This is a genomic window from Actinokineospora lacus (assembly GCF_053813445.1).
In genome coordinates this window covers 346,028-576,713 of the sequence record NZ_JBQERA010000004.1, presented here as the reverse complement: position 1 = coordinate 576,713, position 230,686 = coordinate 346,028, and the positions used below count along the sequence as shown (strand labels likewise).

The 230,686-nt window shown below is 71.3% G+C and carries 166 protein-coding genes, 1 tRNA gene and 4 pseudogenes (1 of these 171 only partly in view); 96 read left to right on the top strand and 75 right to left on the bottom strand.

From position 1 onward, the window contains the following. Positions 1-24 precede the first annotated feature (24 nt). From ACTG9Q_RS13395 to ACTG9Q_RS13385, 3 genes are all read left to right on the top strand, one after another. Positions 25-204, top strand: coding sequence for a hypothetical protein (locus ACTG9Q_RS13395; protein WP_455573053.1), 180 nt, complete (start codon positions 25-27; stop codon positions 202-204). A gap of 295 nt (positions 205-499) precedes the next feature. Further along, entirely contained in the window at positions 500-7,072 is a 6,573-nt protein-coding gene (locus ACTG9Q_RS13390; protein WP_455573052.1) for a LamG domain-containing protein, read from the top strand. A gap of 41 nt (positions 7,073-7,113) precedes the next feature. Then, a complete protein-coding gene (locus ACTG9Q_RS13385; protein WP_455573051.1) occupies positions 7,114-12,816 on the top strand; it encodes an RHS repeat-associated core domain-containing protein in 5,703 nt (1,900 codons plus the stop codon). A gap of 67 nt (positions 12,817-12,883) precedes the next feature. Here the strand turns inward: ACTG9Q_RS13385 and ACTG9Q_RS13380 are convergent, their stop codons facing one another. After that, positions 12,884-16,018 carry a BTAD domain-containing putative transcriptional regulator gene (locus tag ACTG9Q_RS13380; protein ID WP_455573050.1) on the bottom strand — a complete coding sequence of 1,045 codons (3,135 nt, stop codon included), beginning with the start codon at positions 16,016-16,018 and terminating at the stop codon, positions 12,884-12,886. A gap of 670 nt (positions 16,019-16,688) precedes the next feature. Between ACTG9Q_RS13380 and ACTG9Q_RS13375 the strand changes: the two genes are divergently transcribed. Beyond that, entirely contained in the window at positions 16,689-17,471 is a 783-nt protein-coding gene (locus ACTG9Q_RS13375; protein WP_455573049.1) for a hypothetical protein, read from the top strand. A gap of 132 nt (positions 17,472-17,603) precedes the next feature. On the opposite strand, the gene ACTG9Q_RS13370 is transcribed toward ACTG9Q_RS13375, so the two are convergent. Together ACTG9Q_RS13370 and ACTG9Q_RS13365 are read right to left on the bottom strand one after the other, a co-directional pair. Continuing rightward, positions 17,604-17,798 carry a hypothetical protein gene (locus ACTG9Q_RS13370; RefSeq protein WP_455573048.1) on the bottom strand — a complete coding sequence of 65 codons (195 nt, stop codon included), beginning with the start codon at positions 17,796-17,798 and terminating at the stop codon, positions 17,604-17,606. Between the two features lie 620 nt (positions 17,799-18,418). Further along, positions 18,419-18,682 carry a hypothetical protein gene (locus tag ACTG9Q_RS13365; protein WP_455573087.1) on the bottom strand — a complete coding sequence of 88 codons (264 nt, stop codon included), beginning with the start codon at positions 18,680-18,682 and terminating at the stop codon, positions 18,419-18,421. On the opposite strand from ACTG9Q_RS13365, the pseudogene ACTG9Q_RS13360 reads away from it, so the two are divergent. The 3 genes and pseudogenes from ACTG9Q_RS13360 to ACTG9Q_RS13350 all read left to right on the top strand — a co-directional run. Continuing rightward, positions 18,666-18,770 (top strand): annotated as a pseudogene (locus ACTG9Q_RS13360) (IS5/IS1182 family transposase); the annotation flags it as partial. The gene ACTG9Q_RS13365 and the pseudogene ACTG9Q_RS13360 sit on opposite strands and share 17 nt — an antisense overlap. Positions 18,771-19,092: 322 nt before the next feature. Further along, entirely contained in the window at positions 19,093-19,260 is a 168-nt protein-coding gene (locus ACTG9Q_RS13355) for a hypothetical protein (protein WP_455573047.1), read from the top strand. Between the two features lie 652 nt (positions 19,261-19,912). Further along, positions 19,913-21,151, top strand: a complete 1,239-nt coding sequence (locus ACTG9Q_RS13350; protein WP_455573046.1) for a pentapeptide repeat-containing protein — start codon at positions 19,913-19,915, stop codon at positions 21,149-21,151. A gap of 940 nt (positions 21,152-22,091) precedes the next feature. Here ACTG9Q_RS13350 and htpG read toward each other — a convergent pair. After that, a complete protein-coding gene (gene htpG, locus ACTG9Q_RS13345; protein ID WP_455573045.1) occupies positions 22,092-23,957 on the bottom strand; it encodes a molecular chaperone HtpG in 1,866 nt (621 codons plus the stop codon). Between the two features lie 313 nt (positions 23,958-24,270). On the opposite strand from htpG, the gene ACTG9Q_RS13340 reads away from it, so the two are divergent. After that, complete coding sequence (locus ACTG9Q_RS13340) at positions 24,271-24,801, top strand: AMIN-like domain-containing (lipo)protein (RefSeq protein ID WP_455573044.1); 531 nt, start codon at positions 24,271-24,273, stop codon at positions 24,799-24,801. 208 nt (positions 24,802-25,009) lie between these two features. On the opposite strand, the pseudogene ACTG9Q_RS13335 reads toward ACTG9Q_RS13340, so the two are convergent. The 3 genes and pseudogenes from ACTG9Q_RS13335 to ACTG9Q_RS13325 all read right to left on the bottom strand — a co-directional run. Continuing rightward, positions 25,010-25,501, bottom strand: a pseudogene (locus ACTG9Q_RS13335) (helix-turn-helix domain-containing protein); the annotation flags it as partial. 101 nt (positions 25,502-25,602) lie between these two features. After that, positions 25,603-28,332 (bottom strand): CHAT domain-containing protein, encoded by a 2,730-nt coding sequence (locus tag ACTG9Q_RS13330; protein WP_455573043.1) that lies wholly within the window; start codon positions 28,330-28,332, stop codon positions 25,603-25,605. Positions 28,333-28,773: 441 nt separating this feature from the next. Then, positions 28,774-30,795, bottom strand: a complete 2,022-nt coding sequence (locus ACTG9Q_RS13325; protein WP_455573042.1) for a hypothetical protein — start codon at positions 30,793-30,795, stop codon at positions 28,774-28,776. A gap of 187 nt (positions 30,796-30,982) precedes the next feature. On the opposite strand from ACTG9Q_RS13325, the gene ACTG9Q_RS13320 reads away from it, so the two are divergent. From ACTG9Q_RS13320 to ACTG9Q_RS13235, 18 genes are all read left to right on the top strand, one after another. Continuing rightward, positions 30,983-31,957, top strand: coding sequence for a hypothetical protein (locus ACTG9Q_RS13320; RefSeq protein ID WP_455573041.1), 975 nt, complete (start codon positions 30,983-30,985; stop codon positions 31,955-31,957). Between the two features lie 13 nt (positions 31,958-31,970). Further along, on the top strand, positions 31,971-32,807 hold the full coding sequence (locus ACTG9Q_RS13315) for a hypothetical protein (protein WP_455573040.1): 837 nt from the start codon (positions 31,971-31,973) through the stop codon (positions 32,805-32,807). Further along, positions 32,804-33,616, top strand: coding sequence for a hypothetical protein (locus tag ACTG9Q_RS13310; protein WP_455573039.1), 813 nt, complete (start codon positions 32,804-32,806; stop codon positions 33,614-33,616). The genes ACTG9Q_RS13315 and ACTG9Q_RS13310 overlap by 4 nt, the downstream gene beginning before the upstream one ends. Then, complete coding sequence (locus ACTG9Q_RS13305; protein ID WP_455573038.1) at positions 33,613-34,050, top strand: hypothetical protein; 438 nt, start codon at positions 33,613-33,615, stop codon at positions 34,048-34,050. The genes ACTG9Q_RS13310 and ACTG9Q_RS13305 overlap by 4 nt, the downstream gene beginning before the upstream one ends. Continuing rightward, positions 34,047-34,859 carry a hypothetical protein gene (locus ACTG9Q_RS13300; RefSeq protein ID WP_455573037.1) on the top strand — a complete coding sequence of 271 codons (813 nt, stop codon included), beginning with the start codon at positions 34,047-34,049 and terminating at the stop codon, positions 34,857-34,859. The genes ACTG9Q_RS13305 and ACTG9Q_RS13300 overlap by 4 nt, the downstream gene beginning before the upstream one ends. Beyond that, entirely contained in the window at positions 34,856-36,022 is a 1,167-nt protein-coding gene (locus ACTG9Q_RS13295; RefSeq protein ID WP_455573036.1) for an OmpA family protein, read from the top strand. Before ACTG9Q_RS13300 ends, ACTG9Q_RS13295 begins: the two co-directional genes overlap by 4 nt. 22 nt (positions 36,023-36,044) lie before the next feature. Continuing rightward, the gene (locus ACTG9Q_RS13290; RefSeq protein WP_455573035.1) at positions 36,045-38,324 is read left to right on the top strand and encodes a serine/threonine-protein kinase; all 2,280 of its coding nucleotides are present in this window, start codon (positions 36,045-36,047) and stop codon (positions 38,322-38,324) included. Positions 38,325-38,365: 41 nt separating this feature from the next. Beyond that, positions 38,366-39,664: a hypothetical protein gene (locus ACTG9Q_RS13285; RefSeq protein ID WP_455573034.1), complete on the top strand. Its 1,299-nt coding sequence runs from the start codon at positions 38,366-38,368 to the stop codon at positions 39,662-39,664. 2 nt (positions 39,665-39,666) lie between these two features. Then, complete coding sequence (locus ACTG9Q_RS13280; protein ID WP_455573033.1) at positions 39,667-41,637, top strand: AAA family ATPase; 1,971 nt, start codon at positions 39,667-39,669, stop codon at positions 41,635-41,637. Then, the gene (locus ACTG9Q_RS13275; protein ID WP_455573032.1) at positions 41,634-42,188 is read left to right on the top strand and encodes an FHA domain-containing protein; all 555 of its coding nucleotides are present in this window, start codon (positions 41,634-41,636) and stop codon (positions 42,186-42,188) included. The genes ACTG9Q_RS13280 and ACTG9Q_RS13275 overlap by 4 nt, the downstream gene beginning before the upstream one ends. Positions 42,189-42,261: 73 nt before the next feature. After that, positions 42,262-43,446, top strand: a complete 1,185-nt coding sequence (locus ACTG9Q_RS13270; protein ID WP_455573031.1) for a hypothetical protein — start codon at positions 42,262-42,264, stop codon at positions 43,444-43,446. Continuing rightward, entirely contained in the window at positions 43,443-44,093 is a 651-nt protein-coding gene (locus tag ACTG9Q_RS13265; protein WP_455573030.1) for a 4Fe-4S single cluster domain-containing protein, read from the top strand. The genes ACTG9Q_RS13270 and ACTG9Q_RS13265 overlap by 4 nt, the downstream gene beginning before the upstream one ends. A gap of 545 nt (positions 44,094-44,638) precedes the next feature. After that, positions 44,639-45,634 (top strand): hypothetical protein, encoded by a 996-nt coding sequence (locus tag ACTG9Q_RS13260; RefSeq protein WP_455573029.1) that lies wholly within the window; start codon positions 44,639-44,641, stop codon positions 45,632-45,634. Positions 45,635-45,732: 98 nt separating this feature from the next. Next, the gene (locus ACTG9Q_RS13255; protein ID WP_455573028.1) at positions 45,733-48,303 is read left to right on the top strand and encodes a CHAT domain-containing protein; all 2,571 of its coding nucleotides are present in this window, start codon (positions 45,733-45,735) and stop codon (positions 48,301-48,303) included. Positions 48,304-48,496: 193 nt separating this feature from the next. Then, positions 48,497-49,822, top strand: a complete 1,326-nt coding sequence (locus tag ACTG9Q_RS13250; RefSeq protein ID WP_455573027.1) for a hypothetical protein — start codon at positions 48,497-48,499, stop codon at positions 49,820-49,822. 7 nt (positions 49,823-49,829) lie between these two features. Continuing rightward, a complete protein-coding gene (locus ACTG9Q_RS13245) occupies positions 49,830-52,727 on the top strand; it encodes a helix-turn-helix transcriptional regulator (protein ID WP_455573026.1) in 2,898 nt (965 codons plus the stop codon). A gap of 60 nt (positions 52,728-52,787) precedes the next feature. Continuing rightward, on the top strand, positions 52,788-55,211 hold the full coding sequence (locus tag ACTG9Q_RS13240) for a caspase family protein (protein WP_455573025.1): 2,424 nt from the start codon (positions 52,788-52,790) through the stop codon (positions 55,209-55,211). Positions 55,212-55,267: 56 nt separating this feature from the next. Next, positions 55,268-55,495 carry a hypothetical protein gene (locus tag ACTG9Q_RS13235; protein ID WP_455573024.1) on the top strand — a complete coding sequence of 76 codons (228 nt, stop codon included), beginning with the start codon at positions 55,268-55,270 and terminating at the stop codon, positions 55,493-55,495. Between the two features lie 874 nt (positions 55,496-56,369). On the opposite strand, the gene ACTG9Q_RS13230 is transcribed toward ACTG9Q_RS13235, so the two are convergent. The 5 genes from ACTG9Q_RS13230 to ACTG9Q_RS13210 all read right to left on the bottom strand — a co-directional run bounded on the left by ACTG9Q_RS13230 (position 56,370) and on the right by ACTG9Q_RS13210 (position 61,925). Continuing rightward, positions 56,370-56,705, bottom strand: a complete 336-nt coding sequence (locus ACTG9Q_RS13230) for a hypothetical protein (RefSeq protein WP_455573023.1) — start codon at positions 56,703-56,705, stop codon at positions 56,370-56,372. 25 nt (positions 56,706-56,730) lie between these two features. Then, positions 56,731-57,879 (bottom strand): Mov34/MPN/PAD-1 family protein, encoded by a 1,149-nt coding sequence (locus tag ACTG9Q_RS13225; RefSeq protein WP_455573022.1) that lies wholly within the window; start codon positions 57,877-57,879, stop codon positions 56,731-56,733. After that, entirely contained in the window at positions 57,876-59,135 is a 1,260-nt protein-coding gene (locus ACTG9Q_RS13220; protein ID WP_455573021.1) for a HesA/MoeB/ThiF family protein, read from the bottom strand. Before ACTG9Q_RS13220 ends, ACTG9Q_RS13225 begins: the two co-directional genes overlap by 4 nt. Continuing rightward, a complete protein-coding gene (locus ACTG9Q_RS13215; RefSeq protein ID WP_455573020.1) occupies positions 59,132-59,347 on the bottom strand; it encodes a hypothetical protein in 216 nt (71 codons plus the stop codon). Before ACTG9Q_RS13215 ends, ACTG9Q_RS13220 begins: the two co-directional genes overlap by 4 nt. A 127-nt stretch (positions 59,348-59,474) precedes the next feature. After that, positions 59,475-61,925 (bottom strand): CHAT domain-containing protein, encoded by a 2,451-nt coding sequence (locus ACTG9Q_RS13210; protein ID WP_455573019.1) that lies wholly within the window; start codon positions 61,923-61,925, stop codon positions 59,475-59,477. A 403-nt stretch (positions 61,926-62,328) separates the two neighbouring features. Here ACTG9Q_RS13210 and ACTG9Q_RS13205 point away from each other — a divergent pair, with 403 nt between their 5' ends. The 7 genes from ACTG9Q_RS13205 (at position 62,329) to ACTG9Q_RS13175 (ending at position 74,695) form a co-directional block, all read left to right on the top strand. Further along, positions 62,329-62,928 (top strand): hypothetical protein, encoded by a 600-nt coding sequence (locus ACTG9Q_RS13205; RefSeq protein ID WP_455573018.1) that lies wholly within the window; start codon positions 62,329-62,331, stop codon positions 62,926-62,928. Between the two features lie 746 nt (positions 62,929-63,674). Next, positions 63,675-64,652, top strand: coding sequence for a hypothetical protein (locus ACTG9Q_RS13200; protein WP_455573017.1), 978 nt, complete (start codon positions 63,675-63,677; stop codon positions 64,650-64,652). Between the two features lie 123 nt (positions 64,653-64,775). Beyond that, a complete protein-coding gene (locus ACTG9Q_RS13195) occupies positions 64,776-67,424 on the top strand; it encodes a CHAT domain-containing protein (protein ID WP_455573016.1) in 2,649 nt (882 codons plus the stop codon). Between the two features lie 37 nt (positions 67,425-67,461). Beyond that, complete coding sequence (locus tag ACTG9Q_RS13190) at positions 67,462-68,916, top strand: hypothetical protein (protein ID WP_455573015.1); 1,455 nt, start codon at positions 67,462-67,464, stop codon at positions 68,914-68,916. 31 nt (positions 68,917-68,947) lie between these two features. Further along, complete coding sequence (locus ACTG9Q_RS13185; RefSeq protein WP_455573014.1) at positions 68,948-71,920, top strand: helix-turn-helix transcriptional regulator; 2,973 nt, start codon at positions 68,948-68,950, stop codon at positions 71,918-71,920. An 83-nt stretch (positions 71,921-72,003) separates the two neighbouring features. Further along, positions 72,004-74,430, top strand: coding sequence for a caspase family protein (locus tag ACTG9Q_RS13180; RefSeq protein ID WP_455573013.1), 2,427 nt, complete (start codon positions 72,004-72,006; stop codon positions 74,428-74,430). A 34-nt stretch (positions 74,431-74,464) separates the two neighbouring features. Then, complete coding sequence (locus ACTG9Q_RS13175) at positions 74,465-74,695, top strand: hypothetical protein (protein WP_455573012.1); 231 nt, start codon at positions 74,465-74,467, stop codon at positions 74,693-74,695. Positions 74,696-74,843: 148 nt separating this feature from the next. Here ACTG9Q_RS13175 and ACTG9Q_RS13170 read toward each other — a convergent pair whose 3' ends face one another. The 8 genes and pseudogenes from ACTG9Q_RS13170 to ACTG9Q_RS13135 form a co-directional block, all read right to left on the bottom strand. Further along, complete coding sequence (locus ACTG9Q_RS13170) at positions 74,844-76,013, bottom strand: hypothetical protein (RefSeq protein ID WP_455573011.1); 1,170 nt, start codon at positions 76,011-76,013, stop codon at positions 74,844-74,846. A 2-nt stretch (positions 76,014-76,015) separates the two neighbouring features. Then, on the bottom strand, positions 76,016-76,849 hold the full coding sequence (locus ACTG9Q_RS13165; protein ID WP_455573010.1) for a hypothetical protein: 834 nt from the start codon (positions 76,847-76,849) through the stop codon (positions 76,016-76,018). A 10-nt stretch (positions 76,850-76,859) separates the two neighbouring features. Then, positions 76,860-77,468, bottom strand: a complete 609-nt coding sequence (locus ACTG9Q_RS13160) for a hypothetical protein (RefSeq protein ID WP_455573009.1) — start codon at positions 77,466-77,468, stop codon at positions 76,860-76,862. Continuing rightward, the gene (locus tag ACTG9Q_RS13155) at positions 77,465-78,199 is read right to left on the bottom strand and encodes a hypothetical protein (RefSeq protein WP_455573008.1); all 735 of its coding nucleotides are present in this window, start codon (positions 78,197-78,199) and stop codon (positions 77,465-77,467) included. Before ACTG9Q_RS13155 ends, ACTG9Q_RS13160 begins: the two co-directional genes overlap by 4 nt. 10 nt (positions 78,200-78,209) lie before the next feature. Beyond that, positions 78,210-79,040 carry a vWA domain-containing protein gene (locus ACTG9Q_RS13150; RefSeq protein WP_455573007.1) on the bottom strand — a complete coding sequence of 277 codons (831 nt, stop codon included), beginning with the start codon at positions 79,038-79,040 and terminating at the stop codon, positions 78,210-78,212. A gap of 380 nt (positions 79,041-79,420) precedes the next feature. After that, entirely contained in the window at positions 79,421-79,642 is a 222-nt protein-coding gene (locus tag ACTG9Q_RS13145) for a hypothetical protein (RefSeq protein WP_455573006.1), read from the bottom strand. Positions 79,643-80,042: 400 nt separating this feature from the next. Next, positions 80,043-80,201, bottom strand: a complete 159-nt coding sequence (locus ACTG9Q_RS13140; protein WP_455573086.1) for a hypothetical protein — start codon at positions 80,199-80,201, stop codon at positions 80,043-80,045. 322 nt (positions 80,202-80,523) lie between these two features. Continuing rightward, a pseudogene (locus ACTG9Q_RS13135) lies at positions 80,524-80,709 on the bottom strand (transposase); the annotation flags it as partial. Positions 80,710-81,521: 812 nt separating this feature from the next. Between ACTG9Q_RS13135 and ACTG9Q_RS13130 the strand changes: the two are divergent. Beyond that, positions 81,522-82,106 carry a hypothetical protein gene (locus tag ACTG9Q_RS13130; RefSeq protein WP_455573005.1) on the top strand — a complete coding sequence of 195 codons (585 nt, stop codon included), beginning with the start codon at positions 81,522-81,524 and terminating at the stop codon, positions 82,104-82,106. 432 nt (positions 82,107-82,538) lie between these two features. Here ACTG9Q_RS13130 and ACTG9Q_RS13125 read toward each other — a convergent pair whose 3' ends face one another. Together ACTG9Q_RS13125 and ACTG9Q_RS13120 are read right to left on the bottom strand one after the other, a co-directional pair. Then, the gene (locus tag ACTG9Q_RS13125) at positions 82,539-83,363 is read right to left on the bottom strand and encodes a DUF72 domain-containing protein (RefSeq protein WP_455573084.1); all 825 of its coding nucleotides are present in this window, start codon (positions 83,361-83,363) and stop codon (positions 82,539-82,541) included. Positions 83,364-83,544: 181 nt separating this feature from the next. Next, on the bottom strand, positions 83,545-84,336 hold the full coding sequence (locus ACTG9Q_RS13120) for a hypothetical protein (protein WP_455573004.1): 792 nt from the start codon (positions 84,334-84,336) through the stop codon (positions 83,545-83,547). Between the two features lie 646 nt (positions 84,337-84,982). On the opposite strand from ACTG9Q_RS13120, the gene ACTG9Q_RS13115 reads away from it, so the two are divergent. The 3 genes from ACTG9Q_RS13115 to ACTG9Q_RS13105 are packed head-to-tail and all read left to right on the top strand — an operon-like array spanning position 84,983 to position 88,733. After that, positions 84,983-86,194, top strand: a complete 1,212-nt coding sequence (locus tag ACTG9Q_RS13115; RefSeq protein WP_455573003.1) for a hypothetical protein — start codon at positions 84,983-84,985, stop codon at positions 86,192-86,194. 11 nt (positions 86,195-86,205) lie between these two features. Then, positions 86,206-88,236, top strand: a complete 2,031-nt coding sequence (locus ACTG9Q_RS13110; RefSeq protein WP_455573002.1) for a tetratricopeptide repeat protein — start codon at positions 86,206-86,208, stop codon at positions 88,234-88,236. Then, positions 88,233-88,733 carry a flavin reductase family protein gene (locus ACTG9Q_RS13105; protein WP_455573001.1) on the top strand — a complete coding sequence of 167 codons (501 nt, stop codon included), beginning with the start codon at positions 88,233-88,235 and terminating at the stop codon, positions 88,731-88,733. Before ACTG9Q_RS13110 ends, ACTG9Q_RS13105 begins: the two co-directional genes overlap by 4 nt. Here the strand turns inward: ACTG9Q_RS13105 and ACTG9Q_RS13100 are convergent. From ACTG9Q_RS13100 to ACTG9Q_RS13080, 5 genes are all read right to left on the bottom strand, one after another. Beyond that, entirely contained in the window at positions 88,691-89,479 is a 789-nt protein-coding gene (locus ACTG9Q_RS13100) for an AfsR/SARP family transcriptional regulator (RefSeq protein ID WP_455573000.1), read from the bottom strand. The genes ACTG9Q_RS13105 and ACTG9Q_RS13100 overlap by 43 nt on opposite strands. A 339-nt stretch (positions 89,480-89,818) precedes the next feature. Beyond that, complete coding sequence (locus ACTG9Q_RS13095) at positions 89,819-89,959, bottom strand: hypothetical protein (protein WP_455572999.1); 141 nt, start codon at positions 89,957-89,959, stop codon at positions 89,819-89,821. Between the two features lie 338 nt (positions 89,960-90,297). Next, positions 90,298-90,903, bottom strand: coding sequence for an SGNH/GDSL hydrolase family protein (locus ACTG9Q_RS13090; protein ID WP_455572998.1), 606 nt, complete (start codon positions 90,901-90,903; stop codon positions 90,298-90,300). 254 nt (positions 90,904-91,157) lie between these two features. After that, positions 91,158-93,392, bottom strand: coding sequence for a rhamnogalacturonan lyase family protein (locus ACTG9Q_RS13085; RefSeq protein WP_455572997.1), 2,235 nt, complete (start codon positions 93,390-93,392; stop codon positions 91,158-91,160). Between the two features lie 573 nt (positions 93,393-93,965). Next, positions 93,966-94,997, bottom strand: a complete 1,032-nt coding sequence (locus ACTG9Q_RS13080; protein WP_455572996.1) for a 5-methyltetrahydropteroyltriglutamate--homocysteine methyltransferase — start codon at positions 94,995-94,997, stop codon at positions 93,966-93,968. Positions 94,998-95,421: 424 nt separating this feature from the next. Here ACTG9Q_RS13080 and ACTG9Q_RS13075 point away from each other — a divergent pair, with 424 nt between their 5' ends. The 7 genes from ACTG9Q_RS13075 (at position 95,422) to ACTG9Q_RS13045 (ending at position 103,599) form a co-directional block, all read left to right on the top strand. After that, the gene (locus ACTG9Q_RS13075; RefSeq protein ID WP_455572995.1) at positions 95,422-95,919 is read left to right on the top strand and encodes a hypothetical protein; all 498 of its coding nucleotides are present in this window, start codon (positions 95,422-95,424) and stop codon (positions 95,917-95,919) included. 144 nt (positions 95,920-96,063) lie between these two features. Continuing rightward, entirely contained in the window at positions 96,064-98,706 is a 2,643-nt protein-coding gene (lanKC, locus tag ACTG9Q_RS13070) for a class III lanthionine synthetase LanKC (RefSeq protein WP_455572994.1), read from the top strand. 877 nt (positions 98,707-99,583) lie between these two features. Continuing rightward, positions 99,584-100,750 (top strand): glycosyltransferase, encoded by a 1,167-nt coding sequence (locus tag ACTG9Q_RS13065; RefSeq protein WP_455572993.1) that lies wholly within the window; start codon positions 99,584-99,586, stop codon positions 100,748-100,750. Continuing rightward, a complete protein-coding gene (locus tag ACTG9Q_RS13060; RefSeq protein WP_455572992.1) occupies positions 100,750-102,066 on the top strand; it encodes an aromatic ring-hydroxylating oxygenase subunit alpha in 1,317 nt (438 codons plus the stop codon). Before ACTG9Q_RS13065 ends, ACTG9Q_RS13060 begins: the two co-directional genes overlap by 1 nt. After that, on the top strand, positions 102,063-102,575 hold the full coding sequence (locus tag ACTG9Q_RS13055; protein WP_455572991.1) for an aromatic-ring-hydroxylating dioxygenase subunit beta: 513 nt from the start codon (positions 102,063-102,065) through the stop codon (positions 102,573-102,575). Before ACTG9Q_RS13060 ends, ACTG9Q_RS13055 begins: the two co-directional genes overlap by 4 nt. Before the next feature lie 105 nt (positions 102,576-102,680). Then, the gene (locus ACTG9Q_RS13050) at positions 102,681-103,073 is read left to right on the top strand and encodes a carboxymuconolactone decarboxylase family protein (protein ID WP_455572990.1); all 393 of its coding nucleotides are present in this window, start codon (positions 102,681-102,683) and stop codon (positions 103,071-103,073) included. Next, positions 103,063-103,599, top strand: a complete 537-nt coding sequence (locus ACTG9Q_RS13045) for a hypothetical protein (RefSeq protein WP_455572989.1) — start codon at positions 103,063-103,065, stop codon at positions 103,597-103,599. The genes ACTG9Q_RS13050 and ACTG9Q_RS13045 overlap by 11 nt, the downstream gene beginning before the upstream one ends. Here the strand turns inward: ACTG9Q_RS13045 and ACTG9Q_RS13040 are convergent. Next, positions 103,542-104,198, bottom strand: coding sequence for a flavodoxin family protein (locus tag ACTG9Q_RS13040; RefSeq protein ID WP_455572988.1), 657 nt, complete (start codon positions 104,196-104,198; stop codon positions 103,542-103,544). The genes ACTG9Q_RS13045 and ACTG9Q_RS13040 overlap by 58 nt on opposite strands. Positions 104,199-104,217: 19 nt before the next feature. Next, positions 104,218-105,432, bottom strand: a complete 1,215-nt coding sequence (locus ACTG9Q_RS13035) for a cytochrome P450 (RefSeq protein WP_455572987.1) — start codon at positions 105,430-105,432, stop codon at positions 104,218-104,220. 240 nt (positions 105,433-105,672) lie between these two features. Here ACTG9Q_RS13035 and ACTG9Q_RS13030 point away from each other — a divergent pair, with 240 nt between their 5' ends. Together ACTG9Q_RS13030 and ACTG9Q_RS13025 are read left to right on the top strand one after the other, a co-directional pair. After that, positions 105,673-106,002, top strand: a complete 330-nt coding sequence (locus ACTG9Q_RS13030; protein ID WP_455572986.1) for a PadR family transcriptional regulator — start codon at positions 105,673-105,675, stop codon at positions 106,000-106,002. Further along, a complete protein-coding gene (locus tag ACTG9Q_RS13025) occupies positions 105,999-107,165 on the top strand; it encodes a DUF1700 domain-containing protein (RefSeq protein WP_455572985.1) in 1,167 nt (388 codons plus the stop codon). The genes ACTG9Q_RS13030 and ACTG9Q_RS13025 overlap by 4 nt, the downstream gene beginning before the upstream one ends. 160 nt (positions 107,166-107,325) lie before the next feature. Here the strand turns inward: ACTG9Q_RS13025 and ACTG9Q_RS13020 are convergent. Both ACTG9Q_RS13020 and ACTG9Q_RS13015 read right to left on the bottom strand, forming a co-directional pair. Beyond that, positions 107,326-108,080: pseudogene (locus ACTG9Q_RS13020) on the bottom strand (class I SAM-dependent methyltransferase). A 231-nt stretch (positions 108,081-108,311) separates the two neighbouring features. Then, entirely contained in the window at positions 108,312-108,839 is a 528-nt protein-coding gene (locus tag ACTG9Q_RS13015) for a GNAT family N-acetyltransferase (protein WP_455572984.1), read from the bottom strand. Positions 108,840-109,360: 521 nt separating this feature from the next. Here ACTG9Q_RS13015 and ACTG9Q_RS13010 point away from each other — a divergent pair. Further along, positions 109,361-112,045 carry a pectate lyase family protein gene (locus ACTG9Q_RS13010; RefSeq protein ID WP_455572983.1) on the top strand — a complete coding sequence of 895 codons (2,685 nt, stop codon included), beginning with the start codon at positions 109,361-109,363 and terminating at the stop codon, positions 112,043-112,045. A 75-nt stretch (positions 112,046-112,120) separates the two neighbouring features. On the opposite strand, the gene ACTG9Q_RS13005 is transcribed toward ACTG9Q_RS13010, so the two are convergent. Beyond that, positions 112,121-112,882, bottom strand: coding sequence for a hypothetical protein (locus ACTG9Q_RS13005; RefSeq protein WP_455572982.1), 762 nt, complete (start codon positions 112,880-112,882; stop codon positions 112,121-112,123). Here ACTG9Q_RS13005 and ACTG9Q_RS13000 point away from each other — a divergent pair. Together ACTG9Q_RS13000 and ACTG9Q_RS12995 are read left to right on the top strand one after the other, a co-directional pair. Next, positions 112,875-113,420: a hypothetical protein gene (locus ACTG9Q_RS13000; RefSeq protein ID WP_455572981.1), complete on the top strand. Its 546-nt coding sequence runs from the start codon at positions 112,875-112,877 to the stop codon at positions 113,418-113,420. The two genes, ACTG9Q_RS13005 and ACTG9Q_RS13000, sit on opposite strands and share 8 nt — an antisense overlap. Next, a complete protein-coding gene (locus ACTG9Q_RS12995) occupies positions 113,417-113,656 on the top strand; it encodes a hypothetical protein (RefSeq protein ID WP_455572980.1) in 240 nt (79 codons plus the stop codon). The genes ACTG9Q_RS13000 and ACTG9Q_RS12995 overlap by 4 nt, the downstream gene beginning before the upstream one ends. Positions 113,657-113,750: 94 nt before the next feature. Here the strand turns inward: ACTG9Q_RS12995 and ACTG9Q_RS12990 are convergent, their stop codons facing one another. Next, positions 113,751-114,032, bottom strand: coding sequence for a hypothetical protein (locus tag ACTG9Q_RS12990; protein WP_455572979.1), 282 nt, complete (start codon positions 114,030-114,032; stop codon positions 113,751-113,753). A gap of 204 nt (positions 114,033-114,236) precedes the next feature. Between ACTG9Q_RS12990 and ACTG9Q_RS12985 the strand changes: the two genes are divergently transcribed. Continuing rightward, positions 114,237-114,749, top strand: a complete 513-nt coding sequence (locus ACTG9Q_RS12985) for a SigE family RNA polymerase sigma factor (protein WP_455572978.1) — start codon at positions 114,237-114,239, stop codon at positions 114,747-114,749. Between the two features lie 4 nt (positions 114,750-114,753). Then, complete coding sequence (locus ACTG9Q_RS12980; RefSeq protein ID WP_455572977.1) at positions 114,754-115,095, top strand: hypothetical protein; 342 nt, start codon at positions 114,754-114,756, stop codon at positions 115,093-115,095. A gap of 55 nt (positions 115,096-115,150) precedes the next feature. Here the strand turns inward: ACTG9Q_RS12980 and ACTG9Q_RS12975 are convergent, their stop codons facing one another. Both ACTG9Q_RS12975 and ACTG9Q_RS12970 read right to left on the bottom strand, forming a co-directional pair. Next, positions 115,151-117,148 carry a beta-galactosidase gene (locus tag ACTG9Q_RS12975; RefSeq protein ID WP_455572976.1) on the bottom strand — a complete coding sequence of 666 codons (1,998 nt, stop codon included), beginning with the start codon at positions 117,146-117,148 and terminating at the stop codon, positions 115,151-115,153. Between the two features lie 49 nt (positions 117,149-117,197). Beyond that, the gene (locus tag ACTG9Q_RS12970; protein ID WP_455572975.1) at positions 117,198-119,456 is read right to left on the bottom strand and encodes a rhamnogalacturonan lyase; all 2,259 of its coding nucleotides are present in this window, start codon (positions 119,454-119,456) and stop codon (positions 117,198-117,200) included. A 215-nt stretch (positions 119,457-119,671) separates the two neighbouring features. Here ACTG9Q_RS12970 and ACTG9Q_RS12965 point away from each other — a divergent pair, with 215 nt between their 5' ends. The 4 genes from ACTG9Q_RS12965 to ACTG9Q_RS12950 are packed head-to-tail and all read left to right on the top strand — an operon-like array spanning position 119,672 to position 123,255. Next, entirely contained in the window at positions 119,672-120,919 is a 1,248-nt protein-coding gene (locus ACTG9Q_RS12965; RefSeq protein WP_455572974.1) for an ABC transporter substrate-binding protein, read from the top strand. A gap of 1 nt (position 120,920) precedes the next feature. Beyond that, positions 120,921-121,880 (top strand): carbohydrate ABC transporter permease, encoded by a 960-nt coding sequence (locus ACTG9Q_RS12960; protein ID WP_455572973.1) that lies wholly within the window; start codon positions 120,921-120,923, stop codon positions 121,878-121,880. Continuing rightward, positions 121,877-122,701 carry a carbohydrate ABC transporter permease gene (locus tag ACTG9Q_RS12955; protein WP_455572972.1) on the top strand — a complete coding sequence of 275 codons (825 nt, stop codon included), beginning with the start codon at positions 121,877-121,879 and terminating at the stop codon, positions 122,699-122,701. The genes ACTG9Q_RS12960 and ACTG9Q_RS12955 overlap by 4 nt, the downstream gene beginning before the upstream one ends. Then, positions 122,698-123,255, top strand: a complete 558-nt coding sequence (locus ACTG9Q_RS12950) for a hypothetical protein (RefSeq protein WP_455572971.1) — start codon at positions 122,698-122,700, stop codon at positions 123,253-123,255. Before ACTG9Q_RS12955 ends, ACTG9Q_RS12950 begins: the two co-directional genes overlap by 4 nt. A 29-nt stretch (positions 123,256-123,284) precedes the next feature. Here ACTG9Q_RS12950 and ACTG9Q_RS12945 read toward each other — a convergent pair whose 3' ends face one another. Then, complete coding sequence (locus ACTG9Q_RS12945) at positions 123,285-124,289, bottom strand: LacI family DNA-binding transcriptional regulator (protein ID WP_455572970.1); 1,005 nt, start codon at positions 124,287-124,289, stop codon at positions 123,285-123,287. Between the two features lie 215 nt (positions 124,290-124,504). Between ACTG9Q_RS12945 and ACTG9Q_RS12940 the strand changes: the two genes are divergently transcribed. The 5 genes from ACTG9Q_RS12940 to ACTG9Q_RS12920 all read left to right on the top strand — a co-directional run bounded on the left by ACTG9Q_RS12940 (position 124,505) and on the right by ACTG9Q_RS12920 (position 130,358). Continuing rightward, positions 124,505-124,867, top strand: coding sequence for an L-rhamnose mutarotase (locus ACTG9Q_RS12940; RefSeq protein ID WP_455572969.1), 363 nt, complete (start codon positions 124,505-124,507; stop codon positions 124,865-124,867). After that, on the top strand, positions 124,864-126,027 hold the full coding sequence (gene rhaI / locus ACTG9Q_RS12935; RefSeq protein WP_455572968.1) for an L-rhamnose isomerase: 1,164 nt from the start codon (positions 124,864-124,866) through the stop codon (positions 126,025-126,027). Before ACTG9Q_RS12940 ends, rhaI begins: the two co-directional genes overlap by 4 nt. A 98-nt stretch (positions 126,028-126,125) precedes the next feature. Next, positions 126,126-128,147 (top strand): bifunctional aldolase/short-chain dehydrogenase, encoded by a 2,022-nt coding sequence (locus tag ACTG9Q_RS12930; protein ID WP_455572967.1) that lies wholly within the window; start codon positions 126,126-126,128, stop codon positions 128,145-128,147. Further along, positions 128,144-129,535: a rhamnulokinase gene (locus tag ACTG9Q_RS12925; protein WP_455572966.1), complete on the top strand. Its 1,392-nt coding sequence runs from the start codon at positions 128,144-128,146 to the stop codon at positions 129,533-129,535. The genes ACTG9Q_RS12930 and ACTG9Q_RS12925 overlap by 4 nt, the downstream gene beginning before the upstream one ends. Before the next feature lie 634 nt (positions 129,536-130,169). Then, positions 130,170-130,358: a hypothetical protein gene (locus tag ACTG9Q_RS12920; protein WP_455572965.1), complete on the top strand. Its 189-nt coding sequence runs from the start codon at positions 130,170-130,172 to the stop codon at positions 130,356-130,358. Between the two features lie 123 nt (positions 130,359-130,481). Here the strand turns inward: ACTG9Q_RS12920 and selD are convergent, their stop codons facing one another. After that, positions 130,482-131,459, bottom strand: a complete 978-nt coding sequence (gene selD / locus ACTG9Q_RS12915) for a selenide, water dikinase SelD (protein ID WP_455572964.1) — start codon at positions 131,457-131,459, stop codon at positions 130,482-130,484. A 34-nt stretch (positions 131,460-131,493) separates the two neighbouring features. Here selD and ACTG9Q_RS12910 point away from each other — a divergent pair. From ACTG9Q_RS12910 to ACTG9Q_RS12870, 9 genes are all read left to right on the top strand, one after another. After that, positions 131,494-131,588: transfer RNA gene (locus ACTG9Q_RS12910), tRNA-Sec, on the top strand. Between the two features lie 15 nt (positions 131,589-131,603). Beyond that, a complete protein-coding gene (selA, locus tag ACTG9Q_RS12905) occupies positions 131,604-132,884 on the top strand; it encodes an L-seryl-tRNA(Sec) selenium transferase (RefSeq protein WP_455572963.1) in 1,281 nt (426 codons plus the stop codon). Then, the gene (locus ACTG9Q_RS12900; RefSeq protein WP_455572962.1) at positions 132,875-134,473 is read left to right on the top strand and encodes a SelB domain-containing protein; all 1,599 of its coding nucleotides are present in this window, start codon (positions 132,875-132,877) and stop codon (positions 134,471-134,473) included. The genes selA and ACTG9Q_RS12900 overlap by 10 nt, the downstream gene beginning before the upstream one ends. Before the next feature lie 127 nt (positions 134,474-134,600). Further along, the gene (locus ACTG9Q_RS12895; protein ID WP_455572961.1) at positions 134,601-135,305 is read left to right on the top strand and encodes a hypothetical protein; all 705 of its coding nucleotides are present in this window, start codon (positions 134,601-134,603) and stop codon (positions 135,303-135,305) included. 4 nt (positions 135,306-135,309) lie between these two features. Then, complete coding sequence (locus ACTG9Q_RS12890; protein ID WP_455572960.1) at positions 135,310-135,861, top strand: MauE/DoxX family redox-associated membrane protein; 552 nt, start codon at positions 135,310-135,312, stop codon at positions 135,859-135,861. Further along, positions 135,858-136,385: a TlpA family protein disulfide reductase gene (locus ACTG9Q_RS12885; protein WP_455572959.1), complete on the top strand. Its 528-nt coding sequence runs from the start codon at positions 135,858-135,860 to the stop codon at positions 136,383-136,385. The genes ACTG9Q_RS12890 and ACTG9Q_RS12885 overlap by 4 nt, the downstream gene beginning before the upstream one ends. Next, a complete protein-coding gene (locus tag ACTG9Q_RS12880) occupies positions 136,382-137,302 on the top strand; it encodes a peptidoglycan-binding domain-containing protein (RefSeq protein WP_455572958.1) in 921 nt (306 codons plus the stop codon). The genes ACTG9Q_RS12885 and ACTG9Q_RS12880 overlap by 4 nt, the downstream gene beginning before the upstream one ends. Continuing rightward, positions 137,299-137,481, top strand: coding sequence for a hypothetical protein (locus tag ACTG9Q_RS12875; protein WP_455572957.1), 183 nt, complete (start codon positions 137,299-137,301; stop codon positions 137,479-137,481). The genes ACTG9Q_RS12880 and ACTG9Q_RS12875 overlap by 4 nt, the downstream gene beginning before the upstream one ends. A 63-nt stretch (positions 137,482-137,544) precedes the next feature. Continuing rightward, positions 137,545-138,057, top strand: coding sequence for a hypothetical protein (locus ACTG9Q_RS12870; protein WP_455572956.1), 513 nt, complete (start codon positions 137,545-137,547; stop codon positions 138,055-138,057). Positions 138,058-138,092: 35 nt separating this feature from the next. Here the strand turns inward: ACTG9Q_RS12870 and ACTG9Q_RS12865 are convergent, their stop codons facing one another. Both ACTG9Q_RS12865 and ACTG9Q_RS12860 read right to left on the bottom strand, forming a co-directional pair. Continuing rightward, complete coding sequence (locus tag ACTG9Q_RS12865) at positions 138,093-138,983, bottom strand: peptidoglycan-binding protein (protein WP_455572955.1); 891 nt, start codon at positions 138,981-138,983, stop codon at positions 138,093-138,095. Between the two features lie 200 nt (positions 138,984-139,183). Then, positions 139,184-140,581: a hypothetical protein gene (locus ACTG9Q_RS12860; protein WP_455572954.1), complete on the bottom strand. Its 1,398-nt coding sequence runs from the start codon at positions 140,579-140,581 to the stop codon at positions 139,184-139,186. Between the two features lie 198 nt (positions 140,582-140,779). Between ACTG9Q_RS12860 and ACTG9Q_RS12855 the strand changes: the two genes are divergently transcribed. The 4 genes from ACTG9Q_RS12855 to ACTG9Q_RS12840 all read left to right on the top strand — a co-directional run bounded on the left by ACTG9Q_RS12855 (position 140,780) and on the right by ACTG9Q_RS12840 (position 144,763). Beyond that, a complete protein-coding gene (locus ACTG9Q_RS12855; protein ID WP_455572953.1) occupies positions 140,780-141,220 on the top strand; it encodes a hypothetical protein in 441 nt (146 codons plus the stop codon). A gap of 290 nt (positions 141,221-141,510) precedes the next feature. Beyond that, on the top strand, positions 141,511-142,410 hold the full coding sequence (locus tag ACTG9Q_RS12850; protein ID WP_455572952.1) for a DUF1996 domain-containing protein: 900 nt from the start codon (positions 141,511-141,513) through the stop codon (positions 142,408-142,410). A gap of 1 nt (position 142,411) precedes the next feature. Next, the gene (locus tag ACTG9Q_RS12845) at positions 142,412-144,145 is read left to right on the top strand and encodes a discoidin domain-containing protein (RefSeq protein ID WP_455572951.1); all 1,734 of its coding nucleotides are present in this window, start codon (positions 142,412-142,414) and stop codon (positions 144,143-144,145) included. 57 nt (positions 144,146-144,202) lie between these two features. Then, positions 144,203-144,763 carry a DUF305 domain-containing protein gene (locus tag ACTG9Q_RS12840; protein WP_455572950.1) on the top strand — a complete coding sequence of 187 codons (561 nt, stop codon included), beginning with the start codon at positions 144,203-144,205 and terminating at the stop codon, positions 144,761-144,763. On the opposite strand, the gene ACTG9Q_RS12835 is transcribed toward ACTG9Q_RS12840, so the two are convergent. Beyond that, the gene (locus tag ACTG9Q_RS12835) at positions 144,764-146,227 is read right to left on the bottom strand and encodes a phosphatase PAP2 family protein (RefSeq protein ID WP_455572949.1); all 1,464 of its coding nucleotides are present in this window, start codon (positions 146,225-146,227) and stop codon (positions 144,764-144,766) included. 575 nt (positions 146,228-146,802) lie between these two features. Here ACTG9Q_RS12835 and ACTG9Q_RS12830 point away from each other — a divergent pair. Genes ACTG9Q_RS12830 through ACTG9Q_RS12820 form a run of 3 tightly spaced genes read left to right on the top strand, consistent with a single transcriptional unit; the run spans position 146,803 to position 150,925 of the window. Continuing rightward, positions 146,803-147,645, top strand: coding sequence for a hypothetical protein (locus ACTG9Q_RS12830; RefSeq protein ID WP_455572948.1), 843 nt, complete (start codon positions 146,803-146,805; stop codon positions 147,643-147,645). Next, positions 147,642-148,304 carry a methyltransferase family protein gene (locus ACTG9Q_RS12825; RefSeq protein ID WP_455572947.1) on the top strand — a complete coding sequence of 221 codons (663 nt, stop codon included), beginning with the start codon at positions 147,642-147,644 and terminating at the stop codon, positions 148,302-148,304. The genes ACTG9Q_RS12830 and ACTG9Q_RS12825 overlap by 4 nt, the downstream gene beginning before the upstream one ends. Beyond that, positions 148,304-150,925 (top strand): PEP/pyruvate-binding domain-containing protein, encoded by a 2,622-nt coding sequence (locus tag ACTG9Q_RS12820; RefSeq protein WP_455572946.1) that lies wholly within the window; start codon positions 148,304-148,306, stop codon positions 150,923-150,925. The genes ACTG9Q_RS12825 and ACTG9Q_RS12820 overlap by 1 nt, the downstream gene beginning before the upstream one ends. Before the next feature lie 4 nt (positions 150,926-150,929). On the opposite strand, the gene ACTG9Q_RS12815 is transcribed toward ACTG9Q_RS12820, so the two are convergent. After that, positions 150,930-151,064: a hypothetical protein gene (locus ACTG9Q_RS12815; protein ID WP_455572945.1), complete on the bottom strand. Its 135-nt coding sequence runs from the start codon at positions 151,062-151,064 to the stop codon at positions 150,930-150,932. Positions 151,065-151,080: 16 nt separating this feature from the next. On the opposite strand from ACTG9Q_RS12815, the gene ACTG9Q_RS12810 reads away from it, so the two are divergent. Genes ACTG9Q_RS12810 through ACTG9Q_RS12800 form a run of 3 tightly spaced genes read left to right on the top strand, consistent with a single transcriptional unit; the run spans position 151,081 to position 153,619 of the window. Continuing rightward, complete coding sequence (locus tag ACTG9Q_RS12810) at positions 151,081-151,788, top strand: hypothetical protein (protein ID WP_455572944.1); 708 nt, start codon at positions 151,081-151,083, stop codon at positions 151,786-151,788. Further along, positions 151,785-152,963, top strand: coding sequence for a cytochrome P450 (locus ACTG9Q_RS12805; RefSeq protein WP_455572943.1), 1,179 nt, complete (start codon positions 151,785-151,787; stop codon positions 152,961-152,963). The genes ACTG9Q_RS12810 and ACTG9Q_RS12805 overlap by 4 nt, the downstream gene beginning before the upstream one ends. A gap of 17 nt (positions 152,964-152,980) precedes the next feature. Continuing rightward, entirely contained in the window at positions 152,981-153,619 is a 639-nt protein-coding gene (locus ACTG9Q_RS12800; protein ID WP_455572942.1) for a nitroreductase family protein, read from the top strand. A 249-nt stretch (positions 153,620-153,868) separates the two neighbouring features. Here ACTG9Q_RS12800 and ACTG9Q_RS12795 read toward each other — a convergent pair whose 3' ends face one another. The 17 genes from ACTG9Q_RS12795 to ACTG9Q_RS12715 all read right to left on the bottom strand — a co-directional run bounded on the left by ACTG9Q_RS12795 (position 153,869) and on the right by ACTG9Q_RS12715 (position 175,294). Next, a complete protein-coding gene (locus ACTG9Q_RS12795; protein ID WP_455572941.1) occupies positions 153,869-154,201 on the bottom strand; it encodes a hypothetical protein in 333 nt (110 codons plus the stop codon). Between the two features lie 7 nt (positions 154,202-154,208). Beyond that, on the bottom strand, positions 154,209-155,699 hold the full coding sequence (locus tag ACTG9Q_RS12790; protein WP_455572940.1) for a nickel/cobalt transporter: 1,491 nt from the start codon (positions 155,697-155,699) through the stop codon (positions 154,209-154,211). Next, the gene (locus tag ACTG9Q_RS12785) at positions 155,696-156,994 is read right to left on the bottom strand and encodes a tetratricopeptide repeat protein (RefSeq protein WP_455572939.1); all 1,299 of its coding nucleotides are present in this window, start codon (positions 156,992-156,994) and stop codon (positions 155,696-155,698) included. Before ACTG9Q_RS12785 ends, ACTG9Q_RS12790 begins: the two co-directional genes overlap by 4 nt. 57 nt (positions 156,995-157,051) lie before the next feature. Continuing rightward, positions 157,052-158,566, bottom strand: a complete 1,515-nt coding sequence (locus ACTG9Q_RS12780; RefSeq protein WP_455572938.1) for a DUF4331 domain-containing protein — start codon at positions 158,564-158,566, stop codon at positions 157,052-157,054. Between the two features lie 269 nt (positions 158,567-158,835). Further along, positions 158,836-159,639, bottom strand: a complete 804-nt coding sequence (locus ACTG9Q_RS12775; RefSeq protein WP_455573083.1) for a carbohydrate ABC transporter permease — start codon at positions 159,637-159,639, stop codon at positions 158,836-158,838. Positions 159,640-159,677: 38 nt separating this feature from the next. Next, positions 159,678-160,595, bottom strand: coding sequence for a carbohydrate ABC transporter permease (locus tag ACTG9Q_RS12770; protein ID WP_455572937.1), 918 nt, complete (start codon positions 160,593-160,595; stop codon positions 159,678-159,680). 6 nt (positions 160,596-160,601) lie between these two features. After that, positions 160,602-161,939: an extracellular solute-binding protein gene (locus ACTG9Q_RS12765; RefSeq protein ID WP_455572936.1), complete on the bottom strand. Its 1,338-nt coding sequence runs from the start codon at positions 161,937-161,939 to the stop codon at positions 160,602-160,604. Between the two features lie 47 nt (positions 161,940-161,986). After that, positions 161,987-163,729: a beta-galactosidase gene (locus ACTG9Q_RS12760; protein WP_455572935.1), complete on the bottom strand. Its 1,743-nt coding sequence runs from the start codon at positions 163,727-163,729 to the stop codon at positions 161,987-161,989. A gap of 81 nt (positions 163,730-163,810) precedes the next feature. After that, entirely contained in the window at positions 163,811-164,815 is a 1,005-nt protein-coding gene (locus ACTG9Q_RS12755; RefSeq protein WP_455572934.1) for a LacI family DNA-binding transcriptional regulator, read from the bottom strand. Positions 164,816-164,967: 152 nt separating this feature from the next. Continuing rightward, a complete protein-coding gene (locus tag ACTG9Q_RS12750) occupies positions 164,968-166,296 on the bottom strand; it encodes a hypothetical protein (RefSeq protein ID WP_455572933.1) in 1,329 nt (442 codons plus the stop codon). Positions 166,297-166,521: 225 nt separating this feature from the next. Beyond that, entirely contained in the window at positions 166,522-168,285 is a 1,764-nt protein-coding gene (locus tag ACTG9Q_RS12745) for a glycoside hydrolase family 35 protein (protein WP_455572932.1), read from the bottom strand. Positions 168,286-168,399: 114 nt separating this feature from the next. Next, the gene (locus ACTG9Q_RS12740; protein WP_455572931.1) at positions 168,400-169,728 is read right to left on the bottom strand and encodes an ABC transporter substrate-binding protein; all 1,329 of its coding nucleotides are present in this window, start codon (positions 169,726-169,728) and stop codon (positions 168,400-168,402) included. A 32-nt stretch (positions 169,729-169,760) separates the two neighbouring features. Continuing rightward, on the bottom strand, positions 169,761-170,570 hold the full coding sequence (locus ACTG9Q_RS12735) for a carbohydrate ABC transporter permease (protein WP_455573082.1): 810 nt from the start codon (positions 170,568-170,570) through the stop codon (positions 169,761-169,763). 62 nt (positions 170,571-170,632) lie between these two features. Continuing rightward, positions 170,633-171,517 (bottom strand): carbohydrate ABC transporter permease, encoded by an 885-nt coding sequence (locus ACTG9Q_RS12730; protein WP_455572930.1) that lies wholly within the window; start codon positions 171,515-171,517, stop codon positions 170,633-170,635. Continuing rightward, a complete protein-coding gene (locus tag ACTG9Q_RS12725; protein WP_455572929.1) occupies positions 171,514-172,983 on the bottom strand; it encodes a hypothetical protein in 1,470 nt (489 codons plus the stop codon). The genes ACTG9Q_RS12730 and ACTG9Q_RS12725 overlap by 4 nt, the downstream gene beginning before the upstream one ends. Positions 172,984-173,190: 207 nt before the next feature. Beyond that, positions 173,191-174,243, bottom strand: coding sequence for a LacI family DNA-binding transcriptional regulator (locus ACTG9Q_RS12720; RefSeq protein ID WP_455572928.1), 1,053 nt, complete (start codon positions 174,241-174,243; stop codon positions 173,191-173,193). A 169-nt stretch (positions 174,244-174,412) separates the two neighbouring features. After that, positions 174,413-175,294 carry a lipase family protein gene (locus ACTG9Q_RS12715; RefSeq protein ID WP_455572927.1) on the bottom strand — a complete coding sequence of 294 codons (882 nt, stop codon included), beginning with the start codon at positions 175,292-175,294 and terminating at the stop codon, positions 174,413-174,415. 235 nt (positions 175,295-175,529) lie between these two features. Here ACTG9Q_RS12715 and ACTG9Q_RS12710 point away from each other — a divergent pair, with 235 nt between their 5' ends. Continuing rightward, positions 175,530-176,081, top strand: coding sequence for a carboxymuconolactone decarboxylase family protein (locus ACTG9Q_RS12710; RefSeq protein WP_455572926.1), 552 nt, complete (start codon positions 175,530-175,532; stop codon positions 176,079-176,081). Between the two features lie 132 nt (positions 176,082-176,213). Here the strand turns inward: ACTG9Q_RS12710 and ACTG9Q_RS12705 are convergent, their stop codons facing one another. From ACTG9Q_RS12705 to ACTG9Q_RS12690, 4 genes are read right to left on the bottom strand one after another with little or no spacing between them, the layout of a single operon-like run. Then, positions 176,214-176,354: a lasso RiPP family leader peptide-containing protein gene (locus ACTG9Q_RS12705; RefSeq protein ID WP_455572925.1), complete on the bottom strand. Its 141-nt coding sequence runs from the start codon at positions 176,352-176,354 to the stop codon at positions 176,214-176,216. A gap of 54 nt (positions 176,355-176,408) precedes the next feature. Continuing rightward, positions 176,409-176,828: a lasso peptide biosynthesis B2 protein gene (locus ACTG9Q_RS12700; RefSeq protein WP_455572924.1), complete on the bottom strand. Its 420-nt coding sequence runs from the start codon at positions 176,826-176,828 to the stop codon at positions 176,409-176,411. Between the two features lie 11 nt (positions 176,829-176,839). Further along, positions 176,840-177,097 carry a lasso peptide biosynthesis PqqD family chaperone gene (locus ACTG9Q_RS12695; RefSeq protein ID WP_455572923.1) on the bottom strand — a complete coding sequence of 86 codons (258 nt, stop codon included), beginning with the start codon at positions 177,095-177,097 and terminating at the stop codon, positions 176,840-176,842. Beyond that, a complete protein-coding gene (locus ACTG9Q_RS12690; RefSeq protein WP_455572922.1) occupies positions 177,094-178,941 on the bottom strand; it encodes an asparagine synthase-related protein in 1,848 nt (615 codons plus the stop codon). Before ACTG9Q_RS12690 ends, ACTG9Q_RS12695 begins: the two co-directional genes overlap by 4 nt. 545 nt (positions 178,942-179,486) lie before the next feature. Here ACTG9Q_RS12690 and ACTG9Q_RS12685 point away from each other — a divergent pair. After that, positions 179,487-180,971, top strand: coding sequence for a vWA domain-containing protein (locus tag ACTG9Q_RS12685; protein WP_455572921.1), 1,485 nt, complete (start codon positions 179,487-179,489; stop codon positions 180,969-180,971). A gap of 127 nt (positions 180,972-181,098) precedes the next feature. Here ACTG9Q_RS12685 and ACTG9Q_RS12680 read toward each other — a convergent pair whose 3' ends face one another. The 5 genes from ACTG9Q_RS12680 to ACTG9Q_RS12660 are packed head-to-tail and all read right to left on the bottom strand — an operon-like array spanning position 181,099 to position 188,415. Further along, entirely contained in the window at positions 181,099-182,808 is a 1,710-nt protein-coding gene (locus ACTG9Q_RS12680; protein WP_455572920.1) for an acyl-CoA dehydrogenase family protein, read from the bottom strand. A 3-nt stretch (positions 182,809-182,811) separates the two neighbouring features. Next, positions 182,812-183,861, bottom strand: coding sequence for a methyltransferase (locus ACTG9Q_RS12675; RefSeq protein WP_455572919.1), 1,050 nt, complete (start codon positions 183,859-183,861; stop codon positions 182,812-182,814). A 29-nt stretch (positions 183,862-183,890) separates the two neighbouring features. Then, complete coding sequence (locus ACTG9Q_RS12670) at positions 183,891-184,628, bottom strand: N-acetyltransferase (RefSeq protein WP_455572918.1); 738 nt, start codon at positions 184,626-184,628, stop codon at positions 183,891-183,893. Then, positions 184,625-185,398 carry a leucyl/phenylalanyl-tRNA--protein transferase gene (locus tag ACTG9Q_RS12665; protein ID WP_455572917.1) on the bottom strand — a complete coding sequence of 258 codons (774 nt, stop codon included), beginning with the start codon at positions 185,396-185,398 and terminating at the stop codon, positions 184,625-184,627. Before ACTG9Q_RS12665 ends, ACTG9Q_RS12670 begins: the two co-directional genes overlap by 4 nt. A gap of 8 nt (positions 185,399-185,406) precedes the next feature. Then, positions 185,407-188,415 carry an amino acid adenylation domain-containing protein gene (locus ACTG9Q_RS12660; protein WP_455572916.1) on the bottom strand — a complete coding sequence of 1,003 codons (3,009 nt, stop codon included), beginning with the start codon at positions 188,413-188,415 and terminating at the stop codon, positions 185,407-185,409. Positions 188,416-188,767: 352 nt separating this feature from the next. On the opposite strand from ACTG9Q_RS12660, the gene ACTG9Q_RS12655 reads away from it, so the two are divergent. Further along, positions 188,768-189,454, top strand: a complete 687-nt coding sequence (locus tag ACTG9Q_RS12655) for a thiaminase II/PqqC family protein (RefSeq protein WP_455572915.1) — start codon at positions 188,768-188,770, stop codon at positions 189,452-189,454. Here the strand turns inward: ACTG9Q_RS12655 and ACTG9Q_RS12650 are convergent. Together ACTG9Q_RS12650 and ACTG9Q_RS12645 are read right to left on the bottom strand one after the other, a co-directional pair. Beyond that, entirely contained in the window at positions 189,431-189,940 is a 510-nt protein-coding gene (locus tag ACTG9Q_RS12650; RefSeq protein ID WP_455572914.1) for a pyridoxamine 5'-phosphate oxidase family protein, read from the bottom strand. The genes ACTG9Q_RS12655 and ACTG9Q_RS12650 overlap by 24 nt on opposite strands. After that, a complete protein-coding gene (locus tag ACTG9Q_RS12645; RefSeq protein ID WP_455572913.1) occupies positions 189,933-191,162 on the bottom strand; it encodes a cytochrome P450 family protein in 1,230 nt (409 codons plus the stop codon). Before ACTG9Q_RS12645 ends, ACTG9Q_RS12650 begins: the two co-directional genes overlap by 8 nt. A gap of 241 nt (positions 191,163-191,403) precedes the next feature. Between ACTG9Q_RS12645 and ACTG9Q_RS12640 the strand changes: the two genes are divergently transcribed. Further along, complete coding sequence (locus ACTG9Q_RS12640) at positions 191,404-192,402, top strand: isopenicillin N synthase family dioxygenase (RefSeq protein WP_455572912.1); 999 nt, start codon at positions 191,404-191,406, stop codon at positions 192,400-192,402. A gap of 34 nt (positions 192,403-192,436) precedes the next feature. Here the strand turns inward: ACTG9Q_RS12640 and ACTG9Q_RS12635 are convergent, their stop codons facing one another. Then, the gene (locus tag ACTG9Q_RS12635; RefSeq protein WP_455572911.1) at positions 192,437-193,678 is read right to left on the bottom strand and encodes an Nramp family divalent metal transporter; all 1,242 of its coding nucleotides are present in this window, start codon (positions 193,676-193,678) and stop codon (positions 192,437-192,439) included. A gap of 132 nt (positions 193,679-193,810) precedes the next feature. Here ACTG9Q_RS12635 and ACTG9Q_RS12630 point away from each other — a divergent pair, with 132 nt between their 5' ends. From ACTG9Q_RS12630 to ACTG9Q_RS12615, 4 genes are read left to right on the top strand one after another with little or no spacing between them, the layout of a single operon-like run. Next, positions 193,811-194,470 carry a response regulator transcription factor gene (locus ACTG9Q_RS12630; RefSeq protein WP_455572910.1) on the top strand — a complete coding sequence of 220 codons (660 nt, stop codon included), beginning with the start codon at positions 193,811-193,813 and terminating at the stop codon, positions 194,468-194,470. A 1-nt stretch (position 194,471) separates the two neighbouring features. Beyond that, the gene (locus tag ACTG9Q_RS12625) at positions 194,472-195,857 is read left to right on the top strand and encodes a sensor histidine kinase (protein WP_455572909.1); all 1,386 of its coding nucleotides are present in this window, start codon (positions 194,472-194,474) and stop codon (positions 195,855-195,857) included. Then, positions 195,854-196,780 (top strand): TAXI family TRAP transporter solute-binding subunit, encoded by a 927-nt coding sequence (locus tag ACTG9Q_RS12620; RefSeq protein WP_455572908.1) that lies wholly within the window; start codon positions 195,854-195,856, stop codon positions 196,778-196,780. Before ACTG9Q_RS12625 ends, ACTG9Q_RS12620 begins: the two co-directional genes overlap by 4 nt. Before the next feature lie 53 nt (positions 196,781-196,833). Further along, positions 196,834-197,562, top strand: coding sequence for a DUF72 domain-containing protein (locus ACTG9Q_RS12615; RefSeq protein ID WP_455572907.1), 729 nt, complete (start codon positions 196,834-196,836; stop codon positions 197,560-197,562). Positions 197,563-197,839: 277 nt separating this feature from the next. On the opposite strand, the gene ACTG9Q_RS12610 is transcribed toward ACTG9Q_RS12615, so the two are convergent. Continuing rightward, positions 197,840-198,190 carry a hypothetical protein gene (locus tag ACTG9Q_RS12610; protein ID WP_455572906.1) on the bottom strand — a complete coding sequence of 117 codons (351 nt, stop codon included), beginning with the start codon at positions 198,188-198,190 and terminating at the stop codon, positions 197,840-197,842. A gap of 1,072 nt (positions 198,191-199,262) precedes the next feature. Here ACTG9Q_RS12610 and ACTG9Q_RS12605 point away from each other — a divergent pair. Beyond that, positions 199,263-200,054 carry a class I SAM-dependent methyltransferase gene (locus tag ACTG9Q_RS12605; protein ID WP_455572905.1) on the top strand — a complete coding sequence of 264 codons (792 nt, stop codon included), beginning with the start codon at positions 199,263-199,265 and terminating at the stop codon, positions 200,052-200,054. A gap of 169 nt (positions 200,055-200,223) precedes the next feature. Here the strand turns inward: ACTG9Q_RS12605 and ACTG9Q_RS12600 are convergent, their stop codons facing one another. Next, the gene (locus ACTG9Q_RS12600; protein ID WP_455572904.1) at positions 200,224-200,943 is read right to left on the bottom strand and encodes a VOC family protein; all 720 of its coding nucleotides are present in this window, start codon (positions 200,941-200,943) and stop codon (positions 200,224-200,226) included. Positions 200,944-201,337: 394 nt separating this feature from the next. On the opposite strand from ACTG9Q_RS12600, the gene ACTG9Q_RS12595 reads away from it, so the two are divergent. Genes ACTG9Q_RS12595 through ACTG9Q_RS12580 form a run of 4 tightly spaced genes read left to right on the top strand, consistent with a single transcriptional unit; the run spans position 201,338 to position 204,760 of the window. Further along, positions 201,338-202,525 (top strand): FAD-dependent monooxygenase, encoded by a 1,188-nt coding sequence (locus tag ACTG9Q_RS12595; RefSeq protein WP_455572903.1) that lies wholly within the window; start codon positions 201,338-201,340, stop codon positions 202,523-202,525. 7 nt (positions 202,526-202,532) lie between these two features. Then, positions 202,533-203,141: a DUF6875 domain-containing protein gene (locus tag ACTG9Q_RS12590; RefSeq protein WP_455572902.1), complete on the top strand. Its 609-nt coding sequence runs from the start codon at positions 202,533-202,535 to the stop codon at positions 203,139-203,141. Continuing rightward, positions 203,132-203,932, top strand: a complete 801-nt coding sequence (locus tag ACTG9Q_RS12585) for an alpha/beta hydrolase (RefSeq protein ID WP_455572901.1) — start codon at positions 203,132-203,134, stop codon at positions 203,930-203,932. The genes ACTG9Q_RS12590 and ACTG9Q_RS12585 overlap by 10 nt, the downstream gene beginning before the upstream one ends. Positions 203,933-203,938: 6 nt before the next feature. After that, the gene (locus tag ACTG9Q_RS12580) at positions 203,939-204,760 is read left to right on the top strand and encodes a tryptophan 2,3-dioxygenase (RefSeq protein ID WP_455572900.1); all 822 of its coding nucleotides are present in this window, start codon (positions 203,939-203,941) and stop codon (positions 204,758-204,760) included. An 18-nt stretch (positions 204,761-204,778) separates the two neighbouring features. Here ACTG9Q_RS12580 and ACTG9Q_RS12575 read toward each other — a convergent pair whose 3' ends face one another. From ACTG9Q_RS12575 to ACTG9Q_RS12565, 3 genes are all read right to left on the bottom strand, one after another. Continuing rightward, entirely contained in the window at positions 204,779-219,412 is a 14,634-nt protein-coding gene (locus tag ACTG9Q_RS12575) for an SDR family NAD(P)-dependent oxidoreductase (RefSeq protein ID WP_455572899.1), read from the bottom strand. 33 nt (positions 219,413-219,445) lie between these two features. Beyond that, the gene (locus ACTG9Q_RS12570; protein WP_455572898.1) at positions 219,446-220,483 is read right to left on the bottom strand and encodes a ketoacyl-ACP synthase III family protein; all 1,038 of its coding nucleotides are present in this window, start codon (positions 220,481-220,483) and stop codon (positions 219,446-219,448) included. A 124-nt stretch (positions 220,484-220,607) separates the two neighbouring features. After that, entirely contained in the window at positions 220,608-222,122 is a 1,515-nt protein-coding gene (locus ACTG9Q_RS12565; protein WP_455572897.1) for a glycosyltransferase family 39 protein, read from the bottom strand. Between the two features lie 225 nt (positions 222,123-222,347). Between ACTG9Q_RS12565 and ACTG9Q_RS12560 the strand changes: the two genes are divergently transcribed. The 4 genes in view from ACTG9Q_RS12560 to ACTG9Q_RS12545 are tightly spaced (at most 44 nt apart) and all read left to right on the top strand, a layout consistent with a single transcriptional unit that may run on beyond the window. After that, entirely contained in the window at positions 222,348-223,184 is an 837-nt protein-coding gene (locus tag ACTG9Q_RS12560) for an ABC transporter ATP-binding protein (RefSeq protein WP_455572896.1), read from the top strand. Continuing rightward, entirely contained in the window at positions 223,174-223,971 is a 798-nt protein-coding gene (locus tag ACTG9Q_RS12555) for an ABC transporter permease (protein ID WP_455572895.1), read from the top strand. The genes ACTG9Q_RS12560 and ACTG9Q_RS12555 overlap by 11 nt, the downstream gene beginning before the upstream one ends. 44 nt (positions 223,972-224,015) lie before the next feature. Beyond that, positions 224,016-228,761: an SDR family NAD(P)-dependent oxidoreductase gene (locus ACTG9Q_RS12550; RefSeq protein ID WP_455572894.1), complete on the top strand. Its 4,746-nt coding sequence runs from the start codon at positions 224,016-224,018 to the stop codon at positions 228,759-228,761. After that, positions 228,758-230,686 carry the 5' portion of an SDR family NAD(P)-dependent oxidoreductase gene (locus tag ACTG9Q_RS12545; protein WP_455572893.1) on the top strand. Its footprint extends 1,902 nt past the window's final position, so the window shows 1,929 of its 3,831 coding nt (coding positions 1-1,929); its start codon is at positions 228,758-228,760; its stop codon lies beyond the right edge, outside the window. Before ACTG9Q_RS12550 ends, ACTG9Q_RS12545 begins: the two co-directional genes overlap by 4 nt.

Sequence of the window (230,686 nt, the reverse complement as noted above, 5' to 3'; positions counted from 1 at the left end):
CCCGTCAACGGACCGGGGATGTCGGTGAAGAAGACTGTTCGCTGGCTGGTTACTGCGGCGACCCGGGTCGCCGCAGGCTGCGGCGGGCGCTGCTGGATCTGCGGGCTCACCGCCGTCGCCGGGGAGAAGCTGCCCGGTCGCCGCGGCAAGACCCGGCTGCTGTGCGCCCATTACGACCGCCTCGTCCTGACCCGGAACGCTTAAAGCTGTCCCAAGCCGCAAGGGCCCCTTCGTGCACGATGGCGCACACCTGGACTGAGTCCCGCGTTCACGGATACTGTCCACCCAGGTGTCCCGCGATCCGGGGAATCGCTCACCGTCGGTTCGTCATATTCGTCCCGGTAGGGCATGAGGCCGACGTGATGTCGGGTTGATGCCTGGCTGATGCCGCCGTTCCGCATGATTCCGCCTGTATGTCCATGGGGGACCGCGGGGAGGAATCACAGTGCGTCTGCGGCGTGTGGTGGTGGCCGGTACGGTCACCGCCCTACTGGGTTCGATGCTGACGCTGCTCGCGGGCAGCGGTCAGCTGGCGGGGCCGAAGCCCGCGCCGGTCGCCGAGGCGGCGGACGCGCCCGCGGCGATGCTGGCCGCCCGGCTGCAGGGGACGCGGGTGGAGGTCGTCGACGAGCGGACCCCGACCCGGGCGGTGTACGCCAACCCCGGCGGCACGCTCACCGCCGAGCTGACCCCGGTGCCGGTGCGGGTCCACAAGAACGGCAAATGGGTCGGCGTCGACACCAGCCTCAGCCGTCGGGCCGACGGCGTGGTCGCGCCGGAGGCCGCCGTTGGCGACCTGACGCTGTCCCCGGGCGGCGACACCGCTCTCGCGACGATGCGCCGCGACGGCAAGGCGCTCGCGCTGTCCTGGCCCGCCACGCTGCCCGTGCCCGAGCTGTCCGGCTCGCGAGCGACCTACCCGGGTGTGTTCCCGGGCGTGGACCTGGTGATGATCGCCGAACGGGACGGCTTCCGCCAGCACCTCGTGGTGCGCGACGCCGAGGCCGCGCGCAATCGCGCGCTCAAGGCGATCCGGCTGCCGGTGGACGCTGACGGCCTCACCCTGACCGCAGGCAAGGACGGCGCGCTGCGCGCCGTGGACAGCGCCGGGACCGACGTGTTCAGCGCGCCGCCGTCGACCATGTGGGACGCCGCCGGGCGCACCGCGCCGATCGGGGTGTCCGTGGTCGACGGCGCGCTGGTGCTGACACCGGATGCGAAGTTCCTCGCCGACCCGTCGGTGACGTACCCGGTGACCATCGACCCGACGCTGACCACGTTCCAGAAGTGGGGCTGGGCCAACGTCCTGTCCGGCCACCCGAACTCGCCGTACTGGTGGACCAGCGGCGACGGCAACGCACAGGTCGGGCAGTGCCCGAGGGACCTGCCGGGCGGCGGTTGGTGCCAGGGGATCGGCGAGGGGCGGGCCTACTTTCAGTACGACACCGCTTTCCTGACAGGCAAGACGATGATCGAGGCGACGTTCACCACGGTCGCCATCTCCAGCCCGGACTGTTCCGACAAGGAGCAGGTCGTCTACCGCGCCAACAGCGGAATCTCGAGCGGGACGACCTGGAACAACCAGCCGGGCGGCGGCTGGAACCTCACGAGGTGGGTGCCCGGTGTGTACGGCGGACCCTGCGGGACGGGCTGGAAGGAGGTGGGGTTCGGCATCCCGCTCGACCTGATCGACACCCGGTCGCACACCCCGCTGTTCCTCGCGGCCAAGAACTCGACCGACCAGTACGCGTGGCGCAAGTACGACCCGGCGCAGACGGTCCTGAAGGTCAAGTGGAACCGCACGCCGTACGTGCCGGGCGGAATCGTCACCGACCCGACGCTGCCCCCGCCGTGCAAGTTCTGCGGTGGCCTGCCCTACGTCAGCCAGGACACCATGACGCTCGGCGCGCAGCTGTCCGACCCGGACGGTGACATGCTGTACCCGCAGTGGCGGGTATCGGCCAACGGCACCGAGATCGCGTCGTGGGACGGTTCCGCGCAGACCTCCGGCGCGGCGCACACCGCCCAGATCTACCTGGGCGACAAGCACAACCAGCGGATCGGCTGGTGGGTCCATGCCTCGGACGGTGTGACCTCAGGCCCTCAGGCCAACGGCGCCCAGTTCGTCGTCGACCGCGTCGCCGTGGACAAACCGCCGACCGTCGGGTCCGATCTGTACACAGAGGACAATCGCTGGCACGGCGGCACCGACGTGCCTGGCACGTTCGCCTTCGGCAGCAACGGCGTCGGCGACATCAACCACTACACGTACAACTGGCATGGCGGGCCGATCACCAAGGTCGACGCCGACGCCCTCGGCAGCGGCACGAGCGTGAAGCTGACCCCGCCGGGTGACGGCCCGCAGACGCTCTACGTGCACAGCTACGACCGAGCGGGCAACGCGAGCCCGCAGCGCGTGTACCGGTTCTACGTCCGCGCGGGCAACGGCCCCTTGGCGCAGTGGTCGTTCGACGGCAACGCCCAGGACACCGCGTTCCTCGGCGACCGGCACGGCACGCTGAACAACGGCGCGACCATCCAGGCCGCGGGCACGGTCGGCTCGACGGTCAAGCTCGACGGTGTCGACGACGACGTCACCGCGCCGAACGCGATCCGGACCACGGCCGGGTTCACCGCGTCCGCGTGGGTGAACCTCCAGCGCGAGAACGGCGCCCGCGCGGTCGTGAGCCAGGATGGCCTGAAGTTCCCCGGTTTCGCGCTGTGGTACCGGGCCGAGGACGACGGCAGCAACGCCCGATGGGTGTTCGGGAAGCCGACCTCCACGGAGAACGACCAGGGCGCGCGGTACGCGACCTCGGCGGTCGGCCTGCCACAGCTCAACACGTGGACGCACCTGACGGGCGTGTACGACCCGGACGCCAACGAGATCCGGCTCTTCGTGGACGGCAAGCTCGCCGCGACCACGACGGCCCCGCCTGCCAAGGACAACGCGGGCGGTCCGGTCCGGATCGGACGGACCATCTGGAACGGCGCGAGCGTCGACCAGTGGCCGGGTGCGATCGACGAGGTGCAGATCTTCGACCGCCCGTTGTCGGCCTCCGAGATCATGGGCCTGGTCAGCGCGGGCAACGTCCAGGTCGCGCACTGGAAGTTCGATGACGACAAGGGCATGACGGCCCGCAACGCCGTCGAAGGCGGCACGGACGCGGTGCTGGAGGGTGGTGCGACGTTCGTCTCCGACGGCGCGGTCGGCCGCGGGCTGCGTCTCGACGGCGCCACCGGCGCCGCGTCGACGCCCGGCCCGATGGTCCGCAGCGACCGGAGCTTCTCGGTCGCCGCGCAGGTCCGCCTCGACGCGAACGTCGACGAGAACGGTACCTTCACGGTGCTCAGCCAGGATGGCGAGAAGATCTGCGCGTTCTGCCTGCAGTACCAGAACAAGCGCTGGGTCTTCGTGCTGCCGCGTGTCGACGGCGACGCGGGGGGCTACGACGGGGTCAGCACGAGTTTCCAGCCGGTGCGCGGCCAGTGGTACCACCTGGCCGGGACCTACGACGCGGCCGACGGCAAGATCCGGCTCTACGTCGACGGTGAGCCGATCGGCGAGACCACCCGGGTCACGCCGTGGCAGGCGGCGAACGCCTTCCGGATCGGCCAGTCGCTGGTTCCCGGCGGGACGCGCCAGCGGCTGCCCGGCACGGTCGACGACGTCCGCGTGTACAGCAGGGCGATCTCGCCGGACGAGGTCCGCGTGCTGGTCACCGGCGCAGGCGTCACCGCGGCGACCTGGAAGTTCGACGGCGACGCCGCCGAGGTGCACGGCAGGTTCCCCGGCACGGTCGCGGCAGGTGCCGACTGGGCGGCTGGGCAGACGCGCCAGCCCGATCCGAACGACCTCGCCTTGCGGCTCAACGGTTCCAGCCACGTCTCGACGGCCGCACCTGTGGTGCGCACCGACCGCAGCTTCTCGGTGACAGCGTGGGCGCGGCTGGACAAGGCAGGCGGCCCGGCGGCGGTGGTGTCGCAGAGTGGGCAGCACGTGGCCGGGTTCGTCCTGCGCGAGCGCGCCGACGGACGGTGGGCGTTCCTGGCGATGAACAGCGACCAGCCGGGCATCGGTGACGAGGCGGCCGGGCCGGTCGCGCAGCCGGGCGTGTGGACGCACCTGGCCGGGGTGTACAGCAAGGACCGCCAGCGGATCGAGTTGTACGTCAACGGCGTGCTCGCCGCCTCGGCCGCGCACACCGGCGGCTTCAACGCCACCGGCGGTGTCCAGTTCGGACGGTCGTTGTGGGCGGACAACCCGGATGCCGAGCGGTTCACCGGCGCCATCGACGACGTCTCGCTCTACAGCCGCGCGCTGCTCGCGGGCGAGATCCGGACGATGGCCGGGCGCGACGTCAGCCTCGCCCACGACTGGACGTTCGACGAGGGCCAGGGCACGCGCGGTGGCGACGCCGTCGGGGCGAAGCCCGCGACGCTCAGCGCGGGCGCGACGTTCGCTCCCGGGCGCGTCGGCAACGCGCTCGACCTGCCCGGCGGCGGCGCCCACGCCGCGACGTCCGGGGTGGACGTGCGCACCGACACCAGCTTCACGGTGTCCGCGTGGGTGAACCTCAAGGACAACCCCTGCGACATCGAGACGACGCCGAGGTGCTTCATGAGCGCGGTGTCGCTCGACGGCGGCAACGACAACAGCAAGTTCCGGCTCGGGCACGTCGTCGACGACAGCGGCCACGACGGCAACTGGACCTTCGAGGCGCCGGAGCAGGACGGCTCGGTGACCAAGGCGTCGCTGGAGGTCAGGCTGGGCGAGCTGAACCGCTGGGTGCACCTGGTGGGCGTGTACGACGCGCCGACCAAGACGATCTGGCTGTACGTCGACGGCGTCCGCAAGGAGTTCGGCACGCTGCTGCGGCCGTGGCACGGCACCGGCGGGCTGCAGTTCGGCCGGGCGAAGACGGCGGGTGAGTGGGGCGGCCACTGGCACGGCGGGATCGACGACGTCCGGCTCCACAGCGGCGCGCTGACCGCCGACCGGGTGTCCGCGCTGCACCGGTCCTACCCGGCGGCGAAGCCCGCGCAGCTCCCCGTGGCCGATGCCGGGCGCTGGAAGTTCGACGAGAACACCGGCACCGCGGCGGCCGACAGCAGCGGGCGCGGCCACACCGCGACGCTGAGCGCGGGCGCGACCTGGCACGCGGGCCGCGACGCCACCACCGGCTGGTTCGACGGCACGAGCGGCGCCGCGGAGACGTCCGGCCCGGTCGTCGACACCTCGATGGGCTTCTCGGTCTCGGCGTGGGTCTACAACCGCGACAACACCCGCTACACCACGGTGTTCGGCCAGGACGGGGACCAGCAGAGCGCGTTCTACGTCCAGTACGACCCGACCGCGAAGAAGTGGGCGGCCGTGGTCCCGATGGGCGGCGAGCTGAAGTACGTGCTGTCCACCGAAGCCGGGTACGTCGACGGCTGGGTGCACCTGGCGCTCGTCTACGACAAGCCGCTGGGCCAGCTGAAGCTGTACGTCAACGGCGGGCTCTCCGGGGCGATGTCCGGAATCACCGTGCCCGCCGCGAACGGGAAGTTCGCCATCGGCCGGTGCCGCTGGAACGGCGGCAGCGCGTGCTTCTTCAAGGGCGGCGTCGACGAGGTCCGCGCGTACGGCAAGGCGCTGTCCGACGCCGAGGTCCGCAAGGTGCACGACGACGTCCGGCCCGCGGCTCGCGGAACCTGGCGCTTCGACGACGGCACGCTGAAGGACACCTCGTGGGTCGCCAACCCGACCACGCTGACCGGCACCGCGACCTACCCGGCCGGGCGGTCCGGCAAGTCGCTGCAGCTCGACGGCGTGTCCGCGGCCACCACCGGGAACGTCGGAGTGCTCATGCGTGACAGCTTCACCGTTGCCGCGTGGGCGAAGCCGCACCGCGGCGACAAGGTGGCGACGGTGCTCGGCCAGGACGGCGTGCGGCACAGCGGGCTGGTGCTGCAGTACCGCCCGGAGGTCGGCCGGTGGATCTTCGGCGCGGCGACCTCGGACGACGCCGACGCCGACAACCGCCCGCTGGTGTACGCGAACTCCCTGACGGCGCCGACGCTCAACACCTGGACGCACCTGACCGGCGTCTACGACTACCCGGCGCGGCAGCTCCGGCTGTACGTCAACGGGGAGCTCGTCGGCACGAAGGACAACGTGCTGCTGTGGACGGCGTGGGGCGGTTTCACGATCGGCCGGGCCAAGGAGAAGGGCGTGCCCGCCGGGTTCTTCACCGGCGCGATCGACGAGGTGATGACCGACGAGGGTGTCGTGCCCGACGAGGAAATCCGCGCCCGCGCCGGGTGGGCGACGCCCGCTGGGGGGCAGTTCGGCCGGTTCGTCGCCCCCGGCGACCATCGGACCGTCGCGGCCACCACCGGGATCGGCGACCGGTTCACCCCGATTCCGGCCGGGTACCGGTTCGAGACCCCGCTGGGCATGCTCCTGCCCGCGGGGACGGCCGGGACGCACCCGATGTTCAGCTGCCTGCGCAACGACGTCGACGCGTTCACCTCGATCGACCCGGGTTGCGAGGGTGCGACGAAGCTGGGCGAGCTGGGCGCGAGCTACATTGACCAGCCCGCCGGGGTGACGACGAGGCCGGTGTACCGGTGCGCGATCAACGGCCAGCTGTTCGATTCGAACTCCGCGACGTGCGAGGGCCAGACGGTGGACGGCCTGCTCGGGTACCTCCCGGCGTACGCGCCGCTGGTCCGGTACCTGCTGCCGCGGACGGGCGAGCACTCGGCGGACGCGGCAGCGCCTCCTCAGGGCTACCGGTTCGATGCCACGCTCGGCCTGGTGGCGCGTACGAACGAGGCCGGGACACAGGCGCTTCAGTCCTGTGTGGATGGATTCGAACGGTTCGTGTCGACCGACGCGGCGTGTGCGGGCAAGACCGTCGAGACCACGGTCGGCTACATCTGGACCGAGCCGCCCGCCGGACGGCCGAACGTCCCGCTGTTCCAGTGTGCGACGAACACCCGCGCTGAACTGTTCGTGTCGAGGGATTCCGCCTGCGAGGGCCAGACCGTCCGCGGCTCGCTGGGCTACGTGCTCACCAGCTGACAACCATGGGGAGAGTTGTGCGCAGGAGAACCAGACGTGGCTTGACCTTCGCGGTGGCCACGCAACTCGCGGCGTCCTCGCTGCTGGCCCTCGCCGCACCTGCGGCGTGGGCAGGGAGCCCGTCGACGCCGCTCGACAGCGTCGCGTCCGTGCCGGTGTCCAGCCCGTCCTGGCGGACCATCGAGTCCGACCAGGCATCGGCGCGCGCGCTGTCCGGCAACCAGCCCGCCAAGCCTGCGCAGGAGGGCGCGGGCACGGCGACGGCGACGTCGCTCTCGCCGTCGGCGAGCTGGGCGGTGTCGCCGCACACCGGTGACTTCACCTGGTCGTACCCGTTGCGGGTGCCACCGGCGGCGGGCGTGCTGGCGCCGAACCTCGCGCTGTCGTACCGGTCGTCCGCGGTGGACGGCCGGACGACGGTGACCAACAACCAGCCGTCGTGGGTCGGTGACGGCTGGGCGTTGTCCTCGGGGTTCGTCGAGCGCGCTTACGGGGGGTGTTCGACGGACACCGAGGGCGACGTGAAGCCGCCACAGGTGGGGGACCTGTGCTGGCGCAGCGACAACGCCACGGCGTCCTACGGTGGCGCGGGCGGGATGCTGATCCGGGATGACGCAACGGGGAAGTGGCGGTCGCGCGCCGATGACGGATCGCGGATCGAGCGGCTCACCGGCGCGGGCAACGGCGACAACGACGGTGAGTCCTGGAAGATCACGACCGTCGACGGGACGCAGTACTTCTTCGGGTCGGAGTCGGGGTCGACGTGGACCGTGCCGGTGTTCGGCGACGACTCCGGCGAACCGTGTCACGGCGCTTCGTTCGATGCGTCGTCGTGCACGCAGGCGTACCGGTGGAACCTGAGCCGCGTGGTGGACCGCAACGGCAACGAGATGCGGTTCTACTACACGACCGAAACGAACTCCTACGGCTTCAACGGCAAGGACAACGCGGTCTCCTACGTCCGTGGCGGGCAGCTGGACCGCATCGACTACGGCCTGCGCGACGGCGTCACGCAGCCGTCGGGGCGGGTCGTGTTCACGACGGCCGACCGGTGCGTGCCGGGCAGTGAGTGCGCGCCGGAGAAGCGGGACAACTGGCCGGATGTGCCGTGGGAGGCCAAGTGCGACACGGCCACCTGCGCGAACAACCACTCGCCGACGTTCTGGACCACCAAGCGGCTCGCCTCGGTGACCACGAAGGTGTGGCGCGGCACGGCGTTCGGCGATGTCGACCGGTGGGAGCTGGACCAGCAGTACCCCGATCCCGGTGACGGCGAGAAGGCCGCGTTGTGGCTCAGGGGGATCAAGCACACCGGCCTGGCAGGCGCGACAGCGGTGGAGATGCCGTCGGTGACGTTCCACGGCACGCCGATGTACAACCGCGTCGAACTGCCGCAGGATGGCGCCTCGCCGTTGATGCGCTATCGCGTCACCGGGATCGTGTCCGAGACCGGTGGGATCACGTCGGTCACCTACGAGTCCGAGTGCAAGCCGGGGAACATGCCCGCCAACCCGGAGACCAACACCAAGCGGTGCTTCCCGGTGCGGTGGGCGAAGAAGAACTTCGCCGAGCGGACCGACTACTTCCACAAGTACGTGGTCACAGCGGTGACGCGGTCCGACCGGTTGACCGTGGACGGGCAGCCGAGGTCGACCTTCCCCGAGGAGGTCACCCGGTACGAGTACCTCGACGGCGCGGCCTGGCACTGGGACACCTCGGAGTTCACCAAGAACGACAAGCGGACGTGGAACGAGTTCCGCGGCTTCGGTCGGGTCCGCGTGCGCAACGGCACGCCGGACGACCCAGCGGGCCCCGTGACCATGTCCGAGCAGCGGTTCTACCGCGGCATGGACGGCGACCACCTGCCTTCGGGGAAGCGGGAGGTATCGGTCCCCGACTCCGAGGGCGGCGCACGGACCGACTCGGACTGGCTGGCGGGCTTCGGTTTCGAGAACGCGACGTTCGAACGGGAAGGCCCGTCGGACCAGCCGGACCCGCCGCGGGTGAACAAGACGATCACCGAGCCCGCGGTGCAGGGCCCGACGGCGACGCGTGGTGCGTTCAAGGCGTACCTGGTGGGCACCGGGGTATCGGTGGGCTATGCCGCACTGGGTTCCGGCTGGCGCAAGACGCGGACCGAGACCACGTACGACGACCTCGGCCTGGTCACCAAGGTGAACGACCTCGGCGACCCCGGCACACCCGCCGACGACCGCTGCACCCACACCGAGTACGCCCGCAACGCGGACGCCTGGCTGATGAGCCTGCCGGGACACGTCTGGACGAACTCCGTGCACTGCGGAGCAGACGTGGAGTACCCACGGGACGCGTTGTCGGACGACAAGACGACCTACGACGCGCACGGCAACGTCGTGAAGACCGAGATCGCGAAGGAGCGCCCGGCGGCGGGCCCGGTGTACTTCACCGCCGGGACCTCGGTCTACGACGCGCATGGGCGGGCCACGTCGAGCACGGACGCCCTCGGGCGCACCACGAAGACGGCGTACACGCCCGCGGTCGGCGGCCCGGTCACCAAGACCGCGGTCACCAGCCCCGGCACCGACGCCGTGCCCGCCGGACTGGTGGCGACCACGACGTTCGATCCGGCGTGGGGGCTCCCCACAATGACCAGTGATCCCAACTCGCGGAAGTCGGAGACGCAGTACGACGCGCTCGGCCGCGCGGTCGCGGTGTGGACGCCGACCTGGACCAAGGCGAGCCACCCGCAGGTGCCCGCGGTCCGCACGACGTACCTCGTGCGCGCCGACCGGCCGACGGTGATCACCTCGACCAGGATCGGCCCGACCGGCGCCGAGGTCTCCGGGAACACGATCCACGACGGCCTGCTGCGGCCGCGGCAGGTGCAAGCGCCCGCCCCGGGCGGTGGGCGGTTGCTCACCGACACGCGCTACGATTCGCAGGGCCGCACGTGGAAGACCACCCAGCCGTACTTCAACGACAAGCCCGTCGACACCGAGCTGTGGATTGCCTCCGACGCGGACATCCCGGGGCACACCCGGTCGCACTTCGACGGCGCCGGGCGCCCCGACGCGGCGATCCACTTCGCGGGAGCGCACGAGAAGCGGCGGGCCACGACCGCGTACTTCGGCGACCACGTGCGCGTCACGCCGCCTCCCGGCGGAACTCCGACGTCGACCTACACCGACGTGCGGGGACAGACCGTCGAGCTGCGGCAGCACCACGGGCAGGGCTTCGACGCGACGAAGTACACCTACGACAAGGCGGGCAGGCCCGAGACGATGACCGACCCCTCGGGCGCGGTCTGGCGGTTCGGGTACGACTTCCTCGGCCGCCAGACCAGCAGCGACGACCCGGACAGCGGCCTGCTCACCAAGACCTACGACGACGCGGGCCAGGTCCTCACCTCGCGGGACGCGCGGGGTGCGGTGCTGGCGTACACCTACGACGCGCTGGGGCGCAAGACCGCGAAGCACGCCGGAGCCGTCGGCGGGACGAAGCTGGCGGAGTGGACCTATGACACGGTGACGAAGGGCAAGGGCCAGCCCGCGTCGTCGACCGCGTTCGTGGACGGGAACGCCTACACCGGGAAGGTGCTCAGCTACGACCCGGCGTACCGGCCGACGGGCACCTCGCTGATCATCCCGGCGTCGGAGGGACTGCTCGCGGGAACCTACGACTCCTACGCCGGCTACAACCCGGACGGGAGCCTGTCCAGCCAGTCCTACCCGGCGGCCGGTGAGCTGCCGGAGGAGACGGTCAGCTTCGGCCACCACGAGCTCGGGCCGCCGACCACGAGCTGGGGCGGCTACGACGGCGCGACCGTCGAACTGGTGTCGGCGACCGACTTCACCCGCTACGGCGAGCCCGCGCGGCTGACGCTGGGGACCGGCACGAAGCGGGTCTGGCTGTCGCGGTACTACGACCAGAACGACCGGCGGCTCACGCGGTACGTCGTGGACACCGAGAGTCCGTCGCCGATGCAGTCCGATGTGCGCTACGGCTACGACCCCGCGGGAAACGTCACCTCCATCGCGGACGCGTTCACCGGTGACGCCCAGTGCTTCCGCATGGACGGGTTGCAGCGGGTCACCGAGGCGTGGACGCCCGCGTCGGCGTGCGAGGCGGACCCGTCCGTGGCGGGTCTGCGCGGCCCGGCGCCGTACTGGCAGTCGTTCACCTACGACAAGGCGGGCAACCGGGCCACCGAGACGCGCCATGCCGCCACGGGCGACGTCGTCCGGACCTACACCGGCCAGGTGCCTGGACACGCTCACGCGCTGGGCTCGGTGAGCTCGCCGAACGGTGAGACCTCATACGCCTACACCGCCGCGGGGCAACTCGCGTCGCGGACGTCAGGCGGGGTCACGGAGACCTTCACCTGGAACGAGGCGGGCAAGCTCGCGTCGGTGGCGAAGGGGGACAAGACGACCGCGTTCGTCTACGACCCCTCCGGCAACCGGCTGATCCGGCGCGATCCGACGGGGACGACGTTGTACCTGGCAGGCCAGGAACTGCGCCTCCCGGCTGCCGGGGGCAACCCGACGGTCACCCGGTACTACGGCCACGGCGGCGGGACGATCGCCATGCGCCAGGGGCGCGGCCCCCTGACCTGGCTGCTCTCGGACCACCAGAGCACGGCCCGGCTGGCGGTGGATTCCGGCACCCTGGCGGTCACCAAGCGGCGGCAGCTCCCGTTCGGCGGTCCGCGCGGCGGGGCGTCGGCATTCCCGGGCGAACGCGGGTTCGTCGGCGGCGCCCAGGACGCGAGCACCGGGTTGACCCACCTGGGAGCCCGCGAGTACGACCCGGACACCGGCCGGTTCATCTCGGTGGACCCGGTCCTGGACTCGGGCGACCCGCAGCAGTTGAACGGCTACACCTACAGCAACAACAGCCCGATCACCAAGAGCGACCCCTCCGGTCTGCTCGCGACCGGTCTCCTCGATGACGGCTGTCCTTTGGAGACCGGCTGCGGCGGCGGGAAGAACACCAGCCCGGCGCCTTCCCCGCAGTCGACGGCAGCACCGGTGGGGCCGTTGCCCGAGGCCCGGATTCCCGTCGGGGCGAGTCCCAACCGCCAGATCGCCTGGATCAACCGATACCGCGCCGAACGGCGAGTGGCGCAGGACTGCTCCTCCGGGTTCGGCGGGCAGACCCTGACGCAGGCCGGGTGGTGTGCCGACGCCCGAGCCGAGTACCGGCAGGCAGGCGTCGCATACGACGAACTGGTCGCCCGGGAGAACAGCAAGACGCTGCGGGAGATGTTCAAGGCCCTCGACCAGGAAGTGGCTGACCGCCTGAAGCGGGGCGAGTTGCCGTTCCGCGGGGACCAGGGCGGGATCACGCTCTCCGTCTGCGGTGGTGTCGAAGCGTACGTCGGAGCAGGCGTGGCCGGTGAGTACTGCGTGGCCAGGGACCAGCACGGCTATGGCTGGTCGCTGACCGGGAAGATGGGCATGGCACCGCAGGTCAGCGCCGGAGTGGACGCGTCCGTCAAGGTCAGCGAGGGGACCATCGACGACCTGGCGGGCCGAGGGCGGTGGGTCGCCGCAGGCCCGTTCGAGGTCAGTCAGAGCGGGGACGGGAAGCTGGCCGTGTCAGCAGGGGTTGGCAAGTCCAAATCAATCAACGAGGCATTCAGCCATCTCGCGCCTGCCACGGGAACCGAATGGGCGATATCCGGCTACTTCCCCCGCGACTTCGCTTTCTTCGGTCTCCACAGCTCCACCAGCCTCCACCTGATACAAATGGCGGGGAAATGAGGAATCCCGGCGTTGGCTGAGTCCTCAGAACGGCTCGTCCATCGCGAATTGGCGATGGACGAGCCGTTCACTTCCGGACCGGTTCCGCGTCCTGCGGGACACCCAGGTCGGCGAGGATCTCTCCGGCGGCCGCACTCAGCTCCGCCGCTTCCGCGGTGTCCCCGTACGCCTCCCGGATCGCGGCGGCCACGCGCAGCGCGCGGGCCTCGTTGAGGCGCTGGCCGTCCTCCCGGGCGATCTTCAGGGCTTGGCCGATGTCCCGGGTCGCGGCCAAGCGATCTTCCAGCGCCAGGTGGGCGGCCGCCAGCTCGGTGAGCGCGGCGCATTCGAGCACCCGCATCCCGGTCTCGTTCATCTTGGCCAGTGCGAGTTCGGTGTGCGTCACCGCGTCCGACGGGTGGCCGACGGCCCGGTGCGCCGCCGCGAGTCCGATCAGGATGGACGCCTCGCCGTACCGGAAGTTGATCTTCCGGGACAGCTCCAGCGCCACCGCGTACCCCTCGATGCTCTCGAGGACGCGGCCACGCCGCCGCGCGACCGTCGCGAGGATCTCCAGCGCACCCGCCTCGTGCCTGCGCTCGCCGAGCTCGCGACCCCCTTCGAGGGCCTGCCTGGCCTGCTTCTCCGCGTCGTCGTAGCGGCCGAGGTCGCAGTAGGTCTCGGCCAGGCACACCAGCGCCGAGGTGACACCGTGCCGCATGCCCCACTGGTCGGCGAGCCGCATGCCCTCCTCGTGGCACTCTGCGGATTCGCGCATCCGCCCGGCGGTCCAGTGGGCCAGGCCGAGGCCGTTGAGCGAGAGCAGCCGGATGTGCTGGTTGCCGATCCGCGCGCTCAGCTCGGCCGCCTTGGTGTGACACGCGATCGCCGCCTCGACGCGGCCGAGTGAGAGCAGCGCGACGCCGACGTAGTTGATCTCCCGTGCCTCGGTGCTCTCGTCGCCCGCCTGCCGGGCGATGGCCAGGGCGCGCTCGTGGTGACGCGTCGCGTCGTGGGGCTTGCCGAGCTGGGAGCACACCCGGCCCAGGCCGTGGCGCGCCTCCGCCTCGGCCGCCGGGTCCATGCCGGTGACGCTGCCTTCGAGGGCCTCTTCGAAGTGGGCTATCGCGGCGTCGTAGTCGCTGAGGTTGTACGCGATCATCCCCCGCAGCACGAACACCGAGACCTCGGCGCGGCGGTCACCGGCCTCGCGCGCCGCGCCCAGCGCCGCGTTCGCCACCGCGAGCCCGTCCGCCGCGAGACCTCGTCCGGCGAAGTAGCCGCGCAGGGCGTCGGCCAGCAACACGCTGTAGTGCCGTAGCCCAGGGGAGCTCGCCGCGCGTTCGGCGGCGGCGACCAGGTTCGCCCGTTCCGCGTCGAGCCAGCGCATCGCGGGCCCGTCGTCGCCGAACTCCACCGCGGGCTCGCCCGCACCGGGCAGGAGCCGCCGGAACAGCGGGAACAGCCGGTGCGTGGCCGCGGACGCGATGCCGAGGTAGTGGTCGAACAGCCGGGTCTCGGCCGCGGCCAGCTCATCGGGCGTCTCGTCGGCCCGCGCGCGGTCGGCGGCGTATTCGCGGACCAGGTCGTGGAACTGGAACCGGGCGGGGCCGCGCCGGGTCAGCAGGCTCGCCGCGACCAGCCGGTCCAGGCAGCGGCGGGTCTGCTCGGCCGCGCCGCTCAGCGCCGCGGCCGCGGCCAGGTCGAAGTCCGGGCCCGGCACGCTGCCCAGCAGCCGGAACATCCGTCGCGCCAACTCGTCGAGCGCCTGGTACGACAGCTGGAAGGTGGCCCGCACGGCGACGTCCGGGTCGCCTTCGATGGCCAGCTCCGCCAGCGGGTCGGCGCGCAGCGCGGCCACGTAGTCGCTGACGGAGGGGTGCTTGCCGCCGACCAGGTTCGCCGCCGCGATCCGCAGCGCCAGCGGCAGGTGCCCGCACAGATCGGCGAGCCGGTCCACGGCCGTGGGCTCGGCGTCGACCAGGTCCGTGCCAAGCAGGCCGGTGAGCAGCACCCGGGTGTCCGAGGTGGTCAGCACGTCCAGGGCGAGCACTCGCGCGTCGTTGAGCACGGTCAGCCCGCGCAGGTCGCCGCGGCTGGTCACCAGCGCCACGCAGCCGGGGTTCGGCGGTAGCAGCGGGCGGACCTGGTCGGCGTCGGCCGCGTTGTCCAGCACCACCAGCACCCGCCGCCGGGCGAGCATCGTCCGGTACAGCACGACCTGCTCGTCCAGTGTCATCGGCACGTGTGTGGCTGACACGCCGAGCGCGCGCAGGCACAGTGTCATCGCCTGGGACTTGGACAGCGGCGACGTCGACGCGTACCCGCGCAGGTCGACGAACAGCTGGCCGTCGGGGAACCGCTCGGCCACCCGGTGTGCCCAGTGCACGGCCAGCGCGGTCTTGCCGATACCGCCGGGGCCTGCGATCACCAGGGTCCGGTGCCCGGGCGGGTCGCCGAGCAGCGCGTCCAGATTCGCCAGGTCCGACGTCCGCCCGGAGAAGCTGGGCAGGTCCGCGGGCAGCTGGCAGGCGGCGGGCAACAGTTCGGTGAGTGGAATCTCCTCCTGCGCGGTCAGGATGGCGCGGTGTGCCGCGCGTAGCCGCGCCCCGGGGGCGACGCCGAGTTCGTCGGTGAACATCCGGTGCACGTCGCGATAGGTCTCCAGCGCGTCCGCCTGCCGCCCGCTGCGGTGCAGCGCGAGGATGTACAACGCCCAGAACGACTCCTGCCAGGGGTTTTCCCTGGTCAAGGCGCCGAGTTCGCCGACGATCTCGCGGTGTCTGCCCAGTTCCAGGCTGACTTCCAGGTAGCGCTCCCTGGCGCGCAGCCGTTCCTCGGCCAGCGGCCCGGCCTGGTCGCGTTGCAGTGACTCGGACGGCACGTCCGCCAGCGGCGCGCCGCGCCAGTGGACCAGCGCCTCGGCCAGCAGCGTCCGCTCGGTCTCCGGCTCGGCGGTGCGGGCCTGTTCGACGAGTGCCCGGAAGCGCAGCAGGTCCAGCTGCCCGGGGGCCAGCCGCAGCAGGTACCCGTCAGGCCGCGTCTCGATCACGGTCCCGCCCAGCGCGCGCCGCAGCCGTTGTGCGTAGAGCTGAGTGCTCTTGCGCGCGGTCGGAGGCTGCTCGTCGCCCCACAGTTCCTCGGCGAGCCGGTCGACCGGGACCGTCGCGTTCGGGCGAAGCAGCAGAGCCGCCAGCATGACCCGCAGCTTCGGCCCGTTCACCGGCACCGGCGTGCCCCCTCGGGTGACCTCGAGCGGGCCAAGGATCCCGAATGCCAGACCGGACGTCTCGGATGTCGCCAACTCTCCCCCTTCGGGGCCGACCAGCCCTCCCCTTCGGTGGACACGCGGATTTCGATCAGCTGCCCCCTGCCGAGAGCCTAACCGGCTCGGTAGCAGGTAGCAGACGTGAGAAATTCCGCATATGTGGGGTTGATCGAGGCGGCGGGTGGGGCAGGCCCTGCACGCGACAGGTCTGGCGGGCGCAACGGAGGGTGATGAACGCGACAACCAGGTAGCACCGCACGGCGGGCTTGCCGTCTTGCCGTGATCAATTCATGGAGAAGAACTCGACCACGCGGCCCGGAACGTCTGCGAACGGAACCTCGTCTTCCAAGTAGTCATTTTCGTCCTCAAAACCAAGAATTCGGAACACCCATTCCATGTTCGGTTCACACTGGGGTAGGTGGAGCAAGCTGGAGTAGCGCCTAAATCATGACCCGGCGGACGAATGCCGCTACAACCGAAACTGGTCCTGAATGGATAGTCCGTGTGGGTTGTGCCGATTGGTCGGCCACCAGTTGGGGTAATCGCTTGACCTATCACGCGGTTGTCAGTCCGCGGTAGTCGATGTTCGTATTGTAGGGGACACATCGGTCACCCTGGAGGAATCGTGAAGGCGGTTGTCAGGCTTGTCGGGCTGTTGATTGTGTTGATCGTCGGGGCGACGGTCGCGATGGCCGCGCCCGTGCCGTCGACCTCGCCGTACCCCGAGGTTCCGGCGAACGCCGAGGCGTGCCAGGCGGAGAAGCTGGAGGTGCAGCGTCAGCAACTGCTCGCCGATCAGGCCAGAACCGACTACGACCGGGCGAAACGGCTCTACGAGCGCGGCGCGGGCTCCCTCGCCGATCTGCGCGCCGCCGAGCGCGCCCTGCACCTGGCGACGATCGCGCTGAACAACGCCAAGTACGCCGAGGCGGCCTGCCGCAACCGACAGGGCAACGACCCGAAGAAGGCCTGCGTCGAACTGTCACTGGAGCTGAACCGCCTGCTCGACGAGAAGGCGCTGCGCAAAGCCCTGGAGGATCTCGCCAAAGCCGAGTACGACACCATCCTGCGCCTCTACAACCAGGGCGCCGCCAGCGCCTCGGAAGTGGAACGCGCCCGCCTGGCCTGGGAACTGGCCAAGATCGACTCCGCCCAACTCGACCTGAAGATCACCGCCGCGAAGAAGGCCCTCGCCGACAACCCTGCCTGCAAGGACTACCCGTCCATCCGCCCAACCCCCACCAGCACAACCCCGCCGACCACCACCCCCTCGACCACCACCCCCACGACTCCTACGCCCACCACGCCCCTCCCCACCACAGTGACCCCCACGACGGCATACCCCAGCACAACCATCACCCAGACCGTCGCCCCGACAAGCGCGATCGAGGACGGGACGCACAGGTAGCCCCACAGCACTCGGAGTCGAACACCAACTGGTCTCCTGCCCGGAACGTCAACTCCGGGCAGGAGACCAGTTGGGTGCACACCGCCAAGCGTGAGACAACGGCGACCCCTCCGCCCCACTCACCCTCAGTGGTCAGGTAGGTGTGGGATTCGGTGGGGTGAACAGGCCGATCCCGATTAGTTGGCCCGCTCGGGTGAGGGCGGTGTCGCGGCGGCGGGTGGTCACCAGCGTGCGGCCGGTCGGGGGTGCGGGGGCCACAACCCGGTCAGGTCGGCGGGTCTGCACGACGTCGAGCACCACCAGCCACGGCTGCTCGGTGGCGGCCAACCAGGCCAGCCGACGCCGCGCCCCCTGCTCGGCGTCGTCGTCCTCGTCCCGGTGAGGTCGGTTGCAAGGCGGGCGGCCACGATGGCGTCTCGGACGGTGGCTGTGATCCACACCAGCATTGGTCTCCTCCGTGTGGTGGGCGTAGTCGGCGGCAACTGTGTCTCGCCCACCCCGCCACCACCCCGACTGCGCTGGCGGACCCGGTCAGCACACCCACCCCGTCTGCGGCCAGCGCCGCGACCACCCCGGCAGCGGCCTCCCGCGCCTGAAACCTGGTCACCCGGGCGGGGCACCCCCCGAACCGATGCGGCAACCCCGCCAGCTCCCGCCGCGACACGATGCCCAGCGGCGCGGAATGCACGTGCACCTCACCGTGGACGGTCCTGGCCTGCACCACCACGTCCGGCATCGAACTCGAACCTGATATCGGGGCGTGTCCGTCACCCAGGGTCCACCGCTCCGGTCTCGGACACGCCCCGATCATCCACCACCCGACCCCTGGCGCTGTCGATGTCCACGCACATGAGCACCGTCACTGGCAGCAGAGGAGCGCACTCATCCCTCCACCCCTGATCGCCGACGTTGATCTCCGGCACGTGCGTCTGGGTGGTGTCCTGTAGTCATCGGAGCCAGAGGATGATGGTGGCGATGGTGAGTTCTGCCTGGTGGTAGGCGGCGCGTTTGGCGTGGCGGGTGGCCAGGTCGGGAAACTGTTTGAGGCGGTTGAAGCAGCGTTCGACGACGTTGCGGCGTTTGTATCGGTTGGAGTCGAAGGTGGGCGGGCGGCCGCCGCGTGAGCCCTTGGCCGCGCGGCGGGTGATCTGGTCGCCCCGTTCCGGGGAGGTGAGATGGATCCGCCGGGTCCGCATCCCGATCGACCGCATCGCCGCCGACCGGCCCTTCTATTCAGGCAAATACAAGATCCATGGTGTGAACCTGCAGGTCATCGACTCATCCGACGGGGACATCCTGTAGGTATCGGGCGATCTGCCCGGCAGCACCCACGACACCACCGCCGCACGGATCTGGAACTCCTGGAAGCCGTGTCCCGGGTACTTGATTCCCCGCAGAGGTGCTGCAGTCCGCCGACCCGTCCTGCGGCGCACCATCGCCTGACCTCGACACCCTTGGTGGTCCGAGATTCCTCCAGCCGGGTCGTACGGGCCGACGACGTCAGGAGTCTTAAGGAATAGTCCGAATCCAGAACAACCCCGGCTGCCCGGTTACGGCGAGGGCTGCCTGCTGGACCGATGAGCCTGATACGACCGCCCGTCCCCGCGTCCCCAGAGGCCGGGTGGCGTTGTTCGCGCCGGACAAGGAGCGCGACGAGCGTGCCTACCCCGTGCTCAAGGTCAGAAATTGGGATCAGGCGAATGCGGAACGGTATGAGCAGTTGGCGTCGTTGAACGCCGAGCAGGCGAAGGCGATTGAGGGGCTGGTCGGGAGGCAGTTCGAGCGATAGTTCCGCAGCGCGTGGATGCAGTTCGGGGCGTCTCTGCTCACGGTCTTCATTCTGGGCTTGGTGGTGAATTGGCTTTCTCAGCCAATCTTGGCATGGTTGATCGCTCTGTAGTGTCTTGCGGCGGGAGCGGAGCGCGGCCAGGTTGGCCAAGGCCTTGACGGCGGACGGCAGCCCGGGGGAGTGCAGCGCCATCGGGGACTGGTTGCCCAGGGCGCGCATGTTGTCCGACGCCGTGCGGATCACGCGCCGCGCTGTCCAGCTCTCCCGCTCTTAACGGGTTTCGCGTATCCGTCACCACATCGCCGCGGACCGGGCCCGCCGCCCCCTCGACCACGGTGTCGGCACCCAGCACCGCCAGTAGCAGGCGGTTGACGAGGTAGGCGCCGGTGAGGTCGATGGTGGTGGTTTCCCAGAAGGAGGTCAGCGATCTGACAAGACGTCGAGCGGGTCGGGGCGGCCGCGGTTCCACATTTACGGGACCGGTGGTGGAGGGGTCGTTGACGCTGTGGAGGCCGAAGTTACGTGCGGATCGGGAACATGGTGGCCCGTAGGCTGTGGAAGCTCACCCAGGAAAACTGAGCGCGGACCGGGGCGCGATGATCAGTGGGTGGCGAGTTCCCCTATCCCGCGGCCCGAGCGTCCCCCTGCGCCGATGACGTCGCCGTCGGCGCGCGCGGTCGCCGGCGTGCTGGGCGGTGTGGTGCTGCTGGTCGGCGGCCTGCTGACCCTGTTGTGGCTAGTGGTCGACAGCGGTACCGCGCAGGCTCCGGCGCAGTTGGAACTGGTGCGCATAGCGCTGACCGTTCTGTTGGGTACCGGCGGCTTGTTCGGACTGTGGCTGGCGTGGCGGCGGCAGCGCTCCACCGAGATCGCCCTGCAGCAGAAGGAACGCGACCAGGCCGATGTCGCCCGCGCCTACGACCTGCAGCGCGAGACCGCCGAAGCCACCCAGCGCGATGCCGACGCCCGGCGCATCACCGACCTCTACACCAAGGCCGTCGAGCAGTTGGGCTCAGACAAGGCCCCTGTGCGCCTGGGTGGGCTATACGCCTTGGAGCGCCTTGCCCAAGAGCACCCGGGCAACCGGCAGACCGTCGTCAACGTCTACTGCGCCTATCTGCGCATGCCGTATACCCTGCCCGGCTCCCCGCCCGCGGACGACGCCGAGGACAGGCTCAGCGATGCCCACCGCGAGCGCGTCCAAGAGCGCGAGGTCCGTTTGGCCACGCAGCGCATCCTCGCCGCCCACCTACGCATGGGCGACCAGGAAGGCGGGTCTTGGCCGCTCATCGACCTCGACCTCACCGGCGCCACCCTCATCGACTTCGACCTCGGCGACTGCGCCGTCCGTGAAGCCCGTTTCACCAGGGCAACCTTTGTCGGAGATACCACTTTCCGCAGAGTCCGCTTCTCGGGCGAGGCCACGTTCGACGGGGCCACCTTCGCGGGCAAAGCGGCGTTCCGTCTCGCGGGCTTCGCGGGCGACGCCGGGTTCCGCGAAGTCGTCTTCCGCGGCGAAGCCGGGTTCGTCGAGGCCACCTTCGCCGGGAATGCCGGTTTCCTCGCCACCGACTTCACCGGTGCCGCCAGGTTCATGAAGGCTGCATTCGCGGGCAACGCCAGCTTCTCGGAAGCCGTCTTCCACGACAACGTGGAGTTCAAACAGGCCACCGTCACCGGCGACGCCTGGTTCCGCAAGACGACCTTCGCGGGCAGCGCGGTATTCCGCCGTGCCACATTCACAGGCGACGCCCAGTTCGACAGCGCCGTGCTGCCGGCCACCCGGCTCGTCGACGACGCGACACCGGCGCCGTGGACAGACTTCACCGGCGCCCGCTTCGCGCGCCGCACCCCTGAGGAACTGGCCCGGTTCACCTCGCCCTCGGCGTGACTCAGCTGGCCATAAATTCCGCCGCCGAGCAGAGTGCCGCGCGGGCGGTGGTGATCAAGAGGCGGCGGTGGTGGACGAGTGGGTTTCCACGGCAATCAGTTCTGGGAGGCGTGCGCCGGTTGAACGAGTGGGGTGTGCAGGTCAAGAAGATCGGCCGCATCCCCGATGGCGGAGATTGGCGCGGATCACGTAGCGGGCAATGTTGAGGCGGTCGCGCAGGCTAGCTCGCGCGAGTTGAGCAGGGTGCCCGGCAGGCCGGAGCGGTCGCCGATGGGATACTGGATCAGGGTCGTGACCCCGAGTAAAGGAACGGCTCGCCGCGCGTGGCCGACCGGCACGCTTCGATCAAGTCCTGGTCGGCGAACGACTTCAGGACGGTGTCCGTGCTGAGCAGCCCCAGACTCACCCGCCGTTGCGCCGGACTCCGCTGCCACCCTTCGTCATTACCGCAGGAGACAATCCCAACCGGCGGCAATGCGAAGTCTCGTTCGCCGCACTGCGTGCCAGCCCGATCGAAGCGTCTTCCGGGAAGGTCCAGCGTCGCTGACTCAACCGCGGCGGCTACCGCCAAGCCCAACGACGCCCTCTGCATCACCCATCCCGCCTGCGCTGGGGCACGCAGGGGCTATGTGGCCACCGCCTATCCCCAGGCAAGACACGTCGCGAGGTCTACTCGCTGGTCAACAGCTCCTATAATCATCCACCGCACTTCAAGACGCTGCGTATGGTGGTGAGTCGTAGCCACTGCCCGGCTCTGGCCGAGGCCCTTGCAGATTGCCTTGCCATCGACTTGGTTCCCTTGGTTTGGCTGGGTCAAGACCGTCGCAGTGTGCACCGACGTGGCGGACGCCTACCTCCACGACGGCGTCGGTACGAGTGAGGCAGCCCGCGCCCGTCGCCCTCACCTTGGCCGCTGGCGGCGGACGCTTGGCCTTAGCGCTCAGAGCGCCTTGCGCAGGTGCTCGGCGAGGGTTCGGGCGAAGCGGGCCGGGTCGGGTAGGTCGCCGCCTTCGGCGAGCAGCGCGGACCCGTGCAGCAGCTCGGCCACTGGGGCCAGATCGGCGCGGTCGCGGCCGTCGGCGAGTGCCGCGCGCAGGCCCTCCACCAGGGGGTGGGTCGGGTTCAGCTCCAGGATGCGCTTGACCTGGGGCAGTTCCTGGCCCATCGCCCGGTACATCTTCTCCAGCGTGGGCGTGAGGTCGAAGGAGTCGCCCACGACGCACGCCGGGGAGCTGGTCAGGCGGGTGGTCAGTCGGACCTCCTTGACCTGCTCGGACAGCGTCTCGGTCAGCCACGCGAGGACGTCGACGAAGTCCTTCTCGCGCTGCTCGGCCTCGGCCTTGTCCTCGTCGGAGGCGAGGTCGACCTCACCCTTGGCGACCGACTGGAACCGCTTGCCCTGGAACTCCGGCACCGAGCCGACCCACATCTCGTCGATCGGGTCGGTGAGGATCAGCACCTCGTAGCCCCTGGCCAGCAGCGCTTCCAGGTGCGGGGAGTTCTCCACCGCGGCGCGCGACTCGCCGGTCATGTAGTAGATGTCGTCCTGGCCCTCGCGCATGCGCTCGACGTATTCGGCGAGGGTGGTGAGGGCTTCGGCGTCGCGGGTCGACTGGAAGGAGCAGACACCGAGGATGGCGTCGCGGTTGTCGGTGTCGGAGAGCAGGCCCTCCTTGAGGGCGGCGCCGAACTCGCGCCAGAACACCGCGTAGTTCTCCGGCCGGTCGGCCGCCATGGTCTTGAAGGTGGCGAGCACCTTCTTCACCAGCCGCCTGCGCATCAGCTGGATCTGCCGGTCCTGCTGCAGGATCTCGCGGGAGACGTTGAGCGAGAGGTCCTGAGCGTCCACGACGCCCTTGATGAAGCGCAGGTACTCCGGCATCAGCTCCTCGCACTCGTCCATGATGAAGACGCGCTTGACGTAGAGCTGCACGCCGCGCTTGCGCTCGCGCATGAACAGGTCCATCGGGGCCTGCGAGGGGATGAACAGCAACGCCTGGTACTCGAACGTGCCCTCGGCCTTGAGGCTGATCGTCTCCAGCGGCTTGTTCCAGTCGTGGCTGACGTGCCGGTAGAACTCGGCGTACTCCTCCTCGGTGACCTCGCGCTGCGGGCGCGCCCACAGCGCCTTGCGCGAGTTGACGACCTCCGGCTCCGCGCCGTCCTCGCCCGCCAGCGTGATCGGCCAGGTGATGAAGTCGGCGTAGCGCTTGACGATCCGGCGCAGGACGGCCGGGTCGGTGTAGTCGGGCAGGTTGTCCTCGTCGTCGACCGGCTTGAGCTTCAAGGTCACCGAGGTGCCCTGCGGTGCGTCGGGCGCGGTGTCGATCGTGTAGGTGCCGCCGCCGTCGGACTCCCAGCGCACGCCCTCGGCCGAGCGCGGGTGCTTGGTCACCAGGGCCACCCGGTCGGCCACCATGAACGTGGAGTAGAAGCCGATGCCGAACTGGCCGATCAGGTCGTCCGATGACGCTCCGTCGCGCTCCTTGAGCGCTTTCAGGAACTCCGCGGTGCCGGACTTGGCGATGGTACCGATCAGCGCGACCACGTCCTCGCGGGTCATGCCGATGCCGTTGTCCCGCACGGTCAGCGTCCGCTCGACCCTGTCGACCTCGATGGTGATCCTCGGGTCGGAGGTGTCAGCGTCGAGGTCCTTGTCCCGGAACGCCTCAAGGCGCAGCTTGTCCAGCGCATCGGAGGCATTGGACACCAGTTCCCGCAAGAACGTGTCCTTGTTCGAGTAGACCGAGTGAATCATCAACTGCAACAGCTGACGCGCCTCAGACTGGAATTCGAGGGTCTCCACGGCCGTCCTTCCCAACCCTGTGATGCTGGTCTGACGATCGCCAATGCTAGCCAGCCCGCTCGGTCAGTCCGCCCGCCCGGTGCCGCCCGGTGCCGCGGTCACGCGGTCAGGAGACAAGAAAGAACTGATCACGACCTTGAGCGCGACGAGCGAATGACCGTCTACGAGCACCTTGCAAAGACGAGACGACCCATATCTGGTCCTGCAGCAGGCGCCGCCAACTGAACCGCACCCACGGTCGTTCCGTTCCCCGCGCAACCTGAGTATCCGCACAGGCGTCCTTCAAAGCACACTCTCGTGTCAGGAGGCCGTGATGAGGCGTTCAGTCGTGATCCTGGTGGCGTTGGTCTTCGGTGTGCTCTTGGGGGTGCCCACCACGGCGGGGGCGAGTACGCCGTACTGCGGCATCACCTGGGGTTCCCTGTCGAAGGAGGCGGGCCCCGGCTCCACCGACGAGCTCTACGCCATCCGCACCGGCCGACACGCGTGCTTCGACCGGATGGTCCTCGACGTGAACGGCGATGTGAACGGCTACTCGGTGCGCTACGTCGACGAGATCCGCAAGGACGGCTCGGGGGAACTCGTCCCCGTGCGTGGTGGGGCGCGCCTGCAGGTCGTGCCGCGGGTTCCCACTACGCCGACCGACGCCATCTTCCTGCCGAACGGCGAGCTCGCCGACGTCACCGGCTACAGCACGTTCCGGCACGTCGCGTGGGCGGGCCAGTTCGAGGGGCAGACCACGATCGGGCTCGGCGTGCGCGCTCAGCTGCCGTTCCGCGTGCTGCTGCTCGACGGGCCCGGCACGTGGTCGCGCATGGTCGTCGACGTTGCCCACCATTGGTGACTTTCCGGGTCAGACCCTAATGCGTTCGAGCGAGAGGCCGTCCAGTCGGGTGAAGACCTCATCCCCACTGGTGCCGTTGTGCCGCTCGGCTTGGTGGCCGTGCCCACCGTCGGCAGCGGTTACACCGCGGACGACACCGTGGGTGAGGCGACCGTCAGCGTCGAACCCGATCTGTGCGGTGCGGGTCACGGGTGGTTTCCCGTAGGGCGCGGCCGTGGACGCGCCAATCTCCGCCATCGGGGATGCGGCCGATCTTCTTGACGTCCATGTGGACCAGCTCTCCCGGCCGGTCTGGTTCGTAGCGGATCGCGGTGGCCTTGCTCGCCCGGATCACCTGCCCGGTGATCGGGTCGCGCGGCCAGCCGCGGGACTTGGTGACGGGGCAGCATCCGCGACACCGTCCGAGTCGGTACTGCCAACTCGACGCCGGTCCAGTCCGGGCCACGCCGCTGCTCGTGGCGCAGGGCGAGGATCCGCTGCTCGAGCTCGGCGCTGGTGCGGCGCGGTGACCGATGCGGCTGCGACGACCTGTCGAGCAGGTCGGCTTTCCCTTGGCGGCATACCTGCCGAGCCAGGTCCGCACACACTTGCGCGAGACCCCCATCGCGGCCGCGATGGGGGCTTGAGGCTATCCGGCCTCATACCGCTGGACAATCAGCAGTCTGCTCAAGAACGTGTTCCGGGCATTACGGTGAGGCACGAGAGCCTCCGGCTGGCGTGGGTCCTGGACAAACCACATCCCATCCAGAGGTTCTTCCACGTCAACATCTATCACCGTCACAACGTTCCAACCATATACACCTAGTGGCCTGAGTGGACGAAGGCGGCCCATGCCCGTACCGAGTCCAGTGAGGTTTCGTTGAGGTAGGCGCGTAGGGGGGTGGGCATGGTGTCGGGGGGTTGGCGGTCGTGGAGGGCCCAGAGTTGGGTTGCGTGGAGGGCTTGGGGTGGGGGAAGAAATTCGGTGCGGAGGTAATGGTGGAGCATGAACATGAGGACGGCCGTGGTGCGATCATCGACGCTCCACTGTGTACTGATGGTAGTGCGAACGCCTGCTGAGTGGAAGGCGGAGGCGACACTGTAAGCCTCGTCGTAGCCTCGGCTGGAGGTGCCGGTGTGGCAGGCAGCCAAGACCACCAGGGCGATCTGGCGGGCGTTGGGGGTGGTGAGATCGGCGGTGAGTTCGTCGGCGGTGAGGTGAGCGCCGTCAGAGAGGAGGAGGGCAGAGGTGGCATCGGGGCCGGAGCGGACTGTGCCGTGGCAGGCCAGGTGAAGGACGGCTCCGGAGCCGGGGGCGGACAGCCAGCGTTGCACCTCGGCTTTGCCGCCGCGGCCCGCGGGGGCGGTGGCGCCGCCGGGGACGCGGCCGATGAGGTGGGCGCCGGGGTAGAGGCGGGCGACGGCCTCGGCCTCGACGCGGGCGGCGGGCAGGTCGTGGCCGTCCGGGGTGGCGGGGTCGGCGACGATCAGGGCGTCCTCGCCGACGGGGGTGCGGCTGCGCCAGGCGTTGTCGCACATCAGGCGGGCGGACACGGCATAGGACAGTACGGCGTGGTCGACTGCCCGGCTGCCGGTCGCCCGGTCCCAGGCGGCTTGCCACGGGATCGTCGCCAGGCCACCGATGGGGATCAGCACCAGTCGGGCCGGGGTGCTGTCGGCCTTGGCGAACCGGTGCAGCAGGGGTGCCATGGCGGCGTCCCAGGCCCACTCGCACGCATCGTCCAGGTTGTCGGGGCATCCCCCGGGCGGATCGATCTCCCGACCGCTGCGGTCCTCACCGCCGAGCGGCGACTCAAACTGGGCCACGGCGGCGTTGGTCAGCCAGGGGAGGAGGAGGCGCTCCGCCGGGCCGTCGACCGGGACCACCAGGGCGCACCCCCTGGCGTCATCGTCGGGGAGCAGGTACACCAGCGCTCCGGCGTCCAGAGCGGAGAGGGCGGCCCGGATCTCGTCGGTGCCGGGCGGGTCGAGGAGCCTTGTCGGGCCTTCGCCACGCCCGCTGGCGGGGTCGTCACCGGGGGAGACCGGGACGCCGGTGAGGACGCCCATCGCCTGGCGGCGCAGGTACGGGTCCGGGGAGCCGTCTGACCGCCGCCACTGGTCGGCCAGGTCGGGTCTGCCCGCTTCGGTGAGCCGTCGGGCCAGGTCCCGGGTCTCCAACGCAGAGAACAACACCATGCCGCGACCGAACTCCAATGCCATCACCGCGGTGTCGAAGTCGCGCTCTGCGGCGGCCGTCAGTGCGAAGTCCAGGGCTTCGGACGCGGCGGACCGGCTCGCAGCCTGGGCTGATCCGGGATCGGCCTGTGACAACGCCGACCAGGCGTGGGCGCGCAACCCGCTGAGGGCGATCTCCCGACCTTGGTCGACCCGACCGATCGCGCGGTACGCATGCGCCAGCGGGATGCAGATCAGGGGCCACTGGCCGTGGGTGATCGAACCGGCGAGTGCCCGAGCCCGTTCGAGTACTGTGATCGCGCGTTGGAGTTCGCCAGGCCTGTTCCGGCGCCAGTCCGGGTCAGCCAACGCCGCGCCGAGCGTCGTCAAGTAGTGGACCAACCACGGGTCGGTTTCCGCCACGGTGGGAATGGTTCGGTCCAGCAGGGCGACCGCCTCGGCGACAGCGCCCTCCCCCATGAGCTGGACGGCTTTGCTCCATGCGTCCAGCGCCGTTTTCTCCACTGGCACATCTGCGACCTCTGCGGGGAGATCGAAGTCGAGATCGAGGTGCGTGGCAGGTTCCCAGCCGAGAAGACGGAAACTGGGGATGACCGACGTCAACGCGTTCCGCAGGGTCTGGCGGATCTCAAACGATGTCGCCGGGTTGTTGTGCAGCAGGACCAGTTCGCCGAGGCGTTCACCGGCTCGCCTGCTGTCTCCGAGTAGAATTGCCCGCTGAACTTCCATGAGGAGACGGAACACAGCCAACCTCTGCTGGTTCGACCCGGCTGTCGGCGAGCCCGCCCAGATGTCGGGGATGTCAAGGAAGGGGTCCGGCATGCCGCTGGGGTTGTTCTCGGTGAGCCCACGCGACTGTCTGATGGCGGCCAGTGTCAACGCGCAGACTGACGCGTACGGCTCATTTCCCTTCGTGGATGCGACATGGCGTCGCACTTCTTCCTCCATCGCGCGGACGTCCATACCCGGAAGGCCGAACTGGAGGGCAAGGCTCAAACCGATGGAGCGGACCGCGGCCGAAGTCAGGGGCCAATCCGGCAACGGGTCCGGGTCCGCGTCGGCGAGGTCAGCCAGTGCGACGATCCCCTCGATTCGCTCCTTGCCCTTCAACGACTGGCGTCGCCACGCGGCGGTCAGGGCGCAGGCGGCGAGTTTCCCGCGGCCGGGGAAGCCGTCGGGCAACGACCGGATGTCAGTGAAAAGCCTGTCTATCTCGGCTGTGTCGCCGTTGAGGTGTTCCAACCACACCACGACGTTCCAGCAGTGTGCGAATACCCAACCCGGCCGGTCGGCCTCACCGACCTGGTCGACACCGGCGGTGGTCTGGTGGAGCAGCAGCCGAATCGGATCCATGTCCGCTTGTCACCTGGTCTTCCTGGAGTCGCATATCTCCAATGGAGTCTTGACGGACCGACGGCGGTGACCGCACCGCGATGCTGAGGCGACCTGCGCGTCCGTATGATCACGGTGTCTTTTGGGCGAAGTGAAACACCGCCCCTCATGCCGGCGATGGGTCGTGCAGACAGCAGGTCGTGGAAGTGGGCCGGATAGGCGCTTCCGGCGCCTACCCGGCCGTGTTGTCCGACATCCGGCCGGATCGATCGGATCCGCCGGCTGGTCACGTCACCTGCTGTCGCCCTCGCCGTTGCTGCCGCCTCCGCGCATGTCGATCACCTCCCAATCGGGATACGACGGCCCGGTCGGCGGTGCTCTCGAGGGGAGGTGGGAAAACGTGTGCGCTATCCGTCAGAAGGGAGGAATGCCCTGTGTCCAGCCAGTTGGCGCGACGAGCACTCAGCCGCAGGCGGTAATCCGGGCGCGGAGCGCGGCGACCGTCGTGTAGTAGGCGGTGCGTTCGACGCGCCCGTCGGTGGTCTCTTTCAACCAACGCTCCACGAGGTCGAGCAGTTCCGCGGCCCGGGCCACGTCGGCCTGGCGGTCGGCGCTGACGCCGCTCTCCACGGCCAAGACCAGGACAGGAGCCAGGCGCAGGGCGGCCAGGCTGTCGTCCATCCGGGGGTGCATGCGGCCAGGGCCGTAGAGCTCGTTGGCCAGGACGCGGTGCGCCCACTCGTAGGCCTGCTCGGTCCAGGTCAGGGCTTCGGCGGTGTTGCCCCGGTCCGTTGACAGGGCTGCCAGCCCGACGGCGGCGTCCGCGGCGAGGTACAGGCTGCGTGCCAACGGGCGGAAGTCGCGGTCGCGGTTGTGCAGACGGGTGCGCGCCGGTATCACCGAGTCGGCGAACAACCGCAGCGCGGTGCGCAGGTCCTTCTCGTCGTCCTTGTTCCCACCGAGGAAGGTGGCGTAGTTGTGCAGCTGGAAACTGAGACCGCCGCAGGCGGTGTCGGGGTCGGTCATGTCGGCCTCGACGGCTTCGGCGAAGGCCGCCCAGTACTGGTGCAGCACCGGGACCAGGTTCTCGGTGCCGAGGACGGTCGAGCGCAGGGTCTGCAGTTCCACGCAGGCAAGGGAAAGCAGCTCGGCGCGGGTGCCGCGGTCAAGCCCGGTGGCGGTAAGGCAGTTTTCCGTGGCTCGCTGCAGGGAGCCCGCGGTCGCATTGCCCGCGTGTCCGGCATGGCGGTCTACAGTGGACCTAAGGACGGCGACGCGGAGCCGGGTGTCGGGGACGATCGGGTCGTCGTCGGGGAACGCGCCCTCGACCACGTCCGTCACCGAGGTCAGCATCGCGTCGAACTCAGGGCCACACAACCACTGCGACGGCGCGAGCAGGCCCATCTGCCGGATCACGCCCATCGCCGCGAGCGCCAAGGCCCGCCGGGTGAGTAGCGGCAGTGCCGCCACCTCCGCAGGGGAAGGCAGCCGCACCGGCCGGGCCATCGCGTCGGCGAGGGCGTCGGCGAACTGGTCGGCCGGTTCCAGCGATCCCGGGCCGTGCGCCCACTTCTCGACCAGTTCCCGCACCAGGCCCGACGACGGGACCAGCGCCTCGGCCACGACCTGGCTGGGCACGCGCTCGCTCACCCACACGTGCCCGATGCTGTCGGGCTGCCCGAGGTCGGCCAGCATGCCCACCATCAGGTCGACCAGTCGGTCGCCGACACCGCGCCCGGTCACCCGGGTCTCGCCACCGGGCAGGGCGCCAGTCGCGTTGAGCCTGCCCGCGGCCAAGACGTCGAGCACGTCGAGGTCGCGGGGGCGGGTCACCGGGTCGTGTTGGACGCTGACCGGCGCCGCGCCGATCTCGCAGCGGCCCCTGGGTCGGTCGGCCAGGTGTCGCGCCCACGGGAACCGCGGAGCGTTCGACGATTCCCGCTGGATGCCGCGCGCGGTCAGGGCGGCGGTGACGAGGGCGGGCTGGGACCGGTACACCTCGACCGCAGTGGCCGCCCACGCGGCGATCCACTGCACCGTGGGCAGATCCCCGCCGTCGGCGCCGCGCAACAGTGGCAGCGCGTCGGCGATCGCCCGGGTGACCGGTGCGAGCAGGACATTGGTGGCCATCAGGACGACCGCCGAGCGGGTGTCGGGGCCGAACCGGTTCACCGTGGCCGCCACGATCTCGTTCGGCAGGGTGCGTCCGGTTGCGGGCACCACGGCCCGGTCGTGCTCGACCCACTCGCCTGAGTGGTCGACCCCGCGCAAGTTCGCCGCGGCGGCCCGGGTCGGCAGCGGCGCCCCGCGGGAGAGCTCCGAGACGGTGATGGCGGTGATGTCGCAAACCCAGGTGAGCGGCCAGAACGGGCTTCCCTCGTAGGGGACGCCAAACAGTGGGGCGACCTTGCGCGCCAGCCGGGCGGGCACCAGTTCCGAGCGCTTCTCGACCAACTGGGGCACGACTGCAGGCAGCAGCGCCATCCATCTCTCCATCCCTTAATAAGCCAATAGTGGCATATGGGTGTGCACACCTGCATCTGACGGAGTTGTCACAGTTGGATCTCCAAACTCCCATAGAAAACTCTACTAGAGTAGAAAACTACTTATGATAGTGCGGCAGTCCGTAACACGGCAATCGCCCGATTTCTCACCCGATGTAGTGCAAGCGGTGCTGGTCGAACTGGCCGAATCCCGCCGCTCCCTCCACAGCAGCCACAAGGTCGTCCGGTGCGACATGGTGTTGACCATGCCGGGCCTGCGGGCGGGCAGGGCACCTCGCAAGCAGGTCGTCAGCACCGGGCGCTTCGCCCTCTCCGGCGAGTGCGTGTGCCGCGACCTGGTGGCCGACGTCCTTCACGTCGTCTCGGTGTTCCTGACGGAGCACGGGCCGACCCTGGAAAACGTGCCCGGCGCCGTCCGCTACCACGTGCGCATGCGCGTCCACGATGTCCTCCGCTCCTACCGGGCCCAGCGCGGCGCCCAGGTGAAGCCCAAGCAGGTGCGCAAGAACAAGTTCGGCCGCGCCCTCCCGGACGAGGAGCACCGCGCCGTCCTGGGCCACCTCGCCGACGAGGCGGGCTACTCCGCACCGCTGCCCGGCCACGGCTACCTGCTGCGCAGGCTCGCGGAACGCTGCGTCGCAGAGTTCGGCAATACCGTTCCCTACTACGTTGAACGCCTGCCGGAGATCATCAAGAAGGTCAAGCAGGTGTGCAGTGACGGCTCGCGGGTCAACGTGGGCACCCCCGACACCCCCGAGTACGTCTCCTGGTATGAGGCCTACATCGAACGCCCCCTCGGTCGCCGCCCCGACACCATGACCGCCCCGATCTCCGACGACAACGCCTCCCCCTGGGGCGCCGACCAAGTCCCCGACCCCACCGCGACCTGCGCCTTCGACGCCGTGGAAGGCCTCTCCCCGGACTCCGACGAGGCGGTCCTCACCCTGGTCGTACGCCAAGTGGCCGCCGCACCACCCACCACCCGCGTAGCAATCCTGCGCGATGCCGTCCGCGGTCTCGCCGTGGCAGGCGCTCTCTCCCCCCTCCGCGCCGACGCCCTCCTCTCCAGCCCGACCAGGGTGGCCGATGTGCTGTTCCGAGTGGACGAGGTCATCGCCGCCTCCCGCATCCGCCGCCGGTGACCACGCCAGGCGGGTGACCGGACCGGTGGAGGCGCGTCCCGTCGGCCAGGGTCCCGCGGTCCGTCAGGAAACCGATGTGGAATGGGATGTCGGGCAGGTGCTGTGGACGTTCGCCGGTGGTCTCGGCGCCGTGGCCGCGACAGCGGCGGTGACCTGGGGGGTCGCCCTCCGCCTGCGGGGCAGGCACCGTGACCTTGTCGTCGGCGCGACCGGGCGCATGTGCGCCGCGGTGGGCAGACAGCCGGGACGGCTGTGGAGCCTGGTGCGCGACATCGCCGATGTGCTGGCACGTCAGGACAAGTCCGCGGAGGTTGGACTGTCCTTCTCGGATGGGTCGACCGCTGACACCGCTCTCTTGGCCTCCGCCGAGGCGGTCACCGCCTCGGCCGGGGAGCTGTGGCAGGACGACGACAGCGAAGAGGAGTTCGTGCCGTGGGGGCGTGAGATGCCCCGAGTGGCAGACCACCCGTGGCTCGCCCCGGCCGTCGATCTCCTGACCACCACAGCCGAGCGCTGCCTCGATCGCGCCCGGCTGGTCGTCGACCAGGCCGCGCGGTTCGGTGAACCCGAGCCGCGGCAACAGTCTTTGCTGGTAGACGCCCTCGACGCGGCGTCCGCGGGCACGGACGAGGCGCGGGCGCTGCTCGACGCGGGCGCGGTCCTCGCCGCCCTCGCCCGACTCGCCGCGGTGGACCTCCCGGTGCCCGAGGACGGCGTGCCCGGCGCCGCGGGCGAAAGCGATCTGCGGGCCGGGGTGAACACCCTGGCGAAAATCGCGCTGGCGCACCGGGCTGCGTGCGACGACGGGGTGGTCGTGTCCGTCGTGTTCGACGGTGAGGAGGACGCATGACGACACAGCAGTTGCCATACCGCTGGCGGGAACGGCTGCGCGACCGCCACCGCGGCCGCCGGGATGGGCGGGGCCGCGTCCCGATGCTCGAGCACCTGCAGGAGATGGCCGAGCAGGACGGGTCGGTCACCGCGCCCTACGCCGAGCAGCTTTTCCAAGGCGCCCTGCTGCGTATGGAAAGTGAGCGGCACGCGTTCGAGCAGCGGGTCCACGGCGACCGCACCGACCTCATCCGCATGCGTGAACAACTGGCGTCGGCCGTGGTGGGGCTGGACCGCGACAGCAAGGCCGTCGTGGAGGCACAGGCGGAGCTGACGCAGGCCGAACTGCGCCCCCGCAACCCGATCGAGCTGGCCATGGAGAACCAGGCCGTGGTCCACAGCCGTCGCGACGTCGTCCGGAACCGGCGGATCACGCGGGCCCGCGCGGTGGAGGCCGACAGTTACGCCGAGGTCGACGCCTTGAACCACCGGATCGCCGTGACCAAGGAGCGGATCACCAAGGAGTTCGTCGTCGCCCAGACCAGGGCGCTGTGCGTCGCCGAGCACTGCGCGCTGCGGGTCGCGGCGTACTGGGAGAACGTCGTCATATCCCACCCGGAGGGCGCGCACTTGGCCCCGTTGCTGCGGTTCGCCTCCCAGGTCGTGCCGGACTGGGTGGTGGCGCCGCCTGCGGCCGATCCCGCCGACCTGGGGCGCGGACCAGTCGGTTATCGGCAAATCGTGCGCCGGGTGAATGCGGCTCCGCGCGGTCGGGCCGCTTCCCTCCCGCCCGAGGGCAGATCACCGGATGTAGAGGACGGCGAATGAACACCTTCCAGATCTGGAAAGCGTCCCTCGCGCTGAAGCGCGTCAAGCACAGGCTGCCGAAACTCAGCACGGAGGCGCATGACGGGTTCGCGGTGGCCACCGACGAGGCGCGCTTGGCGGACACCCTCAAGGAGGTGCCGATGGGAGCGCTGCGCAAGTCCGGGCTGATCATGGACGCCTACCTGGACACCTTCGTCGCCAAGTGGCTCACCGACGCCAAGGCCCACCACGACTCCGTCACCGTCAAACTGGACTTGGTGGCGGCCCGGGTCGCCGCCGTCGTGGAGGTGTGCCGGATCCGCCACGACGATCAGGAAGACGTCCTGCACGACCTGGAAGCCGCCGTCTCCCACGCCCTGGAACGGCTGGCCGACCCCGACACCCCGTTCTACGAACCGGTTTCCCGTGCTGAGCGCAGAAAGGGCAGGCGATGACCGTCCACGGCAACCGCACGGCAGGCGTCGTCCGCCGCCGTGCGGTGATCAACGGGGACCCGTCGCAGATCGCGGGCTCGCCGATGGTGACGCTGCTGCACCTCGTCGTTCTTACCCTGGCCGCAGGCGCGGACGTCGTTACCTTCCACCAGATCCTCATGGACTCGGTGGACGAGAACGAGTCAATGCTCTGGATCTTGGTGGCCGGGTTCACCACTGTTTGCATCGCGCTGTCGCATTTGGCCGGTCAGCACGCCCGGCAGGTCATCGCGACCAGGCACGCGCCGGGAGCGCGGGTGGCGATGTGGACCAGTCTGCTGGTGTGGGCCGCGCTGGGGGCGACGGCGTTCCTGTTCCGGTTGAACAACCCGCCTGAGGGCGACTCCGGCCTGGAGATCGTCGTCGACGGTCAGGAGATCGTCCCCGAGGCCCCGGACGCGGTGTCCTCGCCGCTGCTGTTCCTCGTCCTCTACATCGCCACCGGCGCGGTGTCGGCAATTTTCGCCTTCATCCGCCACCACCCGGCGGCCCGGCAGTACGCCCGCGCGTTGGCGCGGCGCACCAAGGCGGCCAAGGAGTTGGCGCGGATCAAGGCGATTCTCGTAGAGGCGCAGAAAGTGGCTGTCACCGTCGCCGGGGTGCGGGCGGAACGTGACGAGGCCTGGATGGGCTTGCGGGCTCGCTGCGAGCAGGCAGTGGACCGGCTCAAGCACCAGGCCGCGCTGGACTTGCTGGCCAAGGACGAGGAGAACCGCCAAATCGATGCCACCCGCAACGGGACGGCTGAACAGGGAGGGGATGGACGATGAGGCAGCGCCGACAGTGGAGGGCCGCCGTTGTCGCCGCGGCCGCGGTGGCGGCGTCGACCGCCTGCGGTGGGCAGGCGGCCACACCCGAGTGGTCGGGGGACTGCCCGGCCACGGCCGACGGCCCGGTGACCCTGGTCGTGGGGGCGCGGATGGGCAGTCCCAAGCCGATCCTGCCCGGTGTGGTCGTCGACCTGATCGCCGCATCGGCGGCCGCGGGTCAGCAACTCCGGATTGTGCGGGTCGACGGCCAACCGAGTGTGGCGGTCTCGGCCAAGGCGACGATCGACGGCCGTAACGAGAGCAAGCGCGCCCAGCAGGTCGAGACGGTCGTGCAGCAGGTCAAGACCGTGCTGGCCCAGCTGATGCCCAAGGCCGCCGAGGCCGACGTGCTGGGCGCGGTCGCCGAGGCCGCCAGGGTGACCCCGGAGGGCGGCACCGTCGTCTTGGTGGACTCGGGACTGGCCACGGCGGGCTCCTTGTCGTTCCTCGAGGACGGCATGTTCGGCGCCGAACCCGCCGACGTTGCCGAGTTCCTTGCCGTGGGCGGGTTGCTGCCCAAGCTGTCCGGCCGGGCCGTCCTGCTCGTCGGGCTCGGCGGGACCGCAGACCCGCAGCCCGCGCTGGACCAGAACCTGCGCACCCGGGTCGCCGCTCTTTGGCGGGGCGTGGTGGAACGCTCGGGCGCCAAGTGTGTCGAGGAGGTCGAGGTGCCGTCGCGCCGGGACGCGGTCGACGTCGACCAGTCAGTCACAGTGGTGCCGCTGCCGCAGCCGCCCAAACTGCAGGCGTGCGGGACGACTGTGTTGCAGGACAGCGACTCCGTCGGGTTCGTCGCCAACAAGGCCGACCTGAGGGACCCGACCGCGGCCGAGGCCACGTTGCGTGAACTGGCCGACCTGGTGAAGGCAGGCACCCAGCGGATCACCCTGGTCGGCAACACCGCGCGGTGGGGCCCCGAGCCGGGCAACCGCGACCTGTCCCAGCGCCGCGCCAGCACCGTAAAGGCCGCGCTGGTGCGCTTCGGTGTGGCCGCTGAGCGGATCACCACCCGGGGTGACGGCAGCACCGGTCCGTACCACCAGGAAGACCTGGGCCCGGGCGGGGTGCTCATCCCCGCTGTGGCCGCCCTCAACCGGTCGGTCGTCGTGGAGTTGGCGTGTTAGGTCGGACAGAGGATGGGGGCCGGTGACCGCGCCGGACGGGTCCGCGGGCTGCCCGCCGCAGACCGCCGCTGAGGAGGTCGAGCAGGCCCTCACGGTAATCGACCTTGGCCGCGCCCCGTTCTTCGACGGGCTGCGGACGGACTGCGACCAGGGCCGCTCGGAGCCGGCGAACGTCCCCGAGCGGGACCTGCCCCCCGACCTGCTCGCCCGGTTCGAGGTTCTGGACGTGCTGGCCCGGTCCGGGCGGCAGGGCGCGCTCTACCGCGTCCGGGACCGCGCGGGCGGCTGTGAGCGGGTGCTCAAGGTCTACTGGCCGGGCATGAGGATGGACGGGCAGGTCGCCGCCTACCTGCGCGCGCCGCACAGCAGGCACGTCGTCTCAGTCGACGAGATCGGCGAGGCCGACGACCTCCAGTACGAGGTCATGGAGCACCTGCCCGGCGGTAGCGTCGCCGAATGGGTGGCCAAACACCCCTGCGGCACAGCGGAGCCCATCCTGGTCGACATGGTTCGCCAAGTCGCTGACGGGCTGGCCGAACTGCACGAGGCCGACATCGTGCACCGCGACGTCAAACCGGCCAACCTGCTGTTCCGGTCCGCCGATCTCCGCGAGGTGGTGGTCGCCGACTTCGGCATCAGCTCCCACACCCCGGTCGGGCTCCTCTACGTGGACGAGCAGAACGGCACGGTGCCCTACACACCTCCGGAGTTTCTCGGCGCGAGGGCGGTCGGTCCCGCGTTCGACTGGTGGTCGCTCGGCGCGACGGTGTTCGAGTTGGCGACCGGTCACCGCATTCTCCCCGACCTGCGGGACAACCGGCTGCGCGTGCACATTGTCAGCGAGACGATCGACGTATCCGACGTCACCTCGCCGAGGGTCCGCCTGCTGTGCGAGGGACTGCTCACGACAAGGTCTGCCCAGCGGTGGGGGGCTGAGGAGGTCCGCCAGTGGCTGCGCGGCGAGTCGCCGCCGGTGGCCAGGCCGGTGTTCGCATCCCGAACCGGGGAGGAGGCCCCTGGGGGGCCCTACCTGCACCTGGGGCGCGAGTACCGATGGCGCGCCGAGCTGGCCGGGATCATGACCCGGGAGTGGGACGTGACCCGGTCCGTCCTCTTGGGACGCGACCGGGACCCGCTCAACCGGTTGCACACCTGGCTGGCGACGTTCCCTGGTCTGCCGAAGCCGGAGGGGAGGCCGGGAAGGCGCGCGCCCGACGACGTCCGACTGCTCTACGAGCTGCGGGCGATCGACGCCGCCCACCCGCCGTTTTACCGGGGCCGCAACATCTCCCCGGTCACCCTGAGCCGTTTGGCCGACGACGGCATCCAAGGCGTGGGGGTGAGTGCCGACATCATCGCCGACCTCTGGCACCACGACCTGCTGCCGGTGCTGGCCCCCGGCCTGCCCAAGGGATCTGAGGACCCAGCGTCGCCAGGTCTGGACGCTGAGGGCGGCAACGGCCTGATGGACGTGCGGGCGCGGTGGCGGCCCGAGCACACCCGACTGGTCGCGGTCGCCAGGGCGGTGCCGGACCGGGTGGCCAAAGCCGAGGCGGTTCGGTTGCTCGCCGAGTCGGAGTCCTACATGCTCAGCCTGTCGCTGCTGGGCGCGACCGCGGCCGAGGCCCGTCGACGCGAGTTGCGCTCCGAACTCGAGGAGAGGGCCCGCGAGTACGCCGTCCCGTGGCTCTCAGACATGATCGCGCGGCCTGAGTTCCACCTGGTCGCCTACGCCCTGCTCGGCCTCGCCCGCGACCAGTGGCAGACCCGTAGGGCCGAGGAGCGGGCCCAGCGGGTCCGCGAGGACTGGATCCGGCGGCGGTGGCGGCACCTGGAGTGGTCCCGCAGGCAGAACCGGCCCCGGGCGCTGGGGTTCGCGGTCGCCGGGGTGGCCGCGGTCGCGGTCCTGCTCTTTGGGTTGGTCGCGTTGGGCGACGTGATCGACCTGGCCTCCGACGCGCAGGTGGTCGATGCCTGGCTGGCGTCGGTGGTCGCCCTCCTGGCGACCACCCTCGCCGAATCGCTGCTGGCCTGGGATGCCGGTGAGCGGTTTCACCCGACGTACTCGTTCCTCGGCGCGGGTGCGATGGTGCTCGGCCGGGTGGCGCGCAATCTCCTCGCGCGGCGCACCGCGGTGCCCGTCGTCCTCGTCACCCTGGCGGTGCTCGCGGTACTCACCGTCTTTCAGCCCGCCGTCACGCCGTTCCTGCTGGCGGGACTGAATCTTGTGTGGACAGTCCAGCGGTTCCTGGCGTGGCGCAGGCAGGACCGTGAGGAGCGGGCCCGCTACGCGGCGGTCTGACCGGGGTGCCCGTCCGTCAGGTAGCGGGCAAGGAGGTACAGATGAGCTCAGGAGGGATCGCGGTCGTCCCCGCGGCCGTGCCCGTGGTCGCGGTCGGGACCATCGCGCTGGTCGGGGCCGCGGCGGTGGTCGCGGTCGGGGCCGCCGCCGTGCTGGTGGTCCGCGCCGCGAACGCCGCTGTCGAGGGCGGTGTCCGGGCGGTGGGCGACTACGGGGCCAGGGTCGAGGCGCGGGTGGTCGCCATAGAGGCCGCCGAGTCCGACCAGGCCCGATGGCAGGTCGTCGCGGCCGACGTCGTCACCGTCAACGCGCGCATTCGCATCCTCCGGGAGCGGGCCGCCGCCGAACGGGTGAGCGTGTCGGTGCCCGACCCGCTGCGGTTGGGCAGGACCCGGTCGCCCGCGGAGATGGTCCGCTGGATCGCCGCGGTCCAACGCGACCTCGCCGCTGCGCAGAAGGCGCTGGACATTCGCAAGCCGCCGCCCCGCCTCACAGCGACGCTCTCGTCTGCTGAGGACGCCCAGTCGCTCGCGGCGCTCGATGCGCACGTGCAGGCCCTGCGCGGGCGCTACGCTGTGGAGCCCGCGCAGGTGCGGCCCGGACAGGTCGAGCGCGTCCTGGGCTTGCTGGACGTGGACGCGGCCGCCGCCGAACGCGACAAGGCCCTCCACGCCGCCGCCAAGGTCGTCGCCAACCCCCGCGCGCAGGATGCCTACATGGACGACCTGCGCGAGTTGGTCGCCGAGCTCAACAGCGTGGTGGCCCGGCGCAGGCAGGCGGCCACCTGGGTCGCGACCCTGGACGACGGGCCGCTGGCCGAGGTGCTCACCGGCATGGAGCCGCCCCCGACGTTGGCGGGGACGGCCGAGCGGCTGCGCGCGGTCGTCCGCGGCGACAGCGACCTGACCGGCGACCTGCGGGCGCAGGGCCGCGCGCTCATGGCCTGGGCACAGGACACCGCCGACCAGGTGTTCGTCCGCGCCCTGGTCGGCCAGTACTTCGCCGACCAGGGCTACACGGTGGAGACCGCGGCGGCCGGTTCCGCCCTGCGGCTCACCCGGGCCGAGTGGGCGGGTGAGCATGCCGGGGAGGTGTGGGTCGACGGCTCCGTTGTGCGCAGCAGGCTCGTCCGCGAGGTCGCCGGTTCCGGGGTGGACGCCGACCTCGTGGACAGGGAGCGGTGCGCGGTGTTCGCCAACGACTACGAGACCGCCGCGGAAGCGGTCCGCCTGGTCGACGGCCGGGTCGACGTCGAAGTCGACCGGGAGTCGCCGACGGTGGACGCCTCCATCCACGACCGCGAGGGGCGCGACAACGTCCAGCAGCAGAGGGAGAGGTAGGAGTGAGCGCGGACACCATCGCTGTGCCGGAGGAACCGCAGGTGCCCCAGGGGTTCCCGGCGTTCGCGACCGAGATCGCCGGAACCCTCGCGGTGCACGCGCAGTACGTGCTGCACGGCAACCTCAGGGACCAGTTCCTCGTCGGACCGCCGGGCGCCACCCCGGAGATCGTGCCCCTGCTCCCGCTGCTGTGGCGGGTGCTGCGGCCCAGCGGGTTCCAGGCTTTCGTCACCTACGATCCGGTCGACGGCGTCGGCGTCTTCCCGCCGGACGACCCGGCCGCCCGGCAGGCCGTCGAGGGCGTCCTGGGCGCCAACGTCGTCGGGCGGCGCCCGACGCTGGAGCGCCTGCGCGCCCACCTCGCCAAGGTTGTCGGCGTGGCCGAGCAGCCCCCGCTGGAGGCCGAGGCCCAGCGCGGCCAGCAGCGCGCCGGCAGGCCCCCGACCGGGCCACCCCCGGTCCGGCTCGCGTTCATGATCGACTTCGCCGCCCGGCTGACCAGGACACCGGGGCAGCTCGAGGCAGGCGAGCGCGACTTCTTCCTCTACTGCCAGAAGCTCGCGCTCAGCGCCCGGCCCGCAGTCTTCCCCGGTTCGCGGACCGCGCCCCTGTACAACCCCGTCATCTGGCTCACGGAGGGCGAACGGGACCTGCCCGCCTGGCTGACCGCGGGCATGGAGGCCTTCCGCACCGTCGCGGTGGGGATGCCCACCCTGGACAACCGGATGAACATGGCCGCGATGCTGGTCCCGCTCCTGCCACCAGCGTCCACCACGGACGGTCCGGGGCGGGTCGGTCCGGTGGAGGAGTTCGCCAACCGCACCGAGGGCATGACCCTCGACTCGATGATGCGGATCACCCGCCTGGCCAAGGACCGCAGGATGGGGGTGGACCGCATCGCCGACGCGGTGCGCGTCTACAAGCTCGGCATCGACGACAACCTGTGGCGCCGCGGCAGCGTCCGCGCCCAGATCGCCAAGGGGGAGAAGGTGATCGCAGGTCGGATCCTGGGCCAGGAGCGGGCGATCGCCAAGACGCTCGACATTCTCAAACGCGCCGCCCTCGGCCTCTCCGGCGCGCAGGCGAGCACTCCGGGGGCCCGCCCGCGTGGCGTGCTGTTCTTCGCCGGGCCGACCGGTGTCGGCAAGACGGAGTTGGCCAAGCAGGTCGCCGAGGTGCTCTTCGGCGACGCCCATGCCTACCTGCGCTTCGACATGAGCGAGTTCGCCGCCGAACAGGCCGCCGACCGGCTGATCGGCGCGCCGCCGGGCTACGTCGGTTTCGAGGCGGGCGGCGAGCTCACCGGGGCCGTGCGGCGCAGACCGTTCCAGGTCGTGCTCTTCGACGAGATCGAGAAGGCGCACCCCCAGGTCCTCGACAAGTTCCTGCAGATCCTGGAGGACGGCAGGCTCACCGACGGCCAGGGCGTCACCACACACTTCTCCGAGTGCGTGCTGATCTTCACCTCGAACCTGGGCATCATGGTGACCAACCCCGAGACCGGGCGGCGGGAGCGCATCGTCGATCCCGGCATGCCCTACCCGGAGCTGGAAGCCAAGGTGAAGGCCGCCATCCGGGACCACTTCACGACCAAGCTCGCCCGCCCGGAGTTGCTCAACCGGTTCGGCGACAACATCGTGGTCTTCGACTTCATCGGCAGGTCCACCGCGACCGGCATCTGCGACTCGCAGCTGGGCAACATCGCCGCGCGGGTGTTCTCCGAGCTGGGGATCCACCTCGACGTCACTGCGGCCGCCAAGGCGCAGATCGACCAGGCCTGCACCGCCGACCTGGAGAACGGCGGCCGCGGCATTGGCAACCGACTGGAGAGCAACCTCGTCAACCCGCTGGCCAGGGTGCTCTTCGACCAAGACGTCCAGCCAGGCGACCGGGTCGTGGTGTCCGGGCTGCGCACCGGGGACACCCGGGAGGGCCCCGCCCTCGACGCCGTCCTCGAACAGGAGCCGCGGTGAAGAGATGTCCCAGCTGCGGGAAGGAATACGAGGACAGCGTCCAGATCTGCCCGGAGGACGCGACCGCGCTCGAGGCGGCTGCCCGGCCCCCAGTCGTCATCCCCGAGCGGCTGGGCGTCCCAGGGCCGGAGGCCGCGCTGGCCCGCGCCCACTGGGGCACCGAGGTGTGCTGGCGCTGCGCGACACCGTCCCCGAACCAGGGCAACACCGCGTGCGCCAACACCGGGTGCCGGGCCTCCCTGACGCCGCCGCTGCTGCACATCGCGTTCGGTGACGGCGAAGTCGCCGCCGACCGTGGCGAACGTTTCGAGCTGGGACGCGCGGGCCGCTTCGGCCGGGTGTTCCGGGCGTTCCCCAACGTCTCGCGCCGCCACGCCGTCGTCGGCGTCGATGACGCGGGACGGCCGTGGGTGATCGCCCTGCCCACCCCCAACGGCACCTTCATCAACGACGCCGAGATCGATGAGTCGATCGCCAAGACGCTGTTCTCCGGCGACCGCCTCCGACTGGCTGTCGACGTCGAAGGCGCGGTCACAGTCTACGACCGTTAGTGGTGTGACCCAGGGCCCGGACCTGATCGCACACCGCAGTCGCGCCGCCACCGCACTTCCGACGGGACCACTCGTGAACCTCCCTCCGCCCACTTCGTTCTGGCAGCGGCTGACGTCCCGGCGCCGTCCCGGCCCGACCGCCCCGCTGCCCCGCCCGATCGTTGACCCGAGGACGCCGGTGACGGTGCTCATCGCCGCTGCCGAGGCCCGCGCCGCCGAGGAGGTCGGCGCGCATGTCTTCGACAGTTGGTCCTTCGGCCACCCCGGTGACGAGCTCTCGGCCCACCACGACCCCGGCTACGTCGCCGCCCTGCGCGAGATGTGCGAGGGCGCGGTGCAGTCGGCCCGCGAACGTCACGCGATCACCGAGAGCCGCGTGCACCACCTGCGCGAGCAGAGCGCCGAGGCGAACCGCTTCATGGCCGCGGCCCGGTCCATGATGGACCGTCTGGCAGTGCGCGACGCACGGGCGCGCGAGCCGGTGGACGAGCACCCCCCTGTCGGCGACCCGCCCGAGGGCGCCACCGAAGACATCGCCGACGACGACCCGGTGTGGGAAGGCGAGACCACAGTCCTGGGCATCGGCTGGCGAGTAGCCATCATGGTGGGCCTGGTCGCCGCCCTCACCGGCGTGCACTACCTGTTCTTCAGCCGGGTCGCGGGCGCGGGGACCAGCCCGACCGCGGTGTGGGTGGTGTGCGCGGCCATGGCGGTGTTCCTCGTTGTCGGTCCGCACGTCACCGCCTTGATGCTGCGGGCACGGCAGGCGACCGGGACCGAACGGCGGCTCGCCTGGGTCGTCGGCGTCACCGGGACCGCGTGGACCGGTGTCGTCGTCGTGCTGGGCATCGCCTGCGCCGCGGTGCTGCGGGAGGAGCGCGAGCGGCTGGAGCGGCTGGACCTGGTGCCCATCACGGTGGTGCTCATGTTCATCGGCGGGTTGGTCGTGGCGGGTGCGGTCGCGTTCATGCTCGGCCTGAGCAGGCGCCACCCGTACCAGGAGGCCTACGCCCGGCACCGGGCCAGACGCGACCGGGTGGAGGGCGTGCGCCGCCAAGTGGTTGACCAGGTCGACCCCGAGCACGTCGAGGCCGACGACGAGGAGACGGCGCTCGACGCCCTCACCAGGGCCATCCGGGCGGGTTACGCCTCCGCCGAGGAGTCCTACTTCGCCGCCCTCGCCAGAGCCGCCGGTGACGCGAGCTTCACCGAGGCGGTCCTGCACCGCCGCGGTCTGCGCCGCGGGGTGCGACCGTGAGCGCCGGGCTGCGGGTCGGCCGCACCCTGTACCCGGTCACCGCTCTCGGTCCGGGCAGACGCCTGGGCGTGTGGGTGCAGGGGTGCACCTTGTCCTGCCCCGGCTGCATGTCCCGCGATACCTGGGACCCCCGTAGCGGCCAGGACACACCGGTCGCCGACCTGCTGGACCTCTGGCGCGCCGCGCTCGACGCGGGAGCGGACGGCCTCACCGTCAGCGGCGGCGAGCCGCTGCAGCAACCACTTGCCCTCCGCGCGTTCCTCGACGCCTCTGCCGAGGTTCGCGCTGGGCGGGAAGCCGACATCCTGGTCTACACCGGATACGAGGAGTCCGAACTGGACAGGCTCCAGCTGCGCGCCGTCGCGGCGGCGGACGTGCTGGTGACCGGACGCTACGACGTCACCAAGCCCACGAAGCGGATCTGGCGGGGCTCGGCCAACCAGGCCATGGTCCCGCGCACGGACCTCGGCAGACGCCGATACGCGCAATACCTGGAGTACGAACCCGAGAACCCACCGCTGCAACTGGGCGACCGTCCGGGTGGCGTGTGGATTATCGGCACTCCGCGCCGGGGCACGTTGTCCGGACTGGAAAGCGGACTGCGGGCGCTGGGAATGGGAGTCGACGATGTCACTTGGCGGCCCTGATCTGTGCCTTGGCCCGCACTGGACGGCATGACGCCGAGTTCGACTTGGAATTCGTTCACACCCAACGGCCGGGCCCGGTGCGGGAGGCGCACCGGGCCCGGGGTTGTCAGGCGCGGGTTCAGGGGTGGTGGTCTTGGTGGTGCTGGAGGGCTCGGCGGAGGAGTTCGTCGTGGAGGATTCGGGTTGCTCGGCGGTGGGTGGCGACGTCCCAGGGGTGGTGGGAGGTGCAGGCGGTCGTGTGGGTGTGCATGGGTCCTTGTTTCTGACGGGTGGTTTAGGCAGGAAAAGGGGTCCCGTGGTTTAGTCCTCGGTTGGGGTGGTTTAGTCGGTGTCTTTTGTCCGGTTCGACGGCCGGTTGGCTAGTTATTGGTGCTGGTATCGAAGCTGGTTTATAGTTTTCGGCTGGTTGTGCGACGTAATTTCGACGGCAGGGCGGTAACGGATTCCGCCACGTGGTCCGGATAGCTGGAGTTGGTTCCCGGGGCTTCTCCCCGGTTTTCCGGCTGGATTTTCGCGGCCATTCCTGCGCGTCACGGGAGCGAACGATGAGCGGTGTGCCGACTGTTTCCCGAGTCACCGGCGATGTCCGGGCCCTCGCGGGGCGGGGGGTGTTGGCCGAGGTTGCTGGTGCGGCGGAGGGGGAGGAGCTCAAGCGGTTGCGGGCGGCCGTCTATGGGATCGCCTACCCCGTGGTGTTCAAGTTGTTGACGCGGAGGTTGGAGTTCAAGCGCGGGCATGCCGCTTGCGCGTCGTCCATCCAGCGCATGGAGGCCGACTGCCTGGATCGGTTCCACGACGACACTGAGGCCGTCGTGGAGGAAGTCCTGCGCAACGCCAAGGTGCCGATCCGCAACATGGAGGCCTGGATCGGCACGCGGTTGACCGCGGCCACTGTCAACGGGTACCGGCGCAGGCGGGGGGAGCGTGGCGCGTTGCAGCGCCCCCGGGTGTCCAAGTGGTTGGGCCGTGAGCTGCAGGAGGATCCAGTACTGCTGGATCTCGCCGTCGAGGTGTTGGACTTCGTCGGCGGCGATGTCACGGTGGGTCCCGAAGGGTGGCCGGTGGATCGGTGGGTCGCGCGCAGGATGGCCGCTGACGGGGGTGACCCCGACGCCGTCCTGCGTGCGGTGCGTGTGAACCTTGCGCGGGTGCTGGCCGCGATGCGCACTAAGCCAGCCTGGTATGAGTCCTACGTAGAGCGTCCGATGGGGTTCAAGCGCCTAACCGCCATCCCGCTGCCCCGACTCTCCGTTGAGTCCTCTGAGGACACGCTCGCGGTCGGCACGGGACAGTGGGACGACCCCAACGCGTGGATGCTGGAGCGGGCGTCGATCGCGGTGGACCGGATCGAGGCGGGTATCGCTGCCGGTGGGGATCCCGGGGCCGTGGTCGTTGAGGTCGTCCGCGCACTCTTCGCCGAGGGGACGGGCAGCGAGCACCTGCACGAGACCCCGCACCACCCCGACGCCGCGGACCGGGCCGCCCACGCGCTCGCCGACGCCGAGGTCGTGCGCGCCGTCCTCGCCGCGATCACCACCTGACCCCGGCCACCTGTCTGCTTTCACCTCCGCTCCTCGACGGACGGCGTCCCCGTCCGTCAGGTAGCGGGGGCACGGTCGTGACGAACGAGGAGGACCCGATGGCCGACGACGCCGCGGCTGTGGTCGGACGGTGCCGGGACACCCTGCACCGGGCGGCCAACGGCGGGCCCGCGCCACAGGACGTGCGGGACTTCCTCGCCGACCTCGACCGACTCCCGCCGGACCACCCGCAACGGCCCCGGCTGGCCGTCACCATGGTTGTCACCCTGATCGACAGCGGACGCATGGCGCCACTGGATCTCATGCTCCACCTGGGCGCCCTGCTGGACCACGCCGACAGCGGCCCTGTCCCGTTCCCGAAGTGGCCGGAGATCAGGGTCTGGACCCGCGCGCAGCAGATCATGTACGCCGCGACCACCGACCCGGCCATAGATGTTCCGACCGCGCAGAGGACCCTTTCCGGCCTCGCCGAGGCCGCGCACGGCATGGACTCCACGGTTTCGCAGCTCATCAACCTGACCCGGCAGATCCTCGTGCTGCGCTCGACGGCGCCGACGCGGGGTACGGTGTCGGACGCGATCTCCCACATGACCGGACTTGCAGAGCAGATCGACAACCCCACCACGGCTGAGGTCGTCCGCCGGTTCGCCGCGCGGTTCGGTGACGCGTTGGCCGCCGACCGGGTCGGGGACCATACGGAGTCCCTGCAGGCCGTAAAGGATGCGATGGGGGTCACCGGAGGCTCCCTCATCGACGTGTCCGGCAGCGACACCGTGCTGGCCGCGCTGGCCGACATCGAGCTGGTTCACCGCGGCCAGTCCGGCGGGCCGGACCCCGACCCTGGCCTGATCGCCGAACTCACCAAGCGGGCCGACGACACCGACGCACCCCTCTCGCGGCGGATCTATGCCCAGGCGCAGGTCACCCTGGTGTGCCTGGAGCGCGGCGAATGGGGCCGCGGGCAGCTCGACAACGCCATCAGACGGCTGCGGGACCTGCTCTTGGGGGTTGCCGACAGCCAGACGGGGGTGCTCGGCCTCTTCATGTTGGCGTCGGCGTTGGCGCGACGCGCTGAGGACACCGGCGACGGGCTCAGCGAGGCCGAACAGGCGCTGGTGCGTGCGGTGGAGCTGATGGACGGCTCGGACCACCAGCTGTGGCACGAGACGGAGAAGCTGCTCTCGCGGGTCAGGGGTCTGCTCGGGTCCCGGCGGCCGTCGGGCCTCGACGGTCTGCGCCGCCTCGCCCAGGTGGCGCTGGTGGAAGTGGCGGGTGGCGCCAGACAGGTCATCCAGGATGTCGCCGCCCATGCTGCCGGGACGGCTCGCCACCACGGTGAGGCGGGCAAGCTCACCGAAGCCTTCCAGACACTGGAAAGCGGTCGGGGACTGCTGATCTTCGCTGAGACCGCTATGCGTGACATCCCCGCGGCCCTCCGTGAGGCGGGTCGCGCCGACCTGGCCAGCCGATGGGATGGCGATGACCCGGACCTGCGCAAGACGGTCGTGGACGCCCTGCTCACCCACGACCGCGCCACCCGTGGTCTCCTCGACCCGCCGACGCCCGCGGAGGCGCGCGCCGCGCTCGGGAAGGTTGGGGCTGCCGCTCTGGTGTACCTGGTTCCCGGCGACGACGCGCACCCTGGCTACGCGGTCATCGTCCCGGCCCAAGGCACTTGCGCCTATCTTCGACTGCCTCACCTCGCGGTCGGAGAGGGCACTGAGGCCCACCGGTACATCGCGTCCCCAGGCGACCGCGTCTGCGACTGGGCGTGGCGCGCCGCGATCGGTCCGGTGCTCGAACGTCTCTCCCTCGACCAGCCGCCCAGGATCGTGCTGGTCCCCGTGGGCGACCTCGCCCGCATCGCCTGGCAGGCCGCCCGACGCGGCGACGGGACCCATGCCGTCCACCTGGCTGCGTTTTCCCAGGTCGCGTCCGCCCGGCTGTTCTGCACCGCAGCCGGCCGGCCCCAGGTCGCGCTGGGTGGAACCGGACTCGTCGTCAGCGACCCGGACACCGGAGCCTGCGAGCCGCTCACTGTGGCCAGGCTGGAGGCTCACGCCGTCCGCCGCGCGTTCTACCCGGGCGCCCGCTACGTCGGCCGCAAGCCGGACGGCTCACCCAGCCGGTCCGGCCGCGGGACGCCGACCGAGGTGGCCGATTGGTTGGGCGATACCAACCCACACGCCGGAACCACGCTGCACCTGGCCTGCCACAACTCTTTCGATGCCGAGACGGGTGCCAGAGCGCTCGTCCTCGCCCCCGACGACAGCCCGTCCACGGGCAGGTTCCGGGCCGACCAGATCGTCCGGTCGATGGCCCAGACACCGCAGCGTGCGGTGGGTTTGGTCGTCCTGGCGGCTGGCGACACCGTCAGCGCAGCCGGCTACGACGAGGTCCGCAGTCTGAGTACGGCGTTCCTCGCCGGTGGCGCCCACAACGTCATCTCGACGATGTGGACAGCGCCGGATGATGGGACACCGGCATTTGTCCACATGTTTCACCGTTTCCTGCGGGTCCACAGGATGCCGCCGTGGCAGGCGCTGCGGGCCGCGCAGATGTGGATGCTCGACCCTGCCCGAGAGACCCCCGCCGACCTGCCCGGCGAGATTCGCACGGGCCCCGTCCCGGTCGCCGCTTGGGCCGGATTCACACACAGCGGTCAGTGAAACGGCAGGAAGGAAGAGTCAAGTGTCCACAACAGACGAGCAGATTGCCCGATTGCGCGCCGGGATGGCCGGAACGACCGGTGCGGACCGCGTCCCCGCGCTCGCCGAGCTAGGGACGGCGCTGATGACCAAGGCGACGACCCAACCCGCCGGTTCGCCTGCGGTCCTCGCCTTCCTCGACGAGGGCGTCGAGGTGTTCGACGAGATGGTTGATCTCCTCGCCCCCGATGACCCGTCGCTTCCCACTGCCTTGTGCACAGCTGGTTTCAGCCGATTCTTCCGCTATCAGTGCGGCGGGGATGACAAGGACCGCGACGCCGCTGTCACCCTCATCGAGCGCGGTCGCGGTGGTCCCGGCGTCTCCACCGCGATCGCTGCCCAGGCCCGTCTCGTGCTCGGCATGCTCTACTTCGCCAGAGGGGCGGGGCCGTTGGATCGGCTGGCCGGGCCGTCGGCGTTGCAGATCTTCCACCGCGGCGCCGGGACGGCCGCCGACCTCGACCGGGCCGAGCGCCTGCTGCGCGAGGTGGCCGCCGACGCCGCTGTGGTCGGGCCTGGGTTCGCGGCTCAGGCCGGGCTGATGGTCGACATGTTCGATGTGGTCCGCGCGATCGGCGCGGGCGGCTTCCCGGACGCGGCGACGATGATGAAGGCGATGTCGCTGGCGCAGAGGATGCAGACTCACAAGACCGACCTCGGGACCAATCCGATGATGCTCTCCCCCGAGGGCATGCGATCCATAGTGGAGGGAAGCCCGCTGCTCCAGGTTCCCGCCGTGATCGAGGACATTGCCGTCGTTGAGGGCGGAAACGCGCCGGAGTCCAAGGCCCAGTCCTTACTGGCAGTTGCGGCGCCCGAGCCTGTCGCGTCCCCGACTGCCGTGCAGTTGCGGCGCGAGGTGCGGGAGCGGCTCGGGCTGGCCCCGGGGATGCCGGTCTGGGACGCGGCGGCGGCCCTGCTGCTGCCCGACACCGCCTTGCCCGAGACCGCGGCTGTGGACGACTCCGTGGCGCTGGCCGTCGTGCTGCATGAGGTCGGGCGGGACGGGTCCGACGCGGAGGTCGCCGTTGACACCTTCCTGCTCGCGGTCGCGCTGCACCTGCGGGAGCGGGTCGAGGGGGACGGTGTCGACCGGCGGGCGGGTGCCGAGGCGTTGCTGGACTCGGCCGGGAAGGTCTCAGCCGACCACCCGGCCGCGCCCGTGATCCTGTGCTCCCTTGCCGCCTTCCTCGACCCGGATCACCCGGTCACCGGTCTGCGCGGGATCGCAGCCGGGCTGGTCGCACGCTTCGACGCTGTTCTGGCGTCGGATGCGGGTCTCGACCCGGATCAGCGGGCGGTGCTGCGGGCGTTGCGCGCCCTCTGCCGGACGGCGTGGGCGGCGGAGGAGTTCGAGAAGGCGCGCACCCGGGTGCCGGACGGCCATCCGTACGCGCGGGTGCTGCGTTCGGCCAGTCCGGTCGTGGGTGGAGGCCACCCGGTTGTCCGTGGTGCGATCCGGCACAGTGGAAGGCGATGATATATCCGTGGCCAGTGCTCTAGTCGGTCGCACCGACCAGGTGACGTTCCTGCGCGGGAAGTTGCGCGAGGCCACAGAGGGGCAGCCCTCGGCGGTCGTGCTCGCCGGTGAGCCGGGGGTCGGCAAGACCCGCCTGGTCGCGGAGTTCACCGAGGCCGCCCGGGCTTCGGGGGCGGTCGTGCTCGCGGGTGGGTGCGTCGGACTGGTTGGCGGCTCCATGCCCTACGAGCCGCTCGTGCGGGCGTTGGTGTCGCTGGTGCGGCGGGTGGGCCACGAGCGCGCCCGCGGGCTGGCCGGGCCCGCCTGGAGGAACCTGGAGGGGCTGATCTCCGACTTCACCGGGGTCGGGGAGCAGGCGCCCGCCGGGCCGGGGGCGCAGACGAAGGTGTTCGGCGCGCTGGCGCAGATGCTGGACAACCTCGGCGGGGGACAGCCCTTGCTGCTGGTGTTCGAGGACATGCACTGGGCCGACACCGCCACGCTCGACCTGTTCGCGCACCTGGTCGGCACCATGACTGACCAGCGCCTCATGCTGGTGTGCACCCACCGGTCGGTGCTGCCCTACCGGCACGCCCTGCGGCAGCGGCTGCGTGAGCCCTCGATCGCGCGCCGGGTGGACCGGATCGACCTCAAACCGTTCGAGCACTGGGAGTTCCGGCTCTTCGTCAATGCCTTGACCGACGGTGCCATCGCCCCTGAGCTCGCCGACCGCTACTACGCGCTGTCGGAGGGGAACCCCTACTACGCCGAGCAACTGGTCGCCGCCGGACCGATCGCGGCGCTGCCGGACTCATTGGGCGACCTCATGCGCGACCGGATCACCCACCTCGGCGAGGACGCCGCGCGGGTGGTGCGGGCAGCCGCGGTGGCCGGGCGCACGGTCGCCGTGCGGTTCCTTGCCCGGGTCGTCGCCTTGGACGAGGACGCCCTCGACGCGGCCCTCACCGAGTGCATCGAGCACGGGGTCCTGTTGGAAGACCAGGAGGAAGAGTCCTACACCTTCGAGCACGCGTTACTGCGCGAGACGGTGTACAGCGGTGTCCGCCCTCTCACCCGCAAGCGATTGCACGCCACGTTGGCCGCGGCGCTCGCCGAGGATGTGGCGTCCGACCCGAAGCTGCTGCCCGAGCTGGCCTACCACTGGGCCGCGGCGGAAAGCGTTCCCGACGCGCTGCGGGCGTCGGTGGCCGCGGGCGACCTGGCCTACCGGGTCCGGGCGTTCGCCGAGGCGGAGACGCAGTACCGCAGGGCACTGGACCTGTGGGACCGGGTGCCTGACGCGGAGGTGGTCGTCGGCGCGGGCAAGGTCACCGTACTGACCAGGGCCGCCGACGCCGCGCGCTGGGCGGGCCACCTGCCCGCCGCGGCCGCGCTGGCCGAGGAGGCCGTCGGGGCTGTCGCCAACGGGGACCCGGTCGTGTCGGGCAGCCTGTACGAGCGGCTGGCCTGCTACCTGTGGGAGGCGGGCGAGGACGCTCGCTCCGCCCAGGCGTACCGGGACGCGCGGCGGGTGCTGAAGGGGACAGAGCCCAGCGAGACGCTGTCGCGGGTTTACTCGGCGTTGGCCACGATTGAGGTCAGCGAGGGCCGGGCCGCTGAAGGGCTGACGCTGGCCCGCCGCGCCGCCGAGATCGCCGAGGCGGCGGACTCGTCGGCCGCGGGCGGTCGGGCGCGGAACAGCCTTGGGGTGGCGCTGTGCGGGCTGGGGAAGGTGGACGACGGGGTGGCGGCCCTCTGCGACGCCGTCCGCACCGCGACCGAGGTGGACCACCTGGAGGACTTCCTGCGGGCGCGGGTGAACCTGGGCGCGTGCCTGTACCGGGCGGGCCGGGTCGCCGAGGCGGCCGAGGAGTTCCTCGCCGCGTTCGAGACGACCCGGCGGCTGGGGTTGCAGGGGACGCGGGAGGCCAGCCTGTCTGCCAACAACGCCTGCGCCACCCTGATCTACGTCGGGCGCTGGGCACAGGCGTCCACGCTGATCGAGGAGATCCTGCTGTACTACCCGTCGGCCGAGACGGTGATGCAGCAGCTCACCAAGGTCGAGCTTGACATGGCCCGGGGCGATCTCGACGCGGCCGGGCGGGCGTTGAAGGCCCTCCGAGCCCACACCAACCTGCACACGCGGTTCGTCAGCCCGCTCTACCGGCTCAGCGCCGAGCTGGCGGCGGGCCGCGGCGACCTCGGCGACGCGCTGGACACAATTGCCAACGGCCTCGCGGCGGTCAAGGGTTCCGACGACCCGTTCTACGTGCTGAACCTGTGCGAGTTCGGCCTCCGGGCGGCCGCCGACGCCGCCGCCCTGCCGGACTCGCCGTGGGCCCAGGGAGACCTGGTCCACGACATGGCCTGGCGGGCCGAAGCCGCGGGCAGACAGGGCCAAGGCGACCCCGAGGTCGCGGCCCTGGCAGCCTCCTGCGCGGCCGAGGACGCCCGCAGGCTCGGCGTCGACTCGGTCGCCACCTGGGCCTCGCTCGCGGCGGTGTGGGCGGACCTGGGCAGGCCGTACTCCCGGGCGTACGCCCTGCTGCGGGAGGCGTGGGCCGCTCTGCGGGCGGACGACCGGACCCACGCGCTGGCCGTCGCGACGGAGGCCGCGGAGATCGCCGAAAGGCTGGGCGCGCGGCCCCTGTCGGCGGAGATCGCGACGTTCGTCGACGGGGTGACGCTGAAGGAGACGCCCGCCAAGGCCCCGTCGTCCCGGTACGGGTTGACCCTGCGCGAACTCCAAGTGCTCGACCTCGCGGACCGCGGCCTGACGTCCAAGGAGATCGCCAAGGCTCTCGGCATCGCGCGGGGGACCGTCAGTGCCCACCGCCAGAACTCGATTTCCAAGACCGAGTCGGCCAACACGATCGAGGCGGTGGGCAAGGCCCGCGCTGCGGGCCTGATCCCACTGGCCGACTGACCCCTTTCCCGTCCGCCCGGCTCGTCCGGGTGTTCGGGATGCCCGAAAACAGGAGGAGACATGGCGCGCAAAGCGCTGTTGATCGGAGCCCAGACCCTCGGTCTCAAGGGCGTGGCCAACGACATCACGGCGATGCGGACGGTCCTGGGGACCGCCGGGTTCGACTGCGACCCCAGGGAGGGCGCCGACGCGACCCGCGACGGCATCCTTGACGCCTACGAACAGCTCATCGGGGGCGCCGGACCCGACGACGCGGTCGTCGTCTACTACAGCGGCCACGGCGGGTACGCCCCGGACCCGGAGGTGGCTCAGGGCACGCCCAGCGCGAACACCCACCAGTTCCTGGTGCCCACCGACTACACCGAGTCCAGCGACGGCGACATGCGGGTGGTCACCTCGTTCGAGCTGTCCCTGCTGCAGGCCCGCCTCATCGAGCGGACCCGCAACGTCACGGTCGTGCTCGACTGCTGCCACTCGGCCCACATGTCCCGCGACCCGGACCGCACACCGCGCTCGCTGAGCCGGGAGGTGTCCTATCAGGAGATCCGATCCTATGTGGACTCAATGCGGCGGAGCAGTCCGGATCTCGGACTGCTGAACGTGAAGGGCAACCCACACGCGGTCCGGCTTGTCGCCTGCGCCCCGGAGCAGCTCGCCTATGAGGAGCCCTACCAGGGCAGGACCATGGGGCGGTTCACGAAAGCCCTGGTGTCGGCGTTGGAGGAGGCGGCCGCCGTCGGTGGGACGGTGTCGTGGGCGACGGTCCTCGACCGGGTGCGCAACCTGGTGACCGAAGTGTGGGCAGGGCAGCGCCCGGAGGCCGAGGGCCCCACCACGCGACTGCTCTTCGACACCGTGGAGACCGACCCGGTCGCGACGTTCCCGGTCACGGTCGACCGAGGCCGCGCCCGGCTCCCCGGCGCGGTCCTGCTGGGGGTGCGCCGCGGCGACGAGTTCACCGTGATGCCTGACGACAGCGCCGAGCCCGACAGCGCCCGCGCGGTCGGGACCGTCGCCGTCGAGAGCGTTGACGCCCAGGCCGCCCATGGCGCCTTCACGCCCCGCAAGCCCGGGGCGGTGGTCCCGTTGGGGGCGCGGGCCCATCTGACGAAGGCGTCGTTGGCGCCGGTGGTCGTGCACGTCCCCGACGCCGCCGAGGCGACCGCCCTGGTGGACGGGGTGCTGCGCAGCCCCTACCTGCGGCTGGCCGAGCTGGGGGAGCGCGCGGAGATCGGGGTCGGGTTCGAGGCCGACGGGGTCGTCATTACCGACGAGGTCGGTCCGTTGGGGGTCGGCCGCACCTCCGAGACGGTGAGGGTGCTCGACGACCTCACGCGTATCGCCAAAGCGCGCATCCTTCGTCGGATGACCGGCGAGGAGGGGCTGGCTTTGCCGACCGAGCCGACTGTCGAGTTCGCCACCGTCGGCTCCGGTCCGCCGGTCCCAGTGCCGCTGTCCGGCGGGTTCATTCACTCCGGGCAGTCGATCCTGCTGACCGTGCGCAACCCGGGCGACCACCCGGTCTACGTCTCCCTGGTCGACATTGGGGTCTCGGCCCAGATCGGCGTGCTGAACCCGTACAGCCCCAGCGGCGTGTACATCGCGCCCGGCGGGCAGTACGTGTTCGGCGGCAACGACACGACCGCCCAGGTGACCGGGCTGCCGGTGCGCTGGCCGGAGTCCGTGCCCACCGGACGTCCGCGGGTGGAGACCGTGCTGGTCGTGGCCAGTGACCGGCCGACCGACACCAATGTGCTGACCCAGGCCGGCCTGAAGGTCCGGTCGGGCCTGTCCCATCTGGAGCGCTGCCTCCACCAGATCGGTTCGGGGGGCAGTCGCGAGATCGTCGCCGAGTCGGCCCGTCCGACCCGCTACTCGGTCCGCGCGGTCGACTTCACCCTGGTCCCCGAGCCGGCGGTCCAGGACGGCCTGGCGGCCTTCCAGGTGGACACCCGACCCCGGCAGGCCGAGATCAATTGGGCGGACCCCGGCGACGGCGAGACTCGGATCGAGGTGCGCGTCAGCGACCTGCTGACCCTGCACAACCGGGCGTCCCGCCACACCGCCGTCCGCGTCGACACCCTGGTCGTCGTCGACGACGCGGGCGTGGCCGAGGCGCGCACGGTCTGGCTCACCGACGTGGTGGACGGCACCCGCCTCCCCTTGGGCGACCTGCCGGTGTTCGAGGGGACTGTGCGCGACCGATTGGACATCGCGGTCTGGGTGTCCCCGGCCGACCAGGACCGCTGCCCCCTGGCGGACTTCCTGCGCGACACCGAGCCCGCCACCACCGGCCGGTGGTCGTCCTCCCTGGTCGACGCCGCCGAGGACTTCCTGCGCGGGGTGAGCGGCGAGACCGCGGGCCTGTACCGGACGACCCTGCTCGCCGCTGAACGCTTCGGCGTCGACCGCCCCCCTGTGGAGACCGGCGTCCGCGCCGAGGACTTCGCCTTCCGTTGCACCGTCCGGGAGAGCCCGGCGTAGTCCGTCAAGGGATTGGTAGCGGAACCCCGCAGCCGACCGTGGAAGGGAAAACCGAAATGAGCACCAAGCGCCTCATCATCGGCAGCCAGTCGTGGGACATCCCTGAGGCCGGGGCGGACGACCTCCTCAAGGACCTCACCGCGGCCCTCACCGGCGGCCCCGTCCGCTTCTCCCTGATCGACTCCCAGGGCCGTCCGGTCACCGTCTTCTGCAACGGCACTCTCACGGTCACCGCCGTCGTTGACAACGGCGGCGACCCCAAGCCGGTCGACATCGCCCGCTAGTTCGTGCGCTGAGAGATCCCGCCATCCTGTACCGGGGTGGCGGGATCTCTCGAGGGTGCGGCGGTCCACATGGCGACGAGTCCTCGGGGGTGGTGAGGAGACGCAGGACTCCGGGTCGGTCGAAGGTGACCCGCCCGACCCGTCCACAACGTCGTGGTGATCAGGCGGCCGACCAGGCACAGCACTGTCTCGGCTGGGTTGAAGGTCGCCGGGCTGGTGTCCAAGACGAGGGCCACGTTCGGCGGCGGGGCGTCCGAGACGGTCTCCCGTAGCCGGTGAGCAGTTCGCGGCGGGCCATGCGCAGCGCGAAGACCTCCTGGGGGAGGGCGATCTGGCTGGGCAGCAACGCGCTGACACCCGCCCTGGCGGCTTGATGCCGCCGATTCCCGAGGCCGCCGTCCTGGCCGGGGTGCTGACCCGGTCACGGATCTCGGTGTCGGCGACGCTGCCGGTGAACCAGGACCGTTGTGCCACCGTGATCCTGGGTAGCGCGAGCACCCTGTCGCGCAGGCGCGACGCAGATCGGGTCGCGTGGCGGCCGCCGCCTGTCCGGGGATGAGCAGATCCGCAGACCCGCGTGGACGCTGTGGGCGGGGCCGTGCCACGGGTCGACGCCGAAGCCGCCCCTGAGGTCGTGACCGGACTGCTCCGCCATCGGTCTCCGTCGGGTACGGTCCCTGGCAGCAGGTCCACCGACTGGGCTGGCGGGGCAACCATGCACTGAGGGCTGCCCCGCGCCCGTCTGCGGCAGATCACCGGGTAGGTGCCGCGCAGCTGTGTCGGTGTGCTTCCGGCTGTGGCCGCTGCCGCAAGCAGCTTGGTCACGACGAGGGATCGGCCTGGTTGCGCGGTGCGATGTCGGGCCAAGATGGTCCTAGCCGAAGATGCCCCTCAGCAACTGGGTAAACGTGCGCTCGTCCTCGCTCACAGGCGTTGAGGAAGCTGCCGGGTGCCCCTGCTCCTCGGCCATGTGCCGTAGGAAGTTGTCCAACGGCTTGCCGGTCCGCAGGTGTGCGTCATAGGCCTCCAGCCACACCCTGCCCTTCAACGCCACCAGGTACAGGGTGTTATCCGGAACCCAACGGCTGGGCCGGTAGTGGCAGATCTTCGTCGCCAGGTCCTTGCCGCCGAGCACGTGCATGGACGCGCAGGGCTTGTTCAGCGTCTCCCCCCGGAAGTCCCTCAGCGGCACGGGGTCGACCACGAGCATTTCCGGGCACTCGGACGGAAACGACCTAGGGACAGTGATCCGTAGCCGAAACATCCGTCCGCTGTTGGTCCGGAACGGGCCCTCCAGCGCCGTCCTGTCCGGGTCCCTCGGGTGCCGCCACTCCAGCTCCGGGAAGAACCGGGCCAGGATCTCCCGTTCGGTCGTCAGCCTGCGCTGCTGGCTCGCGCTCCACCCGCTCATGGGACTCCTCGGTGTTCGGATCGTTCCTCTGCCTCGCGGGCGCGTCGGCGACGGCCGACATCAGCGCTGCGAACAGGTGCTTGGCGGTGGTCGCGTTCGCGGACACCGGGATCGTTCGCCCGGTCCCTCCGCGCGCCACTGTGATCTCGGCGACCTGGTGGGGGTAGGCCGCCGGGAAGACGAGCGCGACGTCGGCGTCCGCCGACCGGAACCGGTAGGACAGCCTGCCGGATGCCTCGTCGAGGCCGATCCGGCCGTCGGCGAAGCTGCTCTGGCAGAGGATGTCGAGGCAGCGCAGTAGCGCGGTTCCCCAGTCCTCGGTGTACCAGCCCGGCTTGGGCGTCATCGGGGACCCGTCCGGTGAGTCCAGGGTCGTTCTAGGTACCTGCCAGGACGCCTTGACCTCGCTCCGGGACTTGAGTCGCTTCGCCCGCGGCTCTTTGGAAGGCCCGTCGCCGGGCCGCAGCGATCCCGCGACCGGGCTGTCGCCGGACAGCACCACCCACCGGCCGGTCCGATACCCGTCAACGCCGCGTTCGAACAGGAACGCGCCGACCTCGACCCGCCTCGCCCGCAGGTCCTCGATGGTCGCGATCATCAGCATGAAGCGGTCGAGCGGGGTGGTGTCGAAGACACCGAAAGCGGTGGCGACGTCCCCTCGGCTGGGTTGCTTCAGCCCGATGGTGTGGTGCGAGTGCCAGTCCCCGACGTGCTGGAGACCGTGCCTGTCCCGTGCCTGCCCCCCGACCAGGTTCACGTGGTCGACATCCTGGAAGAACGAGGTCCTCCCGTGCCGGGCCCGAGCCCCAGGGCCGACGACCAGTTGCACGGTGGGCGCGCCGCTGTGCGTCCAGAGGCCGAAGAGGTTGCCGCCGGTCTCGATGTCCTCGCTGGCCAGCACCCACTCCGTGATGCGATCCAGCTCGCCCTCGTGGATGACCAGCTTGAAGGGCCGGTCCCGCCTAGCCATCATCTGTCGTCCCCCGTTCCATCGAAGAAGTCGGACACCGCCGCCACCGGGGCAGCGCACACCACGCAGTCGACCCGGGCGGTCAGGTCCGCGCCGTACCAGCGCAGGACCGACGGCTGATTGAAGGAGAACCCCATCTCGGGCCAGCCCGCGTAGGTGCCCTCGCGGCGGTTGGCCCAGACGTAGAAGTCGGCTACCAGGTCCGTGTCCAGCGACTCCAGGTGCCCGCCCGCGCCGCGGGACAGCTCGACGAGCGCCAGCTTGGTCATGAGGTTGGCCACCGGCACGATGTCCGACGCCAGGCCGACCTGTACGCGTGCCGCGACGTCCTCAGCCGAGGTGTACGCGTCGGCATCGGTCCGCGCGTCGGCGACACTGGAGTGCTCCCGGGGGCGTTGTGCCAGGAACCGTTCCGTGTAGACGCAGGCGAGGCAAGGGCCCCTGCCAGGACGAACCCGCAGGACGTCTCCGCCGCACGCCCGGGTCAGTACCCGGCCGAACACCGCGGTCACCCCGGCCTCCACCACCATCTGGTTGACCAGGAAGCGGCTGGTGTCCCCGTCGGTGGCGCCGATGACGAGGTCTGCGCCGTCCAGCGCCGCGCGCAGACTCTCGGGCCGTTCGACGACGTCGATGTCGTGGGTCTCCACCCGCACATCCGGGTTCTTGCCGGTGACGAGGTCCCGCAGGGCAGCGGTCTTGCGGCGGCCCAGGTCGCCGACGCCACAGGCGTGCCGGGACACGTTGCCAATCTCCAAGCGGTCGCGGTCGACCAGAACCAGCTCGCCGACCCCGGACTGCGCCAACGCGGTGGCCACCATCGATCCGCCGCTGCCGAGCCCGACGACGGCGACCCGGGATCGTGCCAGCGCGCTGGTTTCCACGAGCCCGGCGGACCGCACGTACAACTCGGTGCGCGTTGGCACGATCCGCACCTCGCCCTCGGTCCACCCGGTGCCGTCGGCGAGGAACGCCCGGCCGTCGATCACGTTGTCCCGCAAGCAGAGCAGAACCACGATCCGGGCGCTTTCCCGGGCACCGAGGTTGGTCACCTCCTCGCCGTCGTACTCCCGGAAGTCCACCACCGCTGTGCACGGGTGGCCCGCGAAGTGGGTTCGCGGCGGTTCGATGTAGACGTGGCACACCTCGCCGTCGTCGAGCACCATCCCGAGCGCGATGCGGCGGCGCGGGGCCCGGGAGGCCGTCACCTCCCGCCACAAAGTTTCGACCTGCTCCTGGTACAGGAACACGCGTGTCACTGGTCACCTGCCCGGGCACCGGGGACGGCGAAGTACCCGGCGTCGGTGGTGGAGGTGGCGATCACCGCGTCCGGGTCCGCCGACGTCATCGCCTTGAGCTGCCCCGACACCGGGTCGAACACGAGTTGCTGCTCGCCGGACGGGACACCGCCGGCCGCGCGCTTGGCGAGCAGGTTCTGCACCGCTTCCGGGCTACTGCTGTCTTCGGTCATGGGATTGCTCCAGATCGGGATCGCCACGAGGCGGCCGGACCGTCCCGGCCGTCGGGTGGATCATCGTGTCGGGCCCGGTCGAGCGATACGACCGGCCCGTTCTGTCGTGTTTCTGTCAACCTGCCCACTACCAGCCGAAGTGGGTGAACGGGGCCCAAGACGCGGTCTCGCCGATGTCTTTGGACGACGCAAGTTTCCGGAGTCCCTCGGGCATGGACGCTGGCGGATGCCGGTCGTGAACCGCCCAGCGCCGTACGGCGTGCAGGGCGTCGGCGGGTCGGAGCCCCTCGACGCGGAGGAAGTGGTGGAACATGAACATCAGAACGGACGTGGACTCGTCTGGGACACTCCACAATGTGCTGACAACCGACCGAAAACCGGCGGTGAGGAAAGCCGATCCCAGACTGAAGGCCTCGTCGTGGCCGCGAACCGACTCTCCTGTCCGGCACGCGGCCAGCACCGCGAGCGAGACGCCGCGTCCCAGATTGCCGTCCAACGCCTCCAGCAGTTCGTCGGCCATGAGCCGGGTTCCGTCCGCCAGCACCAGGAACGCCGCACCCGGGCTGGTCGCTCCGTGGCACGCGAGGTGCATCACCGGTCCGCCCGCAGGATCGTCGAGCCACGCCAGCAGGTCGGCGCGGGTTCCGGCCTTGTTGGCCAGGGCGCCGTCCGCGAGTCTGCCCATGTAGGTCGCGTCCGGGTAGAACACCTTGGACAGCGCGAGCGCCTCGGCCCGCGCGGCAGGAAGATCGTCCTCGGTCCGGCCGGTGTCGGGGTCGCCGAGCACCAACCCGCCATCGCCGAGTGGGACACCGGGCCGGTCCGCGACCTCGCACAGAAGCCGCGCCGACGGGATGGCGGAGAACCGGAACCGGTCCACCGCGTACCTCCGCCGGTCCGGCGAGTGCGCAGCGTGCCAGGCGATCAGCGACAACTCCCCGAACGGCACGAGGACTACGCGAGCGTCCCCGTCGTGTCCCAGGAGTCGGCTGAGCGGCTCGACGGCCGCTTGCCATGCCCAGACGTCGACGGAGTCCCCCGCCGAGCGAGGCGGTTCGACCTCCCGGAACCGACCGTCGCCAGCGGCGACGAGGTGACGCGCCCTCTCCGCGGTGAGGTCGGGGAGGTCCACCCAGGTGGTCACGTCCGCAGCGGGCACGACGACGGCGCGTCCCGGGCGCGTGGCGTCGCCGGGGACGAGGTAGACGAGGGCGTCGCAGTCGAGTCGGGTCAGGGCCGCGCGGATCTTCGAGAGCGGAGGCGGGCTGAGCCGCTTCCCCGCGCCTTCGTTCCCGGCCGACAGGATGGACCCGTCCGCGCCGACGGTGAAGCCCGCAAGCGCGCCGATCATGCGCCTGCGCAGATCGGCAGGCAGCTCCTCGACCGGAATCCCGGCCAGTCGAGCCCACTCGTCGGCGAGGTCGCGATGTCCGGCGTTGGTCAGCCTGGTGCGAAGGTCCTGTGTCTCCAGTGCCGAGTAGAGCAGAAGTCCCCGGCCGGACTCGAGTGCCGTGACCGCCTCGTCGGCCATGCCCGCGCGGAGGGCGAGGTCCGCCACCTCCAAGGCGCTGTCGACGGCGTCACCGACGGCGAGCTGCGCGGTTGCCGGGTCTGGCTGCAACAGCGTCGCCCACGCGAACCCACGCAGACCATCCAACCCGGCCGCGACCCCGTCCGCCCGCCGCTCGGCCTCCGTGTACGCCCGGCTCAACGCCTGCGACACCCCAGACCAAGCGGCGTGGGTCACCGAGTCCAAAAGGGACCGAGATTCCTCGAGGTGGCCGATCGCGGCGGAGATGTCGTCTCGGTCGCCTTGATCCTCGAACCTAGCCAGGAGCATGTTGCCAAGGCTCAGCAGGACCGCGTGCCGGTGGGTGCTCGGCGGGCCGGGAAGGACCGTGGCCCGACGGAGTAGCGTTATCGCGTCGTCCAGGCGGTCGAGACCATGCAGCGTGACGAGGTTGAGCGCCTCGCCGGCTAGCCGGATCTCCTGGTCGAACATCGGGAGGTCGGTGGGGGCCGCACTGGCTTTCTGGGCAGTTCGCCGCACTCCGAACCGCCAGACGGCCACGTTCTCGATGTGGTCCCACGCCACGAGGAGTTGCTGGGCCATCCGGTCGTTGAGCTCTCCGCTGTCGACGAGGTCGGTGATCCCCGTCTGGCACTCGCGCAGGTCTTCGAGTGTGCCCGACTGCAATGCCTGACCGGTGCGGCCCATGAGCGCGGTTGCCCGTGTCACCGAACACTCCGCTTTCGCCTCCATGCTGTCGGCGACACGTCGTGCGGTGGGGAAGTCGCTTTCGAACCCGGCGACCTTGAACCGAATGGCTTCCACCGAGGCGGAGATGGTGCTGGCGTATGGCTCCTCCCCGTCGGCGACTTTCTCCAGGTCGAGAAGTTCCGTCAGTACTTCCCGCAGGTTGGTGCTTGGCGCCACATGCACCCATTTCCGCAGCAACAGTATGCTGCGCAGCATCGCGACGCCTTTGGGCGTGTCCGGTATGACGATGTCACCGTCCTCGTCCAGCAGCTCGTCGAAGTCCCTCGGGTAGAGCAGTGGCTTCAGCTCCGCGACCACGTGGTCCATCTCCCGCGACATCATCCCGTCCAGCGCTCGTCCGGCTCCCTACCGTTTCAGTGACGGACGGGCAGTCGTCACGGTGTGGCCGAACTCGATGCCTGCGCCGTGAGTTCGAAGGGAGGGAGGTCGCGGACCGCGGGTAGCGCCACGCGGTGCGCGCACCGCCGAGGTCGCGGAGATCAGAGTGGAAGATTCGGATTGCAACGATGAGATAACGAGGCGGAAACTGGATGGAACGGGGTCCGTGTCGGTCGACCTGGCAACGTCACGTGGGGAGGCGCTGGAGGCGGACTGGTAGTCCGGAATAGCGGTGAGCAGAGCACACTCCGGCGTTTCCCCGGTTTGTCTATTTAGGACTGTCGTACATCATCCATCATCGTTTGCTGACTGTTTCATCAAGGTGAATGCAGACTGGCCAACCGAACTCGGAGGGCAGGCCTATGTGGGCGCGCGCCTGCGCGGACACCTTCGACGGACTGGCCAGGGTTGTCTTCCCAGGAGCGACGGACCCGGAGTTCGCGCTGCACCAAGCGTACGCCCCACCACGCGCCTTCTCGGCACCGAGGACAAAACCGATCTGGACCGCGCTGTCGCCGGGCCCCGAGCCATCCTCAGCAGACCGACTGCGACTAGGGACGAGCGTCCAAACCTGGAGTGGCTGCTCAATGCCTACGAGGAACTGCTCCTGCTCGGACGTGACCGCGGTGACCTCGACAAGGTTATCGACGCGGCCCGCGAGCGGTTTTCGCTGCTGGCCGCCGATGACGAGCACCTTGCCGACGCACGCCAGATGGTCGCGTTCCTGCTGTCCCACCGGTTCGTGGACTCCGACGATGGCGCGATCGAGGCGTACGAGTTCGCGGAGCCGCACGGCGACGACCTGCTGGACTACGGGCTGCTGCTGATCGGGTGGGGCGACGTTCCCGCGATGCGCACGGGCGGCGGTGGTTTTCGAACAGTTCGCCGCTGCCGAGTCGGTCGCAGGTACTTGCGCGGGTAGATCTGGATGATCTCGCGATGCTGGGAGTTCCGTTACCGCTCCGACGAGGGCGGTTACCGCCAGGGTTACGGCCGCTACTGGTTCCTCGGCTGCGTCGATTACGTCGTCTACGGCTCGGCGCAGGTGGCCGACTGGACATCGGCGCGCCTGACGCTTGAGACGGTGATGGTCATGGCGTGGCCGCAGTCAGCGGTAAGCCCCACTCGATCAACCGTGCCGTTCCCTGACGGAGTGGCGCCACCGTCCGTCAGGGAACGTGGGGCGGGGCCTATTCCCTGGTTCTCTGCAGGCGGGATATCCGCAGTTCAAGCGACTTGCTGAGCTGGGTTGTGATTTCCGCCGCGTCGAATCGGTCGGCCAGTTCCCGCCGTAACAGGGCGGTCAGTCTCCGTCGCGTCCCGGTGTCCCACGGCAGGGGGCGCAGGGGGGTGGCAGGGGGTGGAGTGCTGTTGGTCGTATCCATGGCTCCTCGCGTTCTCGCTGATCAAGCGGTGGTTTAGGTGGTTGTCTGCGGTGGTTTATCCGACTGGCTCACCGCTTCCCCAGGCATGCCGTAAATAGTGGTTTGTTACTGACTTTGACCCTGGTTCATGTTTTTCTGCATTTCCTCGAATTAGCTTCCGGGGTGTGGGGCGGGTTGTCGCCCCCGTGAATCGGACGGTGTCGGAAAGGGATGCCCGCAGGGCCCCGATCCGATCTGGTCCACCGCGCCACGGCGGATTCCGCCAGTACCCCCCGGAGCAGCCATGACCGAAGACAAGAGCAGCCGATCCACGTCCGCACGGGTCCGTGAGCTCGCCCTGCGGGGCGAACTCGCCGACACCGTCGCCGCCGCGGCCCCGGACGAGTGCAGGCGGCTGCGGATCGAGGCCTACCAGATCGCCCAACCGGTGGTGTTCCAGCACCTCACCCGCAAGCTGGAACGCGGGCGCGGCCACTACCGGTGCGCAACCTCGGTGTTCCGCATGGACGACGCGTGCCTGCACAACTTCCACGACGACATGGACGCGGTCATCGACCACCTGTTCCGCTACGCCCGCTCCGCGATCCAGAACTTGGAGGGCTGGATCAGGACCAGGCTGACGGCGGCGACGGTCGACGCCCACCGCAAGCGGCGCGGAGTGCGCGGCGCCCTGCAGCGGCCCCGGGTGCCCGGCTGGCTGGCCGCCCGGCTCGACGGCGACCCGGGGCTGATGGCCGTCGCCATCGGCGTCCTCGACTTCGTGGGCAACGAGGTTGACCTCGGGCCCGAGGTGTGGCCCACCGAGCGCTGGGCCGAGCGCCGTGCGGCGGCCGGTGACGTGGACTTCAAGACCGCGCTGCGCGGTGTCCGCCGCGACGTGGCCACGGTCTTGGCCGCCATGCGCGCGAGGCCCGCCTGGTATGCCGACTACGTCGAGCGCCCGCTCGGGCACAAGCGCGTGGCCGCGATCCCCCTGCCGCGGCTCTCCGCGGATTCCGACGCGGACATCCCCGAGCGGACCGACTCGGGCGACCCGCTCACCGAACTCGCCGAACTCGCCGTCGCCGCGATCGAGGACCGGGTCGGGCAGGGGCAGGATCTGCGCGCCGCCGTGGTGGTCGTTGTCGCCGAGGTGTTCGGCGGCGGCACGGCCGTCGGGCCCGCCGCCGACCTCGGGCCCGTGGTGGACGCCCGACTGGCCGACGACGCCGTGGTCGACCGGATCATCGCCGTGGTCCAGGACGCGCTCGCGCGTCGATGATCGCCGCCCGCTGATCCACCCCACCCGTCATCCTCCGTCGCCGGTCGTTCCCGAACGCCCCTCCCTGACGGACCACCCCCGTCCGTCAGGGAGGGGCATGGGGCGTGCGGATCAGGAGGGGCGATGACGGTCGATGCCAGGAAGGTGTTCGAGCGCTGCCAGGCCACGGTGGAACGGGCCTTCGCAGGCGATGCCGAGCCCACCGCGGTGGCCGCGTTCACCGCGGACCTGATGATCCTGCCCAGGGACACCGCGCGCAGCCGCCTGGCCGCCACGATGGTCGTCGCCCTGACCCGGTCACCGAACCGGCGTATCGACCTGTTCCCCGCCGTGGGCGCGTTGCTGGACCTGGTGGAGGAGGTCCCACTGGAGATCGCGGGCGTGTGGGGGACGGCGCGGGCGGTGGGGCGGGCGTGCTGGCTCGCCCACGCCGCCGCGACCGGCCAGGTGGACCTGGCGGCCGCCGACCGCGAACTGGCCGAACTGGCCGAGCAGGTGGGCGACGACCCGTTGGCCGCGCTGGACGTCAAAGGCGCGCGGGAGGCGGTGCGCGCCGCCATCGGCTTCCGGGACGGCGACGAGAGCGCGATCCTCCGGATGACCGACCAGATGCGCGCCATGCTCGACAGCCTGGGCGATCACCCCACCGCGATCGCCATGCGACGGTTCGTCGACCGGCTGTTGGCGATTCAGCACGCCAACCGGGACGGCGACGACGACACCGTGGTCAAGGACAGCGCCGCCTTCCTGGAACTGGTCGCGGGCCTTCCGGAGGAGTGGGGCTTGCGGAACGCGATTGGCGACTCGGCGCGGTACCTCGATATCTTCTTGAACGGTGCGAACGGCGGCGAGCCGCCCGGCATCCGGAATGATCCCGGACTGGTCGCCGACCCCTTGGCGCACATCGCCGCGGCGGGCGCGCTGTTCGACGGCGGCAAAGTCACCGACCTGGCGCGGCTGGACACCGCGATCGAGCACAGCAGGGAAGCTGTCGCGCTCTCCGGGAACGATGCGGACCGCGCGTTCGCCCTCATCTCGGTGGCGCTCGGGCTGATCCGCAGGGCAGAGGTGACCGGCGACATCGCAGGGTGGATCGATGCCCGCGGCCCCATCGAGGACGCGGTTCGGCTGATCAAGCCGAAAGACCCGCTGTGGCCGCTGGCGAACCGCATCCTGGGCGCTGTCCGGCAGCGGACCGGCGACCTGCCCGGCGCGGCCGTGGTGCAGCACGACGCCCAGATCCGCTACGTCTACCAGGCCCTGGTCGAGACCGACCCGGCGGGCGCGCGGATCGCGCTGCGGAGCGCGGCGGAGGAAGCCATCGATACCGTGGTCGGCTGCCTCCAGGCCGACGACCTGGAGAGCGCGCTGCGCGCCGCCGAGACCGGCCGGGGCCTGATGTTGTACGCGGAGGTGGAACTGCGCGGCATCGCCGAACGGCTGACCGAGGTGGGGCGCGCCGACCTCGCCCGCCGGTGGGCCGACGGCGCCGATCCCGGTGTGCGCCGCGAGGTGGTGGACATCCTGGTCGAGAACTCGGCGGGCGCGCTCATCGCGCCGCCCACCATCCCCGAGATAAGGTCCGCGCTTGCCGCCACCGACGTCGACGCGCTGGTCTACCTGATCCCGGCGGCGCCACAGCGACCGGGCATGGCGCTCGTCGCGCCGAGGACGGGGCCGCCTGCTTGCGTGTACCTGCCGCACCTGCGCGTCGAGTCCGACGCCGAGGTCGAGCGCTACCTGTCCACGCTGGCGCGGGGTGCCCGAGAACTTGCGCCGATCCGCGACACCGCCCTGAACGCCGACATCGACGCGCTGTGTCGGTGGGCGTGGAAGGCCGCGATCGGCCCGCTGCTGGAGAACTACCTCGCCCGCAGGCTGCCCGATCGGGGCGATCAGGTGCCCCGCGTCGTCCTTATCCCGATGGGCGACCTCGCCCGCATCCCGTGGCAGGCCGCGCGCAGGCACGACGGGGTGTACGCCGTCGAACTCGCCGCCTTTTCCCAGGCCGCGTCCGCGCGCCTTTTCTGCGCCAACGCCGCCCTGCCGCCGATCGCGCCCGGCCGCACGGGCCTGGTCATCGGCGACCCGGACACCGGCGGCGCCGCTGTCCCGCTCGCAGCGGCCCGTGTCGAGGCCCACGCCCTGCGGCAGGCATTTTACCCGGGGGCGCGCTACATCGGCCGCAGGCCGGACGGCTCGACCAGCCCGTCCGGCGCAGGAACGGCCGAACAGGTCCGCGCCTGGATAGCCGACACTCAACCGCAGGCGGGGGCCTTGCTCCACCTGGCCTGCCACGGGGCGTTCACCGCGGGCGCCGACAGCGCGAAGGCGTGTCTGCTGCTCGCCGTGGGCGCGGACGGCACGGCGGGCGAGCTCAACGCCGACGAGATCGTGCGCCTGCTCGACGCCGCGCCGGGACGCGGGATCGGCATCGTGGTCATGGCCGCGTGCCACACCGGCCGGTCGATCCACGGCTACGACGAGGCGTACAGCCTCGGAACGGCGTTCCTGGCCGCAGGTGTGCGAACCGTCCTGTCGACACAGTGGGCCGTCCCGGACGAGGCCACCTCGGCGCTGATGTTCCTGTTCCACCACTACCTGCGCGAGGAAGGGCTGCCACCGTGGCAGGCGCTGCGCCGCGCGCAGATGTGGATGCTGGACCCGAGGGAGACCCCGGCCCGCATGCCCGAAGCCCTGCGATCGATGGTGGCGGCCCACGACTCGAGGCAGGTCGCGGCGTGGGCCGGATTCGTGCACGGCGGTCACTAACCGCAGATCGGTCGGGAGTCGGCCGGAGGGAGAGACGATGTCCATGCTTGACGACCAGATCGCCGGGCTGCGCGCCGAGTTGGCCGGGCTGCGGGGCGCGGTGCGGCTGGAACCGCTGATCAGGCTCGCGAAGGCGCTGGCCGAGCGGTCCATGCGGAACAGGCCGGGCACGCCCGCGGCCATTCCCGACCTGAGCTCCGCGATCGAGGTGATGGACGAGGCCCACGGCCTGGTCGCCGCCACCGATCCCGCGAATGCCTCGGCATCGGGCGTCCTGGGCTATCTGCTCGGACTCCGCGCCACGCAGACCGGCGACGAGCGGGACCGGGAACGGGCGATCATCCTCCTGGACGGCGCCGTCGACGCGCCGCATCTTCCGGTGGCCTTCGTGGCCGTCGCTCGGATCGTGCTCGGGACGCAGTACCTGACCAGGGCTATGGCGCCGATGGCGCGGTTGGTCTCGATGTCCCCGATGGACATGTTCGCCGCGCGTGCCTCGGGTGGTTCCACGGCGGACCTTGACCGCGCGGAGCGGCATTTGCACGCGGCGCGGGCGGCCGGGTCTGCCGACGGCGCCGTGAACGAGTTCATCGACGCCATCCTCACGATGTGCAAGACGATGCGGGTGCTGTTGGGCGGCGGGCTCGGCGGCATGGACTTCACCGAACTCACGCGGGCCTTCACGACCATGCGTGACCTTCAGCAGCGTGCCGGCCCGTCGGCTGGCATCCCGGGGACTGTCGGGATGCCGGACCTGCTGTCGCTGGCGCGGACCGATATCTTCGCCACCCTCGACCCCCTGACCCTGCCGGTTCCGGTCGTAGAGGGCCGCGTCACCGAGGCCGAGGCCCCGGTGGTCCCGCAACCGGACCCTGTCGCGCCGGTCGAGGCGGGCGGTCTGCGCCGGAAACTGCGCGAGTTGCTGATCCCGGGGACCGACGACGGGGAGGCATGGGAGGCGATGGCCGCCCTGCTGCTGCCCGACGCCCCCGTCCTCGCGGTCGCCGATGTCGACGAGGCGGTCGCGCTGGCCACCTCGGTCCTCGACCACGCGGACGGCGCCGACCCTGACGGTGCGGGTCCGGCGTGGGACTGGTTCCTGCTCGCGGTCAGCCTGCACCTCCGCGACCGGGTGGACGGCGGTGGCGGGGACCGCGCGGCCGGGGCCGAGGCGTTGCTCGGCGCCGCCAGGAAGGTGCCGATGGGACACCCGGCCGCGCTCGTGGTCCTGCGGTCGCTGGGCGCGTTTCTCGACCGGGAGCGGCCGATGGCCGCGCTCGCCCAGACCGCCTCGGGGTTCACGGGCCGGTTCGACGCCGTGCTCGCCGCGCAGCCCGGCGCGGGCGAGGCGGAGCGGGCCCAGCTGCACGCCCTTCGGTGCTTGTGCCGCGCCGCGTGGGCCGTCGCGGAGCTGGGCAGGGCCGCCGAAGCGCTGCCCGACGGATTCCCATGGGCCGACATGATAGTGACCGCGGCCCGATCATCCGCGTGAGCTGTCCTGACCCGAAGGGTGTGATGGTGTCGTGGCACACCAGTTGTTCGGCCGCGCCGCCGAGTTGACTGCCTTGTCGGGCCTGCTCGCGCAAGTGACCGGCGGAGTCCCGGCTATCGTCGTGCTCGACGGCGACCCCGGCGTCGGCAAGTCGTTGCTGCTGGGCGAGTTCGTCGATCTCGCGCGCGCGTCGGACGCCGAGGTCTTGGTGGGCGGCTGCCTTGACCTCAAAGACGGCGGGATCCCGTACGGGCCGCTTACCGACGCCCTGCGCACGCTGGTGCGGCAGCGGGGTGAGCAGCGGGCCCGCGAGTTGGCCGGGCCTGCCTGGGCGGAACTGGCGGGGCTCATCGCCGACTTCACCGTAGGCGGCGAGCCGTCGGCCGCGCTCGGCGCGCAGACCCGGGTCTTCGGCGCGGTGTCGCGGCTGCTCGACCACATCGGCGGCCACCGCCCACTGGTGCTCGTCTTCGAGGACGTGCACTGGGCCGACACCGCCACCCTCGACCTCATCACCTACCTGGTGCAGACCGCGTCGGACCAGCGCATGCTGCTGATCTGTAGCTGCCGGTCCGGGCTCAGCCCGCGCCATCCGCTGCGCACCCGCATGGCGGAGCCCGCGTTCGCCCGGCGGATCACCCGGATCGGCCTTGCCCCCTTCACCAGGACCGAGACGCGCTCGTTCGTGGCCGTGCTCACCGGCGGCGACGTCAGCCCCGAGCAGGCCGACCGCCACTTTGAGCTGTCGGAGGGCAACCCGTACTTCACCGAGCAACTCGTCGCGGTCGCCGACTCCGATGAGACCACCGGTGGCCTGCCGCGAGTCCCGAAGTCGCTCACCGAACTGATGGTGGCCCGCATCAACCTGCTGAGCGGGGACGCGGCCAAGCTGCTCAAGGTCGTCGCCGTGGCTGGTAGGCGCGTGGGGGACGAGCTGCTCAGCCGGATCGTCGATCTCGACGACGCCACGCTCGGGGACGCGCTGACCGAGTGCCTCAATCGGGGCGTGCTCATCGCCGACAACGTCGACGAGTCCTACAGCTGTCAACACGCGCTGTTGCGGCGAACCGCCTACGAGTCCGTGCGGCCGCGAGAGCGCAGGCGCCTGCACGCGGTGTTGGCCGAAGCGCTCGCCGAGGAGGTGTCGACCAACCCGCAGGTGCTCACCGAGCTGGCCTACCACTGGTTCGCCGCCAACCGGTTGGCGGAAGCGCTGCGCACTTCGGTGGGCGCAGGCGATCTCGCGATGCGACTGCGCGCGTTCACCGAAGCGGAGGCGCAGTACCGGCGCGCGCTGGAGGTGTGGCCGCGCGTGCTCGACGCCGAGCTGGTGGCGGGCGCGACCCGGGTGCGGGTGCTGAAGGTGGCCGCCGACGCGGCGCGCTGGGCTGGGCACCTCGCCCAAGCCGTGGCCTGGGCGAGGGAGGCTGTCGACACCGCGGGTCCGGAGGTCGGCCCGGCGCTGGCCGGAGAGCTCCACGAGCGACTGGGCAGCTACCTGTGGGAGGCCGGGTACGACGACGAGTACGTGGCGGTATACCGCACGGCGCGTCGTCTGCTCGAAGACACCCCGCCGAGCGCGGTGGGGTCGAGGGTGGCCGCCGCGCTGGCCACCGCGGAGGTCAAGCGGGGCCGGTGCGCCCCGGCGCTGGTCCTGGCGGCCGCCGCGCACGACGAGGCGGTCGCGTCGGGCTCGCTCGCCGAGACCGGGCGCGCCAAGAGCAGCTCAGGTCTCGCCCTGTCCGCCCTGGGCAGGCACGAGCCTGGGATCTCCGACCTGCGCGCCGCCCTGCGGATCGCCGAGGAGGCCGACCACCTGGAGGACATGCTGCGCGCCTGCTCGAACCTCGGCGTGTGCCTAGAGCGCGCCGGTCAGGTGGGCGCCGCGGTCCAGGTGTTCCAGGACGGCCTGGCCAAGGTACGGGAGATGGGGCTGCTCGGCTCCCGGCTCGCCGGGCTGTTGGCCAACAACGCCTGCGCGACGCTCTTCCTCGTGGGGGAGTGGGCGGAGGCGGCCGTGCTTATTGAGGAGGTCATGCGCTACTATCCTGCGCGCGAGACGACGTTCCAGCGGCTCACCAAGGCTGAGATGGACCTCGCGACAGGGCGCGACGACGAGGCGCGGCGGATGCTGGAGAGCGTGCGCACGCTGCCCAGCGCACAGCCCCGGTTCCTCAGTCCGCTATACCGGTGCCTCGCGGAATTGGCCGTGCGCCGGGGTGACGGATCGGCGGCCCTGGCCACCGTCCGGCACGGGCTGGAGGCCGTCGCGGGCACGGAGGACCGCCTGCTCGTGCTGCCACTCTGCGCTTACGGCCTGCGCGTCGCGGCGGACGAACTTGACGGTGATGGCGGCGAAGGGGCGCGTCAGGTCGCGGACGAACTGGCCGAACGGGCCCGCGCCGTTCCCAATGCCGCGGATGGCAATTCCGCGGGGAACGATTCCGCGGTCGACGGTGTCCAGGGCGAGGCTTCCTCGGACGATGACGTCGAGGTCGGGGTGCTGGTCGCGCAGTGCGCCGTCGAACACGACCGGGGGCGCGGGGTCGACACGGCCGCGGCGTGGACCGCGGTCGCCGAATCGTGGCGCAGGCTGGGCAGGCCGTATCCGAGGGCGTACGCGCTGGCCCGCGCGGCCGCGGCCGCGGCGCGAGCCGGGAACAAGCGCCCCGCAGCGGCCGCAGCGGAGGAGGCCGAGGCCATCGCCGCCGCGCTGGGCGCTGGCCCGCTGGCCGCGTTGATCGCCCGCATCGTCGCGGCGCACCGGCTCAAGCGGGTGGCCAAACCACGCGCCAAGCGGCCGTTCGGGGTCAGCGACCGGGAACTCGAGGTGCTCCGGCTGGTGGCGGACGGGTTCACCACCAGGCAGATCGCAGGGAAGCTGCACCTCGCCGTCCCCACGGTCGCCAACCACCGGATCAACATCAAGAAGAAGCTCGAGGCGGCCACCACCGCGGCAGCCGTGGACACCGCGCGTGCGGCGGGCCTACTCGACGAGCAATAGACCGCACTCCTCTTCCATAGACACCCGCGTCCCGCGCTTCCTAGGCGCGCGCCTAGGAAGCGCATCGTGACTGGAGGACAACCATGGCGCGCAAAGCACTGCTCATCGGGTGCGAGACCGGAGTCCTGAAGGGAGTCGGCAATGACGTCGCCGCGATGGCGGCCACCCTCGGACGCTGGGATTTCACCATCACCAGGTGCGAGGGCGAGAACGCCACCCGAGCGGGCGTCATCGACGCCTACGAGCTGCTCATCGCCCAAACCCGTTTCGACGACGCCGTGGTCGTTTACTACAGCGGGCACGGCGGATACGCCCCCGACCCCGAGCTCGGGTACGGCATGCCCAGCCCCCGGGTCATCCAGTTCATCGTGCCGGCCGACTATCCGGAGTCGTCCGATGAGGACTTCCGCGGGATCACCTCCCCGGAGCTGTCCCTGCTGCTTCAGCGCTTGACCGAACGGACGGGCAACGTCGCGGTGGTGCTCGACTGCTGCCACGCGGCCCATATGTCGCGGGATCCGGACCGGGCGGTGCGGTCGCTGCCCAGAAAGGTCTCGGTGGACATCGTGCGGGCCCATCTCGACTCGCTCGCCCTCGCCAGCTCGCCGCTGAGATCATGGCGGCCGCAGGGCAACCCCAACGCGGTGCGCATCGTCGCGTGCGCGCCGGAGCAGGCCGCCTACGAGGCGGACAACAGCGACAGTAGGCGGATGGGCTACCTCACCGACGCGCTCACCCGCACGCTCGACGAGCTGCGCGATAGCGGGCTGACCCTGTCGTGGGCCACCGTGGCGGACCGGGTGCGGCAGCGGGTGCTCATGGTCTACCCCGGCCAGCGCCCCGAGGCCGAGGGGCCCGCGACGCGGGTCGTGTTCGAGACCGCCGAGGCCGACCCGGTGGGTAGCCTCCCCGCAGTCGGCGTGCGCGACCGCGTGCGGATCGCGGGCGCGGCGTTCTTCGGCGCGCGCGTGGGTGACGAGTACACCGTCGTGCCCACCGGCTCCCCGGCGGCCGAGGAGGCGACGCCCCTCGGCGTCGTGCGGGTGGACCGTGTCGATGGCCAGGACGCGTCCGGTCCGCTGCCGGGGGTGACCCTGCCGCTGGGGGCGCGCGCCCACCTGACGACGACGGCGCTGCCCGCGATGTCGGTGCGGCTCGACCGGGAGGAAGCGGGACTGGCGGGCTTGGTGGCGCGGGACCCGTTGCTGTGCCAGCCCGAACCCGACGACGACGGCGTCGTCCGGGTGGCGGTCGAGCCCACCGGGTTGGTCATCCACGACGGGATCGGCCCCCTGCATGTCCCGCGTCCTGTCGACCCGTCGGGGGCGGCCACGGTCCTGATCGACCTCCGGCGCATCGCCCGCGCCCGTGCCCTGCGCCGCCTCTCCGAGGACCCGGGAAGCGCGCTGGGCGCGGCGGTCGCGGTGCGGTTTGCCAAGGTGGAGTCAGGCATTCCCGTGCCGTTGCCCGGTTCGGGCGCGGTGCTGCGGCCCGGCGACGCGGTGTGCGTGACGGTCCGCAACGAGTGGCGCGACCCGGTCTACGTGTCGCTGGTCGACATCGGTGTCTCCGCGCGGATCACCGTGCTCAACCCCGCGGCGCCCAGCGGGGTGCGGATCGAGCCGGGGAAGGAGTACACGTTCGGCGGCAACGACCTGCTGGGCGGGCTCGCGGGCATGGAACTGGGCTGGCCGGAATCCGTGCCGGGGGAGCGGGCCCGGGAGGAGACGATCATGGTGCTGGCCAGCGACGGGTCGGTCGACACCCGGGTGATGGAGCAGCAGGGTCTCCGCGGGATGGAACGGCCCTCCCGATTGGAGCGCTTCCTCAGCCAGTTGGGGGAGGGCAGCGGGCGTGAGGTGGCCCCGATGTTGCTTCGGCCCGCGCACTTCGCCGTGCACACCATCGACTTCGAGCTGGCCCCCGGCCCCGCGCCCGCCGCCGAGCGGGCCGCGTTCCAGGTCCGCGACTTCCCGGCCCTGGCGGGCACCGCCAGGACCGAGGGGCCGTCAGCGCGGGTCGTGGTGCGGCTCGCGGACCTGGTCGCCCACCACGACCGGATGTTCCGCCACCTCGACATCCGGCTCGACGCGCTCGTGCTGACCGCCGACGGAGACGGCCGCCAGCGGGCGCATCAGCACACCGCCCGCTTCGCCGAGGTAGGCGACGGGAAACGGCTGCCGCTGGATCCGACCCCGCTGTTCGACGGGACCGCGCGGGCAAACGTCGACATCGCGGTGTGGATCTCCCCCGACCGGCCCGGCGTCCCCGGCCTGGCGGCGCTGCTCCACGGGATGGACCCGGCGGTGTCGGCCGGGGAAGCCGTGGATCGGGCGCACAGCCTGTTGCTCGACGCGTGCGGCGTCACCATGGGGCTCTACCGCGGGTCCTTCCTGGCCGCCGAGCGGTTCGGCGCTGACCGGCCGCCGGTCGAGTCGGTGGTGCGCGCCAGCGACTTCTCCTGCCGCGTCGCGATCGCGATTTCGGACGGTCCGTCAGTGGAGCAGTAGCGGGATCCCAGTTCGCATCGAGAAAGGACAGCGCATGACCAACAAGTACATCACGTTCGACGGCCACACCTGGGGCATCGCCGGGGCCAACTACCAGGACACCCTCCACACCGTCGAGGAGGCCATGGACCAGGGGTCGGTCGTCAAGCTGGCCGTCCTGGCCAAGGACGACAGCCCGGTGACGGTGATCTTCAACGGCCGGGTCGTCGCCAGCGCGGTCTTCCACGACGGGGCCGGACCGCGACCCACCGAGATCGCCGGGTGAGAACCCCTCGCGACCGGCCGCCCAGCCAATCACGGCTGGGCGGCCGGTCGCTTTCGTGCGCCAAAACTGTCCACATTGGATGTTTTCTGACACGCTCGCTGTCCCGCGCTCCCGGGAGTTCGTGGGAGCGCGGGACAGCGAGATCTGTTCAGGCGCAGTTGAGGGTGATGACCACGCGCCGGTTGAGCGGGTCGCTGGTCGGGTCGGGCACAGCGGTCTTGGTGGGGAACGGCCCCCACCCCATGCCCTTGGCGGTGAGCTGGCCCGCCCGCGCGCCAAGTTCCACCAGGACGCTCCGGACACGGTTGGCGCGGTCGAGGGACAGTCCCTGCGTCGTGTCAGCCCCGTAGTGGGCCACCGATCCGGTGATCGCACCGGTGGCTGTCGGGTTGTCTCTGAGCCACACCGCGATCCCCGTGAGCACCGTGCGCGCCGCGATCTCGTTCCGGAAGGCGGTCTCCTCCGGATGGAAACCGACGGCCCCCGAGTCCGGAAGCACCACGTCGAGGCCGCAGTCCAGCACGATGTCCTCGGCGGGCGGCACCAGCACCTCGCTGACCGGCGGATGGTCGCCGTCCGGCGCGGTGGTGTTCGGCCTGGTCACCGGGACGACCTCCCGGGCGCCCGCCGCGGCGGCGATCTTCCGCCACAGCTCGATGAGGTGCCCGCGCTGGCCGTCGCGCAGCGGGGTCTGCGGCGCGGCGGTGTAGCCGATGCCGACGAGGATCACCTTGCGCCCGCCCAGGTCGGGCAGGTGCGCACCGCGCTTGAGCGCCGCGACCACCCGGTCCGGGTTGGCGCTGAGCAGGTTGCCGGTGCGGAAGTCGAGCGGGGCGACCGTCTGCAGCCCCGAGTCGATCAGCACCACCGTCCCGTCCGGACCGGCGGCCGCGGCCGCCTGGCCGAGCGCGGCGAGCGGGTTCGCCTCGGGCGCGATCGCCGCCATCCTGGTGGCTTCCGCCTTGACGACCTTCTTGAACTGGTCGCGGTAGTACTCCTTGGAGGGATCAGTGCCCTCGCTGGGCACGTAGGTATGTGCGCATCCGATGGTGGGGGCGCCATCCGCCCTGATCATGGTCACGCCGGTGCCGGTGGCGCCGTTCTCGACCGCGTCGGTGACCCTGGCCAGCTCGGCGTCGAGTTCGGCAGGCCACGCGGGCTTGGCACTGTTGGCCCGCACGGCCGCGGCGATCGTCAGGCCGGTGGGCGGGTTCTCGGTCGGGCAGGCGACGGTCTCGGGGCCGCATCCCGTGGCGCAGAGCGCGGCGAACAGCGGCACCAGTGGCAGGAGCCGGACCGGGCGGGGGACGGGGCGCATGGTCACCTCTCGTGGTCGTCGGGGTCGAGGTCGGAGGGCATGGGATCGGGTGAGCGGTCCGGCCTGGACATGCCGTCGGTCGCGGACGGGCTCTGCAGGTGGGCGGCGATGACGATGGCCGCGTGGCGCTTCCATTCGCTCGCCCACGCCAGCCGCTGCCGCTTCGCGGCTTCGTAGTTGCGCTCCTCGCGTTCGCGGTTCCGGGTGTGGACCCGCAGCACGTTCACGGCCCGCTCGTACGGGGGCTGCGACCGGTGCAGGCGGCGAATGGCCTTGTCGAACTGGCGCTGCGCGTTGCGGTAGCTGGACCGGTAGGGGTTCCTGGTGAGGTACTCGCCCACCCCGGCGACGACGCCCGAGGCGAGGTAGAGAGCGCCGAACATGATCGCCGCGGCGATCATCTTGGTCCACTCCGACGGCCCGATCCCCGGCGTGCCGCCGCTGGACTCGGCCACGAGCAACCTGACGGTGAACACCACCACGCCGAGCAGCACCCACGCGATGATGAGCAGCCACACCATCCGGCTGGTGTGGGGCCCGTGGCGCGCGGACACGTCCCTGGCGATCCGGCCGGCGAAGTGGGCCAGGGTCAGCGAGCTGGCGGTGAAACCCGCCACCAGCATGATGATGACCAGCTCACCGTCGTCCTTCATGATGATCGACGCGATGGCGTAGAACATGGCGACGTCAGCGGTCGCGGCGATCGCGAGGGCGATGTAATACGCGATCTCGCCCTTCGAGCGGCCCACCACCTCGGGCGGGTGCGCGTAGCCGACCCGTTCCGGCGTGCGCCAGTCCGCGCCCGGTGACGCCTTCTCCGTCACAGTCATGTCCATGCTGGGCTCCTCACGGCTCGGTTGATGCGCTGGTTCCGACGTGGCCGTTGGACGTGTGCGGGATGGGCCGCGCGGGGATGTGGGTGGACAGGGTCAGCGGGGCCTCGTCGTCGCGCTGGGAGTCGTCCGCCATGTCGCCGAGCGTCGACCTGAGCGGGTGGTCGGCGAACCGGTCGGGCGCGGGCTCGAGCAGCGTCGCGGTGTTCTTGCCGGTGAGCGCGACGAACGCCGCCTCAAGGGCCTCCCGGTAGTGCAACGCGCGGGTCAGGTCCCTGTCGTAGAGCGGCTTGCGGCGCGCCACCTCCTCCCTGGCCAGCCCGATCAGCACGTCGCCGACCGCTTGGCGCTCGTCCCGCTCGCTGTCCAGTCGCGCGACGGCCGCGTCGGCCCAGTCGTTGATGACGTTGTTGAGCACGTCCCGCGAGCCCGCGTCCAGCCCGTTGGGCGTGAGCCGCCCGATCAGCTCCTCGACCCGCTGGCGGCCAGCGGCCGGTTCGGTCTCGGAGGTGTCGTACGGCGGCGGCATGATGAGGTCCAACTCGCCGCCCACCACGCGGGCCAGCGACTCGGCTCGGCGGTCCAAGCCCCGCGCCCCGCGCCGTCGGAAGAACCCGGTCACCGCCGACCTCCTTCCGGCGCTCCGGCCCGCAGGCCCGGCGCGATCTCCCAGGTGGACCACTGTGGACGCTCATCCCAGTTCGGGCGCACGAGCAGACCCAGCTTCCGGCCTTCGCGGTGCTTGCGCACCAGATAGGTGAGGTACGCGGCGCGCCGCCGCCGGATGTGCGCCTCGATCACCTGCGCCCGGGTGCACACGGCCTCGAAGCAGGTGCGCAGCGACTCCTCGGTCCTGGCGATCTCGGCGCCGAGGTCGGCCAACTCGGTGCGGCAGCGGCTCACCTCGGCCTGCAGGCCCTTACGCCGCTCCGAGTGTTCCCGCATACGCCTGCCCATGCGCACGTCGTCCGAGGTGCGCTCCTCGCCGCTGACCCGGGCCGTGAGCTGCTCGGGCGTGGGTGCGGCCAGCCCTTCCAACTGCGACTCGGCGGTGGCCAGGCGCTCGACGCCGGTGTCGTGCCGCGCCCGCAGTTCGCTCAGGTGGATCCGCGATTCGGCCGTGCTTGCCTGGTGGTGCATCCACGCCTTCTCGGTCAATCCACGGCCCCACTGTCCGAGCATGACCATCCTCGGTGTGGACATCGCGTCGCCATCGGTCTCGCGGAGCGGGACCCGGGCGTCGCGGCCCGCACACCACCGGTCCGACAGCCGCTCCCAGACCCGGTACGGGATGGCCTTGCCCGGGTTCCTGGTCCACTCCTCGACGGCGTCCTTCCTGGACCTCTTCCTCATCACGCTCCTCCTAGTCCAACTGGATCAGGGCCTGGCCCGTCAGCGAGCCGATGATCTCGCCATACACGACGTCGAGCGGCTTGGCGTCGGCGATGATCGACGCCGCGCGGCCGACGAGTCCGCCGTCGGTGAAGTGGTGCACGGTGACCGCGTCGAGGAACCCGCCGATGAGGCCGGCGGGCCTGCCCCACCCGGATTCTGCGGGAACCACGGCGAACACTCGCGAGTAGGTCCCGGCGCGCAGCGCCGCCTCCAGTACCGCCGGGTCGTCGCCGAGGACGCCGTCGGTGACCACGATCAGCGCCCGCGCCGCGCAGGTGACCCCGGCCGGTACTTTCGCCCTCGCCTCGACCAACGCGTCCACGGCCGGTGCGAGGTTGGTCCCGCCGCCGAGGGCGTCGGGGACCGCGGGCGGCACGGTCAGCGCGGACAACCGGGTCGGCGGCAAGGCCACCGCCGACTTGTTCGCGAAGAACGCCGCAGAGAACAGGTCGTTGTCGTCGAGCACCCGCGTGGCGAAGTCGAACAACGCCTGCTCGGCCAGTTCACGCTGGGCAGTGAACACGGTCATGGAGTCGGACACGTCCACCGCCTCCTCCAAGCAGATCGGGCCTGCGGCGAGCCGAGGCCCGGTAAGCGTCGACGAGGTCAGGCTGACGGGCTTCTCCGACTCCCCGCAGGCGATCAGCGCCGCCAGGAGAAGCAGGAGCAGCACCAGCAGCACGGCAAGCTGTCGCACCCAGCCAGGGAACAGCCCCCGCCACTGCGGGGTGAGCACCCGTCGGTTGACCGGGTTGCGCTTGAGGACCGATCTGCGGACACCCTCGGCGCCGTTCGTCATGGCACAACCTGCCTCTCCTCCGACCCGAGTAGGCCGTCACTGATTAAGTGTCGGACCGGTGATCGCCTGTTCGGACGTGCGTGCTTCGGCGGGTGCGCTCGCCACCGTCCTACCGCAACGTGACGGACCGCCGTGGACACGACCGTGCTACCGACGCGTCGGGGAGCGGCACCAGGGAGTTGATGCCGGCGATCCGGGCCGCCTTCTCATCCCGGACGACCCACTGAACACCGTGGGCGAGGAGTTCGGACGGGCGTGCTGTGCCGCACGCCGAAAAGGTTCGCTCGCGGTGCCGGGCATGAGCCAGGCGCGTTCGGCGAGGAGGTCGACGACCAGGTTTGGGTGGCTCCACTGCGGACAGTGGCCGACGGGGAGTCCGATTAGATCTGGTTCGTGCGCGAAGAAAGTGGGGCTGGGTCAGCAGCCTGGAAGGTTAGGCCGGTGTCCGGGCGCTCACCCTGGCTGGTGGCCACCGCGGTGATCATGAGGCTGTCGCCGGTGTGGGGGATGGCGGCGTTGAGGTAGAACAGGTGGCGGACCACCGAGTGTGGGCTGGTTACCCGCTGGATCTGTTGGATTGTCGCGCCAAAGATGGTCCGCATGACGTCGTGGTACTGCTCGCCCGCCACCCGGGGCTGAATTGGCCTGTCCGTATCTGGCGGCGCTCACGCGTTCCATCGGTCGCTGCTGGGGTACGCGCCGCCGCCGATGTCCGTCCCGAGATTGCCGTCGAACTGGAGGTCGGAATCGGGGCGACATCTTCGTGCTGGGGTGATGCTCCTGGAAACCGCCGCCCGCATCACCGAGGAAGGCGCGGATGTCGTGCGGGTGGACGGTGACTATGACACCGCAGTGCGGCGGGCCGCCGGATTCGCCGACGCGCGGCCCGACTAACTGGTTCCGCTGTAGCGTCAACATTGTGCGTTGCTGGGCCAACTCGACAGCGGACCGACGAGGGAGAAGTCACCCGTTCATGTCATCCGTCGACTTTCCGCGCCCGCTTCACGAGCTGAGCGACTGGTCGCGGAAGACTGCCGCCACCGCGCCGACGACAAGGTCTTGCTGCGCGATGGCTCCCCACCGCACGACGTCCACCTCGACCTCGGCGTCCTTGCCGCCGAGCCAGCGACCACACCCAGAACTGATCCCGCCCGTGCCCACGCTGGTGATTGGGTGTAGGTGCGGGCACATGACCCATCAGACCAACAGGACCTAGCCACAGCCATGACCTGCCCGTCCGCTCATGGCCGCCCTCTATGCCGAGGGGCAGGGGAGAGGCAGCTTCGACGTCGTTGATGAGTTGCTTGTAGATGGTATCGGAGAAGCGTTGTTTTGAGGCAGCGGATAGCCTCCATGGGTGACTTGCCTGCGGCGAGTTCCGCCGGTAGTAGGCGCGGCCGGGGTGTTGTCGCGGAGTGGATGATGGCCATGATGTGCAGGACCCGGTCGATGTGTCGGTTCCCGGCGCGGGAAGGCGGTGGCGGTGTTGGTCACCGCTGGAGGCGTCGATCGGCGCGGTCCCCTTCCAGGTGGCGAACCTGCCCCGATTTGGGAATTGGACGATGTCGCCGACATCGCCGAGAAGCCGGGCTGCACTGGATGGTCCGATGCCGTAGAGGTCGCGCAACCCGGTTCTGGTGGCGTCGAGCTGCTTGTCGCCGGTTTTCATTTTGCGGCCAGCCCGGCGAGTTCGGTGGCCCAGGTCCGCGGCCAGGGCGCGGTGGGTCCTGCCGACGACGCAGGGCCGGACACCGGCGAGCAGGTTGCGGGCCTGGACGGCGAGAGAAACTTCTTGGCGCCCCGGGATCAGCTCGGCCAGCAGTTATGTAGGCGGTTGACCGTATCGGTGCGGGTACGGCCGAGTTCGTCGCGGCGGTCGACCAAAGCCGCGGGGCGACGGTGTGGTCGTCCTCGACGACCCGGTTGAGATCTGCGGTGCGCAACGCGACTTGGGCGACGAGTGGGCGTCGGTGTCGTCAGCCTTGCGACCATGACCAGTGGAGAACTCCCGCGCCATAAAGCCCTCCTTCGTTCCGACCGTGTGAGGACGGGGAGGGCAACGCTTCTTCGAGTTGGACAAATTCCTCTTGAGCCACAACCGTCGCGGCGACCGTCGGGACGCACGCCATGAGTGAGCCACGCCCGGACCCGGGTGGGCAGCCGATGAGAGAGCGTCCCGACCGGTCACCTCGGCTGAGCCTGGCAGGCACCGGTCGTGGCACCAGTCAATTAGAAAGCCGCTGAGCGGGCGCTGTAGGTCACTTGGGTGTCGGCAGGTTATGGGAAGCTGGTGGTCTGTGTTGGCACCGTGGTCGAGTTTGGGGGTGTCGGGGTGTGATGGTCTGGTTGGTAACGGGGCTCTGGTGTCTGATTGGTTGAACTCGGCATGGTGAGGAGGGATAGTGGTTTCTCATGGAGCGAACGAGTGGCCACTCGTGTGCGGGTGTGGTGAGGAACTGGGCGAGTGGGAGTCCGGCACAGGTGATTCAGGCCGGGGTGATCCACGGTCCGATTTACCTGTGCGGTGGTGTGGAGCAGCCTCCGACGTGTGCCGAGCACGGTCGGGAGGGCTCGCGTTCGGCGGGTGCCGACGTCCGGCTCCGGGAGCATCTGGCTGTGGTGGATAGGCAGATTCGTTTGCTGTACGAGCCGCTTGTCTGCGTCATCGAGGATGGCGAGGCGGCGTGGGGGGAGTTCCGGTCTCTGGTTCGTCCGGGACGGGACTATCTGTTCTCCCTCCCACTTATTGCGGACGAAAGAAAACTCTGGAAAGAGTGGATGACGGCCGTATTCATGCCGGGCAACCGCAGGGCGTACGAGCTGATCGTCTCTCGGCCCATGCTCGTCGCCGACGATGAAGTCCCGGACGTTCTCGGCGACTTCTGTGCGCACGTCGCCCGCTACGAAGTCATTCTGGGCGGATGGGCACGTGGCGACGACCGCACGCTGCATGCATCGTCGCCCTATCCCAAACGGATCCGGGACTACGCCAACGCAAGGCTCGCCGAACTCCGAACCCAACGTCGCCACCTCACACTTGACCTGTCCGCTCACGCCCGCAGCTGATCGACGACCGCCTCGACTGGCAACAGGGCAACTGCAGCCATCACATGCCGACGAGCGATATGCGCTGGGTGGTGAACTCGTTCATCGGCGCGGCTGGAATTGGGTCACGAATATCAAAGGTCTCATTCAAATTCGATGCAGGAGTTCATGGCAGCGAAAAGGGGTCGCCCCACTTGATCGCATTCTCAATGAAGATGTACTAATCCGGCTGGCGTTCACCAGGGTAGGCATGCGCGCGGGGATCGTCGTGTCTAGACGTTCCTCAGCTCCTTCCTCGAAGTGGAGTTGGAGGGCGCTGGCCTTGGCGGCAGTCGAGCAGAAGGCGGTCGACATCCAGCGTGAGCCGCTACCGGCCGAGCTTGGAATGAGTGCCACTTCTAACAGGTCGCGAACCATGTCGCGGCAGAGCGTCTCACTCGATCGGGTGTTCGCTCAGAACAGGGTGGCGGGCTCGACCGGCTTCGGTTCGGGCAGTGCGGCGAGGTCGGGCACCAGCGCCCGCACGTCGTCGTGGAACTGGCGGGCGAGCGCAGGCGCGTCGTCGTTGTCGGGGGTGTGCAGGAAGATCGTCGGCGATCGGCCCTCCCGCAGCCATTCGGCGACCACCGCGGTCCATGGCCGCCACCCGTCGACCGTCTCCTCGAGCGAATCGCGGCCCAGGTAGCGGACGATGGGCTGGTCGGTCAGTGCCCGCGTGCGCCGCGGCAACTGCGGTTTCTTGGTCCAGGCGTCCCGCTCGGCTTCACTGGTCGGCGGGGTCTGGAAGAAGACTGTGGTGTCAAACGGCACCCACTCGGCATCCGCGTCGGCGAGGGCCTTTTCCAGCAGCGACGTCGAACTGGCGTCGGTGAAGAACCGGGGATGGCGCACTTCGACGGCGCGCCTGCGGTCGGCGGGGAGCCTGCGCAGGAAGCGGCCGAGGGCATCGACGTCCGGCGGGCCGAACGAGCCGGGCAACTGGGTCCACAGGACCGCCCGTTCGCCAAGCGGCTCGATCGCGTCCAGGAACGCCCGCATCTCGACCTCGACCCCGGCGAGCCGACGCTCGTGGGTGACGACCTTGGGCAGCTTGAGCACGAAGCGGAACCCGGGGTCGGTCTGCTCCGCCCATGTCGCAACGGTGGTCCGGGCGGGAGTCGCGTAGAAAGTGGTGTTGCCTTCCACCGCGTTGCACCAGCCCGCGTAGGCCCGCAAACGCTCCTTGGCAGGCAACGACTGCGGCAGGAACCGCCCAGACCACGCCTTGTGGGTCCACATCGCGCAGCCGACGTTGAGACGCGCCATTCCGTCAGCTCCCATCGAAACGTGAATGAGCAGCTTACTGGCCAGTTTTCGGCGGCACCGCGTCGGCCGGGTATCTGAACCTGCCGCGATTCGTCTGCTGTTCCCGTCATCACCGCTCGCCCGGTGAGTGGTCGCTGGTGGTCGCAACCGGGCCTCAGTTGGTCTCCCGCCGCGAATCCGGCGTCGACTCTGGCAGGGCCTTCAGCACCGTCCCCGGCACCACTTCCGGCGGTGTCTCATGCGGGGGCCAAGGCGCAGGCTCCGGCCATGCCGCGGGGGCCGGGCCGAAGGCGCGTCGGGCGGCTCGGACGGCGAGGGCGGCGACGGTGGCGTTGGCGCCGCCGCCGATGATTGCGCCGATGCCGAACGGGGCTACCCGGCCGAGCACGATGATCCCTTGCTTGGTGCCGTACTTGGTGATGAAGTTCTTGCCCAGGACTTTGTTGATCTGGTTCAGTGTCGCTGTGGGCACCTTGCTGACGAGCTGACGGCCCCAGTGCTGGCCGGTGCGCTCGGCGATCTTGCCGATGCTCGTGGAGCCGGATTGGCCGAGCAAGATTCCCATGACGAGCGTTCGGCGGCGTTCGATCTCGTCGAGGCGGACCCCGTGGACCTCGGCGACCGAGAGTACGAACAGGGTGCTCAGTTCGAGTGAGGAGAAGGCCTCGCCCGCCGAGAGCGCCAGCGCGATCCCGGTGCCGACGGCGGGCGCGGCCGCGGCGCCCCCGACCGCGGCCCCCGTACCCGCGAGGGTGCTGACGTACATCCGCTCCAGGGTGCGGATGATCTCCGCCGGTGTCGCTTCCGGGTTGCGCTGGCGGGCCCGGGCGATGTTCTTGCGAACCAGCGGTGTCTGCAGGCCGATGGCCTTGTCCAGCAGGTCGAGGACCGGCTGGCCCCGTCCGCTCGACGCCGGGACCGGTCCTTCGAGGGCGTCAGAGGCCACACCGAACTCCCTTGAGTCGTCACGTCTCTCGCCCAGTCTCGCACTTGAGCGGACTTGGCTCGACGCCGGACCGGCCCGGTCCATACGGTGAAGCGCCGATAGACGGTCGATCGCGGAAGGAGTCGGCGGACGCCCTTCGGATTTCGGTGAGGTTGCGCAGGTGACGTGAGGGGCGGTGTTGTCTCCAGGATGCCCACGGAACGCAGCACGCTGTAGGTGCGGGACGACTCAGCCGGTCTGGTCCGAAGATGTTGACTGGTCAGTCGCCGCGTCACCGCAGTGAGCGGTACAGCAGCCACAGGCCAGTGCGTACGGTGTCAAGACCTTGACACCGTACGCCTGCGGTCCGTCGACGGGGAAGACGGTTCGTTGGTGACGTGATCCGGGTCCGCGCGGGGTTTGGCGAACCGTTGGGTGCCCTTTGCCCGGAATGGAAATGGTGGGGGAGAACTGACCCATCAGCGAAAGGACCGGCCGTGAAGACCAAGACCAAGCCCGCCACCATGAAGAAGATCCAGGTCCGGAAGGCGGGCGCCGTGCGCCTGACCTCCGCGGCGTGCGAGTGCTACCACATCGAGGTCTGAGGTCCGCTCCCGTGCATGGGCGTTTCGGCGCCCATGCACGGCTCTAGCCCCGGAGGGGCCACGTGACCGACACTCTCGACCGGCCGCTCGCCTTCCATCCCCTGGTGTACCTGGAGGACGGCGACGAGGTGACCATCGGTCGCCCGGACACCGACTCCTACGCGGTGTTCCCCGCTGATGGCGCCGAGGTGGTGCGCAGGCTGGCCGCGGGCGAGTCCCCCAACAGCGTCGGGCGCTGGTACGAGGCCGAGTACGGCGAGAGCACCGACATGGACCACATCATCGGCGCGCTCGAGGAACTTGGGTTCACCCGAGCGCCCGATGAGCAGGCCGCGGTGGCCGAACCGGTCCGCTGGCAGCGGTTGGGCGCAGCACTGTTCTCCCCCGTGGCTTTCGCGGTGTACGTGGGCCTGTTCGGGTGGGGGGTCGTGGCCGCGGTGCGCGATCCCGCCCTGCTGCCCGACTACCGGAATCTGTTCTTCACCGACTACTTCACCATCATCGAGGCCGTCCTCATCCTCGCCGCGATCCCGCAACTGGTGCTGCACGAGGGATTCCACGCCTTGGCGGGCCGCAGGCTCGGGCTGCGGTCGCGGCTGCGGTTCGGCCGCAGGCTCTACTTCCTGGTCGTGGAGACCGCGCTCGACGGGCTGGTCGCGGTGCCCCGTCGCAAGCGCTACCTGCCCATCCTGGCCGGAATCCTGGCCGACGTGTTGGCCCTCGCCGTGTTGGTGCTGGTCGCCGACCTCACCCGCGACCCCGGTGGCGGGCTGTCGATGACCGGCCGGGTCTGCCTCGCCATCGCGTACGCCACGACGCTGCGCCTGGCCTGGCAGCTCTTCCTCTACCTGCGCACTGACCTGTACGTCCTCATCAGCACCGTGCTGGGTTGCGTGGACCTGCACCAGACGGCCAAGCGGACGCTGCGCAACCGCGTCAACCGGCTGTTGGGCCGGGACCACCGCCTGCTTGACGACACCGAGTGGCACCCGATCGACCGAAGGGTCGCCCGCTGGTACTCCTGGCTGATCGTCGGCGGGTACACCGCCAGCATCACCACCTTTGTGGTGGCCGTTGGCCCCGCCGCCTACCAGTTGTTCTCCGGCGCGATCGGCCGGTTCTTCGCCACCGGTTCGGTGCCCACGCGCGACCTGCTCGACTCCGTGGTCTTCCTCGTCGTCACGCTCGGCCCGCTGGCGGCCGCGGGCTGGCTCGCCGTGCGCGAGCGCAGGCGCCGCCGCGACCGGACGCAGCCCGTGCACGTCATCTCCTGAAGGGAAAACCCATGCCCGACCACCTGTGGCTGCCCGGCACCGCCCGACCACCTGCCTCGACGTACTCGCCGGTGCTCGCCTCGGTCGACGCCCACCGTCACCACCGCGGCCCTTACACGCTGGTGGGGACGCTGCTGCGGGAGATCGTCGCCGACGCCCTGGCGCGCTGTCCTGGCATCGGGGAGCGCGCCAACGTCACCATCCTCACCTGCGCGCCGGAGTTCGCAGGCGCGGTGCCCCCGATGGAAACCCCGCTCCAGCTGATGTCCAAGGCCGGCGAGCGCACCCGGTTCCAGGCCCGCCTGCACACCCTGCGAATCTCCCACGGCGTCGTGGACCTGTTGGGGGAGTACCTCGCCGCCCGTGCTCGCGGCCCGATGGCGCTGGTGGTGGCCAACGCGGACCTGGCTGATCCGACCGACCAGGAATTCCTCGCCGTCGCGCTGCGCCGTCTCGACCCGGCCGTTCTGCGGCTCGTGGTGGGCGCGGCCGGGCCGATCACCGATCCGCCCGGCCCGGTCGCCGCGTCGCTTCCCGATGCCTTGGCCGAGTACGCGACGCAGGTGGACGGCGTCGAGTCGGAAACGATAAATATGTCCTATGTGGACAGTAATGGCACCGTGGCCGACCCGGCCTACGACGCGCTGTCCTCAGAGGAGCGCGCCGCGCTGCACGACGCCCGCGCCGAGAAGCTGGCCGCGGTCGGCGAGTTCTCACTGTCCCTCGGCGCGATCCCGTTCCACCTGGAGCGCGGCTCCGACCCGGCCGCCGCGGCCGTCGCGCTGCGCCGGGCCCAGGTGCACTGCCGCAACCTCGGCATGTACCACGCCGCCGCCGACCTCGGCGCGCGCGGCCGAGCGTTGGTCGACCGGGCGGACAACCCGGACCTGTGGTGGGAATTCACCGGTGGCATGACCACCGCGCTGTCCTCTGCCGGACGCGCCGACGAGGCCGAGGCCGTCTACAACGAGGTGCGGGCCAGTTCCACCGACCCGGCCGTGCACATGAAGGTCGCCTATGGCATGGCGATGCTCTACGCCCGCCACCACGCCCCCGAACGCCATGACTACCAGGTCGCCAGGGGCTGGCTGAACCTGGCGATCGCGCTGGCGTCGCAGCTGGAAGACCCCAAGGAGCGCACCTACTTCACGGTCTTCAACGGCAACGGCCTCGCGCTCGTGGCCATCCGCCAAGGCCGCCCCGACGAGGCGATCGCGCTGCTCGACGAGGGGATGGAGCGGCTCGACCGCGATCTGGACCCCGGTGAGCGGGCGATGCACCGCGCGGGCCTGCGCTACAACCGCGCCCGGCTGCACACCATGCTCGGCAGGCTGGACGAGGCGCTGGTCGAGTACACCGCCGTGATGGCGATCGATGAGGGCTTCGCCGACCACCACTTCAACCGCGCGGCCATCCTGCTGCGGATGGGTCGCCCGGCTGAGGCGATCGCCGACTACGAGGCGGTCATTCGCCTCTCCCCGCCGTTCCCCGAGGTGTTCTACAACTGCGCGGACGCCCGCCTGGAACTCGGCGACCTCGACGGCGCACTGGCCAACCTGCGCCGGGTCATCGACCTCGATCCCGACCACGCCGACGCGCGGGCGAACCTGGCCGGGTTGCTGTGCGACCTCGACCTGCCGGACGAGGCGTGGGCGGAGGTCGAGGCCGGGCTGCGCATCGCCCCCGAGCACCCGCACCTGTTGTGCGCCAAGGCCCGCGTGCTCATCGAGCGCGACGACACCGGCGGCGCGCGGGCCGCGGTGAACGCCGCACTCACCGCCGACCCCGGTATGGCGCAGGCGTGGGCGCTGCTGGGTTCGCTGGACTACGAGTCCGGCGAGGTCGGCGCGGCCATCGAGCACCTGGACCGGGCCGCCGAGCTGGACGACTCGCCGCAGATCCGGTTCAACCGCGCGGTGGCGCACGAAAGCGCGGGCGACCTCGACCAGGCGATCGCCGACTACGAGGCGGTCCTCGCCGCCGTCGAGGACGACGACGCCCGCGCCCGGCTGGACTCCTGCAGGCAGGCGCTGGCCCGATGACCGTCGACCAAGCCCCCACCCAGGTCGCGGTCTTCACCGACGCGATGGCCCGCCTGGCCGCGGGCCTCGCCGTCGTCACCACGGCCGACGCGGGTGGCGCGCCCCGGGGCCTGCTGGTGTCCTCGCTGTGCTCCTACAGCGCGGACCCGCCGTCGGTGCTGTTCACCGTCGGCCGGGCGGCCGGGTCCTACCGCGCGCTGACCGGCGGCGGCGAGTTCGGCGTGCACCTCCTGGCCGCCGGGCAGGCTCCGCTGGCCACCCGGTTCGCCCGCAGCGGCGGCGACAAGTTCGCCGGGGTGCGGTGGGGATGGGACGGCCGCGTGCCCCGGCTTGCCGACGCGGCCGTCTACCTGCGGTGCGCCGCCGAGCGGGTTTTCCCGCACGGCGACCACGCCGTGGTGATCGGCGCCGTGGTCGCCATCGCGGCGTCAGCAGAGGACGGGCCCCTGGTGTATTACGGCAGGCGGTACGACTGGCGGCTGGCGGCCCCGGTCTGACCGCACGAGTGCACCGGGTCGATGGCCGACTCGCCACGCAGGATGGCCTGGTGGGTGGCGCGCAGGTCGGGGCAGGGCTCGATGCCCGCCTCGGCCACCATCGCCGCGCGCAGCCGGTTGTAGGCCCGCAGGGCGTCGGCCGTCCTGCCCACTTTGGACAGCGCGATCATGTACTGCTGGTGCAGGTCCTCGCGCATCGGGTGCCGGTCGCACAGCTCCGCCAGCTCGCCGACGGCCTGCCGCGCGGCGCCCTGGCACAGGTCCACGCCGATGCTCTGCTGGTGCACCGCCAACCGCTCCTCCTCCAGGTGCACCGCGTAGTTCGCCAGCGTTCCGGCCGTGGCGATGTCGGCCATCGCCAAGCCCTGCCACTGACGCAGGGCGGCGGCGAATTGGACGCCCGCGTCGGCGCACCGGCCCGCCGCCAGCTCCCGCAGGCCCGCGCGGGCCAGCCTCCGGAAGACGGCCAGGTCGAGCTGGTCGGGGCCCAGCCGGATGGAATAGCCGCGGGTCTCGGTGCGCAGCACCGGGTGCCGATGCCCGCCGCCCCCGATGTGCCGCCGTATCCCGCAGACGTGCATCTGCAGCGCGGCCGAGGCCGAGCGCGGCGGCTGGTCCGCCCACAGCAGGTCGATGATCGTGTCGGTGGACAGCACCTGGTTGTGGTGCAGCAGGAGGATCGCCAGGAGCGCGCGCTGTTTGGGGGGCCGGGGAGAGCAGGGCACACCACCGCGGAGGACTTCCACCGGTCCGAGGACGCGGAACCGCAGTAATTCGATTGGAATCACCGATGTCAAGGGATCGCCATTCCTGTTGTTGGAACTACTCCCACCGCGAACGTACGTACCGGGAAGTCAGGACGGTAGCGACTGATCGAGTGAATCGAAGGTGATTGCGCTAAATGGTCTCGTGATGATCGGTAAGTGGTTGACAATTGTGCCTGCGCTGTTCGACCGGCATTGTTCCGGTTTAATACCGGCCGGTCGGAGGCGGTCTGCGACTGTCTGGGCGAATCCACGACTTCTTGTGGAGATGTGGTCGCTGCGTATTTCGGAATTGTTGGTGTCGCGTTGGGCTCGCTGCGCTCAAGGGGTCGGGAGGATCTTTTTGACGACGAAGTCGCCGCTCGGCCCGACCTCGATGACGGGCAGCCTGCGACCCACGGCGTTGCCGGTCGTCGCGTCGAGCCTGAAGGTGCCGCCCGCACCGCGCACAGCGTTGCGCACGCGGTCCGAGCGCTCCAGTTCGGCGCGAACTGCTTGGCGTGTCGGGAGTTCTCCCGGCCTCAGCCCGTTCGCCGTGCGGGGTGTAGGGGATCACCAGGTGCGGCTGGTCGCCCCTCGGGGCCAGGTCGGGCCTGGTGCGCAGCATCGAGGCGTCGGAGCCGGTCACCAGGGTGATCCGCTGATCCAGCGCGCATCCCTGCCGCAGGTTGCTGATCAGGTCGTCCAGCAGCACCTCACAGGGAGAATGTGGGTGTGGAAGCCTTGCTGGACAAGGGGTAGACCGCAACGAGTGACGCCGAGTTGTACCAGAGGTGTTTCGTGCGAAGGTGTTCTGTTGGTCATGCCGCGCGGTCGGTTGCGACGCGCAGCAGGTGGGGGGACAAGGCGTTGGCGATGAGGGCGTAGCCGCTGGGGGAGGGGTGGAAGCGGTCGGCGGAGAACAGGCTGGGGTCGCGGCGGAAGCTGTCGAACAGCTCGGCCCCGACGGCGGTGACGAATCCGCCCGCGCTGATCACGGCGTCGGCTTGGGCGCGGGCGTAGCCGGTGCTGACGAGGCGGACGAAGTCCCGGTAGGGGCCCGGGACGGCTGAGACGATGCTGAGGTCGGGGGCGGTGACGACGAGGACGGCGGCGCCGAGGCCGGTGAGGTCGGCGACGGCCGCGCCGAGCTGGCGGACGCCGGTCTCCGGCGGGGTGAAGGAGATCAGGTCGTTCGCGCCGATCACGAGCATCGCCACGTCGACCCGCCCTGCCGATGCGGCGCGCACCTGCGGGGCCAGGTCGGTGGACCGGGCGCCGGGGACGGCGTGGACGTGCAGGTCGACCGCGTGGCCCGCGGCGCGCAGGGTCGCCGCCAGGCGGTGCCCGAGCGTCTGGCTCGGGCTCGTGCAGCCGACCCCGGCGGCGAGTGAGTCGCCGAGGACGTGGAAGCGGAGTGTGCTCATCACCCCGTTCAACGTCGCGGAGGCCCGGAAAACTCCCGGACGACCTGGCCGTGGCGCTGAGCCCGGATCGAGTCCGAGCGTGCCCGATGACCCCGTCGACCCGGTCGCCGACAGCCCGCCGCATGGGCGTCCTGGTCGACAAGCCTGGGAACTACCTCTGCTTCACCGAAGTCGTACCCGGGTTGGCCTGCCGTTCCCGGCTAATGGCGGTGGGCGGGCAGGCCAGGTGCGGCCTGCCCGCCCACGGATCGGGCTTAGCGGAGGTAGATGTTCGGCTGGGGCGGGGTGCTCATGCCGCCGCCGAGGAAGAAGCTCGGGTGCGGCGGCTGGTTGTAGGCGGTGTTCTGCCACGCGATGGCCACGCGGTACTGGGCGTCGTGCATGAGGGTGTGGATTCGCAGGCCGGTCTGCGTCGTCGTGGCATAAACGCGCAGCGCGGCGTTGTCGTCGCGGGGCAGGATGACTTCCTCGCGCCAGTCGCCGAACAGGTCGCCGGAGAGCGAGGGGGTCGACTTGGTGCCGTTGACGGAGTGCGCCCCGGAGCCGGTGAGCAGGCGGGTGTCACCGCCGGTGCCGTACTTGTCGACGTGGTTGCCGTCCAGCAGTTCCCGCACCGGGTCGGCGTCCCACCAGGCGAGGAAGTTCGCGCTGCCCGGTGAGCGCCCGACGTTGCCGCCGGAGCCGTTGAACAGGCTGGTCAGCCCGGTGCCCCTGCCCCAGAACTCGGCACCGGGGTTCCCCGCGTAAACGTCGCCTGCCGCGCCGCGAGCGGGGCCTTCGCAGTTGCAGGTGTTGTTCTTCTGCATGATGGTGGCGCCGCTGTTGGCGTCGCGCAGGGTCGCGGCGGCGCCGGAGCTCTGCTCGTGGATCTGCCAGATCTCCTGGCCGGGGCGGCTGGGGATGAAGTCGCCCACGTGCAGGGCGTCGCCGTGGGCGCGGAAGCTGGTGGTGTAGCGGCCGGTGCCGTTGGCGTTGATGGTCATGCCGCCGTAGATGACCTCGTCGGTGCCGTTGCGGTCGACGTCGGCGATGGACAGGGAGTGGGTGCCGCGGCCGGTCCACTGGCTGCCCGCGGAGCCGGAGTCGAACTTCCAGCGGCGGGTGAGCTGCCCGTTGCGGAAGTCCCACGCCGCGATGGCGCTCTTCTCGTAGTAGCCGCGGCCCATGATGATGCTGGGGCGCTGCCCGTCCAGGTAGGCGGTGCCCGCCAGGAACCGGTCGCCCCGGTTGCCGTTGCAGTCACCCCAGTCGCAGATGTTGCCGCGGGCGGGGTCGAAGGGCACCGTGGACATGACGGCGCCGGTGAGCCCGTTGAACACCGTCAGGTACTCGGGTCCGGTGATGATGTAACCGGAGGAGTTGCGGTGGTCGGCGCCTGCGTTGCCGATCACCTGACCCGTGCCGGACACCGTGCCGTCGCCGGTCTTGACCGCGAGCTCGGCCCGGCCGTCACCGTCGTAGTCGTACACCTGGAACTGGGTGTAGTGCGCGCCCGCGCGGATGTTGCGGCCCAGGTTGACGCGCCACAGCCGCTGCCCGTTGAGCTTGTAGGCGTCAATGTAGACGTTGCTGGTGTTGCCCGACTGGGAGTTGTCCTTCTGGTCGTTGGGGTCCCACTTGAGGAAGATCTCGTACTGGCCGTCACCGTCGGCGTCGCCGACGCTCGCGTCACCGGCCGTGTAGGTGCTCCCAGGCCGGGAAATCGGCACGTCCAGGTAGTTGCCGCCGCTGAAGCGCAGGGACGGCTCGGACGGCGCCTGCTCCACCCCGGCCACGACCGCGCGGACCGTGTACGAGGCGTCACCCGGCGCCCCGGCGTCCTGGAAGTTGGTGGAGTTGGTGATCGGGGAGGAGTTCAGCCTCGTCGCGCCTCGGTAGACGTTGAACCCGGTCGAGGCGGGCTCGTTCCCGAACAGCCGCCACGAGACCAGGTTGCCGGTCCCGGAGCGCACGCTGACCAGACCCCGGTCGAGGTCCTCCATCTGCTTGCCGGAAGGCGGGTTGTCCGTGGCGTCGGTCTCGAGGTAGTCGACGTTCGCCAGGCCCTCCGCGGTGGTCGGGCTCAACCGGATCGTGTTCGTGCCTGCGTTCAGCGGGACGGTGAGCGTCTTCGTGGCCCACGTGGTCCAAGCGCCGGTCGGGTCGAACGCGGTGCCCGAGTGGGCGGCCGCCCCGTTGACCAGCACGTCCGCGGGGCGGTTGGCGGTCCCGCCGTTGGCGTACCGGACGCCGATGGTCGTGGAGCCCGCCGTGGTCGCCGTGACGGTGAACTGCGCTGCCGCCCCGACCGCGTTCTCCGCGTTGCAGAACCCGCTGCCGGAGTAGCCCGCGTGGTTGGACTCGATGGCACCGGCGCAGGTGGCGGGGGAGTTTTCGGCCTCGTGGCGGACCGGAGCCGCCGAAGCCCCGGTGATGACGACACCGCTCCCGACGATGGTCAAGGCGACGCCGGCAGCGAGCAGCGCGGGGCGCCGTCTGTTTATGGGCATGACGAACCTCCAACAGATAGTTCGGATGACACCGGCGAGACCGGTGACGGTGTGGGCGGAGTACTCGGGCGGGTACTGGGCCGAGCACTGGGCCGAGTACTGGGGCCGACCAGCGGAGCGCTACGAGACGGCGCGGTCACCGTGCCGCTGCGGCATTGCCTGCCGAGCTGATGGTCCCCGCGTCGAAGGCTCGTCGGGGGGATGGCCCACACTTCTCTGAACAAAGTTGGTGAGCACCGTTGCTCCTTCGTCGCAGATCCTGGGAGCGCTCCCAGCATGGCTAGGGACATCCCGCCATACGACTGCGGGATGGCACCACGTCGGATGTGAAACGTTTCAATTAATCCGACGACTGCTGGGAAGCGCTTTCTGAACCGTACGAACGTCGTCGTCCGGTGTCAACAGCCTCAGCGAAAAGTCCCGGATCGACCTAACCCAGGGCCGGGTGGGCTCCCCGTCGCCTGAGTACAGGTTCGGACGGGAGCCCATGACCGGCAGGGCGGTCGCCTGACGTCCTTATTGGGCAAGTGACGTTGCTGTGGAGCACCCCGGTGGGTGCTCCACAGCAGACGGTCAGACGCCGAGTTCCGCGGCGGCCATCTCGGTGCCGCGGACGCGGGCGGAGATCTTGGCGAAGGCGGTGTCGCGGGAGGTCGACATGTCGTCGGCGAACGGGGAGAAGCCGCAGTCGTCGCAGGTGCCGAGCCGGTCGATGGGGAGGTGCCGGGCGGCGGTGAGGACGCGGTCGCGGACCTGCTCCGGGGTTTCGACCGCCGGGTCGATCGGGTCGGTGACGCCGATGAAGACCCGGGCGTCGGCGGGCAGGTGGTGCGCGACGATGGCCAGCACGCGCTGCGGGTCGGGTTCGCTGGCCAGCTGCAGGTAGAACGCCCCCGCGCGCAGCGTGAACAGCTTCGGCAGCAACTCGGCGTAGTCGATGTCCAGGCTGTGCACCGAGTCCTGGTCGCCACCCGGGCAGGTGTGGACGCCGATGCGGGCGCGCTCGGCGTCGGTGAAGCGCTCGAGGACGAGGTTGTTCAACGCGATGAAGTCCGACAGGACGCCGCCGCTGGGGTCGAGCTTGAGCGAGAGCCTGCCCTCGGTGAAGTCCAGTTGCACGGAGTGCGCGCCCGCGTCCAGGCACTGCCGGATGTCCTTCTCCGCCTCGTCGGCGAGGTCGGCGAGGAACTGCTCGCGCGGATAGCCCTCGATCCCGTCGGCCGGGTAGAGCAGGCTCAGCGCAGACGGCGCGATCACCGCTTGCTTGACCGGCAGGTCGGTCAAGGACCGCACCCGCTTGTAATGGGACACCGCGTAGGCGCCGTAGCGGAACGGGCCCGCGGTCAGCTTCGGCAGCTGCCGGGTGTGGCCGTCGGCGAACGGGATCACCGCGCCGTCGGGGGCGAGGTTGGTCAGGCCGTGCAGTGGGTAGGTGGCGAAACTGGACTTGCCCTGCTCGCCGTCGGTGACGACGGGTGAGCCGGTGGCGGCGAACTCCGCGATGGTCTCGGTCAGCGCCTTCGCGACCAGCGTGTCGTCGGCCAGGTTGGCGAGCAGGTACCCGGGACGCGGGATGCTGCCGATCGGCTCGGTGGGAATGGGCATGTGGTGTCCTCTCCGTTGATCCTCCGCCCGGAACCTAGCCAGTCCCGGCCTCGCCCGGTGACCGCCGAGAAGGTGATCGGAGCAGTTCGTCCGGCAACCGGCCCTGCGTCTCCTTCCCCGCAGCGCGGTGTTCGGCGATTCCGGCCATTCATTTGCATCGATGTCGAGAACAGGTCGAGCACGGCGGAGCCCGTCCCGACATCCAGCTCGGCCGCGGTGATGTGCCGGTGGCGAAACCGCGTTCCTCCGGCGGCGACGCACTCTCTGGGCATGGGCTGAAAGGGCTTCAGGCCATGGGCTGAAGGGCGGACACTCGATTGTCGCCTTCTTCTGCGGGCTTCTGCGCTGTTATCGTGTCAATCATGCAACCGCCCGCGCTCGCGGGCGATTTCTTACTCTGGCAAAGAGGAAACTCGTGAGAACAATGCGAAGACGCTTCTCGGGCTCCCGGTTCGCCACGGTGGTCACCGCTGGGTTGGCAGCTGTCGGGGTCATGGTGTTCGGCCCGGCCGCGCAGGCCGAGGTGCTCGATCGGGCGGCGCCCGGCTTGGCCAAGGAGACGACCGGGGCGTCGGTCCAGGCGTCGAGCGTCGTGACCAGGGGGGTCTGGTCATGCACCCTGACCGCGAGCAACCCGTTCCGCTACTGGGGTGGGTCAGGTGGCGGTGAACAGGGCATCGGCAGTGTGAACTGCAGTCACGTCATGCAGGAGATGGATCTCGCCGTCGGCTTGTACCGCAACGGTTCGCTGGTTGCTGTCGGTGAGAACTACAAGGTCTCGGCGGCCTTCATCAACGCGATCGCCACGACTTCGCCGCACATCTCGGCGACCTACTACACCGGTGCCGTGGCCGCCGTCCGGTGGCCGGACGGCACGGTCACGCAGATTCCCCAGGTCAACAGCATTTCGCTATCCCTTTAGCGATAAGCGAAGTGGTGGAACGGTTTCCCGACTGGTACCTGGCGTGAGCGCGAACGCCGAGGCGGGAGGCGGCTAGTTCGTCGTCAACTGGCCGCCTCCCGCCACCGACGGATCGTCAAGGATCGACGAACTCCGCACCCTTCCATGACCAGGGCCCTCTCATGGATGGGTTGTCAGCCGCAGGTGGGGGTGGGGATGGCCGTGGACATGTCTTTCCTGATCGCGGATTCAGACTATTACGAGCAGTGGGACACCATTGATCCTGGTGCGCGCTATCATCCCGCGCAGGTGCCTGATGGGTGGACGCGGTTGCACGACGGCGCGTGGACGCATTGGGGGCCACCCGGCCTGGTTCTTCCGGACCAGGGCTGGAAAGTGCACGTGTCCAGCTCCCTGCGCAACGCGCGGTCCGTGTTGGCGGTCGTGTCCTTGGCGTGCGCCGAACTCGGGGTGCCGTTCAAGCACCTCGCGGGCGAGCGCATCTTCCTCATCGCGCACGACAAGCACGCCGCCAGGCCGCAGAGCGGCAAGTTCTGCACCCTGTACCCGCCCACCGAGGGGTGCGCGCTGCTGCTGATGAGGCGCCTGTCGTCGGACCTGGCCGGGATCGATGGGCCGTTCGTGCTCACCGACCGGCGGTTCGGCGACAGCACGTGCGTGTCGTACCGCTATGGCGCGTTCCGCGGCCGCAGTAGGGTTGACGCGGACGGCAACCACGTGCCGACCATGACCGGCCCGGACGGACAGGTCACCGACGACGAGCGCGGGCCCGTGTTCCACCTGCCGCACGGCGTGTCCGATCCGTTCCGCACGACCACCCCCGCGCGCGCCGCCGGACCGGTCACGATGCACGGCTACACGTTCGATTCCGTGCTGCGGCACAGCAACGCCGGTGGCGCCTACCGGTTCCGCGACGGCGACGGCGCCGCGGTGTTCGTCAAGGAAGCGAGAGCGCACAACGGGTACACCGCGGACGGCCTTGACGCGAAGACCCGGTTGGCCGAGGAATACCTGGTGTTGCGAGAGATCCACGCCCGCGCGCCGGGCGTGTGCCCCCGGCCGGTGGAGCTGTTCCACCACTGGGAGCACAGCTACCTCGTCTCCGAGTTCATCCCGGGCGGGTCGCTGTACCGGTGGATGGTGACGAACAACCCCGCGGTGCTCGATCACACGGACGCGCCTGCGTACGCCGGGTATCACCAACGCTGCCTCGCACTCCTCGATCAGCTCGACGCGCACCTGCGCGCGCTGCACGACCTGGGTTTCGTGTTCATCGATCTCAGCCCCACCAACGTCCTCGTCGACGACGAGGACCGTGTCCGGCTGGTCGACTTCGAGGCCGTGCAGCCCGCAGGCGGCGTGCGGCGGTACATGGGCACGCCCGGCTACCTGCACCCGGACCCGCGGGCACTGGCCGAGCGCGATCCGAGGGAACTCGACTGGTACGGGCTGTCGGCGCTGGCGCTGCTCCTGTTGTTCCCGCTGCACGAAGTGGCCGAACGCGACCCGGCCGTGCTCGACCACCTGCGCGCGGACCTGGCCGAGATCGCTCCCGTCGAGCCGCGGTTGTGGCGGTGGGCCACGCACTGCCGCGAACGCGCCAACGACACCCGCCTGCCCACCCCGCCCGCCGTCCGGGCAGACCCGATCGCCGCGCTGCGCGACCTCGCCGAGCGAACCGCCGACGCCATCGAGGAGATGGCACAGCCGGACCACCCGGCACGGGTCTACCCGACCATCCCGCTCGGGCACCAGACGAATACCCGCGCGCTGGCCGCGGGCACCGCGGGCGTGCTGCACGCGTTGCGCCGCGCGGGCCGCGCGGGCGACCCGGCGGTCGTCCGCGGGCTGCGGGACGAATCGTTGGCGTCAGCCGAGACCACCGCGCCCGGCCTGCTTCACGGCAGTGCGGGCATCGCGGGCGTGCTGGCCGAACTCGGTGAGAAGGACGCGGCGGAGAGGCTGCTCACCGCGGCAGCCGCACACCGTCTCAACCACACCTCCAGCACCTTGGGCGGCGGCGCGGCAGGCACCGCGCTCGGCTTGCTGGCCCACCACCGGCGCACAGGCGAGCAGCGCTGGCTGGACCTGGCCTCGGGTCTGCTTGAGCGCGTGCCGGACGGTGATGAGCTCACCGCCCACCTGGGCACGTCCACCCGCTCCGGACTGGTGAGCGGGCGGGCGGGCGTGGCGCTCGCGCTGTACCGCTTGCACCGCGCCACTGGGGACGATCGGCTGTTCACCCGCGGCATGCGGCTGCTGGGCGAGGAACTCGCCTACGCCGTGCCCCTGCCGGGCGGCGGCGTGGGCTTCCGCGTCGCCCGCGGCGACCGGCGCGTCTACCCCTACCTGTTCGCGGGCAGCGCGGGTTACGCCTGGGTCCTCTCCCGCTTCCTCGCGCACCGGCCGGGCGCGGAGTTCGGCGTGCCCGTCGACGTCGACCTCACCGCCGACGAGGTGCTGTCGCGGTGCCTGACCGCGTGCACGGCCCGCTTCACCGTGTTCCCCGGCCTGTTCCCCGGGTTGGCAGGTCTCGTGACGACGCTCGCCGACGCGGGCAAGCGGCTCGACCGGCCCGACCTCCTCGACGCCGCGCTGAGCAGCGCTCGCGGCCTGTTCAGGTACGCGGTGCCGCACGGGAACGGAGCGGGCTGGCTCGGCGAGCCGGGTCAGCGGATCTCCACCGACCTGTGGTCGGGCGGAGCCGGTGTCCTGCTCGCCCTGCGGCTCCTGCTCGACTCCCTCCAGACCCCCTCGACACCACGTCGAGGGGACAACACCGGATGAAAGGAGTGATCAGCATGGAGGAAGTTCTGTCCTTGCAAGCTGAGGTGGCGCCGGAGGACGACCTCATGGCCTGCAACGTGCTCACCATGAGCAGCCGGGGCAGCATCTGCATGTGACGCCGCCGACCGTCACCGCTTGTCGGGCGCCAGCACGGTGCCAGGCAAGCGGTGACGCGCGTTCCGCCCAGGAAAGGCATACGCCCCGAAAACAACGCCGGCCGCGTGTCCTGTTGCTCCTGAAGGGTTCGCGCCGCCCGCTGCGGTAAACCCGCCGAAATCTTTCGCCCAACGGTGTGACCCACCGCTACCGACGGTGGTCGCGGCACCCGATCGTTCCCTCAGCGAGGACAACCTTGTCGTGGCCAGTCGCCTGGCGGGGGGAGTACGTCGTTGCCTCTCCGCGGCTGCTGGCCCGCGATCACCCGGACGACGTAGTAACACCTCCGACAAGCTGAGCGACGTTTTGCATCAGCTGCCCGACGAGGGGTTATCGCGTTGCTGCATCTGTCCCAAATAGCTGCCGGAGGGGCGCGGGACCTTGTGGGCTCGCCGAATTCTGCGGTACGAACGGTGGGTCCAGGCTGTGCTGGCCCTGTCATCCAGGAGACGACGTTGCGCAGACAACGGTGGTCTCGTCGCCGCTACCGCGGCAGGCGGGTCCACCGCCCGGTACGCCCATGACCAACTGCTCGACGTCACCGCCGTCGAGCGGCTGGGCAGCCCCACTGTCGCCTCGTAACAGGACCTGACGTCGACGGTCCCTTTTGTCTGTCCGGGCGGGGTTCTGCCGTTCGTTTCTGAAGGCAGGGCGCGATCGTGGCTCCAGACCCGGATCTTGAGTCGGTCTGGCCGTCTTGTTTCGATGGATCGGAGATCTGATGCGCGTCGCCCTCCTCACCACGACTCAGCATGGGCACCTGAACCTGTATGTCCCGGTGGTCAACGCGCTCCGCAGCGCGGGCAGTGAGGTCGTGCTGCTGCTGTTGTCCGCCGACGGTGGCGCGCTTGACGAGCAACGTCGCCAGGCATTGGGCAAGACGCAGGTCCGCGTGATCGGGCAGGTCGAGATGGCGCCGTGGAGCGGCGACCCGGCGAAGATCGGCCCGATGCTCCGGTCGTCGCCGGTGGCGGGTCAGACAGTGGACGCGCTGCGTGCGGCGGCACCGGACTTCGTGCTCGTCGATTCGCTGCCGGTCACGGCGTCGGCCATGGTCGGCGCCCAGGCGTCCGGCGTGCCGTACGGGATGATCTGGGCCAACCTGGGCGGAGTGTGCCCGAGCGAGCACCGGCGAGGTCGCTGGCCGTACGACGAGCAGGTCGGCGACTACCTGACCGGCAACGGGGTGCTGTGGTCGACCCGGACCCATTCGGCGCGTTCGCCGATCCTCAACGTGATGCCGACGATCCCCGCTCTCCTCGGGGACGACGCGATCACCGACGACGGTGTGCGGCTGGTCGGGTTGCCGGGTGCGGCGGGGACCCGGGGCGATGAGGTCGCCTTCGCGGGCCTGGACCGGATCGACCCCGGCCGCCCGCTGGTGTACGTCTCCTTCGGCACGATCTTCTACCGGCGGCCGGACCTGCTGCGCACGGTGATCACCGGGGCGGCGGCGACCGGCGCGCGGGTGATCGCCGCGGTGGGGGATCTCGCCGGGGAGCTCGCGCTGCCCGATGACGTGCTCACCGCCCCGTATCTGCCGCAACGCGAGGTGCTCGAGCGCGCCGACGTGTTCATCACCCATGGCGGGTACAACTCCGTGGCGGAGTCGATCCGGGCGGCGACACCGATGCTGGTGATCCCGCTGGCCGTGGACCAGCCCGTCCAGGCCTACTTCGTTGGCAGCGCGGGCTTCGGGACGGCGTTGGAGCCCGCGGGCGTCACCGAGCGGGCGGTCGCTGACGCTGTCACCGACCTGCTCGACCCCGCCCGGGACTACCGGGCCCGGCTGCGTGCCGCGCAGCCGGAGTGCGGCGATTCCACTGTGCGCACCGCCGAGCTGGTTACCAGCGCGGTCGAGGCGTTACAGCGAGGGGGGAAGCGGTGATGGTCGAACCGCGGCCGCCGGTGGGCGACCCGATCGTGATTGATGATCTTGAGCGCCTCTCGTTCCGGGTGGACCGCCGCGCCTACACCGACGACGACCTGGCCGCACGGGAGATGACCAGGATCTTCGATCGCTGCTGGTTGTACGTCGGGCACGAATCGGAGGTGCCCGGGCCGGATTCCTATGTGGCCCGAGACGTCGGCGGTCGCCCGGTGGTCATGGCGCGCGGGTCCGACGGGGTGGTCCGGGTGTTCGCGAACAGCTGCACCCACCGGGGGGCGCTGATCTGCTCGCAGCCCGCCGGGCAGGCCAGATCGTTCCGGTGCCCCTATCACGACTGGACGTTCTCCAACCAGGGCGACCTGGTCGGGGTCCCGATCCCGGACGGGTACGGGCCGGGCTTCCGGAAGGCGGACTTCGGCCTGGCGCGGCACCGGAGTGACAGCTACCGCGGTTTCGTGTTCGCCACCTTCGACCCGGAGCAGCCGCGCACCTTGACCGAGTACCTGGCGGGTGCCACGGAATACCTCGATCTGATCGATGACCAGTCCGAGGTCGGGATGGAGGTGATCCAGGGCGCGCAGCTCCACGGGGCCCGGGCCAACTGGAAGCTCATGATGGAGAACAGCGTCGACATCTACCACTTCCGGGCCCTGCACAAGCGTTACGTCGGCTACATGGAGTCACTGGGGTCGGTGCCACCACGGCGCCGAGGCGGCTTCGGCCGCGCCCTCGGACTGGGGCATGGGGCCAACGAGCTGCCACCGGCGGCAGCCCGCCCGCTCGCCTACTGGACGCCGATGTTCGGCGCCGAGGTCCGGCCGCGGATCGAGGCGACGGCCGCGCGGTTCGCCGACCGGTTCGGCGCCGAGCGCGCCGAACGGATCACCGGCACCAATCGCGCGGTGCTGGTCTTCCCCAACCTGATGATCATTGACGCGATCGCGATCACGATCCGCAAGATCGATCCGGTCGGCGCCAATCAGATGGCCATCACCTCGGTCGCCCTGGCCCCCAAGGACGAGGACCCGGACATCCGGGAACTCCGCAAGAGCCACTACCTGACGTTCCTCGGCCCCGCGGGCTTCGCCACCCCCGACGACGTCGAGATCGTCGAGTCGTGCCAGCGGGGTTACCTCAACCGCGCGGTCCGCTACTCGGATCTGTCACGCGGGATGGGCAAAGAGGTCCCGGAGACGACCGACGAGCTTCCCGCCCGCGAGTTCTGGCGGCAGTGGGACCGGCTGATGCACGGCGACGACGGTCACTTCGAGGCCGCTCACCGGCCCGAGACGCAAGGGGCACAACCGCGATGACCACCGAGCTGACAGTTGACGAAACGGCCCAGGTGCGGTTGTGGCACCGGGTGAGCCAGTTCCTCTTCCGCGAGGCGCGGCTGCTTGACGAGTGGCGCCTGCTCGAGTGGTACGACGAGATGCTGACCGACGACGTGCGCTACTCGGTGCCCGCCACCGACGTCCGCGGCGAGACGGCAGGCGCGCTCGGGCTCATCGACGACGACGCCACCCGGCTGCGCCAGCGGGTCGAACAACTCCTCAACGGCGAGGTGTGGTGCGAGAACCCCCGGTCGCGGACGAATCGGGTGATCAGCAACGTGGAGGTCCTGACCGATCGGGGCACGTGCCTCGACGTCGCGGCGAATGTCGTCGTGTACCGGTTCGGGCACGGGCGCTCTGACTGTTACGTTGGGAAATACCGGTTCGAGCTCGTCGTCGACGGCGAGTCGTTCCGGGCCCGGAGAAGGGTCGTGGTGCTCGACCACGAAACGTTGTACGAGCACGGAAAGCTCAGCATCATCCTGTGACCGGGCAGTGACGGCGGCAGGCCCCGGCAGCGTCCCGCCGTTGCCGCCGCCTTCACGGCGTCGTGGACGTTGACAACTTTTCGGCCTACACGAAGGAGTTGAGCGATGAATCAGCCGTCTGCCCGGCATGAGCGCGGTGAAGCCATGTTCCAGCAGGTCTTCGGCCGCGAACCGCGCCCGGGCTCCTACCCGGAGTTCCTGCGGATCACCGTCGACCACTTGTTCGGTGAGATCTGGACCCGTCCGCACCTGAGCGTCGAGGAGCGCGAACTGGTCGCGCTGACCGCGGTCACGCTGGCGCGCACCGATTGGGAGTTGCGCGGCCACATCGGTGCCGCCCTGCACTTGGGGATGTCGCGGGAGAAAGTCATCGAAGTCATCATCCAGCTCGCCTACTACGGTGGCTGGCCGGTCGCCAACAACGGGCTGCGCGTCGCCCAGGAGGTCTTCGCCGAGCTGGACGGTGCCACCGGGCGGGACGCGGACCATGACCAGTGAACCGCCTCCCCTCGACCCGGCCGAGAAAGTGGACCTGTGGCGCCAGCGGTTCTTCGAGGCCCAGGCAGCCGCGGAGGAGTTCATCCTGGGGGAGCACGGCGAAGATGGCCTGGCCGCGTGGATTCAGGCGAACTCCCGCATCACCGCGGAGCTGCTGCGGGCGCAACGGCCCGTCGGGGTGTCCGCCATCGACCACTTCATGACCCGGCTGCGGCGTCAGCTGTTGCTGTACGACTCGGCGGTGACCAGTGAGCCCCAACCCTCGGGCACCGCCCTGCGCAACACCGACTGCGGAATCCTCCGATACCGCAAACGGGCCGCCCGCGCGGGCGTCGTGCTGACGTTCTCCTCACCGTGCCCGTACTGCCAGGAACTCAACACCGCCATCGCCGCCCGCTACGTGGAACCGGAGGTCACGGTGTCGTGCGAACAGACCGGCGACGGGTGCACCTGGCGCGCGGAATCCCCTCACGCCCCAGAAGAGGTCGCGGCCGGGTCACCGCACCGCGGGCGAGCCGGGGACTGAACCACCGGCAGTGCCATGCGGTCGGTGGCGGGCGACCGGTTGGCCTCGAGCGTCATGCCGAGTTGCCTGCCCACGGCCACGCACAGGTCGATCGCCGCGGTGCGGGTCAGGTCCTGGTGGTCGTCCTGGGTGAAGCACGCCGACGCCACGTTCTTGTTCCGCAGGCGCAGGTACCACGGGAACAACGATGCCAGCGCGGGCTCGGTCAGCATCGTGCGCGAATGCACGATCGTCCCCACCAGCAGGTTGCCGAACGGGCGCTGGTCGGCGTGCATGAAGCTCTTCAGGCGCTCCTGGAAGATCTTCAGCACCGCGGGCACGTTCCCCGCGTACACCGGCATGGCGAGCAGCATCGCCCGCGCGCCCTCGGCCAGGCCGACGACGTGCTCGAAGTCGTCATCGAGCGTGCACTGGCCCACCTCGGGGTCAAGGCAGGTGTCCTCGCCCTCGCACATCGCGATGCGGTGATCGATCAACCGAATCCGCTGGACCCGCGCGCCACCGACCTCCCGGACAACGCCGGAGATCGCCGCCTCCAGCAGCGCGTCGGTCAGCGACGGGAGGCGCTTCTGCGTGCAGGACAACGCGATGATCTTCATTCGAAGGGCCTTCCCCTGGTCAGCGAACGGCGACGGGGAGCGACTCCAACCCTCGGTTCCAGGCAACCCGGTCCCGCACCGGCGGTCCGGTCAGCCGCAGCTCGGGCGCTCGTTCGAACAACGTCCGCAACGCTACCCGGCCCTGCAGCCGGGCCAGTGGCGCGCCGACGCAGAAGTGGATGCCCGCGCCGAAGGACAGGTGCCGGTTGGGGTCCCTGGCCAGGTCGAGGGTGTCCGGCGCGTCGAACGCGGCCGGGTCGCGGTTGGCCGAGCCGACGAGCAGCAGGGCCCGGTCACCAGCCGCGATCCGCACGTCGCGCAGCCGCAGGTCTGCCAGCGCGACCCGGTCGCCGAACTGGAACGGCGACTCGTATCGCAGCAGTTCCTCGATCGCGGCAGGATGGGCCGCCGGGTTGTCCCGAAACCAGGCCAGCTGGTCGGGATGCCGCAGCAACGTCAGCGCGCCGTTGCCGAGCAGGCTGACGGAGGTCTCGTTGCCCGCGCTGAGCAGCAGCGCAGCGGTGACGACCAGCTCCTCGTCGCTGAGGAAGTCGCCGTCCGCCCGAGCGGCGACCAGCTCGCTGAGCAGGTCATCGCGCGGTTCCGCGCGGCGCACCTTGACCAACTCGGTGAAGTAGTCGCGCATCCCGAAGGCGGCGCGCTCGCAGGCGGCCAGTTGTCCCTCGTCGGCGGCGAAGCCGGGGTCGAAGCCGCGGGCGTACTCCGTGGACCAGGCCAGCAGCTGCGCCCAGTCCTGGTCGGGCACGCCGAGCCGTGCGCAGATCGACCGAATCGGCAGGGCTTTGGCGAATGCCGTCACCAGGTCGGCCTCGTCATCCAGTTGATCGATCAGCCGGCAGGCCAGCTCGGCCACCCGGTCCTCGAAACCGGCGACCATCCTTGGCGTGAAGGCCCTGTTCACCAGCGCCCGCACCCGGGTGTGGTCCGGCGGGTTCTGCCGCATGAACGGCCAGGGATCGCTGTCCAGGTCGGGAAACACCCGAATTCGCATGGCGGGCGCCTGCACCTCGGAGGCCATCGCCGGGTCCCGGTCGGCGTGACCCCACCGCTTGTCCCGCAACACTTCCGCGCAGGTGGCGTAGTCGGTGACCAGCCACATGCCGCGCTCGTCGCGCACCACCGGGCCGAGCTCTCGGGCCCGCCGGTAGCTGGGGTACGGGTCGTCGAAGAACGCACCCGAACCGAAGTCCAGAACCGGCTGACCGACGCTCATGGCTCACCTCTGCCCCGAGTCCACCCGGTCGTGGGGGTGGCCGGGAACACCCGAACGGCCTACCCAAACGGGTACCACCGGCCAACCCGGCCACTCAGCACGACGACGCCCGCACCGGCCACCCGGTCGTCGGGGTCGGGCGTGGTCGCGCGGCATCGAACTCGCGCGGTACTTGTGTGGCTTGCGCACTACTGCGCGATGCGTAATAGTGTCGCTAGCGCGATAGCGGGGAGGGGTGCTGTGGACACGAGCCAGTTGCTCAAGGGAGTGCTGGATCTGGCGGTCCTGGCCGTGCTCAAGGACGAGGACGGTTACGGGTATGACGTGCTGCGGAGGTTGCGCGGCGGCGGGATGGACGAGGTCGGGGACGCCTCCGTCTACGGGACCCTGCGGCGGCTCTACCGCGCCGGGTACCTCACGTCCTACGTGGTGCCCAGCGACGAGGGGCCGCACCGGAAGTACTACGGGATGAACGAGGCCGGGCGGACCAAGCTGGCCGAGTCGGAGCACGCCTGGCGGTCGTTCGCCGAGGCGATGGATGGGATCTTGCGAAAGGGGGCGGCGGCGTGAACGGCATCGACACCCGCACCGAGGACTACCTGCGGCGGGTCAGGGCCGCGCTGGCCGACCTGCCCGCCGACGAGGTCGCCGAGGTCATGGAGGACCTCGAACCGCACGTGGCCGAGGTGTTCGAGGAAGCGGGCTCGGCCGAGGAGGTCGAGCGGCGGCTGGGCACGCCCGAGGAGTACGCCGCCGAACTGCGCGCGGCGGGCGGCTACCCGTCCGCCCAGGCGAGCCCCGTCGACAAGCCCCGCGCCTGGCGCGCGCGGTACGTACTGCTGGCCGCCGCCGCGGTGACCGGCGGCGCCGCGATCTCCGGGGTGGCCGCGCTCAGCCGGTACGACGAGGACACCCTGATCCCGGTGTTCCTCACCGCGCTGGCCGCGATCCCCGCGCTGTGGCTCGTCTTCGCCGGGATCGTGCGCCGCGGCGATGTGGAGGCGCTGCCGGAGTACCGCAAGCTCCGCGGAATCGGGGCCCGGCTGGTGTCGGGGCTGCCCTGGGCCGACCGGCTGCGCGACATGCGCGGCGCGTGGTGGCTGGTGCGGCTCGGGCTGCTGGCGCTCGCCCTCCTCGGCGCGGCTCGGGCTGAGGGCGGGTACTGGGTCATCGCCATCCTCGCCGCCGCGGCCGTGCTGGTGTGGGCCGGGACGCGGGTGGCCACCGACCGGCGGCTGCTGCTGGTCGTCGTGCCCGCCAACGCCCTGGTGATCGGACTCGGCGTGGCGCTCGCGGCGCAGGCCGTGGACCCGCCGTCCAGCGGCGGCTCCTACTACGCCGTCTCCGGCACCTCCGGGCTGGCGTACGACGGCCGGGAGCTGACCACCGTGGTCGCCGTGGACGCCGAGGGCAACCACATCCCGGAGTTCTACCTGTACGACCGCAACGGCATCCCGCTCAACGTCTACCAGTACGGCTGCGACGGCGACCACCGCTACACCAACAAGTTCCCGGCGCCCCAGGCCCTGGCGGGCGAGTTCGGCTGCGAGTACGACCAGACCCCGCCCTTCATCCCGCGTCCCCCGGGCGCCCCCACCACGACCGCCCCCACCACGACGACCGCACCTACGACCACCCGACCAACCCCCAGCGGATCGACGACCACTGGCCCGACCACCACCGGCCCGACGACCACAGGGCCGACCACCACAGGGCCAGCGACGCCCGACTAGACCGAGGTGGGAGCGGCTTTCGGGGGGTCGCTCCCACCTCACACCCCGGACGACCTCGTGCACGGTTGTGCCGGCCATCGGCGACCTCGTAGGGCCGCCTCCGTTGCCCACCGCGTGCGAGTGGGTTGCGGTGGCTGAGGGGCTGGCTGCTCAGGGGCGGCTAGCCAGCCTGCAGGACGAAGAACAGGAAGCCGAGGAAGCTCGTGCCTGCGAATCTGCGGAATTCTTCGGGGAACAAGTCGCGGGCGGCGGGCGCGGGCGGCGGCTCGCTGATGACGTTGATGTGGAAACCAGCCGCGGTGAAGGCGTCGGTCATCGCGTGCAGCGGGCGGTCCCAGAAGCTCACCTGGGCGGTCTGCCCGCCCATGGTCCATTCCTCGGTCCGGTTGCGGGTCTGGAAATAGTCGGGCTTGTCCCCGGCCAAGCGCCGCATCAGGGTGATGGCGAACGGATGCTCGACCGAGACGATGAGCCGTCCGCCGGGTGTCAGCACGCGTCGCAGTTCGGCCAGTGTCGGCCCCCAGTCCTGAAGGTAGTGCAGCACCAGGGATGCGATGACGTCGTCGAACGCGTCGTCGGGGAAGGGCAGCGGGTCGGCCAGGTCGGCGACCCGCAGGTCCGCGGTGGCGCCCAGCCGCCGCCGGGCCAGCTCCAGCATGGCGGCGCTCGCGTCGATGCCGGTCACGGCCGCACCCCGATCGCGCAGCGCGGCGAACAGGGGCCCCGAGCCGCAGCCTGCGTCGAGGATTCGCCTGCCGGTCACGTCCCCGGCGAGTTCCAGCATCGCGGGCCGCTCGTAGTACGCGTTCAGGAGACTGGTCTCGTTCTCGGCCGCGTAACCCCGGCGATGCTGTCGTAATCGTTGACCCGAGCCGGATCAGTGGGAGACGCATGGCCTTCTGCAGTCGACGTCATGCCAACAGGACGCCCGAGCAGTGAAGAGGTTGGCCCAGAACAGCCAGCCGGCGTTCGCGAGACAGCGTCCAGACTGGTGAAGTCCAGCGACGGTCGGCGCTCCCGCAAGTAGTCGATGAGCAGGTCCCGGATCGGCATGATCGGCCAGTGCTGCTTGCCTGCGCGTCACCGGGGACCAATGGTGCGGGCAGGAACCTGTCGAATCGGTCGCCATGGTGACGCTGGTGGCCATCACAGCTCGGTGTCCAGGTCTGAGCGCACGATCGAGTAGAGGACCATGTCCCGCCACGCGCCCGCTCGGAAGCACGCGCCGCGCAGCACGCCTTCTCGCGTGAAGCCCGCCTTCTCCAGCGCCCGCCGTTCGGCGGCGTTCGCTCGTTCGGTGGACGCCTCGATCCGGTTGACCTTGGTGTGGTTGAACAGGTAGGTGACCAGCAGGCGCTGGGCTCGCGTGCCGTGGCCCCGCCCCCGTTCCGCGGCGAGCAAGCCCACGCCGATGTTCCAGCAGGGCGAGACAGGCCCTTGGAACACCTCGTGCCACTGCACCTCCCCGACGAACCGGTCGTCCTGCCCCACGACGGCCAGCCGTCCGCCCTGCGGGGTCAGGAAGCCCGCCTCGGCCCACTGCCGACGCAGGAAGCCCGGGTTCCGATGGCCGAAGAAGCCGAACTCCCCCGCCTCGTCGGGGTCGCCGTGCAGGCGCTCCAGCAGGTCGAGGTCCCGCTCCGCCACGGGACGCAGTGCCACGAGTTCACCCATGCCTGCCAGCCTAGCTTTGGGCGCGGTGAGAGCAGTCCTGAGTGAAAAGAAGGCGGCCTCTTGGGTCGGTGGCAGTTCGAGGCGGCTGAAATTGAGCGTTGACAGCGCTGGGACATGTCGCCACGGTCCCAAAGGGAGTCCGGCAGTCTCCAGTCGACGCCGTGTACTCCACTTGTCGTCGCGGTCGGCGTGCTGAACCAAATCACGTGGCGGTCCAGGCGCGGACGCTGGTGTTTCCCACAGGCTCGCGGGAGCGGTGAACGAACACCCTCGGGTGGGCAGGTGACCGCATGAGCGGCTCTTGACCAGGAGGGATGTGCGCGCTAGGTTCGCGAGAAAGCGCTTCCTGAAAGCGCTTACCCGCTGCGTGACGGCCGTCGTTGTGATCGCTCGCTCGCGAAGGAGGCGATGCTCGGGCGGTGGTCCCGGCGCCGCGTGTGAACGTGCCGACCTATTAGCCGACCGCTCCCGTACCAGCGAACGCGACAGACCATCCAGCCTTCAATGACGCAGGAGATGACGTGAAACGAGCAGTGGCATGGCGAGTCCCCGCGATGGCGGCCGCCTTGGCCGTCGTGACGTCGACCAGTGTGGTACTGGCGATGTCAGCGGCGTCGGCGGCGAGCGCCGCGGCGACCGGCTACGCCTCCCTCAACGGCGGGACCACGGGCGGGCAGGGCGGGGCGACGGTCCGGGCCACCACCGGAACCCAGATCCACCAGGCCCTGTGCGGCCGGGCCAGCAGCAGCACCCCCATCACCATCGAGGTCGCGGGGACCATCAACCACGGCAACACCACCCAGGTCTCCGGCCCCAGCTGCGCGACCGCCGCGGGCGTGATCGAACTCAAGCAGGTCAGCAACATCACGATCATCGGAGTCGGCAGCGGGGCCGTCTTCGACCAGCTCGGCATCCACATCCGCGAGTCCCGCAACATCATCATCCGGAATGTCACCGTCCGCAACGTCAAGAAGTCCGGTTCTCCCACGTCCAACGGCGGAGACGCCATCGGGATGGAGAGCAACGTCCGCAACGTCTGGGTCGACCACGTCACCCTCCTGGCCTCCGGCGGTGAGGCGGAGGGCTACGACGGCCTGTTCGACATGAAGAACGACACCAAGTACGTGACCCTGTCGTACAGCATCCTGCGCAATTCCGAGCGCGGCGGCCTCATCGGGTCCAGCGAGAGCGACCTGTCCAACGGCTTCGTCACGTTCCACCACAACCTGTACCAGAACCTCAACTCCCGCACGCCCCTGCTGCGCGGCGGCATCGCGCACATGTACAACAACCACTACGTGGGCCTCGTCGAGTCCGGCATCAACTCGCGGGCGGGCGCCAAGGCCAAGGTCGACAACAACTATTTCGAGGACTCCAAGGACGTGCTCGGCACGTTCTACACCGACCAGGCGGGCTACTGGCAGGTCGCGGGCAACATCTTCGACAACGTGACGTGGTCCGCCCGCAGCGGCGACCACAACCCGGCGGGCCCCAACCCGACGTCGAACACCTCGGTCAGCATCTCGTACCCGTACCCGCTCGACGGCGCCAACTGCGTGCCCGCGGTCGTCAGCCAGACGGCTGGGGCGAACACCGGCATGCGGGAGTCGGACGGCAACTGCACACCGACGAACCCGACGACCGGCCCGACCAGCACGACCGCTCCGACCACCACGCCGACGGAGCCGCCGCCGAGCGGGGTCAACCTGAGCCTCGGGGCGGGCGCCGACGGCTCCAGCAAGGCTGACGGCACCAGCTACGGCAACGTGGTGGACGGCAACCTCGCCACGTATTGGTCACCGGCGAGCTCGACCGGACGCGTCTCGGTCAAGTGGGGGTCGCCCACCACCGTGTCGTCGATCAACATCCGGGAGGCATCGGGCGCCGTCGGCAACATCGGTTCGTGGCGGGTCGTCAACCACGACACCGGCGCGGTCCTGGCCACGGGCAGCGGCGCGGGCGCCATCAGGTTCCCGGCGACCTCGCTCACCAAGATCAACTTTGAGATCACCGGCTCCAGCGGCACGCCGCGGGTCGCCGAGTTCGAGACCTACGCGAGCGCGCCGACCACCACGACCACGACAACGACGACCACCACCACGACGACGACGAACCCGCCCGCGGACGCGCTGTACGTGGCGCCCGCCGGGCGCGACGGCGCGGCCGGCACCCCGGCTGACCCGACCACCCTGACCGCGGCCATCTCCCGGGTCGCCCCAGGCGGGACGATCTACCTGCGCGGCGGCGCCTACTCGTTCTCGCAGACGGTCACCATCCCGCAGGGCAACAACGGCGGCTCCGGCGCGCTCAAGAAGCTGTTCGCCCAGCCGGGGGAGACCCCCGTGCTCAACTTCTCCGCCCAAGCCGAGGACCCGGCCAACCGGGGCCTGGCCGTCAACGGCAACTACTGGCACGTCAAGGGCATCGTCGTCGAACGCGCCGGGGACAACGGGATCTTCGTCGGCGGCAGCAACAACACCTTCGAGCGCACGGTGACGCGGTTCAACCGCGACACCGGCCTGCAGCTGTCCCGGACGCTGTCCACCACGCCCAAGGACCAGTGGCCCGCCAACAACCTGATCCTGAGCGCGGTGTCCCACGACAACGCCGACTCCGACGGCGAGGACGCCGACGGGTTCGCCGCCAAGCTCACCTCGGGCCCGGGCAATGTGTTCCGGTACGCGGTGGCGCACAACAACATCGACGACGGCTGGGACCTCTACACCAAGACCGACACCGGCCCGATCGGCGCGGTGACCATTGAGGACTCACTGGCGTTCGAGAACGGCACGCTGAGCAACGGCGGCCAGGCGGGCGCGGGTGACCGCAACGGCTACAAGCTCGGCGGCGAGGACATCGGCGTCAACCACGTCGTCCGCCGCAACATCGCCTTCGACAACGGCAAGCACGGTTTCACCTACAACCGCAACCTGGGCACGATAAGCATGTCCAACAACGTCAGCGTCGACAGCGCCGAGCGCAACTTCACCTTCGACGGCGGCACGTCGGTGTTCCGCTCCAACACCTCCTGCCGCAGCGGCAGCGGGACCACCGACAGGATCGTCGGCAACACCGACTCCACCAACCAGTTCTGGAGCGGCACCAACGGCTCCCGGTGCGCCAACTACACCGGCGCCCTCGGCTGGTCCTTCGCCGCCGACGGCCGCCTGGCCGTCACCTTCGGCGGCAGGCCCGTGACGCCATAGCCACAGCGGGCCGGGCGGGTGCGCCACCGCACCCGCCCGACCCGCATCCCCACGACTTCGACTATCCCGCGACAGCTATTCCCAACCGATCAGTGTGATCGCCTCGCCCGGCTGCTGCTCGAGCGTGCCGATCTTGCTCGGTTGGGTCGAGCCGTCGAGCGGCACCTGGAAGGTGTCGAGCGTTTGGCCGCGGCCGGCCGTGAAGACCACGGTCTTGGCTTCCGGGTCGGAGACCGCGGACTGGATCACGTAGTCGGTGAGCGGCGTGATGGGGGTCACCTTTCCCTCGGTGGTCGGGTCGTCGGGGCCCGCGGCCTTCACGCCGAGGGTGTTGGGGGCGCTGATGGGCTCGCTGATCTGCAGGCCGCGCGACTTGTCGACGATCCACACGACAGGGCTGTAGCTGGAGGAGTCGAGCACGCCGCCTGCCTGCATGGGAATGGTGAGCACCATGCCGCGCTCCAGGCCGCTGGAGTTGTCGCTCACGGAGCCATCCGGCATCAGGAACATCTTGAGGCCCGGCGTCGGCATCTTCTGGGAGCGGACCTTGGCCCGGGTGTCCGGGTCGATGAGGACGTACTCGCTCGCGGCGCCGTCGAAGTAGCCGAAGTTGCCGTCCTCGTCGAACAGGGCGCTGGAGTGCTGGGGCTGGGCGCTGTAGCCCCCGGCGTCGGTCAGCAGGGCGGTGACGTCGGTCAGCTCCCCGCTCGCGGCGTCGATCCACCCGACGTGGCCGCTGTCATTGGTGGTGTCGCGCACGTTGACGGCCATGCGGTCGAGCTCGGGCGAGAACACCTGGCGGGCGAGGTAGGACGACAGGGTGCCGGAGGTGCACACGCTCCACGTGGTCGACGGTCCGCTGGTGGCGCCGATCGAGGAGATCGTCGCCGAGAACGTCGTGATGGGTGTGGACGTTCCGGTGGTGAGATCCATGGTGGACAGCGACACCCCGCCGTCGGTGCAGGTCGCCAGCAGCGGGCCGCTGGCCAGCTCCGGGACGGCCAACGCGGTGGTCGTCTCCGGCGGAGCGGGTTCCGTTGTCGACTGGGGCTGGGGCACGCTGCTGGGTGGCGAGGACGCGGCGGGTTCTCCGCAGCCTGCCAGCACCGCGATCAACGCGGTGGTCGTGACCCAGGACGAGAAGGCCCGTAATGACATGTTCGCTCCGGTGACGTTGGGATCCCACCATGACGGGCTCGACCGTGTCATCGCAGGCTTCGACCCAGCGTTACAAGCCTGGGGTGATCGCCTACTGCCCCGACGTCGAGAAGTGTCCGCTGAGCTGTGGGCGGATCGGCTGAACGAGTGGGTTCGCCACGATCCGGTGAGTGGGCTTGTCGGGTTGTTGGTGATCATTCGATGCTCGGGGGCATGACGCTCGCCGAACTGCTCCTGACCAAGATCCGCCGCGGCTTCGACCACTTGGACGCCGATGGCATCCGCCCCGGGCTGGGCGTCCCGCGTCTGACCCGAGGCGGTGAAGGCTGGTCGAGCCGCAGGTCGGTGGGGTCGGGTGTCCCCGCGCCCGACCTGGGGCGGTCATCGCTGACTCGCGCAACTCGACCGGGCAGGCTCTGCGGGATCGGCGGTCTGTGCGGTGCCGGGGCGTGAGCTGGGAAGATGTTCCCGCGGGGCGGTGCGCGGAGGGGGCGGGAATTCGGTGCAACCTGCCGGCCCGCCGATCGCATGGAAAGGGGTGAGGGCGTCACCGGACCGGTGGCGACCCGTGGAGCCCGGAGGAGCGGCAAGTGCAGAAGCGTCTGGTTCTGGTGGTCGGTGCGATCGTGCTGGGCGGGGTCGGGCTGGCCGTGCCCGCCATCGCGGGCGGGTTCGGCGGCGGGGACTCCCCGGCACCGTCCACCATCGCGACGTCGCCCGTGATGACCTCGCCGATCGCGACGTCACCCGCGACGTCACCGGTCGCGACCTCGCCGATCGCGACATCACCCGTGGCGACCTCACCGGTCGCGACGTCGCCCGGCCCCACGTCGATCGCGACGTCGCCTCACCCCACATTGGTCCCGACGTCACCCCGTCCCACGTCAATCGCGACATCGCCCAACCCGACGTCGCCCCGTCCCACCTCGATCGCGACGTCCCCCCGCCCGACCTCGCTCCCCACCTCGCCCCCGGTGCTGACCACGGCGCCGCCGCGGACGCGCTGACCCGCCCACCCGGAGACCACTGCGCGGTGACTGACTCCACCTGGAACGCCGAGTTCTCCGACCAGTTCTCCCGCAGCGCGCGCTCGATGCGCTTCACCGCGTACCTGCTGTGCGGGAACTGGCCGGAAGCCGAGGACGTCGTGCAGGCGGCGTTCCTGAAGCTGTACCTGGCGGGGCCGAAGCTGGCCCGCCGGGAGGGCATGGACGCCTACCTGCGCCAGATCGTGGTCCGGACCTTCATCGCCGAGCGGCGGCGGGTTCGCTGGCGCAGGGAACGGCTCACCGGCGAGGTGCCTGAGCTGTCCGAGCGCGGGCACCTGAGCGAGACCCGCCTGGTTCTGTGGCAGGCCCTTGGCGCGGTCCCGGCCCGCCAGCGCGCCGTGTTGGTCCTGCGGTACTGGCACGACCTGAGCGTCGAGGAGACGGCCGCGGCCCTGGGCTGCTCGAAGGGCACGGTCAAGAGCCAGGCCACCCGCGGCCTCGCCGCTCTGCGCAGGCGCTTGGGCCCTAACATCGGTGAACTCTGGATGGAGGTGTGACGTGGTGCGCGACGGCGACCTGAGGGGTGTGTTCAACGCCTTGCACGCCGAGGAGTCCCCCGACCTGACCTTCACCGCGGCCGACGTCGTCCGCGCGGGCGAACGCGTCCGCCGACGCCGCCGCGCGCTCGCCGTCGCCGGGAGCGGCGTGGTCACCGCCGCCGCGGTCCTCGCCGTGGTGCTGCTGCCGGGCGGGCGGGCGGACGTCCCCGCCCCGCTGGTGCCCGCGGACCCGACGACCCGGCTCACCACGACGACAGCGACTCCATCGCAGCCGATGACCAGCCCCCCGGTCATCAACACGTCCCCGGGCGTCTTCCCACCCGCGACGTCGACCAGCGGCTGATCGTTTCCCACCCAGACCGCCGCGAGCCGATTTGTCCTGTCGCAGGGGTGTTCCCTCAGCAGTGGACGACGCGGGTGGCGCCTGCGGGCAGGAGCAGGTGGTCGCTCACGGCGATTCCGGTGAGCAGTTCGGCGCCATTGGCGACCGGGATCGTCACGTCGGTGCCGGTGTGGTTGATCATGAACAGGTATCGGCCGTGCTCGCCCACCCGCTCCACCACCTCCACGTCGCGGGGGAGGTCTCGCTCGGTGAGGTCGGCGTCGGCGGCTGCCCTGGCCAGCACGGCGTCCAAACCGGACGGGTCGAGGCAGGTGGAGGCGTACCAGGCCGTGCCATCACCGTGATCGTGGCGGGTCACGGCGGGCAGCCCGGCGGCCGGGCCATCGGCATAGGACCACACCGTTGCGGCGCCGCGGGGTATGACGATCTCCGACCACACCCGCGCGCTCGTTCCGTTGTCCAAGTGGACGCGCTCGTCCGCGCGCAGTGGGGTGAACTCCTCGACGGTGAGACCGAGCACGTCGGTCAGCGGGCCGGGGTGCGGTCCCGGGTGCACGGTGTCGTTCTCGTCGACGATGCCGGAGAAGCACGAGACCGCGAGCACACCGCCGCCGGAGACGTACCGGGTGAGGTTGTCGGCGGCGCGGCGTGTCACGGAGTACAGGGCGGGCACCAGGACCAGCGGGTAGCCGCTCAGGTCGGCCTCGGGGTGGGCGAAATCGACGGTGAGGTGACGGTCGTAGGCCGCGGCGTACCAGGCGGAGAGGCGCTCGCGGGCGTCCAGATCGCTGCTGGGCCGCCACTCCAGGTTCTGCGCCCACCAGGACTGCCAGTCCCACACGATCGCCGCGTCGGCCGCGACCCGGCTGCCGCGGATGGGCGCCAGTGCGGCGAGATCGGCCCCGAGCGCGACGACCTCGCGCCAGATCCGGCTGTCGGTGCCCGCGTGCGGCACCATCGCCGAGTGGAACTTCTCCGCGCCGAAGCGCGAGGCCCGCCACTGGAAGAACATCGCGCCGTCGGAGCCGCGGGCGACGTGGGCCAGGCTGTTGCGGGCCATCTCGCCGGGCCGCTTCGCGATGTTGCGCGGCTGCCAGCTGACCGCGCTGGTGGAGTGCTCCAGCAGCAGCCACGGCTGCCCGCCCGCCAGCGACCGGGTGAGGTCGGCGGCCATCGCGAGGTCGACGTGGGGGCGCTCGTCCGCCCCGATCAGGTAGTGGTCGTTGGCGACCAGGTCCACCTCGCGCGCCCACGCCCAGTAGTCGAGGGGCTCGCACTGCGGCAGCGCGGCCATGAAGTTCGTGGTCACCGGGACGCCGGGGGACAGCAGGTGCAGGACGTCGCGCTCCCGGGTGAAGTTCGCCAGCATCGCGTCACCGCAGAAGCGCGCCCAGTCCAACTGCTGGGCCGGGTTGCCCACGGTGGGGGACAGCCGGGGAGGGTGGACTTGCTCCCAGCTCGTGTACCGCTGCCCCCAGAACGTGGTGCCCCAAGCCTTGTTGAGTTCCTCCACAGTGGAGTGGCGCTCGCTGAGCCACCGCCGGAACGCGGCGGCGGAGACGTCGCAGTAGCAGGCGCTGACCGGGACGCCGTACTCGTTGTGCACGTGCCAGAGCGCGACGGCGGGATGGCCGCCGTAGCGCAGGCCCAACTGCTCCGTGATCGACAGCGCGGCCCGCTGGTAGGCGGGCGAGCTCTGGCAGATGGCGCCGCGCGAGCCGAACCCGTGGCGCGTGCCGTCGCGGGTGACCGGCAGCGCCTCGGGGTGCTCGCCGTAGAACCAGGCCGGTGGGACGACGGTGGGCGTGCCGAGGTCGACGCGGATTCCGTTGGCGTGCAGCAGGTCGAGCAGCTCGTCCAGCCAGCCGAACTCGTACCGGCCGCGCTCGGGTTCCAGCAGCGCCCAGGAGAAGATCCCGACGCTGACCATCGTGACGCCCGCCAGCCGCATCAGGCGGACGTCCTCCTGCCACACCTCCCGAGGCCACTGCTCGGGGTTGTAGTCCCCGCCGTAGGCCAGGGCTTCCAGGCCCACCGGCCATGCTCGCTCCATCATCACTCCAACAAGGGGTGGGACAGGTGACCTCAAGCGGGGTCCCGGGTCACGGCAGCGGGACCTTGGCCCAGTCCATGTCCGAGCCGAAGTGGAAGCCGGGGTAGGTCGGCTGGTTGTAGGCGGTCTGCTGCCGGGCGACCTCGGCCCGGTACTGCCTGTCGTGCATCAGCGTGTACATCTTGTGGCCGGTCGGCTCGGTGCTCACGTGAATGCGCAGCGCCGAGCTGTCCTCCGTGCGCACCAACAATTCCTCCCGCCAGTCGCCCAGCACGTCGGCGACGAGGGACGGGTTTCCCTTGGTGCCGTTGTTGGTGAGCGTGCCCTCGGTCGTCAGCATCCGGCCGCGCAGCCAGTCGTCCACGGTGGGGGTCGCGCCGTTGACGATCTGGGTGGTCAGGTCCCCAGCCCAGCGGATGCTCATGTTCGTGCCGGGAATCCGGGTGTCCAGCGGCCTGCCGTCGGCGCTCCACAGGCCCGCCGCCCCCGCGCCGCCCGGGAGCGACGCCCACGTCTCCAGCCCCGGCACGTCGGGCCGCACGTCGCCCACCATGCCGCGACCGGTGTCGACGCCGGTGTAGGCGCCGTGGAGCACCTCGCCGGTCGCCGCGTCCCGAAGCGTGTGGCCGAAGGGCGCGTTGCGGGCGCCCTCGTGCACCATGTGGATCTCCAGCCCCGGCCGCGCGGGGTCGATGTCGGTGACGTGCAGCGCGTCGCCGTGGCCGAGGCGTTCGCGGGCGCCGGGGTTGGCGCTGCCCGGTGGCAGGACGGCCGAGGAGCTGTAGCGCAGGGTGCCATCGTCGTCGATGGTCGCGCCGCCGTAGACGATCTCGTGCCTGCCGTCGCCGTCCACGTCGGCGGCGCTGAGGGAGTGGGCGCCCTGCGTGGCCAGGGAGCCGTAACGCGGATCGGCGCCGTCGCGGTTGTGCGGGTTGTCGTTGAACGGGTTGCTCATCGGCACCCAGCCGCTGTCGACGTACCACCGCTGGCGCAGCCGCTTGCCGTCCCAGTCGTAGGCGACCAGGGTCGAGCGGGTGTAGTAGCCGCGGGCGAAGACGGCGGAGGGGCGCTTGCCGTCGAGGTGGGCCACGCCCGCGAGGAACCGGTCGACGCGGTTGCCCGGTTCGACGCGCGCCATCGCGTAGTCGCCCCACATGAGCCCGTCGTCGTGCCTGCCCGGCTTGTAGTGGGTCGTGTGCAGCTCGCGGCCGGTCGCCCCGTCGAACACCGTCAGGTACTCCGGTCCGTCCACGATGAACCCGGCGAACGCCCTGAGGTTGTTGCGGGCGCTGCGGCTCGGCGCGTAGACGTCCATGAAGTGGTCGACCAGCGCCGTGGCGTCTTGTTCGGACAGTGGGTAGGAGTGGCGTGGCGCGATGCCGAACGCCTGCTCCAGCGTCGCGGGCCAGCGACCCGCCACCACCTCCGGGTGCCGGTGCCAGTCCTGGAAGACCCGCGTGAGCCGCTGGTGGTACGCCTGCGGGCTCAGGCGGTAGTCGTCGCCGTGGGAGAAGCCCGCCCGCACGTCCTCGCGCGGCATCCGGATGTGGCGCTCCCTGCCATGGCGGTCGACGACCTTCGTGCCGGGCGCGGTCTTGAGCATGATCTCCGCGCGGCCGTCGCCATCGAAGTCGTAGACCAGGAACTGGGTGTAGTGCGCCCCGGCGCGGATGTTGACGCCCAGGTCGACGCGGTGCAGCAGGGTGCCGTCGAACCGGTAGGTGTCGACGTACACCGGTCCGGTGTAGCCGACCTGCGAGACGTCCTTGGAGTTGGACGGGTCCCACTTCACGACGTACTCGTAGGCACCGTCGCCGTCCACGTCGCCGACGCTGACGTCGTTGGCCGAGTAGGTGTAGGTCTCGCCCGCCGGGGTCACGCCATCGGCGGGCTTGCGCAGCGGCAGGTCGTGGTACGGCGTGGCCCACGGCGTCACCGCCGTGCCGCGGCCGACCTCCCTGAGGCCGACCTCCCTGCCGCGCACGACGGGCACCACCCGGTACTCGGCGTCCGCGGGGGCGCCGACGTCGAGGTGGTTGGTGCTGTCGGTGACCACGGCGATCCGCTTCCCGTCGCGGTACACGGCGAAGTCGGGGCCCGCCATGCCGGTCGGGGTCGACCCGGTGACCTCGTGGCCGAGCAGCCGCCAGCTCAGGTGGACACCGCTGTCGGTGCGCATCGCGACCAGGCCGCGGTCGAGGCGTTCCAGCCCCGTCGGGTGCCGTCCGGCGTCCCCGGCGTGCGCGGGAACGGCCAGGACGAGTGCCGCGGCGAGCGCCACGGACAGTGCTCTGCGCTGAAGACCCACGGTGGTCCTTCCGGTCGCCGGTCCCTGTGCCGCTACACAATGAAGCGTTTCAACCCGAAGTGCAAGACCGGTCATGTTGTGATGGGTCTAGGACATGATCGCTTACTAAAACCTTGACGCGGTGACCTGGCTCACGCCACTATCGCGGCTTGAATCGATTCAATGAGAGGTGGGCGATGAGTCGAGGACGGTCTCGCCGAGGGTCCTGCGGCGCCTTGGCCGCGCTGCTGTCAGCGATCGCGGCGCTGTCCGGCTGCGGAGACTCCGCGGGCGGACCGGTGACGCTGCGGTTCGTGTGGTGGGGCAACGAGGACAGAGCCGCGGTGACCAGGGCGGCGGTCGACGAGTTCCAGAAGCGCAACCCCGACATCAAGGTGGAGACCGAGTACAGCGGCTACGACCCGTACTTCCAGAAGCTCTCCACCCAGGTCGCGGGCGGGGCCGCGCCGGACCTGCTGCAGCTCGACCGCGCCACGCTCGGCGAGTACGCGGGCCGCAACGTCCTGGCGGACCTGGGCGAGTACGCGGGCGCGTCCCTGCGGCTGGACAAGATCAGCCCGAACCTCCTCGCCGGGGGCAAGGTCGACGGCAAGCAGTACGCCGTCGCGGCGGGCCAGACCACCGAGATGATCGTGCTCGAACCCGCGCTGTTCGAGGCGGCGGGCGTCACCGCGCCCACGGAGGCGGGCCAGAGCTGGACCTGGGCGCAGTTCGCCGACGCCATGGCCAAGATCGGCGCCGCGGGCTCGGTGGCGGGCACCACCGACTTCGGCTGGGCCATCGACTGGTTCGAGGTGTGGCTGCGGCAGAACGGCAAGGACCTCTACACCGCCGACGGCGGGCTGGGCTTCGAGGCCGCCGACCTGGAGCGGTACTGGAGCATGATCGGGGCGATGCGGCCCACGAAGGGCGTCACCGGGCCGGAGGTGACCACCAAGCAGGACGGCGGCCTGCAGAACTCCGGGCTGGTGACCAAGCAGGCCGCCTCCGAGGTCGGCTACGACTCCGGGCTCACCGGCTACTTCTCCTCCTACGGGCCCGGCATCAAGACCGCGCCGCTGCCCAGCGACGTGGCCGAGTCCGGGATGGCGGCACTGCCCCCGGTGTCCTTCGCGGTGTCCCAGCGCTCGGAGAACAAGGAGGCCGCGGTGAAGCTGCTCGACTTCCTGCTCAACGACCCCGACGCGGGCCGCGTCCTCGGCGCCTCGCGCGGTGTCCCGCCGAACGAGGAGATCCGCGCCCAGATCTGCGGTGCGGCCGAGGGCGCCAGCAAGCTGGTGTGCGACCACCAGAGCAACCAGAAGGACAAGATGGGACCCGCGTTCGCGGCGTGGCCCACCGGTTCCTCGGCGATCAAGCGGGACTTCCAGCGCACCTACGACGACGTGATCTTCCAGCGCGTGAGCGTCGGGGACGCCGCGCGGCGCGTGGTGCAGGACGCCCAGCAGTCGCTCGGGTCATGACATGGCGCGCCCCGTCCTGAGCCGACCGGCGGCGGAGACCGCCCCACCACCGGTTCCCGCCGCGCGCCGCCGCGCGCGGCGGGGCCAGGGCGCGGCGTACCTGTTCCTGTCGCCGTGGATCATCGGCGCGACGCTGCTGACCATCGGGCCGATGGTCGCGTCGCTGTACCTGTCGTTCACCGACTACGACCTCTTCAGCGCTCCGCGGTGGGTCGGGGTCGACAACTACGCCACGATGCTCACCGGCGACGAGCGGTTCTGGCACGCGGCCGGGGTCACCGCGCGGTACGTGGCGATCTCGGTGCCGCTCAAGCTGGTGCTGGCGCTGGCCGTGGCCATGCTGCTCACGCGCGCCTGGACCGGCGTGGGCCTGTACCGCTCGGCGTTCTACGCGCCGTCGCTGCTCGGTGCGAGCGTGAGCCTGGCGCTGGTGTGGCGGGCGATGTTCTCCACCGACGGCACGGTGGACCGGGTGCTGTCGGCCGTCGGCCTGGACATCGGCGGGTGGGTGGACCAGCCGCAGTACGCGCTGCTGACCCTGGTCGCCCTGGCGGCGTGGCAGTTCGGCGCGCCGATGGTGGTGTTCCTGGCGGGGCTCAAGCAGGTGCCCAAGGAGCTCTACGAGGCGGCCCAGATGGACGGCGCGGGGCCGGTGCGCCGGTTCACCAGCGTCACGCTGCCCATGCTGACGCCGGTCATCCTGTTCAACCTCGTGCTGGAGACCATCCACGCGTTCCAGGCGTTCACCGGGGCGTTCGTGGTCAGCGGCGGGCGCGGCGGGCCGAGCGACTCGACGCTGCTCTACACGCTGTACCTGTACCAGCGCGGTTTCACCGACTTCCGCATGGGCTACGCGTCGGCGATGGCGTGGGTGCTGCTCGTGGTCGTCGCGCTCATCACCGCCCTGTTGTTCCGCAGCGCGCGAGGCTGGGTGTTCTACGCGGGGGAGGACGGCCGGTGAAGCGCGTCCTGTGGCACGTCCTCGTGCTCGGCGTCCTGGCGCTGCTGCTCTATCCCGTGGCGTGGCTGGTGTCCACGTCGTTCAAACCCGCCGAGGAGGTGCTGTCCAGCCTCGCGCTGCTGCCCGAGCAAGCCACCGGCGAGAACTACGCGCAGGTCTTCGACGGCGTCGGCGGGTTCGGGGTGTGGCACTACTTCGGCAACTCTCTGCTGATCTCGTGCGGCGCGGTGCTCGCCAACGTGGCGTCGTGCTCCCTGGCGGCCTACGCCTTCGCGCGCCTGCACTTCCGCGGCCGGGGGCCGATGTTCGGCTTCATGATGCTGACGATCATGCTGCCGCAGCACGTCGTGCTGATCCCGCAGTACGTCATCTTCCAGGAACTGGGGATGGTCAACACGTTCTGGCCGCTGGTGCTGCCGAAGTTCCTCGCCACCGACGCGTTCTTCATCTTCCTGATGGTGCAGTTCATCCGGACCCTGCCGCGCGAGCTGGACGAGGCGGCGACGCTGGACGGCTGTGGCCCGGTCGGGACGTTCCGGCACGTGATCCTGCCGCTGCTGCGGCCCGCCCTGATCACCACGGCGATCTTCACGTTCATCTGGACGTGGAACGACTTCTTCAGCCAGCTGATCTACCTCAACGACCCGGAGAAGTTCACCCTGCCGCTGGCGCTGCAGATCTTCATCGACCAGTCCACCCAGTCGGCGTACGGGCCGATGTTCGCGATGTCGGTGCTGGCGCTGCTGCCGATCGGGTTGTTCTTCCTGGCGTTCCAGCGATTCCTGGTGGACGGCGTGTCGACGTCGGGGGTGAAGGGGTGAGCGCGCGGATGAGCCCAGGCACGAGTACAGGGGTGCGGCACGTCGCCCTCGTGGCCGAGGTGCTGTTCGTCGGGGTCCTGGTGTCGCTGGCGTCCCTGCCGGTCGTCACGTCATGGGGCGCGGCGGCGGCCGGGGCGGCGCTGCTGCGCGAACTGGTCGACGACGGGCACACGCCGACCGTGCGGCGGTTCGCCCTCCTCCTGGGGCGGGCGCTGCGCGATCCGGTCACGTGGGCCGTCCCGCTCGTGGTGGTGGCGGTCGCCGCGCTGGACCTCCTGGCGCTGCTCGGCGGGCTGCCGGGCGCGACGGTGCTCGGCCCCGCGCTGGGACTGGCCTTGGCCGCCTTGGTGGCCGTGTCGCTGCGCGCGGCGGCCCGGTGGCGGCCGGGTGCCCGGTGGGCGGTCCTGGTGGCCCCGGGGCACTGGCTGGGCACGGTGTCGCTGGTGGCGGCCGTGGTCGTGGCCGGGCTGGTGGTCGTGCAGGCGCCCGCGTTCGCCGTGGTGCTGCCGGGTCTGCTGGTCTTCGCCGCCGTGGCCGTGGAGCGCGGGAGGTGACGCGACCGGACCGCTTCCCCCGGCAGCGGTCACCCCAGGGTCGAGGCGCGGGCGATCAGTTCGGGGGTGAAGACGATGCGCTGGTGGACGTGCTCGGGGTTGGCGGACTCGTCGATCAGGAGTTCGGCGGCGCGCCTGCCCAACTCGTGGCGGGGCTGGCGGACCGAGGTGAGGGGGACGGCAGCCGCGGCGGCGAAGTCGATGTCGTCGTAGCCGACTATCGCCAGGTCCGAGGCGACGGCGCGGCCCGTGGTGGTGGCGTGCTGGAGGACGCCGAGGGCGAGCAGGTCGTTGGCGCAGAAGACGGCGGTGGGCCTGCGGGAGGCGGGCAGGCCCGCGAGGCGTTCGCCCGCCGCCCGGCCCTCGGCGAAGGTGAGGCCCCCGGTGCGCAGGTGGGTCAGCGCCCACGGCGGGCGCCCTGCGGCGGCCCAGGCCTGCCTGGCGCCCGCCAAGCGGTCGCGGACCTGGCCGATGCTGTCCGGGCCGCCGATGAACGCGATGCGCTCGTGGCCCAGGTCGGCGAGGTGCTCGACGCCCAACATGCCGCCGCAGACGTCGTCCACGGCGACGGCGCAGCAGGTGTCGGCGTCGGTCGAGGGGGTGCGGTCGACCAGGACGACAGGAGTGGACGGGTCGCCGGCGCCTGCGAGCAGGGTCGCCCGGTCGGCGTCGACCGGGGTGACCATGACGCCCTGCACGCGCTGCTCGCGCAGCCGGGCGAGGTAGGCGTCCTCGCGGTCGACGCGGTTGGCGCTGTTGCACAGGAACAGCGCCAGCCCGGCGGCCTCGGCAGCGGCTTCCATGCCCTCGGCGACGTCGGTGAAGAACGGGTTCTTGGCATCGAGCATCACGTAGGCCAGGGCTCGGCTGGCCCCGGCCCGCAGCTGGCGGGCCGACTCGTTGCGGACGAAGCCCAGTCGCTCGATCGCCTGCTCGACGCGCGCGCGGGTGGCCGGGGCCACCAGGCCGGGCCGGTTGAGGACGTTCGATACCGTGCCGAGCGACACGCCCGCCGCGGTGGCGACGTCCACCACGGACGGTCCTTTCGCATTGCGCGGCACAGCTGCCTCCCTGCGGATTTGAAAGGTTACAGGAGGCTAGCACTTGCGCGATGTCATTGATCCCAACGGGTTCTTGACCCTCGGATTGTGCCCGTCCTACGCTAGCGACGGGCTAATGATTGAAAGCTTTCATTAGAGACGTGACGACCGCGCGAACCAGACCGTCCACGCGCTGCTTGAGGAGGCCCATGGTGCGAGTCTGCTTCCAGCTGCAGGTCAAACCGGACCGCATCGCCGAGTACGTCGAGCGGCACACCAGGGTGTGGCCGGACCTGCTGCGCGCCCTGGCCCGCGCAGGCTGGCACAACTACTCCCTGTTCCTGCGCGAGGACGGGCTCCTGATCGGCTACTTCGAGACGCCATCGCTGGCCGACGCCCAGGCCGGGATGGCCGCGGAGGAGGTCAACGCGCGCTGGCAGGCGGAGATGGCCGAGTTCTTCGCCGACCTCGGCGACACCAGCCCCGACACCGGTTTCCTCCGGCTGCGCGAGGTCTTCCACCTGGAAGACCAGCTCACGGCCCTCAACCACGACGAGGTCGACGCATCGTGACAACCTTCGACGACATCGCCGAGCGACTCACCGCCCTGGCGATCGAAGTCCCCTCCTGGGCCTACGGCAACTCCGGCACCCGGTTCAAGGTGTTCGGCTCCCCGGGCACGCCCAGGTCCGTCCACGAGAAGATCGCCGACGCCGCGGCGGTGCACCGCTTCACCGGCCTGGCGCCGAGCGTGGCGCTGCACATCCCGTGGGACTTCGTCGACGACCTCGCCGACCTGCGCCGCCACGCCGAGGACCTGGGCGTGCGCATCGGCACGATCAACTCCAACACCTTCCAGCACGAGGACTACCAGCTCGGCAGCCTCACCCACGCCGACCCGGAGGTCCGGAAGAAGGCGGTGCTGCACAACCTGCACTGCGTCGAGGTGATGGGGGAGACCGGTTCCCGGGATCTGAAGATCTGGCTGGCCGACGGCTCCAACTACCCCGGCCAGGCCGACCTGCGCGCCCGGCAGGACTGGCTGGCCGAAGGTCTCGCCGAGATCCACGCCGCGCTGAGCGGCGAGCAGCGGCTGGTCCTGGAGTACAAGTTCTTCGAGCCCGCCTTCTACCACACCGACGTCCCCGACTGGGGCACCGCGTACGCGCACTGCCTCGCCCTGGGGGAGCGCGCGATGGTGTGCCTGGACATCGGCCACCACGCGCCGGGCACCAACATCGAGTTCATCGTCGCCCAGCTGCTGCGCCTGGGGAAGCTGGGGTCGTTCGACTTCAACAGCCGCTTCTACGCCGACGACGACCTGATCGTCGGCGCGGCCGACCCGTTCCAGCTGTTCCGCATCCTCGCCGAGGTCGTGCGCGGCGGTGGCTACGGGCCGGACGCCTGCGTGGCGCTGATGCTCGACCAGTGCCACAACATCGAGAAGAAGATCCCCGGCCAGATCCGCTCCGTGCTCAACGTCCAGGAGATGCTGGCCAGGGCCCTGCTCATCGACACCGACGCCCTCGCCGCCGCCCGCCGCTCGGGCGACGTCCTGCTGGCCAACCAGGTCTTCATGGACGCCTTCTACACCGACGTCCGCGCCGAGCTGGCGGACTGGCGCCAGAGCCGCGGCCTGCCCGCCGACCCGATGGCCGCCTACCTCGCCAGCGGCTACCAGCAGCGGATCGAGGCCGACCGCGTCGGCGGCACCCAAGCGGGGTGGAGCTGATGACACCGCCTGGCTCAGGCAGTGCTCAGAGGCCCCCGGCCGCGAGCCGGGGGGTTCCGACTCGACGCGACCACCAGGGACACGTCCGGGGAGGCGGTATGGACGCGCTGATCGGCCGGTCCAACCGGCTGGGTGCCGACCCGAGGAACACCAACTACGCCGGTGGGAACACCTCGGCCAAGGGCATCGGGACCGACCCGGTGACCGGCGGGCCGGTCGAGCTGCTGTGGGTCAAGGGCTCCGGCGGCGACCTGGGCACCCTCACCGAATCCGGGCTGGCCGTGCTGCGGCTGGACCGGCTGCGCGCGCTGACCGAGGTCTACCAGGGGGTGGAGCACGAGGACGAGATGGTCGCCGCGTTCGATTACTGCCTGCATGGCAAGGGCGGGGCGGCGCCATCGATCGACACGGCCATGCACGGCCTGGTCGACGCGGCCCACGTCGACCACCTGCACCCCGACGCCGGGATCGCCATCGCCACCGCCGCCGACGGGCCCGCCCTGACCGAGGAGATCTTCGGCGGCAAGATCGTGTGGGTGCCGTGGCGCAGGCCGGGCTTCCAACTGGGCATGGACATCGCCGCGGTCAAGGCCGCCCACCCGGAGGCCGTCGGGTGCGTCCTCGGCGGCCACGGGATCACCGCGTGGGGCGACACCAGCGAGCAGGCCGAGCGCCACTCGCTGTGGATCATCGAGACCGCCGCCGCCCACATCGCCGAGCACAGCGGGCCCGAGCCGTTCGGCCCGGTGCTGGACGGCCACACCGCGCTGCCGGAGGCCGAGCGGCGCGCCAAGGCCGCCGCGCTCGTCCCCGTCATCCGGTCCATCGCGTCGCGGGACACACCGGTGGTCGGCCACTTCACCGACTCCGACCCGGTCCTGGACTTCCTTGCCCGCGCCGAGCACCCCAGGCTGGCCGCGCTGGGCACGAGCTGCCCCGACCACTTCCTCCGCACCAAGGTCGCGCCGCTGGTGCTCGACCTGCCCGCGACGGCGTCCGTGGCGGAGTGCGCGGCCCGGCTGCGCGAACTGCACAAGGGCTACCGCGAGGACTACCAGGCGTACTACGACCGCCACGCCACCGCGGACTCCCCGCCCATGCGCGGCGCGGACCCGGCGATCGTGCTGGTGCCAGGGGTCGGCATGTTCAGCTTCGGCAAGGACAAGCAGACCGCGCGCGTCGCGGGCGAGTTCTACGTCAACGCGATCAACGTGATGCGCGGGGCCGAGGGCCTCTCGACGTACGCGCCCATCTCCGAATCGGAGAAGTTCCGCATCGAGTACTGGGCGCTGGAGGAGGCCAAGCTCGCCCGCCTGCCCCGGCCCAGGCCCCTGGCCACCCGCGTCGCGCTGGTCACCGGGGCCGCGTCGGGCATCGGCAGGGCGATCGCCACCAGGCTGGCGGCCGAGGGCGCGTGCGTGGTCGTCGCCGACCTCGACCTGGAGAAGGCGCGGTCCGCGGCCGCCGAGATCGGGGGGAGCGACACCGCGCTCGGCGTGCGGGTCGACGTGGGCGACGAGGACCAGGTGGACGCGGCCGTCCGGGAGGCGCTGCTCGCCTTCGGCGGCCTGGACCTGGTGGTCAACAACGCCGGGCTGTCGCTGTCCAGGCCGCTGCTGGAGACCACCGCCGACGACTGGGACCGCCAGCACGAGGTGATGGCCAAGGGCTCGTTCCTGGTCTCGCGCGCCGCGGCGAAGGTGCTCATCGAGCAGCGCCTCGGCGGCGACATCCTCTACATCTGCAGCAAGAACTCCGTCTTCGCGGGCCCGAACAACATCGCCTACTCCGCGGCCAAGGCCGACCAGGCCCACCAGGTGCGGCTGCTGGCCGTCGAGCTGGGCGAGCACGGCGTCCGGGTCAACGGCATCAACCCCGACGGCGTGGTGCGCGGCTCCGGGATCTTCGCGGGCGGCTGGGGCGCGAACCGGGCCGCCGTCTACGGGGTGCCCGAGGAGGAGCTGGGCGCGTTCTACGCCCAGCGGACGCTGCTCAAGCGGGAGGTGCTGCCCGAACACGTGGCCAACGCCGCGTACGCCCTCGTCGGCCCGGACCTCACGCACACCACCGGCCTGCACGTGCCCGTGGACGCGGGGGTGGCGGGGGCGTTCCTGCGATGAGCGCGGTCGTCGCCGCGGTCGACCTCGGCGCGTCCAGCGGGCGGGTCGTGCTCGGCGAGGCCGGGCCCGGCCTGCTGCGGGTGGAGGTGGTCGCCCGCTTCGCCAACGAGCCCGTCCGCCTGCCCGACGGGCTGCACTGGGACATCGTCGGGCTCTACCGGGCAGCGCTGGACGGCCTGGGGGGCGCGGTCCGGCGGGCGGGCAGGCTGGCGGGCGTCGCCGTGGACTCGTGGGCCGTGGACTACGGGCTGCTCAAGGACGGCAGGCTGCTCGGCCTGCCGTACCACTACCGCGACCCCCGGAGCGCCAACGGTGTGGCCGCGGCGCACGCGGCGGTGCCGTTCGAGGAGCTGCACGCGCGCAACGGCCTGCAGTTCCTGCCGTTCACCACGCTGTACCAGCTGGCCGCCGACCCGTGGTGCGCCGAGGCGCAGCGGCTGCTGCTCGTGCCGGACCTGCTCGGGTACTGGCTCACCGGCCGTGCCGTCACCGAGCGCACGAACGCCTCCACCACCGGCCTGCTCGACATCCGGACCGGAGAGTGGGACTTTCCGCTCATCGAACGGCTCGCCCTGCCGGGCGGGGTGTTCGGCCCGCTGGTCGACCCCGGCGCCGTGGTCGGCCCGGTGCTCCCCGAGGTGGCCGACGCCGTCGGACAGCGGGACCTGCTGGTGACCGCCGTGGGGTCGCACGACACCGCCTCGGCCGTCGTTGGCGTGCCCATCCACACCGACGACGCCGCGTACATCTGCAGCGGCACCTGGGGTCTGGTCGGGGTCGAGTTGGAGCAGCCGGTGCTCACCGCGGCCGCGCGCGCCGCGAACTTCACCAACGAGACCGGAGTGGACGGTCGGGTCCGCTTCCTGACCAACGTCATGGGCCTGTGGCTGCTCGACCAGTGCGTCCAAACCTGGAACGAGCCACTGGAAGGGCTACTGGCCGCCGCGGCGCAGGCCCCCACGTCGGTGTTCGACGTCCAGGACCCGGTGTTCCTGCCACCGGGGGACATGCCCACCCGCATCCGCCGCTGGTACGAGGAAGCGGGCCGCGCCGCACCCCCCACCCGCCCCGCCCTGGTCCGCGCGATCGTGGAAAGCCTGGCCCAAGCCTTCGCCAACGCCATCGACCAGGCCGAGTCGTTGTCACGCAAGCCAATCCGACTGATCCACCTCGTCGGCGGCGGCGCCCACAACCACCTGCTGTGCCAAGCCACCGCCAACCGCACCGGCCGACCCGTGCTCGCGGGCCCAGCGGAAGCCACGGCAATCGGCAACATCCTGGTACAAGCCCGCACAGCAGGCGCCCTAACCGGAAACCTGGAAACCCTACGCCACCTGATAACCCAAACAACCAAACTCCTGCGATTCACCCCACAACGGACCGTATGAGGTCGACCTGCGCCGAAACCCGCGCCACCCAAGACATCGTCGCTACGCCCTCGCGCGATGTGAACCAGCGTGTTGACATGCGCGCCGAGCGTCGGCGGCCTCGTCTTACGAGCGTGCGATACCCTCGCGTCATGGCAGCCAGCGCACCGGAACGGCGTCGGCAGCGCCGCGCCACCGCGCGGAGGCGGCGCGGCGCAGTGCACGGCTGGGCGTCCACCCGGCTCGTGCTCGCGCTGATCACATACCTCTTCCATCGGCCCGCCGACTGCTTGCGAGCTTGTCTGGTCCTGGGGGGCGACGCCGCGGGACATGCCGCCGCATCAGTCCGCGATAGCGCTGGCTTGGCTCACCTGACGCAAGGTCTCGCCAGCTCACGGCTGTAGCGGTTGACCGGCTTGGTCGCCGCGATCAGCGAGTTCGGTCGGGCCGTGGGCCCGCCAGGGACATTGGTCTTCTTCGAGTCGGTTGGAGCCGACCCGTGGAGCAGCTCTTTCTCCGTCTGATGGAATCAGGCGCGCCCTTCTGAGCTCTCCCTGCGTGGGCGGCTGCTCGCGCGCTCCTTTGGTACGTCCGCCACCAATGGCCGAACGATCCGGAGGAGATCAAGGCGCAGTACCAGGGCCGGTTGGTCCGTGTGTTCGAGAGGCAGATCGAGCAGGATGGCGGTCCGTCGAACGTGGTCACCGAGGAAGTGATCAAGACTTTGATCGGCGCCGTGTTCGGCGGCTCTCCAGACGAGTCCGAGGACAGTGCCGATAACCGCGCGCTTCCTCACAGCCGGCCGTGGTGGCGGAGGGCTTGGCAGTTCGGGCGCGGCCGGTGAGTCAGGACAGGTGCGATGGCAGGGCTAGGTGAGGGGCGGCGGTCAGACCTTCGCTTGTTGCCGAGCTGCCTGGTGATCTCCGCAGGCGCCCGCCAAGTGCCCATTGGCCGCTGGTGCGGGAGATCAGCGGACGATGACGGTGTGGTCGCGGCGTGGGATGAGTTCGCCGATGATGGGGGCTCCGGGGATTTCGCCTGCCAGGAGTAGGCCGCCGGAGGTTTGGGCGTCTGCCAGGAGTAGGGCGTCCTGGGAATTGATTTGCACGTGTGGGGTTACCCAGTCCAGGTTTCGGCGGGTGCCGCCGCTGACGTGGCCGTCGCGTAGTGCTTCGCGGGCGCCGTCGAGGTAGGGGATGGCCGTGGAGTCCAGGACGGCGGTTACCCCGCTCGCGCGGGCTAGTTTGTGGAGGTGGCCCAGGAGGCCGAAGCCGGTGATGTCGGTGGCGCAGGTGATTCCCGCCGCGACCGCGGCCGCGGCGGCGTCGCGGTTCAGGGTTGTCATTGCCTCTACGGCGTGGGGGAAGGACTCGCCGGTTGCCTTGTGGCGGGTGTTCAGGACGCCCAGTCCCAGTGGTTTGGTCAATGACAGGGGGACGCCGGGGCGTCCTGAGGAGTTGCGCATGATCCGGCGCGGATCGACTACACCCGTGACTGCCAGGCCGTATTTCGGTTCTCGGTCGTCCACGCTGTGACCGCCTGCCACGTGGCACCCGGCCGAGGCGGCCACGTCCGCGCCGCCGCGCAGGACCTCGGCGGCCAAGTCCAGCGGCAGCGCGTCCCGGGGCCAGCCGAGCAGGTTGAGGGCGACGACCGGCCGCCCGCCCATGGCGTAGACGTCCGACAGGGCGTTGGCGGCGGCGACGCGGCCCCAGTCGTACGGGTCGTCGACGACGGGGGTGATGAAGTCGGCGGTGGCGACCAGCGCTGTGTCCTGCCCGATGCCGACCACCGCCGCGTCGTCACCGGTGTCCAGGCCCACGATCAGCTCGCCGTACGGGTCGCGCGGTGTCGCCAGGCCGGTCACGATCCGTTCCAGTTCGCCCGGCGGGATCTTGCAGGCACAGCCACCGCCGTGCGCGTACTGGGTCAGCCGGTGGGTCACCGCGCCAGTGTGGCACTATCCGATCATGCCGCGAGGAGGCGTGCCCGGCCTGGTGGCCGGCTCGGTCTTCAAAACCGTTGAGCGACAGTCGCTGTCGCTGGCGGGTTCGATTCCCGTCCGCCTCCGCCACGGCAGGCAGGCCCGGTGACCGACCCCCGCAGGCTCGTCCCCCGCACCGACGCCGTGCTCGCCGACCCCCGGCTGCGCGACGCGGTGCGCGCCCGTGGGCGGGACGCGGTCAAGGCCGCCGCGCGCGACGCGCAGCAACGGGTCAGGGACGGCCTGATCGCGCCGGAGCGGGTGGTCGAGCAGACGCTGGCCGCGTTGGAAACAGGCCCCCGGCCGGTGCTCAACGCCACCGGCGTGGTGGTGCACACCAACCTCGGCCGCGCGCCGCTGTCCGAGGCGGCCAGAGCCGCGCTCCTGGCGGCGGCGGGCACCACGGACGTGGAGTTCGACCTGGCGACCGGCGCGCGGCGGCGGCGCGGGCAGGGGGCGTTGGACGCCCTCGGCGCGGCGGTGCCCGACGCGGGCGGCGCGCACGTGGTGAACAACAACGCGGCGGCGCTCCTGCTGTGCGCCCTGGTCATGGCCACCGGGCGGGAAATCGTGATCAGCCGCGGCGAACTGGTGGAGATCGGCGACGGCTTCCGCATCCCGGACCTGCTGCGCTCGACGGGCGCGCGGCTGCGCGAGGTGGGCACGACGAACCGCACGAGCCTGCGCGACTACGCCGACGCGATCGGCCAGGACACCGGGTTCGTGCTCAAGGTGCACCCGTCGAACTTCCTGGTCACCGGGTTCGCCTCGACGCCGGGCGTCGGGGCGCTGGCGAGCCTGCCCGCGCCGCTGGTGGTTGACATCGGCTCCGGCCTGCTCACCCCGCACCCGCTGCTGCCCGACGAGCCGGACGCCGCCACCGCGCTGCGGGCGGGCGCGGCACTGGTGACCGCGAGCGCGGACAAGTTGCTCGGGGGCCCGCAGGCCGGGCTGCTGCTGGGCGATGCGGACCTGGTGGAACGGCTGCGCAGGCACCCGGCCGCGCGGGCGCTGCGCGTCGACAAGCTCACGCTGGCCGCGCTGGAGGCCACGCTGCGCGGGCCGCGCACCCCGGTCGCGCAGGCGTTGGCCGCGGCGGAGGGCGACTTGCTCCGCAGGGCGCGTGCGCTCGCCGAACTCCTGGCGGGGCGGGGCGTCGACGCGCGCGCCGTCGCGTCCACCTCGGTCGTGGGCGGGGGAGGGGCGCCCGGGGTCGAGCTGCCGAGCGCGGCGGTGAGCCTGCCCGAGCGGTACGCGGCGGCGCTGCGCGCCGGGCCGACGCCGGTGGTCGGCCGGGTCGAGCGCGGCAGGTGCCTCCTCGACCTGCGCGCCGTCGCCGCGGCCGACGAGGAGTGCTTGGCGGAGGCTGTGCTGCGGTGCACGTGATCGCCACCGCGGGCCACGTGGACCACGGCAAGTCGACGCTGGTGCGCCTGCTCACCGGGATGGAGCCGGACCGCTGGGAGCAGGAGCGGCTGCGGGGGCTCACCATCGACCTGGGCTTCGCGTGGACGCGGCTCCCGCGCGGCGGCGAGGTCGCGTTCGTGGACGTGCCGGGGCACGAGCGGTTCGTGCCGAACATGCTCGCCGGGGTGGGTCCGGCGCCCGCGGTGCTGTTCGCGGTGGCGGCCGACGCGCCGTGGATGCCGCAGGCCGAGGAGCACCTGGCGGCCTTGGACGCGCTCGGCGTGGAGCACGGACTGCTCGTCATCACGCGGGCCGACCTCGCCGATCCCGCGCCGACGCTGCGGCAAGCGCGCGACCGGATCGCCCGGACGTCGTTGGGGCGGGTGCCCTGGGTGGTCGCGAACGACGGCGTCGACGGGGTGCGCGCGGCCGTGGCGGACCTGCTCGCCGGGCTCCCCGAGCCCGACCCGGCCGCCGACGTCCGCCTGTGGGTCGACCGCTCCTTCACCGTCGCGGGCGCGGGCACCGTGGTGACGGGCACGCTCCAGGCGGGCGTCCTGCGCACCGGTGACGAACTGGTCCTCAACGGCGAGCGGGTGCGGGTGCGCGGCCTGCAGGCGCTGGGCCGCGCCCGTGGCGAGGTGGGGGCCGTCGCCCGGGTGGCGGTCAACCTGCGGGGGGTCGACCGGCGGGCCGTCGGCCGCGGCGACGCGTTGGTGACCCCCGGCGCGTGGTGGCCCGCGCGCGTCGTGGACGTCACCGCGGGCGGTCTGCCCAGGCAGGCGGTGGTGCACATCGGATCGGCCGCGGTGCCCGCCCGCGCCCACCCCCTCGCGGGCGGCGCCAGCAGGCTCGTGCTGGACCGCGAACTGCCCCTGCGCGTCGGCGATCGGGTGCTGGTCAGGAATCCCGGCAGCCACGCGATCGTCGGCGCGACCGTCGTCGACCTCGATCGCCTGGGTGGCGCGCCCTTCCACCGCACCGCGCAGCAGAAGGCGCTGGGACGCGCGGGCGCGCCCGTGGTCGCCGACTGGCACACCGACGAGGACACCTGGCGTTCCCTGGTGTCCCGGATGGGCGCGGAGCTGGCGGCGTGGCGCCGCGAGCACCCGCTGGGGACCGGCCTGCCCGCCGAGACGTTGCGGCGCAAGCTCAAGCTGCCCGCCGCGGAACTGGTGGCGCCGCTGGTTTCCGCCGCGGGCGGTGTCCCCAGTGGACTGCCAGCCCCGCTGGAGACGGCGTTGGCGGCGCTGGCCTCCGATCTGCGGGCCACGCCGTTCCACGCCCCGGACGCGGCGAGGTTGGGCGAACTTGGCCTGGGAGCGCGGGAAGTGGCCGCTGCCGTCCGGGTGGGACGGTTGGTGAAGCTGACCGGGGGCGTCGTGCTGCTGCCCGACGCGGTCGACCTGGCCCCGGAGCGGCTTTCGCGCTTGGCGCAGCCCTTCACGACGAGTCAGGCCAGGCAGGCGCTGGGCACGACCCGGCGGGTCGTGGTGCCGCTGCTGGAACTCCTCGACCGCACGGGCGTCACCACCCGGCTGTCCGACAACACCCGCAGGCTCCGATAGCGCCCGGCCCATCCGGCAGAGCCGCCGAATGGGCGCTATCGCCGGGACCTGGCGCGTCATATTTTCTCCTAGAGCACTCCGATCCGGTCAGCAGGTACCAACCCGGCGCGGCGGGAGGTGATGGGCGATGGTCGAGACCACGGTGGCGCACCTGGCGCTGGACGGCACCCGGTACGAGTTCGCGGGCCCGTTCGACCTCGGTCAGCCGTTCACCTCCACGGCCGAGGTGAACGTGGGGGGCAGCAGGCACGAGGTGGTTTCCGGCGTGCCCGGCCTGGGCGCGGACCTCGCCGCGGCGCTCGGCGTGCCCGGGTTCGACGAGGAACTGCGCTTCGCGGAAGGCACGCTCCGCATCGGACGGGCGCGTAGGCACGACGCGGGCACCCACCGGCGGGAGGACGTGCTGCTCGCCGAGTGGCAGGGCCAGCACCGCTGTCTGATCAGCCACTTCTACGGCGTGACGACCCGCGCCGTGCTCGGCGTCCTGAACGCGCTGCGGATCGCCGAGCATGACGACGGCGTGACGATCCGGCCGCTCGCCCCGGCGAGCGAGCCCGTCGGACCCGCCACCGTCACCAAGCAGGTGCCCCGGCTCGGGCTGGTCGAGCTGACGCTGCGCTCGGCGCCGCAGGCCACCCGGCTGCCCGCGTGGCGGGGTGTGGCGACCCCGTCGGGGGAGCTGTTCACCGACACCCTGTCCGACGGCGGCCGGTACTTCGTGCTCGCGGGTGAGGACACCTGGGCGACCGTGCTTCCGTTGGCCGACACCGAGATCGACCAGGTTCCAACGCTGCTCGGCAGGCTGGGTATGCGGCTGGTCAGGCCGGGGTAGGCCCATGCTCACCCTGACGGCGGGCGTGGCGGCGGGCACCGTCCTGGTCACCCTGCTCATCGCCTCCTTCGAGCACCTGCGCGCACCGCACGTGCTGCCGTCGGCGCTGATCGCGCACCGGGTCCTGCCGCGCTCCCTCGCGAAGGCGGCCGCGGCTTGCGTGATCGCGGTCGAGGGCGCCTTGGGGATCGCGCTGCTGGCCGGGCTGCTGGGGTTCGGCGGCGTGGTGTCGCCCGCGCTGGCGGCATCGGGCCTGCTGTTCACCGGCTACGGCGCCTACGCGCTGTTCATCGTGCGCAGCGGGCGCACCGGCCCGTGCGGCTGCGGAGGGGTCGAGGTGCCGATGGACGCCTGGGTGGCCGCTCGCGCGTTCGCCCTCGCCGCGATGGCGCTGGGCGCGGCCGTGTCCCGGGCGGTACCGCCGCTCACCCCGGTCGCCCCGCCATCGCTGGTGGTCCTGCTGGCGGCGGCCACGTTCGCCGTCCTGCTCTGGCAGCTGCCCGCGGCCAGGCACGTCCAGGGCGGCCGACGAGCACCACGGGAAGGTGTCCGATGAGCTTCCAGACCAGCGCGCTGATCCTGACCTGGGTGGCCCTGTTCCTGCTGGCGCTGGTGACGGCGGGCCTGGTCCGGCAGGTGCACGCGCTGTCCTCGGCAGGCCCGCCGCGGCACCCGGCGCGGGTCGGGCTCGCGCCGGGCACCCCGGCGCCCGGAGTGGAGCGCATCGCCCCGGCGCTGCCCGCCGTGCTGCTCTTCCTCACCCCGGACTGCCACACCTGCGTCGACGCGCTGGCGGAAACCACCCGGCTGGCGGGCGACCGCCCGGGGTGGTCGGTGCACGCGCTGTACTCCGACGCCGCCCCCGGGCTCGCCGCCCCCGTGACGGCGCACGCCCACCAGGGCGGCCTGTTCGCCGCGTACGACGTGATCGCCACCCCGTTCGCCGTCCTGGTGGGCGCCGACGGCCGCGTGGCGGCGGCCGGGCCGGTCGGCTCCCGGGCGGCGCTGCGCGACCTGCTCGGCACGTCGGGCGGACCCAGCCTGGTCGCCACCGAACCCGGTGAGAGGGCACAGCCATGACCATTGCCGTACCCCCGTTGCGGGGAGCAGACCCGGGGATGCCGGTCGAGCGGCGTCGGCCGTCGCGCTCGTGGGCCGGTGTCGACTGGTCGCTGTCGAGGCGGAGCATCCTGCGGGCGGGCACCGTGGTGGGGCTGACCGCGCTCGGCGCGTTCCCCGCCGTGCGGCGCGCCGTCGCCGACGGCTACGACATCTACCCGACCTGCCCCTCCTACGCCGCGGACCACAACTGCTCGCCCGGCTGCGGCCCGAGCATGGTCTTCGGCGACGCCTGCGAGACCGTCGGCGCGAACCTCGGCTTCCACAAGAACGACGGGGTCACGTGGACGCTGCGGCCCAACGCCTGCCTCAGCGGCAGCTACGACGGCTGGATGTGGCGCTACGACCGGGCTTGCGGGTCGTGCGCCTGCCACATCGAACGGCGCTGCCACGACGGCTACCGCAAGGTCGGCTCCAGCTGGGTCCGGTCGATCTGCCGCTGGACCACCGACTGCGGCTGCCAGCAGTCGGTGGCGTGGCCGACCACCGCCTCCGGCAGCCCGAGCGCGACCGTGTTGACGGTGCAGCACCTGCTCACCTTCCGCGGGTACCCGACGACGGTCGACGGCATCTACGGTTCGGCGACCACCACCGCCGTCCGGCAGTTCCAGTCGGCAGGCCAGCTCGCCACCACCGGCAAGGTCGACCCGCCGACCTGGCCCAAGCTGGTGGTCACGACCCGCTCGGGCGAGTCGGGGCACCAGGTGCGGGCCGCCCAGTCGCAGCTGAACAGGTACGGCTACCGGCTCACCGTCGACGGCGTGTTCGGCTCGGGCACCGCGGCGGCGGCCCGCGACTTCCAGGGCCAGAACGGGCTGACCGTCGACGGCGTCCTCGGGCCGAACACCTGGCGCACCCTCACCGGCGGTGCGTCGTGACCGACCGCGACGCCCGCCCGGCCCCGGTGTCCGCGCTCCGGCGGCTGGCCACCGACCCGCGCGCCCCGCTGGCGGTGCTGGCCGCGGCCGGGGTGGGGCTCGGCGTCGTAGGGTGGTCGGCGGCGGTCTGGCCGGTGCTCGGCGGTCTGGCGGGCTACACGCTCTCCGGCTCGGTTTGAACCCGCAACAGCGCGCTCGCGCTGACCTCGCCCGGGTGGCGGGACCAGGTTCGACAGGGCACGGTGCTCGGCTCGTTCACGGCGGGCCTGCTGGCGGGCGGCGTGCTGAGCGCCGTCGTGCTGTGGCTGTTGGGCGGCCTCGTGGCGCCGGTTCCCCAAGCGGTGCGGTACGGCCTGATCATCGCGTTCGCCGTGCTCGCCGTGCTGCGCGACGCGGGTCTCGTCCGGTTCCCGCTGCCGCAGAACGCGAGGCAGATCCCGCAGGACGTGCTGCGCCGCGGCACGCGCGGCGCGCTGCGGTTCGGCTTCGAGCTGGGCACCGGCGTGCGCACCTACGTCTCCGCCACCAGCCCCTACGTGCTCGCCGCGGCGCTGCTCCTGGCAGGCCCCGGCATCGCCGCCGCGGTGCTGGCGGGGATCGGGTTCGGCGGCGGCCGGGCGCTCACCCCGCTGGTCCGGTACGCCTCGGGCAGGCAGGAGGACTGGGATCGCGCACTGCGTTCGCGGCTGCGCGCCATCACCGTCGGCGGCGCGCTCGCCGTCGCGGCCTGCCTGGCGCTGTTCCTACTCACCTGATGCGCCGAAACGCTGTGGCAGCACGGGTTCGCCGGTCAGTAGGAGCAGCCCGAGGTGGGCAGGCTCGCCGCCGACGGCGGGGTCACCCCGTCGTAGATGGCCAGCAGGTACCGCTGCGGGCAGCGGTTGGTGGCGCCGGTCTTGATCCCGAAGTGCAGGTGCGGTCCGGTGGAGTTGCCGGTGTTCCCGGTGGAGCCGATCCGGGTGCCCGCGCTGACCCTGGCGCCGGAGGCGACCGACCAGGCGGAGAAGTGGCAGTAGATGTACACCGCGCCGTCGTCGCCGCTGAGCCGGATGCCGAGGCCGCAGCTGGAGTCGTTGACGCGGTTGGCCACGCCGGAGCGCACGGCGTAGGCGGCGGTGCCGGTGCCGACGGGGAGATCGATGGCGGGGTAGTCGTGGTGCGGGTCGTCGTACTCGCTGCGGGGCAGCGCGGACCTCGGCAGCGGCAGGGAGAAACCGCCGCCGCCGGACCCGGCCTGGCCGATCAGCTCCTGCCAGGTCGCCGGGCCGACGATGCCATCGACCGACAGCCCCACGCGGCTCTGGAACGAGCGGGCGGCGCTGGTCGTGGCGGGCCCGAACTGCCCGTCGACGCCGATGCCGAACCCGTGCTTGTTCAGCGCGGTCTGCACGGCGCGCACCGCCTCGCCGCTGGAGCCCTCGCGAACCGTGGAGATCAGCGCGCCCCAGGTCTGCCCGCCGATGATGCCGTCCACCCCCAGACCCCTGGCCTGCTGGAAAGAGCGAACAGCGGTCACGGTCTGCGAGCCGTAGAGGCCATCAGCGGTGATGCCGTGCCCGTGGCCGCGGAGCAGGTACTGGGCCGACGTCACGTTCGGCCCGCTCGCCCCACTGCCGATGACCGGCCACGCCGTCGCCGCCGACGCCGCGGGCGCCACACCGATGGCGAGCGCCAACGCCATCACCACACTGAGGAGAGATGCGAGTGTCATTCGCAGGGAATTTGTCACACGGTAAGCAGTATCACTGCCAATCTCCCACAGCATCGGCTTTCCGGAGCAATCCGGACCCAGATCCCGCTCGGCCGGACGGCCACGATGGGACTCCTGGCTGACCCGGTGCCCGCGCAGCGGACCAACCAGGAGTCCCCATCCGACAGGTGTTAGGGGAGGTCTTCGAACAGTTGGACCCAGCGGCCGTCGAAGCCGCCGTTGGCGGCGGTGTACCACTGGCCGGTCAGCCAGACGCCCGCCTCACGGGTCTTGGCGGTGTTGACGACTCCGGTGTGGACGAAGAAGTCGTGCTGGCGCCAGTAGGCGTTGTGCGAGGCGTAGTCACCGCTGGCGGCGCCGCGGGTGCGGCCCAGGCTGTCGAGGCCGGTGCCCTCGTAGCCGCCGAAGTTGTCGGAGCCGGAGATCTCGTCGGCGTTCTCCTCGCCGGAGTAGTCGCCGTAGAACCAGCCCTTGGAGGGGATGCCCTCGCGGCCGTCGGTGAGGTCGGAGTCACCCGCGTTGCGCGAGGCTGTGTAGAAGCGCTGCAGGCCCGCGCTCACCTCGGCGGCCCCGTACTCGTTGGTGATGGGGGACTCCAGCAGCACGTCGCTGGACTTGCTGCTCAGCCAGTGGGTGTACCAGTTCGAGTGCTGCCAGTGCGTGGGGAAGACGTCGGCGAGGTCCTGGAGCTCGTAGGTGGCGCGCTTGGTGGCGTGCCACGGCACCCAGGTGTCGTCGTCGACCTTGCTGGCCAGGCTGTACGCCGTCGACGGGGTGATCGCCTGCGCCCGCCACGAGGACACCGCCGCCGGGGAGCGGTCCGGGACGAAGACGTAGTGCACGTTCTTCTCGTCGTCGTTGTTGATGTCGACCTCGGCCCGGCTCGTGCTCTCCTTGCGCGCGGCGATGGTGTTCCACGTGAAGGTGGCGAAGCGCAGCTCGTGGCCGTGGCGGTTGACGGTGATGCTGTCGACGTCGCTGCCGTCCGCCTGCCACAGCATCAGGTGCCTGCCGGTGGCGGTCGGCATGAAGTTGATCGCGCTGTCGCTCGCCCGGCGCATCGTGTGGTCATGGTGGGCGGTGATGGTGGCGTGGGAGAACGCCTCACCGGAACCCGGGGTGCCGTTGACCCCGCGCAGGACGATCTCGACGCGCTCCCAGTCGTGGATGTCCTTGAAGTCCTTGTCGGCGGCGTTGTAGACGTGGTAGAGCAGCACGAGGTTCTTCACGCCGTTCTCGGAGTACTCGATCAGCGCCGTGTAAAGCGTCGGCCGGATGCGCCAGTGCCCGTAAGCCCCCGCCATGGTGTACTGGTTGACGTTGCGCCAGTTCACCCGGTTGTTGGAGTAGTCGCCATCGCGGTCGAAGTCGTAATTGGACAGCCAGTCGGTCCCCTCCCGCCCACTGCTCTCGTCCCCCCGCTTGAAAATCACCGGCGCGTAGTAGGACAGGTACGCCTGCCGCTGCGCGGTTGTCAGCGTCCACGACGTCACAGCCGCGGCCGCGGTCCCCGAACCCGGCCACGTCACCGCCGTCACCACCAGGAGCGCGGCCAGCAGCCCACGCACGCCTTTCACCATCTCGCAAGCCCCTTTCTCGAAGGAACGAACCAGAAACGACCTTAGGGGCGCCTGTCCCGCCCTTGATCGCGTCCGTGCTGTCCCGATGGTTCCTGCCGACGAACTGCCGATCGCGCGTGCGGGCCGCGGCTGATCGGCGGTGTGGGTGGTGCGCGGGATGGCGGTGCGGCAGGCTAGTTTGCGGGGGTGAGCCTCCTTGATGAAGTGGCCGAGCGCGACGGCTGGCGGTGCTGGGTGTGCGACGAGCCGGTCGATCCCGACATGTCGGTGAACGACCCGCGCGGGCCCAGCGTCGACAGCCGCACCGCCGACCGGAAGGCCAAGCTCGTCGAGCGGCTCGCGCACCGCGGGTGCAACACCCGCAAGGGCGCGGTCAAGGTGGTCATCGCGTGGCCGGACCGCCTGCACGTGGTCGAGCCCGCGCCGCTGATCACCGTGGCCGGGCGGCTGGAGCGCAAGGGGGGCCGCGAGATGGTCGCCCGCTGCCCGACCAGGCGGGACGCCCAAGAGGCCGCGGACTGGCTGGTGGACCGGTTCTCCCGGCTGGTGCCCGGCTTGCCGGTGACCGCGGACGTCGAGCCGGGCGGCGGCCAGTTCCTCGTCATCCTGGCCACCGGCCGCCGCTGACGGATCGTCACGGCGGCCCTGGAGCCGGCCTCGGCCGTCACAATCGATGCCGACGCGCCGGAGTGGGACCGGCTGCGAGCGCCAGCCCTGACCTGCGGATCAGCGCCCCCGACTAGGCCGGACGGGGGGTATTTGTCGTCGTGCGCAACAAACCTGTTGACCTCGAATGTTTCGTCATTGTTAAATGGCTTATCGCTGACGGAACCGGTTCCGGAACCGATTTCGTGATGTGTCCCCAGCATGCGGGCTCGGCGTGCCTGTCCCAAACATTTCCCTGCGACAGGAGTGACATGACACCCACCTTCCGACGGCTGATCCGGCGCACGGTCACCGCGTCCGCCGTCCTGTGCAGCCTGGCGGCGACCGTCCTGGTCTCCGGCTCCGCCTCCGCGGGTGAGGCCCCCGCGGGCGAGCCGGGCACGCAGGTCGTGCGCGTCTCCGAGTTCCTGGCGGAATGCCCCTTCACCCACCGGCTCCCCGACGACCCGATCGTGCTGCCCAACCTCCCGGGCGCATCGCACATGCACAGCTTCTTCGGCAACAGCTCGACGAACGCCCACTCCAACCTGGCGTCCCTGCAGCGCTCCGGCGGCAGCTGCAACCCGAGCGTCGACATCTCCTCGTACTGGGTGCCGACGATGTACCGCAACAACCAGGCCGTGGAGCCGACCGGCACCACGTTCTACTACCTCGGCGAGGGCGTCCGCCCCGAGATCACCGCGCAGATCCAGCCGTTCCCGCTGGGCCTGCGGATCGTGGCGGGCAACGCCAAGGCGACCGGTCCCAACGACAGCATCGCCCGCTGGTCGTGCCTGCACGCTGGGCACGTCCCGCCGTCGAAGGACTTCGTGAACTGCCCGTCGGGCACGATGCTGGAGTCCTACTTGGACTTCCCGCAGTGCTGGGACGGCCGCAACCTGGACTCCGCCGACCACAAGAGCCACATGGCCTACCCGGTCAACCAGGCCTGCCCGGCCAGCCACCCGGTGCCGGTGCCCAAGCTGCGCCAGGTGCTGCGGTACCCGGTGAGCGGGCTGCCGAGCTCCCAGGGGCTGCGCCTGGCTTCCGGAGCCGGCTACACGATGCACGCGGACTTCTTCAACGTCTGGCCGGTCGCCGAGCTGGAGCGCCGGGTTCGCGACTGCATCCGTCCCGTGATCAAGTGCGGCGCCGACGGACGGCCGTCCTGACGTGCGGGCGCACCGCGCGTTGACGGCGCTGGCCGTTGTCGCGGCGGCAGTGGGGCTGGCCGTTCCGCCAGCCCCACTGAGCGCCCAGGCCGCGCCCTGCCCGACGGCCAACATCGCGCAGGGCAAACCGGTCACCGCGTCCTCGGTCGAGACGGGCAGCCCGTTCACGGCGGCGGCCGCGGTCGACGGCAACCTGGGCACCCGCTGGTCGAGCGCCTTCGCCGACCCGCAGTGGCTCCAGGTCGACCTCGGGACCACCACCACCCTGTGCGGGGCCACCCTGAACTGGGAGGCCGCCTACGGCCGCGCCTTCCAGATCCAGTTGTCCACCAACGGGACCACGTGGTCCACTGTGTACACGACGGCCGCGGGCACCGGTGGCGTCCAGAACCTGACCTTCGCCGGGGCAGGCCGTTACGTCCGGGTCCACGGCACCGCGCGGGCCACCCAGTACGGGTACTCGCTGTGGGAGTTCGCCGTGCACGCCGGGACGTCGGACCCGCAGCCACCTGGTGAGCGCCTGCTCTCCTACAACAGGCCCGTCACCGCGTCGTCCCAACAGGACGACGCGCAGTGCCGGGGCTGCACCGCGGACAAGGCGGTCGACTTCGACCCGGCCACCCGGTGGGCCACCAGCGCCACCACCGGCTGGGTCGACCCCGGCTGGGTCCGGGTCGACCTCGGCGCCATGGCGCAGATCAGCCGGGTCGTCCTGCAGTGGGACCCCGCCTTCGGGCGGTCGTTCCAGATCCAGACGTCCGCCGACGGCGTCACCTGGACCAGCATCTTCAACACCACCACGGGTGCGGGTTTCAAGCAGACGCTGAACGTCACCGGCTCCGGCCGCTACGTGCGGATGTACGGGACGCAGCGCGGCAGCCCGTACGGGTACTCGCTGTGGGAGTTCCAGGTGTGGGGCACCGGTGGGGCGGGCGGCGCGCAGCCGGTCATCCCGCCCGACCCGCGCGACCCGAAGCAGCTGGTGTGGAGCGACGAGTTCAACACCGCGGCGGGCACCCGGCCGGACCCGGCGAAGTGGCGTCCCGAGGTGGGGACGGCGCAGAACAACGAGCTCCAGTACTACACCGACAACCGCAACGCCTTCACCGACGGCGCGGGCAACATGGTGCTGGAGGCCAGGCGCGAGGTCACCCCGGGCTCCGCCTGCCCGGTCGACCCGGTCTCGGGCAGCGGCACCTGCCAGTACACGTCGGCGCGGCTGATCACCCACGGCCGGGCGACGTGGACGTACGGGCGCATGGAGGCCCGGATCAGGGTGTCGGGCACCAAGGGCCTGTGGCCCGCGTTCTGGATGCTGGGCTCGAACATCTTCGACAACGGCACGCCGTGGCCGAACAGTGGCGAGATCGACATCATGGAGCACCTGGGCCGGGAGCCGAACACCGCGTACCAGACCATCCACGGGCCCGCCTACTTCGGCGGCGGGGGCATCGGCCAGATGTACTCGCTGCCGGGCGGGGCGGACTTCGCCGCCGGGTTCCACGTCTTCGCCGTGGACTGGGACAGCCGGGGGATGCGGTTCACCATCGACGGGAACCTCGTGCACACCGTGGACAAGGCCGTCGTCGAGTCGACCCGCGGGCCCTGGGTGTTCGACCACCCGTTCTTCATCCTGCTCAACAACGCCGTCGGCGGGGACTGGCCGGGTCCGCCCGATGCCAGCACCGTGTTCCCGCAGCGGATGCTGGTGGATTACGTGCGCGTCTATCAGTGATCGGTCCGGGCGCCGCCCCTTGTCCCGGGGGCGGCGCCCTCTTCCCGGGAGGTCCCCGTGCGCGTGCTGCTGGTGGCGCTCACCCTTCTCCTGCTGTCGTCGTGCGCGCAGCCGCCGTCCACTTCGGAGCCCGCCCCGGCAGAGCCCGCCCCGACCGCGCCCGCCCCGGTGGCGGGCTTCAACGCGACGGACACGGCCTGGCTCCAGCTGATGATCTCGATGGACAAGAACCTGGCCGCCCTGCTGGACCTGGCCCCCGACCGGGGCGGCCCGGCCCTGCGCGACACCGCGACCGCCCTGCGGGCCGAGGTGCGGGCGCAGCTGAAGGCGCTGGAGGAGTTGCGGGTGGCGGCGGGCATCCCGGACACGGACATCCACGCGGGCCACGCGATGCCCGGGATGGTCACCGACGCCGCCTTGGTGGTGATGCGCGACAGCGACGGCGCGGAGTTCGACCGGGAACTGCGCAGGCTGGCCGGGGCGCACCTGGACCAGACGGTGCTGTTGGCCGATGGCGTGCGGAAGGCCGGGGAGAGCGCCGCCGTGCGGGAGCTGGCCGAGGGGATCTCGGTGTCGGCGCCCGCGCAGCGGAGCCTGCTGGAGAACGCGACTTCCTAGTCAGCGACCCCGTTCGGCGTACTCGACGGTCCTCGCGGGCGCTGTGCTCGGACGGGGTGCGGACTCCACGCCGTGTGGGCAGATCACCCGCCAGGTGAGGAACGTCCAGGTCAGTGCCAGCACCAGGGACCCCGCGACGTCGGTGAGGTGGTGGACGCCCGAGTAGAGGCGTTGGACGGCGACGAGGGTCACGACCGTGACGGCCAGCGCGGTGGGGACCCACCGCCACCAGCGGGTGGTGACCGCGTGGGCGAGCAGGGCCGTGGCGGTGAGCAGGGTGATGGTGGCGGCGACGTGGCCGGAGGGGAAGCTGGAGGTCGGCGGCAGGTCCGGGTTGAGCTGCGAGATGTCGGGACGGCGCCGGTCGACCAGCGTGGTCATGGTCAGGAACAGGGTGATCTCCCCTGCCAGCGCCAGGCCGAGGAACGCCAGTGGCTGCCAGCTGCGGGTGATCGCGATGGCCAGCGGTCCCACGACGAGGGCGCCGGTGATGATCACACCTGTGGAACCGAGCTCGCCGAGCAGCTCCAGGACCGCCGTCACGTGCGGGTTGTGGTGCTCGACCATCCAGGCGGTGACGGCCAGGTCGATCGCGGGGGGTCGCGGACCGGCGGTGAGCAGCGTGCCGAGCCAGAACATCACCCCGACGAGCAGGACCCAGCCGGTCACGAGCACGCCGAGCTTGCGCCAGGGGTGCGGCAGTCCCGGCGGGTGGTGCTCGGGCACCGGTCGCAGATCGGCGGCGTCGTCGGCGGCCACGTCACCGGGCAGGGCGCCGGTCTCGGGGATGTGCGCCTCCTGCCGCCACCGGTGGAAGGCGACAGTCGTGGACGCCAACCACAGCGCGCCCAGCAGCCAGCCGCTGATGACGTCGGTGAGGTAGTGCGCCCCGAGCGCCATCCGGGTGAACCCGATGGCGACGACCAAGAGGGCGACCGCGGTGATGAACAGCCGCCGCGGGGCGCCGTGGAGCAGTGGGGCGAACACCAGCGCCAGCACCCCGTAGAAGACGAAGGAACTCATCGAGTGCCCGCTCGGGAAGCTCCAGCCCGCCACCGCGTAGAACTGGCCATCCACCTCCGGTCGCAGCCTGGCGACGAGCTCCTTGACCACGGAGTTCAGGATCATCGCACCCGCGGCGCTCACCGCGACGTACACCGCCAACCGCGGCTGCCGACGCAGCAGCAGCCACGCCACCCCCACGACGAGCAGCCACACCAACATGGGGGTGCCGCCCAGGTCGGTGATGCCGACGAGGACGTTCTCGAGCACCCCGTTCCCGCCGACCCACCCGGTCAGCGCCCGGGAGAGAGTGGTGTCGAGCTGCCGCAACGGCGCCCACTCCCCGCGCACCAGCGCTGCCGTCAGGGCGAATCCGACCGCCACGACGACAACGGCGACCAGCGCGCCCGTGCTCCGCAGCGCGAACCGCTCCACGGGTCCTTTCGGCGGGTGTAACCGCACGATCACTCCTTCCGGTCGGGGTCACCTCCCGGCTTACATACCCCCAACCACGAGCACCTCCACGCCGATGACCCAAGACACCTGAAACCAACCGCGCGCACCCGCCAGCCGAGCCCATGAACGACCCATGAGCTGTGCGTTACAGGCGATCACGGAGAGGACCACAGGCGCTGTCTCAGTGACGCCCGCCACGAGCAGCGGTGGTTCGGCAAGCGAACCAGTGCCGCTCCTGCGTGCGTATCGTCCGCCGACGACGTTGGGAGGAGGCGCAGTTGTTTGTCGTGGACCAGATCATGCTGAACCACAGCGAGATCGTTCGCTGATGGATGGTGGGGCAGGCCGTGGCCTGCCCCACCATCAATTCGTGCCGAATAGACCCGGCCAAATGCGCGCGACGTCCACTTCGGAAGTCCGCTGTGCCGCCAGTGGTCAACACGCCTGTCAGGCCGAGGAAGCCCGTGGCGCGAGCGCCGTCGATCAGGGCCGTATCAGGATCGGCTGTTACCAAGGACAGGTCCTGATCTCCGTGGCGATCTCCTCGGCATGGTGGTGTCTGACTGAATCGAGGGTGGCCGATGACCGTCGTCAGCGAACGTGTCGACGTCTGCGCGCCGGAGCGGTGGGTCGCTCGGGATCTGCGCCAGGTCGCCAGGCTGGAGGTGTCCCGGCACGACCCGTACTTCTTCGACCACCCGCTCGACCACATGCCGGGGATGGCGCTGGTCAGCGGCCTGCTCGACATGGTGCGCCGCGGCGGGATCGGGGCTCCGGAGGAGCCGGGGGCGTGGATGTCGCTGTCGCTGGAGTTCCCGGCGTTCTGCGAGCTGGTCGGCCCGGTGGAGCTGGAGGCGGTGCCGCTGCCGGGGGCGACCGCGCTGCGCGTCGCCCAGGGCGAGCGCGTCGTGTGCGATGGCAGCGTCGTGTTCCGGCCGACGGCGGCCCGTCCGGGGAGACAGCGGGAGGTCAGGGCGACGGCGCCCGCCGATCCGGTGCTGGTGCACCGGCACCGGCCGGAGAACGTGCTGATCGGGACCCCGGTGATCGACGGGGAGGTGTCCTCTGTCGACGTCCGGCGCCCGGTGCCCGGCCACCGGCTGGCGACCGCCCCCGGCGCCCCGCTGCGCGTGGAGACGCTGATCGACGCCTCGCGCCAGTTCGGCACCCTGCTGTGCCACCAGGAGTTCGGCCGCGCGCCCGACACCACGCTGGTGCTGCTCGGCCTCGATGTCGAGGTGGCCTGCGGCCTGACCGGGGAGGTCCGGCTGAGCAGGCGGCAGACCCCGGTGCCGCGCAGCAGGCACAAGTCGGGAATGGACATCCTCGTCGACGGCGAGCCCGCGGGCCGGGTCGACTACGACTACTTCTCCGCCAAGCCCGCGGTCTACCGGCGGATGCGCGGCGAGGTGTCGGTCCCGTGAGCGTCGCTGTCGACCGGCGGCCGGTGAGCCCGGCCACGCTGTTCACCAGGGTGCTGTTCGTCGCGGGCGGCGCGCTGCTGGTCGTCCGCGCGGTCACGCACCTCGCGGCGGCGGGCGACCCGGTCCGCCTGGCCGCCGGGCTGCTCATGGCGGCCTACCTGGCGTGGGTCGTGCTGGAGACGCGGGTGACGTTCCAGGAGCCCTCGCACGAGGCGGCCGAGAGCCGCACGCTGACGGCGTACGCGTCGGCGCGCACGCTGGTGGGGATCTGCGCCGTGCTGCCCGCCGTGCCGTGGTCGGGGTGGTCGCCGTGGCTCGGCGTGCCGGTCGCGGTGTTCGCCGCCGGGGTCGCGCTGCGGTTCGCCGCGATCCGGGCGCTGGGCAGCCAGTACACCCACCACGTGGTCAGGCGCGACGACCACGAGCTGGTCACCCACGGCCCGTACCGGGTCCTGCGGCACCCGGCGTACTCCGGGATGCTGCTGGCCAACGCCGGGTTCGTCGCCTTCTTCCTCAACCCGGCCGCCGTGGTCGCGCTGGCCCTGCTCGCCGCCGCGCTCTGCTGGCGCGTGCTGACCGAGGAGCGGGTCCTGTGGCCGCTGCCGGGCTACCCGGCCTTCGCCGCCACCCGGTCCCGGCTGATCCCGGGGGTGTGGTGATGGCGGCGCTGATCGGCCCCGGTGACGACCGGCTGGTCGACGCCACGGTCGTGGGCCACAAGTTCGCCCGCCAGGAGGTGCTGCGCCACGCGGGTTTCGCGGTCCCGGAGTTCACCTGCGTCCCGGTGTCGGCCTTCGACACCGCCACCGAAGGGCTGGACCCGCCTCCGTCCACATCGGAAACCGATCTGCTCGCCTGGGCGCGGACGGCCAGAGCGGCCATCGCCGCCACCGAGGTCCCCGCCGACCTGGCGGGGGAACTGGTGGCCGCCGCCGAGGCGATGGGCGGGCTGGTCGCCGTGCGGGCGTGCGTGGTGGCCGATGAGCGCGGGGTCGGCGAGGACGGCGCCACCGACGCCTTCGCCGGGCTGACCGACTCGTTCCTCTACGTCCGCCCCGCCGACGTGCCCGCCGCCGTCGTCCGGTGCTGGGCGTCCGGGCTGAGCCCGGAGTCCGTCGCCTACCGCGCGCGCCGCGGGCTGGCGGCGGACTCGGCGCGGGTGGCGGTCGGGGTGCAGCGGATGGTCCTGGGGACCAGGTCGTTCGTGGCGTTCAGCCGCGACCCGCGCACCGGCGAGTCCTGCGGCGTGATCGCCGCCGCGCACGGGATCGGCGAGGGCGTCGTGCAGGAGCGCGCCGACGTGGACCACTTCTACGTCGATGGCGACGCGGTCCGCGCCGACGTGGTGACCAAGCGGTGGATGATGACCCGCGGCGACGACGGACCCGTCACCACCGCGGTGCCTGCCGACCTCGCCGACGCCCCGGTGCTGTCCGACGACCTCGCCCGCCGGGTCAACGACCTCGCGGGCAAGGTCGAGGCGTTCTTCGGGCTTGCCCAGGACATCGAGGGCACCATCACCCCCGACGGCCGCGTCCACCTCGTGCAGGCCCGGCCCGTCGTGTTCGCCACGCCGCCCGACGCGCCGCGGGTCCCGTGGAGCAACCACAACATCACCGAGAGCTTCCCCGGCGTCTGCGGCGCGCTGACCTTCTCCCAGGCCCGCGAGTTCTACAAGCTGGCCTTCCACGACGCCTACCGCAGGCTCGGGGTGTCCGAGCGCGGGCTGGCCGACAAGAAGCACCACCTGGACCGGATGATCGGGCTGCTCGACGGCCGCGTCTACTACCGGCTCGACGCCTGGTTCGCCCTGCACGGCCAGATCCCCGCCTTCCCGCTGGTGCGGCCGTGGTGGGAGCAGTCGATGGGCCTGGACGAGGCGAAGCCGCCCACCCGCGCCGACTTCGCGCGCGCCCTGCCCACCGTGCCGGGCCTGCTGGTCCGGCTGGCGAAGCTGCGCGGGTCGGTGCGCGGGTTCCTGGGCTGGTGGGACGACCTGGTCGAGCGGGCCGACGGGATGGCCGGGTGGTCCCCCGACGAGCTGATCGCCTTCCACCGCGCGATGTGGGCGCAGGTGGGGGAGCGGTGGGGCATCACCCTGATGAACTCCGTCTACCTGCTGTCCTGGGCGACGGCCACCTCCGCGCTGCTGCGCCGCTGGGTGGGCGCCGACGACAAGCGGATCATCGGCGGCCTGCTGCTCGGCGGCGCCGAGAACCGCTCCGTGCTGGGCGTGCGCTCCGCGATCGCCCTCGCCGAGCTGTTCGCCGCCGACCCGGTGCTCGCCGCGCGCGTGTGCGACGGCCCGGCCGACGAGGTGTGGGCCGACGTCGTCGGCGGTGAGCACGGCGAGCGCGTCGCCGCCGCCGCGGCCGAGCACCTGCGCCGCTTCGGCGACCGCGCGCTGCACGACCTCAAGCTGGAGGAGCCCTCACCCCGGCAGCGGCCGGGCATGGTCGTCGACATGCTCCGGCCGATGGTCCGCGGCGGGCTCACCGTCGCCGACAGCCGCGTCAAGGAGCTCGCAGGCCGCGCCGACGCCGAAGCCGACCTGCGGGCCAAGTGCCCGAACCCGGTGCGCAGGAAGGTGATCCGCGCGCTGGCGGCCGGGCTGCGCTGGTTCGTCAAGACCCGCGAGGACACCCGCTACTGCCGCAGCCAGCTCTACGGCCTGACCAGGGAGGTGCTCTGGCGGCTCGGCGACCACCTGGTCGCGGCCGGGCGGCTCGACGAGCGCGCCGACGTGGTCGACCTGTCCGTCGAGGAGGTCTTCGGCGCCTACGACGGCACCCTGCTCGACACCGACCTGCGGGCCACCGTGGCCCGCAGGCGCGCCGAGCGGCTCGCGGCCACCGCCCGGCCGGACCTCGACGCCCGGCTGAGCACCGCCCACGACCGGCCCGTGGCCGACGGCCTGCCCGCGCGCGTGGCGCCCGCCCACGGCGCCGACCGCCCCACCGAGCTGCGCGGCCTGCCATCGAGCAAGGGCGTCGTGCGCTACCCGGCGCGGGTCGTGCTCGACCCGTCGATCGATCCCGAGTCCTGCCGAGACCACATCATCGTCGCGAAGGAGACCGACCCAGGATGGCTGTTCCTCATGACGGCGGCCCGCGGGATGGTGGTGGAGCGGGGCACACTGCTCTCGCACACCGCGATCACGGGCAGGCTCCTGGGCATCCCGACCGTGGTGGCGGTGCCGAACGCGACGTCGCTGATCGAGGACGGGGCGATGGTCGAGGTGGACGGCGCGGCGGGAACGGTGCGCTTGCTGCCCGGCTAGCAGGCTACGTCGCGGGCAGCTTCCCGCCCGCGGCGTACCTGCCGCTGGCGCTGTTCTGGGGGCTGGGCACGACGGCGGCGTGCGCGCTGACCGACGCCCGGATCACCGGGTGGCTGCCCGACTTCGGGATTCTGGTCACGGTCGCGACGCTGCTGGTGAACCTGCTGCTGATGCGCGCGGTCGACGACATCCGCGACCTGGACTACGACCGCGAGCGCAATCCGGACCGACCGCTGGCCCGCGGCGATGTGTCCACACAGGACCTCGCGGTGCTGCTCGCCGTCGGGTCGGCCGTGGTGCTCGCGGCCAACGCGTGGCGCCCGGCGGTCATGGCGGTCCTGGCCGCCCAGCTCGGCTACGTCGCGGTGATGGTCACCGCGGAGCGGCGCACGGGGTGGCCATCGGGCGACGCGCTGTTCGTGAACTTCGCGCTGAGCCTGCCGGTACAGCTGCTGCTCAACGCGTTCCTCTACGCCGGGCTGCTGCACTCGCTCGGGCTGGGGCCGTCGTGGTCGGGCGCGGTCGGGGTCGTGGTGGCCACGGTGCTGTTCGCCCACTTCGAGTTCGCCCGCAAGACGATCAGGCAGCCGGGACCGGGGGAGCGGACCTACGTGCGCGCCATCGGCGTCCGCGGCACCGCGGCGGCCGCCATCGGCTGCGCGGTCGTGGCGATCGCCCTGCTCGCCGCGGCGGCCCGGCCGTGGTCGCCCGCCGCGCTGGTCGTGGTGCTGCCGCTGGTGATCCCGGCCGTGGCCGCCCTGCGCTTCCGGCGGCTGCCGCGCTGGCCGTACGGGTTGGCCGCGGGCTTCCTGCTCGCGGGCTTCGCAGGCCCCCTGATCGCCAACCTCGTGGAGCTGCTGTGACCGACCTGCCGTCCTTCCCGTTCGCCGTGGGCCCTGGCAGCGAGCCGCCGCCGGAGTACGCCGAGCTGCGCGGGTGCCCGGTGCTGCCGAGGGTCCGCCTCGCCAACGGCCGCGAGGCGCGGCTGGCGACCCGGTACCAGGACGTGCGGCTCGTGCTGTCCGACCCGCGCTTCAGCCGCTCCGCCTACGTCGGCACGCTGTTCGCCCGGTCGTCGGAGTCGCTGCCGCTGATCACCGTCGACGCCCCCGACCACACCCGCCGCCGCTCGGCGGTGGCGCACGCGTTCACCGCCCGCCAGACCCGCGAGCTGGCGCCGATGGTCGAGGAGGTCGCCAAGGCGCAGGTCGCCGAGCTGGCCGAGTCCGGGAACCCGGCCGACCTGGTCGCGGGCTTCACCGTGCCGTTCACCCTGCGGGTGATGTGCCGCGTGCTGGGCCTGCCCGAGCAGGACGCGGCGCTGTTCAAGCCGTGGGTCGACCCGATGATGTCCATCGGCCGCTACCCCGAGGAGACCGTCACCCGCGCCCACGCCGAGTTCCAGGCGTACTTCGCCGCGTTCGTCGGCGGCGTGCGGGCCGAGCTCGACGCGGGCCGCGCGGTGCCGGGCCTCGTGGCGGAGATGCTGAACCCCCGCACGCCGGAGCGGGCGCTGAGCCACGTCGAGGCGGTCGTCCTGACCGCGGGCATGCTGGTGGCGGGCTACGAGACCACCAGCAACGCCCTCTCGACCGTCGTCCACCACCTGTTGCGCCGCCCCGAGCTGGCGAACCGCCCGCTCGACCGGGTCATCGAGGAGATCCTGCGGTTCGTCTGCGGCAACGGCACCGGCGGCGTCCCGCACGTGGCCACGGTCGACGTGGAGCTGTCCCACGGCCAGGTGGTGCGCGCGGGCGAGGTCATCGTCCCGATCCCCGACGCCGCGAACCGCGACCCCGCCGTGTTCCCGGACGCCGACACCCTCGACGCCGACCGGGCGCCGAACCCGCACGTCGCCTTCGGCCACGGCGCCCACCACTGCCTCGGCGCCGAACTCGCCCGCCTGGAGCTGCGCGTCGGCGTCACCGCGCTGCGCGACGCCTTCCCCGACCTGCGGGTCGCCGTCCCCGAGCCGGACCTGCGCTGGCGCACCGACATGTTCGTCCGCGGCCTGTGGGAACTCCCCGTCGCATGGTGATCGACCCGAGGAGCCCCATGCTCTCCCTGCCCGCCACCCCGCTCTCACTGGACCCGGACGCGCTGCTGACCCGCACCCGCTCGGTCCGCAGGCGCCTGGACCTGACCCGCCCGGTCCCGCCCGCCCTCGTCGAGGAGTGCCTGCGGATCGCCCAGCAGGCCCCGTGCGGCTCAGGCCGCGCCGCCCCCCACTGGATCATCGTCACCGACCCGGGAACCCGCGCGGCGATCGGGAAGGTCTACCGCTCGGCGTTCGAGGAACAGTGGTCCGGGGTGAGCACGATCGGGTTGTCCGGCACCCACGAACGCTCGTTCGGCAGTGCGGCGCACCTCGCGCGCAACCTCGGCAAGGTGCCCGTCCTGGTCCTGGCCTGCCTGCAAACCGGCGCCCCGCTCCCCGAGGGCAACCAGGCGGGCCTGTGGGGAACCCTGATGCCCGCCATCTGGAGCTACATGCTCGCCGCCCGCACCCGCGGCCTCGGCACGACCTGGACAGCGGCCCACCTGCGCCACGAGAAGAAGGTCGCCGACCTCCTCGGCATCCCCGACGGAGTCCACCAGGCAGCCCTGATCCCCACCGCCTACCACCACGGCGCCGACTTCCAACCCGCCCCCCGCCCGCCCCTGGCCTCATCGGTCCACATCGGACACTGGTGACCACCTTGAGGACTTCGCGGCTCCTACTGGGACACCACGTCGCATCAGCGCCGGAGTGACCGCCCGGCGTCTGAGCCGTGGTGACGCCACCGCGGGAGGCGACACCACCTCGCGTGCGGTCGGGGGCAGCGGCGGCGACGCCGACAGCCGCAACACCGCCCGCTCCGGGAACTCCGGCGACTCGGGTGACTCCGGGTCCACCGGCGGCAACAACGCCGTCGGTGGTGTCCGGACGCCTGCGCGGGCCGCTTATCCGAGGCGGTTGGTGACGTTGGCGGGGTTGCCGCCGAGGTCGGTGTAGACCTGGGCCCAGGCGCGGTCGGCGGGGGTTGGGGCCTGGTTGTCGCAGTAGGGCTTGGCGTTGTGGGTGGTGTAGTAGCGGAGCAGGGCGAGGGTGTCGGCGGTGTCGCGCTGGGCGGGGTCGGTGTAGCGGGGACCCGGTGGCGCGGGTTGGTGCTGGACGCAGGTGAGGTCGGGGTTCTGGGCCTCGTCGTCGAAGCGGGGGCCCGGGTCCGGTGTGGTTGTGCAGGCGGTGACCAGGAGCAGGGAGACCAGGAGCGGGGGGAGCGGCAGGCGGCGCATGGTGTTCCTATCCGAGTCCGGCGGCGGCGCGGGCGGTGAGCCCGATGCCGACGAGGAGGACGAGGGTGGCGGTGATGACGGGCAGGAGTCGCGTGAGCCGGGCCGCGCGCCTGCGGAGCGCGCCGAAGCGCTCGAGGTGGTGCAGGCGGTCGCGCACGCGGACCAGGACCAGTCCGACGGCGGTGAGGGTGGCGGCCATGCCCAGGCCGTAGCCGAGGACGAGGACCACGCCGAACCAGGTCCGGCCCAGCCCGATCGCGCCGAGCAGCACCACCAGGGCGGACGGGCTCGGGACGAGCCCACCGGCGATGCCCATTCCCACCAAGCCCGCCCGGTCCAGTCGCCCCCACTGCCCATGTCCGTGCCCATGGCCGTGACCGTGCCCACGTCCGTGACCGTGCCCATGTCCGTGGCCGTGCCCATGGCTGGGCTCGTGGTCGTCCTGATGCTCGTGCCCCGGACTGTGACCGGCCAGGGCGAGTTCCGCGGGTGCGGTCAGGCGGCGGCGGAGGGCGGACCTGAGCAGGGCGACCCCGATCGCGGCGACCAGGAGGCCGCTGGCGATGCCGAGCCAGCGCAGCACTCCCTCACCGGCGATGGCACTGGACGCGCTGATCAGCAGGCCGAGGACGAGGACCCCGGCGGTGTGGGTGACCGTGACCGTCGCGCCCACGAGCAGGGCGTCCTTTGTAGACCCCTGCCTGCCTGCCAGGTAGGCGGCGATGATCGTCTTGCCGTGCCCGGGAAGCGCCGCGTGCGAGGCGCCGAGCAGCAGCGAGAGCAGGACGGCGAGCACGCCGACGACGGGGGTGAGGTCGCGGGTGCCCGCGAGGTCGGTGAAGGCCGAGGTGGCCTTCGCGACCAGGGTGTCCAGGCCGGTGGCGGTCGACTCCAGCTCGGCGGCTGTGCCCGCGTCGGGCCCAGGGCGTACCCGGACGGTGGCCGCGCGCACGTCGACGGGGTCGGCGAGCAGGTCCTCGGGGTAGGCGCGCAGCTCGTCGCTGACGCTGACCGCCGGGACGGGCGGGTCGAGGACGGCCACGCCGTCGCCGCGGATGGTCAGCTCGTGCCAGCCGACGCGGTCTGGGCGGTAGGTGTCGGCGAAGGCGAACTCGGCCTCGGAGCCCAAGCCGGCCGCCGCTGTGAACTCGCAGGTCACCCGGGTTGTGGCCAGGCCTGCCTCACCGGGCGGGAACTCCACCGACGACGAGGCCGCGGTCCAGCTCAGCGCGGTCCCGTCCACCGATGCGGTGGCGGCGGCGGCCAAGCCCGCGCACTGCCCCTCGGCGTATCCGGGGGCCCTGATCGCGGCCCGTTCCTGCACGGTCGGGATCTCGGCCAGGTCGATGACCGCCCGCAGCCGCACCTCATCGGGGGCGAGGGTGATGCCGTTGTAGTGGTTGACGGTGAAGTTGCCCAAGGGGTGGGCCTGCGCGAGGCCGGGGACCGCCAGGAACGCGCCCGCGGTCAGGAGCAGCAGTGCGGCGGCGCGCCTCATCGCAGGTCCTCCAGGGCTCGGCGGGCGGCGGGGGCGTGCAGCGGGGAGAAGCCGGGGTTGGTGGCCAGCGCCCGGTCCAGCTCGGCGGCGGCCTCGGCGTCGCGATCGAGCGCGGCGAGGATCATGCCCCGGTGGTAGGCGAAGGTGGCGTTGCGCCAGCCACCGGCCGCCGCCCTGTCGGCGTAGGCGAGGGCCTCGGTGTGCTCGCCGGACAGGTGCAGCGCCCAGGCCAGGGCGTCGGCGACCAGGACGTGCTGCCTGCGGTCCCACTCCGCCCTGGCCAGGCGCAGCGCGGTGGCGGCGTCACCGCGGTCGGCCGCGACCGCGGAGTCGGCCAGGTCGTCACCCGCGCCCGCCGCCTCGGCCAGCGTGCGCTGCTGCTCAAGCACGGCGAACTGGGCTCGGGCCTCGTCGGGCCGCTCCGCGGCGAGCAGGAGCACGGCGTACTCGTGCAGGTACTGCGGCAGGGGCATGCGCGCGGTCACGTCCTGGTACCCGGCGACAGCCGTGTCGAGGTCGCCGCGCGCCGCCGCGGTCTTGGCCTGGCCTTGCCGGAGCGCGGGGTTCGCGGGATCGGCGCGCAGGCCGTCGCCGTAGTGCCCGGCGGCGGCGTCGAGGTCGCCGGTGTCGAAGGCGAGTTCGCCGAGCTGGTAGTGGCAGAACGAGCGGTCGGCTGTGCTGGTCGCGGCGGTCAGGGCCCGTTCGAGGGCCTGGCGGGCGGTGCCGGTGTCGCCGCGCTGTTCGAGGTCGTAGGCGGCGCGGGTGAAGGAGGGCACCCCCGGTTCGATGTCGAGCATCCGCTGGACGGCCTCGGTCGCCGCCGCGGTCAGGCCGAGCTGGGTGTAGGCGTCGGTCAGGACGCCGTGGACCTCGGCGGCGCCCGGTGCGACCTCGCGGGCCTTCTCGCCCCAGTCCCGGGCGGCGGCGAAGTCGTGGCGGGCGTTGGCGAGCGCGCCCATCCCGACCAGGGCCGCGGCGTTGTCGGGCTCGTGCTCCATCGCGGTGGCGAGGGCGCCGTCGGCCTTGGCGTAGTACGACGGGTTGCCGGTGACGCGCGCCTGCTCCACGTAGGCGGTGCCCAGCAGCGCCCAGGTGGCGGCGTCGTCCGGGAGGGTGCGCAGCCGGTCCTGCGCCGCGGAGATGGCGCGGTTGAGGTCGGAGGTCTCGGCGGACTGGTTCGTCTGCGGGACCGCTGGCGCCTGCGGGGCGTCGGTGAGGGCGGAGACCGTCGCGCCGAGCAGGGCGATGCCCCCGCCGAGCGCGACGACGGCGAGGAACTTCCTGGTGGATGGCATGGCGGATCTCCGGGGAAAGGCGCCCCGGGAACCTGGCGGGTCCCCGGGGCGTGGTGGCTAGCCGAGGACGGGTGCGGTCTCCGGGCGGCGGCGGTAGAGCCAGACGCCGGACCCGATGAGCACCGCGGCGGCCAGTCCGCTGAGCGCGGACTGCCACGGGAACGTGCCGAACCAGGCGGCGGGCACGACGACCTCCCCGGAGGACCCGGTCTGGTTGACCGAGGTGCCGCCCGGCAGCGCGACGTACGGGAACACCGTGCCGAACGGCTTGTCGTTGGCGTTGACGCCGTCACCGGCGGCCAGCGCGTCGACGATGCCGGTCACCGCGGCGCCCTGCAGCGCCTGCACACCGATGTCGAGCACGTCGTCGGTGAGCCTGCGCCCGTTCGGGAAGCCCTGCAGGTCACCCGCGAGCACGCCGAGCCGGTCCGGTGACGCCGCCACCGGGACGGCCATGTTCAACCGGAGCTGCTCCGAGGGCCGGAACCGGTTGGCGCTGACGTCGGCGTTGTTCAACTGCGAGTTGAGATCGGCCTTGATCGGCCCGCCCGCCTTGGTGGTGATCCCGGTCAGGAAGATCTCCACCAGGTCGTTGCGCGGGGTGGCGGGCGCGGGCAGCCCGTAGATCGCCTCGATCAGGCGCGGCAGCTCCGGGTTGGTCACCCGCTGCACGAGCTCGGGCACGCGCGCGTCGCGCCTGGGCTCCAGCGAGTTGAAGGTGTCCTTGAGGCCCGCGGGAACCACGACCTCGTTGACCAGCGGGTTGCCCAGGCGCGAGACCTGCACCCACGGGCCGAACGCGCGCTGCTCGCCGGGGCGAACCAGCATCGACTGCCGCTCGGTGTCCGACCAGATCCCGATCACCGGGTTGCGATCGGTCCTGCCCTTGAGGGCCAGCTGGGACTTGGGCACCTGCAGCGCGACGGTGTTGACGTTGAACCCGCCGAGGGTGTCCTGCCCGACCTCGGACAGGTTGCCGCCGTAGAGCAGGTCGAACACCCGCAGGTCCAGGAAGAACGGGTCGTCGGCCTGGCCCGCGTAGACCTTCCCGCCACCGGGCAGGTTCGTGATGGCCTGGTTCCGCAGCGTGCCGTAGTCGGGCATGGACGCCGCGCCGGTGTTGGACGGCGCGACCCGGCCGTTGCGCACCAGGGTCTTGTCCGGCCCGTGGTGGTTGATCAGCTCCAGCGTGTAGGTCTGCCGGAACAGCAGGTTCTCGTCGTCCAGCGAGGTGACCGGGCCGTTGTTGTAGAGGAAGGTGTTCCTGCCACGCTGGTCCTGCGTGCGGAAGGTCCACCGGTAGGTCAGGTCCGGCTCGGCGTCGCCGTCGTTGTCGATGTTGATGTCGTGGCGGGCGTCGGTCGCCCACGGGTAGAAGTTCGGGCCGCCGTTGGGCTCCTGGAAGGGGTACCAGTTGGCGACCAGCGTCACCGTGTCCTGCGCGTCCGGGCTGACGAACGCGTACACGTCGGTGTTGTCGGCCGCCGGGTCTCCGGCGATCAGCGGCGCTTCCCGGTGGCTCGACGCGGTGGCGCCCGGCACCAGGCCGACCACCGCCGACGTCAGCGCCATCGTTCCTGCCGCGATCAACGCCGCAGCCGCCCGCCCGCGTCGGCGAGCGGGGTTCTGTGGGGTCATGCTCCATCCCTCCTGGGCCGCCGAAGGGCGGCCGTGGTCCTGGGCACATCCGCCGTTCGAAGAACGGACTGGAGGGAATTCGGAGCCGAACGTGATCCGGTTCACCCAGAGAACAAGGAATCTTATTCACCATACTGCTGCCAGTGGTATGCAACAGTGGTGGGAATTGGTCAGTGCTGATTCAACCGACCACTGTGTCCGGATCAGGCCTTCACACTTCCGGCCGCCAGACCGGAGCGCCAGTAGCGTTGCAGGAGGATGAAGGCGATGACCAGGGGAATGATGGACAGCAGGGAGCCGGTGACGACGATCGATTTCAGCCCTGGGTCCCTGGTGAGCTGGCTGTTGAGCGCGTAGAGCCCGAGGGTGACCGGGTAGAGGTCGTCGTCGGCGAGCATTACCAAGGGGAGGAGGAAGTTGTTCCAGATCGCGACGAGCTGGAACAGGAAGATCGTGACGAGCGCGGGGGCCATCAGGCGCAGGCTGACCGTCCAGAAAAGACGGAGGTCGCTCGCGCCGTCCACCCGGCCCGCTTCCAGCAGTTCGTCGGGAACCGAGGCGGCCGCGTAGACGCGGGCGAGGTAGACGCCGAACGGGCTGATCATGCTGGGCAGCAGGACCGCCCACACGGTGTTGGTCAGCCCCGCGCCCGCGAGCATGAGGAACAGGGGGACGGCCAGCGCGGTCGGCGGCACCAGGACGCCCGCCAGGACCACCCCGAACACCACCTCACGCCCGCGGAAGGCGAACTTGGCCAGCGCGTACCCGGCCATCGCCGACAGCGCGGTCGCCGCCACGGCGCCGCCGACGGAGTACAGGGCGCTGTTGGCCAACCACCGCAGGAACAGGCCGTCCTCGTAGGCGAGGGTGCGCCCGAGGTTGTCGCCGATGGCGTTCTCCCCGCCGAACCACAGCCCGAACGTGGTGGCCAGGTCGCCGCTGGTCTTCGTGGCCGCGAAAACCAGCCACACGACCGGGGCCAGGAAGTAGATGACGGGCAGCGCCATCAGCGCGGTGGGCAGCAGCGCCCTGGGCACGGGCGCGCTCACAGCGCCGCCCGGTCGCGGGTCACCCGGAAGAACACCGCCGACAGCACCCCGATCAGCACGGTGACGATCACGCTCATGGCCGCTCCCAGCCCGAAGTTCTGCGCCGAGATCTGCGAGTACGCGGCCATCGACGGCGTGTAGGCGCTGCCGATCGCCGTGGACACCGAGGCCATGACCTGCGGCTCGGTGAACAGCTGGAACGTGCCGATGATCGAGAACACCCCGGTGAGCACGAGGGACGGGCCGATCAGCGGCACCTTGATCCGCCACGCGATCGCCCAGCCGGACGCCCCGTCCAGCCGGGCCGCCTCGTAGAGCTCCGGCGGGATCGCGCGCAGCGACGAGTAGAGGATCAGCATGTTGTAGCCGGTGAAGGTCCACGTCGTGATGTTGGCGATCGAGTAGAGGATCACCTCGCCGGAGAGCAGGTCCGGCTCCAGCCCGAGCGGGGCGAGCACCTGGTTGATGGGGGAGAGGTTCGGCGCGTAGAAGAAGCCCCACATGATCGCGGCGATGGCGCCGGGGATCGCGTACGGCAGGAAGATGCCCAGCCGGAAGAAGCGCACGAGCCGCACCGCCCCCGAATCCAGCACCAGGGCGAGCGCCAGCGCCAGGCCCAGCATGACCGGGATCTGCACGGCCCCGAAGAGCAGCACCCGGCCCAGCGACGCGGTGAACCCGGCGTCGGCCAGCGCCGCGCTGTAGTTGCCGAGCCCGGCGAAGACCTCCTCGGCGGCGGAGTAGGTCGACTCCCGCCGCAGGGCGAAGAAGCTCTTCACGACCGCGTAGCCGACCGGGGCGAGGTAGAACAGGGCGAACCCGATGGCGAACGGCGCCAGCAACAGGAGCGCGGTCCGGTGCCGGGCCTGCCCTCGGTTGGGCCGCGCCCGAGGCCGGACGCGGGTGGTCACCATGGCCCGTTACTTCCGGACCGGGATGGACTGCCGTTCCAGCTCGGTGATCGTCTTCTGCCGCGCGGCGGCGAGCGCGTCGGCGAGGGTGCCCGACCCGCCCAGTGCCGCGCCGAAACCGTCGCGGACGTGGCCGTAGGTCTGCTCCATCGCGGGCCCCCACACGAAGTCCTGGCCGACCTGGGCCGAGGAGTCGCGGAAGATGTCGTAGTACTGCTGGCCCGCGAAGAACGCGGCCAGGTCGCCCGAGGGCGCCAGGCCCTCCTGCGCGTCCTTGGCGGCCGGGTAGATGCCGCCCTCGGCGGTGAGGATCGCCAGCGACTCGGGGGAGGAGTTGAGCCAGATCGCGAACTCCGCCGCCTCCGCCGGGTGCTCGGTGCCCGCGAGCACCGCCGTGGTCGACCCGCCCCAGTTGCCCGACGCGGCCTCGCCCGCCGCCCACTGCGGCAGCGGCGCCACGGCCCACTTGCCCTTGGTCGACGGCGCGGCGGCCTCCAGGGTGCCCGCGCCCCACGCGGCGCCGACCCAGGTCGCCACCGTCCCCGAGTCCAGCGCCTTGTTCCAGGACTCGGAGAAGCCCTGGAGGTTGACCACCAGGCCGTCGTCGAGCAGGCCCTGCCAGTAGTCGGCGACCTTGCGCGACGCCGGGTCGGCCAGGTCCACCGTCCACGCGTCACCGTCGAGCCGGAACCACTTGCCGCCCGCCTGCCAGACGAGACCGGCGAACCAGTTGACGTCCTTCTGCGGGAAGTGGGTGATGGCGGCCTTCGGGTCCGCCGCCTTGAGCTGGCGGGCGGCGGCGGCGTACTCGTCCCACGTCTTCGGCACGGCGATCCCGTGCTTGTCGAAGAGGTCCTTGCGGTAGAACAGCGCCAGCGGGCCGGTGTCCTGCGGGATGGCGAACACCCCGTCGCCCTGGAAGCCCGCCTGCGCCCACGTCCAGTCCACGAACCGCGGCGCGGCCTCGGCGACGCCGGGGCAGGCGGCCACGTCGCGCAGTCCCTGCTGCACGCGGAAACCCGGCAGGTTGTCGAACTCGACCTGCCCGAGGTCGGGCGCCTCACCCGCCTTCAGCGCGGTGAACATCTTGGCGTAGGTGCCCTGGTTGCCCTGCGGGGTGACGTCCACCCGCACCTGGATGTCCGGGTTGGCGGCGTTCCAGGCCGCGACGGCCTTGTCGACGCCGGGCAGCCAGCTCCAGAAGGTCAGCTCGACAGGGCCCTGCGACGGCGCGCAGTCCGCGGCCGTCCCCGGCGCGGAGCTGTCGGCGCCGCACGCGGTGGTGGTGAGCGCGGCCGTGAGCGCGGCGGCCACGAGGTGCCGGATTCGGTGTGCGGAGCGCTTCATCGCGGTTCCTGTCATCAGCCGGTTCCTGTCATCAGCGGGGAGGGAGATCAGCCGAGATCGGGTTCGGGTCGCAGGCTGATGGCGCGGGCCGTCGTCCCGTGCAGTTCGAGCAGGGCGACGCTGTTGGTCCCGGGGACGAGCACCGGGCCGGGCAGGTAGAGCCTGCGCTGCGGTCCGCGGTTCCAGTACCTGCCCAGGCAGAAGCCGTTGACCCACACGACGCCCTTCGTCCAGCCGTCGGTGTCGACAAAGGAGTCAGCGGGTATGTCCACAGTGAACTCACCCCGGTGCAGGACCGGCCCGTGCCCGGAAACCCGCTCCGGCGGCGCCGGGTCGCGCGTCTCGGGCGCAGCGCCCCAGTCCATCGGCACGGCGAGCAGGTCCCGAACCGCCCTGCCGTCGACGAGGATGTCGCCGAGGACGCCCTTGCGGTCGACCAGGTGCTCGCCGTAGTTCACCCGCCCCAGGTTCTCCACCACCAGCTCGACCGTCGACCGCGCGCCGTGGATCACCAGCTCGGCGTCGTGGACACCGTGTTCGCGGTCGAGGACGGCCACCTCGACCCCGTCGAGCAGCACCTGGGCGCGGTCCCGCACCCCGGGGACGCTCAGGCGCCGCGTGCCGGGCCCGTTCACGCCGAACTCGTAGGAGATGAAGCCGTAGTCCTGCCCGAGCGCCTCCATCGTGGCGGGGGCGGTCATCGGCACGGGTTTGCCCAGGGCGGCCCGGATGCGCGGCCAGCCCGCCACGGGCTCGACGGGCACCGCCGTCTCCGGCAGCACGCCGGGCAGCGGCGGCCGGGGGCGCGGGGGCAGACCCGTGTGCGCGGCGAGGACGTGGCGGTAGCGCTCGAACTTGGCGGTGGGGACGCCGTGCTCGCTCAGCGGGGCGTCGTAGTCGTAGGAGGTGATCGTCGGCTGGTACCGGCCCTCGTGGTTGGCGCCGTTGGAGAAGCCGAAGTTGGTGCCCCCGCAGAACATGTAGAGGTTCACCGACGCCCCGGCGGCGAGCAGCCGGGCCAGGTCCGCCGCGGCGTCGTCGGCGTCGCGGCGGTGGTGGGCCTCGCCCCAGTGGTCGAACCAGCCGTTCCAGAACTCCGTGCACATCAGCGGCCCCGTCGGCTGGTGCTCGCGGAGCACCGCGAGCGCGCGGCCCACCCCGGTGTCGAAGTTGACCGTGCGCAGGGCGCCGGGGTGCCCGCCGCGGGACTGCATGCCCGCGTCGGCCTGGTCGCTGGTGATGAGCGGGACGGTGACACCGCGCTCGCGCATCGCGGTGAACAGCCAGTCGAGGTAGGGGGCGTCGTCGCGGCCGACCGCGCCGAACTCGTTCTCGACCTGCATCGCGATGATCGGCCCGCCGCGGTCGTGCTGCAGCGGCACCAGCCGGGGGAGCACCTGGTCGAACCAGCGGGCGACGGAATCGAGGTACCGCGGGTCGGCGCCGCGGACGGCGCACCCGTCGCGCAGCAGCCAGGACGGCAGCCCGCCGAAGTCCATCTCCGCGCACGAGTAGGGCCCGGGGCGGGCGATCGCGCGCAGCCCGGCCTCGGCCGCGGTTTCGAGGTAGCCCACCACGTCCTCGCGGCCGGTGAACCGGAACTCGCCCCTGGCGGGCTCGTGGACGGCCCACGGCACGTAGGTCTCGACCGTGTTCAGGCCGAGGTGCGCCGCCCAGGCCAGCCGCGTCCGCCACTGCTCCGGCACGACCCGGAAGTAGTTCATGCTGCCGGACAGGACCTGGAACGGCGCGCCGTCCAGCGTGAACCCGTCGTCGACCACCTCGAACACCGGCCCACCATCCCTGTCGTGAAGGTTCCCGTGAACGTTCACGGGACGGTAGGGGCTGGTCCCGGTCCCGTCAAGGGCGGCTCAGCCGGAGGCGCGTTCGACCAGGCGGACCGGCATGCTGATCCTGATCGGGGAGCGCGGCTGTTCGCGCAGTTCGGCGAGCACGCGGACCAGGAGCGCCCCGTGCTCGTGCTTGTCCGAGTGGACGGTGGTCAGCGGCGGATCGGCGTACTGGCTGAACTCCAGGTCGTCGAAGCCGATGACCGCGCAGTCCTCGGGCACGCCCAGGCCCAGCTCACGCAGCGTCCGCACGGCGCCCAGCGCCATCAGGTCGTTGAAGCCGAAGATCGCGGTCGTCGGGCGCGCCGCCAGCAGGCTCCTGGTCGCCGCCGCCCCACCCGCCACGTCGGGCGACCCGACCACCACCGCGCCGTCGGGGTCGAGGCCGTGGCGGGCCATCGCCGCCACGAACGCCTCGCGCCGCTCGTCGACGGCCAGCCCGACGCTGCTGTCGAGCATCCCGATCGCCCGGTGCCCGCGGGCGACGAGGTGCTCGACCGCCGTCGCCGTCCCGCCCGCGAAGTCCGCGCTGACGACCGACAGCGCCGGGTCCCGCAGCGTGCGGTCGGCCACCACCAGCGGCAGCGCGGAGGTGTACCCGACGAGGTCAGCCTCGGGGGTCGCGTAGAAGAACCCCACCGCGCCCTGGGCGCCGCGGTCGACCAGGTCCACCAGCGCCGCGCGCTCGCGGCCCCGGTCGGCGTCGGTGTTGTAGAGCACGACGTTCCACCCGTGCTCGCGCGCGGCGTCGAACACCCCGCGCGCGACGGAGGGGTAGAACGGGTTGGCGATGTCGGAGACGATCAACCCGATCATGTCCGACTTCCGGGTCTTCATGCCCCGGGCGAACATGTTCGGGCGGTAGCCGAGCGCCGCCGCCGCGTCGAGCACCCTGGCCCTGGTCTGGGCGCTGATCTCCGCCATGTCGTTCAGCGCCCGCGACACCGTCTGCCGCGACACCCCCGCCGCCTTCGCGACGTCCTCGATGGTCGCCCGCGCGGGCGGGTCCACCCCCTCGTGTCCCACCGCGTCGTCCCTCCGAGCCGTCGTGGCCGTGAGCCTAGCCCCGACACCTTCCGGGCGCAGGCGATCCAACGGTGCGACGGCCCGGTGAGTCGCGGAGGACCGTCCGGACCCGCGTGGCCAATGGACTGAAACCAGACGGCAGCCGCTTCCGTTCAGACGGCGTTGGTCTGGCAGGCCGCCCGCGCGAGTCGTTCGGCGTCGTAACCCGCGGGGATGGCGGGGGTTCGCCGCGGTTGGGGCCGGGAGCCGATGTCGTACTCGGCGACCGCCGCCAAACCGATGTCGGCGGGGATGTTGTCGGTGATGCATGGGATGGCCATGACCACGACCGTCGCGGGCTGTGCGGGCCTCTCCGGCAGCAGATGCCCGGTGTGGCCCCACACGACCTTCTTGCTGCCGTCCGGTTGGGTGGAGCCGGGGTTCTCGCCCACCTCGCGGTTCCCGTCGAAGATCTGGTGGTAGGTGTTGCCGTCATCGATGAAGGCCTCACCTGGCGGGATCCAGACGGCGAAACCCATGTTCACCGCGCGGTCGGCGGTGGCCTTGAGGATCCCCTGGCCGAGTTCCGCGTCGGAGATCTCCGCCGCGGCGGGGAGGCGGTAGTCGCCGGGGCAGTTGTCATCGCCGAGGTAGGGCAGGTTCTCGTAGGAGGTGGCGGGGGTGATGGTCGCGTCGGTGATGTATTGCGCCCGTGGGTCCTCTCCGGAGAGCAACTTCGCCAGGTCGGCTTTCCACCCGACAGGTTGCTTGGCGACGACGAGCCACCTGCTGGTGCGCCAGCGCTGAACGTTCTCGATGGTCCCCTGCGGATCGCGCAGCGGTTCGCCGACGCAGTAGTGGGAGAAGCCAATGGTGCAGTCGCGGGGGAACCGGCCGATGGCCGGGTAGGACACCGACGGCCCTGCCCGGCCGTTGTTGCCGTTCTCACCTGAGGTGATGCCCACGTACGGGGCGGCGCGGTCCTGCGCGCCAGGGCAGGCCGCCTTCGGGCGGGTGGGCAACTGCACGGGCACGAAGAGGTTGATCAGCGAGATCACGAGGGCGCCCGCGCTGACAATGGCGGTGATCGCCGAGAGCCGGTCGTTGATCCACCCGGAGGGCTGCCTGATGGCCGCGGTCTCTCCCGGGTCCTGCGTGTTCACGGTCTGGGCCCGTGTCCGCGCGTGCCTGGCGCGGGCGTAGGCGATGGCGGCAAGCCCGATCCCGAAGAGGCTGGCGGCCACGACGTCGACCCGGGTCACCGCCTGGGCGCCGTAGAGCACGCCGTCGGCCACCAGCCGGGCGCGGCCCGCCAGCGTCAGCCCGCCCAGCAGGAGGAAGAGCACACCCAGCCCGAGCGCCCCGGAGACCGCGGTGGCGATGACCACCGCGGCCCACGCGACCCACGAGGTCCACAGGCCAAAGGAAGCGATCGCTCCCACCCCCAGCAGGAGAGGGGGTAGCACATCGGCGAGCAAGCCCAGCCGCAAGCTCTTGACCATGACCACACCTCCACGATTCGACCGTGCGCTCCGCGCGGGGGGCCGCGACGCTTGACGGTCGCGTCAGTGATCACATCGCCCCGTTCACCCGAGGTGTGACAGATGAGGGCCACTGTGTCCTGGAACTGTCGCCTTCTGGCGGCCGGTCACCCTGCCCAGAACGGGTCGTTGTGGCACCGCGGGCTCGGCCGACTCTCCCCGACGGGGTGAAGTCGGCCGGGTGCGTCACTCCTCGGTGTGGCCGAGGGAGGGGGTGGGCACGAACCGGGCGGTGGTGGTGGTCATGGCGTCGGTTTCGAAGACGACCAGCTCGTTGGTGCCTTGGCGCAGTGCGGGGCCGGGTACGTACAGCGTGCGCTGGGGGCCGCGGGACCAGTAGCGGCCGAGGGGGAAACCATTGACCCACACCACACCCTTGCCCCAGCCCGCGGTGTCCAGGTGGAGGTCGGCGGGGGCGTCCAGGTCGAATTCCGCGCGCAGGAGGACCGGGCCCGCGACGGAATCGCCGAGCGTGGCGGAGTCCGTTGGGTTGTCGGCCCACGGCGTGGGCGGGGTGCCCAGGTCGAGGGGGAGCACGTCCCAGTCCACAAGGGACTCCCCGGCCAGGGTCGCGCCCCCGATGACGCCCTTGGGCTCGCCGATGCGCGGACCGTAGTTGACCCGTCCCTGGTCCTCCACCAGCACCACCAACTCGCCCTCCGCGCGGCGCAGTCCGAGGGCGCGCTGGTGGTGTTCGCGCAGCAGGGTGCCGACTGGCTGGCCGTCGAGGAACACCGACACGCGGTCGCGGACCTCGCCGAAGCGGAGGACGGCCGGTCCGGGGTGGGAGATCCGCGTGCGCAGCAGGGCCAGGCGCGGCGTCGGGCTGAGTTCGTCCAAGGTCGGCGGGGCGCCGTGGTGACGCCAGGTGCCCCATCGCCGCGGCGCGTCGAGCAGGTGGACGGGATCGCCCAGCGGGAGGGTGAAGGACGGCGCCTGCCGCGCGGGTGGTGGCGGTTCGTCCGGCACGTCGTGGTAGCGGGCGATGACCTCGCGGAAGGCGTGGTACTTGGCGGTGGGGTTGCCCGCCTCGTCCAGGGGGGCGTCGTAGTCGTAGGAGGTGGCGGTGGGCTGGTAGACACCCTTGTCGTTGGCCCCGCTGGTGAACCCGAAGTTGGTGCCGCCGTGGAACATGTAGATGTTCACCGAGGCGCCCGCCGCCAGCAGGGCGTCCAGCTCGGCCGCGGTGTCCTCGACGGAGGTGGTGTGGTGGTGCGCCCCCCAGTGGTCGAACCAGCCGATCCAGAACTCCGAGCACATCAGCGGCCCGGTCGGCTGGTGCTCGCGCAGCGTCGCCAGCCGCTCGGCGCTGCGCGAGCCGAACGAGGCGGTCAGGTGCAGCCCGTCGAGGCTCCCGGCGGTGAGCATGTCGTGGGTGGGCTGGTCCACGGTGGTGAGCGGCACGGAGATCCCGGCGTCGCGGGTGTACTCCACCAGGGTCTTGAGGTACGTCTTGTCGTCGCCGAAGGCGCCGTACTCGTTCTCGACCTGCACCAGGATCACCGGACCGCCGTGCTGGACCTGCAGCGGCCCGACCACCTCGCAGACGCGGTCGAGGTAGTCGCGGACGGCGGCGAGGTAGCGCGGCTCGGCGCGGCGGACGCCCACCGCGGGGTCGCGGAACAGCCAGGCGGGCAGGCCGCCGTTGTCCCACTCGGCGCAGATGTAGGGGCCGGGTCGCACGATGGCCGTCATCCCGGCCTCGCCGACCAGGCGCAGGAAGCGGCCGAGGTCGAGCCCGCCGGTGAGGTCGAAGGTGTCCGGGGTCGGCGCGTGGGCGTTCCAGGGGACGTAGGTCTCGATGGTGTTCAGCCCCATCCGCCGCGCCTTGTCGATGCGGTCCGCCCAGTGGTCGGGGTGCACGCGGAAGTAGTGCAGCGCGCCGGACAGCACGCGGAACGGTCGGCCGTCGAGCAGGAAGTCCCGCTCGCCGATGGTGAACTCAGGCACGGTCGCCTCCGGTGGCGCGCAGCTCGACAGTGGACCAGGGCAGGGCGGAGATGACGCTTCCTTCCAGGAAGGCCGCCGAACGGCCGGTACCCCCGGCGGGACACCGGCCGTCGTTCAGCCCGTGCTGACGGTGAAACCCTGCTGGTTGCCGTAGTCGGCCAGGCTCGTCTGCCAGGCGGTGAGACCGGTGTCGAGGTCGGCGGAGTCCAGGTAGGCCCTGCCGACGGTGTCGCCGAAGACGCTGTTGGCGTAGAGCTGGTAGGGCAGGTAGCTCCAGCCCTCCGCGACCTGGCCCGCGGCGTCGGTCAGCACCTGGTTGATCTTCTGACCGCCGAAGTAGGCCGACGCCTTGTCTTTGAACTCTGCTGACCCCAGGTCGGCGGTGGTGGCGGGGAAACCGCCGCTGCCCAGGAATGTCCTGACGCCGTTGCCGTTGTTGAGCCACCGGACGAAGCCCGCGGCCAGGGTCGGGTTGGCGCTCTGCTTGAGCACGGACTGGCCGCCGCCGCCGTTCTCGGCGGTCACCGGCCTGCCGTCGTAGGTCGGCATCGGGGCCACGGCCCACTTGCCCGCGCCGTCCTTGACGGAGGACTCCAGCACGCCGGGCATCCACGCGCCGGTGGCCAGGGAGGCGATGGTGCCGTCACCCAGCGCCTTGTACCAGGCGTCGGACCAGCCGGGGATGGTGGAGAGCAGCTTCCGCTCGACCAGCCTGTTCCAGGTCGACGTCCACTTCTTCGCGCCGTCGTCCTGGAGGTTGATCGTCACGGACTTGCCTTCGGTGGTGAACGGCTTGCCGCCTGCCTGCCAGATCATGCTGGTGGTGAAGCCCGCGTCGCCGGTGTCGGAGGTGATGTACTTGGTCGGGTCGGCGGCGTGCAGCTTCTCGGCCGCGGCCACGTACTCGTCCCAGGTCTTGGGCACGGCGATGTCGTGCTGGTCGAAAACCTGCTTGTTGTAGAACAGCGCCATCGGACCGGAGTCCTGCGGCAGGGCGAACAGCCCACCGCCGACCTTCACCGAGTTCCACGTCGAGGACGTGTAGTCGGACTCGAACTCGCCGAACCCGTACTGGGCGAGGTCGACCAGCGCGCCGGTCAGGGCGAACTGGGGGAGCGCCTGGTACTCGACCTGGGCGACATCGGGTGCGCCGGAGCCTGCCTTGACCGCGTTCTGGAGCTTGGTGTAGTGGTCGTTGCCGGTGCCCGCGTTGACGTGTTTGACCTTGACCTTCGGGTACTCCTCCTGGAACGCCTCCACCTGGGCCTTGGCCGACGGGGTCCAGCTCCAGTAGGTGATCTCGCCGCCGTCGCGCAGGGCGGCCTCGACCGCGTCCTGCGTCTGGGCGCCGCCCGGCGAGGTGCCACCGGTGCCCGATGAGCAGGCGGAAAGCGCGGTGGCGATGGCGGTGGCCAGGACTACGGCCACCCTGGTGGTTGACATGGTTGGGTGTCCTTTCGCGGCGGTGGAGAGACCTACTGCTTGACGCTGCCCGCGGACAGCCCTGACTGCCAGAAGCGCTGGAGCAGCAGGAAAGCGACGACGAGCGGGACGACGGTGATGACCGAGCCGGTGATCACCAGGTGGTAGATCGGCTGGGCGGCCACACCGGATGCCTGGGCGCTCCACTGGTTCAGGCCCACGGTCAGCGGGTACCAGTCGGGCTCGCTGAGCATGATCAGCGGGAGGAAGTAGTTGTTCCACGTGGACACCACGGCGAACAGCGCGACCGTGACGATGCCGGGAACCAGCAGCCGCAGCGTGACGGTGACGAAGATCCGGACCTCTCCCGCGCCGTCGATGCGGGCGGCTTCCAGCAGCTCGTCGGGCACCGCGTCGGCGGCGTAGGTCCAGATGAGGTAGAGCCCGAACGGGCTGACCAGCGACGGGATGATGACCGCCCACGGCGTGTTGGTCAGGCCGAGGTCGCTGAACATCAGGAACGTGGGCACCGCCAGTGCCGTGCCGGGGATGGCGATGGCGCCGAGCAGGACGGCGAACACCGCGTTCCGGCCGCGGAAGCGGTACTTGGCCAGGCCGTAGCCCGCCGCGGTGGCCAGGACGGTGGCGCCGCCCGCGCCCGCCACCACGTAGAGCAGCGTGTTCCCCAGCCAGCGCAGGAAGACGCCGCCGTCGTGGGTGACGGTGTCGGCGATGTTGTCGAACAGCGCGAACGTGCCGCCGAACGACAACCCCGAGGTGGACAGCAGGTCCTGCTGCGTCTTGGTCGAGCTGATCAGCAGCCAGGCCAGCGGCGCCAGCGTGTAGACCAGGTACACCGACATCACGATGGTCAGGGCCTTCGACCTGTGGGGCCTGCGGAAGGAACCGGTGGTGGCCACGGTGCTCACGAGCCCTTCCGCGTGCCGCGCAGCTGCACGACGTAGGCGATGATCGCGGTGAGCACGCCCATGACGATCGCCACCGTGGCCGAGTAGTCGTACTGCTGGCCGCCGAAGGAGAGGTTGTAGGCGTACATGTTCGGCGTGTAGAAGGTGTTGATCACGTTGGGCGCCAGCGATCTCAGGATGTTGGGCTCGTTGAACAGCTGGAAGCTGCCGATGATCGAGAAGATCGTCGCGATCAGGAGCGCGCCGCGGATCGCGGGCAGCTTGACGCCCAGGATGGTCCGCAGCGTCCCGGCGCCGTCGATCGCGGCGGCCTCGTACAGCTCCCTGGGGACGATCTTGAGCGCCGAGTACAGGATCAGCATGTTGTAGCCGACGAACTCCCACGTCACGATGTTGCCGATCGAGGCGAGGACCCACTCGCCCGACAGCGGCTCGACCACCCGCCGCCCGAGCAGCTCGTTCAGGTCCCCGGCCAAGCCGAAGTTGGTGTCGTAGAAGAAGCCCCACATCAGCACCGCCACGACCCCGGGCACCGCGTACGGCAGGAAGATCACGATTCGGAAGAAGCCCGCGACGTGCAGCCGCGCGCTGTCGACCGCCAAGGCCGCGCCCAGCGCCAGCAGCAGCATGACCGGCACCTGGACCGCCAGGAACAGCAGCACCCGCAGGAAGGACTCCCAGAACTTCGCGTCGGTCAGGACTCGGGCGTAGTTGGCGAGCCCGACGAACTCCGTGCCGCCGAAGAACACCTGCTCCCGGAACAGGCTCAACCACAGCGCGTAGGCGATCGGCGCCAGGAAGACCAGGGCGAACACGACCAGGAACGGCGCGACGAACAGCCAGCCGCGGCGGCCGGTGCGCCCGCGGCGGGCGGCCTTCACACCACCACGCCGTCGATCTGCAGGGTTTGCACCTGTCCGGCGCCGAACGGGACTCGGAGGGACTTGCCGTCGAGTCGGGTGTCGTCGCGCCGGGTGTAGCGGTCACCGCCCGCGGGGACGGTGGACCAGCGGGGCACGAGTCCGCCCGTCCCGCCGAGGACCTGGCCGAAGCGGGACAGGTCGAAGGTCAGGGTCTGCGCGGCCCCGGCGTTGGCGGCCACGATGACCAGGCGGCGCGCGGTGGCGTCGTGGGCGGCGACGGCGAGGTCGCTGCCGGTGTCGAGCAGGCGCATGCCCGGCCGGATGTGGCGGGTGAACTGGGCGAGCACGTAGTACTTGGTCTCGACCGTGCCCGCCCGCAGGGTGCTGCCGTCGTAGCGGATGGCTCCCCAGCCCGCGGTGGGGTCCATGACCTGCCAGTAGCACCAGGCGGTCGGCCGGAGCCAGCGGAAGTCGAGCAGCAGGCACCGGGCCGTCTGCATGCCCGAGCCGTCGCCGTCGCCGTGCTCGGAGTTCCACAGGACCTTGCCCGCCGCGCGCACGTCGTTGTGCAGGAGGTCGCGTCGGCCGCCGGTGCCCTGGTAGCCGTGCACGTTGACCTGGCGCACCAGCGCCTTGGTGGTCGGGTCGAAGCTGTTCCAGGTGGTGCGGGCGAGGTCGTAGCTGGTCTCGTCGGAGGCGGAGATCCCGATCCCGCCCACGCCTTGGCGGTTCAGCTCGGTGCGCAGGTGGGCCAGGACGCTGCGCTGGGTGGTGGCGTCGATCTTGCAGCCCTCTTGGGTGCCGTTGGCGTGCCAGTAGGCCGAGGACGGCTCGTTGAACGGGTCGACGGTCCGGAAGTTCACGCCCCACTGGTCGCGGGCCCGGCGGGCGGTGACGGCCAGGTGGTGGGCGTGCTGGCGGTGGTTCCACGGCTGGAGGTTGGTGTCGGCGGCGTTCGCCGCGCCGGAGGGGTTGTGGTTCAGGCACATCCACCACATCGGCGAGTTGGCGAACAGCTCGCTGACCGCGCCGCGCTGGGTGGCCTTGACCAGCGCGGCGCGCTGCTTGGCGTCGGCGGCCCAGTTCCACGCCGAGGAGTTCGGGTCCTCGTTGTTCCAGTCCTGCCAGAAGCCCTCGACCTGCTTGAACCGCGGGATGTTCGGCGAGGCGGCCATGCCCGCGCCGTTGACGGTGTTCCAGCTGGACGCGCCGAGGTTGTAGCGCGCGATGTTCATCCCCAGACCCGGCAGCGCCGCCCCGTTGTAGGTGACGGTCCTGGTGGTGAAGAACAGGTCGGCGAAGTCGTCCCGGTCGCCGAACACGGTGGCCCACCACGCCAGCGAGGTGCCCCAGCCCTCCCACGTGCCGTGGGTGACGCCGGGGTTGACCCCGATGGTCGCGTCGGCGCGGGCGATGCTCGGGCCGAGTGCCCCCGCCGCGGCGGCGGCACCTGCCGCGGCCAGCACGGTTCTGCGGTTGATCATGTGTTTCTCCTTGGCGGAGTCGCCGTGGGGTGCGACAAAAGAAGGCAGGGATTCACCAGGGTGTGGGCCGAACTTCGACCGCCTGCGGGACCGGATGCTCCAGGTGCGGAGTCATGTTTACGTAAACATCGGTGATGTGACTGTAACCTGGCACACACGCGGGTGTCCAGTATTTGTGTACTGCGGTGTTGTTCCGGGCGCGCGCGGTCAGGCTGGCGGCGGTGCCGTGCTGTGGCGCACGACCAGCCGGGTCGGGACCAGGGAGGTGCCCGGCTCGACCGGGTCGTCGCGGACCTGGCGCAGGACGCGGTCGACGCAGCGGCGGCCGACCTCGGTGAAGTCCTGGTGGATCGTGGTCAGCGGCGGGATGAAGGAGACGCAGTCGGGGAGGTCGTCGAAACCGACCACGCTGATGTCGCGCGGCACGATCAAGCCCTTCTCGTGGAACGCCCGCAGGATGCCCAGGGCCATCTGGTCGTTGGCGGCGAACACGGCGGTGCAGCCCGGCTCGTCGGCCAGGGCGCGGCCGATCCGGTACCCGGATTCCGACGACCAGTCGCCGCGCAGCAGCGGGGGGACCGGGCGGCCTGCCGCTTCGAGGGTCTCCTGCCAGGTCGCCGCGCGGTGTTCGGCGGCGTAGGAGTGCTCGGGGCCCGCCACGTGCCACACGGTGTGGTGCCCCAGTTCGAGCAGGTGGTCGACCGCCTGCCGGGCGCCGTCGGCCTGGTCGGTGTCCACGACGCCGTAGCGGTCGCTGCCGTTGGAGTCGACGACCACCACCGGGACGTCGATGGGCAGGGTGACCGTGGCGGCGTCGAGCAGGTGCACCTCCATGATCACGATGACGGCGTCGACGGCCAGTTCTCCCAGGCGGGTGAACGCGCCCATCACACCGTCCTGAGTGGGCACCGCCACGGGGATGAGCGTGATGGCGTAGCCCTCGTCGGCGGCGTTGTCCACAATGGCCTCCAGCGTGCGGCTGTTGCCGACGGTGGAGAGGGTGAACAGGATGACGCCGATGGTGCGGAACTGGCCGTACTTCAGGGCACGCGCCGCGCTGTTGGGCCGGTAGCCCAGCTCCCGCATCGCGGTCAGCACCTGCTCCCGCGTCGAGCCCACGACGCTCGGGTGACCGTTGGACACCCGCGACACGGTCTGCGCCGAGACACCCGCCCGGCGGGCGACGTCGGCCATCGACACCCGCCGCGAGCGGCGCGCGGGCGGGTCCTGGGGGATGTCCGCCGCGGGGATCGAACGCACGCCGGACCACTCCCTCCCAGGCTGGGTGCTACGTCGCGGTAACTATAGCGCGTTGCTGTTTGCGCAAACATCGGGCGACGGCACTGCCCTGGCACCGGTGGGGCCGGGTCGGGCACGGGTGTGGATCAATGACGCGACCTGGGCGGATCGCGGAGCGAACGGCGGGTGCTCAGTTGACGGCGATCCGGCTCTGAGGCCCGGGTCCGTCGTTCTTCTTGCCGGGTTCAGCGCTGGGCAGGTTCTTCTCCAAGGCGGCGACGTACGCCTTCATGAGGTGGTCGCGCATCCCGTCGCCTGCGGGGGCGAACGCGTCGGCGGTCATCCCCTTGGCACGGTCGACCAGGTTCGACACCGCGGGCATGGATTCGCGGACCCGGCCGGCGGAGTCGATGTAGCGCAGGGCGGCGACGTGGCGGAACACGGGTGCGGGCGGGACCTGGGCGACGATGTCGTTGTTGTTGACCACCCGGAACGTGCGTCCGGCGAGGGCCTCGTCGTAGGCATCACTCAGGCCGCCGTCGCAGGTGCGGGGCTGGCCGAAGGTGTAGACGCCGTCGGCGGAGAGGCTGGGGTCCTCGAAGTGCAGCCAGGCCGCGGCGAGCATCGCCAGGGCTCCGCCGAGGCTGTGCCCGGCGAACCAGACCGTCTGCTCGGCGTCGCGCAGTTCGGTGATGGCCGCGCGCACCGAGGGGAACACCGCCTGCAGCGCCTTGGCGAATCCGTAGTGGACCAGGCCGGTGTTCGCCGGGCCGGGCCACGGCGGGGTGGTCGTGTCCGAGAGCCAGTCCCGCAGCTGGACCGGCTCGGTGCCGCGGAACGCGGTCACGACCATCGTCGGGCTCGCCATGGTGTACGCCTGGGTGTCGCTGAGCGCGAACGGCGGCTCGAACGCCGAGTGGTGGTGGCGGACCCGGTCGAACCCCCACTCCGCGGCGGTCGCCTCGACCCGGTCCCGGTCCGCGTAGGCCAGTTCCGCGGCCTTGGCCAGGCAGTACGCCTGACGGGCGTCATACCCGGTGGCCCGGTGGTTCAGCGTGGGAGCAGACATCATCCATCCTCCTGCGACACATTCCGACGGCGGCCGCGTTACCGCCGCCCACCCTCCGTGCCTACCTCGGGCACCGTTCACCACGCCACAGGCCGCGCCCGTCGTTCACCCGTCGGGGACGCCGCATCACCCGCCTTCACCATTCTGGTTGTGAACCGGCGCAGCGCGGGAGTTGCTTTACGCGATCTTGCTCGCAAGGGTGGGGGCAAACCCCTGCTTAGAACGGAGCGGATGCCCGATGGCCCACATCGACCTCGGCGTGGACGAGTCGCAGTACCCCGGGATCAACGGACCGATGCGCTTCCGGCCGGAGACGGCCGGGCCGCTCAACGAGCTGGCCGAGGTGTTGCTGCGCCGGGAGCCGCACCCGCTGACCCCGGGCGAGCGCGAGCTGATCGCCGCCTACGTCTCCGGGCTCAACGAGTGCACCTTCTGCGCGACCTCGCACTCGGCGTTCGCCGCCGCGCAGCTCGACGAGGGCATGACGCTGGTGCAGCAGGTGCGCTCCGACCTGGATTCCGCGCCGGTGACGGCCAAGATGCGGGCGCTGCTGCGCATCGCGGGCGCGGTGCAGAAGACCGGGCGCGCGGTCACGCCGGAGATGGTCGACGCCGCCCGCGGTGAGGGCGCGACCGACCTGGAGATCCACGACACCGTGCTGATCGCGGCGGCGTTCTGCATGTTCAACCGCTACGTCGACGGGCTCGGCACGCTCGCGCCCGAGGACCCCGAGCGCTACGCGGCGGCCGCGGCCCACATCATCGAGAACGGCTACGGCGCCTCCCGCTGACCACTGGGACGCGGGACCGTTGACCGAATAGTCCCGTTCGCCTGTCCATCACCGCGACCGGGACTCAGGAACGCCGCGTGCCGCGGCACGGCACCCGCTGTGGGTGCCGTGCCGCGGCGATGGCGGGCAGGGTCAGAACCAGCCCGGGGAGTTCGGGTCGCCCTTGATGACGACGACGAAACCCGTGGAGTCGCGGAAGGAACCGGCCTCCTCGAAGGTCGGGGGCTCGTAGACCGCCTTGGTGTTCTCGTTGTCGATGTTCTCGTTGCGCATGTCCACCCTCACTTTCGTTGTCTCCCGCCCCGGTGGGCGGGCACATCTGGGGGGTCAGGGCCCGGCAGGCGGGACCACCAGCAGCCTGCCCACCTGGTCCGCGGCGACGGTCTCGCGGATGAGGTGGCCCTCCACCTCGATCCAGGCGTGGGCGGCGAAGGGCGGGGACAGCACCACGCCCGTGCACCACGTCGGCCAGGTCCCGTGCAGCCTGCACAGCAGCGCCGCGGCGAGGGAGCGGGGCAGGCAGGCGCGGTAGGCGTTGAGGCCGAGGCTCGACGACAGCACCGAGCCCAGCGCCAGCTCCGCCTCCTCGACGGTGGCGGGCCTGCTGCCGCGCCGGGCGAGCTCCAGGACCTGGCGCAGGCGGTCCGGGGAGAGGCGCACCAGCAGGCGCGCGCCGACGATGGCCGCCCGCGTGCGCGCCCGCAGCCGCACCGGACGCCGCCGTGCCCGGGCGTCCCTCGGGATCATGATGTTGATGGTCACGAGCGGACCACCCCAGCGGCGCGCATGCTCGCCAGCACGGCGGTGATGTCGGCCGCCGCGCGCTCGTCGTCGACGTCGAAGCGCTGGGCGAGCCGGTGCGCCGCGTCCCGCTCGCTGCCGCCGTCGCGGAGCGTGCTCATCACGAGCCCCGCGGTGGGGTTGAGCTTCCAGTAGCGCCCGCGCTTGCGGTCGAGCAGCACCACGCCGTACTCGGTCTCGGTGATGGCGATGTGGTCGGCGAAGTCGATGATCACCGCGCACCTGCTTCCTGTCGCCTGCTCGTGTGGCGGGGCCGGGGACTGGCCGTGCGCAGCCACGTCTCGCAGGCCAGCGTGGCGAACAGGCCGTTGTCGGCCAGCTCCGGCGAGTCCGGCACCGCGCAGGTCTCCCGCAGCCTGCCCGCGTCGACCAGCCCGGCCGCGCCGAGCGCCGAGTCGTCCCACAGGGCGGCGAGCTCCTCGCGGTGGTGGCGCAGGCCGGTGGCACAGGCGGTGTCGCCGGTCGCCTTGGTCTGGCGCGCCAGGACATCCTCGGGCAGCACGCCGCGCATGGCGGTGGCGAGCAGGCCCTTGTAGGCGAAGGGCGAGACCCGGTCCTCCGGCCGGACCGCCAGCGCCGCCGAGATCACGTGGTCGTCGAAGTACGGCAGGGCGATCGGGACACCGGCCTCCCGGTGCACGTCGCGCCAGGCGGCCATGTCCCGGGTGGTGATGTCGATGGCCTCCAGCTCCGCGTGCCGTCCCCTGGTCGGGGCGAGCGGCTCGGCGTCCTCCGCGGCGCGCGACAGGGCGTCGGCGATGAGGTCGAAGCAGTCCTCCGTCAGCCAGTCGCACATGCGGGGCCGGTACTGCCAGGCGAGCCGCACGCTGGTGATCTCCATGGCCGCGGTGTTGCGCGGGTCGATGTCGGCGAAGGCGCGGCGGAACGAGCGCCGGTCGGCCATCGCCGACAGCAGCTCGCGCCACGGCCAGGAGAACAGGACCCGGTGGCCGCGCAACTGCTGCGCGGTGAGCCACGGCCTGCGCAGGGCCAGTGCGTGGTAGTGCGCGGGCTGGCCGAGGAACAGGTGGTCGCCGCCGATCCCGGTCAGGTGCAGGCGGGAGCCGCGCCGGGCCATCCGGCGCACGGCCGTCGTGGCGCGCCGCCGCGTCATCACGATCCCGCAGGGCTGGTCGAACCGGTCGCGCTCGTCGACGACGCCGTCGTAGAACAGCCCCCACTCCTCGGGGGTGAAGACGTCGTGCTCGACGCCGGGCAGGTGCGCCGCCCCTCGGCGCGCCCACGCCAGGTCGTCGGTGGTGGGGTCGGCGCCGGTGCACACGATCAGCTCACCCGGTTCGAGGGTGCGCGCGGCGAGGAAGGCCACCGAGGTGGAGTCGAAGCCGCCGGACATGTCCGCGCTGACCAGGCCGCCGTGGCGGGTCCGCAGCGCCACGGCCGCGTCGAGTTCGGCGCGCACACCGCGGGCGCCCGCGGCGAGCGGGACGACCGGCTCCGGCGGCCGGTGCCAGCGCACCAGCCGCGCCCGGCCGTCGCGGTGCGACAGCGCGAGGTAGCGGCCGGGGCGCACCGGGTGCACGCCGGTCCACATCGGACGGTCGGTGAGCGGGTACGGGGTGGGCATCATCAGCCGCGTCGCGAGGGACGCCCGGTCGACGTCGGCGCCGGTCAGCCGGGCGAGCGTGGCCGCGCGGTCGGACACGACGGTGACGCCGCCCACCACCGCGTGGTAGACCCGGCGGACGCCGTATGCGGTGCCCTGGGCCCGCAACCGCCCGCCGACCGAGGCGAACGCGTGGAAGCTGCCCCGCCAGTCCTCGAGGAAGGCGTCGAGCTGACCGACGTCGCGGAGGCGTTCGACGACGGAGGTCAGACCGCGCTTCGTCACGTCGAACAGCCCGATCAGCGCCACCGCCCCCTCCCCGACCGCGACGGTGAGGACCTCGTCCTCATCCCACCGCCCGACGATCCACGGCCGCCCGGACGGATAGCGCACGGTCCGCGCCCCCGGCGCGAGCGGATTCCACGACCGCCACAGCGCCTCGCCCCGCTCGGAATCCGGGAGAACCACGAATTCCGGAAGATCATCCCCGATCATTGACGCCTCCTCCCCGTTCTTTCTCGACCATAGGGAGCCCCGCGCCACGCCTTCAACACCGTGCAGATTGTTGAAAGAGACGTTGACATCATCGGTTCGCGGCCGCCATGGTGCCACTCTGGCAACGATTCCGCGGGCAATCGACATCCATTGTGGACCGCGAACCGCAAGGCGAGTTCGTCAAGTCGACATCACCTACACCCCTGCGCGGGCTCGGACCTTGGAAATGTCCGTCATCGGTGAGCCGGTCCAGCATCGGCGTGCGGCGGTCGACGGAGAACCGGGCATGACCAGGCCGGTCGGACGAACCGGTCGACCTGGTCGTACCGGACAACCGATCTGCAACCGGCGTGCAACCAGGTCGGCTGACGCTCAAGGGGCCTTGCAAACCACCTTTGAAGGAGGCCCCGATGCGCATACCCACGCAGCGGCGGAGACGTGTTCCACTTGTTGCGGCGGTGGCCTTGGCCGCCACGCTCGCCCCTGCTCTTGTCGGGGGTTCGGTGGGGGCGGCGGCGCCTGCCGCTGCCAGTCAGTGCGGTCCGATGGACGTCGCCATTGTTCTCGACACCACCGGCAGCATGGGTGGTGCGCTGTCCAACGTGCAGTCCGGGCTGACGGCGATCCTGTCCGACGTCGCCTCGCTCTCCGGTGGTGACTACAAGCTGGCCCTGGTCAGTTTCCGCGACAACGTGACGGTGAACGTCGACCTCGCGGCGGGGAACCAGGCCGCGGTGTCGGCGGCGCTGGCCGCGCTCAGCGCGGGGGGCGGGAATGGCGAGCCGGAAGCCTCTGACGAGGCGCTGAACACCACCGTCAACAACCTGCCCGCGCCGGGCCGTCCGCAGGTCGGCAACTTCGCGGGCACCTGGCGGACGAACGCGACCAAGCACGCGATCATGGTGACCGACGCCCGTCCCGGCGGCTTCGACGACGCCCACACCGCCGCCGACGTGGCCAACGCGCACAACGTCGCCCTCGACGCGCAGGCCAACGGCATCAAGCTGACCCCCATTCACGTGCCGACATCAGCCGCCTTCACCAGCACCATCGTCCCGATCATGCAGGACTACGCCAACACGAGCGGCGGCTACGCCTACACGACCAGCTCGAACGGCAGCGACACCGCCGCCTACATCCGGCGCGCGCTGCACAACTGCCACCCCACCGACGTCTACATCCGCGACAACGGCGCGGACGCGGGCGTGGAGCCGCTGGTCTCCGGCTCGGCGTACAGCAGCCCGGACATCCGGGTGTGCACGACGGCGGCGCCGTGCCCGGGCACGAACCCGATCGCGGGGCAGACGAACTACGTGTTCGTGACCCTGAACAACCCCGGCCCCGGCGGGTCCGGGACCGGGGTGGGCACGCTGAAGCTCTACTACACCGCGCAGGGCGGCGGCGCGCAGTGGCCTGCCCACTGGACGCAGTTCGGCCAGCTGAACGGTGTCTCGGTGCCCCCGGGTGGCACCACCGTGATGGTCCCGTGGCACAACGTCCCCGGTCCCGGCCACTTCTGCCTGCTGGCCCGCTGGGAGTCGGCGACCGACCCGATGACGTTCGCCGAGACGACCGCGACGCACACCAACGCGCGCAACAACAACAACATCGGCTGGCGCAACATCAACTCGGTGGCGGCGCTGCCGGGCACCAAGCCGATCGTCCGCCCGTTCCAGGTGGGCAACCCGTTCCAGCAGCGCATGGCGACCGACCTGGTGCTGGCCGCCGGCGAGCAGGCGTTCGACGGCAGGCTGGTCGTCGACCTGGGCCCGGAAGGGCTCAAGCGCTGGCGGGCGTCGGGTGCGAAGGGCGAGGGCGTGCGCCAGGTCGGCGAGACGCAGCTGGAGGTCGTCGACCCGCGCAGGGCCGTGCTGCACGACATCGCGCTGGACGCGGGTGAGCGCCTTGAGGTCACCCTGACGTTCACCGCCGGTGACCGGGCCGCTGAGGGCCAGGTGGTGCGGATGTTCCAGACCGACCAGAGGGGCGAGGACCTGGGCGGGGTGGAGTTCGTCATCACCCGCAGGTAGGGGGAACCGCGCCCGGCCGCCCGCAGGGGGCGGCCGGGCGCAGCGGTGCGCCGGTGGAACTCCGGGGCAAGGCCGTGTTCAGGGGTGAACCGTGATCAGCCGGTGGGCCAGGTATCCACTGTGGTCATTAGGGGCGGATGATTCGGCGGAGGTTGGGGAGGCGGGTGGGGCCTGGGGGGTGCTCGGCGATCCAGGGGCCTTCGATGGAGGGGTCGAGGACGCCTTCTTCGAGCCAGGTGTGGTTGCCCGCGAGGATGCTGGCGGCGAGGTCGCGGTCCTGGGCGTCGGTGTTGGTGTCGAGGTGGGTGAACAGGGTGTCGATGCGGTGGCGGGCCTGGTGGCAGAAGGTGTCGGCGAGGTCGAGCGCCCGGGGGCCCGCGCAGCGGGTGGCGTAGACGTGGGTGGCGGCCATGGCGTACAGCTCGCTGGCGATGTCGACGAGGCGGCCGAGGTGGAGTTGGCCGGTTTCGGGGGTGGTGGCTGCCAAGTGTGCGGCCAACCACCGGGCGGTGGCGTCGGCATAGGTGAGGTGTTCGGCGAGGGGGCCCGCGTGGGTTGTGGGTGGGTGGGCGGTGCCGCCGGTGGGAAGGGCGTTGGCGGCGTCGTGTCCGATGAAGGCGCGCATGACTTCGCTTGAGCCGTCGAAGATGCGGCCGATGCGGAGGTCGCGGAGCAGTTGCTCGGCGGGGACGCCGCGCTCGCCGCGGGCGGCCGCGGACTCGGCGGTCTCGTAGCCGCGGCCGCCGCGGATCTGGACCAGCTCGTCGGCGACCTGGCACGCCTTCTCGGTGGCGAAGAGCTTGGCGAGTTCCGCTTCCACCCTGGTGTCGCGCGTCCCGGCGTCGGCGTGGCGGCCGGAGACCTCGACGATGGCCTCCAGGGCGAACGCGGTGGCCGCGATGAAGGAGATCTTCGCGGCGACCGCCTCGTGCTCGCCGATCGGGCGGCCCCACTGCACCCGCACCGCGGACCACTCGCGGGCGATCTTCAGGCTCCACTTGGCGGCCGCGGCGCAGACCGCGGGCATGGAGAGCCTGCCGGTGTCCTGGGCGGCGAGGGCGATGTCGAGGCCGTCGCCCTCGCCGCCGATGCGATTGCGGGCGGGGACGACGACGTCGTGGAACCGGATGACGCCGTTCTCCACCCCGCGCAGGCCGAGGAACGCGTTGCGGCGCTCGACGGTGATCCCCGGGGTGTCGGCGTCGACGACGAAGGCGGTCATCCCGCCGGGGGCGGGCCCGGACTCCGGGACCATGGCCAGCACCGCCATCAGGTCGGCGAGCACGCCGTTGGTGGCCCAGAGCTTGACCCCGTTGAGGACGTAGCCCTCGCCGTCCGGCACGGCCGTGGTGCGCATGCGGAACGGGTCGTTGCCGATGTCGGGTTCGGTGAGGAGGAACGCCGAGATGTCGCGGGCGCAGCGGGGCAGGAATTCCCGCTTCTGCTCGTCGGTCCCGAACAGCAGGACCGGCTGGGGCACGCCGATCGCCTGGTGGGCGGCGAGCAGCTCGCTCAGGGCCGAGTGGACGCTGCCGACCAGCATCAGCGCGCGGTGGTAGCAGGCCCCGGGCAGGCCGAGCCCGCCGTACTCGCGCGGGATCTTGACGCAGAACGCGCCGAGGTCCTTGAGGCCGGTGATCACCTCGTCCGGCACGCGGTCGTCCCGCTCGATCTTCCTGCTGTCCACTTCGGTCAGGCAGAACTCGCGCAGCCGGGCGAGGAACGCCTCACTGTCGTCATCGAGGCGCAGGCCGGTGTCCGGCGGCAGGTCGAGCAGGTCGAGGCGCACCCGACCGAGGAAGATCTCCTTGCCGAAACTGGCGGCGTCCACTGACATCCCTCACACGGTCGGCTTGGCGGTGATCATCGACAGCGGGCCCGCCGCGCGCAGGGCGACGGACTCGACGGTGAAGCCGGTCTCGGCCAGCATGGCGCGGAAGTGGCTCTCGGTGCGCTCGCGCCCACCGGAGTTCACCAGCATGTTCAGATCGGTGAAGAACATGATCGGATCGCCCGGCGCCGCGGTCTCGGGAAGGATCGACCCGACGATCAGCAGGGTGGCGGAGGCGGGCATGTCGCGCCTGCACGTGCGCAGCAGCGCCGTGGCGGGCCCGTCGTCCCAGTCCTGGAAGACGCTCTTGACGATGTAGAGGTCGCCGCCCTGGGGGACCGACTGGAAGAAGTCACCGGCGATCACCTCCGATCGGCTGGCCAATCCCGCCGCGGCGAGGACGCCTTCGGCTTGCACAACTCCGCTCGGACTGTCGAGGACGATGCCGTTCAGGTGCGGGTTGGCGTCGAGGATCGCGCGCATCAGGGTGCCGTCCCCGCCACCGATGTCCACAACGGACGTGACGCCGGAGAAGTCGTGCGCGCAGGCGATCCCACTTGCCGCGATCCGCGACTCCTGGCTCATCGCCTCGTTGAACAGCGCGCTGAGCTCGCTGTTGTCCGCGAGGTAGGCGTAGATGCCCTGCCCGAAGACGTGGTCCCAGCCGGACTCGCCGGTCCTGACCGAGTGGTCGAGGCCGAGCCAGGCCCTGAAGTGCGACTCGTGGCAGAACACGCGGGTGAACGCGTACAGGGAGTCGGGGGAGTCCGAGCGCAGTTGCTCGCCTGTCTCGGTCAGGCCGAACCGGCCGGGCTCGGGCTCCGTGGTGATCCCCACCGCGGCGAGCATACGCAGCATCCGGCGCAGCGACGGCTCGTGGCTCCCGGTCGCCCGCGCGAGTTCGGCGCTGCCGCTCACGCCGTCGTGGATGAGGTCGGCGATCTTCAGCTCGGCGGCGAGGCCGAGGGCGTGCGCGGTCATGTACCCGCCGATCATCTCGATCAGCGCGGCCCGGTTGCGCGCCTTCGCCGCCGGGCTCGGGGGGACGCTGCTCGTCATGGCATACCTTCCGGGCGGTGGGGATCGGGTCAGGAGAGCCGGTGGCGGACCCACACGTTGGGCTCGACGTAGACGGCGTGGTCGTGTGCCACGTCCACGTGGACCGGCGACAGCGCGTCGGGGACGATCACGGGGCCGTCGGCGTCGAACGGCAGGCCGGTCCAGGCGCGCCACTGCGCGAGGCTCCCAGAGATCGTCATGGAGACGGGGCAGACCGCCAGGACCTCGGCGCCCGCGCGGACGTGCACGCGCAGCCACGGGTCGCTCGGCAGGCCGTCCTCCCTGGTCCGCGCGGCGTACTCGGCCATGGGCACGAGCGGTTCGAGGTGCTTGCGGCTGGGCCGGACCGGGACGACGAGGTCCGAGCACCCGGCCCGGCGCGCGTTGTCGGCCAGGGCCGCGAGCGCGCGGCCGGACAGCTCGCGCGCACGGGCATCCGGGACGACCGCGACCTCCAGGGCGCAGAGAGCGGTCATCTCGGCGTCCGCGTAGGTGTCGAGCACGCTCATCCGGAGCGCCTCGTCCCAGCCCGTGTCGGGCAGGCTCGCCGGGTCCCCGTCCCAGGAGAAGGGCACCGCGGCCGCCCGTGCGACCACCCGGTCGTCCTCGTCCAGCACGACCAGCTGGTGGCGTGCGTGCCGGTCGAAGGCCCAGGTGATGAGCACCGGCTCGGGGCGGATGTACTCCGGCCACGCCGCCTCCATGGTCAGCATGGCCTCCGCCAGTTCGGGGCGCTCGGCGAGGGTGACAGCGCGCAGGTCCGTCATCGGCTTCTCCGTTGCTCGGCCAGCCTGCGCGCGGGCAGCCGGCCTGGGGTGAGGGGGACGTCGTCGTCGCGGTGCCGCCGCAGCAGGTCCAGGTAGTCGGCGCGGGGGGTCGGCGCGGCGCCCAGGAGGCGGGCGTGGGCGCTGTCGTGCTGGACGTCCACCGCGACGCCGCCCCTGTCGGCGAACCGGCGCAGGAGGTCGATGACAGCGACCTTGCCCGCCCCGCTGCGCAGGGTGAACTGCGAGTCCGCGCTGAACACCGCGCCGACGCGCACGCCGAACGTGCCGCCCACCAGGCCGTCGTCCTCCCACACCTCGACGCTGTGGGCGTGACCGGCCTCGCGCAGCGCGACCAGGGAGTCGATCAGCGGGTCGGTCAGCCAGCGGGACTGCCGGTGTGCCCGGCAGTTCTCCACGACCTGCTCGAAGCGGGTGTCGAGGGTGGTCGTCCACTCGACCTTGTTCCGGAGCTGCCTGCGCAGGCTCCGCTGGATCTGCGGCCGATCGGTTCGGATGATCGGGCGCGGGTCGGGCGACCACCAGCCGACCGCGTACGGGTCCGCGCCGGTGGCCGGTATCCGTCCCGCGGACACCTCGCTCTCGAAGGTGATCTCGTTGACCATCGCGCCCTCCGGCCTGTCCGTCGGGAACGGGAACAAACCATTGCGGTAGGCCGAAAGCAGGGAAGCCGGGCTGAGGTCGCGGTGGAACGCCACGGGGCCGCCCGCCGGGGCGGAGGCCAGGTCGAGCGCGGCGATCAGGCTGTCCATCGCGGTTGTCACAGGAAGCCGACCGCGTCGAGGTACCGGATGTAGCGGTCGAGCATGGCGGTGTCGACCGGCGGGACCTCGATGCCGGTCCCACGCAGCGCGGCCGTCACGTTCGCCTGGGTGAACTCCGGGAACGTGGTTTCCAGGTACATCTCGGCGACGCTCATCGTGCCCGCGGCGCAGCGGTCGATGAACAGGGGGGCGAACGGGGTCATCGGGTGTTCGGGGTGCTCGACCGCCATGTCCACCATCGCGTCGACCCACTTCTGCCAGGAGACCTCCCGCACGGGCCGCCCGCTCGCCCGCAGCCGCTCCGCCAGGTCACCGATGTAGCCCTTGTCGCTGTTGGTCAGGTGGTAGACCTCGCCCTCCGGCAGCCCGGTCCGCGCGATGTGCGCGACCGCGGCGGCGAACCGGTCCACCGGCGTGTAGTCCAAGGGCAGCTCGGCGATCGGGGCGAGGCCGCTGTCCACAATGAACTTCTTCATGGCGCACATCTCGGTCGAGGTGTTCCACGCGCCGCTCACGCAGTCCCCGGAGATGTCCGCCGCCCGGTAGACCGCGACCGGCAGCCCTTCCCTGGCCGCGTTCCGCAACAGTGCCTCGGCGACCCACTTGCTCTCCACGTATCCCACCGACAGGTGCTCGGGGTGGCCCAGCGGGGTGTCCTCGGTGACGTGCTTGACGCCCGCGGTGCCGAACCCCGAGACGACGGCCATTGTCGACGTGTAGTGCACGGGGATGTTGCGGTGCCTGCCCGCGAGCCGGATGACCTCGCGGGTGCCCGCCACGTTCGCCGGGCTCAGGTGCGCGTACGGGTAGATGAAGTTGACCATTCCGCCCGCGTGGTGGATCACGTCCACCGTCCGCGCGAGAGCGTCGAAGTCCTCTTCGGAGAGGCCGAGCAGCGGTTTCGTGAGGTCGCCCGGCACGGCGACGAGACGGCCCGCAGCGCGGTGGCCGTCGAGGCCGTCGCCGAAGTAGTGCGCGGTGTTCTCCTGGACGCGCCGCATCGCGTGCGCGCCGTCGCGGGCGCGGACCAGGCAGTGGACCACCGCGTCGGTGGAGCCGAGGAGTTCGCGCAGCAGGTAGGCGCCCAGGAAACCGGACGCGCCGGTGAGCAGGACGTGTCGCGGGTCCTGCCAGTCGGCCGTCGACCCCGAAGTGATCGGCACGCCCACCGCGGCCTCGGCGGCGAAGTCGACCTTCTTCCTCGTGTCGTCACCGTCGAGGGTCCCTCGCCGCGCGGCCTGCACCGCCTTGGTGAAGCTGCGCAGGGTGGCGTCGTCCAGCAGGAGACGGATGAGCGGGCGGATCTGGTTGATGTGCACGCCGAAGGAGATCCGGACCTTCGCCATCAGCTCGGCCGCGAGGATGGAGTTGCCGCCCAGTTCAAAGAAGTTGGCCTGGGGGCCGACCGCGCCCACGCCCAGCACCTGTCGCCAGATGGCGGCGATACCGCGGTCGATGGCCGTCTCCTGTGGAGACTCGACGTGCTCGATGTCGGCGGTCCAGTGGGGTTCGGGCAGCGCGGCGGTGTCCACCTTGCCGTTCGGCGTCAGCGGCATCGACTCGACGACGACGAACGCGCTCGGCAGCAGGTGCGCGGGCAGGTGTTCCGCGGCGAACCGGCGCAGTCCCGCGCTCGGGGGAGCTTCGCCGGGAGTCGCGGTCGCGATGTAGCCGACCAGGTGGCGCTCCCCGCCGTGGTCGCGTACCAGCACCACCGCGTCCTTGACGGCGGGGTGGGTGGCGAGCACCGTCTCGATCTCGCCCGGTTCCACCCGGAAGCCGCGGACCTTGGTCTGCCGGTCGACGCGGCCGAGGACCGTCAGGTTTCCTTCGGGGGAAAGGAATCCGAGGTCGCCGGTGCGGTACGCCCTGGCCCCGGGTTCGGTGGCGAAAGGGGACGGCACGAAACGTTCGTGCCCCGGTAACTCGTCCACGATGTAGCCGCGCGCCACCCCCGGACCGCCGACGCACACCTCGCCGCGCTGTCCCGCCCCAAGCGGTCGCAGGTCCTCGTCGACGACGTGGACCGTGGTTCCCGGCAGTGGGGTTCCGACCGGGACGTTTCCCCGCTCGGGGAGCACATCGGCGGTCAGGTCCATCGTGCACGAGGTGATCGTGGTCTCGGTCAGGCCGTAGGCGTTCACCAGGCGCGCGCCGGGCATGAGCCGCAGCGACGCGCGGCAGTCCTCGGCCCGGACGGCCTCACCGCCGACGATCACCAAGCGGACCGGGAGGGGGACGGGATCGCGTTCGAGAGCGGCGAGGAAGCCGCGCCAGTAGGCCGGGGTGAGGTCCATGACGGAGATGCCGTGCCGGACCACCTTGGCGGGCAGTTCGCTCGGCGCCCAGGTCATGTCCGGGAGAACGAGGGTCGCACCGCTCGTCAACGTCACCAGGATCTGTTCCAGCGACGTGTCGAACGACAGCGCCGCGAACTGGAGAACCCGGTCGTCGCAGCGCAGCCGCAGCCGTTCCCGCATCGCGACGCACAAGTACCGCAGGGAACCGTGGTTGACGATGACGCCCTTCGGCGCACCGCCGGACCCGGAGGTGTAGATGATGTACGCGGCGTCGGTGGGCTGGACCGAGGTGGCCGCGGCAGCGGCAGGCGAACTCCCGACCGGGGAGACCACGGTGACCGGCAGGGCGGCGAAGCGGGGTGCGTGCTCAGGTTCGGCGACGACCGCCGCGCAGCCCGTTTCCTTGACGAAGGTCTCGACGCGGGCGCCGGGAGTCCTCGGATCGACCGGCAGGTAGGCGGCACCGAGGCGGAAGATGGCGAGCAGGGCGACGACGGAGCTGATCGACCGGTCCAGGCAGACCATGACGACGGAGCCGTGGCCGACCCCCCGCCCGTGGAGCAGGCTCGCGAGCCCGCCCACGCGAGCGTCGAGCCGCGCGTGGTCCACCTGCTCGTCGCCGCACACGACCGCGATGCGGTCCGGGTGTTCCCTGGCCAGCCCGGCGATGACCTCGTGGACGGGTGGTCCCGCGTGAACATCCATGTGGTCCCCTCAGCGCAGAATCCGACGAGAACGCCCATGAGTCGCGCCATTCCAGGCACAGGACAGCCGAGGCGGTGTGTTGCGCGGAGCTCATGCCGCGTCGGCCTCCGCGGGTACCGCCCGGAGCGCGGGTTCGCTCGTCGGCCGGGATGGTGGCAGAGGACATCGGAATTCCCTTCGCACGCAGCCTTCCCGGTGACCGTGCGTGTTCAGGGGGCGCGGACCTCGCGGTGAATACCCTGCCCCAGCACCCTTACTAGATATAGCGGTACCTCGTGGGGGAGGCAACCCCGACGTCCGGACTACCCCGCCGCTCGATTGACAGGTCCGGTGCGCGGTGCTGCCATGGGGTATGGATCACGACGTCGCTGCTCTGATCGCTCTGGCGCAGAAGGAAATGGCGGAACCCTCATCGCCCAATCGGTTCCTCGACCTCCTGGAAGCAGGCCGGGTCCCGCGAGCCCACCTCGCGCGCCTCGCCGGGGAACTGCACCGCCTGGTCAGCAGCGACCGCCGCAGTTTCGCCGTGCTGGCCGCGCGCTTCCCCGAGCCACCCGCAGGCGATCTGTTCCTGACGATGGCCCATGGAGAGGGGGAGGCACTGCGGCTGCTGACCGACTTCGCGCTCGCCGCGGGCGTGGACGAGGACGGTTTGCGCGCCTACCAGCCCCATGCGCTGACCCAGGGCTACCCGGCTTTCCTTGCGCAGAGCGCCGCCTACGGCCCGAGCAGCGCGATCGCGTTGGCGCTGCTCGCGAACGCGGGGGAGTCCGGCCGCACGTACACCCGGGTGGCCGAGGCGCTGCGGTCCCAGTACTCCTTCGACGAAGGAGCGGTGAGCCATTTCCGCTTCTTCGCCGAGACACCGCAGGACCTCCTCGACCAAGCCGTGTCGACCGTTGCCGCAGGTCTCGGCACCGGGGAAGACCCGGCGGAGGCGGTGCGGACCGCCCGCGCGGTGCACGCGTTCGAAATGCTCTTCTGGCAGACCATGGCCGACGGGATCGGCGAGGGCTCAGCCGAACGCCAAGTCGGCTAACGGGACCTCTACCCGCCGATCGATGCGGTCCTCGGCCCACATCGTCGTGTCGACCAGCCACCACCGCCGCACCTCGATGACGTAAATGCGGTGATCGGCGGGCGCGAGCAGCGCCGACGGCGGCAGCGCCCACTCGGCCCGCTCCCGCGGATCGGGGAGAACCGCGTCGTAGAAGGGTTTGTGGAAGCGGTCCACCTCCTCGGCCGAGAACTCCCGGCAGAGCCCGCTGAACTGGGCGCCGTCGACGGACAGCAGGTCGGCGCCTGCCACGAACAGCGCGCCGCTGACCTCGGGCCGCACGGCGATGTCCCGGCTGTGGCGGGACCGCGTGGCCGACCCGAACAGGAAGCGCGGCGGGTCGGCGAGGCAGGCGTACTGGAGCACCGCCGACCAGGGCGAGCCGTCGGCGGACGCGGTGGCCAGCGTCAGGTACTTCGCCTCATGGAGCAGCCGGGTGGTTCGGGCCCGCGGTGTCGCCTCACCCATGGAGGCGCACGGGCAGGGCGGCGATGTCGTTGGCGATGAACGAGCGCAGCGGTTCGACCTCGCCGGGCGCGACCGCCAAGGCGAGCCGGGGAAAGCGGTCGAGCAGCGCGGGGACGGCGACCTCGGCTTCGAGCCGGGCGAGGCGGGCGCCGGGGCAGAAGTGCGGGCCCATCCCGAACGCGAGGTGCTCCTTGTCCGGGCGCTCGATGTCGTACGCGCCCGGGTTGTCGTGAAGGTCCGGGTCGCGGCCGTAGGCGAGGTAGTTGACGAGGATGGCGTCGCCCTTGCGGATCACCACGCCCTCGCCCAGGTCGATGTCCTCCTTGGCCCAGCGCATGGGAAGCGAGGAGACCGGGCAGTGCGCCCGCAGCGACTCCTCGATCGCGTCCGCCCACCGGCTGGGGTCCGCGCGGGCGATCGCCAACTGGTCCGGATGCGCCAGCAGTTCCCGGACCGTGTGGTCGATGAGGGAGACGGTGGTCTGGCTGCCGCCGCCGATGAGCAGCAGGAGCATGTCCACGAGTTCCTGCTCGCTCAGCGGCGCCTCGTCCTCGAGCCGGGCCGCGAGCAGGAAGCTGGTCAGGTCGTCCTCGGGCTCGCGGCGCTTGAGGTCGATGAGAACCCGCATCGCCGCGTTCATGTCGGTGAAGACCGCGGCGGATTCCTCCTGGGGCACGTTGTCCGTGTTCAGCACCACGCGCAGGATGCGCAGCACCTCGGGGCGCAGGTCGTCGGGAACGCCGAACAGGTCGCAGACCATCCGCGTCGGGAGCTGCTGCGAGTACGTGGTGTGCAGGTCGACGGTGTCCTCGACCGGCAGCGACGACAGGCCGTCGAGGAGTGCGCCCGCGATGCGCTCCACGTGCGGGCGCATCGCGTCGATCCGCTTGGGGGTGAGGGCGGGGGCCACCAGCCTGCGCAGCCGCTGGTGCTCGCGGCCCTCGGCCGTCGACATGGACTCGACGTCGACCCACGGCGACAACCAGGCCACCTCGCCCGGCACGTACCCCGGGACGTTCTTCTTGAGGTCGCGCGAGACACCCGGGTGGGTCAGCAGGAACGTGACGACCTCACGGCGGGTGACGGACCAGGCGGCGAAGCCCTCGGGCAGCTCGACGGGCACGGCGGGTCCCGCGGCGCGCAGCCGGTCGAGCTGCTCGTACATGCGGTGGCCGCCGCTGCTGTCGATCTTCGTGGTGGGCGTGGCGCTGAACCCGATCATGGTGCCTCCCGGAGAGGTCGCAGCACGGATGCGGTGCGGGGTAACAGGTGACGCGCACATCGCCCCGGGAACGGCGACGAGCCGTTCCCCTCAGATGACCTCACCGTACCGCCCTGCCGTGGCGACCTCCAGGGAAAGTTGGGGTTGCGACGTCTGCGAAACCGGGTCACACAGCGGTAAACTCGCGACCGCGCACGGCTTCTTCCGCCATTCCAGCAGGTCCTGACACCGGGGGAGACACATGCACAGGGACGACGTCGTCGTGGTGGCGGACTTCGTGCCGGTGATCGACCTGGCGTCGCGGGACACGGCGGACGGGCGCGCGGCGATCGCCGATGCCATCCGCTCGGCGTGCGAGTCGTCCGGGTTCTTCACCGTCATCGGCCACGGCGTCCCACTGGAGTTGGTGGCGCGCATGCACGCGGCGACCCAGCGGTTCTTCACCCAACCGGCCGAGACCAAGGACCTGGTCGGGAATTGTCCCGGTGTGACCGGCTTCCGCCGGTTCGGCGAGATCGTCGAAGACGGGGAACGGAAGCCGGGCGCCGGCCTGTACGAGGCGTTCGCCGCGCACGTGACCGGTGAGCTCCCCGACGACGAGCGCGCGAGGCTCGGCGACTACGCCGCCCCGTGGAAGGTCGCGAACACCTGGCCCGGCGTCCCCGGCGACTTCCGCCCGACCTGGCTGGAGTACATGGCCGCCATGACGGACCTGTCGCGGGACGTCATGCGCCTCTTCGCCACCGCGCTCGACCTGGACGAGGAGTTCTTCGACGACAAGTTCGACCAGCACGTCTCCCTGCTGCTCGCCAACTACTACTACCCCCAGGTCGAGGCGCCCGTCGAAGGCCAGCTGCGGCGCGGCCAGCACACCGACTGGGGCAGCCTGACCGTGCTGTACCAGCAGGACGACAAGGGCGGCTTGCAGGTCTTGCACGACGACTGGCTCGACGTCCCGGCCGTGCCGGGCAGCTTCGTCGTGAACATCGGCGACCTCATGTCGTTCTGGACCGGCGGGCGCTGGAAGTCCACGGTCCACCGCGTGCTCAACCCGGAACCGGGCGACACCTCCTCACGCATCTCGATCCCGTTCTTCTACATGCCCAACCACGACGCGCGCATCGAGCCCCTGCACCCGATCACCACCGCCGAGCACACCTTCGACAGCGTCACCATCGGCCAGTGGCTGAACGAGAAGATGAAGATCAAGCTCGCCAAGCCGGTCGAGGAGACCAGCTAGGCCCTGGCTGGATGTAGCGGTTGGGGGCATCGCGTCACGTGAACAGGCTGAGCACCTGTTCGTAGGCGAGGTAGGCGAACAGGGCCAGGCACAGCAGCAGCATGCTGTTCGAGAGCCATCCGGACCTGCCGCGCTCCGGGGCGCGGCGGGAGTTGAGCAGGACCAGCAGGGTCGCGGCGAGGAATGGCATGAACAGGGCTCCGAGGGCGCTGTAGGCCACGGTGAGCTGGAAGGGCTGGTCGAGGAACAGCAGTGCCATCGGCGGGAAGGTCAGCCACAGCACGTACGCCCGGTAGGCGGGACTGCGCTCGTCCGCCTGCTCCTGGGACCGGCGGATGGTGCGCCACCAGTCGCTGAACAGGAGGCTGACGCCGTGCCACACGCCGATCACGGAGCTGAACGACACGGCGAAGAAGCCGATCAGGAAGGGAATCCTGGCCCATTCGCCGTGGTCGTCGGCGAGGGTGTCGCCGAGCAGCAGCAGCCCCTTGTCACCGGAGGCGATCGCGGTGCCGGTGAGCATCTCGGCGCCGACGACGAGCATGGCGAGGACGAACACCCCGGTGGTCAGGTAGCCCACGGCGTTGTCGGTGCGCATCAGCGGCAGCCACGCGGGTCCGCGCCAGCCCCTGGCCATCGTCCAGTAGCCGTAGGCGGCCATGGTGATCGTCCCGCCGACGCCGCCGATCAGGCCGAGGATGTAGACCAGCGAGCCGTCCGGCAGCCGCGGCACGAGCCCGGTCGCGGCGGCGCCGAGGTCGGGCGCCACGAGCACGGCCGTGCCCACGACCGTGACGAACATGATCCCGACGAACGCCGTCATCACCCGTTCCAGCAGCCGGTACCGGCCGAGCCACACCAGCGCGAACCCGGCCAGGCCGCACAGGATGGCCCACGTGCGCACCGACAGCGCGGGGAACAGCGCGTTGAGCGGCAGCCCGGACGCCGACATCGCGGTGGCCCCGTAGACGAACCCCCAGATGACGGCGTACGCGCCGAAGTAGACCAGCGCCCACGTGCCGAGGGTCCGCCACCCGGACATCAGGGTCTGCCCCGACGTCAGATGCCAGCGGCCGACCGCCTCGCCCAAGGCGAGTTTGAACACGGTTCCGAGGACGACGGCCCACAGCAGCGTGTAGCCGTACCTCGATCCGGCGACCAGGGTGGCCACCAGGTCGCCCGCGCCGACCCCGGTGGCCGCGGCCATGATGCCGGGTCCGATCTGGCGCAGGCGGGCCCGGCGGTTCGCGGGTGGTTCCTTGGTGATGGGTGACATGGTCGGGAAAGCTAGCCACGGCCCCGCGGCGTGCCCAGGGCGCGCGAGCAGGCTTTACCCTCGGCTAGGAAAACCGCGCGGAGCTTGCCGCTACCTTTGAGGCACCCCCGACAACGACGACGGAGGCTGCCCGTGCGGATTCTGCTCGTGGAGGACGACAGCGGCCTCGCCGACGCCGTCGTCCAAGCCCTGGCGCGATACGGTCACCACACGGCGCGGGTCATCCGCGGGGCGGACGCGCTGGGCCGCTACCACGAGGTCGACGTCCTCCTGCTCGATCTCGGCCTGCCGGACATGGACGGTCTCGACGTGCTGCGCAAGCTGCGCCGGGTGAGCACGGTGCCGGTGATCGTGATGACCGCGCACGGTGACGAGCGCACGGTGGTGCGCGGGCTGCACCTGGGCGCGGACGACTACCTGGTCAAGCCCGTGCGCCTGGCCGAGCTCGCCGCGCGGATCGAGGCGGTGGCGCGCCGGTCGAGGACCGCCGAGCCGCACCCGGGGGGCACGGTCCGCGCGCGCGACGTCCTGATCGACCTCGACGCCCGGCGGGTCGCCGTCGGCGAGCGCCCGGTGGAGCTGACCACCAAGGAGTTCGACGTGCTGGCCGCGCTGGCCCGGCGCCCGGGCGCCGCGGTGAGCAGGCAGCGGGTGCTCGACGAGGTCTGGGGCGACGCGTACCTCGCCGTGTCCAAGTCGCTGGACGTGCACATCGCGCAGTTGCGCGCCAAGCTGGCCAGTCCCGGCACGCTGACCACGATCCGGGGCTACGGCTTCCGGCTGGAGACCTGAGGTGCGTGCCCGGCTGCTGGCGGTGCTGCTGGCGTTCTCCATGGCCGCGGTCGCCGTGTTCGCGGTTCCGTTGCTGCACACCACGGCCGCCAACCGCACCCAGCACTTCGCCTCCTCCCGCACCGCCGACGTCACCCGGTTCGCCACGCTGGCCCAGCAAGCCGCCGCGAGCGGGGACCAGAGCCGGTTGATCGACGAGGTGCACGCCCACGCCGCGCTGTTCGGCGACGGTGTCGTCGTGGTCAACGCGCTTGGCGAATCTGTTGTGGCGACGGGGATGCGCCGTGACGAGCCGAGCGTGGTGTCCGCGGTGGACGCCGCGCTGCGCAACCAGCCGCAGCCCGCGCCCGCCGAACTGCGCCCGTGGTCGGGCGGGACGGCGCTGTTCGCCCAGCCGGTCGGCACCGGCACCCGGGTCGTGGGAGCGGTGGTGCTGCGGTCGTCGGTCGCGCCCGCCGTGCGCGACATCCGCGCCCGCTGGGCCGCGGTCCTGGTGGGCGCGCTCCTGGCGGCCCTGCTGTGCGCGGCGCTCGCGGCGTGGCTGGCGCGGTGGGTGCTCCTGCCGGTCACCCGCCTGTCCGACGGGGTGCGCGAGGTGACGGGCCGGGGGCCGGGTGCGCAGGCGCCCGCCGACGTGGGGCCCGCGGAGCTCCGCGGCCTCACCGTGGCGTTCAACGCGATGTCGGTCGCGCTGGCCGAGTCCGCCCGCAGGCAGCGGGACCTGGTGGCCGACGCCTCGCACCAGCTCCGTACGCCGATGGCGGCGCTGCGGTTGCGGATCGACGCGCTGGCCGCCCACGTCGACGACACCGACGGCTACGCCTCCGCGGTCCGCCAGCTGGAGCGGCTGGAGGCGCTGCTGGCCGCGATGCTGGCGCTGGCCTCCGCTGATTCGACGGCCACCGCCCTGGCCACGGGCGGGACCGACGCGGGTGGGGCCGACGCGGTGGCCATGGTGGCCGAGCGCCTGGACGCCTGGCACATCGCGGCGCGGGCGTCCGGGGTCGAGTTGCTGAGCGAGCCGGGCGGACCCGACACCGCGCCGGTCCAGTGCCCGGAGTCCGACCTGGCGCAGGTGCTCGACGTACTGCTGGACAACGCCGTCAAGTACGCGGGCGCGGGAACGCGGGTGCGCTGCGGCTGCTTCGCCGAGGACGGCCGGGTGCGGTTGCGGGTCACCGACGACGGCCCCGGGGTGTCCGAGGCGGAGCTGGGCAGGCTCACCGAGCGGTTCTGGCGCGGACGCGGCCGCGACGCCCCCGGCTCGGGTCTGGGCCTGGCGATCGCCGACCGGCTGGTCACCGCGTGGGGCGGCACGCTGCGCCTCGCCCTGGGCGCGCCGAGCGGGCTGGAGGTCACCGTGGACTTGCCAGGAGGTCGAGCGTGATCACTTCACGGCGCACCGCGCTGCGGCTGGGACTCGGCGTGGCCGCGGCGGCGGCCGGGTGCTCGGCGGCTGGGTGCTCGGCGAGCGGGCCCACCGGCCCACTGCGCATCGCCGCTGGGGAGCGCGGCGGGTTCTACGTCGAGTTCGCCACCCTGCTCGCCGACCGGGTGCGGGCGCGCACCGGCCTCGCCGCGAGCGTGGTGCCGACCGGCGGCAGCGTGCACAACCTGGTCATGGTCCGGTCCGGCCAGGCCGAACTGGGCCTGGCGCTGCTCGACGTCGCGGCGGCCGAGGCCGAACCGCTACGCGCGATCGGTCGGGTGTACGAGAACTACACCCAGCTGGTCGTCCCGGCGGACAGCCCGGTGCGGACCGTCTCGGACCTGCGCGGGCGCCCGGTGTCGCTGGGCGCGACCGGCTCCGGCGCGGCGGTGCTCGGCGCCCGCTTGCTGGCGGTGACGGGCGTGGCCGTCGAGGCCCAGCACCACCCGCTGACCGTGGCCACCGGGAAGCTCGCCGCGGGCGAGGTCGACGCGCTGCTGTGGTCCGGCGGTGTCCCGACGCCTGCCCTGTTGGACTTGGACGCGCGAATGCCCCTGAGGCTGCTGGACCTCACCGAACACCTACCCGCCCTGCGCGCGGCGCACGGGTCGTTCTACGAGCGGGTTCCGGTGCCCGACAACGGTTACGGTCACGGCGAGCCAGTGGTGACGGTGGGAGTGGCCAACCTCCTGGTCGCCAGGACGGACCTCCGGCACGACGTGGCGTCCGCGGTGGCCGAGGTCCTCGTGACGGACGCGCCCGCCCTGGTGCCGTCGCAGGCCCTGGGAACGCAGTACCTCGACCGCCGTTCCCTGCCGGTCACTGGCCCGCTTGCCCTGCACCCAGGCGCTGTGGCGGCGTATCGGAGCCTGCGCGGCTGAGGCCGCCGTCAACTCGGGTCGCGGAGGCGGGGCGGGTTGGCGATCATGGTGTGGTGATTCGCGTTGGGACCTCCGGGTGGGTGTATCCCGAGTGGCGCAGGCGGTTCTACCCGCCTGGGCTGCCGCAGCGGGGAGAGCTGGCGTACTTGTCGCGGCGGGTGGGGACCATCGAGATCAACGGGTCGTTCTACGGGATGCGCAAGCCCACGGACTACCAGCGCTGGCGCGACACCGTGCCGGAGGACTTCGTGTTCGCCGTCAAGGGGCCGAAAGTGGTCACCCACGACCGACGCCTGCGGGCCGCGGGGCCGATCATGGCCGAGTTCCTCCGCTCCGGGGTCGAGGAACTCGGGGACAAACTCGGCCCCGTCCTCTGGCAGACCCCCGCCTCGCTCCGCTACGAGCCCGAGGTGGTCGCGGCCTTCCTCAGCACCCTGCCGCCCGGCATCCGGCACGCCGTGGAAGTCCGCCACCCCACCTTCGCCGACGACCGCTTCACCGAACAGCTGGCCGCCCACGACGTCGCCCTGGTGGTCTCCGACAGCCCCAGCTGGCCCTGCTTCCACGCCGATACCGCAGCCTTCACCTACCTCCGCCTGCACGGCGACACCGAGTTGTACAAAAGCCGCTATTCCGATGCCTCCCTCGATCACTGGGCCACCTACGTCACCAAGGCCCACAGCACCGCCAAGGACGTCTACGTCTACTTCGACAACACCATGTGCGGCCACGCCCCCTACGACGCCGAGAGCCTCACCCGCCACCTCCTGCGCGCGGTGTGACCGCCCGGCCATGGGGGCCGAGTTTGTTTGTCTACGAGGTCGGGATTAGGTGCGTGGTGGTGTAGGCGAACAATCTTTTGTGAACGGCGTCTGCGTCGGGTCTCGGCCGAATAAGTCAGGAACTGCTGACATCGAGTAATGCCAGGCCGCGGTCCTGTTCGAGGTGCCAATTGTTTGTCGTTGCAATCTTCGAGGTGGTGGCGTGGCAGACCGCGGCGGGCAGGGGCCCGCCGCGGTCTGCGCTGGTGTTCCTGGTGCTCGTGTCTTGGAGCAGGGGTCAGAGCAGGACGATCGGGCCGAGGATGCCGATCCACACCAGGATCTTGTCGACGTCGACGCCCAGGTCGGCGCAGACGGCCAGGAGGGTGTCCTTGACGTTGACCAGGTTGTTCACGTCGATGTCGATGTTGTTGAGCGCGTCCTCGATGATCGAGATCTCAGTGTTGTTGAGGACCCTGTCCAGCCCGAGCTCGATCTTGAGGTTCGGGGACACGGTGACGTCGTTGCACGACAGCACCGGGACCGAGATGGTGCCGGTGTTCTGGCAGTCGAAATTGCCGGTCGTGGTGGTGGCGTTCGCCGCGGCGGCACCGCCGAACACCAGCGCGGCGACCATACCGACAGTCATCGCGAATCGCTTCACGGTTCCTCTTCTCGTCTTCCAGGGTGTCTCGCCCATTCTCGGTGAGCGAGGTTGACGTCTCTATGAATACCGAGTCGCCGTGGTCGGGCGCCATGGTGCGCGGAAAGGAGCACCTGCGTGGAGCAGCGGTATTGATAACCAGACGCCTGCGTGGAGCAATGTCGTCAATACGGATGTCATCCGGGCCCTGACGCGAACCGCCTCAAACTCCACTGTCGGGGTGAACCCGCTGTCACCTGAACGGATCGAGCGGCGAAGATGATCACCAGTGGTGATCGATTACGCCTTTCGGGTGCCCCTGGGCTTGGTTGTTCCGTGAACGAATGCGCATCACGTGCTGCGCTTTTCGGGCAAACGGGTCAACAAAAGTGAGAATGCTGCCAAATCATGGCAACGAGCACGTGTGTCCTGGATTCCGCAGGCGTCACTCGTGGCGTGGCGGCCCCGGCGATGGCCAGGTCGGGAACCAGGTGCGCTGTGTCGCGTTGGCGGCTAGCTGGAGCGGCCCCGCGCGTACGTCCACACCGGAACGCACACCGCTTCCCGGCACGGACGGGTGTCCCGATCAGGTTGCCGGAGCGGGCGGCTTGAGCTGCCTGCGCGGGCAGGCCGGGAGATTCACGGCCCGCGACGGGCTCGTCCATCGTTGGCGGTCGTGCCCGCGGCATCGCCGGGTCGGCCGGTGGGCATCGGATTTCCCTTCATTCCGTGCGGCATAAGGTGAGGGTCTGTCACGGCCAGCTGGTCACTCGTGCCTGACGGCCGTGCGGTCGGGCTGTCCACTGCGGACCGGCCGGGCATTGTGGGTCCTTGGCGGAATTTCTCGATAGTCGGTTGTGGAACATTTGATCAATGGAACTTGTGGACGAAAGGCGGAGTGGTCCGGTAGCTTTCGGCCGCGCATCTGGTTGCCCGCCTGCGATCAGGCGGATGGGATTGCTTCCGTTACGCGGTAGGTGATCGTCCGTTTGGCCGTACGGGGGTGGCGCTCGGGTGAGGCCGGGGTCGGTGGTCGGCCGGTGCGGTTCGTGCTGACGATGTGAAGGGTGCCGGAAGTATGAGTACTGACCTGGGATTCGACTACGCCAACGGTGTTCTCAGCAAGGAATACACCACCGAGTTGGAACGGTTGCGGTCACTGGAGCGGGCCTGCGACCCGGTCACCCTCGACATCGTGGGCAGGCTCGGCGTCCAGCCGCACTGGGACTGCCTGGAGATGGGCGCGGGCGCCGGGTCGGTGGCCTACCACCTGGCCGAGCGGTGTCCGGACGGGCGCGTCGTGGCGGCCGACATCGACCCGAGGTTCCTGGACCCGCGGCGGTCGTCGAACCTCGACATCGTGGGCATGGACATCACCCAGGACGGCTTTCCCGAGGGGTCTTTCGACTTAATCCACACGCGATTACTGCTGACCCACCTGCCGCAGCGGGATGAGATCCTGCGCGCGGCGGCGTCCTGGCTGAAGCCGGGCGGCTACCTGCTCGTGGAGGACCTGTACGTCCTGCCGATGGACGAGTCGCACCCCGCGCTGCGCGACGTCATCAAGCTGCTGTTCGACGTGATCCTGGTGCACGGCGCGGACCTCAACTGGGGACGTTGGCTGCCCTCCCGCCTGGCTGATGCCGGGCTGACGGAGTTGGGGCTGCGCACCAGTCCGCTGGCGCTCGGTCTGCGGGACTCCGCCGAGGAGATGTGGCGCAACTCGTGGCAGCAGGTCCTGCCGTTCGGCGTGGGCACCGGCCTGGTGGACGCCACCCAGGCCGACGCGCTGACCGCCGCCATGGACGGCCCGGGCATCGACCCGACGGCGCTGATCTTCTCGGCGTGGGGCCGCCGTCCCATGGCGTGAGACCCGATTCGGTAGGCGCTTCCGGAAGCGCCTACCGACTGGGTCGCTTCTCGTCCTTGTAGGACTCTGTGTAGTGGGCGCGAGTGCGGGGTCCCCGATGGGGGCCTGTCGGCGGTGAAGGTCTCGCGTTCGATCAGTCTTGTGAGCAGCCGCCTGCGAAACGTTTGCGCTAACGCGGGGTCAACACGCAGAACTCGTTGCCGTCGGGGTCGGCCATGACCACCCGGTCGACCTCGCCCTGGCCGATGTCGACGCGGGTGGCCCCGAGGGAGAGGAGACGGTCGACCTCCGCCCGCTGATCACCGTGGGCGGGTGGGGCGATGTCGAAGTGCAGCCGGTTCTTCCCGGTCTTCGGCTCAAAGGGCGGGCCGCCCCAGGTGATCTTGGGGCCGCCGTGCGGTGAGCGGATCGCGGTCTCCTGGTCCTGGTCCCAGACCAGCGGCCAGCCCAGCGCCTCGCTCCAGAAGTAGCCGACCTCCTGCGACCCGTCACACGCGAGTGCCCCGACGAATCCGCAGTCGGCCAGGAAGTCGTTGCCCGGCTCGATGACGCAGAACTCGTTGCCTTCGGGATCGGCGAGCACGACATGACCCTCCTCCGGGCGCTGGCCGATGTCGATGTGCCGGGCGCCGAGTGCCAGCGCCTTCGCCACCGTCTGCTGCTGGTCGTCGAGGGACGTGCTCGTCAGGTCGAAGTGCGCCTGGTTCTGGCGGGTCTTCTGCTCCCGGGTCGGAAGGAACCGGATTCGAAACCCGGTGTCGTCGCTGGGCAGGAGCGCGATGGCGTCCTGGGAATCGTCCGTCTCCCAGTCCAGGACCCCTGCCCAGAACCGCACGAGGCGCGGCGGGTCATTCGCGTCGAAACAGAGCGTGATGAGGTCACATGTCACGCCTACACCTCCCAAGACAGCGGCACGCCCTCCGCGCCGTCGAGTAGGCGATGTTATGCGCTCGGGGATAGGTAGCGCCCAGTCGACTGGCAGGGCAATCTGTTGTCGTACCCTCCATTGAGAGCGTTAAACCTCTCGGCGCGCGATGTTGCGATCTCGTGTCCGAGCGGGCGGGTGTCGACAAACCGAAGCCTGCGAAGGTATTCACTTCGTTCTTTTGGCTCGACGTCTCATTCATCCGTCGGGTGAACCCCTTGTCCCTCAATCAGGTAGTGAACGGCGTTTCACTCGGTCCTGTGCTGCCGGACTCGGTCCTCCCACAGAAAATTGCTGGTGGACGACCTCGGTCCACTCTCCACCGTTCCCCGGTCACCACGAGCGACGGAGGCACGCCATGCGGATCGTCATCGTCGGTGCGGGCATCGGCGGCCTGCTGACCGCGATCGCGCTCCAGCGGGAGGGGCTGCGGGCCGAGGTCTACGACCAGGCCGCGCAGCTGCGCGAGGCCGGGGCCGGTCTGCTCATGGGCTCCAACGCGGTGCGCCTGCTGTGGCGGCTCGGGTTGGGGGAGCGGTTCGAGCGGATCAGCTTCGTCCACGAGGACGGCGGGCTGTTGCGGAGGTGGCAGGACGGCGCGGTCCTGGCCGTGAAGCCGCTTGGCCGCACCGCCGCCGAGCAGTACGGCTACGCCTGCCACGGCGTCTACCGCGCCGATCTCCAGAGCGTCCTCCTGGCGGCCCTCCCGCCTGGACAGGTCCGCCCCGGGTTTCGCTGCGCCGAGGTCCGCGACCACGGACGGACGGTCGAGGTCGGTCTGGTCGACCGGGCAGGCGGGCGGCACCGGGTGGACGCCGACGTCGTCATCGCCGCGGACGGCCTGCGCTCTGCCATCGCGGGGGAGCTGCACGGCGGGGCGCAGCGGCTCAACCGGATGGACATGCGGGCGTTCCGGTTCCTGATGCCCGCTGAGCAGGCACCGGAGCCCGTTCGCCACTCCTACTCGGTCTGGATCGGCCCGGGGCGGCACATTGTCCACTACCCCATCTGCACGGGTGCGGCCGTCAACGTGATGATCTGGGTTCCCGCCGCGCCGGGCGAGGGCCCTCCGGCGGGCACCCCCGTCCACGGCGGCGCGCTGCACGCGGAGTTCGCGGGCTGGCACTCGGAGGTGCACCACCTGCTCGCGGCGGCCGGGGACGGGACTTCCTGGCCGATCTTCGACAAGGACCCATTGCCGCGTTGGGCCTTCGGTCGGGTGGCGCTGCTCGGCGACGCCGCCCACGGCATGCTCCCCTTCCTCGGCCAAGGCGCCGCGCAGACCGCCGAGGACGCCGTCGTGCTGGCGCGCTGCCTGGCGGCGGGCGGCGTGGCGGACGTGCCCGCGGCGCTGCGCCGCTACGAGGGCCTGCGCATCGCCCGCGCCACCGACATCCAGCTCCGCAGCCGCGAGCGCGGCGAGGAGTTCCAACTCCCCGACGGTCCCTCGCAGCGGGCCCGCGACGCCGCGTTCCCGACGGTGACGCGGCAGGAGGCGGACCTGCTCTTCGGCCACGACGTGCTCGCCGATCACGCCATGAGATGAGGTTCCCGTGCAGAGAAACCGAGGATCGGCCCTGGAAGTCCCGTGGAGCGTGCACGAGTGGGTCGATGAGTACCTGACCAGGCCGCACCCGGAGATCGGCAGGACGGGGGCGGTGTGCCCGTTCGTCGGCCCGGCCCGCTCGGCGGGAACGCTGGTCGTGCGCCGCTGGCCGGTCCGCCCCGAGGCGGGTGGCACCGAGCTGACCGCCGTGATCGACCGGATGACGACGGCGTTCCGCGCCGAGCACTGGAGCGCCGAGAACGCGGCCCTGCACACCCTGGTCGTGGTCCTGGACGGCTTGGCCGACTGGGCGGCCCTTGACCGGGCGCAGGCCGCGGCCAAGCCGGGACTGGTGGCGCAGGGCCTGATGCTGGGCCAGTTCCACCCGCTCTGCGACGAGCGGGCCGCTCGCAACCCCGGCTTCCAGGTCTCCCGCTCTCCCATGCCCCTCTTGGCGCTGCGCCGCATGGCGTACCACGACATCCTGTTCCTGCACGAGGACCCCGAGTGGTTCGCCGCGTACCAGGCCCGCTTCGGCGGCCACTACGCCTCGCGAGGCCACGTCGACCCCCTGTTCGCCGACCTTTACGCCGAAGCGGCCAGCCGATGGCGGTGAGGTGGGACGAACTGCCGCCCGCCGAGCTGGAGCGCGAGTACTCGCCCAGCTCGCGGGTGCCCGCTCTGGCCGCCGAGTTGGAGCGCTACGCCCGGGAGAGCGCGCTGGCCCGCACCTGCCTGCCCTGGTGGGACCTCGGCGACGCCGACTTCTTCCCGGCGGGCCCCGGATCGCCCCTGCTGGTCTTCGTCCACGGCGGGTACTGGCAGCAACTCGGCAAGTCGGACGCGTCCTTCCCCGCTCTGGGGCTGGTGCCGAGGGGGATCTCCTACGCCGCCATCGGGTACGGGCTGGCTCCGGCGCACCGGATGGACGAGATCGTGTCCATGGTGCGGCGTTCCACCGCGCGGTTGTGCTCGCGGGCGGGTTCGCTGGGCTGCTCGCCCGAGGCCGTCGTGCTGGCGGGCAGCTCGGCGGGTGCTCACCTGGCCGCCATGTCCCTGATCACCGGGGGGTTGCCACTGCGCGGTGGCGTGCTGCTCAGCGGGGTCTACGACCTGGAACCCCTGCTGCGCACCGGCGTGAACGACGCGATTGGCATGGACCAGGACGAGGCCGCGCGCAACAGCCCGATCCGCCACCTCCCCGCGCGTCTGCCGCCGCTGGTGCTGGCGCTGGGCGAGCACGAGACCACCGAGTTCACCCGCCAGCACCGGGACTTCCACCGGGCGCTGCGCGGCAACCAGGTGACGGAACTGCGCGCCCGGGGTCGCAACCACTTCGACATCTGCTTTGACCTGGCCGACCCCACCACCGCGCTGGGCGCGGCGGTGACCACACTCCTGAGGTGACCTGAGATGGACCCCGACACCAGCCCCCTCCTGGACTTCGGCGGCAGGACCCCCTACATCGACTACCAGAGCATCGACACGCTCCTGTCGCTGCAGAACCCCCGATCCGCGGAACCCGCCGAGCTGGGCTTCTACATCATGGGTCAAGTGAAGGAGCTGCTGTTCAAGCTGCTGTACGAGGAATCCTGCCGGGCTCGGACCCTGCTCGACGCCGACGAGGTGGGCGCCACCGTCCGCGTCCTCTCCCGCTCTCGCAAGGCAGTCGATGTGCTTCTGTCCTGTTGGGACGTTCTGAGCACCCTGACTCCTGGCGATTTCAACGGTTTCCGAGAACACCTGGGACAGGCGTCAGGAGTGCAGTCCTACATGTACAGGATGGTGGAGTACGTGTTGGGCAACAAGGACCCAGCCTTGGCGCGCCCGCACCGGAAACCGGCCGAGGTCGCCGAAGCGGTGCGGGCCGCTTTGCATTCCCCGAGCCTGTACGATGCGGCGGTGGCACTCCTGGCTCGTCGCGGAGCTCCCATCCCCACTGAGACGCTGGCCAGGAATCCTGCCATCCCGTATCGATCCTGCGCGGCGGTGGAGCAGGCATGGCGGGATGTCTACGCCGCCGAACCCCCCGAGGCCGAGCTTCCCCGCCTCGGCGAGGCGCTGATGGACCTCGCCGAGGGCATGAGCCGCTGGCGGGCCCTGCACCTGTTGACGGTGGAGCGGATCATCGGCACGAAACCCGGCACGGGCGGCACCTGCGGCGCGTCTTGGCTCCGCAGGGTCAACGAGCACCGTTTCTTCCCGGAACTGTGGTCAGCCCGGACACTGCTGTGAAAGATGGCGTTGGCGCGGTCACCGCGGGTCGAGGTCGAGGCGGGTTTTGAGGTGGGCGACCAGGTCCGCTGTGGAGGGGTGGTCGAACACGAGGGTGGTGGAGAGCTTGAGATCGGTGTCGGCGCTGATCCGGTTGCGGAGTTCGACCGACGTCAGGGAGTCGATGCCCATTTGCTCGAAGGCGCGGTCGAGGTCGATGTGGTCGGGGTCGGGGTAGCCGAGCACGGCGGCGGTGTGGGTGCGGACCAGGTCGATGAGCACAGTGGACCGTTCGGTGTCGGTCAGGGGGGCGAGTCGTTCGCGCAGGACGGCGGGGGGCTCGGCCGGGACGGCGGGTGCGGCCTGCGTGGGAGCGGGGCGGGTGCGGGCGGGTGCCGGGCGGGACAGCAGGGGTGCGGTCAGGGCGCGCAGGACGGCGGGCAGGTGCTCGGCGTGGGTGGCGAGGGCGGTCGGGTCGAGTGGGGCGGCGACCACGGCGGGGGCGGCCTGGGCGAGGGCGGCGTCGAACAGCGCCATGCCGTGCTCGGTGGTGATGGGGACCAGGCCCGAGGTGCGCATGCGGCGGTGGTCGGTCTCGGTGAGGTGGGCCGTCATGCCGCTGGCGTCCGCCCAGAGGCCCCAGGCGATGGACGTGGCGGGCAGGCCGAGGGCGCGGCGGTGGTCGGCGAGGGCGTCGAGGAAGGAGTTGGCCGCGGCGTAGTTGGCCTGGCCCGCCGCGCCGCTCGCGCCCGCGAACGAGGAGAACAGCACGAACGCCGTCAGGTCGAGGTCCTTGGTCAGCTCGTGCAGGTGCCAGGCCGCGTCGGCCTTGGGCCGCAGGACCGAGTCGAGCCGGTCCGGGGTGAGGGTGGCGGCGAGGCCGTCGTCGAGCACGCCCGCCGCGTGGACGACCGCGGTGAGCGGGCGCTCCGGCGGGATGGCGGCCAGCAGGGCGGCGACGGCGGCGCGGTCGGCGGTGTCGCAGGCGGCGACGGTGGCGCGGGCCCCGAGAGCGGCCAGGTCGGCGACCAGATCGGCCGCGCCCGGCGCGTCCGCGCCCGTCCGGCTGACCAGCAGCAGGTCGCGGACCCCGTGGGAGCGCGCGAGGTGGCGGGCCACGTGCGCGCCGAGCACGCCGGTCCCGCCGGTGATGAGCACGGTCCCGGTGCCGGTGGCGGGCACGCTCAGCACGACCTTGCCGACCGCGCGGGCCTGGGCGAGGAACCGGAACGCTTCCGGGGCCCTGCGGATGTCCCACACCGTCAGCGGCGACGGCCGCAGCGCGCCCCGGTCGAACAGCTCGAGCACGGTGGCCAGGATCTCCCGCATGCGCCCCGGGTCGGCGCCATCGACGCCGTCGGTGCGGGCGAGGGTGGTCAGGTCGTAGGCGTGGTAGGAGATTCCCGGGCGCGCGGCTTCCACCGCGGCGGCGTCGCGGATGTCGGTCTTGCCCATCTCCAGGAACCGGCCGCCGGGGGCCAGCAGGGCCAGCGAGGCGTCGGTGTACTCGCCCGCGAGGGCGTTGAGCACGACGTCCACGCCCCGCCCGGCGGTCGCGTCCCGGAACGCGCCTGCGAAGTCGAGGGTCCGGGAGCTGGCGATCCGGTCGGCGGGGACGCCGAGGGCGCGCAGCGCGGGCCACTTCGCGGGGCTGGCCGTGGCGAACACCTCGGCGCCCAGGTGCCGGGCGAGCCCGATGGCGGCGGTGCCGACGCCGCCCGCGCCCGCGTGGACGAGGACGGTGTCGCCGGGGCGTACCTGGCCGAGGTCGACCAGCCCGTAGTAGGCGGTGAGGTGGACGACGGGGACGGCCGCGGCCTGCGCCAGGGTCCAGCCGTCGGGCACGCGGGCCAGCAGCGCGCGGTCGGCGGTGGCGGTGGGGCCGAACGCGCCGTCGAAGTAGCCGAAGACGCGGTCGCCGGGGACCAGGTCGTCCACGCCCGGGCCGGTCGCGGTGACGATGCCCGCGCCTTCCGCGCCCATGCTGATGTTGCGTTCGGGGACGACGCCGAGGGCGATCAGCACGTCACGGAAGTTCAGACCCGCCGCGCGCACGGCGACCCGGACCTGCCCGGGGCCCAGCGGGGCGTCGTCGTCGGGCAGGGTCACGACGGTGAGGTCGTCCGGCGCCTTGTGGGTGCCGGGGGCCAGCCGCCAGCGGCCGTCGGGCAGCCGCAGGGCGTCGGCGGGGGCGGGGGTCAGCCGGGGCGCGGTCGCGGCCCCGTCGCGCAGGGCGAGCTGCGGTTCGTCCGTGGCCAGGGCGGCGGGCAGGGCCTTGAGGGACGTGGGGCGGTCGTCCAGGTCGATCAGGACGAACCGACCCGGGTTCTCCGTCTGCGCTGAGCGGACGAGGCCCCACGCGGCGGCAGCGGCCGGGTCGGGCTGCTCGGCCGCCGTGGTGGCGACCGCGCCATGGGTGACCAGGGCCAGCCGGGCGTGTGCGACGCGGTCCTCGGCCAGCCAGGAGCGGATCAGGTCGAGGCAGTGGTGCACCAGGTCGCGGGTCCGCGCGGCCAGGTCACCGCCCGATCCGGCGGGCAGCACCGCCACGACGGTGTCCGGGACCCCGGCGGCGACCAACGCGGCCAAGTCGGCGTGCGCACTGCCCGCCACAGTGGACAGATCACCATTGGGGTCGGTGTTCGTTGCGGTGGGCAGGTCACCGTTGGCAGGGACGTGGATGGTGAGGGCAGTTCTGGTGACGCCGGAAGTCACCACAGTGGACAAGTCACCGTTGCGGGTGACGCCGGTGTCGAGCACCGCCGAGTTGGCGGTGGGCACGTCGATGCTGAGGGACGCCGGGTTGGTGGGGCTGGGCACCACTGTGGACGGACTGGTGCCCAGTAGGGCGAGGGCGGTGGGTTGAGTGGGGCTCGAAAGGGGGAGGGTGGTCCACTCGATGCGGAACAGGCCGTTTGGGGTGGGGGTCAGTGGGCGCAGGGCCAGGGATTCGATGGTGATGACGGGGTGCCCGGCGGGGTCGGCGACGGTCATCTCGGCTGAGTCGCCGGTTGTGCGGAGGCGGACCAACGCGGGTGGGCCGCCGGGGTGGGTGCGGACGCCGGTCCAGGCGAACGGGAGCACGGGTGGGGAGCCGTCCAGCACGCCGAGCAGCAGTGGGTGCAGGGCGGAGTCCAGGGCGGCGGGGTCGATGGTGAAGCCTCGGCCTGAGGGCGGGGCGATCTCGGCGATGAAGCCGTCGGTGGTGCGCCAGGCTCGGCGCAGGCCGCGGAAGGCGGGGCCGTAGCCGAATCCGGCGGCGGCCAGGCGGTCGTAGACGCCGTTGATGGTGATTTCGCCGGACTCCGGGCGGGTTACCGGGGGCTCCTCGTCGGGGCTGGCGGTGGATACCGTGCCGCTTGCGTGGCGGGTCCAGGTGTGGTCGGCGCGGGAGTGCACGGCCACGGGGCGCCTGCCCGCGCTGTCTGCCGGGCCGAGGATGACCTGGAGGTCGACGCCGCCGGTCTCGGGCAGCGGCAGAGACGCGGTGATGGTGAGGTCGTCGACCTGGGCGCAGCCCGCGTGGTGGGCGGCGTGCAGGGCGAGTTCGACGAACGCCGTGCCCGGCAGCAGGGCCGATCCGCGCACGGTGTGGTCGGCGAGCCAGGGGTGGGTGTCGAGGCCCACCCGGCCGCTGAACAGGGTGTCGCCGGTCGCCGCGTCGATCGCGGTGGTGAGCAGCGGGTGGCCGGGCGGGTCGATCCAGTAGCGCTGCCGCTGGAACGGGTAGGTGGGGAGGGCGACCCTGGTCGCCCCGGTGAACCGGGAACCCCAGTCGACGTCGACGCCGGAGGTGAACGCCTCCGCGAGGGCGGTGACCATCCGCGCGGGGCTGCCCTGGTCGCGGCGCAGGGTGCCGGTGACAGTGGCGTCCGCGCCCGCGTCCTCGATCGTCCGGCCGACGGCGGCGGTGAGGACCGGGTGCGGACTGATCTCCACGAACGCGTCGTGGTGGTCGTTGAGCAGGGCCCGGATGGCGCTGTCGAGGCGCACGGTCTGGCGCAGGCTGCGGTACCAGTAGCCCGCGTCGACCTCGTGCTCGCCGACGAGGTGGGCGGTGACCGTGGACATCATCGGCACGGTGGGCCGCAGGGGCCGCACCGGCGCCAGCAGGACGGCCAGGTCGTCCTGGATGCGCTCGACGTGGGCCGAGTGCGAGGCGTAGTCGACGGGGACGACCTTGGCGTTGACGCTGTCGGCGACGAGTCGCGCGTGCAGCGCGGCCAGCTCGGCGGCGTCACCGGAGACCACAGTGGACTCCGGGCCGTTGACGGCGGCGACCGACAGCCCGGCGGTCAACAGGGATTCGGTCTCGGCACGGGGGAGCGGGACCGCCATCATGCCGCCCGCGCCCGCCACGGCGAGCAGGGCACGACTGCGCAGGGCGACCACTCGGGCGGCGTCATCGAGGCTGAGCGCCCCGGCGACGCAGGCCGCGGCGATCTCGCCCTGGGAGTGGCCGACCACGGCCGCGGGCTCGACACCGCCCGCCCGCCACAGCGCGGCCAGCGAGACCATCATCGCGAACAGGGCGGGCTGGACGACGTCGACCCGGTCGAGCGCGGGAGCCGAGGGCGCGCCGCGCAGGACGTTGGTCAGCGACCAGTCCACATAGGGTGCGAGGGCGCGTTCGCAGTCGGCGACCGAGGCCGCGAACACCGGCTCGGCCAGCAGACCGGCGCCCATGCCCTGCCACTGCGCGCCTTGGCCGGGGAAGACGAACACGACCTTGCGCCGGGCGCGGACGACGCGGCCGGTGGTGAGGGTGGGGGCGGGCTCCCCCTTGGCGAGGGCATCGAGGCCCCGCAGCAGGGCCGCGCGATCACCGACGACGACGGCGCGGTGCTCGAAGACGGAGCGGGTGCCTGCCAGCGACCAGCCCGCGTCGTACGGGTCGGCCTCCGCGAGGGCTGGTCGCAGCCGGGCCGCTTGCGCCCGCAGCGCGGCGGCGTCGCGGGCGGTGACCACCCACGGCACCGGCTCGGTTTCGGGAATGGCCGGCATTCCGCTGCCTTGGGCTTGCAGCGCGGCGAAGTTGTTGGCGGTGGCTGTTTGGGGTACTGGTTCGGTTGCCGCGGTGGGGGGGACTTGGGTTCGCGGTGCGCTGGGGCTGCTGGCGGTGGCCTGTGGTTCGGTGGCTTGGGCTCGTTGCGTGGTGGTGGTTGTCCGAGGTGTGGGGGCTTCCTCGATGATGATGTGGGCGTTGGTGCCGCTGATGCCGAAGGAGGACACCGCCGCTCGGCGGGGGGTTTTGGTGCGGTGCCAGGGTTGCGGTTCGGTGAGCAGGCGCACGGTGCCTGACGACCAGTCGACCAAGGGGGTGGGGGTGTCCACGTGCAGGGTTCTGGGCAGGGTTTCGGCGTTGAGGGCGCCTACCATCTTGATCAGGCCGCCCACGCCCGCGGCGGCTTGGGTGTGGCCGATGTTGGATTTCAGGGAGCCCAGCCACAGCGGGCGGTCGGGGTTGCGGGCTTGGCCGTAGGTTGCCAGCAGGGCCTCGGCTTCGATGGGGTCGCCGAGTCGCGTGCCGGTGCCGTGGGCTTCCACTGCGTCTACATCGGACGGTTGTAGGCCCGCGTCGGCCAGGGCGCGACGGATCACTGCTTGCTGGGAGGTGCCGTTCGGGGCGGTGAGGCCGTTGGAGGCGCCGTCCTGGTTGACGGCGCTGCCCCGGATGACGGCGAGTACGCGGTGGCCGTTGCGCTCGGCGTCCGAGAGGCGTTCCAGCACCAGGACACCGGCGCCTTCGGCCCATCCGGTGCCGTTGGCGGAGGCGTCGAACGAGCGGCAGCGGCCGTCGGGGGACAGTCCGCGGAGACGGCTGAACTCGATGAAGGTCCCGGGTGTGGCCATGACGGTCACACCGCCCGCGATGGCCGTCGAGCACTCGCCGGAGCGCAGTGCCCGGATGGCGGAGTGGATCGCCACCAAGGATGAGGAGCAGGCGGTGTCGACGGTGACGGCGGGGCCGGTGAAGCCGAACTGGTAGGCGACCCGGCCGGACAGCACGCTGCCGAGGTTGCCGGTGAGCAGCAGGCCCTCCAGGTTGGCGGGCATGCGGTCGGCGCTGGGGGCGTAGTCGTGGTACATCAGCCCGGCGAACACGCCGGTCTCGGAGCCGCGCAGTGCGGTGGGGTCGACGCCCGCGTCCTCCAGTGCTTCCCAGGTGGTCTCCAGCAGCAGCCGCTGCTGCGGGTCCATGGCCAGCGCTTCACGCGGGGAGACCTCGAAGAATCCGGCGTCGAACTGGTCGGCGTCGAGCAGGAACCCGCCCGCGCGGACGGTGCTGTGGCCCGCCCGGTCCGGGTCGGGGTCGAACAGGGTGGTGGGCCAGCCGCGGTTGTCGGGGAAAGCGGTGATCGCGTCGCCGCCGGAGGCGACCAGGTCCCACAGCTCCCGCGGCGAGGTGACGCCGCCCGGGTAGCGGCAGGCCATGCCGACGATCGCCACCGGTTCGTCGGCGGGCGCGGTTCGCACGGCGGCGACCGGGGCGGGCGCCGCGGTGAGGCGGTCGGCGAGGTGGGCGGCCAGCGCGTCCGGGGTGGGGTGGTCGAACACCAGAGCGGCGGGCAGTCGCAGGCCGGTCGCGGCGTCGACGCGGTTGCGCAGCTCGACCGAGGTCAGCGAGTCGAAGCCGAGTTCGCGGAACGTGCGCTCGGTGTCGAGCGCGCCGGGGTCGGCGTGGCCGAGCACGGTGGCTGCGGCGGCGCGCACGACACCGAGCAGGGCGCGTTCCCGCTCGGCGCGGGGCAGGGCGGCCAACTCGGGGACGGGGCCGCGGGCGGTCGGGCGGGGGGCGGGGCTGCTGAGGCGCACCTGCCGCCGTAGTACGGCGGGTACGCGGGTGGCGGTGGGGGCCAGGCGCACCGGGACCAAGACCGGGTCGGGGTGGGCGAGGGCGGCGTCGAACAGGTCGAGCGCCTGGGTGTGGTCCAGGGGCAGGATTCCGTCGGTGGCGAAGCGGGCGGTGTCGCGGCCCGCCAGTCCGGCGCCCATGCCCGCGTGGTCGTCCCACAGCCCCCAGGCCAGGGCCGTCGCGGGCAGGCCGAGGGCGTGCCGGTGCTCGGCGAGGCCGGTGAGCGCGGCGTTGGCGGCGGCGTAGTTGGCCTGGCCCGCGGTGCCGGTCAGGCCGGACACCGACGAGAACAGCACGAACGCGGTCAGGTCGCCGGTCAGCTCGTGCAGGTTCCACGCGGCGTCGGTCTTGGGGCGCAGCACGGCGTCCAACCGCTCGGCGGTCAGCGCGGTCAGCACCCCGTCATCGAGCACGCCCGCGGCGTGCACCACGGCGGTCACCGGGTGCTCGGCCAGCAGGGCGGCGAGGGCGTCGCGGTCGGCGGCGTCACACGCGGCGACGGTGACGTGCGCGCCCAGCTGGCGCAGGTCGGCGGCCAGTGCGGTGGCGCCCGGGGCGGCAGGGCCGCGGCGGCTGGTCAGCAGCAGGTCCCGCACGCCGTGGGTGAGGACCAGGTGACGCGCCAGCAGCCCGCCGAGCCCGCCAGTGCCGCCGGTGATCAGGACGGGGCCGTTTATGCCGGAACCACCCGAGCCGATGCCGTCCCTGGTGACAGCGCCGAAGTCGGTGGCGCGTGAGTCGGTGTCGCTGGAGTCGGGATCGCCTGCGTTGGTGCCGCTTGGGTGGGCGTCGTTGGAGTTGGTGCTGCCGGTGTTGGCACTGGTCGGGTCGGTGCTGCCGGTGTTGGCAGCGCCTGAGTGGGTGGTGCTGGGCGGGGTGGGGACTGGCTCCAGGTGGGGGACGGACAGGACGCCGTTGCGGAGTCGTTGGCGTGGGGCGTTGGCGACGGTGGAAGTGGTGGGGTCGTCGGTGTCCACTGTGGCGAAGCGGCCTGGGTGTTCGGTTTCGGCTGAGAGGAAGAGGCCCTGGATGGCGGCTACCGCTACGGGGTTGCCGTGGGCGGCCAGGACCAGGCGGGACTGGGCGAAACGGGGGTTGGCCAGCCATGCCTGGGCCATTGCCAGGGCGCTGTGGGTGGCGGTGCGCACGTCTGGGCAGGGGAAGGGGATCAGGGCTGTGGGGGGTGCGGTGTTGGCGGCGGACAGGGTGTTCCAGTCTGGGAACCAGGTGGCCTCGGTGGTGGCTGGGTGTGGGGTCCACTGGAGGCGGAACAGGGTGCCTGCGCGGTCGTCGGATGCCGGGCGCATGGTCAGGGTCGTGACGGCTGCGACCGGTGTGCCTGCGTTGTCGAGCAGGGTTATCGAGCCGTTGGCCAGCCGGACGCGGGTTGCGGTGGCGCCGGGTGCGGGCAGGGTGACGCCGTCCCAGGAGAACGGCAGGACCGGGCGGGAGCCGGTTAGGACGTCGAACAGGAGGGGGTGCAGGGCGGCGTCGAGCAGGGCCGGGTGGATGAGGAAGCCGTCGGCTGGGGGAGCGGCCAGTTCGGCGAACAGGTCCTCCCCGCGCCGCCAGACTCGGCCCAGGCCGCGGAAGCTGGGGCCGTAGGCGTAGCCGGCGGCGGCCAGGTTGTCGTAGACGCCGTCGGTGTTGAGTTCGACTGCGTCGTTGGGCGGCCAGAGGGGTTCGCCCTGCGGGGCGGTCGCGCCGGTGGTGAGGACGGCGGTGGCGTGGCGGGTCCACTCGGGCTCGCCGTCCGGGCGGGCGTGCACGGACAGGGTCCGGCGGCCGTCGGCGTCGGCGGGGGCGGCGATCAGTTGCAAGTGGACGGTGCCGGTGGCGGGCAGGACGAGCGGGGCGGACACCACCAGGTCGTCCACCCGGTCGTGGCCGGTCTCGCGGGCGGCGCGCAGGGCGAGGTCGGCGAACGCCGCGCCGGGCAGCAGGACGCGGCCGAGTACGGCGTGGTCGGCCAGCCACGGGTGGTCGGCCAGTGACAGCGAGCCGGAGAGCACGGTGGCCCCGCCCTCGGCGAGTTCGGCCACCGCCGTCAGGAACGGGTGGTCGGCGCCGGACTCGCGGCGCGTGGCGGTGAGCCAGAACCGTTCCCGCTGGAATGGGTAGGCGGGCAGGTCGACCCGGACTGGCACGTGGCCTGCGAACACCCGGTCCCAGCCGACCTCCCCGCCGCGGGTGAACACCTGGGCCAGGGCGGTGAGCAGGGCGGCGGGCTCGGGGCGGTCGTGACGCAGCGCGGGTACGGCGGCGAGGGCGTCGTCGGTGGCGGCGACCTGGGAGGCGAGCAGGGCGCGGGGGCCGAGTTCGACGACGGTTCCCACGCCGTGAGCGGCCAGCGCGCGGACACCATCGTGGAAGCGGACCGCGTCGCGGACGTGGCGCACCCAGTAGTCGGCGGCGAAGTCGCCATGGGGGTCCAGTGTGGACACCAGTGGCACGGTTGGCGGGTGGTAGGTCAATCCGGCGGCGACTCGGGCGAACTCGGCGAGCACCGGGGCCATCAGCGGGGAGTGGAAGGCGTGGCTGACCCGCAGGCGGCTGGTGCGCCTGCCCAACCCAGCGAAGTGTGCGGCGATCCCGTCGACGGTCTCGGCCGCCCCGGACACCACCACCGACGTCGGCCCGTTGACGGCGGCGATGCCGGTGTCGGCGGTCAGGTGCGCGGCGAGTTCGGCCTCGGTCGCCTCGACGGAGGCCATCGCCCCGCCGTCGGGCAGGGCCTGCATGAGCCTGCCGCGGGCCGCGACCAAGGCACAGGCGTCGGGCGGGGACAGCACGCCCGCGATGTGGGCCATGGCGATCTCACCGATGCTATGTCCAATGAGGACATCGGCGCGCACGCCCCAGCGCGCCAGGAGGTCCGCCAGGGCCACCTCGACGGCGAACAGCGCGGGCTGGGTGTACTCGGTGCGGTCGAGCCGGGCCGGGTCATCGCCCCACATGACCTCGTACAGGGGGGTCGGCAGGTGCCGGTCCAGTTCGGCGGCCACGGTGTCCAGCGCGCGGGCGAACTCCGGGACCGCCGTGTGCAACTCCCGCCCCATGCCGAGACGTTGGGCGCCCTGGCCGGTGAACAGGAAGGCCAGCCGCCCGCCGCCGCCAGCGCCGGTGGTGAGGTTCGCAGCGGCCCGGCCTTCGAGGAGGGCGTCGAGACCGGTGAGCAGGGTGTCACGGTCGGCGCCGATGACGACGGCACGGTGGTCGAGGGTGGCGCGGGTGGTGGCCAGTGACCAGCCCGCGTCGCGCGGGTCGGCGTCGGCGAGGGCGGTCCGCAGCCCGGCGGCCTGGGCCCGCAGCGCGGCGGGGTCGCGGGCGGTGACCACCCAGGGCACCCAGCCCGTTTCGTGCCCGCGTTGCGGTGGCTGCGGGGTGCTGCGGGCGGTGACCGCCTGGTCCGGTTCGCGCTCGCGGGACGGCGGCTGGCGGGTGTCGTGGGTGGTGACCGCCTGGCCCGGGTCGCGTCCCGGTGGCTGTTGGGTGGGGGCTTCCTCGATGATGAGGTGGGCGTTGGTGCCGCTGATGCCGAAGGAGGACACCGCTGCGCGGCGTGGTGCGTCGGTGGTGGGCCAGGGCTGTTCGTCGGTCAGGAGGCGCATGGTGCCCGCTGACCAGTCGACCAGGGGGGTGGGCGCGTCGACGTGCAAGGTCTTGGGGAGGCGGTTCGCGTGCAGGGCCTTGACGACCTTGATCACGCCGCCCACGCCTGCCGCGGCTTGGGCGTGCCCGATGTTGGACTTCAGCGAGCCCAGCCACAACGGCCGGTCCGGGTCGTGGGCGCGGCCGTAGGTGGCCAGCAACGCCTCGACTTCGATCGGGTCGCCCAGTTTCGTGCCGGTTCCGTGGGCTTCCACAACGTCCACATCGGACGCGTCCACGCCTGCGTCGGCCAGCGCGCGGCGGATGACCGCCTGCTGTGATGTGCCGTTCGGGGCGGTGAGGCCGTTGGACGCGCCGTCCTGGTTCACCGCGGAACCCCGGAGCAGCGCCAGCACGCGGTGGCCGTTGCGCACCGCGTCCGACAGGCGCTCCAGCACCAGCACGCCCACGCCCTCGGCCCACCCGGTGCCGTCGGCCGACGCGGCGAACGAGCGGCAGCGGCCGTCTGGCGAGAGCCCGCGCAGCCTGCTGAACTCCACGAACATCCCCGGCGACGACATCACCGCGACGCCGCAGGCCAGCGCGGTGGCGCACTCGCCGGAGCGCAGTGCCCGGATGGCGGAGTGGATCGCGACCAGGGATGAGGAGCAGGCGGTGTCGATGGTGACGGCGGGGCCGGTGAAGCCGAACTGGTAGGCGACCCGGCCGGACAGCACGCTCGGCGTGCCGCCGGTCAGGGCGTACCCCTCGACCGGGCGCGGCGCGTCCTGCATGCGCGGCCCGTACTCCAGCGGGGACGCGCCCACGTACACCGCGGTGTCGGAGCCGCGCAGGGCGGCCGGGTCGATCCCGGCGTCCTCGACGGCGTGCCACGCGGTCTCCAGCAGCAGCCGCTGCTGCGGGTCCATGGCCAGGGCCTCGCGCGGGGAGATGCCGAAGAAGGCGGCGTCGAACTCGCAGGCGGCGGCGAGGAAGCCGCCGCGGCCGACGGTGCTGCTCCCCGGCCGGTCCGGGTCGGGGTCGACCAGGTCGGCGGGCCAGCCGCGGTCGGCGGGGAACGCGGTGGTGGCGTCGCCGCCCGTGGCCACCAGCCGCCACAGGTCATCCGGCGACGCGACGCCACCCGGGTAGCGGCAGGCCATGCCGACGATGGCCACCGGGTCGTCGGCCGCGATGGTCGGCGCGGTGGGGGTGGCGGGGCCGTCCTCCTGGGTGTCGGCCAGGAGGCGGTCGACCACGGCGGCCGGGGTCGGGTGGTCGTAGGCCAGGCCGCTGGGCAGGGCGATGCCGGTGGCGGCGGCGAGGGAGTTGCGGAACTCCACGGCCATGGGCGAGTCGAACCCGAGTTCGGTGAACGGTGTGCGCGGGTCGACCGCCTTGTCCTCGGGCAGCCCGGTGGTGGCCCGCACGTGCGCGAGGACGAGGTCGGTCGCCGCCTGCCGGGACAGGGCGGTCGGAGCGGGCCCGCGGGTATCGCTGACTGCCTGCTCCGCGGTGTACGTGGGGACCGCGTTTGAGTGTTCACCCCGCACGCCCGCCGCCTGCCCGGACAGGGCGGCCGGAGTGGGGTCGGCGTCGACCGTCGGCTCTGCGGCGTCCGCGCTTGCCTGCGGGGCTCCGGTGGTGTCCAGCCAGTAGGGCTCGCGTTGGAAGGGGTAGGTGGGGAGGGCGGGGCGGGGGCCGTCGCCGGTTGTCGTGGTCCAGGTGACCGGGAGGCCGCGGGTGGTCAGGTGGGCCAGGGCGGTGAGCACGCTGTCGACGGCAGGCCGCTTGGTCCGCAAGGCGCTGAGCGCCAGGCTCGCACCCGCCTCGGGCAGGCACCGGGGGACGAGGGCGGACAGCACCGCGCGCGGTCCCAGCTCCAAGTAGGTGCCCGCGCCCGCGGCGTCGAGGGTGCGCACGGCGTCGAGGAACCGCACGGGCTCGCGCACGTGGGTGACCCAGTAGTCCGGTGTGGACATCTCGGCCGGGTCGACCGGCCGTCCGGTCACGGTCGAGACGATCGGCAGGCGGGCCCGGCCGTAGGACACCGCGGCGCAGGCGGCCGCGAAGTCGGCGAGCATGGGCTCCATGAGCGGGGAGTGGAAGGCGTGGGTGACCGCCAGCTCGCTGGTCCGGTGGCCGCGCTCGCGCAGCCGCGCGGCGACCTCGGCGACGGCGGGTCCGGCTCCGGAGACGACGGTCGCGCGGGGCCCGTTGACGGCCGCGACGGCCGTCCCGGCGACGAGCAGGCCCGCGACCTCGTCGGCGGGCGCGGCCACCGACACCATGGACCCGCCCGGCGGCAGCGCGCCCATCAGCGCGCCGCGGGCGGCGACCACCGCGCACGCGTCGGGCAGGGACAGCACGCCCGCGACGTGGGCGGCGGCGAACTCGCCGACGGAGTGGCCCGCCAGGAACGCCGGGACCACCCCGAAGGACTCGACGAGCCGGTACAGCGCGACTTCGAGGGCGAACAGGGCGGGCTGGGCGTGCTCGGCGCGGTCGAGGCCGTCGCCGGTGGTGATCACCTCGGCCAGCCCGCGCCCGAGCAGCGGGTCGAACGCGGCGCAGACGGCGTCGAACGCCTCGGCGTAGGCCGGGAACACCTCCAGCCCCGCCCCCATCCCGACGTGGTGCGCGCCCTGCCCGGTGAACAGCACGGCGAGAGCGCCCGGGTCCGGCCGCCCGCGCACGACGCCGCTGTGCGGGGCGCCCGACGCCACGGCGGCCAGACCCGACAGCGCGGCGGAGCGGTCCCCACCGAGGACGACGGCCCGGTGCTCGAACAGCGTGCGCGTCGAGACCGTCGAGCGAGCCGCGTCCATGATGGACAGATCGCTGTCCAGTCGTTCCCGGAGCCGCAAAGCCTGATCGCGCAGGGCTTCCTCGGTACGGCCGGAGACCACGAGCGGCGCGGGCACGGGCAGTGGCGCCCGGCCGGGCGCGGTGTCCGCCAAAACGGGCGGGGAGGACAGCACGACGTGGCAGTTGGCGCCGCCCATGCCGAACGAGCTGACCCCGGCGACCAGGACCTCGCCCGCCCACGGCTCGAACCGCTGCTGCACGGCCAGGTTGAGCCCGTCGAGGTCGATGTCGGGGTTGGGGCGGCGGTAGTTGAGGCTCGCGGGCAGCGCCCGGTTCCTGATGCTCAGCACCACCTTGGCCAGCCCGGCCAGGCCCGCGCCGCCTTCGAGGTGGCCGATGTTGGTCTTGACCGAGCCCACCCGCAGCGGCCCGGCCGTCCGCGCCGCGCCGAGCACCCGGCCCAGCGCGGCGGCCTCGACCGGGTCGCCCGCCCTGGTGCCGGTGCCGTGCAGCTCGACGTAGCCCACGTCGGTGGGGTCGACGCGGGCCCGCCGGTACGCCGCGCGCAGCAGGTCGGCCTGGGCGTCCGCGCTGGGCAGGGTCAGCGCGGAGCCGGTGCCGCTGTTGACCGCGCTGCCGTCGATCACGCACAGCACGTCGTCGCCGTCGGCGAGCGCGCGGGCCAGCGGCTTGAGCAGCACGGCCGCGCCGCCCTCGCCCCGCACGTACCCGTTGGCGCGCGCGTCGAAGGTGTGGCAGCGCCCGTCCGGCGACAGCCCGCCCCAGCGCTCGGACACCACCGCGGTGTCGGCGAGCAGGCACAGGTTGACCCCGGCGGCGACGGCGGTGTCCGCCTCGCCGCGGCGCAGGCTCTCGCACGCCAGGTGCACCGCCACCAGCGACGACGACTGCCCGGTGTCGACGGTCATGCTGGGCCCGGTCGCGCGCAGGAAGTGCGAGAGCCGGTTGGCGATGACGCCGCGGTTGGCCCCGGTGGCGGTGTGGCTGCCCACGGCGGTGGCGATGTGGCGGTAGGCCAGGTGCGCGTAGTCGTCCCACATGGTGCCGACGAACACCCCGAGCCGGGTGCCCGCGACGGCGGCGGGCAGCACGCCCGCGTGTTCGAGCACCTCCCAGCCCAGCTCCAGCACCAGGCGCTGGCGCGGGTCCATGGCGGCGGCCTCGCGCGGGGAGATGTGGAAGAACTCCGGGTCGAACCGGTCGACGCCGTCGAGGAAGGAGCCCCACGCCCCGCCGCGCTCCGGCGGGGCGTGGCGCACGGTGTGCCCGCCATCGCGCAGCAGCCGCCAGAAGGCGTCCGGGCCGTCGGCCTCCGGGAACCGGCAGGCGATGCCGATGACCGCCACCGGGCCGCCGGGTCCATCAGGTGCGTCGTGCGCGTCCGTGATGCCGTGCATGCTCGGTCCCACTCTCCACGTCGCTTCTGCCGGTCAGTGGCGGGCTGCCCACGCCGGGACCTCGGTGATCTCCAGGACGGCGCAGCCCCAGCTGTAGCCCGCGCCGATGCCGACCAGCACCACCCGGTCGCCGGGACGGGCGCGGCCGGTGGTGACCAGGTGGTCGAGCCCGCCGATCTGGTCGCCCGCCCCGAGGTGGCCGACGGTGCGGCCCCAGTCCCACGCGGTGCGCACCGCCGCGATGCCGAACGGGTCGTAGTAGAACGCCTGCAGCCGCAGTCGGCCGAAGTTGGGCAGCACCACCCACTCGGCGTCGGCGAGGTCGAGGTCGGCCTCGGCGAGGGCGTGCTTGATGACCACCGACTGGCCCTCGGTGAGCTTGCCCAGCGAGTACGGCACGCCGTGGGCCCGGTTGAACGCCTTGGTCGCGGCCTCGAAGTCGATGGGCACGCGGTGCGAGAGGGGGGCGTCGCCGAACGGGTCGTCGCCGCGGTGCATGGGCTCCAGCTCGGGGTCGGAGTGCATGGCCAGCGACACGAGGCGGGCGAAACCGCCGCGGCGGGACAGCACGAGCGCGGTGCCACCGTCGGCGTAGGCGGTGCCGGGGTCGACGCGCCAGCGGTCGAAGCCGGGCGGGCAGTAGCGGTCGCCGGTGGTGACCAGCGCGTCGCGGCGCCCCGGGTCGGCGGCGAGGTAGGCGGCGGCGAGGTCCAGCGCGGCCAGCGCCCCGTTGGACATCTGGCGGATCTCCACCGCGGGGCGCTGGTTGGCGATGGTCTGGCCCTGGATGTAGGAGGCCACCGCCCAGGCGTCGTGGCCCTGGTAGTAGGTGTTGGCGTGCAACACGATGTCCACATCGGACGGAGTGGACCCGGCCCGGGCCAACGCGGAGCGGGCGGCGAGCACTGCCATCTCCGGAGCCGACTCGCGCTCGGAGACGGCCACGGACACCATGTCCGCGCGGGCGGGCAGGGCAGGCGGGCACTCGCCGGACTCGACCAGGTCGGCGAGCGGGCGCCGGGGCGGCAGCCAGGCGCCGGTCGCCATGATGTGGACGTCGTCGTACCTCAAGGGGTTCCTCCACCTCGTGTGGACTCTGCAAGCCCCAGGTCGTTGTCAGGTCGTGTTTCAGGTGTGGCGTGCGGGAGAGTCGTGACTGGCGCGGCTATGCCGTGCCCCACAACGGAAATACGGCCTAGTTGAGGTGGCGCAGCTCGGGCCACAGCCGCGACCACGGCCGGGTCGGCCCGGCGCACAGCAGGACGGTGTTCTCGCTGAGTTCGTTGGCCAGCGGCAGTTCGTCGCCGAGGCGGTCGGTGACGGCGCAGCCGCCGAGCAGGTCGGCCACCCGCCGGGAGGTGGGCCCCACCAGCAGCACGGGCCCGTCGGCGGTGTCGGGCGGGGCGCCCCAGTCGGCGAAGGACATGTGCCCGGAGTGCGGCGCGGGCAGCCCGTGGTCCGGGCCGAAGCGGGCGATCGCGCCCGCCTCCCCGTAGCTCTGGGTCAGGATGACGGCGTTCTCCCGCTCCCCGGCGGGGATGGTCTCCCAGCGTCGGGCCACTATGGACACGAACTCGGGCCAGCCCATCTGCTCGACCTGCTCGTTGTTCAGCTCGGCCAGGTGCACCGAGACCGCCTGCGGCAGCACGGGCAGCGCCGCCAGGCCACTGATCGTCACCGCCATGGCGAACGCCACGGCCGCGAGCTTGCGCCTGCCCGCGTCGATCCAGCGCAGCGCGGGAACGACACCCGCGGCCAAGGCCACCAGCAGCAGCGGCATCAGGTAGTAGGACTTGCCGCCGAAGGCCAGCATCGCGACCACGAAGACCAGGTAGGCCACGGTGAACGGCCGTGCCCAGCGCACCGACGGGTCACGCCACATGCGCACCAGGCCCGCCACCCACACCGGGACGAACAGCGGGGAGAGCTGCAACACCTGCAACGGGAAGAACATCACCCGGTTCTCCACGCCGACGTCGTCGCTGATCATGGCGGCGACGGCGAACTGCGGCCAGCCGTTGGCCGCGCCCCACAGCAGGTGCGGCGCGGCCACGAGCAGCGCGACCCCGGCGCCCGCGGCCAGCCACCACGTCCGCAGCACCTGACGGGGGCCGACCAGCAGCACCGCCGCGAGCAGCCCGGCGACCAGCAGGGCCACCAGCCACTTGTTCGTCATCCCGACGCCGAACGCCGCGCCGATGGCCAGGTGCCAGCGCGGCTCGCCGGTGCGCAGCAGCCGCAGCACCAGCCAGCTGATCACCAGCCACGCCACCAGGTCCGCGGACGCGGTCACCAGCATGTGCCCGGTGGCGAGCACGAAGCCCGACGCCGCTGCGCAGGCCGCCGCGACGGCTTGGGCGCGCCGGTCGGCGCCGAGTTCGCGGGCCACCAGCACGACGCAGACGACCGCGACGCAGGCGAGCAGCGTGGCCACGGCCCGCAGCCCGACGAGGGTGTCGCCGAACAGGGCGGTGCTCGCCCGCGCCAGCAGCGGGGTCAGCGGCGGCTGGTCGACGTAGCCCCACGCCGGGTGGTCGCCCGCCACGAGGAAGTACAGCTCGTCGCGGTGGTAGCCGTAGCGGCCGGACACGGCGGTGAGCACGGCCGCCAGCACGGCGACGACGGCAGCGACCGGTCGGGCGGCGAAGGGGGGCAGCCGGCGCGCCGGTGCCCCGCGCGCCGCGGTCGCGGTCAAGTCCGTTGTGGTCACGCGGTCGAGCATGGCAGTCCGGCCGCGGCTTTCCAGACCTCGACCGATGTCCTGTTGTTGCGTCCGGTTCCGGCCAGCCCCGACGCGCTCCTGAGCCGCCCGCGGCGGCGGTAGCGTCGGCCTCGCCTGCGCGGCACCGGGCTCCCCATGCCCGGCACGTCCTCCGACGCGGCGCTGTCCACCCGGCCCGTTCGCCCCTGCGGGCGAGTGAGGGAGTGACACCAATTGCTGGAAGCACACGACCTGGTCAAACGCTACGGGCCCGTCCGGGCCCTGGACGGCTTCACCCTGAGCGCCGCCGCGGGTGAGATCGTCGGTCTGCTGGGCCACAACGGCGCGGGTAAGACCACCTTCGTCGAGATCACCGCCAACCTGATCCGGGCCGACAGCGGCCGGATCACCGTCGACGGCAAGTCGCCCGCCGACGTGCGCGGCATGGTCGGCATCTCCCCGCAGCGGTTGGGCCTGTACCCCTCGCTGACCCCGCGCGAGCACCTGCGGGTGTTCGCGGGCCTGGCCGGGCTGCGCGGGTCCGCGCTGCGCCGGTCGCTGGACGAGCTGGTCGTCTCGCTGCGGATGACCGACTTCGTCGACCGCCCGGTCGGCAAGCTCTCCGGCGGGCAGCAGCGGCGCACCCAGGTGGCCACCGCGCTGCTGGGCGAGCCGCCACTGCTGCTGCTCGACGAGCCCACCGCGGGCGCGGACATGGAGACGCGCGAGGCGATGCTGGACGCGGTCAAGCGCTGCGCCGCCGGTGGCGCAGCGGTGGTCTACACGACCCACTACCTGCCGGAGCTGACCGAGCTGGGCGCCACCATCGCGGTCGCCAGGGACGGGCGGGTCATCGCCCGCGGCACCTACGCCGACCTGGTCGACGGCCTGCCCGGCGAGATCGGGCTGACCCTCGACGGCGAGGACGAGGTCCGGGTGTCCACGACGAACCCGACCGCGACCCTCATCGACCTGCTCAGCCGCACCGACCGCCAGGTGAGCGCGGTCGAAGTGCGCAACCCCACCCTCGACGACCTCTACCGGTCCCTGGCGGTGACCCATGTCCGTTGACGCGCCACCGCGTCCCACCCTCGGGCGCGACGCGCTCGTCGACTCCCTGCACCGGGTCGCGGTCCTCTCCCGCCACAACGCCCTGCTGCGGCTGCGCGACCCCGGCCAGACCATCAGCTACATCGTCATGCCGATGGTGCTGATGCTGGTGCTCAAACCGCTCTACGTCCGGGCCGTCGATGCGGGCCCGACCGCGGCGGCGACCGGGCTGCTGGTGATGTTCTCGGTGTTCGCCATCGCCATCGCGGGCAACTCGGTGATGATCGAGCGCACCTGGCACACCTGGGACCGGGTGCGGGTCACCCGGGCCAGCCCGACGGAGCTGCTGGCGGGCAAGGTCGTGCCGATCTTCGTGCTGATGGTCGGCCAGCAGGTGATCCTCCTCGTCTACGGCAGCCTGGTGATCGGCATGCCGTTCCCGGCCGCGCCGCACCTGGTCGCGGTGGCGATCGGGGTGTGGGCGTTCGCGCTGCTGTCGATGGCGGCGCTGCTCGCGGCGGTCGTGCGCAGCCAGGGCGACCTCAGCATGATCTGCGACGTCGGCGCGTTGACCATCAGCGCGGTCGGCGGGGCGCTCGCGCCGCTGGCGCTGATGCCCGACTGGCTCCAGGTGGTGGCGCACCTGTCCCCAGGGTTCTGGGCGCTGACCATGCTGCAGGCCGCGGTCGCCGGTGACGCGGCGGCGATGCTGCTGCCCATCGCCGTGCTGCTCACGCTCGGCCTGGTCACCGGCGCGTTCGCCGCCCGCAGGATTTCCCGCGGCTGGGGCCGCAGCCGACTGCTCTGACCACCAGACGCCGGTTCTCCCGGTAGGAATAAGGGGCTTGGTTGATGGATCAGCGACATGTGCACGGTGAAAGCCACCCGGCCGGGGAACCCGCTATCGCGATCATCGGCATGTCCGGCCGGTTCCCCGGCGCGGACGACGTGGCATCGTTCTGGCGCAACGTCCTCGACGGCGTCGAGGCGTTCACCGTCTTCTCCGATGAGGACCTCGACGCCGTGGGCGTGAGCCCGGAGGTCTACTCCCGTCCCGACTACGTGCGGTCCCGGCCGGTGCTGTCGGACATCCGCGGCTTCGACGCGGGCTTCTTCGGCTACAGCCCGAGGGAGGCGGCCCTGGCCGACCCGCAGCAGCGGATCTTCCTGGAATGCGTGTGGGAGGCCCTGGAGACCGCGGGCTACGCCACCGCGGCCGACCGGGGCACGGTCGGCGTGTACGCCGGGATGAACATCAGCTCGTACCTGCTGAGCAGGCTCTCGGCGTTCGACATGGGCATCGACGCCGACGCGCTGATGATCGGCAACGACAAGGACGCGCTGCCCACGACCGTGTCCTACCGGCTCGACCTGCGCGGGCCGAGCGTGGCCGTGCAGACCTTCTGCTCGTCGTCGCTGGTCTCGGTGCACCTCGCGGCGCACAGCATCCGGCGCGGCGAGTGCGACATGGCGGTCGCGGGCGGGGTGTCGCTGCGCATCCCCGACCGCGTCGGGTTCCTGTACCAGGACGGCGGCCAGGCGTCGCCGGACGGGCACGTGCGGGCCTTCGACGCCGACGCGCGCGGCAGCATGTTCGGCGACGGGTCCGCGGTCGTCGTCCTGAAGCGGCTGGACCGCGCGGTCGCCGACCGCGACACGGTCTACGGGGTCATCCGCGGGTCGGCGGTCAACAACGACGGCGCGCTGAAGTTCAGCTACCAGGCGCCCAGCGTCGAGGGGCAGCGCCGCTGCGTCGCCGACGCCATCGCCGCCGCCGGGGTGGACCCGGCCGACATCTCCTACGTCGAGGCGCACGGCACCGCGACGGAGGTGGGCGACCCGATGGAGGTCGCCGCCCTCGCCGACGCCTTCGGCCCCACGCCGGAGAAGCAGTACTGCGTCCTGGGCTCCACCAAGCCCAACGTCGGCCACCTCGACCGGGCGTCGGGGGTCACCGGGCTGATCAAGGTGTTGCAGTCGCTGCGGCACGAGGTCATCCCCGGCACGCTGCACTACAGCACGCCCAACCCGGAGATCGACTTCGCCGCCGGCCCGTTCCGGGTCAGCGCGGAGCCGGTGCCGTGGCCGCGCGAAGACGGCAGGCCGCGCACCGCGGGCGTCAGCTCGCTGGGCATGGGCGGCACGAACGTGCACGTCATCGTCAGCGAGCCGGAGCCGCTCGCGCCCCGGCCGCGGCGCGCGCGGCGCTGGCAGGTGCTGCCGGTGTCGGCGCGCACCGCAGGCGCGCTGGACGCCAGTTGCGCGCGGCTCGCCACCGCGCTGGCCGAGGACACCGGCACCGACCTCGGCGACACCGCCCACACCCTCCAGGTGGGCCGCAAGGTGTTCGCCCACCGGGCCCTCGTCGTCGCCGACACGGCGGCGGTCGCGGCCGAGGGGCTGACCGGCGGGGCGGGCAAGCTGGTCCGCAACGACGCCACGGTGGGCCGCAGGGTCGGCTTCCTCATCGCCGGGGTCGGCGAGCAGTACCCGGGGATGGTGGCCGAGCTGTACGCCACCGAGCCCGCGTACCGCGCCGAGGTCGACGCCTGCCTGGCCGTGCTCGGCCTGGCGGACGCCGCGGCGCTGTCGGACATCTTCGTGCCCAGCGAGCGCGACGCCGCCGCGGCAGGCGACCTGGCGAGCCTGCTGGGCCGCGCCGCGCCCGCCGCCCCGCTGTCCGACACCGCCGCGCACCTGGTGCAGCCCGCGGTGTTCGTGGCCGAGTACGCGCTGGCGCGCCTGCTGATGCGGTGGGGCGTCGAGCCGGAAATCATGATCGGCTACAGCCTCGGCGAGTACGTGGCCGCGTGCCTGGCGGGAGTTCTGTCCCTTGAGGACGCCCTGCGCCTGGTCGCCCACCGCGCCAAGCTGATCGCCGCGCTGCCCCCGGGCGCGATGCTGGCCGTCGGCGCGGACGGGCAGCAGGTGCTGACCGCGCTGGGCCCGGAGATCGCCGACCGGCTGGACATCGCCGTGCGGACGGGCTCGCAGACCGTGCTCGCGGGACCGGGCGCGGCGGTGGCCGCCGCGCAGGAGAAGCTGCTCGCCGACGGCGTCGGCTCGCGGCGGCTGGAGACCAGCCACGCCTACCACTCCCGCATGCTCGAACCCGCCGCGGCCGAGCTGACCGCGTGGATCACCGAGAACATCACCCTGAACGCGCCCGAGCGGCCGTACCTGAGCAACGTCACCGGCCAGCCCGCCACGGCGGCCGACGTGACCGACCCGGCCTACTGGGCGCGGCACATGTGCCAGACCGTCGAGTTCGACGCCGGGCTGGCGCACGTCCTCGCCGACCCGGCGCTGGCCCTGGTCGAGATCGGACCGGGCCCCTCGCTGGGGGCGCTGGTCCGCGGCCACGAGGCGTGCGACCGGGCCCGCTGGCCGCTGGTGACCGCGACCCTGCCCGCGGCCAACGACCAGCGCGAGACCGGGTTCGCCCTCGCCGAGACCGTCGGCAGGCTGTGGCTGGGCGGCGTGGCCGTCGACTGGGCCGCGGTGCACGCCGACGAGCCGGACGGCTGGCGGCCGGGCCGGGTCCCGCTGCCGACCTACCCGTTCGAGCACCAGGAGTACTGGCTGGAGGGCAGCACCAGGGCGAGCGCGCCCGCCGAGTCCGAAATGGACATCGACGACCCGATGAGCGTGCTCAACCACCTGCCCCGCCTGGACGACACCCAGTGGGTGCACGTGCCGGTGTGGCGGCAGACCACCGCCCGCCCCGCGGCCGCGGAACCGGGCGGCACCTGGCTGGTCTACACCGACACCGGGGCCGCCGACCTGCTGGCCGCCGCGCTGCGCGCGCGAGTCGAGGCGGCGGGCGGGCAGGTCGTGCTGGTGTGCCCCGGCGCGCGCTTCGAGCGCGGCCCCGACGCGCTGCTGGTGCGGGAGGGCTCGGCCGAGGACGCCACCAGCCTCCTGCGCGACCTGGTGGGTCGCGGCCTCACCCCGGACCGGGTCGTGCACCTGTGGAACACCGAGACGGCGGGCTTCACGCACGCCGACAACCTGCGGCGGGGCCTGCACACCCTGGTCGCCTACGCGCGGGCGGCGGGCGACCTCGGCCTGCGCTCGTGGTCGCTGGACGTGGTCACCACCGGCGGGCACCGGGTGCTCGACACCGACGCCGTGCTCCCGGACACGTCCAGCGTCCTGGGCCCGGTCCGGCTCATCCCGGTGGAGTACCCGGGCGTGCGGACCCGGCTGGTCGACGTCGAGCCCGGGGTGGCGGCCCAGCCGGCCGCCCTGCTGGGCGAGCTGTTCGCCGACCCGGCCGACCAGGTCGTCGGGCTGCGGCTCGGACGGCGGTGGACGCCCTCCTACGAGGTGCACGACGCCGCGTGCGTCGACACCGCGGCGCCCGCGGTCGAGATCCGCCGCGGCGGGGTGTACCTGGTGACCGGCGGCCTCGGCGGCATCGGCATGGCGATGGCCGAGCGGCTGGCCCGCGACCACCAGGCCAGGCTGGTGCTCATGGGCCGCACCCCGGTGCCGCCGCGCGAGCAGTGGGGCCCGATCCTGGCGGCCGACTCGGCCACCGCGGAGGTGCGCAGGCGCATCGAGGGCCTACGGCGGCTGGAGGCCCTGGGCGCGCAGGTCGTGACCGTGGCGGGCGACGTCTCCCGCCCGGCCGACGTCCGCGCCGCGCTGGCCGCGGCCGAGGACCGCTTCGGCGCGCTGCACGGCGTGCTGCACGCGGCGGGTGTGCCCGCGGTGGGCCTGATGCAGTTCAAGACCAACACCGACATGGAGCGGGTCTTGGCGCCGAAGGTCGCGGGCACGCTGGCCATCGTCGAGGCGCTGCGCGGCACCCCGGTCGACTTCGTGGTGCTGTTCTCGTCGGTCACCTCGGCGACCGGCGGCGGCGCGGGCCAGGTCGACTACTGCGCGGCCAACGCCTTCCTCGACGCCGTCGCGCTCAGCGAGCCGCTGCCGGGCACGGCGGTGGTGTCGATCGACTGGTGCGAGTGGATGTACAACGGCTGGACCGACGGCCTGGAGAACTACGACGAGGAGTCCAAGAAGTTCTTCGAGTGGTACCGCGGCACGTTCGGCCTGAGCTTCGACGACGGCTGGCTGGCGCTGCGCAGGGTCCTGGCGGGCGGCGAGCGGCACGTCGTGGTGTCCACACAGGACTTCAACCCGCTGGTGGAGATGTCGCGCCGCTCCTCCATCGAGAGCCACCAGGCCACCGTCCGCAAGATCCGCGACGCGATGGGCCGCCACCCGCGCCCGGAGCTGTCCACCGCCTACGTCGAGCCGACCACGCCGGAGGAGCGGGCCATCGCCGAGGTCTGGGGCGAGGCGCTGGGCCTGGAGCAGGTCGGGGTGCGCGACAACTTCTTCGAGCTGGGCGGCAACTCGCTGGTCGGCATGGAGATCATCGCCGACGTGCGCAAGCGGCTCGAGCTGATCTACCTGCCGCCGCACATCATCTACCAGTCGCCCACCGTCGCCGCCCTCGCCGAGTCGGCCATCGCGGCCCGCACCGGCGAGACCGACACCGCCGACGACGCGCCCAGCCCGGCCCAGGACCAGCGGCAGTCGCGGATGGCCCAACGACGCAACGCGCTTCGCAGCGGGAGGACCTCATGACCGAGACCGACTACTCGTCGGCGGTTGCCCTGATCGGGATGTCCGGCCGGTTCCCGGGAGCCGGGTCGGCGGCACAGCTGTGGCGGAACCTGACCTCGGGCACGCGGGGGCTGCGCGAGCTGGGCGAGGACGAGCTGCGCGACAGCGGCATCGACCCCGGCCTGCTCGCCGACCCCCGGTACGTGCGGGTCGGCGGCCCGGTCGCCGACCTCGACCGCTTCGACGCCACCGTGTTCGGGATCAACCCGCGCGAGGCCGAGACCATGGACCCGCAGCACCGGCTGTTCCTGGAGTGCTCGTGGGAGGCGCTGGAGGGCGCGGGCTACTGCCCGACCGAGGTGCCCTGCCAGGTCGCGGTGTTCGCGGGCTGCGGGTTCCCGGACTACGTCATGCGCAACATCGAGCACCTCGCGGGCGAGCCGGGCGGGCAGCTGCTCATGGCGGTCGGCAATGAGCGCGACTCGCTGGCCTCCCTGGTCTCCTACAAGCTCGACCTGCGCGGGCCCGCGATGACGGTGCAGACGTTCTGCTCGACGTCGCTGGTGTCTGTGCACATGGCGTGCCAGAGCCTGCTCACCTACGAGTGCGACATCGCGCTGGCGGGCGGGGCGTTCACCCCGCTGCCCGAGCCCGCCGGGTACCTCTACGAGCAGGGCGGCATCATGTCGCCCGACGGCCGGGTCCGCAGCTTCGACGCCGACGCCAACGGCACCGTCATGGGCGCGGGCGTCGGCACGGTCGCCCTCAAGCGCATGGCCGACGCCATCGCCGACGGCGACATCATCCACGCGGTCATCCTCGGCTCGGCGGTCAACAACGACGGCCGCTCGCGCGCGGGCTACACCGCCCCCGGCGTGGACGGCGAGGCCGAGGTGATCCGGGCGGCGCTCGACGTCGCCGGGGTCGGGCCGGAGACCGTGGGCTACGTCGAGTGCCACGCCACCGGCACCATGCTGGGCGACTCGATCGAGCTGGCGGCGCTCAACCGGGTCTTCGGGAGCGCGGCGCGGACCGAGCCGTGCGTGCTGGGCTCGCTCAAGCCGATGATCGGCCACCTGGACCGCGCCTCGGGCGTGACCGGCCTGATGCGGGCGGCCATGGCGCTGGGCAACGAGGTGCTGCCCGGCGTCCCGGACTACCGCAACCCGAACCCGGCGCTGGCCTCGGCGTCGGACCGCTTCACCGTGCTCACCGGGGACCGGCCGTGGGCGGCGGGCCCGCACCCGCGCCGGGCCGGGGTCAGCTCGTTCGGCTTGGGCGGCACCAACGCCCACGTCGTGCTGGAACAGGCCCCGCCGCGCGCGGAGCGACCGGCGCGGCCGGGCCCGCACCTGCTGGTGTTCTCCGCCGCCGGTGAGGCGGCGCTGACCGCGATCGGCGAGAACCTGGCCGCGCACCTGGGCTCGGACACCGCCGACTCGGCCGACCTCGCCGATGTCGCCTACACGCTGCAGATCTCGCGCGGCGGGTTCGCCCGCCGCCGGGCCGTCGTCGTGGCCGACCGGGCCGACGCCGTCGCCGCGCTGGCCGACCCGGAGCGGTGGGTCGAGGGCAAGACCCAGCGGCGCAACGTCAAGGTGCGGCTGGTGCCCGACCCGGACGTCCCGGCCGCCTGGTGGACCGCGCTGCGCGAGGCCGTCGAGCGGCTGCTCGGGCCGGTTGACGGCGCCACCGCCGATGGTCCCGGTGTCCTCGCCGCGGCCCTTGCCCGCCTCGGCATCGCGGTGGCGGGCACGGGTGGTGGCGCGGTGGAGGAGTTCGCCGTCGCCCCGGACGGCCGCGCGGCCGACGAGTGGCTGCTGGCCGCCGTCGCCGAACTGTGGATCGCGGGCTGCCCGGTCGACTGGTCGCTGCTGCACGGCGGCGCCGGGCGGCGCGTCCCGCTGCCGACCTACCCGTTCCAGCGGCGGCGCTACTGGATCGAC

Bases quoted from the DNA above. Each gene is read 5' to 3' on its own strand.
- ACTG9Q_RS13155 (WP_455573008.1), bottom strand. From the start codon at position 78,199: ATGAGGAAGAGGTCCAGGAAGGACGCCGTCGAGGAGTGGACCAGGAAC.
- ACTG9Q_RS12650 (WP_455572914.1), bottom strand. From the start codon at position 189,940: ATGGGTGAGGCGACACCGCGGGCCCGAACCACCCGGCTGCTCCATGAG.
- ACTG9Q_RS12785 (WP_455572939.1), bottom strand. From the start codon at position 156,994: ATGCCATCCACCAGGAAGTTCCTCGCCGTCGTCGCGCTCGGCGGGGGC.
- ACTG9Q_RS12925 (WP_455572966.1), top strand. From the start codon at position 128,144: ATGAGCGCGGTCGTCGCCGCGGTCGACCTCGGCGCGTCCAGCGGGCGG.
- ACTG9Q_RS12940 (WP_455572969.1), top strand. From the start codon at position 124,505: ATGGTGCGAGTCTGCTTCCAGCTGCAGGTCAAACCGGACCGCATCGCC.
- ACTG9Q_RS12995 (WP_455572980.1), top strand. From the start codon at position 113,417: ATGACGCTCGCCGAACTGCTCCTGACCAAGATCCGCCGCGGCTTCGAC.
- ACTG9Q_RS13150 (WP_455573007.1), bottom strand. From the start codon at position 79,040: ATGACGAACGGCGCCGAGGGTGTCCGCAGATCGGTCCTCAAGCGCAAC.
- ACTG9Q_RS12880 (WP_455572958.1), top strand. From the start codon at position 136,382: ATGACCATTGCCGTACCCCCGTTGCGGGGAGCAGACCCGGGGATGCCG.
- ACTG9Q_RS13215 (WP_455573020.1), bottom strand. From the start codon at position 59,347: ATGACCGAAGACAGCAGTAGCCCGGAAGCGGTGCAGAACCTGCTCGCC.
- ACTG9Q_RS12655 (WP_455572915.1), top strand. From the start codon at position 188,768: ATGGATCACGACGTCGCTGCTCTGATCGCTCTGGCGCAGAAGGAAATG.
- ACTG9Q_RS12725 (WP_455572929.1), bottom strand. From the start codon at position 172,983: ATGATCAACCGCAGAACCGTGCTGGCCGCGGCAGGTGCCGCCGCCGCG.
- ACTG9Q_RS12830 (WP_455572948.1), top strand. From the start codon at position 146,803: ATGACCGTCGTCAGCGAACGTGTCGACGTCTGCGCGCCGGAGCGGTGG.
- ACTG9Q_RS13090 (WP_455572998.1), bottom strand. From the start codon at position 90,903: ATGAGCACACTCCGCTTCCACGTCCTCGGCGACTCACTCGCCGCCGGG.
- ACTG9Q_RS13305 (WP_455573038.1), top strand. From the start codon at position 33,613: ATGAACACCTTCCAGATCTGGAAAGCGTCCCTCGCGCTGAAGCGCGTC.
- ACTG9Q_RS12595 (WP_455572903.1), top strand. From the start codon at position 201,338: ATGCGGATCGTCATCGTCGGTGCGGGCATCGGCGGCCTGCTGACCGCG.
- ACTG9Q_RS13085 (WP_455572997.1), bottom strand. From the start codon at position 93,392: ATGCCCATAAACAGACGGCGCCCCGCGCTGCTCGCTGCCGGCGTCGCC.
- ACTG9Q_RS13240 (WP_455573025.1), top strand. From the start codon at position 52,788: ATGGCGCGCAAAGCGCTGTTGATCGGAGCCCAGACCCTCGGTCTCAAG.
- ACTG9Q_RS12735 (WP_455573082.1), bottom strand. From the start codon at position 170,570: ATGTCGGTGTACCTGGTCTACACGCTGGCGCCGCTGGCCTGGCTGCTG.
- ACTG9Q_RS12865 (WP_455572955.1), bottom strand. From the start codon at position 138,983: ATGGCGTTGGCGCTCGCCATCGGTGTGGCGCCCGCGGCGTCGGCGGCG.
- ACTG9Q_RS13040 (WP_455572988.1), bottom strand. From the start codon at position 104,198: ATGAAGATCATCGCGTTGTCCTGCACGCAGAAGCGCCTCCCGTCGCTG.
- ACTG9Q_RS13190 (WP_455573015.1), top strand. From the start codon at position 67,462: ATGTCCATGCTTGACGACCAGATCGCCGGGCTGCGCGCCGAGTTGGCC.
- ACTG9Q_RS12765 (WP_455572936.1), bottom strand. From the start codon at position 161,939: ATGAAGCGCTCCGCACACCGAATCCGGCACCTCGTGGCCGCCGCGCTC.
- ACTG9Q_RS12665 (WP_455572917.1), bottom strand. From the start codon at position 185,398: ATGGACAGCCTGATCGCCGCGCTCGACCTGGCCTCCGCCCCGGCGGGC.
- ACTG9Q_RS12885 (WP_455572959.1), top strand. From the start codon at position 135,858: ATGAGCTTCCAGACCAGCGCGCTGATCCTGACCTGGGTGGCCCTGTTC.
- ACTG9Q_RS13195 (WP_455573016.1), top strand. From the start codon at position 64,776: ATGACGGTCGATGCCAGGAAGGTGTTCGAGCGCTGCCAGGCCACGGTG.
- ACTG9Q_RS13045 (WP_455572989.1), top strand. From the start codon at position 103,063: ATGACCAGTGAACCGCCTCCCCTCGACCCGGCCGAGAAAGTGGACCTG.
- ACTG9Q_RS13080 (WP_455572996.1), bottom strand. From the start codon at position 94,997: ATGCCCATTCCCACCGAGCCGATCGGCAGCATCCCGCGTCCCGGGTAC.
- ACTG9Q_RS12820 (WP_455572946.1), top strand. From the start codon at position 148,304: ATGGCGGCGCTGATCGGCCCCGGTGACGACCGGCTGGTCGACGCCACG.
- ACTG9Q_RS12700 (WP_455572924.1), bottom strand. From the start codon at position 176,828: ATGATCCCGAGGGACGCCCGGGCACGGCGGCGTCCGGTGCGGCTGCGG.
- ACTG9Q_RS13325 (WP_455573042.1), bottom strand. From the start codon at position 30,795: ATGGCGCTGCTGCCTGCAGTCGTGCCCCAGTTGGTCGAGAAGCGCTCG.
- ACTG9Q_RS13350 (WP_455573046.1), top strand. From the start codon at position 19,913: ATGACGTCGCCGTCGGCGCGCGCGGTCGCCGGCGTGCTGGGCGGTGTG.
- ACTG9Q_RS13165 (WP_455573010.1), bottom strand. From the start codon at position 76,849: ATGGACATGACTGTGACGGAGAAGGCGTCACCGGGCGCGGACTGGCGC.
- ACTG9Q_RS12780 (WP_455572938.1), bottom strand. From the start codon at position 158,566: ATGGCGCTGACGTCGGCGGTGGTCGGCCTGGTGCCGGGCGCCACCGCG.
- ACTG9Q_RS13310 (WP_455573039.1), top strand. From the start codon at position 32,804: ATGACGACACAGCAGTTGCCATACCGCTGGCGGGAACGGCTGCGCGAC.
- ACTG9Q_RS13065 (WP_455572993.1), top strand. From the start codon at position 99,584: ATGCGCGTCGCCCTCCTCACCACGACTCAGCATGGGCACCTGAACCTG.
- ACTG9Q_RS13225 (WP_455573022.1), bottom strand. From the start codon at position 57,879: ATGATGGCTAGGCGGGACCGGCCCTTCAAGCTGGTCATCCACGAGGGC.
- ACTG9Q_RS13175 (WP_455573012.1), top strand. From the start codon at position 74,465: ATGACCAACAAGTACATCACGTTCGACGGCCACACCTGGGGCATCGCC.
- ACTG9Q_RS13060 (WP_455572992.1), top strand. From the start codon at position 100,750: ATGGTCGAACCGCGGCCGCCGGTGGGCGACCCGATCGTGATTGATGAT.
- ACTG9Q_RS12750 (WP_455572933.1), bottom strand. From the start codon at position 166,296: ATGGTCAAGAGCTTGCGGCTGGGCTTGCTCGCCGATGTGCTACCCCCT.
- ACTG9Q_RS12960 (WP_455572973.1), top strand. From the start codon at position 120,921: ATGGCGCGCCCCGTCCTGAGCCGACCGGCGGCGGAGACCGCCCCACCA.
- ACTG9Q_RS12575 (WP_455572899.1), bottom strand. From the start codon at position 219,412: ATGCACGGCATCACGGACGCGCACGACGCACCTGATGGACCCGGCGGC.
- ACTG9Q_RS13015 (WP_455572984.1), bottom strand. From the start codon at position 108,839: ATGGGTGAACTCGTGGCACTGCGTCCCGTGGCGGAGCGGGACCTCGAC.
- ACTG9Q_RS12585 (WP_455572901.1), top strand. From the start codon at position 203,132: ATGGCGGTGAGGTGGGACGAACTGCCGCCCGCCGAGCTGGAGCGCGAG.
- ACTG9Q_RS13295 (WP_455573036.1), top strand. From the start codon at position 34,856: ATGAGGCAGCGCCGACAGTGGAGGGCCGCCGTTGTCGCCGCGGCCGCG.
- ACTG9Q_RS12930 (WP_455572967.1), top strand. From the start codon at position 126,126: ATGGACGCGCTGATCGGCCGGTCCAACCGGCTGGGTGCCGACCCGAGG.
- ACTG9Q_RS12680 (WP_455572920.1), bottom strand. From the start codon at position 182,808: ATGTCAGTGGACGCCGCCAGTTTCGGCAAGGAGATCTTCCTCGGTCGG.
- ACTG9Q_RS12790 (WP_455572940.1), bottom strand. From the start codon at position 155,699: ATGAGGCGCGCCGCCGCACTGCTGCTCCTGACCGCGGGCGCGTTCCTG.
- ACTG9Q_RS12610 (WP_455572906.1), bottom strand. From the start codon at position 198,190: ATGACTGTCGGTATGGTCGCCGCGCTGGTGTTCGGCGGTGCCGCCGCG.
- ACTG9Q_RS12685 (WP_455572921.1), top strand. From the start codon at position 179,487: ATGGACGTCGCCATTGTTCTCGACACCACCGGCAGCATGGGTGGTGCG.
- ACTG9Q_RS13125 (WP_455573084.1), bottom strand. From the start codon at position 83,363: ATGTGGACCCACAAGGCGTGGTCTGGGCGGTTCCTGCCGCAGTCGTTG.
- ACTG9Q_RS13390 (WP_455573052.1), top strand. From the start codon at position 500: ATGCTGACGCTGCTCGCGGGCAGCGGTCAGCTGGCGGGGCCGAAGCCC.
- ACTG9Q_RS12645 (WP_455572913.1), bottom strand. From the start codon at position 191,162: ATGATCGGGTTCAGCGCCACGCCCACCACGAAGATCGACAGCAGCGGC.
- ACTG9Q_RS13235 (WP_455573024.1), top strand. From the start codon at position 55,268: ATGAGCACCAAGCGCCTCATCATCGGCAGCCAGTCGTGGGACATCCCT.
- ACTG9Q_RS13035 (WP_455572987.1), bottom strand. From the start codon at position 105,432: ATGAGCGTCGGTCAGCCGGTTCTGGACTTCGGTTCGGGTGCGTTCTTC.
- ACTG9Q_RS12635 (WP_455572911.1), bottom strand. From the start codon at position 193,678: ATGTCACCCATCACCAAGGAACCACCCGCGAACCGCCGGGCCCGCCTG.
- ACTG9Q_RS13255 (WP_455573028.1), top strand. From the start codon at position 45,733: ATGGCCGACGACGCCGCGGCTGTGGTCGGACGGTGCCGGGACACCCTG.
- ACTG9Q_RS12895 (WP_455572961.1), top strand. From the start codon at position 134,601: ATGGTCGAGACCACGGTGGCGCACCTGGCGCTGGACGGCACCCGGTAC.
- ACTG9Q_RS13230 (WP_455573023.1), bottom strand. From the start codon at position 56,705: ATGCTCGTGGTCGACCCCGTGCCGCTGAGGGACTTCCGGGGGGAGACG.
- ACTG9Q_RS12850 (WP_455572952.1), top strand. From the start codon at position 141,511: ATGACACCCACCTTCCGACGGCTGATCCGGCGCACGGTCACCGCGTCC.
- ACTG9Q_RS12775 (WP_455573083.1), bottom strand. From the start codon at position 159,639: ATGGCGCTGCCCGTCATCTACTTCCTGGCCCCGGTCGTGTGGCTGGTT.
- ACTG9Q_RS12550 (WP_455572894.1), top strand. From the start codon at position 224,016: ATGGATCAGCGACATGTGCACGGTGAAAGCCACCCGGCCGGGGAACCC.
- ACTG9Q_RS12795 (WP_455572941.1), bottom strand. From the start codon at position 154,201: ATGCGCCGCCTGCCGCTCCCCCCGCTCCTGGTCTCCCTGCTCCTGGTC.
- ACTG9Q_RS12740 (WP_455572931.1), bottom strand. From the start codon at position 169,728: ATGTCAACCACCAGGGTGGCCGTAGTCCTGGCCACCGCCATCGCCACC.
- lanKC (WP_455572994.1), top strand. From the start codon at position 96,064: ATGACCAGGGCCCTCTCATGGATGGGTTGTCAGCCGCAGGTGGGGGTG.
- ACTG9Q_RS12580 (WP_455572900.1), top strand. From the start codon at position 203,939: ATGGACCCCGACACCAGCCCCCTCCTGGACTTCGGCGGCAGGACCCCC.
- ACTG9Q_RS13200 (WP_455573017.1), top strand. From the start codon at position 63,675: ATGACCGAAGACAAGAGCAGCCGATCCACGTCCGCACGGGTCCGTGAG.
- ACTG9Q_RS12555 (WP_455572895.1), top strand. From the start codon at position 223,174: ATGTCCGTTGACGCGCCACCGCGTCCCACCCTCGGGCGCGACGCGCTC.
- ACTG9Q_RS12770 (WP_455572937.1), bottom strand. From the start codon at position 160,595: ATGGTGACCACCCGCGTCCGGCCTCGGGCGCGGCCCAACCGAGGGCAG.
- ACTG9Q_RS13285 (WP_455573034.1), top strand. From the start codon at position 38,366: ATGAGCTCAGGAGGGATCGCGGTCGTCCCCGCGGCCGTGCCCGTGGTC.
- ACTG9Q_RS13145 (WP_455573006.1), bottom strand. From the start codon at position 79,642: ATGCGGACCATCTTTGGCGCGACAATCCAACAGATCCAGCGGGTAACC.
- ACTG9Q_RS12660 (WP_455572916.1), bottom strand. From the start codon at position 188,415: ATGGATGTTCACGCGGGACCACCCGTCCACGAGGTCATCGCCGGGCTG.
- ACTG9Q_RS12690 (WP_455572922.1), bottom strand. From the start codon at position 178,941: ATGATCGGGGATGATCTTCCGGAATTCGTGGTTCTCCCGGATTCCGAG.
- ACTG9Q_RS12710 (WP_455572926.1), top strand. From the start codon at position 175,530: ATGGCCCACATCGACCTCGGCGTGGACGAGTCGCAGTACCCCGGGATC.
- ACTG9Q_RS13260 (WP_455573029.1), top strand. From the start codon at position 44,639: ATGAGCGGTGTGCCGACTGTTTCCCGAGTCACCGGCGATGTCCGGGCC.
- ACTG9Q_RS12705 (WP_455572925.1), bottom strand. From the start codon at position 176,354: ATGCGCAACGAGAACATCGACAACGAGAACACCAAGGCGGTCTACGAG.
- ACTG9Q_RS13105 (WP_455573001.1), top strand. From the start codon at position 88,233: ATGACCGTCGACCAAGCCCCCACCCAGGTCGCGGTCTTCACCGACGCG.
- ACTG9Q_RS13075 (WP_455572995.1), top strand. From the start codon at position 95,422: ATGCGAAGACGCTTCTCGGGCTCCCGGTTCGCCACGGTGGTCACCGCT.
- ACTG9Q_RS13340 (WP_455573044.1), top strand. From the start codon at position 24,271: ATGAGGCGTTCAGTCGTGATCCTGGTGGCGTTGGTCTTCGGTGTGCTC.
- ACTG9Q_RS12605 (WP_455572905.1), top strand. From the start codon at position 199,263: ATGAGTACTGACCTGGGATTCGACTACGCCAACGGTGTTCTCAGCAAG.
- ACTG9Q_RS13300 (WP_455573037.1), top strand. From the start codon at position 34,047: ATGACCGTCCACGGCAACCGCACGGCAGGCGTCGTCCGCCGCCGTGCG.
- ACTG9Q_RS13365 (WP_455573087.1), bottom strand. From the start codon at position 18,682: ATGCGGTCGATCGGGATGCGGACCCGGCGGATCCATCTCACCTCCCCG.
- ACTG9Q_RS13110 (WP_455573002.1), top strand. From the start codon at position 86,206: ATGCCCGACCACCTGTGGCTGCCCGGCACCGCCCGACCACCTGCCTCG.
- ACTG9Q_RS13050 (WP_455572990.1), top strand. From the start codon at position 102,681: ATGAATCAGCCGTCTGCCCGGCATGAGCGCGGTGAAGCCATGTTCCAG.
- ACTG9Q_RS13170 (WP_455573011.1), bottom strand. From the start codon at position 76,013: ATGCGCCCCGTCCCCCGCCCGGTCCGGCTCCTGCCACTGGTGCCGCTG.
- ACTG9Q_RS12975 (WP_455572976.1), bottom strand. From the start codon at position 117,148: ATGGAGCGAGCATGGCCGGTGGGCCTGGAAGCCCTGGCCTACGGCGGG.
- ACTG9Q_RS12890 (WP_455572960.1), top strand. From the start codon at position 135,310: ATGCTCACCCTGACGGCGGGCGTGGCGGCGGGCACCGTCCTGGTCACC.
- ACTG9Q_RS12800 (WP_455572942.1), top strand. From the start codon at position 152,981: ATGCTCTCCCTGCCCGCCACCCCGCTCTCACTGGACCCGGACGCGCTG.
- ACTG9Q_RS12640 (WP_455572912.1), top strand. From the start codon at position 191,404: ATGCACAGGGACGACGTCGTCGTGGTGGCGGACTTCGTGCCGGTGATC.
- ACTG9Q_RS13055 (WP_455572991.1), top strand. From the start codon at position 102,063: ATGACCACCGAGCTGACAGTTGACGAAACGGCCCAGGTGCGGTTGTGG.
- ACTG9Q_RS12675 (WP_455572919.1), bottom strand. From the start codon at position 183,861: ATGACGAGCAGCGTCCCCCCGAGCCCGGCGGCGAAGGCGCGCAACCGG.
- ACTG9Q_RS13180 (WP_455573013.1), top strand. From the start codon at position 72,004: ATGGCGCGCAAAGCACTGCTCATCGGGTGCGAGACCGGAGTCCTGAAG.
- ACTG9Q_RS12715 (WP_455572927.1), bottom strand. From the start codon at position 175,294: ATGATGTCTGCTCCCACGCTGAACCACCGGGCCACCGGGTATGACGCC.
- ACTG9Q_RS13330 (WP_455573043.1), bottom strand. From the start codon at position 28,332: ATGGATCCGATTCGGCTGCTGCTCCACCAGACCACCGCCGGTGTCGAC.
- ACTG9Q_RS12670 (WP_455572918.1), bottom strand. From the start codon at position 184,628: ATGACGGACCTGCGCGCTGTCACCCTCGCCGAGCGCCCCGAACTGGCG.